The 229,217-nt window shown below is 56.4% G+C and carries 202 protein-coding genes, 2 tRNA genes, 1 rRNA gene, 1 other RNA gene and 15 pseudogenes (1 of these 221 only partly in view); 121 read left to right on the top strand and 100 right to left on the bottom strand.

What is annotated here, in order from left to right; all coding sequences use genetic code 11:
• The first annotated feature begins 185 nt into the window (after nt 1–185).
• Complete coding sequence (gene uraH / locus RHM59_RS08085; protein WP_322165101.1) at nt 186–539, top strand: hydroxyisourate hydrolase; 354 nt, start codon at nt 186–188, stop codon at nt 537–539.
• Between the two features lie 432 nt (nt 540–971).
• On the opposite strand, the gene RHM59_RS08080 is transcribed toward uraH, so the two are convergent.
• Nucleotides 972–2,318 carry an NCS2 family permease gene (locus tag RHM59_RS08080; RefSeq protein ID WP_322165100.1) on the bottom strand — a complete coding sequence of 449 codons (1,347 nt, stop codon included), beginning with the start codon at nt 2,316–2,318 and terminating at the stop codon, nt 972–974.
• A gap of 279 nt (nt 2,319–2,597) precedes the next feature.
• On the opposite strand from RHM59_RS08080, the gene RHM59_RS08075 reads away from it, so the two are divergent.
• Nucleotides 2,598–3,362 carry a GntR family transcriptional regulator gene (locus RHM59_RS08075; RefSeq protein WP_322165099.1) on the top strand — a complete coding sequence of 255 codons (765 nt, stop codon included), beginning with the start codon at nt 2,598–2,600 and terminating at the stop codon, nt 3,360–3,362.
• Nucleotides 3,363–3,511: 149 nt separating this feature from the next.
• Here RHM59_RS08075 and guaD read toward each other — a convergent pair whose 3' ends face one another.
• From guaD to xdhA, 4 genes are all read right to left on the bottom strand, one after another.
• Nucleotides 3,512–4,846 (bottom strand): guanine deaminase, encoded by a 1,335-nt coding sequence (gene guaD, locus RHM59_RS08070; RefSeq protein ID WP_322286367.1) that lies wholly within the window; start codon nt 4,844–4,846, stop codon nt 3,512–3,514.
• Nucleotides 4,847–4,861: 15 nt separating this feature from the next.
• Nucleotides 4,862–5,704 (bottom strand): xanthine dehydrogenase accessory protein XdhC, encoded by an 843-nt coding sequence (gene xdhC / locus RHM59_RS08065; RefSeq protein ID WP_322165097.1) that lies wholly within the window; start codon nt 5,702–5,704, stop codon nt 4,862–4,864.
• A gap of 184 nt (nt 5,705–5,888) precedes the next feature.
• Nucleotides 5,889–8,285, bottom strand: a complete 2,397-nt coding sequence (gene xdhB / locus RHM59_RS08060; RefSeq protein WP_322286366.1) for a xanthine dehydrogenase molybdopterin binding subunit — start codon at nt 8,283–8,285, stop codon at nt 5,889–5,891.
• Complete coding sequence (gene xdhA / locus RHM59_RS08055) at nt 8,278–9,735, bottom strand: xanthine dehydrogenase small subunit (RefSeq protein ID WP_322165095.1); 1,458 nt, start codon at nt 9,733–9,735, stop codon at nt 8,278–8,280. Before xdhA ends, xdhB begins: the two co-directional genes overlap by 8 nt.
• A gap of 265 nt (nt 9,736–10,000) precedes the next feature.
• On the opposite strand from xdhA, the gene RHM59_RS08050 reads away from it, so the two are divergent.
• The 5 genes from RHM59_RS08050 to RHM59_RS08030 all read left to right on the top strand — a co-directional run bounded on the left by RHM59_RS08050 (nt 10,001) and on the right by RHM59_RS08030 (nt 19,009).
• The gene (locus RHM59_RS08050; protein ID WP_322286365.1) at nt 10,001–10,660 is read left to right on the top strand and encodes a GntR family transcriptional regulator; all 660 of its coding nucleotides are present in this window, start codon (nt 10,001–10,003) and stop codon (nt 10,658–10,660) included.
• Nucleotides 10,661–10,663: 3 nt separating this feature from the next.
• The gene (smc, locus tag RHM59_RS08045) at nt 10,664–14,152 is read left to right on the top strand and encodes a chromosome segregation protein SMC (protein ID WP_322286364.1); all 3,489 of its coding nucleotides are present in this window, start codon (nt 10,664–10,666) and stop codon (nt 14,150–14,152) included.
• A gap of 239 nt (nt 14,153–14,391) precedes the next feature.
• Nucleotides 14,392–15,234, top strand: a complete 843-nt coding sequence (zipA, locus tag RHM59_RS08040) for a cell division protein ZipA (RefSeq protein WP_322165092.1) — start codon at nt 14,392–14,394, stop codon at nt 15,232–15,234.
• Nucleotides 15,235–15,398: 164 nt separating this feature from the next.
• The gene (ligA, locus tag RHM59_RS08035; protein WP_322286363.1) at nt 15,399–17,759 is read left to right on the top strand and encodes an NAD-dependent DNA ligase LigA; all 2,361 of its coding nucleotides are present in this window, start codon (nt 15,399–15,401) and stop codon (nt 17,757–17,759) included.
• Between the two features lie 83 nt (nt 17,760–17,842).
• A complete protein-coding gene (locus RHM59_RS08030; RefSeq protein WP_322286362.1) occupies nt 17,843–19,009 on the top strand; it encodes a zinc-binding metallopeptidase family protein in 1,167 nt (388 codons plus the stop codon).
• A gap of 685 nt (nt 19,010–19,694) precedes the next feature.
• Here the strand turns inward: RHM59_RS08030 and RHM59_RS08025 are convergent.
• Nucleotides 19,695–20,186, bottom strand: a complete 492-nt coding sequence (locus tag RHM59_RS08025) for a GNAT family N-acetyltransferase (RefSeq protein WP_322286361.1) — start codon at nt 20,184–20,186, stop codon at nt 19,695–19,697.
• Nucleotides 20,187–20,401: 215 nt separating this feature from the next.
• Here RHM59_RS08025 and ffs point away from each other — a divergent pair.
• An RNA gene (ffs, locus tag RHM59_RS08020) (signal recognition particle sRNA small type) lies at nt 20,402–20,498 on the top strand.
• A 223-nt stretch (nt 20,499–20,721) separates the two neighbouring features.
• On the opposite strand, the gene RHM59_RS08015 is transcribed toward ffs, so the two are convergent.
• The 5 genes from RHM59_RS08015 to RHM59_RS07995 all read right to left on the bottom strand — a co-directional run bounded on the left by RHM59_RS08015 (nt 20,722) and on the right by RHM59_RS07995 (nt 25,703).
• Entirely contained in the window at nt 20,722–21,261 is a 540-nt protein-coding gene (locus tag RHM59_RS08015) for a hypothetical protein (protein ID WP_322286360.1), read from the bottom strand.
• Nucleotides 21,262–21,344: 83 nt separating this feature from the next.
• Nucleotides 21,345–21,959: a hypothetical protein gene (locus tag RHM59_RS08010; protein ID WP_322286359.1), complete on the bottom strand. Its 615-nt coding sequence runs from the start codon at nt 21,957–21,959 to the stop codon at nt 21,345–21,347.
• 143 nt (nt 21,960–22,102) lie between these two features.
• Nucleotides 22,103–22,999 carry a DUF2167 domain-containing protein gene (locus RHM59_RS08005; RefSeq protein WP_322286687.1) on the bottom strand — a complete coding sequence of 299 codons (897 nt, stop codon included), beginning with the start codon at nt 22,997–22,999 and terminating at the stop codon, nt 22,103–22,105.
• A 106-nt stretch (nt 23,000–23,105) separates the two neighbouring features.
• Nucleotides 23,106–24,806: an acid phosphatase gene (locus RHM59_RS08000; protein ID WP_322286358.1), complete on the bottom strand. Its 1,701-nt coding sequence runs from the start codon at nt 24,804–24,806 to the stop codon at nt 23,106–23,108.
• A 120-nt stretch (nt 24,807–24,926) separates the two neighbouring features.
• Entirely contained in the window at nt 24,927–25,703 is a 777-nt protein-coding gene (locus RHM59_RS07995; RefSeq protein ID WP_416195086.1) for a substrate-binding periplasmic protein, read from the bottom strand.
• Nucleotides 25,704–25,866: 163 nt separating this feature from the next.
• Between RHM59_RS07995 and dnaX the strand changes: the two genes are divergently transcribed.
• From dnaX to recR, 4 genes are all read left to right on the top strand, one after another.
• The gene (dnaX, locus tag RHM59_RS07990) at nt 25,867–27,984 is read left to right on the top strand and encodes a DNA polymerase III subunit gamma/tau (protein WP_322286357.1); all 2,118 of its coding nucleotides are present in this window, start codon (nt 25,867–25,869) and stop codon (nt 27,982–27,984) included.
• Between the two features lie 65 nt (nt 27,985–28,049).
• A complete protein-coding gene (locus RHM59_RS07985) occupies nt 28,050–28,376 on the top strand; it encodes a YbaB/EbfC family nucleoid-associated protein (protein ID WP_299831232.1) in 327 nt (108 codons plus the stop codon).
• Nucleotides 28,377–28,594: 218 nt separating this feature from the next.
• The gene (locus RHM59_RS07980; protein ID WP_322165083.1) at nt 28,595–29,629 is read left to right on the top strand and encodes an NADP-dependent oxidoreductase; all 1,035 of its coding nucleotides are present in this window, start codon (nt 28,595–28,597) and stop codon (nt 29,627–29,629) included.
• Nucleotides 29,630–29,691: 62 nt separating this feature from the next.
• A complete protein-coding gene (gene recR, locus RHM59_RS07975) occupies nt 29,692–30,294 on the top strand; it encodes a recombination mediator RecR (protein WP_322165081.1) in 603 nt (200 codons plus the stop codon).
• 352 nt (nt 30,295–30,646) lie between these two features.
• Here the strand turns inward: recR and RHM59_RS07970 are convergent, their stop codons facing one another.
• The 15 genes from RHM59_RS07970 to ccoN (RHM59_RS07900) form a co-directional block, all read right to left on the bottom strand.
• Complete coding sequence (locus RHM59_RS07970) at nt 30,647–31,195, bottom strand: adenine phosphoribosyltransferase (RefSeq protein ID WP_322165080.1); 549 nt, start codon at nt 31,193–31,195, stop codon at nt 30,647–30,649.
• A gap of 64 nt (nt 31,196–31,259) precedes the next feature.
• Nucleotides 31,260–31,994 carry a fumarate/nitrate reduction transcriptional regulator Fnr gene (fnr, locus tag RHM59_RS07965; RefSeq protein ID WP_322286356.1) on the bottom strand — a complete coding sequence of 245 codons (735 nt, stop codon included), beginning with the start codon at nt 31,992–31,994 and terminating at the stop codon, nt 31,260–31,262.
• A gap of 323 nt (nt 31,995–32,317) precedes the next feature.
• The gene (gene hemN, locus RHM59_RS07960; protein WP_322286355.1) at nt 32,318–33,700 is read right to left on the bottom strand and encodes an oxygen-independent coproporphyrinogen III oxidase; all 1,383 of its coding nucleotides are present in this window, start codon (nt 33,698–33,700) and stop codon (nt 32,318–32,320) included.
• A 100-nt stretch (nt 33,701–33,800) separates the two neighbouring features.
• On the bottom strand, nt 33,801–34,484 hold the full coding sequence (locus RHM59_RS07955) for a sulfite exporter TauE/SafE family protein (protein WP_322286354.1): 684 nt from the start codon (nt 34,482–34,484) through the stop codon (nt 33,801–33,803).
• A complete protein-coding gene (gene ccoS, locus RHM59_RS07950; protein WP_322165076.1) occupies nt 34,477–34,716 on the bottom strand; it encodes a cbb3-type cytochrome oxidase assembly protein CcoS in 240 nt (79 codons plus the stop codon). Before ccoS ends, RHM59_RS07955 begins: the two co-directional genes overlap by 8 nt.
• A gap of 25 nt (nt 34,717–34,741) precedes the next feature.
• Nucleotides 34,742–37,192 carry a heavy metal translocating P-type ATPase gene (locus tag RHM59_RS07945; protein ID WP_322286353.1) on the bottom strand — a complete coding sequence of 817 codons (2,451 nt, stop codon included), beginning with the start codon at nt 37,190–37,192 and terminating at the stop codon, nt 34,742–34,744.
• 3 nt (nt 37,193–37,195) lie between these two features.
• Nucleotides 37,196–37,735 (bottom strand): FixH family protein, encoded by a 540-nt coding sequence (locus RHM59_RS07940; protein WP_322165074.1) that lies wholly within the window; start codon nt 37,733–37,735, stop codon nt 37,196–37,198.
• A 12-nt stretch (nt 37,736–37,747) separates the two neighbouring features.
• Nucleotides 37,748–39,163 (bottom strand): cytochrome c oxidase accessory protein CcoG, encoded by a 1,416-nt coding sequence (gene ccoG, locus RHM59_RS07935; protein ID WP_322286352.1) that lies wholly within the window; start codon nt 39,161–39,163, stop codon nt 37,748–37,750.
• 358 nt (nt 39,164–39,521) lie between these two features.
• Complete coding sequence (gene ccoP, locus RHM59_RS07930; protein WP_322286351.1) at nt 39,522–40,499, bottom strand: cytochrome-c oxidase, cbb3-type subunit III; 978 nt, start codon at nt 40,497–40,499, stop codon at nt 39,522–39,524.
• Nucleotides 40,496–40,687 (bottom strand): cbb3-type cytochrome c oxidase subunit 3, encoded by a 192-nt coding sequence (locus RHM59_RS07925; protein WP_322165071.1) that lies wholly within the window; start codon nt 40,685–40,687, stop codon nt 40,496–40,498. The genes ccoP (RHM59_RS07930) and RHM59_RS07925 overlap by 4 nt, the downstream gene beginning before the upstream one ends.
• A 5-nt stretch (nt 40,688–40,692) precedes the next feature.
• On the bottom strand, nt 40,693–41,301 hold the full coding sequence (gene ccoO, locus RHM59_RS07920) for a cytochrome-c oxidase, cbb3-type subunit II (protein WP_322165070.1): 609 nt from the start codon (nt 41,299–41,301) through the stop codon (nt 40,693–40,695).
• On the bottom strand, nt 41,301–42,743 hold the full coding sequence (ccoN, locus tag RHM59_RS07915; RefSeq protein ID WP_322165069.1) for a cytochrome-c oxidase, cbb3-type subunit I: 1,443 nt from the start codon (nt 42,741–42,743) through the stop codon (nt 41,301–41,303). Before ccoN (RHM59_RS07915) ends, ccoO (RHM59_RS07920) begins: the two co-directional genes overlap by 1 nt.
• Before the next feature lie 500 nt (nt 42,744–43,243).
• Nucleotides 43,244–44,194 (bottom strand): cytochrome-c oxidase, cbb3-type subunit III, encoded by a 951-nt coding sequence (gene ccoP / locus RHM59_RS07910; RefSeq protein WP_322165068.1) that lies wholly within the window; start codon nt 44,192–44,194, stop codon nt 43,244–43,246.
• A gap of 3 nt (nt 44,195–44,197) precedes the next feature.
• Complete coding sequence (gene ccoO / locus RHM59_RS07905; RefSeq protein ID WP_322165067.1) at nt 44,198–44,806, bottom strand: cytochrome-c oxidase, cbb3-type subunit II; 609 nt, start codon at nt 44,804–44,806, stop codon at nt 44,198–44,200.
• A gap of 10 nt (nt 44,807–44,816) precedes the next feature.
• Nucleotides 44,817–46,241 (bottom strand): cytochrome-c oxidase, cbb3-type subunit I, encoded by a 1,425-nt coding sequence (gene ccoN / locus RHM59_RS07900; RefSeq protein ID WP_322165066.1) that lies wholly within the window; start codon nt 46,239–46,241, stop codon nt 44,817–44,819.
• A 100-nt stretch (nt 46,242–46,341) separates the two neighbouring features.
• Here ccoN (RHM59_RS07900) and RHM59_RS07895 point away from each other — a divergent pair, with 100 nt between their 5' ends.
• Nucleotides 46,342–47,034: an alpha/beta family hydrolase gene (locus tag RHM59_RS07895; protein ID WP_322286350.1), complete on the top strand. Its 693-nt coding sequence runs from the start codon at nt 46,342–46,344 to the stop codon at nt 47,032–47,034.
• A gap of 71 nt (nt 47,035–47,105) precedes the next feature.
• Here RHM59_RS07895 and RHM59_RS07890 read toward each other — a convergent pair whose 3' ends face one another.
• Nucleotides 47,106–49,760 (bottom strand): hypothetical protein, encoded by a 2,655-nt coding sequence (locus tag RHM59_RS07890; RefSeq protein WP_322286349.1) that lies wholly within the window; start codon nt 49,758–49,760, stop codon nt 47,106–47,108.
• Nucleotides 49,761–49,829: 69 nt separating this feature from the next.
• On the bottom strand, nt 49,830–51,665 hold the full coding sequence (locus RHM59_RS07885; RefSeq protein WP_322286348.1) for a hypothetical protein: 1,836 nt from the start codon (nt 51,663–51,665) through the stop codon (nt 49,830–49,832).
• A 645-nt stretch (nt 51,666–52,310) separates the two neighbouring features.
• On the opposite strand from RHM59_RS07885, the gene RHM59_RS07880 reads away from it, so the two are divergent.
• Nucleotides 52,311–54,251, top strand: coding sequence for an autotransporter outer membrane beta-barrel domain-containing protein (locus tag RHM59_RS07880; protein WP_416195062.1), 1,941 nt, complete (start codon nt 52,311–52,313; stop codon nt 54,249–54,251).
• 99 nt (nt 54,252–54,350) lie between these two features.
• Here the strand turns inward: RHM59_RS07880 and RHM59_RS07875 are convergent, their stop codons facing one another.
• The 4 genes from RHM59_RS07875 to acnA form a co-directional block, all read right to left on the bottom strand.
• Nucleotides 54,351–54,998 carry a hypothetical protein gene (locus tag RHM59_RS07875; protein WP_322286347.1) on the bottom strand — a complete coding sequence of 216 codons (648 nt, stop codon included), beginning with the start codon at nt 54,996–54,998 and terminating at the stop codon, nt 54,351–54,353.
• Between the two features lie 421 nt (nt 54,999–55,419).
• A complete protein-coding gene (locus RHM59_RS07870) occupies nt 55,420–56,082 on the bottom strand; it encodes a hypothetical protein (RefSeq protein ID WP_322286346.1) in 663 nt (220 codons plus the stop codon).
• 274 nt (nt 56,083–56,356) lie between these two features.
• The gene (locus RHM59_RS07865) at nt 56,357–57,922 is read right to left on the bottom strand and encodes a PAS domain-containing methyl-accepting chemotaxis protein (RefSeq protein ID WP_322165060.1); all 1,566 of its coding nucleotides are present in this window, start codon (nt 57,920–57,922) and stop codon (nt 56,357–56,359) included.
• A 476-nt stretch (nt 57,923–58,398) separates the two neighbouring features.
• Nucleotides 58,399–61,167, bottom strand: a complete 2,769-nt coding sequence (gene acnA / locus RHM59_RS07860) for an aconitate hydratase AcnA (RefSeq protein ID WP_322165059.1) — start codon at nt 61,165–61,167, stop codon at nt 58,399–58,401.
• A 233-nt stretch (nt 61,168–61,400) separates the two neighbouring features.
• Between acnA and rlmM the strand changes: the two genes are divergently transcribed.
• A complete protein-coding gene (gene rlmM / locus RHM59_RS07855) occupies nt 61,401–62,465 on the top strand; it encodes a 23S rRNA (cytidine(2498)-2'-O)-methyltransferase RlmM (protein ID WP_322286345.1) in 1,065 nt (354 codons plus the stop codon).
• 75 nt (nt 62,466–62,540) lie between these two features.
• The gene (gene tusA / locus RHM59_RS07850) at nt 62,541–62,795 is read left to right on the top strand and encodes a sulfurtransferase TusA (RefSeq protein ID WP_322165057.1); all 255 of its coding nucleotides are present in this window, start codon (nt 62,541–62,543) and stop codon (nt 62,793–62,795) included.
• Between the two features lie 145 nt (nt 62,796–62,940).
• Here tusA and RHM59_RS07845 read toward each other — a convergent pair whose 3' ends face one another.
• A complete protein-coding gene (locus tag RHM59_RS07845) occupies nt 62,941–64,353 on the bottom strand; it encodes an MATE family efflux transporter (protein ID WP_322286344.1) in 1,413 nt (470 codons plus the stop codon).
• Nucleotides 64,354–64,495: 142 nt separating this feature from the next.
• Here RHM59_RS07845 and pdxB point away from each other — a divergent pair, with 142 nt between their 5' ends.
• Nucleotides 64,496–65,638, top strand: a complete 1,143-nt coding sequence (gene pdxB / locus RHM59_RS07840; RefSeq protein ID WP_322286343.1) for a 4-phosphoerythronate dehydrogenase PdxB — start codon at nt 64,496–64,498, stop codon at nt 65,636–65,638.
• Nucleotides 65,639–65,719: 81 nt separating this feature from the next.
• Here the strand turns inward: pdxB and RHM59_RS07835 are convergent, their stop codons facing one another.
• Complete coding sequence (locus tag RHM59_RS07835) at nt 65,720–65,896, bottom strand: PA1571 family protein (protein WP_322286342.1); 177 nt, start codon at nt 65,894–65,896, stop codon at nt 65,720–65,722.
• A gap of 288 nt (nt 65,897–66,184) precedes the next feature.
• On the opposite strand from RHM59_RS07835, the gene RHM59_RS07830 reads away from it, so the two are divergent.
• Nucleotides 66,185–67,963 (top strand): ABC transporter transmembrane domain-containing protein, encoded by a 1,779-nt coding sequence (locus RHM59_RS07830; RefSeq protein WP_322286341.1) that lies wholly within the window; start codon nt 66,185–66,187, stop codon nt 67,961–67,963.
• Nucleotides 67,964–68,287: 324 nt separating this feature from the next.
• Here the strand turns inward: RHM59_RS07830 and RHM59_RS07825 are convergent, their stop codons facing one another.
• Together RHM59_RS07825 and RHM59_RS07820 are read right to left on the bottom strand one after the other, a co-directional pair.
• A complete protein-coding gene (locus RHM59_RS07825; RefSeq protein ID WP_322165052.1) occupies nt 68,288–68,572 on the bottom strand; it encodes a pyrimidine/purine nucleoside phosphorylase in 285 nt (94 codons plus the stop codon).
• 98 nt (nt 68,573–68,670) lie between these two features.
• Nucleotides 68,671–69,216: an exonuclease domain-containing protein gene (locus RHM59_RS07820; RefSeq protein ID WP_322286340.1), complete on the bottom strand. Its 546-nt coding sequence runs from the start codon at nt 69,214–69,216 to the stop codon at nt 68,671–68,673.
• Between the two features lie 433 nt (nt 69,217–69,649).
• Between RHM59_RS07820 and RHM59_RS07815 the strand changes: the two genes are divergently transcribed.
• Nucleotides 69,650–70,471 carry a transporter substrate-binding domain-containing protein gene (locus tag RHM59_RS07815; RefSeq protein ID WP_322286339.1) on the top strand — a complete coding sequence of 274 codons (822 nt, stop codon included), beginning with the start codon at nt 69,650–69,652 and terminating at the stop codon, nt 70,469–70,471.
• Nucleotides 70,472–70,524: 53 nt separating this feature from the next.
• Here the strand turns inward: RHM59_RS07815 and RHM59_RS07810 are convergent, their stop codons facing one another.
• Nucleotides 70,525–70,692: a DUF2897 family protein gene (locus RHM59_RS07810; protein ID WP_322165049.1), complete on the bottom strand. Its 168-nt coding sequence runs from the start codon at nt 70,690–70,692 to the stop codon at nt 70,525–70,527.
• Between the two features lie 177 nt (nt 70,693–70,869).
• Between RHM59_RS07810 and pyrF the strand changes: the two genes are divergently transcribed.
• The gene (gene pyrF / locus RHM59_RS07805) at nt 70,870–71,568 is read left to right on the top strand and encodes an orotidine-5'-phosphate decarboxylase (protein WP_322286338.1); all 699 of its coding nucleotides are present in this window, start codon (nt 70,870–70,872) and stop codon (nt 71,566–71,568) included.
• 92 nt (nt 71,569–71,660) lie between these two features.
• On the opposite strand, the gene RHM59_RS07800 is transcribed toward pyrF, so the two are convergent.
• A complete protein-coding gene (locus RHM59_RS07800; RefSeq protein ID WP_322286337.1) occupies nt 71,661–72,665 on the bottom strand; it encodes an NADP-dependent oxidoreductase in 1,005 nt (334 codons plus the stop codon).
• Between the two features lie 240 nt (nt 72,666–72,905).
• Here RHM59_RS07800 and RHM59_RS07795 point away from each other — a divergent pair, with 240 nt between their 5' ends.
• Nucleotides 72,906–73,667 (top strand): SDR family oxidoreductase, encoded by a 762-nt coding sequence (locus tag RHM59_RS07795; RefSeq protein ID WP_322165046.1) that lies wholly within the window; start codon nt 72,906–72,908, stop codon nt 73,665–73,667.
• A gap of 196 nt (nt 73,668–73,863) precedes the next feature.
• Nucleotides 73,864–75,321, top strand: coding sequence for a mechanosensitive ion channel family protein (locus tag RHM59_RS07790; protein WP_322286336.1), 1,458 nt, complete (start codon nt 73,864–73,866; stop codon nt 75,319–75,321).
• A gap of 48 nt (nt 75,322–75,369) precedes the next feature.
• Here the strand turns inward: RHM59_RS07790 and RHM59_RS07785 are convergent, their stop codons facing one another.
• Entirely contained in the window at nt 75,370–76,587 is a 1,218-nt protein-coding gene (locus RHM59_RS07785) for an alanine--glyoxylate aminotransferase family protein (RefSeq protein WP_322165044.1), read from the bottom strand.
• A gap of 179 nt (nt 76,588–76,766) precedes the next feature.
• Here RHM59_RS07785 and RHM59_RS07780 point away from each other — a divergent pair, with 179 nt between their 5' ends.
• The 3 genes and pseudogenes from RHM59_RS07780 (at nt 76,767) to RHM59_RS25465 (ending at nt 79,878) form a co-directional block, all read left to right on the top strand.
• Nucleotides 76,767–77,717, top strand: a complete 951-nt coding sequence (locus RHM59_RS07780) for an LD-carboxypeptidase (RefSeq protein WP_322286335.1) — start codon at nt 76,767–76,769, stop codon at nt 77,715–77,717.
• Nucleotides 77,718–77,907: 190 nt separating this feature from the next.
• A pseudogene (locus tag RHM59_RS25470) lies at nt 77,908–78,972 on the top strand (HAMP domain-containing protein); the annotation flags it as partial.
• A gap of 24 nt (nt 78,973–78,996) precedes the next feature.
• Nucleotides 78,997–79,878: a methyl-accepting chemotaxis protein gene (locus tag RHM59_RS25465; RefSeq protein ID WP_416194809.1), complete on the top strand. Its 882-nt coding sequence runs from the start codon at nt 78,997–78,999 to the stop codon at nt 79,876–79,878.
• A gap of 225 nt (nt 79,879–80,103) precedes the next feature.
• Here RHM59_RS25465 and RHM59_RS07770 read toward each other — a convergent pair whose 3' ends face one another.
• On the bottom strand, nt 80,104–81,297 hold the full coding sequence (locus tag RHM59_RS07770; protein ID WP_322165041.1) for a benzoate/H(+) symporter BenE family transporter: 1,194 nt from the start codon (nt 81,295–81,297) through the stop codon (nt 80,104–80,106).
• A 244-nt stretch (nt 81,298–81,541) separates the two neighbouring features.
• Between RHM59_RS07770 and RHM59_RS07765 the strand changes: the two genes are divergently transcribed.
• Both RHM59_RS07765 and RHM59_RS07760 read left to right on the top strand, forming a co-directional pair.
• Nucleotides 81,542–82,144, top strand: a complete 603-nt coding sequence (locus tag RHM59_RS07765; RefSeq protein ID WP_322165040.1) for a glutathione S-transferase family protein — start codon at nt 81,542–81,544, stop codon at nt 82,142–82,144.
• 26 nt (nt 82,145–82,170) lie between these two features.
• Nucleotides 82,171–82,560 carry a lysozyme inhibitor LprI family protein gene (locus RHM59_RS07760; RefSeq protein ID WP_322165039.1) on the top strand — a complete coding sequence of 130 codons (390 nt, stop codon included), beginning with the start codon at nt 82,171–82,173 and terminating at the stop codon, nt 82,558–82,560.
• Nucleotides 82,561–82,897: 337 nt separating this feature from the next.
• Here RHM59_RS07760 and RHM59_RS07755 read toward each other — a convergent pair whose 3' ends face one another.
• The 8 genes from RHM59_RS07755 to RHM59_RS07720 all read right to left on the bottom strand — a co-directional run bounded on the left by RHM59_RS07755 (nt 82,898) and on the right by RHM59_RS07720 (nt 93,710).
• Entirely contained in the window at nt 82,898–83,269 is a 372-nt protein-coding gene (locus RHM59_RS07755) for a glutathione S-transferase N-terminal domain-containing protein (RefSeq protein ID WP_322165038.1), read from the bottom strand.
• An 85-nt stretch (nt 83,270–83,354) separates the two neighbouring features.
• Complete coding sequence (gene folE / locus RHM59_RS07750; RefSeq protein WP_322165037.1) at nt 83,355–83,900, bottom strand: GTP cyclohydrolase I FolE; 546 nt, start codon at nt 83,898–83,900, stop codon at nt 83,355–83,357.
• A 488-nt stretch (nt 83,901–84,388) separates the two neighbouring features.
• Nucleotides 84,389–89,452 (bottom strand): RHS repeat-associated core domain-containing protein, encoded by a 5,064-nt coding sequence (locus RHM59_RS07745; RefSeq protein ID WP_322286334.1) that lies wholly within the window; start codon nt 89,450–89,452, stop codon nt 84,389–84,391.
• 197 nt (nt 89,453–89,649) lie between these two features.
• Nucleotides 89,650–90,540 (bottom strand): hypothetical protein, encoded by an 891-nt coding sequence (locus RHM59_RS07740; RefSeq protein ID WP_322286333.1) that lies wholly within the window; start codon nt 90,538–90,540, stop codon nt 89,650–89,652.
• 38 nt (nt 90,541–90,578) lie between these two features.
• Complete coding sequence (locus RHM59_RS07735; RefSeq protein ID WP_322286332.1) at nt 90,579–91,559, bottom strand: hypothetical protein; 981 nt, start codon at nt 91,557–91,559, stop codon at nt 90,579–90,581.
• Between the two features lie 362 nt (nt 91,560–91,921).
• Nucleotides 91,922–92,479, bottom strand: a complete 558-nt coding sequence (locus RHM59_RS07730) for a Smr/MutS family protein (protein ID WP_322165033.1) — start codon at nt 92,477–92,479, stop codon at nt 91,922–91,924.
• Nucleotides 92,480–92,584: 105 nt separating this feature from the next.
• Nucleotides 92,585–92,905 (bottom strand): hypothetical protein, encoded by a 321-nt coding sequence (locus tag RHM59_RS07725; RefSeq protein WP_322165032.1) that lies wholly within the window; start codon nt 92,903–92,905, stop codon nt 92,585–92,587.
• A 214-nt stretch (nt 92,906–93,119) separates the two neighbouring features.
• On the bottom strand, nt 93,120–93,710 hold the full coding sequence (locus RHM59_RS07720) for a cysteine hydrolase family protein (protein ID WP_322165031.1): 591 nt from the start codon (nt 93,708–93,710) through the stop codon (nt 93,120–93,122).
• A 259-nt stretch (nt 93,711–93,969) separates the two neighbouring features.
• On the opposite strand from RHM59_RS07720, the gene prmB reads away from it, so the two are divergent.
• A complete protein-coding gene (gene prmB, locus RHM59_RS07715) occupies nt 93,970–94,878 on the top strand; it encodes a 50S ribosomal protein L3 N(5)-glutamine methyltransferase (RefSeq protein ID WP_322286331.1) in 909 nt (302 codons plus the stop codon).
• Between the two features lie 315 nt (nt 94,879–95,193).
• On the opposite strand, the gene RHM59_RS07710 is transcribed toward prmB, so the two are convergent.
• On the bottom strand, nt 95,194–96,003 hold the full coding sequence (locus tag RHM59_RS07710; protein ID WP_322165029.1) for a hypothetical protein: 810 nt from the start codon (nt 96,001–96,003) through the stop codon (nt 95,194–95,196).
• A gap of 127 nt (nt 96,004–96,130) precedes the next feature.
• Entirely contained in the window at nt 96,131–97,126 is a 996-nt protein-coding gene (locus RHM59_RS07705; RefSeq protein WP_322286330.1) for an alpha/beta hydrolase, read from the bottom strand.
• 144 nt (nt 97,127–97,270) lie between these two features.
• Here RHM59_RS07705 and aroC point away from each other — a divergent pair, with 144 nt between their 5' ends.
• From aroC to RHM59_RS07675, 6 genes are all read left to right on the top strand, one after another.
• Nucleotides 97,271–98,362: a chorismate synthase gene (gene aroC / locus RHM59_RS07700; RefSeq protein WP_322286329.1), complete on the top strand. Its 1,092-nt coding sequence runs from the start codon at nt 97,271–97,273 to the stop codon at nt 98,360–98,362.
• 64 nt (nt 98,363–98,426) lie between these two features.
• A complete protein-coding gene (locus tag RHM59_RS07695; RefSeq protein ID WP_322286328.1) occupies nt 98,427–99,584 on the top strand; it encodes an MFS transporter in 1,158 nt (385 codons plus the stop codon).
• Nucleotides 99,581–100,210 carry a methylthioribulose 1-phosphate dehydratase gene (locus tag RHM59_RS07690; protein WP_322286327.1) on the top strand — a complete coding sequence of 210 codons (630 nt, stop codon included), beginning with the start codon at nt 99,581–99,583 and terminating at the stop codon, nt 100,208–100,210. The genes RHM59_RS07695 and RHM59_RS07690 overlap by 4 nt, the downstream gene beginning before the upstream one ends.
• On the top strand, nt 100,207–100,752 hold the full coding sequence (locus RHM59_RS07685; protein WP_322286326.1) for an acireductone dioxygenase: 546 nt from the start codon (nt 100,207–100,209) through the stop codon (nt 100,750–100,752). Before RHM59_RS07690 ends, RHM59_RS07685 begins: the two co-directional genes overlap by 4 nt.
• 16 nt (nt 100,753–100,768) lie before the next feature.
• Nucleotides 100,769–101,452 carry an acireductone synthase gene (mtnC, locus tag RHM59_RS07680; RefSeq protein WP_322165023.1) on the top strand — a complete coding sequence of 228 codons (684 nt, stop codon included), beginning with the start codon at nt 100,769–100,771 and terminating at the stop codon, nt 101,450–101,452.
• A gap of 206 nt (nt 101,453–101,658) precedes the next feature.
• Nucleotides 101,659–102,381, top strand: coding sequence for a helix-turn-helix transcriptional regulator (locus tag RHM59_RS07675; RefSeq protein ID WP_322183784.1), 723 nt, complete (start codon nt 101,659–101,661; stop codon nt 102,379–102,381).
• Here RHM59_RS07675 and RHM59_RS07670 read toward each other — a convergent pair.
• Both RHM59_RS07670 and RHM59_RS07665 read right to left on the bottom strand, forming a co-directional pair.
• On the bottom strand, nt 102,374–103,186 hold the full coding sequence (locus RHM59_RS07670; RefSeq protein WP_322286325.1) for a hypothetical protein: 813 nt from the start codon (nt 103,184–103,186) through the stop codon (nt 102,374–102,376). The genes RHM59_RS07675 and RHM59_RS07670 overlap by 8 nt on opposite strands.
• 255 nt (nt 103,187–103,441) lie before the next feature.
• The gene (locus RHM59_RS07665; protein ID WP_322165339.1) at nt 103,442–104,434 is read right to left on the bottom strand and encodes an IS5 family transposase; all 993 of its coding nucleotides are present in this window, start codon (nt 104,432–104,434) and stop codon (nt 103,442–103,444) included.
• Between the two features lie 587 nt (nt 104,435–105,021).
• Between RHM59_RS07665 and RHM59_RS07660 the strand changes: the two genes are divergently transcribed.
• The 3 genes and pseudogenes from RHM59_RS07660 to RHM59_RS25460 all read left to right on the top strand — a co-directional run.
• On the top strand, nt 105,022–105,294 hold the full coding sequence (locus tag RHM59_RS07660) for a BrnT family toxin (protein ID WP_322168742.1): 273 nt from the start codon (nt 105,022–105,024) through the stop codon (nt 105,292–105,294).
• Nucleotides 105,254–105,535 (top strand): BrnA antitoxin family protein, encoded by a 282-nt coding sequence (locus RHM59_RS07655; RefSeq protein WP_322168745.1) that lies wholly within the window; start codon nt 105,254–105,256, stop codon nt 105,533–105,535. The genes RHM59_RS07660 and RHM59_RS07655 overlap by 41 nt, the downstream gene beginning before the upstream one ends.
• Before the next feature lie 326 nt (nt 105,536–105,861).
• Nucleotides 105,862–106,073 (top strand): annotated as a pseudogene (locus RHM59_RS25460) (site-specific integrase); the annotation flags it as partial.
• 77 nt (nt 106,074–106,150) lie between these two features.
• Here RHM59_RS25460 and RHM59_RS07650 read toward each other — a convergent pair.
• The 4 genes from RHM59_RS07650 to RHM59_RS25455 all read right to left on the bottom strand — a co-directional run bounded on the left by RHM59_RS07650 (nt 106,151) and on the right by RHM59_RS25455 (nt 109,022).
• A complete protein-coding gene (locus RHM59_RS07650) occupies nt 106,151–106,771 on the bottom strand; it encodes a LysE family translocator (protein ID WP_322168747.1) in 621 nt (206 codons plus the stop codon).
• Between the two features lie 392 nt (nt 106,772–107,163).
• Nucleotides 107,164–107,862 (bottom strand): hypothetical protein, encoded by a 699-nt coding sequence (locus RHM59_RS07645; RefSeq protein ID WP_322168751.1) that lies wholly within the window; start codon nt 107,860–107,862, stop codon nt 107,164–107,166.
• 429 nt (nt 107,863–108,291) lie between these two features.
• Nucleotides 108,292–108,843, bottom strand: coding sequence for a glutathione peroxidase (locus RHM59_RS07640; protein WP_322168753.1), 552 nt, complete (start codon nt 108,841–108,843; stop codon nt 108,292–108,294).
• 65 nt (nt 108,844–108,908) lie between these two features.
• Nucleotides 108,909–109,022, bottom strand: a complete 114-nt coding sequence (locus RHM59_RS25455) for a carbohydrate porin (RefSeq protein WP_416195061.1) — start codon at nt 109,020–109,022, stop codon at nt 108,909–108,911.
• Between the two features lie 242 nt (nt 109,023–109,264).
• Between RHM59_RS25455 and RHM59_RS07635 the strand changes: the two genes are divergently transcribed.
• Complete coding sequence (locus RHM59_RS07635; RefSeq protein ID WP_322286324.1) at nt 109,265–109,834, top strand: GNAT family N-acetyltransferase; 570 nt, start codon at nt 109,265–109,267, stop codon at nt 109,832–109,834.
• Between the two features lie 18 nt (nt 109,835–109,852).
• Here RHM59_RS07635 and RHM59_RS07630 read toward each other — a convergent pair.
• A pseudogene (locus tag RHM59_RS07630) lies at nt 109,853–110,017 on the bottom strand (transposase domain-containing protein); the annotation flags it as partial.
• A 356-nt stretch (nt 110,018–110,373) separates the two neighbouring features.
• On the bottom strand, nt 110,374–110,808 hold the full coding sequence (locus tag RHM59_RS07625; protein ID WP_322286323.1) for a hypothetical protein: 435 nt from the start codon (nt 110,806–110,808) through the stop codon (nt 110,374–110,376).
• A 92-nt stretch (nt 110,809–110,900) separates the two neighbouring features.
• Here RHM59_RS07625 and RHM59_RS07620 point away from each other — a divergent pair, with 92 nt between their 5' ends.
• Nucleotides 110,901–111,194, top strand: a complete 294-nt coding sequence (locus tag RHM59_RS07620; RefSeq protein WP_322183993.1) for a metal-sensing transcriptional repressor — start codon at nt 110,901–110,903, stop codon at nt 111,192–111,194.
• Nucleotides 111,195–111,246: 52 nt separating this feature from the next.
• Here RHM59_RS07620 and RHM59_RS07615 read toward each other — a convergent pair whose 3' ends face one another.
• From RHM59_RS07615 to RHM59_RS07600, 5 genes are all read right to left on the bottom strand, one after another.
• Complete coding sequence (locus RHM59_RS07615; RefSeq protein WP_322183991.1) at nt 111,247–112,554, bottom strand: MFS transporter; 1,308 nt, start codon at nt 112,552–112,554, stop codon at nt 111,247–111,249.
• Nucleotides 112,555–113,066: 512 nt separating this feature from the next.
• Nucleotides 113,067–113,255, bottom strand: coding sequence for a DUF1289 domain-containing protein (locus RHM59_RS25450; protein ID WP_369124930.1), 189 nt, complete (start codon nt 113,253–113,255; stop codon nt 113,067–113,069).
• Nucleotides 113,256–113,258: 3 nt separating this feature from the next.
• Nucleotides 113,259–114,539 carry a CDF family Co(II)/Ni(II) efflux transporter DmeF gene (gene dmeF / locus RHM59_RS07610; protein WP_322183989.1) on the bottom strand — a complete coding sequence of 427 codons (1,281 nt, stop codon included), beginning with the start codon at nt 114,537–114,539 and terminating at the stop codon, nt 113,259–113,261.
• Nucleotides 114,540–114,546: 7 nt separating this feature from the next.
• Nucleotides 114,547–114,825, bottom strand: coding sequence for a metal/formaldehyde-sensitive transcriptional repressor (locus tag RHM59_RS07605; protein WP_322183987.1), 279 nt, complete (start codon nt 114,823–114,825; stop codon nt 114,547–114,549).
• A 202-nt stretch (nt 114,826–115,027) separates the two neighbouring features.
• Nucleotides 115,028–115,486, bottom strand: coding sequence for a hypothetical protein (locus RHM59_RS07600; RefSeq protein ID WP_416195060.1), 459 nt, complete (start codon nt 115,484–115,486; stop codon nt 115,028–115,030).
• A 35-nt stretch (nt 115,487–115,521) separates the two neighbouring features.
• On the opposite strand from RHM59_RS07600, the pseudogene RHM59_RS07595 reads away from it, so the two are divergent.
• The 3 genes and pseudogenes from RHM59_RS07595 to tnpA form a co-directional block, all read left to right on the top strand.
• Nucleotides 115,522–115,631 (top strand): annotated as a pseudogene (locus RHM59_RS07595) (arsenical resistance protein ArsH); the annotation flags it as partial.
• A gap of 677 nt (nt 115,632–116,308) precedes the next feature.
• The gene (gene blaOXA / locus RHM59_RS07590) at nt 116,309–117,088 is read left to right on the top strand and encodes a class D beta-lactamase (protein WP_322286321.1); all 780 of its coding nucleotides are present in this window, start codon (nt 116,309–116,311) and stop codon (nt 117,086–117,088) included.
• A 149-nt stretch (nt 117,089–117,237) separates the two neighbouring features.
• A complete protein-coding gene (gene tnpA, locus RHM59_RS07585) occupies nt 117,238–117,597 on the top strand; it encodes an IS66-like element accessory protein TnpA (protein WP_322168761.1) in 360 nt (119 codons plus the stop codon).
• Between the two features lie 570 nt (nt 117,598–118,167).
• Here the strand turns inward: tnpA and RHM59_RS07580 are convergent.
• Nucleotides 118,168–118,557, bottom strand: a complete 390-nt coding sequence (locus RHM59_RS07580) for a MerR family transcriptional regulator (protein WP_322168764.1) — start codon at nt 118,555–118,557, stop codon at nt 118,168–118,170.
• Between the two features lie 73 nt (nt 118,558–118,630).
• On the opposite strand from RHM59_RS07580, the gene RHM59_RS07575 reads away from it, so the two are divergent.
• The 6 genes from RHM59_RS07575 to RHM59_RS07550 all read left to right on the top strand — a co-directional run bounded on the left by RHM59_RS07575 (nt 118,631) and on the right by RHM59_RS07550 (nt 123,832).
• Entirely contained in the window at nt 118,631–119,710 is a 1,080-nt protein-coding gene (locus RHM59_RS07575; protein WP_322168767.1) for an SDR family oxidoreductase, read from the top strand.
• 62 nt (nt 119,711–119,772) lie between these two features.
• On the top strand, nt 119,773–120,594 hold the full coding sequence (locus tag RHM59_RS07570) for an MBL fold metallo-hydrolase (RefSeq protein ID WP_322168769.1): 822 nt from the start codon (nt 119,773–119,775) through the stop codon (nt 120,592–120,594).
• A 292-nt stretch (nt 120,595–120,886) separates the two neighbouring features.
• Nucleotides 120,887–122,113, top strand: a complete 1,227-nt coding sequence (locus tag RHM59_RS07565; RefSeq protein WP_322286320.1) for an acyltransferase — start codon at nt 120,887–120,889, stop codon at nt 122,111–122,113.
• 58 nt (nt 122,114–122,171) lie between these two features.
• Nucleotides 122,172–122,348: a hypothetical protein gene (locus RHM59_RS07560; RefSeq protein ID WP_322168774.1), complete on the top strand. Its 177-nt coding sequence runs from the start codon at nt 122,172–122,174 to the stop codon at nt 122,346–122,348.
• 191 nt (nt 122,349–122,539) lie between these two features.
• The gene (locus RHM59_RS07555; protein WP_322286319.1) at nt 122,540–123,424 is read left to right on the top strand and encodes a manganese catalase family protein; all 885 of its coding nucleotides are present in this window, start codon (nt 122,540–122,542) and stop codon (nt 123,422–123,424) included.
• A gap of 81 nt (nt 123,425–123,505) precedes the next feature.
• On the top strand, nt 123,506–123,832 hold the full coding sequence (locus RHM59_RS07550; RefSeq protein WP_322286318.1) for a hypothetical protein: 327 nt from the start codon (nt 123,506–123,508) through the stop codon (nt 123,830–123,832).
• Nucleotides 123,833–123,886: 54 nt separating this feature from the next.
• Here the strand turns inward: RHM59_RS07550 and RHM59_RS07545 are convergent, their stop codons facing one another.
• The 5 genes from RHM59_RS07545 to RHM59_RS07525 form a co-directional block, all read right to left on the bottom strand.
• Complete coding sequence (locus RHM59_RS07545; RefSeq protein WP_322286317.1) at nt 123,887–124,675, bottom strand: SDR family oxidoreductase; 789 nt, start codon at nt 124,673–124,675, stop codon at nt 123,887–123,889.
• 45 nt (nt 124,676–124,720) lie between these two features.
• Complete coding sequence (locus RHM59_RS07540; protein WP_322286316.1) at nt 124,721–125,071, bottom strand: hypothetical protein; 351 nt, start codon at nt 125,069–125,071, stop codon at nt 124,721–124,723.
• 76 nt (nt 125,072–125,147) lie between these two features.
• Nucleotides 125,148–125,492, bottom strand: coding sequence for a DUF6388 family protein (locus RHM59_RS07535; protein ID WP_322168789.1), 345 nt, complete (start codon nt 125,490–125,492; stop codon nt 125,148–125,150).
• A gap of 57 nt (nt 125,493–125,549) precedes the next feature.
• The gene (locus RHM59_RS07530) at nt 125,550–126,254 is read right to left on the bottom strand and encodes a YoaK family protein (protein WP_322168792.1); all 705 of its coding nucleotides are present in this window, start codon (nt 126,252–126,254) and stop codon (nt 125,550–125,552) included.
• A gap of 211 nt (nt 126,255–126,465) precedes the next feature.
• A complete protein-coding gene (locus RHM59_RS07525; protein ID WP_322286315.1) occupies nt 126,466–127,818 on the bottom strand; it encodes an OprD family outer membrane porin in 1,353 nt (450 codons plus the stop codon).
• A gap of 479 nt (nt 127,819–128,297) precedes the next feature.
• Here RHM59_RS07525 and RHM59_RS25445 point away from each other — a divergent pair.
• The 4 genes and pseudogenes from RHM59_RS25445 to RHM59_RS07510 form a co-directional block, all read left to right on the top strand.
• Nucleotides 128,298–129,017 (top strand): annotated as a pseudogene (locus tag RHM59_RS25445) (MCP four helix bundle domain-containing protein); the annotation flags it as partial.
• Entirely contained in the window at nt 129,006–129,923 is a 918-nt protein-coding gene (locus tag RHM59_RS25440) for a methyl-accepting chemotaxis protein (protein ID WP_416195085.1), read from the top strand. The pseudogene RHM59_RS25445 and the gene RHM59_RS25440, both read left to right, overlap by 12 nt.
• A 366-nt stretch (nt 129,924–130,289) precedes the next feature.
• A complete protein-coding gene (locus RHM59_RS07515; protein WP_322286314.1) occupies nt 130,290–131,093 on the top strand; it encodes a hypothetical protein in 804 nt (267 codons plus the stop codon).
• Between the two features lie 236 nt (nt 131,094–131,329).
• A complete protein-coding gene (locus tag RHM59_RS07510; RefSeq protein WP_322286313.1) occupies nt 131,330–132,163 on the top strand; it encodes an oxidoreductase in 834 nt (277 codons plus the stop codon).
• Between the two features lie 43 nt (nt 132,164–132,206).
• Here RHM59_RS07510 and RHM59_RS25435 read toward each other — a convergent pair whose 3' ends face one another.
• The gene (locus tag RHM59_RS25435; protein WP_369124942.1) at nt 132,207–132,338 is read right to left on the bottom strand and encodes a hypothetical protein; all 132 of its coding nucleotides are present in this window, start codon (nt 132,336–132,338) and stop codon (nt 132,207–132,209) included.
• Here RHM59_RS25435 and RHM59_RS07505 point away from each other — a divergent pair.
• Nucleotides 132,279–133,133 (top strand): AraC family transcriptional regulator, encoded by an 855-nt coding sequence (locus RHM59_RS07505; protein ID WP_369124941.1) that lies wholly within the window; start codon nt 132,279–132,281, stop codon nt 133,131–133,133. The two genes, RHM59_RS25435 and RHM59_RS07505, sit on opposite strands and share 60 nt — an antisense overlap.
• Before the next feature lie 369 nt (nt 133,134–133,502).
• Here the strand turns inward: RHM59_RS07505 and RHM59_RS07500 are convergent, their stop codons facing one another.
• From RHM59_RS07500 to RHM59_RS07485, 5 genes and pseudogenes are all read right to left on the bottom strand, one after another.
• Entirely contained in the window at nt 133,503–134,834 is a 1,332-nt protein-coding gene (locus tag RHM59_RS07500) for an MFS transporter (RefSeq protein WP_322286683.1), read from the bottom strand.
• A gap of 255 nt (nt 134,835–135,089) precedes the next feature.
• Nucleotides 135,090–135,794, bottom strand: coding sequence for a methyl-accepting chemotaxis protein (locus tag RHM59_RS25430; RefSeq protein ID WP_416195084.1), 705 nt, complete (start codon nt 135,792–135,794; stop codon nt 135,090–135,092).
• Between the two features lie 201 nt (nt 135,795–135,995).
• Nucleotides 135,996–136,877: pseudogene (locus RHM59_RS25425) on the bottom strand (methyl-accepting chemotaxis protein); the annotation flags it as partial.
• Nucleotides 136,878–137,202: 325 nt separating this feature from the next.
• Nucleotides 137,203–138,243, bottom strand: coding sequence for a DMT family transporter (locus tag RHM59_RS07490; protein ID WP_322286311.1), 1,041 nt, complete (start codon nt 138,241–138,243; stop codon nt 137,203–137,205).
• A gap of 16 nt (nt 138,244–138,259) precedes the next feature.
• Nucleotides 138,260–139,228 carry a cation diffusion facilitator family transporter gene (locus RHM59_RS07485; RefSeq protein ID WP_322286310.1) on the bottom strand — a complete coding sequence of 323 codons (969 nt, stop codon included), beginning with the start codon at nt 139,226–139,228 and terminating at the stop codon, nt 138,260–138,262.
• A 242-nt stretch (nt 139,229–139,470) separates the two neighbouring features.
• On the opposite strand from RHM59_RS07485, the gene RHM59_RS07480 reads away from it, so the two are divergent.
• Both RHM59_RS07480 and RHM59_RS07475 read left to right on the top strand, forming a co-directional pair.
• Complete coding sequence (locus RHM59_RS07480) at nt 139,471–142,455, top strand: PAS domain S-box protein (RefSeq protein WP_322286309.1); 2,985 nt, start codon at nt 139,471–139,473, stop codon at nt 142,453–142,455.
• Nucleotides 142,456–142,526: 71 nt separating this feature from the next.
• A complete protein-coding gene (locus RHM59_RS07475; protein WP_322168824.1) occupies nt 142,527–142,751 on the top strand; it encodes a DUF2188 domain-containing protein in 225 nt (74 codons plus the stop codon).
• Nucleotides 142,752–142,857: 106 nt separating this feature from the next.
• On the opposite strand, the gene RHM59_RS07470 is transcribed toward RHM59_RS07475, so the two are convergent.
• Nucleotides 142,858–144,390 (bottom strand): FAD-dependent oxidoreductase, encoded by a 1,533-nt coding sequence (locus RHM59_RS07470; RefSeq protein ID WP_322286308.1) that lies wholly within the window; start codon nt 144,388–144,390, stop codon nt 142,858–142,860.
• Between the two features lie 130 nt (nt 144,391–144,520).
• On the opposite strand from RHM59_RS07470, the gene RHM59_RS07465 reads away from it, so the two are divergent.
• Nucleotides 144,521–145,918: an MFS transporter gene (locus tag RHM59_RS07465; RefSeq protein WP_322286307.1), complete on the top strand. Its 1,398-nt coding sequence runs from the start codon at nt 144,521–144,523 to the stop codon at nt 145,916–145,918.
• Here the strand turns inward: RHM59_RS07465 and RHM59_RS07460 are convergent.
• Nucleotides 145,906–147,315, bottom strand: a complete 1,410-nt coding sequence (locus tag RHM59_RS07460; protein WP_322286306.1) for a DUF2252 domain-containing protein — start codon at nt 147,313–147,315, stop codon at nt 145,906–145,908. The two genes, RHM59_RS07465 and RHM59_RS07460, sit on opposite strands and share 13 nt — an antisense overlap.
• Nucleotides 147,316–147,386: 71 nt before the next feature.
• Nucleotides 147,387–148,706 (bottom strand): Nramp family divalent metal transporter, encoded by a 1,320-nt coding sequence (locus RHM59_RS07455; RefSeq protein ID WP_322286305.1) that lies wholly within the window; start codon nt 148,704–148,706, stop codon nt 147,387–147,389.
• A 201-nt stretch (nt 148,707–148,907) separates the two neighbouring features.
• Here RHM59_RS07455 and RHM59_RS07450 point away from each other — a divergent pair, with 201 nt between their 5' ends.
• Nucleotides 148,908–149,606, top strand: a complete 699-nt coding sequence (locus tag RHM59_RS07450) for a glutathione binding-like protein (RefSeq protein ID WP_322168839.1) — start codon at nt 148,908–148,910, stop codon at nt 149,604–149,606.
• A gap of 79 nt (nt 149,607–149,685) precedes the next feature.
• On the opposite strand, the gene RHM59_RS07445 is transcribed toward RHM59_RS07450, so the two are convergent.
• Together RHM59_RS07445 and RHM59_RS07440 are read right to left on the bottom strand one after the other, a co-directional pair.
• On the bottom strand, nt 149,686–150,384 hold the full coding sequence (locus tag RHM59_RS07445) for a hypothetical protein (protein WP_322286304.1): 699 nt from the start codon (nt 150,382–150,384) through the stop codon (nt 149,686–149,688).
• 120 nt (nt 150,385–150,504) lie between these two features.
• On the bottom strand, nt 150,505–150,873 hold the full coding sequence (locus RHM59_RS07440) for a sodium:solute symporter family transporter (RefSeq protein WP_322286303.1): 369 nt from the start codon (nt 150,871–150,873) through the stop codon (nt 150,505–150,507).
• A gap of 101 nt (nt 150,874–150,974) precedes the next feature.
• On the opposite strand from RHM59_RS07440, the gene treS reads away from it, so the two are divergent.
• Nucleotides 150,975–153,044 carry a maltose alpha-D-glucosyltransferase gene (gene treS / locus RHM59_RS07435; RefSeq protein ID WP_322286302.1) on the top strand — a complete coding sequence of 690 codons (2,070 nt, stop codon included), beginning with the start codon at nt 150,975–150,977 and terminating at the stop codon, nt 153,042–153,044.
• A 309-nt stretch (nt 153,045–153,353) separates the two neighbouring features.
• Entirely contained in the window at nt 153,354–154,139 is a 786-nt protein-coding gene (locus RHM59_RS07430; protein ID WP_322168855.1) for a sulfite exporter TauE/SafE family protein, read from the top strand.
• Between the two features lie 49 nt (nt 154,140–154,188).
• Here the strand turns inward: RHM59_RS07430 and RHM59_RS07425 are convergent, their stop codons facing one another.
• Nucleotides 154,189–155,328: a glutathione-independent formaldehyde dehydrogenase gene (locus RHM59_RS07425; protein WP_322168858.1), complete on the bottom strand. Its 1,140-nt coding sequence runs from the start codon at nt 155,326–155,328 to the stop codon at nt 154,189–154,191.
• 343 nt (nt 155,329–155,671) lie between these two features.
• Between RHM59_RS07425 and RHM59_RS07420 the strand changes: the two genes are divergently transcribed.
• Nucleotides 155,672–156,610, top strand: a complete 939-nt coding sequence (locus RHM59_RS07420; protein WP_322286301.1) for an NADP-dependent oxidoreductase — start codon at nt 155,672–155,674, stop codon at nt 156,608–156,610.
• 74 nt (nt 156,611–156,684) lie between these two features.
• A complete protein-coding gene (locus tag RHM59_RS07415) occupies nt 156,685–157,374 on the top strand; it encodes a dihydrofolate reductase family protein (RefSeq protein ID WP_322168864.1) in 690 nt (229 codons plus the stop codon).
• Nucleotides 157,375–157,430: 56 nt separating this feature from the next.
• Here RHM59_RS07415 and RHM59_RS07410 read toward each other — a convergent pair whose 3' ends face one another.
• Entirely contained in the window at nt 157,431–158,129 is a 699-nt protein-coding gene (locus RHM59_RS07410; protein WP_322286300.1) for a hypothetical protein, read from the bottom strand.
• 263 nt (nt 158,130–158,392) lie between these two features.
• Between RHM59_RS07410 and RHM59_RS07405 the strand changes: the two genes are divergently transcribed.
• On the top strand, nt 158,393–158,551 hold the full coding sequence (locus tag RHM59_RS07405; protein ID WP_322286299.1) for a hypothetical protein: 159 nt from the start codon (nt 158,393–158,395) through the stop codon (nt 158,549–158,551).
• A 338-nt stretch (nt 158,552–158,889) separates the two neighbouring features.
• On the top strand, nt 158,890–159,036 hold the full coding sequence (locus tag RHM59_RS07400) for a DUF6021 family protein (protein WP_416195083.1): 147 nt from the start codon (nt 158,890–158,892) through the stop codon (nt 159,034–159,036).
• Between the two features lie 40 nt (nt 159,037–159,076).
• Here the strand turns inward: RHM59_RS07400 and RHM59_RS07395 are convergent, their stop codons facing one another.
• On the bottom strand, nt 159,077–159,421 hold the full coding sequence (locus RHM59_RS07395) for a transcriptional regulator (protein ID WP_322286682.1): 345 nt from the start codon (nt 159,419–159,421) through the stop codon (nt 159,077–159,079).
• An 89-nt stretch (nt 159,422–159,510) separates the two neighbouring features.
• Between RHM59_RS07395 and RHM59_RS07390 the strand changes: the two genes are divergently transcribed.
• Nucleotides 159,511–159,750: a DNA-binding protein gene (locus RHM59_RS07390; protein ID WP_322170849.1), complete on the top strand. Its 240-nt coding sequence runs from the start codon at nt 159,511–159,513 to the stop codon at nt 159,748–159,750.
• Nucleotides 159,751–159,921: 171 nt separating this feature from the next.
• On the opposite strand, the gene RHM59_RS07385 is transcribed toward RHM59_RS07390, so the two are convergent.
• A complete protein-coding gene (locus RHM59_RS07385) occupies nt 159,922–160,179 on the bottom strand; it encodes a hypothetical protein (protein ID WP_322168873.1) in 258 nt (85 codons plus the stop codon).
• Nucleotides 160,180–161,340: 1,161 nt separating this feature from the next.
• Between RHM59_RS07385 and RHM59_RS07380 the strand changes: the two genes are divergently transcribed.
• From RHM59_RS07380 to RHM59_RS07360, 5 genes and pseudogenes are all read left to right on the top strand, one after another.
• Nucleotides 161,341–161,568 carry a hypothetical protein gene (locus RHM59_RS07380; protein WP_005730594.1) on the top strand — a complete coding sequence of 76 codons (228 nt, stop codon included), beginning with the start codon at nt 161,341–161,343 and terminating at the stop codon, nt 161,566–161,568.
• A complete protein-coding gene (locus RHM59_RS07375) occupies nt 161,552–161,818 on the top strand; it encodes a type II toxin-antitoxin system RelE family toxin (RefSeq protein ID WP_005730593.1) in 267 nt (88 codons plus the stop codon). Before RHM59_RS07380 ends, RHM59_RS07375 begins: the two co-directional genes overlap by 17 nt.
• A 515-nt stretch (nt 161,819–162,333) precedes the next feature.
• Nucleotides 162,334–162,516, top strand: coding sequence for a type II toxin-antitoxin system HicA family toxin (locus tag RHM59_RS07370; RefSeq protein ID WP_322168889.1), 183 nt, complete (start codon nt 162,334–162,336; stop codon nt 162,514–162,516).
• Nucleotides 162,517–162,570: 54 nt separating this feature from the next.
• Nucleotides 162,571–162,972, top strand: coding sequence for a type II toxin-antitoxin system HicB family antitoxin (locus tag RHM59_RS07365; RefSeq protein WP_322286298.1), 402 nt, complete (start codon nt 162,571–162,573; stop codon nt 162,970–162,972).
• Between the two features lie 560 nt (nt 162,973–163,532).
• Nucleotides 163,533–163,874: pseudogene (locus tag RHM59_RS07360) on the top strand (site-specific integrase); the annotation flags it as partial.
• 113 nt (nt 163,875–163,987) lie between these two features.
• Here the strand turns inward: RHM59_RS07360 and RHM59_RS07355 are convergent.
• Both RHM59_RS07355 and RHM59_RS07350 read right to left on the bottom strand, forming a co-directional pair.
• A tRNA-Ser gene (locus RHM59_RS07355) sits at nt 163,988–164,077 on the bottom strand.
• Nucleotides 164,078–164,254: 177 nt separating this feature from the next.
• A pseudogene (locus RHM59_RS07350) lies at nt 164,255–164,408 on the bottom strand (SDR family oxidoreductase); the annotation flags it as partial.
• Nucleotides 164,409–164,420: 12 nt separating this feature from the next.
• Between RHM59_RS07350 and RHM59_RS07345 the strand changes: the two are divergent.
• Together RHM59_RS07345 and RHM59_RS07340 are read left to right on the top strand one after the other, a co-directional pair.
• A pseudogene (locus tag RHM59_RS07345) lies at nt 164,421–164,546 on the top strand (LysR family transcriptional regulator); the annotation flags it as partial.
• Between the two features lie 14 nt (nt 164,547–164,560).
• Nucleotides 164,561–165,169, top strand: coding sequence for a cysteine hydrolase family protein (locus RHM59_RS07340; RefSeq protein ID WP_322286297.1), 609 nt, complete (start codon nt 164,561–164,563; stop codon nt 165,167–165,169).
• A 151-nt stretch (nt 165,170–165,320) separates the two neighbouring features.
• Here the strand turns inward: RHM59_RS07340 and RHM59_RS25420 are convergent, their stop codons facing one another.
• Both RHM59_RS25420 and RHM59_RS25415 read right to left on the bottom strand, forming a co-directional pair.
• A complete protein-coding gene (locus RHM59_RS25420) occupies nt 165,321–166,025 on the bottom strand; it encodes a methyl-accepting chemotaxis protein (protein WP_416195082.1) in 705 nt (234 codons plus the stop codon).
• Nucleotides 166,026–166,223: 198 nt separating this feature from the next.
• Nucleotides 166,224–167,117: pseudogene (locus RHM59_RS25415) on the bottom strand (cache domain-containing protein); the annotation flags it as partial.
• A gap of 531 nt (nt 167,118–167,648) precedes the next feature.
• Between RHM59_RS25415 and RHM59_RS07330 the strand changes: the two are divergent.
• On the top strand, nt 167,649–169,094 hold the full coding sequence (locus RHM59_RS07330) for a SulP family inorganic anion transporter (RefSeq protein WP_322286295.1): 1,446 nt from the start codon (nt 167,649–167,651) through the stop codon (nt 169,092–169,094).
• A 15-nt stretch (nt 169,095–169,109) separates the two neighbouring features.
• Complete coding sequence (zapE, locus tag RHM59_RS07325; protein ID WP_322286294.1) at nt 169,110–170,234, top strand: cell division protein ZapE; 1,125 nt, start codon at nt 169,110–169,112, stop codon at nt 170,232–170,234.
• A gap of 38 nt (nt 170,235–170,272) precedes the next feature.
• Here the strand turns inward: zapE and rarD are convergent, their stop codons facing one another.
• A complete protein-coding gene (rarD, locus tag RHM59_RS07320; protein ID WP_322168910.1) occupies nt 170,273–171,169 on the bottom strand; it encodes an EamA family transporter RarD in 897 nt (298 codons plus the stop codon).
• Nucleotides 171,170–171,391: 222 nt separating this feature from the next.
• Here rarD and RHM59_RS07315 point away from each other — a divergent pair, with 222 nt between their 5' ends.
• Entirely contained in the window at nt 171,392–172,033 is a 642-nt protein-coding gene (locus tag RHM59_RS07315) for an HD domain-containing protein (RefSeq protein ID WP_322168913.1), read from the top strand.
• Between the two features lie 205 nt (nt 172,034–172,238).
• Nucleotides 172,239–173,390 carry an MFS transporter gene (locus tag RHM59_RS07310; protein WP_322168916.1) on the top strand — a complete coding sequence of 384 codons (1,152 nt, stop codon included), beginning with the start codon at nt 172,239–172,241 and terminating at the stop codon, nt 173,388–173,390.
• Between the two features lie 40 nt (nt 173,391–173,430).
• On the opposite strand, the gene RHM59_RS07305 is transcribed toward RHM59_RS07310, so the two are convergent.
• On the bottom strand, nt 173,431–173,868 hold the full coding sequence (locus RHM59_RS07305) for a carboxymuconolactone decarboxylase family protein (protein WP_322168919.1): 438 nt from the start codon (nt 173,866–173,868) through the stop codon (nt 173,431–173,433).
• Nucleotides 173,869–174,082: 214 nt separating this feature from the next.
• Between RHM59_RS07305 and RHM59_RS07300 the strand changes: the two genes are divergently transcribed.
• Complete coding sequence (locus RHM59_RS07300) at nt 174,083–174,958, top strand: alpha/beta hydrolase (protein WP_322168922.1); 876 nt, start codon at nt 174,083–174,085, stop codon at nt 174,956–174,958.
• 8 nt (nt 174,959–174,966) lie between these two features.
• On the opposite strand, the gene RHM59_RS07295 is transcribed toward RHM59_RS07300, so the two are convergent.
• Nucleotides 174,967–175,095, bottom strand: coding sequence for a hypothetical protein (locus RHM59_RS07295; RefSeq protein ID WP_322168926.1), 129 nt, complete (start codon nt 175,093–175,095; stop codon nt 174,967–174,969).
• A 155-nt stretch (nt 175,096–175,250) separates the two neighbouring features.
• Here RHM59_RS07295 and RHM59_RS07290 point away from each other — a divergent pair.
• The 3 genes and pseudogenes from RHM59_RS07290 (at nt 175,251) to RHM59_RS07280 (ending at nt 178,108) form a co-directional block, all read left to right on the top strand.
• Nucleotides 175,251–176,191: pseudogene (locus RHM59_RS07290) on the top strand (alpha/beta fold hydrolase).
• A gap of 403 nt (nt 176,192–176,594) precedes the next feature.
• Nucleotides 176,595–177,314, top strand: a complete 720-nt coding sequence (locus tag RHM59_RS07285; RefSeq protein ID WP_322286293.1) for an ABC transporter ATP-binding protein — start codon at nt 176,595–176,597, stop codon at nt 177,312–177,314.
• Nucleotides 177,314–178,108, top strand: a complete 795-nt coding sequence (locus RHM59_RS07280; protein ID WP_322286292.1) for an ABC transporter permease — start codon at nt 177,314–177,316, stop codon at nt 178,106–178,108. Before RHM59_RS07285 ends, RHM59_RS07280 begins: the two co-directional genes overlap by 1 nt.
• 54 nt (nt 178,109–178,162) lie before the next feature.
• Here the strand turns inward: RHM59_RS07280 and RHM59_RS07275 are convergent, their stop codons facing one another.
• Nucleotides 178,163–179,311 (bottom strand): aldose epimerase family protein, encoded by a 1,149-nt coding sequence (locus RHM59_RS07275; RefSeq protein WP_322170855.1) that lies wholly within the window; start codon nt 179,309–179,311, stop codon nt 178,163–178,165.
• Between the two features lie 551 nt (nt 179,312–179,862).
• Between RHM59_RS07275 and RHM59_RS07270 the strand changes: the two genes are divergently transcribed.
• The 5 genes from RHM59_RS07270 to araH all read left to right on the top strand — a co-directional run bounded on the left by RHM59_RS07270 (nt 179,863) and on the right by araH (nt 185,369).
• Nucleotides 179,863–180,600 carry a FadR/GntR family transcriptional regulator gene (locus RHM59_RS07270; protein ID WP_322286291.1) on the top strand — a complete coding sequence of 246 codons (738 nt, stop codon included), beginning with the start codon at nt 179,863–179,865 and terminating at the stop codon, nt 180,598–180,600.
• Between the two features lie 58 nt (nt 180,601–180,658).
• Nucleotides 180,659–181,537, top strand: coding sequence for an SMP-30/gluconolactonase/LRE family protein (locus RHM59_RS07265; protein ID WP_322168939.1), 879 nt, complete (start codon nt 180,659–180,661; stop codon nt 181,535–181,537).
• 211 nt (nt 181,538–181,748) lie between these two features.
• Nucleotides 181,749–182,753 carry a substrate-binding domain-containing protein gene (locus RHM59_RS07260; RefSeq protein ID WP_322168942.1) on the top strand — a complete coding sequence of 335 codons (1,005 nt, stop codon included), beginning with the start codon at nt 181,749–181,751 and terminating at the stop codon, nt 182,751–182,753.
• A 93-nt stretch (nt 182,754–182,846) separates the two neighbouring features.
• Entirely contained in the window at nt 182,847–184,361 is a 1,515-nt protein-coding gene (gene araG, locus RHM59_RS07255; RefSeq protein WP_322168944.1) for an L-arabinose ABC transporter ATP-binding protein AraG, read from the top strand.
• Nucleotides 184,362–184,403: 42 nt separating this feature from the next.
• Nucleotides 184,404–185,369, top strand: a complete 966-nt coding sequence (gene araH / locus RHM59_RS07250) for an L-arabinose ABC transporter permease AraH (protein ID WP_322168946.1) — start codon at nt 184,404–184,406, stop codon at nt 185,367–185,369.
• A gap of 123 nt (nt 185,370–185,492) precedes the next feature.
• Here araH and RHM59_RS07245 read toward each other — a convergent pair whose 3' ends face one another.
• Nucleotides 185,493–185,648 (bottom strand): hypothetical protein, encoded by a 156-nt coding sequence (locus RHM59_RS07245; protein ID WP_322286290.1) that lies wholly within the window; start codon nt 185,646–185,648, stop codon nt 185,493–185,495.
• Between the two features lie 246 nt (nt 185,649–185,894).
• Between RHM59_RS07245 and mrdA the strand changes: the two genes are divergently transcribed.
• The 10 genes and pseudogenes from mrdA (at nt 185,895) to RHM59_RS25405 (ending at nt 197,600) form a co-directional block, all read left to right on the top strand.
• A complete protein-coding gene (mrdA, locus tag RHM59_RS07240) occupies nt 185,895–187,790 on the top strand; it encodes a penicillin-binding protein 2 (protein ID WP_322168952.1) in 1,896 nt (631 codons plus the stop codon).
• A gap of 390 nt (nt 187,791–188,180) precedes the next feature.
• Nucleotides 188,181–189,032: a MurR/RpiR family transcriptional regulator gene (locus tag RHM59_RS07235; protein ID WP_322170858.1), complete on the top strand. Its 852-nt coding sequence runs from the start codon at nt 188,181–188,183 to the stop codon at nt 189,030–189,032.
• A gap of 34 nt (nt 189,033–189,066) precedes the next feature.
• Nucleotides 189,067–189,627 (top strand): D-alanyl-D-alanine dipeptidase, encoded by a 561-nt coding sequence (ddpX, locus tag RHM59_RS07230; RefSeq protein ID WP_322168956.1) that lies wholly within the window; start codon nt 189,067–189,069, stop codon nt 189,625–189,627.
• 239 nt (nt 189,628–189,866) lie between these two features.
• Nucleotides 189,867–191,423, top strand: coding sequence for an ABC transporter substrate-binding protein (locus RHM59_RS07225; protein ID WP_322168959.1), 1,557 nt, complete (start codon nt 189,867–189,869; stop codon nt 191,421–191,423).
• A gap of 141 nt (nt 191,424–191,564) precedes the next feature.
• Nucleotides 191,565–192,581 carry an ABC transporter permease gene (locus RHM59_RS07220; RefSeq protein WP_322168961.1) on the top strand — a complete coding sequence of 339 codons (1,017 nt, stop codon included), beginning with the start codon at nt 191,565–191,567 and terminating at the stop codon, nt 192,579–192,581.
• 1 nt (nt 192,582) lies between these two features.
• Nucleotides 192,583–193,482: a D,D-dipeptide ABC transporter permease gene (gene ddpC, locus RHM59_RS07215; RefSeq protein ID WP_322286289.1), complete on the top strand. Its 900-nt coding sequence runs from the start codon at nt 192,583–192,585 to the stop codon at nt 193,480–193,482.
• The gene (locus RHM59_RS07210) at nt 193,479–194,498 is read left to right on the top strand and encodes an ABC transporter ATP-binding protein (RefSeq protein WP_322286288.1); all 1,020 of its coding nucleotides are present in this window, start codon (nt 193,479–193,481) and stop codon (nt 194,496–194,498) included. The genes ddpC and RHM59_RS07210 overlap by 4 nt, the downstream gene beginning before the upstream one ends.
• Nucleotides 194,495–195,466 (top strand): oligopeptide/dipeptide ABC transporter ATP-binding protein, encoded by a 972-nt coding sequence (locus RHM59_RS07205; protein WP_322168969.1) that lies wholly within the window; start codon nt 194,495–194,497, stop codon nt 195,464–195,466. The genes RHM59_RS07210 and RHM59_RS07205 overlap by 4 nt, the downstream gene beginning before the upstream one ends.
• 241 nt (nt 195,467–195,707) lie before the next feature.
• Nucleotides 195,708–196,694: pseudogene (locus RHM59_RS25410) on the top strand (cache domain-containing protein); the annotation flags it as partial.
• 141 nt (nt 196,695–196,835) lie between these two features.
• Nucleotides 196,836–197,600, top strand: coding sequence for a methyl-accepting chemotaxis protein (locus RHM59_RS25405; RefSeq protein ID WP_416194793.1), 765 nt, complete (start codon nt 196,836–196,838; stop codon nt 197,598–197,600).
• A gap of 675 nt (nt 197,601–198,275) precedes the next feature.
• Here the strand turns inward: RHM59_RS25405 and RHM59_RS07195 are convergent.
• The gene (locus RHM59_RS07195) at nt 198,276–199,172 is read right to left on the bottom strand and encodes an alpha/beta hydrolase (protein WP_322168975.1); all 897 of its coding nucleotides are present in this window, start codon (nt 199,170–199,172) and stop codon (nt 198,276–198,278) included.
• A gap of 232 nt (nt 199,173–199,404) precedes the next feature.
• Between RHM59_RS07195 and phnC the strand changes: the two genes are divergently transcribed.
• The 17 genes and pseudogenes from phnC to RHM59_RS25395 all read left to right on the top strand — a co-directional run.
• Nucleotides 199,405–200,238, top strand: a complete 834-nt coding sequence (gene phnC / locus RHM59_RS07190; protein ID WP_322286287.1) for a phosphonate ABC transporter ATP-binding protein — start codon at nt 199,405–199,407, stop codon at nt 200,236–200,238.
• A gap of 67 nt (nt 200,239–200,305) precedes the next feature.
• Complete coding sequence (gene phnD / locus RHM59_RS07185) at nt 200,306–201,310, top strand: phosphonate ABC transporter substrate-binding protein (protein WP_322168981.1); 1,005 nt, start codon at nt 200,306–200,308, stop codon at nt 201,308–201,310.
• Between the two features lie 75 nt (nt 201,311–201,385).
• Nucleotides 201,386–202,174, top strand: a complete 789-nt coding sequence (phnE, locus tag RHM59_RS07180; protein ID WP_322168984.1) for a phosphonate ABC transporter, permease protein PhnE — start codon at nt 201,386–201,388, stop codon at nt 202,172–202,174.
• A gap of 33 nt (nt 202,175–202,207) precedes the next feature.
• Nucleotides 202,208–202,912, top strand: coding sequence for a phosphonate metabolism transcriptional regulator PhnF (gene phnF, locus RHM59_RS07175; RefSeq protein ID WP_322286286.1), 705 nt, complete (start codon nt 202,208–202,210; stop codon nt 202,910–202,912).
• A 40-nt stretch (nt 202,913–202,952) separates the two neighbouring features.
• Complete coding sequence (phnG, locus tag RHM59_RS07170) at nt 202,953–203,408, top strand: phosphonate C-P lyase system protein PhnG (protein WP_322170861.1); 456 nt, start codon at nt 202,953–202,955, stop codon at nt 203,406–203,408.
• Nucleotides 203,408–204,019 (top strand): phosphonate C-P lyase system protein PhnH, encoded by a 612-nt coding sequence (gene phnH / locus RHM59_RS07165; protein ID WP_322286285.1) that lies wholly within the window; start codon nt 203,408–203,410, stop codon nt 204,017–204,019. Before phnG ends, phnH begins: the two co-directional genes overlap by 1 nt.
• The gene (locus RHM59_RS07160; RefSeq protein ID WP_322286284.1) at nt 204,019–205,095 is read left to right on the top strand and encodes a carbon-phosphorus lyase complex subunit PhnI; all 1,077 of its coding nucleotides are present in this window, start codon (nt 204,019–204,021) and stop codon (nt 205,093–205,095) included. The genes phnH and RHM59_RS07160 overlap by 1 nt, the downstream gene beginning before the upstream one ends.
• Nucleotides 205,092–205,970 carry an alpha-D-ribose 1-methylphosphonate 5-phosphate C-P-lyase PhnJ gene (locus RHM59_RS07155; protein WP_416195059.1) on the top strand — a complete coding sequence of 293 codons (879 nt, stop codon included), beginning with the start codon at nt 205,092–205,094 and terminating at the stop codon, nt 205,968–205,970. The genes RHM59_RS07160 and RHM59_RS07155 overlap by 4 nt, the downstream gene beginning before the upstream one ends.
• On the top strand, nt 205,967–206,785 hold the full coding sequence (phnK, locus tag RHM59_RS07150) for a phosphonate C-P lyase system protein PhnK (RefSeq protein WP_322168995.1): 819 nt from the start codon (nt 205,967–205,969) through the stop codon (nt 206,783–206,785). Before RHM59_RS07155 ends, phnK begins: the two co-directional genes overlap by 4 nt.
• 55 nt (nt 206,786–206,840) lie before the next feature.
• A complete protein-coding gene (phnL, locus tag RHM59_RS07145) occupies nt 206,841–207,557 on the top strand; it encodes a phosphonate C-P lyase system protein PhnL (RefSeq protein ID WP_322286283.1) in 717 nt (238 codons plus the stop codon).
• Nucleotides 207,551–208,696 carry an alpha-D-ribose 1-methylphosphonate 5-triphosphate diphosphatase gene (locus tag RHM59_RS07140; protein WP_322286282.1) on the top strand — a complete coding sequence of 382 codons (1,146 nt, stop codon included), beginning with the start codon at nt 207,551–207,553 and terminating at the stop codon, nt 208,694–208,696. The genes phnL and RHM59_RS07140 overlap by 7 nt, the downstream gene beginning before the upstream one ends.
• Nucleotides 208,696–209,265 carry a phosphonate metabolism protein/1,5-bisphosphokinase (PRPP-forming) PhnN gene (gene phnN / locus RHM59_RS07135; RefSeq protein WP_322169001.1) on the top strand — a complete coding sequence of 190 codons (570 nt, stop codon included), beginning with the start codon at nt 208,696–208,698 and terminating at the stop codon, nt 209,263–209,265. The genes RHM59_RS07140 and phnN overlap by 1 nt, the downstream gene beginning before the upstream one ends.
• The gene (phnP, locus tag RHM59_RS07130; protein WP_322169004.1) at nt 209,256–210,005 is read left to right on the top strand and encodes a phosphonate metabolism protein PhnP; all 750 of its coding nucleotides are present in this window, start codon (nt 209,256–209,258) and stop codon (nt 210,003–210,005) included. Before phnN ends, phnP begins: the two co-directional genes overlap by 10 nt.
• A 144-nt stretch (nt 210,006–210,149) precedes the next feature.
• Nucleotides 210,150–210,566, top strand: a complete 417-nt coding sequence (locus tag RHM59_RS07125) for an SRPBCC family protein (RefSeq protein ID WP_322169007.1) — start codon at nt 210,150–210,152, stop codon at nt 210,564–210,566.
• Nucleotides 210,567–210,630: 64 nt separating this feature from the next.
• A tRNA-Asn gene (locus RHM59_RS07120) sits at nt 210,631–210,706 on the top strand.
• 192 nt (nt 210,707–210,898) lie between these two features.
• Nucleotides 210,899–211,540 (top strand): annotated as a pseudogene (locus RHM59_RS25400) (AAA family ATPase); the annotation flags it as partial.
• Between the two features lie 60 nt (nt 211,541–211,600).
• Nucleotides 211,601–211,918, top strand: a pseudogene (locus tag RHM59_RS25395) (DnaB-like helicase C-terminal domain-containing protein); the annotation flags it as partial.
• 117 nt (nt 211,919–212,035) lie between these two features.
• Here RHM59_RS25395 and RHM59_RS25390 read toward each other — a convergent pair.
• Nucleotides 212,036–212,155, bottom strand: coding sequence for a DUF1993 family protein (locus tag RHM59_RS25390; protein ID WP_369124940.1), 120 nt, complete (start codon nt 212,153–212,155; stop codon nt 212,036–212,038).
• A 383-nt stretch (nt 212,156–212,538) separates the two neighbouring features.
• On the opposite strand from RHM59_RS25390, the gene RHM59_RS07100 reads away from it, so the two are divergent.
• Nucleotides 212,539–212,664, top strand: coding sequence for a hypothetical protein (locus RHM59_RS07100; RefSeq protein ID WP_322286281.1), 126 nt, complete (start codon nt 212,539–212,541; stop codon nt 212,662–212,664).
• Between the two features lie 58 nt (nt 212,665–212,722).
• On the opposite strand, the gene RHM59_RS07095 is transcribed toward RHM59_RS07100, so the two are convergent.
• Complete coding sequence (locus RHM59_RS07095) at nt 212,723–213,073, bottom strand: hypothetical protein (protein WP_322286280.1); 351 nt, start codon at nt 213,071–213,073, stop codon at nt 212,723–212,725.
• 43 nt (nt 213,074–213,116) lie between these two features.
• Nucleotides 213,117–213,779 (bottom strand): peroxiredoxin-like family protein, encoded by a 663-nt coding sequence (locus tag RHM59_RS07090; RefSeq protein ID WP_322286279.1) that lies wholly within the window; start codon nt 213,777–213,779, stop codon nt 213,117–213,119.
• A 94-nt stretch (nt 213,780–213,873) separates the two neighbouring features.
• Here RHM59_RS07090 and RHM59_RS07085 point away from each other — a divergent pair, with 94 nt between their 5' ends.
• Both RHM59_RS07085 and RHM59_RS07080 read left to right on the top strand, forming a co-directional pair.
• A complete protein-coding gene (locus RHM59_RS07085; RefSeq protein ID WP_322286278.1) occupies nt 213,874–214,797 on the top strand; it encodes a LysR family transcriptional regulator in 924 nt (307 codons plus the stop codon).
• Nucleotides 214,790–215,677 carry a LysR family transcriptional regulator gene (locus RHM59_RS07080; RefSeq protein WP_322286277.1) on the top strand — a complete coding sequence of 296 codons (888 nt, stop codon included), beginning with the start codon at nt 214,790–214,792 and terminating at the stop codon, nt 215,675–215,677. Before RHM59_RS07085 ends, RHM59_RS07080 begins: the two co-directional genes overlap by 8 nt.
• A 12-nt stretch (nt 215,678–215,689) precedes the next feature.
• Here RHM59_RS07080 and RHM59_RS07075 read toward each other — a convergent pair.
• Nucleotides 215,690–216,286, bottom strand: a pseudogene (locus tag RHM59_RS07075) (SDR family NAD(P)-dependent oxidoreductase).
• Between RHM59_RS07075 and RHM59_RS07070 the strand changes: the two are divergent.
• The gene (locus RHM59_RS07070; RefSeq protein WP_322286276.1) at nt 216,206–216,469 is read left to right on the top strand and encodes a hypothetical protein; all 264 of its coding nucleotides are present in this window, start codon (nt 216,206–216,208) and stop codon (nt 216,467–216,469) included. The pseudogene RHM59_RS07075 and the gene RHM59_RS07070 sit on opposite strands and share 81 nt — an antisense overlap.
• 184 nt (nt 216,470–216,653) lie before the next feature.
• Here RHM59_RS07070 and RHM59_RS07065 read toward each other — a convergent pair whose 3' ends face one another.
• Nucleotides 216,654–217,409 carry an SDR family oxidoreductase gene (locus tag RHM59_RS07065; RefSeq protein ID WP_322286275.1) on the bottom strand — a complete coding sequence of 252 codons (756 nt, stop codon included), beginning with the start codon at nt 217,407–217,409 and terminating at the stop codon, nt 216,654–216,656.
• Nucleotides 217,410–217,703: 294 nt separating this feature from the next.
• On the opposite strand from RHM59_RS07065, the gene RHM59_RS07060 reads away from it, so the two are divergent.
• The 4 genes from RHM59_RS07060 to RHM59_RS07045 all read left to right on the top strand — a co-directional run bounded on the left by RHM59_RS07060 (nt 217,704) and on the right by RHM59_RS07045 (nt 224,130).
• Complete coding sequence (locus RHM59_RS07060) at nt 217,704–218,792, top strand: SDR family oxidoreductase (RefSeq protein WP_322286274.1); 1,089 nt, start codon at nt 217,704–217,706, stop codon at nt 218,790–218,792.
• 838 nt (nt 218,793–219,630) lie between these two features.
• A complete protein-coding gene (locus tag RHM59_RS07055) occupies nt 219,631–220,872 on the top strand; it encodes an MFS transporter (RefSeq protein ID WP_322169044.1) in 1,242 nt (413 codons plus the stop codon).
• Complete coding sequence (locus tag RHM59_RS07050) at nt 220,865–222,523, top strand: thiamine pyrophosphate-binding protein (protein WP_322169047.1); 1,659 nt, start codon at nt 220,865–220,867, stop codon at nt 222,521–222,523. Before RHM59_RS07055 ends, RHM59_RS07050 begins: the two co-directional genes overlap by 8 nt.
• Before the next feature lie 26 nt (nt 222,524–222,549).
• The gene (locus tag RHM59_RS07045) at nt 222,550–224,130 is read left to right on the top strand and encodes an aldehyde dehydrogenase (NADP(+)) (RefSeq protein WP_322286273.1); all 1,581 of its coding nucleotides are present in this window, start codon (nt 222,550–222,552) and stop codon (nt 224,128–224,130) included.
• A gap of 70 nt (nt 224,131–224,200) precedes the next feature.
• Here the strand turns inward: RHM59_RS07045 and RHM59_RS07040 are convergent, their stop codons facing one another.
• Nucleotides 224,201–225,148: a LysR family transcriptional regulator gene (locus RHM59_RS07040; RefSeq protein ID WP_322169053.1), complete on the bottom strand. Its 948-nt coding sequence runs from the start codon at nt 225,146–225,148 to the stop codon at nt 224,201–224,203.
• Between the two features lie 272 nt (nt 225,149–225,420).
• Here RHM59_RS07040 and RHM59_RS07035 point away from each other — a divergent pair, with 272 nt between their 5' ends.
• Together RHM59_RS07035 and RHM59_RS07030 are read left to right on the top strand one after the other, a co-directional pair.
• Nucleotides 225,421–228,357, top strand: coding sequence for an EAL domain-containing protein (locus RHM59_RS07035; RefSeq protein ID WP_322183968.1), 2,937 nt, complete (start codon nt 225,421–225,423; stop codon nt 228,355–228,357).
• 499 nt (nt 228,358–228,856) lie between these two features.
• Nucleotides 228,857–229,217, top strand: a 16S ribosomal RNA gene (locus RHM59_RS07030); it runs 1,178 nt beyond the window's last position.

The following is a 229,217-nucleotide window of genomic DNA, read 5'->3' as shown; positions in this document are numbered from 1 at the left end:
TTCAACTGCTTGATTGCGGGCATAAACGGCGACTTTCTATAAGGCCTGACAGGCTGCGCCGGATACGCGGTTTTTATTGTGTACAATTTTTATAAAAAATGTCTTAATCTCGCATCGCCGTTCCTTCTGTGCACTGAAAAGGGGCGGCACCGACTTTTCCACAGACCGCGCAGGGCAGACAAACAATGGGACGACTGACGACGCATGTACTGGACGCCGCACACGGCTGCCCCGGCAGCTCCATCAAAATTGAACTGTACCGAGTCGACGGAGACCGTCTGGAGCACCTCGCCAGCACCGTGACCAACAGCGACGGCCGCTGCGATGCGCCGCTGCTCCAAGGTAACGATTACCGCACCGGGGTTTATCAATTGCAGTTCCATGCCGGTAACTATTACCGGGCCCGAGGCACCGAGTTACCCGATCAGGCATTCCTCGACGTCGTGGTGCTGCGGTTTGGTATCGACGCTGCGCAAGATCATTACCACGTACCGCTGCTGATTTCGCCGTACAGCTATTCGACCTATCGCGGCAGCTAAACGTCGCTGGCCCAACCTGTCTCATTTCCTCTTGCCCGCCCACACTGCGGGCTTTTTTTTGCCCGGAATTCGGGAATTTCAGGTTATGCCCTGACGGGGTCCGTCAACGCGTTCTCGCAGCAAACACCGGAGAACTGTAGGAGTTGCCGAGCCGTAGATACTGTGGGAGCAGGCTTGCCAGCGAAGAGGCCGGTAATCGCGCCGCTGATGTCGACCTGAAACCTGAGTCGCCCGCATTGACGCTTTCGTTGGCAAGCCAACTTCCCACAGAGATTTTTGGCAGACACGGAAGAGTCTGCACTGAACATCTGATCGCAGCCTTCGGCCCCTCCTACAGACCCAGGTGATTCTGTGGGACCTATATCGGGAACCGTTGTCTCTGGCCCACTAAACTCCCCGCCGACACGCGGTCTTGTTCAGCCAGCGTTTTGCTTAGAGAAACACAAACTTGGCGACGAAAATCACACACAGCGCGTACAGGCTGACCGAGATTTCCTTGTGCTTACCGGTGCCGACCTTGAGCACCACGTAGGTGATAAACCCGAGCGCGATACCGTCTGCGACCGAGAACGTCAGTGGCATCATGATCACCGTGACGATAGCGGGAATGCTGTCAGTGGCTTCGTCCCAGTTGATATGAGCCATGCCGCCCATCATCAGCATTGCGACGTAGATCAGCGCACCGGCCGTGGCGTAGGCGGGAATCATCCCGGCCAAGGGTGCGAAAAACATCGCCACGATAAACAGCACGCCAACGGTCACCGCCGTAAGCCCGGTCCGTCCGCCCGCCGCAACACCGGCCGCACTTTCGACGTAGCTGGTGACGGGCGGAACACCGACCAAGGCGCCAAACACGCTGGAGGCGCTGTCCGCTTTCAATGCTTTCGACAGGTTTTCAATTTTGCCGTCAGGCTTTACCAGGCCCGCGCGCTGTGCGACGCCCATCAAGGTGCCGGCGGTGTCGAACATGTGCACAAAGAGAAACGCCAGGACCACGCTGATCATGCTGACGTTGAATACGCCCTTGACGTCCATCGCCATCCAGGTCGGCGCCAAGCTCGGTGGGGTGGAGAAAATGCCGTGGTACTGCACCAATCCAAGGCCCCAGCCGGCCAGCGTCACCGCAATAATACTGATCAGGATCGCACCGAAAATCCGGTGGTAACTCAGCACGGCAATCATCAGGAAGCAGATCGCCGCCAATAACGGCCCAGGTTCACGCAACGAGCCAAGCTTGATCAAGGTGCTGGGGCTGGCGACCACGATACCGGCGGTTTTCAAGCCGATGATGCCAAGAAACAACCCAACCCCGGCGCCCATGGCGAAACGCAAACTGATCGGAATGCTATTGAGCAGCCATTCCCGGATGCGTGAAAGGGTCAGGAACATGAAGATCAAACCGGAAATAAATACCGCGCCCAGTGCGGTTTGCCAGCTGTAGCCCATGGTGCCGACCACGGTGTAGGTAAAGAAAGCGTTCAAGCCCATGCCCGGCGCCAGACCTACAGGCCAGTTAGCGTACAGCCCCATCAACAGGCAGCCGAGGGCGGCGGCGATACAGGTGGCCACGAACGCGGCCCCATGATCGATGCCCGCGTCGGCCATGATGTTCGGGTTGACGAAGATGATGTAAGCCATGGTGATGAAGGTGGTCAGGCCCGCCAGCAGTTCGGTTCTGACGGTCGTGCCGTGCACGCTTAGCTTGAAAACACGTTCAAGCAAGCCAGTGCGTGGCGGCGTTAGATCCAGCGTCGTTGCTTCGGATTTGCGACTTTCCACAGCGGGGGTACTCCTCAAGACTTTTATTGTTTTTTCCCGCACCTGAAGCGGTGCAGTGAGGCGGTGCGTTTGAAATGATGGTTTTTGACCATTAAGTCAGGAATTTGCACGAAACCGATTATGCTTTTGTATACAAGAAAAGCAAATAATGTTTTATCTGTTGTGTGATAAATATTTTGGATTGTGTGCATAACGCCGCCCTCTAAACCGTCGCTATTCACAACCCATGCACTGTGTACAATGTGTCGGTACTTTTCTGTGACTTGCCCTCGAGAGCCCATGAACGAACAGTTGCAGCCCCTCAAAAAACAGCCGCGTATCCTCAAGACTGGCCGCACCGGAACACAGGACGATATCGTTTACGCGCATATCTTCGAGGCCATCCTGGAGCAGCGTCTGGCGCCCGGTACGAAACTGAGTGAGGAAGCGCTGGGGGAAATTTTCGGGGTCAGCCGCACGATCATTCGTCGTGCGTTGTCACGTTTGGCCCATGAAGGGGTTGTGCTGCTGCGGCCGAACCGTGGCGCAGTGGTGGCCAGCCCGAGTGTTGAAGAAGCACGCCAAGTGTTCTTTGCTCGGCGCATGGTGGAGAAGGCGATTACCGAGTTGGCGGTCGAGCACGCAACCCCGGAGCAACTCGCCGAGTTGCGGCAGATGGTCAGCGACGAGCGCGACAGTTTTTCCCGCGGGGATCGCGGCGCCGGGATTCGTTTATCGGGGGAGTTTCACTTGAAATTGGCCGTGGCAGCGAAGAATGCGCCGCTGATCAGCTTTCAGCGCAGCCTGGTGTCGCAGACCTCATTGATCATCGCGCAGTACGAAAGCGGCAATCGCTCACACTGCTCTTACGATGAACACAACCAATTGATCGATGCCATAGAAGCGCGCGACGCGGCATTGGCGGTAAACCTGATGATGCATCACATGGACCACATCGACAGCAAGCTCAACCTCGACGAAGACAGCGCCTCCGACGACCTGCACGCAGTGTTCTCGCACTTGATGCTGACCAAGAAAAAGCCGGGACGGAATCAGGCGGTTTAAGTCAGTCCCTGTAGGAGCCAACACGTTGGCTCCTACAGATCCGCGCTGTATCAGGAGTTAGCTGAGGAATCGACCGGTTGAAATCCTGTGCGACCGAATTTATTCGGGAAGACCACGCCGCAGTCCTTCAGAAAAATCCGCGTCGGTGACTAGTCGCGCTTGTGCACTCGCTGCCCGGCCGAGTAGGTCTCCAGCACGGTTCGGTCATCCCCCAGGGTGGTCAGCACGAACAACTTCTCCTCGATGTCCTTCGCCTGTTTCAAGCGGTAGGCGAGGAGGGGGGTGGCGTTGTAATCAAGCACCACGAAATCCGCTTCGGTTCCCGGATACAACGTGCCGATCTTGTCTTCAAGACGCAATGCCCGTGCGCCGCCCAACGTCGCCAGGTACAGCGATTTGAACGGGCTGAGTTTGGCACCTTGGAGCTGCATCACCTTGTACGCCTCGTTCAGCGTGTGCAGCAGTGAAAAGCTGGTGCCCGCGCCGACGTCGGTGCCCAAACCGATGTTGAGCTTGTGCTTCTCGGCCATTGGCAAATCAAACAAACCGCTGCCGAGAAACAGGTTCGAGGTTGGGCAGAACGCCACCGCTGAACCGGTTTCCGCCAACCTTGCGCATTCGTCGTCGCACAAGTGCACGCCGTGAGCAAATACTGAGCGTTCGCCGAGCAATTTGAAGTGGTCGTACACATCCAGATAATTGCTGCGTTCAGGGAACAACGCTTTCACCCACTCAACTTCTTGCAGGTTCTCGCTGATGTGCGTCTGCATGTAAACGTCTGGGTATTCGCCGAGCAATTGCCCCGCCAGCGCCAATTGTTCCGGGGTGCTGGTCGGCGCGAAGCGCGGGGTTACGGCATAGTGCAAGCGGCCTTTGCCGTGCCAGCGCTCAATCAGCGCCTTGCTGTCGACGTAGCTGGATTCAGCGGTGTCGACCAAGTAGTCCGGCGCGTTGCGGTCCATCATCACCTTGCCCGCGATCATCCGCAGGTTGCGGGCTTGCGCGGCACTGAAAAAAGCCTCCACCGAGGCCTTGTGCACACTGCCGAACACCAGTGCGGTAGTGGTGCCGTTGCGCAGCAGTTCCTTAATGAAAATCTCTGACACTTCAGCCGAATGCGCCGGGTCGGCAAACTGCTTTTCGCAGGGGAATACGTAGGTGTTCAGCCAGTCCAGCAACTGCTCGCCATAGGACCCGACCATCCCGGTCTGCGGCAAATGGATGTGGGTATCGATGAACCCGGGGGTGATCAACGCGTCCGGGTATTGCGTGACCTCGACATCACTGCCGAGCGTGCCAAGTAAATCTGCAGCGTGCCCAAGGGCGACGATGTTGCCGTCCTCGACCACCAGCAAGCCGTCGGGAAAATACTCATAAGACGCTTCGATCACCACCTGCGCAGGATCGGCAATGCTGTGCAAAATCGCGGCGCGGTAGGCTTTCTTGGTGGTGCTTGCAAGGGTACTGACAGAAACGGAAGTCATAACACTCTCATTCATTCATTGTTGTGCTTGGCTGCGGCGGGAGACCGGCAGCAAGTGGGCAATCGGTGCAGCGTCGGCGCTGTGCTGGCCGAAATTAGCGTTGTACGTGGCGATCACTTCAGCAGCGATGGACACGGCAATTTCAATAGGCAATTTGCCTTTGACTTCGGCCAGGCCCATCGGGCAACGAATGCGGTTTAGCAAGGCCGCATCGAAGCCGCGTTCGCGCAATCGATGCTCGAATTTGACCCGTTTGGTCTTCGAGCCGATCAAGCCGAAATAGGTGAAGTCATTGCGCTTGAGAATCGCCGCTGTCAGTTCCAGATCCAACTGATGGTTGTGGGTCATGACGATGCAATAACTGCCCTTGGGCAACTGGTCGATTTCATCCACAGGCTCTTCGTTGACGATGCGTAACACGCCCTCGGGAATCTGCGCGGGGAACTCATTTTCCCGGGAATCAATCCAACGCACCCGGCACGGCAAGCTCGCCAGCAGCGGCACCAACGCGCGCCCCACATGGCCTGCACCAAACACTGCGATCTGCGCTTGTGGTTGACCCATGGGTTCAAACAACAGCACATTCACCCCGCCGCAACATTGGCCCAGACTTGCGCCGAGGCTGAAACGTTCCAGGCGGGTGTTTTGACTGCCGCTGGCGAGCATCTCGCGGGCTATTTCCATCGCCTTGTATTCCAGGTGTCCACCACCGATGGTCTCGAAGATCCGCTCGGCGCTGACCACCATCTTCGACCCGGCATTACGCGGCGTCGAACCGCGCTCGTCGATGATGGTCACCAACACGCATGGCTCGCCCTGTGTTTGCAACTCGGCAAGGGCACTGATCCAGTTGTCCATGTATCTCTCCTGATCGTCTTTCAACGCCGCCACGTCATTTATCTGTAACACCGGCACACTGTGGGAGCAGGCTTGCCTGCGAAGAGGCCGGTGGCTGCGCCGCGGATTTCAGCCCGCAACACTGTCGGTATCTGCACCGACCCCTTCGTCGGCAAGCCGACTCCCACAGGGTATTTCACCTTGGTCAAACCCATTCGTGGGCAACATCCGGCGTGCCTTGAGCCTCAAGATTCAACTTTCTCATCTGCTCACAGCCCCACAGCACCCGCTCCGGGGTCGCGGGCGCATCAATCTTTGGCTGATGCCGATAATCGGCGACGCTGGCCACGGCGTCCTTGATGGCGCACCAGGCGGCGATGCCGAGCATGAATGGCGGTTCGCCCACGGCCTTGGAGTGGAACACCGTGTCTTCCGGGTTTTTGCGGTTTTCCACCAGCTTCACCCGCAGGTCCAGCGGCATGTCGCTGACCGCCGGGACCTTGTAGCTGGCCGGGCCGTTTGTCATCAGTTTGCCCTTGGCGTTCCACACCAACTCTTCCATGGTCAACCAGCCCATGCCTTGAATGAAGCCGCCCTCTACCTGACCCATGTCGATGGCCGGGTTCAACGAGGCGCCCACGTCATGGAGGATGTCGGTGCGGAGCATTTTGTATTCGCCGGTCAAGGTGTCGATGATCACCTCGCAACAGGCCGCGCCGTAGGCAAAGTAATAGAACGGATGGCCACGGGCCTGGGTGCGGTCGTAGTAGATTTTCGGCGTTTTGTAATAGCCGGTACTCGACAGCGAAACCTGACCGACCCACGCCTGCATCGCCAAGGATTCGAACGACAACACGAACTCGCCGACCCGCACATGACCGTTGCGAAACTCCACTTGGTCTTCAGTGACCTTGTACTGTTTCGCGGCAAATTCGACCAAGCGCTGCTTGAGGATTTCAGCGGCATTTTGCGCCGCCTTGCCGTTCAAGTCCGCACCGCTGGATGCGGCCGTCGGTGAAGTATTCGGCACCTTGTCGGTGTTGGTTGCGGTGATCTGAATTCGGTCGATGTCCACCTGAAACACTTCGGCCACCACTTGCGCGACCTTGATGTTCAAGCCTTGGCCCATCTCGGTGCCGCCATGGTTCAGGTGAATGCTGCCGTCGGTGTAGATATGGATCAGCGCACCGGCCTGATTGAGGAAGCTGGCGGTGAAGGAAATACCGAACTTCACCGGGGTCAGCGCCAGGCCTTTTTTCAACACCGGACTGCTGGCGTTATAGGTGCGAATCGACTGGCGGCGCTCGGCGTACTGGCAGCTTTCTTCTAGCTCGGCGGTCATCTCTTCGAGCATGTTGTGCTCGACGGTTTGGTAGTAGTGGGTGACGTTACGCTCGGTCTTGCCGTAGTAGTTAACCTTGCGCACCTCCAACGGGTCTTTGCCGAGGTGACGGGCGATGTTGTCCATGACTTCTTCGATAGCGACCATGCCTTGTGGCCCGCCGAAACCGCGATACGCGGTGTTCGACGCCGTGTTGGTCTTGCAGCGATGACCATTAATGGTGGCGTCGCCCAAGTAATAAGAATTGTCAGCATGGAACATCGCCCGGTCGACGATGGAGTTGGACAAGTCCGGCGAGCAGCCGCAGTTGCCGGCCAGCTCCAAACGAATCCCGTGCAGGCGTCCGCTGTTATCGAAGCCAACGTCGTACTCGATGTAGAACGGGTGGCGCTTACCGGTCATCAGCATGTCTTCGACCCGTGGCAGGCGCATTTTGGTCGGCTGCCCGGTCAACATCGCCACCACCGCACACAGGCATGCCGGGCTGGCGGCCTGGGTTTCCTTGCCGCCAAACCCGCCGCCCATGCGGCGCATGTCCACGACGACTTTGTTCATGGAAACGCCGAGCACTTCGGCCACCAGCTTTTGCACTTCGGTGGGGTTTTGCGTCGAGCAGTAAACGATCATGCCGCCGTCTTCAGTGGGCATCACCGACGAGATCTGGGTTTCCAGGTAAAAGTGTTCCTGGCCGCCGATGTGCAAACTGCCCTGCAAACGGTGTTCGGCGCTGTCCAACGCGGCGACTGAATCACCGCGTTGGTGGGTGTGGCTGTCGAGGACGAAGTGTTTGTTGCGCAACGCTTCAACCACGTCCAGTACCGGCACAAGGTCTTCGTATTCGATGATCGCGGCCATCGCGGCCTTGCGGGCGGTTTCCAGATCACGGGCGGCGACAGCCATCACCGGCTGGCCGACAAACTCAACGGTATCGATCGCCAGCAACGGGTCGCCGGGCAGCAGCGGACCAATGTCCTTGAGGCCGGGAATGTCTTCGTGGGTGATCGCTATACGTACGCCCTCGAAGGCGTAGCACGGCGCGGTGTCGATGCTGATGATCCGCGCATGGGCACGGTCAGACATCCGCGCATACACGTGCAGTTGGTTGGGGAATTCCAGGCGGTCGTCGATGTACACCGCTTCGCCCGACACATGCTTGTCGGCGCTGTCGTGCTTGACGCTGCGGCCGACGCCGGTCTTCAGATCCTGCTGAAACAGCGCGATCATTTCGGCCTGGGTTTTTTCCGGGGCGTGATTAGACATAAGAAGTCACCCGCGTTTCGATGTGAGGCGATTGCAGTTCGATGAAGTATTTACGCAGCAGGTTTTGCGCGCTGAGCAGGCGGTATTCCTTGCTGGCGCGGAAGTCTGACAGCGGGGTGAAATCGTCCGCCAATGCCGCGCAGGCGCGTTCCACCGTGGCCGAGGTCCACGGCGCACCGATCAGTGCCTGTTCGCAGGCGGCTGCACGTTTGGGAATCGCCGCCATGCCGCCGAAGGCGACGCGCGCTTCAACGATAGCGCCGTTTTCCACCTGCAAGCGGAAGGCGGCGCAGACGGCGGAAATATCGTCGTCCAAGCGCTTCGATACTTTGTACGCGCGAAATACCTGTCGGGCGTTGGCCTTGGGCACGATGATTTTCTCGATGAATTCGCTGTCCTGCCGCGCCGTGACCCGGTAATCGATGAAGTAATCTTCCAGCGCCAGGGTTCGGCGGGTCTGGCCTTTGCACAAGACCAGTTGGGCGCCAAGGGCGATCAGCAGTGGGGGCGAATCACCAATCGGTGAAGCGTTGCCGATGTTGCCGCCGAGGGTGCCTTGATTGCGGATTTGCAGCGACGCGAAGCGCTGCAGTAGTTTGCCAAAGTCCGGGTATTCGGCACTGAGCGCGGCGTAACAGTCGGTGAGCGAGGTCGCGGCGCCGATTTCCAAACGGTCTTCGAAATGCTCTATGCGCTTCATGGCTTCAATGTTGCCGACATAGATCATTACCGGCAGCGTGCGATGGAACTGGGTCACTTCCAGCGCCAGATCAGTACCGCCCGCCAGCAAACGCGCTTGCGGGTATGAGTCATAGAGTTCAGCCAGGTCGCTGACGGTCAGCGGCACCAGGCAACGCTTGTCGCCGCTGTTGAGTTCGCCGGTTTCCTTCGGCGCAATGGCGCGTAGGCGGGCAATGGTTTGAGCCTCGCGCTGGTCGAATTGATCAGGTTGGCGTTGATCGCCGCAGGCCTGTTCGGCTGCGGCCAGAATCGGGCGATAACCGGTGCAGCGGCACAAATTGCCGGCCAGTGCTTCGTGGGCTTGATGGCCGTTGGCTTCAGTGCTGTTCTTTTGCAGCGCGAACAGCGACATCACAAATCCTGGCGTACAGAAGCCGCATTGCGAGCCGTGGCAATCGACCATGGCTTTTTGCACGCTGTGCAGTTGCCCTTGGTGTTTGAGGTCTTCCACGCTGATCAACTGTTTGCCGTGCAACGAGGCGACGAACGTCAGGCATGAGTTGAGGCTGCGATAACGCAGCTGCTCTTGGCCGTTGTCGTCGAGATTCAATTCGCCGATCACCACGGTGCACGCGCCGCAGTCGCCACTGGCGCAGCCTTCTTTGGTCCCGGGTTTACCCACATGCTCACGTAAATAATTGAGCACGGTCAGGTTCGGGTCCAGGGCGTGCTCGGTTCGCAGTTCCTGATTAAGTAAGAATTGGATCACGTAGGCCTCTCTGCACTATTTTTATAATCGGTCGCATGGAGCTGAATCTATCAGCTCTGACTTTTCGGTCAATAAATATCTGACTATTAAGTCAGGAAAAACGATTTTTTCCCAGCTTGCCGATTAACGGTGTGCCGCGTCAGCCGTAAACAGCTGACCGTTGCTTAAAGAATTGCTTATTTCGTGCCAGATTCAAGTCTTATGGCCGTGCGCCATGCGATACACTGCGCGGCTCGTAGGATTGAGCTGAAGTTGAAGGAAAATCATGACGTTCAAGGCGCCGGACAGCCTCGCCGAGCAAATCGCTCGCCACCTTGCAGAGCGAATCATTCGTGGTGAACTCAAGCCAGGGGAGCGCATTCAAGAGCAAAAGGTCACGACCTCACTGAATGTGAGCCGTGGTTCGGTGCGTGAAGCACTGCTGATTCTTGAGCGCCGCCACTTGATTGTCATCCTGCCGCGCCGGGGTGCTCAGGTGACGGAAATCACCGCGCACAACGTTCAAAGCCTCTGTACGCTGATGAGTGAGCTGTACATCCTGCTCGCTCTCGCCGTGGCGGCTCGCTGGGAAACCCAGATTGATCTAGCGCCCTTCGTGCAGATCCAGCAGCGCCTGAAGCTCAGCCTTGAACGCCAGGACGTAAAACTTTTTGTCGAAGACAGCTTTAACGTCATGCGCGCGGCGTACCCCTTCGCCAATAACCCGTACCTGCAAGAGACCGTTGAGAACCTGCAACCGTCCATGAGCCGCAACTATTACCTGGCATTGGATCAGCGTAAGGCCGAAATGGGTGAATCGCTGAAGCACTTCGGCCAGTTACTCGACGCGGTGGTGGCGCGTGACGTCGTGCAGATTCGCGAAGTGCTGAGCAGCTACGGCGAGCGCAGCTATAAATTAGTGCTGTCCGCGCTGGCGGCTGGCTGACCCATGCGTCTCAAGTGCATCAAACTGGCCGGGTTCAAGTCCTTCGTCGACCCGACCACGGTCAATTTTCCGAGCAACATGGCGGCGGTCGTGGGCCCTAATGGCTGCGGTAAATCCAATATCATCGATGCCGTGCGTTGGGTGATGGGCGAGAGCTCGGCGAAAAACCTACGCGGCGAGTCGATGACCGACGTCATCTTCAATGGCTCCACCACCCGTAAACCAGTAAGCCAGGCCAGCATCGAACTGGTGTTCGATAACTCGGACGGGACCTTGATTGGCGAATACGCCAGCTACGCAGAAATCTCCATTCGCCGCAAAGTCACCCGCGACAGCCAGACCAGCTATTACCTCAACGGTACCAAGTGCCGTCGGCGGGACATCACGGACATCTTCCTCGGCACCGGCCTTGGTCCGCGCAGTTACTCGATCATCGAGCAGGGGATGATCTCCAAGCTGATCGAGTCCAAGCCCGAAGACCTGCGCAACTTCATCGAAGAAGCTGCCGGTATCTCCAAGTACAAAGAGCGTCGGCGCGAAACTGAAAACCGCATTCGCCGTACTCACGAGAACCTAGCCCGCCTGACCGATCTGCGTGACGAGCTGGAGCGCCAGCTTGATCGACTGCACCGTCAGGCCCAGGCCGCTGAGAAATATCAGGAATACAAAGGTGAGGAGCGTCAGCTCAAGGCGCAACTGTCAGCCCTGCGCTGGCAGGCGTTGAACGAGCAAGTCGGCCAACGCGAAGCCGTCATTGGCACCCAGGAAATCGGATTCGAAGCCTTGGTCGCCGAGCAACGTAACGCGGATGCCGGCATCGAACGCTTGCGCGACGGGCACCATGATCTGTCGGAACGCTTCAATGTGGTGCAAGGACGCTTCTATTCGGTGGGCGGCGACATTGCCCGCATCGAGCAGAGCATCCAGCATGGCCAGCAACGCCTGCGCCAACTGCAAGAAGATTTGCGCGAATCCGAGCGCTCGCGCCTGGAGACCGAATCGCATTTGGGCCACGACCGTACGTTGCTTGCGACCCTCGGCGAAGAGCTGGAAATGCTCGCGCCGGAGCAGGAAATGACCAGCGCTGCCGCTGAAGAGTCCGCCGCCGCGCTGGAAGAGTCCGAAAGCACCATGCACGGCTGGCAGGAAAAGTGGGACGCCTTCAACCTGGAGTCCGCCGAGCCGCGGCGTCAGGCCGAAGTGCAGCAGTCGCGCATCCAGCAGTTGGACACCAGCATGGAACGCTTGGGCGAACGGCAACGGCGTCTAAACGAAGAGCGTCAATTGCTGGCAGCCGACCCGGAAGACGCAGCGATCTTGCAGCTCAGCGAAGACCTCGCCACTCGGGAAATGACCCTCGAAGAACTGCACGCCAGCGAAGAGCAACTGGTCGAACGCCTGGAGCACCTTCGCAGCGAACTGCATCGCGCCAACCAAGCGCAACAACAGGCCCAAGGTGAGCTGCAGCGTCTGAACGGGCGGCTGGCTTCCCTGGAGGCGTTGCAACAGGCGGCCCTCGATCCGGGCACCGGCACGGCTGAATGGCTGCGTGACCAGCACCTTTCTGAGCGGCCGCGTCTGGCAGAAGGTTTGCGCGTTGAACCCGGTTGGGAGTTGGCCGTAGAAACCGTGCTCGGTGCCGATCTGCAAGCGGTGTTGGTGGACAATTTTGCCGGCCTGGATTTAGCCGGGTTTGAGCAGGGCGATCTGCGCCTGATCAGCCCTTCTGCTAACGTTGCACGGATTCCCGGTAGCTTGCTGGACAAGGTTGAAGCCGCAGTTGATTTGTCCGCTTGGCTGGGTAATGTGCAGCCGGTCGAATGCCTTGAAGATGCATTGGCCTTGCGCGCGCAGCTCGGGGCAGGGCAGAGTCTTATAAGCCGCGACGGCTATTGGGTCGGGCGGCATTTCCTGCGCGTACGCCGGGCGAGTGAAGCGCAAAGCGGTGTGCTGGCCCGTGGTCAGGAATTGATTCGGCTGGGCCTTGAGCGCGATGAGCATGAAGCCACCTTGGCCGCCCTCGAAGAACAGCTCCTCACACAGCGCGAACAGCAAGTTCAGCAAGAGGACGCCCGCGAACAGTTGCGTCGTCGACTCCAGGACGAAACGCGCCAGCAAAGCGAACTCAAGGCTCAACTGTCGGCGAGCAAGGCCAAGGTCGAGCAATTGACCCTGCGCCGTACCCGCCTTGATGAAGAGCTGACTGAGCTGGGGGAGCAGCGCGCCATCGAACACGAGCAGTTGGGCGAGTCGCGCCTGCATTTGCAGGATGCGCTGGACAGCATGGCCCTGGACACCGAACAACGCGAACTGCTGCTGGCCCAACGCGACAGCCTGCGCGAGCGCCTTGATCGCGTGCGGCAGGATGCCCGGCAGCATAAAGATCATGCGCACCAACTGGCGGTGCGTCTGGGCTCGCTTAATGCGCAGCATGATTCGACGCGGCAGGCCCTTGAACGCCTGGAGTTGCAGTCTGAGCGACTTACCGAGAAGCGCGAACAACTGAACCTCAACTTGGAGGAGGGCGAAGCGCCTTTGGAGGAGCTGCGCCTCAAGCTCGAAGAGCTGCTGGAAAAACGCATGGCAGTGGACGACGAAATGCGTCTGGCCAAGCTGGCGCTGGAAGACGCGGACCGCGAACTGCGTGACGTCGAAAAACGCCGCAGCCAGGCTGAACAACAAGCGCAACTGGTGCGCGGGCAACTTGAGCAGCAGCGCATGGAATGGCAGTCACTCACCGTGCGCCGCACCACTTTGCAGGACCAGTTGCTGGAAGACGGCTACGACCTGCACGGCGTGCTTGCGACACTGACCAGCGACACTAATGAAAAGGCCGCTGAAGAAGAATTGGAACGCATCGCCGGGCGCATTCAACGCTTGGGCGCGATCAACCTGGCGGCCATTGACGAGTACCAGCAGCAATCCGAGCGCAAGCGTTATCTGGATGCTCAGAATGCCGACTTGGCGGAAGCACTGGACACGCTGGAAAACGTTATTCGCAAAATCGACAAAGAAACCCGTAACCGATTCAAAGAGACCTTCGATCAGATAAATAGCGGATTACAGGCTCTTTTCCCAAAAGTTTTCGGTGGCGGCAGCGCTTATTTGGAACTGACTGGCGAAGATCTACTCGATACAGGTGTGACAATCATGGCGCGTCCACCGGGCAAGAAAAACAGCACCATTCATTTGCTCTCCGGTGGTGAGAAAGCCCTGACCGCCTTGGCACTGGTATTTGCCATCTTCAAACTGAACCCGGCGCCGTTCTGCATGCTCGACGAAGTTGACGCGCCGCTCGACGACGCTAACGTTGGACGGTACGCCCGCCTCGTGAAGGAAATGTCCGAAACGGTGCAGTTCATCTACATCACCCACAATAAAATCGCCATGGAAATGGCCGATCAGTTGATGGGGGTGACCATGCACGAGCCGGGTTGCTCGCGCTTGGTAGCGGTAGACGTGGAGGAAGCAATGGCGTTGGTTGAAGGCTAACGATTCAGGCTAAAGCGATCATATGAGTGGCTATTTGATGGCTAGTGTTGGGCTTCATATCCGTTACAGTGGCCAAGTGGATGCAACAGACGGTGTAAAGTTATCTTTGGTCGTGCTAGCTTAGTCAACAATTTTCTATTTGCGTGGGTAAAACGCCTGTCAGAACATAGAGTTGGCGCCACGTTTTAAAGGGGTTTCGGCCCTCATTTTCAGCATTTTTATTAGAGGCACGGGATTACATGGAAATCGGTCTGCGCGAGTGGCTGATCGTCATCGGCATTATTGTCATTGCCGGTATTCTTTTTGATGGCTGGCGCCGGATGCGCGGCGGCAAAGGGAAACTGAAATTCAGGCTTGACCGAAGTTTCTCCAACGTAGCGGATGAAGACGAGGTTTCCTCTGCCGAGGTGCTGGGTCCACCGCGTGTGCTGGATCAGAAAGAACCGAAATTGGACGAGCATGATTTGCCGTCGGTGAGCATGGCGCCGCGTGACGCCAAGCGTAAGCGTAAAGACGAACCGCATCAGGGCGACCTGAACCTGGACCTTGACGGGCCAAGCCTGTTCACCGGTCGCGATGAAGACTTCGCGGACGATAAGCCGGGCCGTCGTTCGGAAGATACGGCGCGCCGTACCGAAGACCTGCCGCCGGTTGAAGAAGTGCTGGTGATCAGCGTGATCTGTCGTGACGAAAGCGGCTTCAAAGGCCCTGCGCTGTTGCAGAACATCTTGGAAAGCGGGTTGCGCTTCGGTGAGATGGATATTTTCCATCGCCACGAAAGCATGGCGGGCAACGGTGAAGTGCTGTTCTCCATGGCCAACGCGGTCAAGCCGGGTGTGTTCGATCTCGATGACATCGACCACTTCAGCACCCGTGCAGTGAGCTTTTTCCTGGGCTTGCCGGGTCCGCGTCACCCGAAACAGGCATTCGACGTCATGGTGGCCGCAGCCCGTAAACTGGCCCACGAACTGAATGGCGAATTGAAAGATGACCAGCGCAGTGTCATGACCGCGCAAACCATCGAACACTACCGCCAACGCATCGTCGAGTTCGAACGTCGTGCATTGACGCACCGCCGCTGATCGGGACGCACGATTCCTGTAGGAGCCAACGTGTTGGCGAGGCTTTTGGCGGTTTGGCTGATGCCGCCTGGCCAACACGTTGGCTCCTACAGGTTGATCGCAAAGACGCCGAACCAACATTGAGCAGCTTCGGCTGCTCTTTTGCTTTTTGAGAGAACACCCGTATGAACGCCGCCGAAACCCGCATCCTGAAACTGCGTGCCGAGCTGGATCAGCACAATTACCGTTACCACGTGCTCGATCAGCCGAGCATTCCGGACGTTGAATACGACCGCCTGTTTCATGAACTCAAGGCGCTGGAAGTCGAGAATCCGCATTTGGTCACCCCGGACTCACCGACGCAGCGGGTCGGTAGCACGGCGCTGTCCGCCTTCACCCAAGTGCGCCACGAAGTCCCCATGCTCAGCCTCGGCAACGCCTTCGAAGAAAATGACATGCGCGAATTTGACCGTCGCGTGACCGAAGGCCTGGACCTGCCTGTCGGTGATCTGTTCGGCGAAGGCGCGCAGGTGCAGTACAGCTGCGAACCGAAACTCGACGGCCTGGCCGTCAGCTTGTTGTACCGCGATGGCGCGTTGGTCCGTGGCGCGACCCGTGGCGACGGTGCCACCGGCGAAGACATCAGTGTCAACGTACGCACCGTGCGCAACATCCCGCTCAAGCTCCACGGCAGCGGTTGGCCGGCGACATTGGAAGTGCGTGGTGAAGTGTTCATGTCCAAAGCCGGCTTCGAGCGGCTGAACGCCAGCCAATTGGAAGTCGGCGGTAAAACCTTCGCCAACCCGCGTAATGCCGCCGCCGGCAGCTTGCGTCAGTTGGACTCGAAGATCACCGCCAACCGGCCCTTGGAGTTCTGCTGCTATGGCCTGGGCCAGGTCTCGGAAGAGTTCGCCGACACCCACATTGGCAACCTGGAAAAGCTCAAGCACTGGGGCATGCCGGTCAGTCGCGAATTGAAACTCGCCAATGGCATCGGTGAATGTTTGGATTACTACCATGACATCGGCGAGCGCCGCCTGTCGTTGCCCTATGAAATCGACGGCGTGGTGTTCAAAGTTAACAATTTGGCGTCCCAGCGCGAACTGGGTTTTCGGGCCCGTGAACCGCGCTGGGCCATTGCTCATAAATTCCCGGCCATGGAAGAGCTGACCGAGCTGCTCGACGTTGAGTTTCAGGTCGGGCGCACCGGGGCCGTCACCCCAGTCGCGCGCTTGAAACCGGTGAAAGTTGCCGGCGTTACGGTTGCCAACGCGACGCTGCACAACATGGACGAAGTGGCGCGTTTGGGCTTGATGATCGGCGACACGGTAATCATCCGCCGCGCCGGTGATGTGATCCCGCAAGTGGTGCAAGTGGTTCTCGAACGCCGCCCGAACAACGCTCGACCGGTGCAGATCCCGGAAAAATGCCCGGTGTGTGGCTCGCATGTCGAGCGCACGCAATTGATCAAGCGCAGTAAAGGCAAGGAAACCATCAGCGAAGGCGCGGTGTACCGCTGTGTTGGCCGATTGGCCTGCGGCGCCCAGCTCAAGCAAGCCATCATCCACTACGTCTCGCGGCGCGCGATGGACATCGAAGGCCTAGGCGACAAGAGTGTCGAGCAATTGGTCGACGAAGGGCTGGTGGCCTCTGCGGCCGACCTTTATACGCTGACCTTCGAACAGATCGTCGACCTTGAAGGGTTTGCCGAAGTCTCCAGCAACAAACTGCTCAAGGCGATCCTCGACAGCAAGCGGCCGACCTTGGCGCGCTTCATCTATGCGCTCGGTATTCCCGACGTCGGCGAAGAGACGGCCAAAGTGCTGGCGCGTTCGCTGGCTACACTGGCGCGCGTCACACAAGCGCAACCAGAAGTCCTCACCTACCTGCCGGATGTCGGGTTGGAAGTGGCTAACGAAATCCATAGCTTCTTTACCGATGCGCACAACATCACGGTCATTGAGCAACTGCTAGAGCGCGGGTTGGAGATTCAAGAACAGGGCGAGTTGGGCGCGGAGTTCGCAGCCAGCACCACCTTGGGCGGGATGATCGACAAGCTGCACATCCCGGCCATCGGCCCCGGCGCCGCGCAGAAACTGGCCGACAAATTTGGCACCTTGCAAGGCATTCTCGACGCCGACTGGCTGGACATGCGCCAGGCGTTGGCCGAGAAGCAAGCGAAAGCCGTACGTGACTTTTTCGACATCAAATCCAATGCCGAGCGAGCGCTGGAAATAGAGGCGCAGTTGAAAGCGTTCGGCATGCACTGGCACAGCGAGAAAAAGGTCGTCGAAGGCTTGCCATTGGCGGGTCAGACCTGGGTCTTGACCGGCTCGCTGGAATTGATGAGCCGCGACATCGCCAAAGAAAAACTCGAAAGCCTCGGCGCCAAAGTATCCGGCTCGGTCTCAGCAAAAACCCACTGCGTGGTCGCAGGCCCGGGTGCCGGCTCAAAGCTGACCAAGGCCAGCGAGTTGGGCCTTAAAGTAATGGATGAAGAGGCGTTTGTGGTTTTCTTGACTAACCACGGTATTGATGTGAACTGATCGGGCGCAGTGCGCCCGGTCAAATACACGGAACCCCCACAGCGACACATGATCTAGTGCTGGCACCCCACAAGGAGATCGTCATGTATCGCTTCTTTGAACAACTCAGCTCACGCATCGCTGCGCCATTCGTGGGCGAGACCAAGCGTAACAGTAAGGTTTGGCAGTGCAATTGTGGGCAGTCGATCTTCTTTGCCAATACCCAATGCCTGGCCTGCTCGGCCGCTTTGGGCTATCTGCCGGAGCAGGGCAGGTTGGTCACGCTGGAGCCCGGCCAGCAGCTCAATACCTGGCGCCTGACCGACGAGCCTCAAGCAGCGCTTTACCGACGCTGTGCCAACGTCGATACGCCGGCGGCCTGTAACTGGCTGTTCCCCGACAGTGAACCGGGCGAATTCTGCATTGCGTGCAGCCTTAACCGGACCATCCCCGATCTCTCGATCCCGGAAAACGCCGAGCGCTGGTGCAAAGTAGAAACTGCCAAACGGCGCTTGGTCGCGCAGTTGATATCGTTGGGTTTGAAAGTGATTTCGAAATCTCAAGACGAAGACACCGGCTTGGCGTTTGATTTCGTCGGCGTCGACCTTGAAGGCAAACTGCCCACCACCGGCCATGCCAACGGTCTGATCACCCTTAACATCGAAGAAGCAGACGACGCCCATCGGGAAGCCATGCGCGTTCAGTTGCACGAACCTTACCGCACGTTGCTCGGACATTTCCGTCACGAAGTTGGCCACTATTATTGGGACCGTCTGATCGCTGACACCCATTGGCAGGATAATTTCCGCAACCTGTTCGGCGATGACCGCGCCAGTTACGCTGACGCCCTTGAACATCACTACCAGAGCGGCGCCCCGGTAGGCTGGCAACAACACTACGTCAGCGCCTACGCGACCATGCACCCTTGGGAAGATTGGGCTGAAACCTGGGCGCATTACCTGCACATGATGGACGCCGTCGACACCGCACTCGGCTTCGGCATGAGCGCCCGGGACATGGACTTCGATTACCAGCCGTTCACACTCGAAACCCTCTACGACCCCCAACACCCCGGTGGTCAGGCATTCCTGTCATTCGTCAACGCCTGGATTGAACTCGCCGGCATGCTCAATGAACTCTCCCGCAGCATGGGGCAACCGGACTTCTATCCGTTCGTCCTGTCACCGGCGGTGATTACCAAACTGCATTTCATTCACTTAGTGATTCAAGAGGCCGGTGGCAAGGCGGATGAGGTGCTGCAAGCGCAGTAGAGCCTTGAAAAGGACCTGCCGCCACGACTTCGACGCCGCGCTGTCGCGCAGCAAACTGGGTGGCACTTTGTGTGGTTTGAGGTTGCAGGTGTCAGGACTGAAGCCTTCCCGAATAAGTTCGGTCCCACGGTTTTTGGTGCTGCACAGATGGCCGCCCGCCCGTAGATCGCCGGTGAATTGAATATCAAATTACGGGGCGAGGTCCTGCGTGGTGGGGCAAGCCCTTTTGGCGGGACTTTTTGGCGTTTGAAAAAGGTGCCTCGCTGTAAAAGCGAACCATAACCTCAGCAACTACAAAGGCCGGATATACACACGTAATCCAGCGCCAACCTATTGTTTTATAAATAATTAAAAAGTAGTTTTATAAGCGCTGCCGAAGGCTGCGAAGCCGGTACGGCTCTGGGATTTCATTGACACGGTTGATAGCAAGCAGCCGCAGATGCTGTGGGAGTAGGCTTGCCTGCGAAGAGGCCGGTAATCGCTCCGCTGATGTCGACCTGATACCTGGGTCGCCTGCATTGACGCTTTCGTTGGCAAAACAATTCCCACAGAGACTTTGGCGGGCACGGAATAGCAGGCACTGACATCTGATCGCAGCCTTCGGCAGCGCCTGCAGAAATCTGTGCATCGCTAAAATCTGTGGGCCAAATGTCTTCGGGAAAGATCCAATGCAATCCACCAGACCTCACCCGAAAAGCTTCAACGCCAACCGCCGTTCATAGCCAATCCGCCCCCGATACGCCTCACCGGTATCCACCCAACCTTGGCTCGCGTACAGCCCCAGCGCCGTCGTATTGTCCGTATCCACCGACAACATTAACTGTTTGATATCAGGCCAAACCCGCCGCGTCGTGTTCGCAAGGGCCTGCAAACACGCCTTGCCCAACCCTTGGCCTTGCCTGCGCCGATCAATCTGCAGCGAATGCAACGTCGCCGCATCGGCCTGCGCCCAGGCTGGTAAATATATCCCGCGCTTAAGCAGCAAAAACCCCACCGGCAGCCCCTCTGTGAGCAACGCAAACCCACGAATGTCCGACGTGGCGTTGACCAGCAGCGAATTCAGCGCCCCGTAGATGTCGCCGGAAAACGACCTCTGCGCGTCCAGCACCTTGATCCGCAGTAGCTGCTTTCGCTGAATGTCGGTCAGGTCCTCATAGCAGAGCAGCTCAATTGGCATCGATCGAATCCTTAAAAGCGTGCCGCGTTTACACAAAGGGGGCAGTTTAACGGGATTCGTCACAAGCAGGCCGACGGCAAGGCATCCCCGTCCAACCCCGTTGTACAAGTGCTTGAGCCCCTTCATATTTTTAATCACAACCAACGGTTGTAACTTATCGCCAGACCGGTACAATGGCGCCGTTCACCGTCAGGTGAGCGTCGTTATGGTGACCCTGCCGGTCCCCCCGCAACGATTACCCGTGAACCTGGTCAGATCCGGAAGGAAGCAGCCACAGCGGGAACATTGTGTGCCGGGGTGTGGCTGGTGGGGTTGCCTCCATAACGCAACTCATTGGTCCTCAATGGGTTTTTAAAAAAATCTGTAATTCCTCGTCGAACGCCTTCAGACGTCTTTCGTATGCACTGTGGTTTTTCCGAGTGAATTCGGTCGGGCATCTAGATGTCGTCGTTCTCGCAAGCGTGTATCAGCCGAAGACTGCGATCAGTCCGAAGGACCTTCGCCAACACCTTGGCTCCCACGGATAGCCGCGCCCTTATTGATAATCCCCCTGACTCTTCCAATGCGTCGAATCCGATGGACCACTGGCGTCCAGTTCAGCAAGGCCACGGGCACCGGCTTGTATTTGCTCGCGGCGGGATTTGGCACTTAAGTCGCCAAACGTCTGAAGTGCCGAGCTGAGCAAGGTTTCGTGTTCTTCGCCGCGTAGCAGGTGTGAGGCGATATACCATTGCTGATACAACTGCTCTTCCAACGATAACGGTCCTAATTCACTGGCGTTCATCACGGCCCAAAACGCCAGCGATTCGCTGTCCTTCGGGTCCAGTTCGAACATCGCCTCCAAATCCATACCCGCCTGTTTGAACAGGTTTTGCGCCTTGTGCGTCATCCGGTAAAACTCTGTGGGAGCCAGGCCATTGTCATGCTCAGGCGAGGCGTTGTGCAAAATCGTTGTTGCTGCCCCCACCAGTGTATGGATCGCTACCGGGTCGGCGCTGGCAAATAGCAAGCGAATGGCAAGGTTCAACTGCCGATGCGCGGCGTCAAGTCTGGATACGCGGAAGGGATCGGTCATGGCGTTAGCGACTACTCGTGGTGATGGGGCGGGTGTCGGCGTTTGTTCCAATCAGTTTAGGCCAGACGCGCAGATAAGGGGGGCTACCGAAAAAAACCATCTGACATGTCGTCGTCCAGCCAATCGCTAAATTCTTCTATTTCCCGTTGCTCTCTAAGCCATGCCTTCAAAATTTTGGTATCTGAGAGTGTGAGGAGTTGGTTTTTCTTTAGGAGGAGGTCAGTGCGCATTGCCCGAATGGTTTTTTCGCATGTACGTAACGCGTTTTTCGGTTGTATAGGCGCGAACGGCTCCAGCAGAAATTGCATTCGAAATGACATTTTTAAGTCTTCGGTTTTACGTTCGCGTTCGGCGGTGTCAGTTTCGCGATCTGGGTGCAGAGCGCTGACCAGCTTGCGATAGCTGTCGCGTATGGATTGACTGCCTTTTTCTGGTTCTTCTTCTTGACGAACGGTTTTTGCAGGTTTCTGCCTACCGTCGTGTTTCGATTCTTGAGCGACCTCGTCTAGCTTCTCTTGGAGTCGTTGAGTCACCTCCTCGATGGAGTCCAGATCGAGATCATCGCCAAGATCGACACCGAACGTTTCTTCTATCGACGCTCTTAACAGGTCATTTTCCTGATGTCGGACAGTCTCAAAATCGTCGCCGGCGTGTTTGGTATAGACGCGCATCAGCGCTTCGTCCTGCTCTTCTTCCATCAACGTACCAGCGAGCTCGCAAATGATTTGCTGCAGCGTATAGCGGTCTTTGTTGCGACGCTAATCTCAAGAAGTTTAATAGTCATGCCACCACCAGAAACCATAAAACGCTTTTTTAAAGAGAAATGGTCAGTTCAGTTTGTTTACTTATTGCGATTGAAAAACTTGCGAACGAACGTCACTGCAACCATCAGCCCCACCAACAAGAACTTTTTCGCCGCCAGCAGCATTATCCCCAGTTTGGCGAACAGCCCAGCCTTAGCGGCTAACCCACCGGCAACCAGTGCCGCCAAGCCGTATTTGGCCAGTTTGTCTGTGCCTGGTTCGTAGTCGGCGTAGCGGTTGCCGTCGCTGAAGTTGGTGAACGCCAGGACGTGAGGCATCTCCCGTTGAATGGTTGCAAGATCGCTCATCGAAGCGACGGCATTAAGTTCCAGCACGCCTTGGCGACCGAGCACGCGGATGCTGTAGTTGAGGGTGTTTTCATCGGCGTTGTCGGCCTTCAGTTCCCGGGCCCAATACATCTTGTGGCTTTGATCGTCGTAGCGCGGCGGCTCGGCCCAGCCGACTAATTGCAGGCCGGGATAGCCTTGTTTGCGCCGCTCGTTGTTGTTCTCTACATCGTCTTCCTGCATTTGCTTGAGCATTTCGGCGTAGTCGATCTGGGCGGCGTCTTCATCGGAGACGTGCCCGTCGTCTTTGTAGCTGATCAACACTCCCCAGCCCCCGCGGGACATCGGGTTGGTGGCGTGTGGCACGATCATGCCCAACGTCTTATGGCCGGGCGGATTGCCCCAGCCGTCAACTATCAGGCGTTCGGTGTCTTGCGGCGTGAGGTAATAGAAATCGTCGTTCAAGCTGAGGGTGGCAACGCCGCCTGGCAGATTAATAGTGCCGTGCTGCGGCTTGAGCGTCGCGAAGAACTGCGCCGGCGTTTGCTGAACCTTTGCGGGGTCATGAGGCGTGGGGGTCGCAGCATCGGCAAGGGCGGTGGTGGCACACAGCACGATAGCTGCCAATAAGCAGCGCAGGCATTTCATCGCAAGCATTTAAGGGTAGCCCCGTACATTCTGAACCGATTTGGCCGGGGCAGCTTAGCGAAAAAACCGCCACGTTGGTGGCGGTTTTTGTGAGCGTTACGATTACTCAGCCAAAGAACTGCAGCGCGTTGGTCAAGTCGCCCATGGGCTCCTGGCCTCGGGTTGCCATCGCTTCGTCTCGCATCTTTAACCCGTCCAGTTTTTCAAGACCGTGCACTCGGGTGATCAAGCGCAAAATCGAAGCGGTGTCATACGTGGTGTGGTCAACCGTTTCCCGGCGGGCGAACGGCGAGACCACCAGCGCCGGAACCCGAGTGCCTGGTCCCCAGCGATCACCCTTGGGGGGCGCAACGTGGTCCCACCAGCCGCCGTTCTCGTCGACGGTGATGACAATCACCATGTTTTCCCACTGCGGACTGTTACGCAGCACTTTAATGACGCGGGTGATGTGGCGATCACCCGCAGCAACGTCGGTGTAACCGGCATGCATGTTCAGGTTGCCCTGAGGTTTATAAAACGTGACGGCGGGCAGCTTGCCGGCCTGGGCATCAGCGAGGAATTTATTGGTGCTGGACTCATCGCCGAGGCCCCCGTCACGTAGGCGCTTGTTGCGTTCGTCCGGGTTTTCCGGGCCTTGTTTCTTGAAGTAATTAAACGGCTGATGGTGATACTGGAAACTCGGGATTTTCGGAATGCCCGCCGAGTCTTTGAACTGGTCAATGGTGCTCTGCCACGCGCCGGCATACCACGCCCAATCGACGTTTTTCTTCGACAGCTTGTCGCCGATGTGGTCGTGGGTTTGCGGCACCAGCACGTTGGCCACGTCGGCTTTGGCATATTCCGGGCGGTCCGGGTCGCGAATCCAGGTCGGCCAATACGGCGGGGCCATGGTGTTGACGGCATAGCCATCGGGTGTCAGCAAACTGGGACCAAATTGTGGCGGACCGGTCATGGCGCTGGCGGGTGATTTCTCCAGTGGTTTGAGTCGTGTGTCCTGGGGGTTATCACTTTGTAGCGTGGCGATCTGCTGTTTGGCCGGGGAGTTGGCAACGTTTGGGTAGAACGGCACGGCAGCGGAAATCAGGTATTGATGGTTCAGGAACGAGCCACCGAAAGCGCCTTGAAAGAAGTTGTCACACAGGACGAATTCAGACGCCACGTCCCACAGCCGTAACGAATATTCGGTCTGCCCGTAGTGGCCCATGGTCAGGCCACCGGAATCGGCCCACGCGACGAAGCGATCGTTTTTGCCGTCGTTGATCTGCATCTGGTTTTGGTAAAACACATGCCACAGGTCCCGTGTCACCAGGCTCAGTGGCAAGTCTTCGCCATTGGGGCCTTGGAGCGCATAGGGTTGGTTGAGCAGGTGGTCTTGAAATTGGGTGCCGACGGGGTAGGTCACGCCGTCCACGGTTTGCGGCCCGAGTTGCAATACGCCGCCCCACACCGGAGGCAACTCTTCCAGCAGTTTGCCGTCTCGGTCACGCTGTTGATACTCGCTGGGGTCGAGGTCCGCCATCGGCTTTTCGACGCCAGGGAAATTGCCGAACAAGTTATTGAAGCTGCGGTTTTCGGCGTAGATCACAACCACCGTTTTTACGTTGTCGCTGAGTGCCTGGTCTAGCGCGGCGCCGGTTAACGGGGGGGCATCCAGCGCGAGGGGTTTCTCTTCGGCGCAGACGTAGGCGCTGAGGGTTGCGCCCACACCAAGCGCCGCGACGCCACCGAGAAAACGCCGTCTGCTGGCGTCAGGGGGATTGTCGCCAGCAGGTGGTTGCGAGGTTTCTTCTTCTTTTTTGTCGCTCATGACAGGTTCCCTGCGTACTTGGCTGAGATCGTTAATGCTGATTTCGAAGGAGCGTAGCGAGGCAGTGTGACGGTAATGCTACAGCGCGCAGTGAAGATTTATAAACGCTCAAGCAAGGCTTCAAGGTGACGGTAACGGCTCCGGCTGTCCAATGACTACAGGCGCTGGAGGGCCGTAACGTTCCAAAATTTGCTCAATCTCGCCGGACATTTTCATTCGCAGCAAGGTTCGCAGAATCCGTTGCACGGGCACATTAGGGTCGTTGCGCACGACGCAGCCTACCGCTTGTTCCTCAATCAGGGAAACCCCGCGCAGCTGTTTGTCGGGCGGCAGATTGCGATTGAACCAGTCCATCGACCATTGATTGGCCACCGCATAGCGATAGCGTCCGGCGATCAGTTTTTGCAGCACTTGATCCTGGCTGCGAGCGTCTTCGCGGACCAATTGATGGCTATCAAACAACGTCTGCAGGCTCGGGTAGACGTATCCGAGCACTGTGCCGATGTTTTGATGGGTGAGTTGTTTGAGATCAACCGGCGTCGGGTTGTCTGCGGTGCTCACCAGCAGGTCGCGCTGAGTTATCAGCGGTAAGCTCCAAATGTAGTCGCCGGACATGTTCGGCACCCAGGACTGCGCCGCGTAGCAACGAATATCGACGTCGCCGTGCTCCAACGCACTTTGCACGCGCAGGCGGGCCAACACGTGATATTCGGTGGGCAGGCCCATGTGATGGCCAAGGCTCTCCATGATGTCGAACAGAAAACCGCCATGGGGCTTTTCGTCGTCAATCAGCACAAGGGGCATCGACCAGCCATCGGCAATCGAGAAACGTAGTGGGGGGTCCGCCGCGAAGCTTGGGCAGGACACTAGCAACAAGACACTCAACAACAGCCGGATTCGGTTCATCGGCGTGAGCATTACGGTGCTATTCAAGTCAGATCCAACTCCTGGAAGCATTCAATTGATGAGCGTAGCTATATTAGCGCCGGACACCGGATGCAATTTTGCCCCTGCTCCGCTAGCATTAGCGGTCTTCCGCTTTCAGTCGCGACGGTTATCGATGAGTTATCAGGTTCTTGCACGTAAATGGCGTCCGCGCTCGTTCCGCGAAATGGTCGGCCAGACCCATGTGCTCAAGGCCCTGATCAACGCGTTGGACAGCCAACGGTTGCATCATGCCTACTTATTTACCGGCACGCGCGGTGTGGGTAAAACCACCATCGCACGCATTATCGCGAAATGCCTGAATTGTGAAACAGGTATTACGTCGACGCCGTGTGGTACCTGTTCAGTTTGCTGTGAAATTGATGAAGGGCGCTTCGTCGATTTGATCGAAATTGACGCTGCAAGCCGGACCAAGGTCGAGGACACCCGCGAGCTGCTGGAAAGCGTCCAATACGCGCCGAGCCGCGGACGCTTCAAGGTCTACCTGATCGACGAAGTACACATGCTGTCCACCAGTTCGTTCAACGCCCTGTTGAAGACCTTGGAAGAGCCGCCGCCTTACGTCAAATTCATCCTGGCAACCACTGACCCGCAGAAGCTACCGGCAACCATCCTGTCGCGCTGTTTGCAGTTCGCCCTGAAAAACATGACGCCGGAGCGTGTGGTCGAGCATTTGGCCCATGTACTGGGTGTCGAGAATATCCCGTTTGAAACCGACGCGCTCTGGCTGCTAGGCCGCGCAGCCGATGGTTCGATGCGCGATGCCATGAGCCTGACCGATCAAGCGATAGCGTTCGGCGAAGGCAAGGTCATGGCGGAGGATGTTCGGGCGATGCTCGGCACGCTGGACCACGGGCAAGTCTATGACCTGTTGCAGGCGTTACTCGACGGCGATGCGCGCGCAATGCTCGAGGCGGTGCGCCATTTGTCCGAGCAAGGGCCTGACTGGAATGGTGTGCTGTCGGAAATTCTCAACGTACTGCACCGCATCGCGATTGCCCAGGCCTTGCCCGAAGGGATCGATAACGGTCATGGCGACCGTGACCAGGTATTGGCACTGGCGCAGGCCTTGCCCGCCGAAGACATACAGTTTTACTACCAGATGGGCCTGATTGGTCGTCGCGATTTGCCGCTGGCACCCGACCCGCGTGGTGGCTTCGAAATGGTGCTGTTGCGGATGCTAGCCTTCCGCCCAGCAGACAGCAGTGATGCACCGAGGCAGCCGCTAAAGACAGTAGGGATCAACCCGGCCACGGTTGATTCCACACAGCCAGTGGCCGGTGCGACGCCTGTTGCACCGGTAACCGCCGAACCGGTTGCCGCTCCAGTGGTTGCGCCCGTGCCTGAGCCGGCCGTGGTGCCTCTAACCGTTGCGCCCGCCGCTGTTGCTGTTCCTGAGGTTGACCTGCCGTGGAACGAGCGTAAGCCAGAGCCGCAGGCTGCTGTCGAGCCAGAACCAGAACCAGAACCAGAATACGTTGCCGAAGCGGTACCTGAGCCCATGCTCGATACCGTCGCTGAGCAACCCGATCTCACGCCAATGCCTGCTGAGGCACCGGCCAGTCCGGTCCCGGATGCGCCCGATGTGGTTGAGCCTGAGGCTGTGCCCGTCGCCGCCGTGACGCCGGCCATGCTTGAGCAGATTCCAGACGCTTCGTCGTCGGTCTCGGCACCGATGGAGCGTGACGACGAACCGCCCGACGATGACTATTTCGACGGTGAGCTTGATATCGATCCGGCGTCTTATAGCTACTTGGATGAATTGGCCCACGACAGCGTGCCTGACGTGGCCGAACCAGAGCAGTTGCCTGCTTCGATGCCGGCAACGGGCTTGGCGCTGGATTGGTTGAACCTGTTTGCGAAGCTGCCGATTTCAGGCATGACCGGCAGTATCGCCGCCAACTGTACATTGATGGCGGTAGACGGCGATCACTGGCTGCTGCACCTGGACCCGGCCCACAGCGCGTTATTCAACACGACCCAGCAACGTCGGCTCAACGACGCCCTGAATCAATACCACGGGCGCACGCTGACCCTCAGTATCGAGCTGATCAAGCCCGAACAGGAAACCCCGGCGCAGGCAGGTTCGCGCCGTCGTGCCGAACGCCAGAGCGAAGCAGAAGCGTCGATCCATTCCGATCCGTTCATCCAACAAATGTTGCAACAGTTTGGCGCGGTGATTCGAGAGGATACGATTGAACCTGTAGACGCTCCGGTGGCTCAGACCCTTTAACTAATGTGCGTGGCGCCCGCAAGGCGTTGCGCAGACCAACTCCACAACGTTCGAGGTGAATTCTCATGATGAAAGGTGGCATGGCCGGCCTGATGAAGCAGGCACAGCAGATGCAAGAAAAAATGGCCAAGGCGCAGGAAGAACTCGCCAACGCCGAAGTCACTGGCCAATCAGGCGCGGGCCTGGTCAGCGTCGTGATGACCGGTCGTCATGACGTCAAACGCATCAGCCTCGACGACAGCCTTATGCAAGAAGACAAAGAAGTCCTCGAAGACTTGATCGCCGCAGCCGTCAACGACGCCGTGCGCAAAGTCGAGCAAAACAGCCAGGAAAAAATGTCCGGCATGACCGCTGGCATGCAACTGCCTCCAGGCATGAAGCTGCCGTTCTAGGTTGCGTCGGCGGTCACGAGAAGCCAGGCCTAGTGCCTGGCTTTTTTGTTTATCCACCGTCTGTAGGAGCCAACTTGTTGGCGAGAGGTCCAACTGGGTGCGCCAGATAGACCGCCTTCGCCAACAAGTTGGCTCTACAGATCGTTCAAACCGAACCCCGAACCCGCCACACGGTCTGCTTTCTATGACCCCAATTTATTGCTGAAGGAACCGCTTCGATGCCGCCAGAACTGATCCTCAATCAACGCATTGTTCTCGCCTCGCGCCCGAAAGGCGCGCCGACGCCAGAAAACTTCCGCCTGGAGCGTGAAGCGTTGCCTGAGTTGGAGGAGGGCCAAGTGCTGCTGCGCACGCTCTATCTTTCTCTGGACCCCTATATGCGCGGGCGGATGAACGATACGCCGTCGTATGCCGAGCCGGTTCAGGTCAATAACGTCATGACCGGTGGTGCCGTCAGTCGTGTCGAGCAATCGCGCAACGTCCGCTTTAAAGTGGGTGATCTGGTGGTTGGCATGACTGGCTGGCAGACCCATAGCATCTGCGATGGTACCCAAGTGCTTGCGCTGCCTAAAGACTTGCCCAGTCCTTCCATGGCAGTGGGTGTGTTGGGCATGCCCGGCATCACGGCGTATATGGGCCTGATGGAGATTGGCAAACCCAAAGCCGGCGAAACCCTGGTGGTAGCGGCGGCTTCCGGCGCTGTGGGTTCTGTAGTGGGTCAAGTGGCGAAACTGAAGGGTCTGAGAGTAGTGGGCATTGCTGGCGGTCCCGATAAATGCCGTTACGTGGTTGACGAGTTGGGCTTCGATGCCTGCATCGATCACAAGAGCGAGCATTTTGCCGAACAGCTGGCGGATGAGTGTGGCAATGGCATCGACATCTACTTCGAGCTGGTCGGTGGCAAGGTATTCAGCGCCGTGCTGCCGCTGCTTAATGCCCGCGCCCGAATTCCGCTGTGTGGTTTGATCGCGCAATACAACGCCCAAGCGCTACCCGAAGGCACCGATTACTTGCCGCTGCTGATGCGAACCTTACTGACCAAGCGTGCGCGGATTCAGGGGTTTATCGTGTTCGAAGAATACGGTGATCGGCATGCGGAGTTTCTCGCGGCCATGGTGCCCTTGGTGACAGAGGGCCAAATCAAGTTTCGTGAAGACGTAGTGGAAGGGCTGGAGCAAGCGCCAGAAGCGTTCATCGGCATGCTGGAAGGTCGTAACTTCGGCAAGCTGGTGGTCCGGGTCGCTGACGCTTGAATTGACGCTAACCGGAGGCGCGGGTATAAACCGCGTCTCGTTGTTTTGTCGGACCTTTCTCCATGAGCTTCAGTCCCCTGATTCGCCAATTGATCGATGCCTTGCGCACATTGCCGGGTGTGGGTCAGAAAACCGCCCAGCGTATGGCCCTGCAATTGCTGGAGCGTGACCGCAGTGGCGGTTCGCGTCTGGCGTTGGCGTTGAGCCAGGCCATGGAAGGCGTTGGCCATTGCCGATTGTGTCGCACGCTCACTGAAGATGACTTGTGCCCACAATGCTCCGATGTGCGCCGCGACGACACGATTCTGTGCGTGGTCGAAGGTCCCATGGACGTTTATGCCGTGGAGCAGACCGGTTACCGTGGCCGCTACTTTGTGCTCAAGGGGCATTTATCGCCCCTTGATGGGCTCGGTCCTGAGGCTATCGGCATACCGCAGTTGGTAGCGCGCATTGAAGAGCAGGGCTCGTTTACCGAAATCATCCTGGCCACCAACCCCACGGTGGAAGGCGAAGCCACGGCGCATTACATTGCCCAGTTGCTGAGCAACAAAGGCCTGATCACCTCGCGGATCGCACACGGCGTTCCGCTGGGCGGCGAGTTGGAATTGGTTGACGGCGGCACGTTGGCGCATTCGTTTGCCGGACGTAAGCCCATCGCGTTGTAGCTTAAGAAGGTGCCAAAGTATCGTTAGGAGCCAACGTGTTGGCGAAGCCGGCACGGCTCTGGGGTTTCATTGACATAGTTGATAGCAAACTGTGGGAGCAGGCTTGCCTGCGAAGAGTCCGCCATCGCGCCGCTGATGTCGACCTGAAGCCTGGGTCGCCTGCATTGACGCTTTCGTTGGCAAGCCAACTCCCACAGAGACTTTCGGCAAAGACGGAATAGGCGGCACTGAAAAATTCTATCGCAGCCTTCGGCGGCTCCTACAGAAATTTCTGCATCGCCAACACCCTTCGGGAAGGGGCGCTGCAACCTCAACACGAAGTGTCACTTAGCAGCGCGCAATCCCCACAGGTTTATTTGTCCGACAGCGAAAAGTTGGTCAGGCAAAACGTCGGGATGTTCATGTCTTCCAGGCGCTGTGAGCCACCCAGTTCGGGCAAGTCGATAATCGCCGCCGCTTCATAGACATGCGCACCCATGCGTCGAATCAGGTTGGCAGCTGCAATCAAGGTGCCACCGGTAGCGATCAAGTCATCGAACATCACAATCGAGTCGCCGTCGCACAGGCTGTCTGCGTGTACTTCCAAAAAGGCTTCGCCGTATTCGGTCTGATAACCTTCGGACAGCACGTGTGCGGGCAGTTTGCCTTGCTTGCGGAACAGTATCAGTGGCTTGTTCAGTTCGTAAGCGACGATGGAGCCAATCAGAAAACCCCGTGCGTCCATCGCACCGATATGGCTGAAGTCGGCTTCGATATAACGTTGGACGAAACTGTCTATCACCAGGCGCAGGGCTTTTGGCGATTGAAACAGCGGGGTGATGTCGCGAAAGATGATGCCGGGCTTGGGAAAGTCCAGCACAGGGCGAATAAGGGATTTGAAGCTGAATTCGTCGAAAATCATCGAGAAGATCCTGGGCAGGGCGTTAGACGCTAGTCTAACGCTCAGCCGCCATGAATCCCACGTTTCAGCCTTCCAGCGAACCACCGGCCAGTGCGCAAAGCTGGATCGGATCAAGGATTTGGATTTCCTTGCCTTCGGCAGAGATCAACGCACTGCCCTGGAAGCGGGTAAATACCCTGGACACGGTCTCTACCGCTAGCCCAAGGAAGTTGCCGATTTCATTGCGCGACATGCTCAAGCGAAATTGATTGGCGGAGAAACCGCGAGCATGAAAACGCGCCGACAGGTTGACCAACAATGTGGCAATCCGCTCGTCAGCGGTCTTTTTCGACAAGAGCAACATCATTTGCTGATCGTCACGTATTTCCCGGCTCATGATCCGCATTAATTGCCGACGCAACTGTGGCAGTTGCACCGACAGATCATCGAGACGTTCAAAGGGGATTTCGCACACGGAGGTGGTTTCCAGCGCCTGGGCCGAGACCGGATACGCCTCGGTATCCATGCCGGACAAGCCGACCAGTTCGCTTGGCAAGTGGAAACCGGTAATTTGCTCTTCGCCGCCGTCGCTCAGGCTGAAGGTTTTTAGCGCGCCGGAGCGTACGGCGTAGACCGAACCAAAGGGATCACCCTGTCGAAACAGAAACTCACCCTTTCTCAGTGGGCGGCCTCGTTTAACGATTTCATCGAGGGCATTCATGTCTTCCATATTCAATGAAAGTGGTAGGCACAAAGGGGCGAGGCTGCAGTCCTTGCAGTGGGCCTGACTATGAGCGCGCAGTTTAACTGGCTCTGACATCGCAAAAAATCCTTTTGGGAAACACGCATTAGTTGTGAGGGTAACTCAGCGTGAGTAATTCTTGCCAGCGCAGATGTAATCTCTTGAGACAGTTAATGCGATTATTCACTTTACTTTGAATTAAGTTTCTAGAACTTCAGTCGATATACCGTAATCGCACAGTTCGTCAGGAGCATATACAAGTACGACGCCCCCGAAGGTGCGTCGAGCCGAGCAGTGGTTTGGGTAGGCCAAACGGAGGCAGCAAGGTACTGCAAACTCTGCGTCCGCTAGGGGGTGACGGAGAGGGAAGGGTGCTGCCTCGTCGTGGGCCGAGGCAGTGATTAGATCACTCTGGAGAACAATTGGCGGTTATGGGGGTTCAGGTACGCGTCGAACACCATGCACACTGAACGTACCAGCAGCCGTCCTGCAGGCAGAACGGTTATGCCCACCTCATCAATCGCGATGAGTCCGTCATTGGCCATGGCATCGAGTTGCGGCCAGACGTCCTTGAAATAACCTCTGAAATCAATATTGAACGCATATTCGATGCCCGCGAAGTTCAGGCTGAAATGGCAGATCAATTGTTGAATGACCGCTCTGCGCACACGATCGTCGGCGTTGCACAGCAAGCCGCGTTTGGTCGCCAGTTGATCGCTGCCCAATAACGTCTGGTAGTCGTTCAGATCGCTGCTGTTCTGGCTGTACAAATCGCCGATCTGACTGATAGCCGAAACGCCCAGGCCCACCAAATCACAATGACCGTGGGTGGTATAGCCTTGGAAGTTACGTTGCAGCGTCGACTCTTCTTGCGCGATGGCCAACTCGTCGTCCGGTAGGGCGAAATGGTCCATCCCAATGTAGCGATAGCCGGCGCCGGTCAACTGATCGATGGTGCGCTGAAGCATTTCCAGCTTGTGCCCGGCGGAAGGTAAGTCGTCAGCGTTTATCCGGCGTTGCGGCATAAAACGTTCTGGCAGGTGGGCGTAGTTGAAGACAGACAGGCGGTCCGGTTGCAGCGCGATGATTTCATCGACGGTGCGGGCGAAGGAGTTAGGCGTCTGTTTTGGCAAGCCGTAAATAAGATCGATGTTTACCGAGCGAAATTGCAACGTGTGCGCGGCATCGACAATAGCTCTGGTTTCTTCCAGGCTTTGCAGACGATTGACTGCGCGCTGGACGTCCGGGTCGAGGTCTTGGACACCGAGGCTGACCCGGTTGAAACCGAGTTCGCGGAGCAGGCCCATGGTTGACCAATCGGCTTCCCGTGGGTCGATCTCAATGCCGTAGTCGCCGGAGTCGTCATCGAGCAAGTTGAAGTGCTTGCGCAGATGCGCCATCACTTTACGCAATTCGTCATGGCTGAGAAACGTCGGCGTGCCGCCACCAAAATGCAGCTGTTCGACGAGCTGTCGAGGGTCAAGGTGACAGGCGATCATCTCGATCTCCTGCTCCAGGTGCTGCAAATACGGCAGTGCGCGGCCACGGTCTTTAGTGATGACTTTATTGCAGCCGCAGTAATAACAAATATTCGCGCAAAACGGCACGTGGACATAAAGCGACAGCGGGCGCAGGGCCTTTCGGCTGTCGCGCAGGGCGTGCAGCAAATCGAAAGCGCTGACCTTTGTCTGAAATTGCACCGCTGTGGGGTAGGACGTATAGCGCGGCCCCGCCAGGTCGTAGCGGCGAATCAGATCGGAATCCCAATGGATGGCATCGAGCATGCGGACATTTCCCCGAAAAGGCTGGCAGTGTCCGAAGTCTAGGGAGGTGTCGTTTTGTTGGTGTTGATATACATCAAACAGCAGTGATTTCGTGCCTAGCCTAGTGACCCATCAACCAATGCTGATGTGGCCCCGGCAAGGTCCAGAGGCCAAACAGAATGACGAGCACGCCACCCGCCATGCGCACGCCACGTTTGCGCAAAATGGCCGTGGTGCGCTCAGCGGCCAGGCCCGTGGCGAGCAGCACCGGCCAGGTCCCGAGGCCAAAAGCAAGCATCAGCAATGCGCTATCAATCGCGTTGCCTTGGCTGGCCGACCACAACAGCGTGCTGTAGACCAACCCGCACGGCAACCAGCCCCAGAGCGCGCCCAGCAGCAAAGCACGAGGCAGGCTCGACACCGGGAGTAATCGGCTGGCAACCGGCTGTATGTAGCGCCACAGGCCGCGACCGAGGCTTTCGATACGGGTCAGGCCGCTCCACCACCCAGCAAGGTACAGGCCCATGGCAATCAGCAGCAGCGCAGCGATCACCCGCATGACCATCGCGCCGGGGCTGTTGGCGACGGCCCAGCCCGCCATTCCAATCAGCAAACCGGCGGTGGCGTAGCTGAGGATTCGTCCGACGTTGTACGCCAGCAACAGGCGAAAGCGACGGCTGCGTTGTTCTTTGGGGATCGCCAGGGTCAGTGCGCCCATCAGACCGCCGCACATGCCCAGGCAATGACCGCCGCCGAGCAATCCAAGGATCAGCGCCGACACCAACAGGGGCGCCAGCTCAAGCATGGGGTGGTTTCTCGTCGTGGTTGTCGGCGTTTTCAGTGTCAGGTGCCGGCTTGTGGGCGTGGGCTTGTTCCATGGCGGCCAAGTGCTGTGGGTCTTGGTCGTCGAACAAAACGCTGTGGGCCGGGCCGTCGAGGTCGTCGTACTGGCCGCTGTCTACTGCCCAGAAGAAGATGTATACGGCGACCGCAACGATCAGCAGCGCCGCTGGGATCATTACATAGAGAGCCGGCATGATGCCTCCGAAGCCGGCTGCCGAATCATGTCGGCAGCGGGCGGGTTTTGAAGTGCGTTGCCTGGTCCGGCATCGCTTTTGCGCGGGTCAGGCGCAAAGCATTGAGGACCACGGTCAACGAACTGATGGACATACCAATCGCTGCCCAGATTGGAGTGATCCAGCCGAGGGCGGCGAAGGGCAACATGAGGCCATTGTATAGAGTGGCCCACATCAAGTTCTCAACGATTACCCGACGAGTGCGCCGTGCCAGCGTGAACGCTTGAACCAAGACCTGCAAACGATTGGATAACAGCACCGCATCGGCGCTGGTCTTGGCCAGGTCGGTGGCCGAGCCCATGGCGACACTGATGTCGGCGGCCGCGAGCACCGGTACATCATTTACGCCGTCACCGAGCATCATCACCTTGCGGCCCTGTTGATGCAGTCCTTGCAGAATTTTGAGTTTGTCGTCTGGGCGCAGTCCGCCGTGGGCTTCGTCGATGCCCAGTTCGGCGGCAACGCTGGCGACCATGGGCGAACTGTCGCCGGACAGTAGCAAGGTTTTCCAGCCCCGTGCCCGGCACGCTTCAAGTAGCGCGGGGGCGTCAGCACGCAAGCGGTCGTCCAGGACAAACCATGCCAGCGCACCCTGAGTGTCACCGAGCAACAGCCATTGGCCTGCGTCATCGGGCATCGCTGGAATACTGCAACCGCTGAGTTCACAGACGAATGCGGGCTGACCGATGCGCACGCGCTGTTCGCCAACCACACCTTCCAGACCCAATCCCGGTGAGCTGTGGACATCTTCTGCGGCAACCGGCGCCCGACCGAAGGCCCGGGCAATCGGATGTTCCGAGCGGTTCTCCAACGCTGCCGCCAGCCCCAGGCACAAATCGGCGTCCAATCCCCCAAGCGGCAGTATCGTGCGCAACGCCAGGCGCCCTTCGGTGAGGGTCCCGGTTTTGTCGAAAATCACTGTGTCGATTTGATTCAGGCCTTCAAGCACATGCCCACGGGTCAACAAAAGCCCGAGCTTGTGCAATGAGCCGGTGGCGGCGGTCAGGGCAGTCGGGGTTGCCAATGACAGCGCGCAGGGACAAGTCGCGACCAGCATGGCCAGCACAATCCAGAACGCTCGCGACGGATCAAGCTCCCACCAAACCAGGCCAATGACGGCCGCTGAGAGCAATGACAACAACAGAAACCACTGGGCGGCGCGGTCGGCGATTTCCGCCAGGTGCGGTTTTTCGGCTTGGGCACGTTCCAACAAGCGGACGATGGCCGAGAGCCGGGTGTCATGCCCCAACGCCAGCACCTGCACCGTCAATGCGCCCTCGACGTTGAGTGTGCCTGCGGTGACCGAATCGCCCACGCATCGCGGTTGTGGCAGGTATTCGCCGGTCAGCAGCGATTCATCAATGCTGGAAATGCCTTCGAGAATTCGCCCATCCGCCGGCAATACCGCGCCGGGGTGTACCAGTACACGGTCCTCAAGACGCAGCTCGCTGAGCAAAATGCGCTCGCTTTGCCCGTCGTCACTGAGCCTCAGGCAAGACGCGGGTAACAAATTAACCAACTGCGCGGTGGCTGCTGCGGTGCGTTCACGTGCGCGCCGCTCAAGGTAGCGCCCGGCCAGCAGGAACAGCGCAAACATACCGACGGCGTCAAAGTACAACTCGCCGACCCCGGTGATGGCAGTCCAGATCCCGGCAATGTAGGCACTGCCAATGGCCAGCGACACCGAGACATCCATGGTCAGATGCCGGGTGCGGAAATCCCTAATGGCGCCGCGAAAGAAAGGGGTGCAGCTATAGAACACGATGGGGGTTGTGAGGAACATCGCGACCCAGCGCAAGATGGTGTGCATCTGCGGGCTGAGGTCCATGTTGAATTCGGGCCAAGTGGCCATAGTCGCCATCATTGCCTGGAACCACAGCAGGCCAGCGACCCCAAGTTGGCGCAAAGCGAGGCGGTTTTCACTGGCAAGTTGCTCGGCGGCTCGGTCTGACTGATAGGGGTGCGCGGCGTAACCGATGCTGCGTAATTCACTGAGCACTTGGCTCAATGCCAGTTGGCCGTCGGTCCAGCGAACATGCAGCCGATGGTTGGATAAATTCAATCGGGCTTCAGTGACGGCCGGCAAACTGAGCAAGTGGCGCTCAATCAGCCAACCACAGGCAGCGCAACTGATGCCTTCCATGAGCAGGGTAGTTTCGACTTGCTCGCCTTCATGGCGCACGAAGGGCGCTTGAATATCGGGGCGATCATACAGGGCCAGTTCGTCGATCAATTGCACCGGCAATTCAGACGGGTTGGCCGACGCTTCGCTGCGATGGCTGTAGTAGCTTTCCAGGCCGCCCGCGACGATGGCCTCGGCCACCGCCTGGCAACCCGGACAGCAAAGTTCGCGGGTTTCCCCGAGTACAACGGCAGTGAAGCGCTTGCCGATCGGAACCGGCAACGCGCAGTGATAGCAGGGAGTGGGGGTGGACATGGATCAGTTTTTCATGTCTTCCGCGCCTTGCAACGGTTCGTCGCCCAGCGTCAGGTCTTTGTCGTGGTTGATTTGCTCTTCTTCGAACAGGCGCCAGGTCTGACCTTGCTCTTCACCGAGCACTTCAACAAATCGCCGGCCTTCGATTTTGTCCGCCAACTGACCGATGTAGCGACCTGGCTCCGAGGCACTGCGGGTCAGGTCAACCTTGCGGTCCTTTTCAGGCTGGGTGGGCGAGATCAGGTTCAATTCCAGTTTTTCTGGTTGGCTGTTGCCGGTCAGACGCAGTACGGTTTCACCGGTCACCTCGTCAAGGTGTATCGCGGCGTGCATTTTCATGTTCTGAGCCAATATTTCACGGTCCAGTGAACGGTTGATGCCCTTGCCAGCCTCGTAATAGTTATCGTTGACCAAGTTGTCCGGATTTTTCACGGCGATGGTGACCATCGCCAATGTGAGCGTCGTGGAAAATGCAAGGATACCGATGATGATCCATGGCCAGATGTGCTTGTACCAAGGGCTAGAAGCAGTTGCTACGGGCATGACAATTGTCTCTTATCGAATTTGTGGGCCAATGAAACGGCTCATTGCTTGAACCTGGGTGCCACTGTTGTCGGCGTCCTTGAGGGTGAAAACAACCTCGTTGGTGCTCGATGGCAGTAAATCCGGCGCGCTCGATAACTCGAACGGCATGGTGAAAATCTCACCGGCGGCCACCTTGAACTCGCGGCGACCCTGGACTTTCAAGTCAGGCAACCCGGATGCGTCGAGCACATAATTATGGTCGATTTGATCCTTGTTCATGACTTTCAGGCTGTAGACGTTTTCGATCCGTCCTTCAGCATTTTCCCGATAAAGCACGCGATCCTTGCTGACGTCAAAACCGACCAGTGATCGCATGAAGAACGCGCTGGCCAGCAACCCCATCATGATCAACAGCACCACGGCATAACCGATCAGCCGAGGTCGCACTTTATTGGTTTTTTGCCCTGACAAGTTGTGTTCAGTGGTGTAACTGATCAGCCCGCGGGGGTAGTTCATTTTATCCATGATCGTGTCGCACGCATCAATGCACGCCGCACAACCGATACATTCGAATTGCAGGCCGTCGCGGATGTCGATCCCGGTCGGGCAAACTTGTACGCACATCGTGCAATCGATGCAATCGCCTAATCCTTGCGCTTTGTAATCGACGTCCTTTTTCCGCGTGCCGCGCTTTTCACCGCGACGAGGGTCATAGGAAACGATCAGGGTGTCTTTGTCGAACATAACGCTTTGGAAGCGCGCATACGGGCACATGTAGATGCACACTTGCTCGCGCAGCCACCCAGCGTTGCCGTACGTGGCGAGGGTGAAAAACCCTACCCAGAAATACGACCAGCCTTCTGCCTGCCCCGTGAAGAACTCAATCGTGAGTTCCCGAATCGGCGCGAAATAACCCACGAAGGTCAGACCGGTAACGAAGCCAATCAACAACCAGAGGCTGTGCTTACTGGCTTTGCGCAGGAGCTTGTTGGCTGACATCGGTGCTTTATCGAGCTTGATCCGCTGGTTGCGATCACCCTCGGTAACTTTTTCACACCACATGAAGATCCAGGTCCACACGCTTTGCGGGCAGGTATAACCGCACCAGATGCGGCCGGCGAACACGGTAATGAAGAACAGACCAAACGCGCTGACGATCAAAATGCCCGAGAGCAGAATGAAGTCTTGGGGCCAGAAGGTTGCGCCGAAGATGTAGAACTTGCGCTCAGGCAAGTTCCACCAGACGGCTTGGTGGCCGCCCCAATTCAGCCAGACGGTGCCGAAATACAACAGAAACAAACCAGCGCCGCCGGCCATTCGCAAATTGCGAAAAAGACCGGTAAAAGCACGCGTGTAGATTGTTCCCCGCGAAGCATAGAGGTCGACAGAGTGGGTGTCGTTTTTAGACGGCGGAGTCACGTTGTGTACTGGAATCTGATTGCTCATTAGTGCGTCCCACGGCAGTGGAAAAATGCCTCGGCCAGTGCATGCCGGCCGCGGTCAGAAGTAGTGTCATCAAGGCGCCAATGATACGCCTGTGAACGTGGCCCAAGTGTGCGACCTTTGGTCGCGTTGGGCTAACGCGAATGTTGGTGTAGGTGATCTGGGTCAATGAATGGATGAATTATGGTCGGTTTTGGTAGGAGGGTAGAGTAGTTAGACGGAGGGCAGTGTTGAGTTCTTCGCAGGCAAGCCTGCTCCCACGGAATCGAGATCAGTCGACACATCTGTGGAAGTTGGCTTGCCAACGAAAACGGCCCCGCCAATTCTCACTGGCGGGGCCGTTGGGTGGTGCGTTCACGCTTTACTCGACGGTAGCAGCCTTGTCTCCATGGGAGAGGCTGTAAACGTAAGCGGCCAGCAGGTGAACTTTGTCGTTGCCTTGTAGCAATTCCTGAGCAGGCATCTGGCCCTGGCGGCCGTAACGGATGGTCTGTTGCAGTTGTGCGAAGCTCGAACCGTAGATGAACGCGGCCGGGTGCGTCAGGTTAGGAGCGCCCATGGCTGGGGTCCCTTTACCTTCTGGGCCGTGGCATGCAACACAGTTGGTGGCGAACAATTTCTGCCCGGCCACCGGGTCTGCGTTGGAATCGGCAGGCAGTTTGCGGCCATCCAGTTGTGTGGTGACGAATGCTGAAACGTCACGCACACCCTGATCGCCAATCACCGGACCCCACGCTGGCATGACCGCGTGACGGCCACCCATGATGGTGGTCTTGATGGTTTGCGGGTCGCCGCCCCAGCGCCAATCTTCGTCAGTCAGGTTAGGGAAACCGTAAGCACCTTTCGCATCGGAACCGTGGCAAACCGAGCAGTTGGAGGCGAACAAGCGGCCACCCATCTTCAAGGCTTGCGGGTCTTTGGCGACTTCTTCGATGGGCATCGACGCGAATTTGGCGAAGATCGGACCAAATCGAGCATCCGACTTAGCCATTTCCTTTTCCCATTCGTGAACACCTGTCCAGCCGGTTTGCCCGTTGGCAAATTCGGTTTTCTTGTCGTTGTCCAGGTAGCCATAACCTGGCAGCAAGCCTTGCCAGTTGCCCAAGCCTGGGTACAGCGCCAGATAGCCCAGTGCAAAAATGATGGTGCCGAGAAACAGCATGAACCACCACTTCGGCAGCGGGTTGTCGTATTCCTCGATGCCGTCGAAGGAATGGCCCACTGTTTCTTCTGTCTGTTCGCTGCGCTGCCCCTTGCGGGTCGACAACAGCAACCAGGTCAGGGCGAAAATGGTACCCAAACTGAGGACTGTGACGTACAGGCTCCAGAAAGTAGTCATTCTTTGTTACTCCTGGACGCTTGTTCTTGCTCGACGTGCTTGATGGCTTCGGGATCATCCGCGAAGGGCAGCAAGGTTGCCTCGTCAAACTCGGACTTGCGTCGTCCGCTAAATACCCACAGTGCCAGACCGATAAATGCCACCAGCACAACGACTGTGCCAAGGCCTCGAATCATCCCGATATCCATCACTATCACCGTTTGCTTTTGATGATGGTGCCAAGGCCCTGAAGGTAAGCGACCAACGCATCCATTTCAGTTTTGCCTTTGACGGCAGCGCTTGCACCGGCGATGTCTTCGTCAGTGTAAGGAACGCCGAGCGTGCGTAAGACTTCCATTTTTTTCCCGGTGTCTTTGCCGTCGAGCTTGTTTTCTACCAGGAACGGGTAGGCAGGCATTTTCGACTCAGGCACAACGTTGCGGGGGTTGTATAAGTGGGCGCGGTGCCAGTCGTCAGAGTAACGCCCGCCGACACGGGCCAAATCAGGACCGGTACGCTTGGAACCCCACAGGAACGGGTGATCCCAAACGCTTTCACCGGCGACTGAATAGTGACCGTAGCGTTCTGTTTCAGCGCGGAACGGGCGAATCATCTGCGAGTGACAGCCGACACAGCCGTTGGCGATAAAGATGTCGCGGCCTTCGAGTTCCAGTGCCGGGCGTGGCTTCATGCCCTCGACTGGCTTGTTGGTTACATCCTGGAAGAACAACGGAACAATCTGGGTCAGGCCGCCGATGCTGACGGCAATGACCATGAAGAAGGCCAGTAGGCCAATGTTCTTCTCGAGAACTTCGTGTCTCATCAGTGAGCTCCAACTACAGCGATCTGAGCGGCGGCTTCAGCTTCAACCGGGTCCGAAGCGCGAACGGTGCGCAGCACGTTGTACGCCATGAACAGCATGCCGCTGGCGAAGAAAGCACCGCCAATGGCGCGGACGATGTAGCCCGGGTGGCTGGCTTGCAACGCTTCGACGAACGAGTAGGTGAGGGTGCCGTCATCGTTGATCGCACGCCACATCAGGCCCTGAGTAATACCGTTGACCCACATCGAGGCGATGTACAGAACGGTGCCGATGGTTGCCAGCCAGAAGTGCGTGTTGATCAGGCCAACACTGTGCATCTGCGGACGACCGAAGACTTTCGGGATCATGTGATACAAGGCACCGATCGAGATCATCGCCACCCAGCCAAGCGCGCCGGCGTGTACGTGGCCGATGGTCCAGTCAGTGTAGTGAGACAGCGAGTTGACGGTCTTGATGGCCATCATCGGGCCTTCGAAGGTCGACATGCCGTAGAACGCCAGGGAGACCACCAGGAAACGCAGGATCGGGTCGGTGCGCAATTTATGCCACGCCCCTGAAAGGGTCATCATCCCGTTGATCATGCCGCCCCAGCTTGGCGCCAGGAGAATGATCGACATCGCCATGCCCAACGACTGAGCCCAGTCGGGCAATGCGGTGTAGTGCAAGTGGTGCGGACCGGCCCAGATATACAGAGTGATCAGCGCCCAGAAGTGCACGATGGACAAGCGATACGAATAGATCGGACGCTCAGCCTGCTTCGGAACGAAGTAATACATCATTCCCAGGAAGCCCGTGGTGAGGAAGAACCCTACCGCGTTGTGGCCGTACCACCATTGAATCATTGCATCCGTCGCACCGGCGTACGCCGAATAGGACTTGAAGAATGACACGGGCAGCGATGCGTGGTTAACGATGTGCAACATCGCCGTCACGAGAATAAACGCGCCGTAGAACCAGAGGCCCACGTAAATGTGTTTGGTCTTGCGCTTGACGATGGTGCCAAAAAACACAATCGCGTAAGTAACCCAGACAATAGCCAACAAAATAGCGAGAGGCCATTCCAGTTCGGCGTATTCCTTGGTTGTTGTATAACCCAGCGGCAACGTGATGATTGCGCCAATGATCACTGCTTGCCATCCCCAGAAGTGGAAAGCAGCCATGCCATCGGAAATTAGTCGTGTCTGGCAGGTTCGCTGCACGACGTAATAAGAAGTGGCAAACAATGCACATCCACCAAAGGCGAAAATCACCAGGTTTGTGTGCAATGGGCGTAAGCGTCCGAAAGTCGTCCACGGCAAACCCAAATTTAAATCGGGCCATACAAGCTGCGAGGCGATAAAGACACCAAGCCCCATGCCAAGGATCCCCCAGACCACCGTCATGATGGCGAACTGGCGGACTACCTTATAGTTATAAGCAGTCGGACTGATTGCTGTGCTCATTCTAAGGTTCCACGGTTGGAGTATTTTTTTGAATAAAAAAGCGGTCGCAAGTATGGAGAAAGCAGGTTTTCATTGCAACGCGACCAAAGCCTTGCAACTGCTCTCTGAAGCTGATTCTGCGGCCGTTACAGCATGGTCAGAAGGCCGGTTGGCATCCTGAAGAAATGCTGAAGTAGACATACAAAGTAACGGTTCCAAGCCGGTGAAATGTAGTGCGCAGCACGAGAAACTACAGAGCAATACCAAAGTCAACGGCGAAGAGCCGTTGTACTGGGCGTTTTGCGCGCAGTGTCGAACAATCTGCAATGCACAGGCGTATCACTTTTTTGGTGACCTACTGTTGGCGGTCCACTGTGCGACGAAGCTTAGTCCTGAATGTCTGGGGTGGGAAGCTGTTCCCATAATGGGTGCGACACTTGGTCGCGGAAAATAAGAAAACTGCCGCTCCTGTCCAGGGAGTGGCAGTTTCTTAGCCTTTAGGTGGTTCTCGTTACAAAAACCTATTTTGCCTTGGCTGTTTGTTCCCCAGTTTGAGCACTGTCTTGCGACAGGCTGTAAACATAGGCGGCCAACAACTGCACTTTGTCATTACCTAACAGGTCGGTTTGCGCAGGCATTTGGCCCTGGCGTCCGTAACGGATAGTTTGTTGCAATTGCGCCACGCTGCTGCCGTAGATGAAACCGGCGGGTTGAGTCAAGTCCGGCGCACCCATTGCTTGAGTGCCTTTACCGGCAGGGCCGTGGCAAGCAACGCAAGTGGTGTTGAACGTTTGTTGGCCCGCTTCTATGTTGGCGCTGTCGCCTGCCGAACGTGGCAAACCGGCAAGACCGTGACGAACATAAGCCGCTACGTTCTTCACGCCTTCGTCACCCAGAATCGGACCCCAGGCTGGCATCATCGCGATGCGGCCGCCCATGATGGTGGTCTTGATGGTGTCGGGACTGCCGCCCCAGCGCCAGATTTTGTCCGCCAGGTTAGGGAAGCCGTAGGCACCCTTGGCGTCCGAGCCGTGGCACACCGAACAGTTAGACGCAAACAGACGCCCGCCCATTTTCAATGCCTGTGGATCTTTGGCGACTTCTTCTACCGGCATGGCCGCGAATTTGGCGAAGATCGGTCCGAACTTGGCGTCAGCCTTGTCCATTTCCTTCTGCCATTCGTTGACCCCGGTCCAGCCATTTTCATAGCCAGGCAAGACGCCCTTCCAGTTGCCCAGGCCCGGGTAGAGGATCAGGTAACCGATTGCAAACACAATCGTCCCGGCAAACAACATGAACCACCACTGCGGCAGCGGGTTGTCATATTCCTCAATGCCGTCGAAGCTGTGCCCCATGGTCTGATCGGTGCTGCCTTTGGTTTCGCCCTTACGGGTGCCGACCAGCAACCAAGTGAGGGCTATCAGCGTGCCAATGGTCAGCACGCAAATGTAGGTGCTCCAAAAAGTTGTCATGGCTTACCTCTTGCTCTTGATCGAAGTGCCAAGCACTTGCAGGTAGGCTACTAGCGCGTCCATCTCGGATTTGCCCTTGACGGATTCGACGGCCCCAGCGATGTCGCCATCGGTATATGGCACGCCAAAGTTACGCATGGTCTTGAGCTTGATTTCGGTGTGGCTGCTGTCGAGCGGCGTCGTTACCAACCATGGGTAGGCGGGCATTTTCGATTCCGGTACGACGTTGCGCGGATTGTACAAATGCGCGCGGTGCCAATCATCCGAGTAGCGTGCGCCAACCCGTGCCAAATCCGGTCCGGTGCGCTTGGAGCCCCACAAGAACGGGTGATCCCAGACGCTTTCACCGGCTACTGAATAGTGGCCGTAGCGTTCGGTTTCAGCGCGGAACGGCCGAATCATCTGCGAGTGACAACCCACACAGCCGTTGGCGATATAAATGTCGCGACCTTCAAGTTGCAGCGCGGTGTAAGGCTTCATACCTTCCACCGGTTTGTTGGTCACATCCTGGAAGAACAGCGGCACAATTTGCGTCAGGCCACCGATGCTCACAGCCAGCACCATCAACAGCATTAACAGGCCAACGTTTTTCTCGATTACTTCGTGTTTCATGGCGAACTCCTCAGGCCATTTGCGCAGCGGCGATGGCTTCGGCAGGCACTGAAGCCCGCACGGTGCGCCATGTGTTGTAGGCCATCAGCAGCATGCCGCTGAAGAAAATTGCGCCACCAATCAGCCGCACTACATAACCAGGGTGGCTAGCGACCAGGGTTTCGACGAAGGAGTAAGTGAGCGTGCCGTCTTCGTTGACTGCGCGCCACATAAGGCCTTGAGCAATACCGTTGACCCACATCGAAGCGATGTACAACACGGTGCCGATGGTTGCCAGCCAGAAATGCGCATTGATCAAACCCATGCTGTGCATTTGTGGACGACCGAAGATCTTCGGAATCATGTGGTACAGCGCGCCAATCGAGATCATCGCTACCCAGCCAAGAGCGCCGGCGTGTACGTGGCCGATGGTCCAGTCGGTGTAGTGGGAGAGGGCGTTGACGGTCTTGATGGCCATCATCGGCCCTTCAAAGGTCGACATGCCGTAGAACGCGAGTGAGACGACCAGGAAGCGCAAGATCGGATCGCTGCGCAACTTATGCCAGGCACCTGACAACGTCATCATGCCGTTGATCATGCCGCCCCAACTTGGCGCCAGCAGAATCAGCGACATCACCATGCCCAACGACTGTGCCCAATCCGGCAGCGCGGTGTAGTGCAAGTGGTGAGGACCGGCCCAGATGTACAAGGTGATCAATGCCCAGAAGTGCACGATGGACAAACGATACGAATACACCGGACGTTCGGCTTGCTTGGGAACGAAGTAATACATCATCCCCAGGAAGCCTGCAGTCAGGAAAAACCCTACTGCGTTGTGCCCGTACCACCACTGCACCATGGCGTCTGTCGCCCCGGAGTAGATCGAGTAGGACTTGGTCAGGCTGATCGGTACTTCGAGGTTGTTGACGATGTGCAACAGAGCCACGGTGAGAATGAACGCACCGAAGAACCAGTTACCGACGTAAATGTGCTTGGTGGTACGTTTCTTCAACGTGCCAAAAAACACGACGGCGTAGGCCACCCAGACAATGGTGATCAGGATGTCGATCGGCCATTCCAGTTCAGCGTATTCTTTGGAGCTGGTATAACCCAGCGGCAAAGAGATGGCAGCCAGTACGATCACTAGTTGCCAACCCCAGAACGTAAACTGCGCCAGTTTCGGCGCAAACAGTTGCGTCTGGCAGGTGCGTTGTACTGAGTAGTAAGAAGCTGCGAACAGCGCACACCCACCAAAGGCAAAAATCACGGCGTTGGTGTGCAAGGGGCGCAAGCGCCCAAACGTGGTCCACGGTAAGTCGAAGTTAAGTTCGGGCCAAACCAATTGCGCGGCGATAAATACACCGAGCCCCATTCCGACGATCCCCCACACCACCGTCATAATGGCGAATTGGCGGACCACCCGATAGTTGTAGGCGGTACTGTTCGTTGTAGTCATTTAGGTGTGTTCCTATCTTGCTTTGTTCGCAACAGAGCTCCGGAACAGAGCTCCGGGTCATAGCGCCGAGTTATTCAGATGGATCAAAAGCGAGGCAAGCATGAGCAATGGGCAAAGGGCCGGTATTGACGAGGATCAATGCGCGCAACTGATGTACGACAATGGTTGGCTATGGACGCCGGCCTTAAAGCAGGTTGAACGCCCAGCGGCGACCCTGATTTTGGCTCATGGCGCGGGGGCGCCAATGGACAGCGATTTCATGAATGGCATAGCGCAGCGCCTTGCAGCGCGGGGCGTTAACGTCGTGCGCTTTGAGTTCGCTTACATGGCTCAACGGCGTATCGATGGCCGTAAGCGCCCGCCCAATCCGCAGGCACAGTTACTCGACTGCTGGCGGCAGGTCTACACGCAGGTGCGACCACAGGTCACTGGCCATTTGGCCATTGGCGGCAAGTCCATGGGCGGCAGGATGGCCAGTTTGTTGGCTGACGAATTGAGCGTGGATGGATTGGTGTGCTTGGGCTATCCGTTTTATGCTACCGGTAAGCCGGAAAAACCCAGGGTGGCGCACTTGGCGGCATTGAAAACGCCAACGTTAATAGTTCAGGGAGAACGGGATACGCTGGGAAATCGGCACACGGTGGAGGGGTATACAGTGTCCGATGCCATCAGCCTTTATTGGCTGGCGACCGGTGATCATGATTTGAAGCCGTTGAAGTCGTCGGGGTTTAGTCACGAGGAGCATCTGAACAGCGCGGCGCGAGCCGTTGAGACGTTCTTAAGCCACCTCTGAATACCCGGCGCTGACTGCGCAACAGGTAGGCCCTTAACCAAGAGCCCACCTGTTGTTACAGCGCGTTATGCTTATTTTTTGATCCCGAAGCAGTTCAACTGAAAGTTATTCGACACCAGATCTACGCTGCCACTGTCCAGGTTAAAGGCTCGGGAGTTTCCCAGTGAGCCGCTGGAGACTTGTTCATTCGTCCACCAACCCCAGCCATTGTTCCAACCGAATAGTTGGCCTACAGCCGGACTTTCCCCGGCATACACGGCGCGAAGCTGTTTGAAGTCGTTTGCATTCATCGAGTGAACGCCTTGCTGATCGCAAAAAGCCCGATAGCCGTAGAAGTCCTTGCGTACATCCGGGAACCCTACAAACACTCGCGCGCCCGACGTTGTCAGTTGGTAACTCGCGGTCGCACCCAATGCATCCGTAGCCGTGATAGCCGTTACACCATTGCCTGCAGCGGTAACCTTGCCATCCTGATCAACGAGCGCCACCCGAGGGTCGCTTGATTGGTATTGATAAGGCGGCTGACCACCGGTGGCGGCTCGAGTGTAGATCGCACTGATCGGTGGGTTCGCGGGTGGTCGTCCTTCGAACACTACATAGCCCGCCAGCGCGAGCGCATAATCGGCGCCGAGGTTCAAAGGTGGCGCCAACGCCTGCACTTGAAACGTCGTCGCTGTTGATTCCACGGGTGCGGCTACACCACGAGTGACGTTATAGGTGACCCCGGCCGACGTACCGGCACTGCCCACGGCGACCGACTTGGGCACCGTAAACGTGATCGCCCCGGCTTCCCCCGCGTCCTGAGGCGCGGTCGTATGGGAAGAACCGCCAACCCACTTCACGATAATGCTGTCCTTGCCATCAATGCCGGTGTAGCGAGGGACCGATACCTGTACGCCGGAATCGGGGACGTTTTCCGGGATTAAGTTGTTGTCTGAGTCCACACCGGCGACGGTGGGTTTGGGTAGCAATGTCAGGCCCGGAGCACCAACCTTCACGATTAAAACGTCCGAGAAGAGTGTTTGATTGCCTCGTTCCACCGTGTAAGAAACTTTCACGTTGCGGTTCAGGTTAGCGTCCACATAGGTTTTTTTGACACGAAAAACGACTTCCTTGCCGGACGTGCCGCTGTTGAGCGTAGTACTCGTGCTGTACACCCCGCCCGAGGACGTGCCATCCCAATGCAGAATGACTTTGTCCAACGGCGCCATGCTGGTAAACGGCTGAATACGTACTATGGCTTCCAGAACGAGGTCATCCGGATCGAGTACGCCATCGGCACTCAATCCATCGACATTCGCAGGTGGCAGCAGAGCGCTCTCGTCTGCGCTGACTTGAACATGCAATGACGGTGACTTGAAAAACGCCCGGGCAAAGGTAGTCACCGTGTAATACAGCTCAAGCGTGCCGCCTGCCAATGCGCTGACTTTTTCGTCAGGGATCAAAAACGCCAGCGGCACCCCAACATCGTCGCTATTGAGATTCTTGACCTCCTCATGAATCACATTGGCGCCGCTGGCCGTCTTACCCATCCATACCAACGTCACGTCGTTGCCGTCGGCCATGAAGTAATACGCCGGAACCAACGTGATGACGTTGTGTGCGGTTGGGTCAAGCACGCCGTTGTTCTGCTCGGCCGCAGGCAGCTTCGGTGGCGCCAAGACTTGGGTTTCACCGACGACCGTCAAGGGCAAGCTTTTGGAACGGAGTTCTTCGCCGAACTCTTTCGTAACCTTGTACTTAAGCCGCGCGCGGCCTTGGGCGATCGGCGTGAATTGCTCGTTGGGAATAAAGAACTCTACAAACCCAACAGACGTACCCACTGGTTTGGTCGAGACATAGGGTTCCAGCGCCATTCCTTCGGCAGTGTTGCGCTCGAGCGTTAGGGTGATCTCGTCTGCGGGGTTGTTGCCTGGATAAGACAGCACTAGCGCCTGAACATCGGCACCGGCCAGAAGGGTAAGGTCCAATTCCAGGTTGACCGCTTGTGGAGCGACTGGCGCGGGCAGGGTGGAATTGCCGGCTTCTACTTCGACGTAGGTGGGGAGGGAAAAGCGTGACCAGTTGTTCACAACGTCACGAATGTCATAACGCACGAGGATGCTGTCGGAATCTCCGGCTTCCAGAATGATTTCTTTGCTTACTGGAATCTGAACAGGCCGGTAAAGCTGTTCTTTGGTTAGTGGCGGAAGTGTTGTTCTTAAGCCATTCCAATATAGAGCCACGCTGTCGCCGACTGTCATATTTTCATAAGGGTCGATGGTGGCCACCACTCCATCAGGTGTCGTTATCACCCCTACGGCCATTACAATCGGACGAATTAAATTTTCATGTTGATACGGACTTTCTGGATCGGGATCTCTACCGCCAGGTACGGTTAATTTCACCAGTACAAAGAGTGGTTCCGATTTTTCTGGAATCACGCTTGGAAAAGGGGTGAATCTATAAAAGACTTCAATTAAACCAGGTTCGATGAAATAAGTTGGGACGTACAGAGAAAAAATGCCATTGGTGTCAGGGGCACTAGGGGAATGCACGTAGGTAGCGACGGGGTCATCGCTGCTTCCCCAATATAGTTCTATTTTATCCTTTTGAGACAGTGCGATGGGTCCTACTAAGACTTCTAGAGCTTTAGTCGGATCAGCAATATCAACATCACCAATACCACCATCGTTGTAACTAAGGATTTCTGGCAATGGAAGTGCAGCTTTTATTTGTATATTCATTGTCAAGCCTATGTGTGTTTTTTTGTTTTAATTGAGGTGAGCCTTTTCGACCCACCCGTGTAAGTTTTATTAGCTGCAGCTACCGCCGATGCGCATGTCAACATAGACACTAGCGGTGGTGGAGTTGCCTGTTCCTTTATCACTGGTGATCTGGAAGTACGCTTCAGCGTGACCCAGGCAATGATTGTCAAGTGCCCGGCGATCAACTACAAAGTGATATCCATTGATAACTTGATCCTCAGTGAGTGGTTGCGAAGTGTGTGTCCAGCTGAATTCCAGGGCTCCGCCCACAAGATCAGAGTACGCCTCGTAAGTGAAGTGGATTATCTGGCCTTTGTTAATGTTTACGTAGGGTTTGATAAAGACGGGTGCGCCAAACTCAGCCAGTTCTCTGGTAATAGCGTTGAGGTTGTTAAGTGCAGTGAATTGTGGTGGTTCCGCGCCATCGGAACCACCGGGAAGTTCATCTTTTGAGCGTACGATAATTCCCTGTTGCAAGGACGATGAAGTGTTCGGGTTGTTGGCGGCCGTGACTGTGTAATACACCCGAATATCAATGCCAGTCCCGACTGGTTTGAATTTCGTATTAAGCACTTTCAATAAAAGAGGGCGCCCTCCCGCGACGTCAGAATTGGTGATGGTATAGGGTGTTTCAAGAACTTCTTGGCCGCCCCAGTAGAGGGTGATTATTTTCTGAGCATCGAACCCTGCATTCCAGTTAATGATGGCCGTCGCATCAAGCTCAAAATCATTTTCGTCGATGACATTGTCTTCGGCGCTTGGCGTGTTACTGGCGCCCCTGATAGTAGGTTTGTCCATCAAACCCGGTACAGGAAGCTCAATGTTGACCGTGATCTCTAGCTCAGCAGATAGACCTACGACATTGCTACTGCGTATGACGTCATATTTTAATGCAATAGTGCCATTTCCGCCCTGCTCGATGGTAGAGAGGTCAACGTCAAATAGCAAAACGACAGGCTCTCCTAGATCGTCCGTATCTAATGGGAACGGGCCTAATGACACCGGACCCCAATGCAGAGTAATTTCGTCTCCCTCTATAAGGATGGATGAACCGGGAATCTGAACCTCTACGCGTGCCATCGCATCGCTATAGTCGATTAGCCCATCGTAAGATTCTATGATAGGTGGCGGAAGGTCAGGAGTCACTTCGGTCAAGAACAATGGAATAGTTACTTTTCTGGAGGGCAGTGAGATATTGCCTGCGCGATCAGTAACCGTGTAATAGGTAGCTTCCGCGACATTTCCTAGACTCAGAAGAAATGGTTTGTCAAAGACTAAGTCAATTGGAATACTGCCGTCTTCGTCACCTATTAACTTCAAGCTTGGGCCTTGGACGTTGCCCCAGTAAGTTTGAATAATGTCATCTTTTGACAAGCCGGTATAACCAAAAATTTTTCCTGTCAGTTGATTCCCCATCGCGGAAAGTTCGGTAGCAGTTAGGCCGTCTATCGCCTCATCAGGGAAGTTCATATAGCCCAGCTGGTGCGTTCCGGGAGCCGTCCGGTCAACGATGATGGTCGTTGGTGGCGATAAAAAGAAAGCACCGCCAGGGAAACCTACTGTGCTGTGAGTCAGTTCATAGGATCCATCCTGTTTTAATTCCGTACTCACCGGAATGCTTAAGGTAAGAAGCGTGCCTTCAGGAGGCAGGGGGTCGAGCTCCCCAATCTTACCAACAGCTGTTTCGTTTAGATGCAGTTGATAACTGTCCTTGTAGGCCGCTCCGGGCCAGACAGGGAAAGTTACAATTACATCTGTATCAAGATCACTTGTCTTGATTAGGCCGTCGTTGGGATCTGCAACGGGAACGGTTGGTTTTACCAAATTATCTACTTTGGATTTTCGAGGGCTGCGGGCAGTGGGGCGGTGATGAATATTGCACATGTTAGATTTCCTGTTTAGGTGGTGGAGCACGGTTTAGATGATTGTTACGGACAACAGTAAGCTGCAGGTTTTGAGTCGGTGCTCACTGCGTAGCTATTTACAATGTCTGTGTTGATAGAGGCGTATCCCCCATCTGCTATCGAACTAATCGGATGTGAGGCGCCGTGTCAAGAGGTAGTAGATAAATATTTATTTGGGGGCAGAGTCGGGCGATAGTTCTCCTTTATGTCATGCCATGGTGTGAGATTCTTCAATAGGAAGTAACCTGCATTATTTTCGGAGATTTCCTACGCTTCAAATGGCCTGTGGACGTCACTTTTGTTTTATGGGCTCTAGATAATTGCAGCGCTATTTATTTGGAGGCTATATATGTCGTATGAGCGTAGGAATGTGAAACTTGTGAGCAGCCTCAGTCTGAGCGCCTTGAGTTTATCTGTCGGTTTTTCGGCGACTGCCAATGACCAGCCAAGCACGTTGGTCGTGGTTAGTTATGAAACTGTGACGGTAAATGCCACTAATCCAGTGGATGATTACTGGGTAATAAACAGAGGTAGGTTGATTTCTGACGGTGCTTCTATTGGAAGTTTGACTGCGACAAACGGGCTGTTAACAATTAAAAATGACAGCGTAGTAAACGGTGGGGTTATGGCGACTCAAGGGTCGGTGGTGAGCGTTGCCGACTCCGCAATTAGTAATTCAAGCAGTTTCGGTCTTGTCGTCAGTCAGGGTTCTTCAGGGATGATGACTAACAGCTCGGTTTCGGGTGCGGGTACCGGTCTGAGTGTTACGGATAAGTCTGAATTCACCATTGTTAACAGTAAGGTATCCGGCATGGAACATGGTGTCGGGGCGGGTGGGGGCGGGGATGGATGGGGGTTAGGTGTTCATGGAGGGGTCGCCAACGTAATGCAAGGAAGTGAAATTCTTGGATTAGAGAACGGTGTGTTTTTTACTCACGGGCATATTGGTTCCGAGATTTCTGCACACGGAACAGCGGTTGTGGATGGGTCGAAAATTGAGGCGTTAAACGGTTCTGTCATAAAAGTCGAAAGTTATTCTGGTGTGTCGGCTTTTGCCGACATAACCATTCAAAACGGTTCCACACTGGTGTCAGGCAACGGGAACTTGTTAGAGGTTGAAAAAGCCAGCACCGCCAACTTCACCGTCGACAACAGCACCCTCACCGGCAACCTAGTCGCTGATGACACCAGCACTCTCAACGTAGTCCTGAAAAACAACGCCAGCCTCACTGGCGACATCACCAATGGAAACAATCTAGCCGTCAATTCTGGCGCGCAGTGGCAGATGGTTGGCGATAACTCGGTCAAATCCTTGAGCCTTGGGGGTGGCCAGGTGAGGTTCGGTCTCGACGGGTTTCATACGCTGTCCTTGGGTGAGTTGTCCGGCAGTGGCGTGTTTGGCATGAAGATCGATCTAGATGCCGGAGTGGGGGATCTGTTAAGCGTGAACGGTCAGGCCAATGGTGATTTCACGTTGAAGGTCAAAAACACCGGCACCGAGCCAGTGTCTCCCGATTTGCAACCGTTGCAGATCGTTCATACCGAAGGCGGTGATGCGCAGTTCAACCTGCTGGGCGAGAGGGTGGATTTGGGCGCCTATTCCTACGAACTGGAGAAACAGGGCGATGACTGGTTCATCGTCGGGTCTGGCAAGACCATCAGTCCGTCGACGCAAAGCGCGTTGGCGCTATTTAACGCGGCGCCAACCATTTTCATGAGCGAGATGACGACGTTGCGCAGTCGCATGGGTGAAGTGCGTGGCAGTGGCGAAGGTGGGGGATGGATGCGGGCTTATGGCAGCCGTTTCGAGGCAACCACTGGAGCCGGGGTTGGGTACAAACAGCAACAACGCGGACTGTCGTTCGGTGCGGACGCCCCGGTTCCGGTCAGCAATGGTCAAATGTTGTTGGGTGTGCTGGGTGGCTACAGCAAATCTGATTTGGACCTGAACCGTGGGACGTCGGGCACGGTTGATAGCTACTACGTGGGTGCTTACGGCACATGGTTGTCGGAGGAGGGTTACTACGTGGATGCGGTGCTCAAGCTGAACAAGTTCCGCAATGAGTCGAAGGTGGCGATGAGTGATCAGACCAAGGCCCAGGGCGATTACAACAACTTGGCGGTCGGTGGCTCGGTGGAAGTCGGCAAACACATCAAGCTCGGAGATGACTATTTCATCGAGCCTTTCGCGCAGATGGAGGCCGTGGTGGTGCAGGGTGATCACTACCGCCTTGATAATGGTCTGGACGCCAAGAACGATCGCACTCAATCGGTTCTGGGTAAGGTTGGCAGCTCAGTGGGTCGTAACATCGCGCTCAAGGACGGCGGGGTGCTCCAACCGTACCTTCGCGCTGCGGTGGCTCATGAGTTTGCACGCAGCAACAAGGTGACGGTCAACGACACGCGTTTCGACAATGACCTATTCGGGTCACGTGCTGAGTTGGGCGTCGGGGTGGCGGTGTCACTGTCGAAAAACCTGCAAGTACACGCTGACTTCGATTACATGAAAGGCAACAACGTCGAGCAGCCGTGGGGAGCAAATGTTGGCGTTCGGCTGGCGTTTTGATGGAGTCATAAAGGCAGCTACAAGCTACAGGTTAAAAACTTGAAGCTTGAGTAGTCAAAAAACCCCCACCGGCCGTTGTGCCGGTGGGGGTTTCTTTATTCAGTCATCCTTTTTTTTGGGGCGGTTTTTGCGTTGGAAAGAGGTCTTCCTGCTTTTCTGTTTGTCGTTGGTTGAGTAGAAGTCCTGCAGTTTGACGTGCAGGATCGCTGAAGTGCCGACTCTCACTCCGTCACGGAACACGTCATAACAGACCTGAACCTTGCCCTGTCGGAGGAAAGAGGTCGGGCTGGAAAATAGCCACTGGGTGCCCATTATCGATTGCTTGACGTTCAGTTCATCCACGCGTTGAGCGGGATATGTCACGCCACCCCAGAGCAGATTAAATGTATCCCCTGGCCTCAGGTAGCTCGAGCTAGGTATCAGCACATTGAAACCCTTTTGCGCCTGTGCGAGCGACATTGATTCAGGATCGATGCCGTCCAGCGAGGGTGCTTTCAGGTGATCGGAGATCAGAGCCGGCATCAGATCTTCGAACGAATACTCAGCAAACGCCGCCTGCGGATAGTTGAGTGATAGCTCTTCCGTGGAGGACGGGGGGTTAGCACTGATGTGAGCGTCTGACGACAATTGAGTCCCCGCAGGAACTCCAGGTTTGGATTGACTCTCTCGTCGCGCCGGACGGCCTTCGGTGGTTATGGGGTTTTTGCCGTTGGGGGTCGCAGAGCTTTTTGGGTCGTTGTCATCCATTGAGGAATCCTTGTCTCAGGTGTTGGAGTTAAAAATAGGTCCGCACCAACTGTATAGGTCACGATGATGCGTTAATCCGACTGAATACATTGCTGTGTGTGACCAAGCGTTGAGATTGCATTCAGAGTGCACCCCGATATATGGATTCCTCTAGCTAATGTGGAAGTTACAGGGCTGTTGCGGTCGGTGAGAAGATCCAAGTAGATCTAAGAATGGCTACATTTAATGCAGAGAAAGCGAATTGTCAAGGTGTGAGGCTTCATCAAAAGTGTGTGTTGCTGCTTCGTATGTGTGAGGTGTAGGAAGTAACCTACAATCGTTGTTTTTTCCTACATGCATAGAAGAAATTACTTAAAATACGAATATGCAAACCCCCGGAGCTGTACCCAGTCGGGGGGTGCATTGTTACTGAGTGTCTAGCTTAAATGGTCAGCGTTAAAGAACTCGCGTTTGAGGGTGCCGATACATTCCCGGCGCGATCCGTTACTTGGTAGTAAACGGCGATTTCATCGCTCTGCAGATTCGAAAGAAATTCTCGTTCGAATTTAATGTTAATGGGAGAGGTCGTCAGATGCTCAGGTGCAACCGTGGTTGTCGGTCCGTTCATTTCATTGCACACGGCTTGGATGACATCGCCCTGTCCCATGCCGGCATAACCGGGAATGAGACCACTGAGAGAATCGCCGAACGTTGCGCTTGGAAAGATGATGGGTGCGAGCAGGGCTGCGCCGGGCGGGGTTCGGTCGATGTGTATTGAGGTCATCGCGGAATCAGCGGACATACCGCCGAGAAATGAAGTCGCGCGATATCCAATGGAATAACGACCGTCTTGCTTGAGTTGGGTATCCACAGGGATTGTTAACGTCATGTTCCCGCCTGCCGGGATAGGGTCTGGAAACCGGCTCACTTCACCGACAAGCGTCCCACCTATTAATAATTGATTGCCGTCGCCAGGCTCAGCCCCATACCACACCGGAAAATGAATAATAATATCGGTTTCAAGATCGACGGTTTTAATGAGGCCGTCGATATCGGCAACCGGTACGGTAGGTGCTACTAAGCCATATTTGTTATCGTTGTTCATGTTAATCCTTAAATGCAAATGGTTTTCGAGGTTTTTCAGACAGATACTCGGTCAATTGTCAGGTGCAATACATACTGATTACCTGACCTGTCTTTAAATCAACTAATAGTGTTTGAATGGTCGGGTCAAGCCTCTTGCGAGGTGAATTTGTATCACCGGAAAAATAGCTATCTGAATTGATCCAGTGCGAGAAATGTCCTACAAACCAAATCCCACCCAATAAAAAACCCCAACAAACAAAGCCTGTCGGGGTTTCTTATGCAACCCTTAACAACTACCGATTAAAGCGCTCTACCAACGAGTACTGAGTGTGTGCCGTACTGGTTAACTCTCCGCTTAGTTGTGCCGAGCGGCGGGCTTCATCCGAGGTTTTGTCCGCGAGTTCAGCGATGGTGCTGATGTTGCGGCTGATTTCTTCAGCGACGGCGCTTTGCTCTTCGGTGGCGGCGGCGATTTGGGTGGTCATGTCGGTGATATGGGCCACGGCTTCGCTGATGCCCACCAACGCTTGGTCGGCTTCCATGACCCTGGCCACGCCTTCCTCTGCCTGACGGTGGCCTGCATCCATGGTTTGCACGGCGGCGCTGGCGGTGTGTTGCAGTTTGGCGATGAGGCCGTGGATTTGTCCGGTGGATTCGGTGGTGCGTTGCGCCAGTTGGCGAACCTCATCGGCGACCACTGCGAACCCTCGGCCCATTTCTCCGGCGCGGGCCGCTTCGATGGCGGCGTTCAGCGCCAACAGGTTGGTCTGATCAGCGATGCCCTTGATCACATCGACCACGCTGCCGATTTCGTTGCTGTCTTTGGCCAGCTGCGTCACGGTCAGCCCGGTTTCGCCGACGGAGGCAGAAAGGCGCTGAATAGCTGCGCGGGTTTCGCCTGCGATGTCGCGTCCTCTTCGGGTCAGTTCATTGGCTTGCTGGGTCGCTTCAGCAGTGCGTTGTACATGGCTGGCAACTTCTTGCGTAGTTGCGGCCATTTGATTAACCGCGGTGGCCACTTGTTCGGTTTCGACGCGTTGACGTTCCAGGCCTGACGAGCTGGCATGGGCGAGCGTGTCGGATTGCTTGGCTTGGTCGGTCAGTTGCTCAGCGGTGTCCTGCAAGCGTGTCAGGCAGGTTCTCAGACGCGCTTCCTGACTGAGAATCGACATTTCCAGGCGGGCCTGTGGCCCACGGCTGTCGGTGTACATTTGCGCAATCAACGGGTCAGACGTGGTTTGTTGAGCTAGCATTAACAAACGCTTGGTGCCACGCTGTTGCCAGGTCAAACCCAGCAGGCCCAGCGGCACCGATAATGCGGCCGCCAGTGCGAAGCCCCAATTGGAGTTCAACCAGGCGCCGATCAAGAAGCTGAGCTGGCTGACCATGATGAACGGCACCCAATCTTGTAGCACCGGCAGCCATTTATCGCGGTTTGGGACCGCCGATTTACCGCGATTCACCCGCTGGTACAGCGCTTCAGCGCGACGGATTTGTTCAGCGGTAGGCTTGACCCGTACCGACTCGTACCCCACGCACTGGTTTTTTTCGAACATCGGCGTGACGTAGGCGTTTACCCAGTAGAAATCGCCGTTTTTGCAGCGATTTTTTACGATCCCCATCCAAGGCTGCGCCTGCTTGAGGGTGCTCCACATGTGGTCAAAAACGGCAGATGGTACGTCTGGGTGGCGGACGGTATTGTGCGGTGCGCCGATCAGTTCTTCGCGGGAAAAGCCGCTGATTTCAACGAACGCATCGTTGCAATAGGTGATAACGCCCTTGGCATCGGTGGTTGATATCAACCGCTGTTTTGCGGGAAGCGTCCGTTCACGTTGGGTGATGGGCTGATTGTTACGCATGGGCAGTTCGATCCGCTGGGCTATAGCGTGGGTATCGGCAAAATAACCGAAGAATTAAGCATTTTTTTCAACAATGGCCACCGGGCCCCCTCATTGTGGCGGTGGCATGGTGACATGCACCTCTTTCGAGGGCCTAAATCTCTGTGAATTGTTCGTCTGTTCAGAGATATTCATATCGATATGGTCAATCAAAAACGTGAGTGCCTGAAACTCATCCATCACCGCTGGCCTTCGTAAGTTAGCACTCAGTTAACCGGAAGGAAATTGGACTTATGGTCAGTAGGATCCATTTGGGGACTCGCTTAGGCGTTCGGCCGCAGGGTTTAACGGGCCTATGGGCGAAATTGGATATTCAGTTCACAGGTGATCTACGGACGGGCGGACATCTGTAGGAGATACCGCCCGGTTTTCGACGCCGCACGACAACGCTTGCCGCCCGGGAAGGCGACAAGCACTGGCTATCTCAGGTGAACCGATCAGCTTGCGATGGCTTGCGGACCTCCGGTGTTGCCAATCAACTGACGCAACACATAATGCAGAATGCCGCCCGCCTTAAAGTATTCAACTTCATTGAGGGTATCGATCCGGCACAGCACATCGACGTCTTCGCGGCTGCCGTCAGTGCGGGTGATGGTCAGTTTCAAGCTCATCCCAGGGCGTAACTCGGCATGGGTCAAACCGCGGATATCGATTTTTTCATCGCCCGTCAGGTTCAGCGTCTTGCGACTTTGGCCGTCCTTGAATTGCAGCGGCAAAACGCCCATACCCACCAGATTAGAACGGTGAATCCGCTCGAAACTTTCGGCGATAACCGCCTTGATGCCCAGTAGGTTAGTGCCCTTTGCGGCCCAGTCTCGGCTAGAGCCAGTGCCATATTCCAGACCGGCAAATACCACCAGCGGCGTGCCTTCGGTCTGGTAACGCATGGCCGCGTCATAGATCGGTAGTTTTTCCTCGGTGGGAATATGGATCGTGTAGCCGCCTTCTTCGCCACCGAGCATCTCGTTGCGGATGCGGATGTTGGCGAACGTGCCGCGCATCATGACTTCATGGTTACCCCGGCGTGAGCCATAAGAGTTGAAGTCGCGGGGTTCGACGCCTTTTTGCCGCAGGTAGCGACCGGCTGGGCTGTCAGCCTTGATATTGCCGGCAGGGGAGATGTGGTCGGTGGTCACCGAGTCACCCAGCAACGCCAGGATGCTCGCACCGCCCACGTCTTCGATCACCGGCAGTGGCCCGGCAATAGTGTCGAAAAATGGCGGGTGCTGGATGTAGGTGGAGTCATCCTGCCAGACATAAGTCGCGGCTTGAGGCACTTCAATCGATTGCCATTGCGCGTCACCGGCAAACACTTCGGCGTATTCCTTGTGGAACATACCGGTGTTGACTTGGGCAACCGCGTCAGCGATTTCCTTCTGGCTCGGCCAGATATCGCGCAGGTACACCGGTTTGCCATCCAAACCGTCGCCCAGCGATTCGGTGCTGATGTCGATACGCACACTGCCCGCCAAGGCATACGCCACGACCAGCGGCGGGGAGGCGAGCCAGTTGGTCTTGACCAGTGGGTGTACGCGGCCTTCGAAGTTGCGGTTGCCAGACAGTACCGAGGCAACCGTCAAGTCCGACTGTTGGATGGCTTTCTCAATCGGCGCCTCCAACGGTCCTGAGTTGCCGATGCAGGTGGTGCAGCCGTAGCCGACCAGAGCAAAGCCCAGCGCATCAAGGTAGTGGGTCAGCCCGGCCGCTTTGTAGTAATCGGTCACCACTTTGGAGCCCGGCGCCAAGGACGTCTTGACCCACGGTTTACTTTTCAGGCCTTTCTCCACCGCTTTTTTTGCCACCAATCCCGCAGCCATCATCACGCTGGGGTTCGAGGTGTTGGTGCAGGAGGTGATGGCCGCGATGACCACCGCACCGTTTTTCAGGCGGTAGGTATGGCCGTCGTACTCGTAGTCTGCTTCACCGACCAAATCGGCGTTACCCACCGCGACACCACCGCCGCCTTCACTTTCCAGTCGACCTTCTTCTTTATGTGATGGCGCGATTTGCAGGCCCAGAAAATCGCTGAAGGCCTGTGCGACGTCGGGCAGCGAGACTCGGTCTTGCGGACGCTTGGGCCCGGCGAGACTGGCTTCAACGCTGCTCATGTCCAAGTTAAGGCTGTCAGTGAATACCGGTTCTTTACCCGGCAGGCGCCATAGGCCCTGGGCCTTGCAGTAGGCCTCTACCAGTTTTACGGTTTCGGCGGGACGCCCGGACAAGCGCAGGTAGTTCAATGTGATGTCGTCGACCGGGAAGAAGCCGCAAGTTGCGCCATATTCCGGCGCCATGTTGGCGATAGTGGCGCGATCGGCCAGTGGTAGATCGGCCAAGCCGTCGCCGTAAAACTCGACAAATTTACCGACCACGCCTTTTTTACGCAGCATCTGGGTGACGGTCAGTACCAGGTCAGTGGCGGTAATGCCTTCTTTCAACTTGCCCGTCAGCTTGAAGCCGATGACTTCAGGAATCAGCATCGACACGGGTTGCCCGAGCATCGCCGCTTCCGCCTCGATACCGCCGACGCCCCAACCGAGCACACCGAGACCATTGATCATGGTGGTGTGGGAGTCCGTGCCGACCAGGGTGTCCGGGAAGGCGTAGGTGCGGCCATCCTCGTCTTTGGTCCACACCGTGCGCCCAAGGTATTCCAGGTTGACCTGGTGACAGATCCCGGTGCCTGGGGGCACCACGCTGAAGTTATCGAAGGCGCTTTGGCCCCAGCGCAAGAACGCGTAACGCTCACCGTTGCGCTGCATTTCGATGTCGACGTTTTGGCCAAAGGCGCTGGCGTCGCCGAACTTGTCGACCATCACCGAGTGGTCGATCACCAGATCTACAGGCGACAGGGGGTTGATACGTTGTGGATCACCCCCTGCCTTGGCCACAGCGGCGCGCATGGCCGCCAGATCGACCACCGCAGGCACGCCGGTGAAGTCTTGCATCAGCACCCGAGCCGGGCGGTATTGAATTTCCCGGTCCGAACGGCGCTCGGTGAGCCAGGCGGCCAGCGCCTTGAGGTCGGTGCCGGTGACGGTCTTGTCGTCTTCCCAGCGCAGCAGGTTTTCCAGCAGCACTTTCAACGACATCGGCAGTTTGTCTAGGTCGCCCAGGGTTTTGGCGGCTTCTGGCAGGCTGAAATAATGGTAGGTCTTATTATCGATTTCTAATGTTTTGAGACTTTTCAGGCTATCGAGGGAGGGCATGACATAACTCCTTGACGAGTCCGCACGGTACGGACCTTGGGAATTGAACAGCGTCTTGAACGAGCTCTGATGCAGGTTCCTGAGTGGTTTCGGCTAAGGCTTGAGTTACTACTGGACCGCAGAACGGCGCCAGTGGTTCATGATTGGGCTATCATGCGCCGCTTTTAAGCCTTGAGGCTCACCTCAAGCGCCGCGCAGTGGCCAAATGTTTCGCCACTGCCCAGGAGAAATGAATGAACACCTTGTTTATGCACTGCCGGCCGGGCTTTGAAAGCGAAGTCTGTTCTGAAATTGCCGAGCATGCCGCTCGCTTGGACGTGGCCGGATACGCCAAAGCCAAAACCAACGCGGCCTGTGCCGAGTTTGTGTGCACCGAAGAAGACGGCGCCGCGCGCTTGATGAAAGGCCAGCGCTTTGCCGAGTTGATCTTTCCTCGGCAATGGGCGCGGGGGGTGTTTCTCGATCTGCCGGAAACCGACCGTATCAGCGTGATTTTGGCGCAGCTGGCAGGTTTTCCGGTCTTCGGCAGCCTGTGGCTGGAGGTGGTCGATACCAACGACGGCAAAGAACTGTCGAACTTCTGCAAAAAATTCGAAGCGCCGTTGCGCAAGGCATTGACCACCGCGGGCAAACTGACGGAAGACGCCAGCAAACCGCGTTTGTTGCTGACTTTCAAGAGTGGGCGCGAAGTCTTCCTTGGCATGGCAGAGGCTAATAATTCGGCAATGTGGCCGATGGGCATCCCACGTTTGAAGTTCCCCCGTGAATCGCCTAGCCGCTCGACCTTGAAGTTGGAAGAGGCGTGGCACCATTTCATTCCCCGTGATCAATGGGATGAGCGCCTGTCAGGTGAGATGACCGCAGTCGACCTCGGCGCGGCGCCGGGTGGCTGGACCTATCAACTGGTTCGTCGTGGAATGTTAGTGACCGCCATCGATAACGGGCCGATGGCCGAGAGCCTGATGGACACCGGGCTGGTGCAGCATTTGATGGCCGACGGCTTTACCTTCAAGCCGCGTCATCCGGTGGATTGGATGGTGTGTGACATCGTTGAAAAACCCGCGCGCAACGCCGCCCTGTTGGAAACCTGGTTGGGTGAAGGGTTGTGCCGCGAAGCCGTGGTCAACTTGAAGTTGCCGATGAAACAGCGCTTTGCCGAAGTGCGTCGGCTGTTGTTACGGATCGAAGAAGGTTTTACTGATCGTGGAATCAACGTCAGCATTGGCTGTAAGCAGCTGTACCACGACCGCGAAGAAGTGACGTGCCATTTGCGTCGATTGGACGGTAAGCGCCGTTGATCCTGATCCACCCCACGGAATTTGGCGGCGTTCACTTAATTGGGTGACAATGCCCGCCAGTTTTTGGAGAGACGTATGACCGAACTCATCGATACTTCGCCGGTTGACGCCATCCTCGACGCCAGCGGCCTGAGCTGCCCTGAACCGGTGATGATGCTGCACCAAAAGGTGCGGGATCTGCACGCAGGCGGTCTGCTCAAAGTCATCGCCACCGACCCCTCGACCCGTCGCGATATACCCAAGTTTTGCGTGTTTCTAGGGCATGAACTGGTCGAACAACAGGCTGACGGCGGGACGTATGTGTACTGGATTCGCAAGAAGATTGATTGATTGATCAGATTCTGTAGGAGCCAACGTGTTGGCGAGACTTTCTCAGCGGCTTGTCAGGCAGGCCGCCTCGCCAACAAGTTGGCTCTACAGATTCATATGCCGCGTCGTCCGCTTCCCGAATAAATTCGGTCCCACAGTGCCGGGATTACCTTGCCGCCATCCGAATCCGCTTGCGCGCGCTGCTGACCAGGCGCATCGACAGCATTAATGCTGCGCAGGTCAGGCCGACGATCAGCCCTTGCCACAGGCCGCTGGGTCCGCTGGCGGGGCCGAGCAGGTCGGTCAGGCCGAGGGTGTAGCCCACCGGCAAGCCGATGCCCCAATAGGCAAACAACGTCAGGATCATCGTCACCCGCGTGTCCTGATAGCCGCGCAATGCACCCGCTGCGGTGACCTGGATCGCGTCGGAAAACTGGAACAGCGCAGAAAACACGATCAACGAAGCCGCCATCTTTATCACCAGCGGGTCGGCGGTGTAGATCTTGGCGATGTGCTCGCGCGTCAGCAGCATCAAACTGGCCGAAAAACACGCATAGAACAACGCTGTCGCCATCCCGACGCCGGCGGTAAAACGTGCATCCCTTGGCGCGTTGCGGCCCAAAGCCTGGCCGACACGCACGGTGACCGCCATGCCCAGCGAAAACGGGATCATGAACACCAGTGAGCTGAAATTGAGGGCTATTTGATGCCCGGCCACTACGTTCGAACCGAGGCTGCCGATCAACAATGCAATCACGGCAAAAATGCTGGCTTCGGCAAACACCGCAATACCGATAGGCAAGCCTATATCGATCAGGCGCTTGATCACCGCCCATTGCGGCCATTCGAAGTGGCTAAAAACGGCGCTCGGTTCATAGACCGGCGCCCGACGAACCCAGGCAACCATGCCCAAAAAAATGCCCCACATCACAATGGCCGTGGCCCACCCGCAACCAACCCCGCCTAGCGCCGGCATGCCTAAGTGGCCATAGATGAAGATGTAGTTCAACGGGATATTCAACGCCAGGCCGCATAAACCCAGCACCATGCTTGGCCGGGTTCGGCCGAGGCCATCACTGAGGCAGCGTAATACGTAGAACAACGCCGTGGCAGGCATGCCGCACGCGATGCCGCGCAGGTATCGCATGCAAGGCTCGATCAACACCGGGTCGACTTTCATCACGTGCAGCACGGGTTCAGCGCTCACCAGCAACAGCGCGGCGATGACACCTACTGTCGACGCCAACCACAATGCCTGGCGCACCACGGAGCCGATTTCCGTGGTTTGCCCTGCGCCGTGCCGCTGTGCAACTTTGGGTGTGGTCGCCAGCAAAATCCCGGTCATCAATAAATAGATCGGCACCCAGATCGAGTTCCCAAGGGCCACCGCGGCCAAGTCCCGAGGACCGACGCTACCCGCCATCACCGCGTCGACAAAGCCCATCGCGGTATAGGCCAGTTGCGCAATGATGATTGGCAATGCCAGGGCCATTAGCGAGCGAAGTTCCAGGCGCACGCGGGCCGGACGACTAAGTGGGGGTGGCGGGAGAGGGTTGGCAGTGGTCGTAGCAGAATTCACGTTCAGTCCAAAAGCGGGCACAGAAAGCCGAGCATTCTACCCGCTTGACACTTGAGTCAGGAATCCAAGTTGTGTCAGCGGTTGATCCCATGCAGGATGGCGCGCTGTGTCTACACTGCCGCCGACCCCATGGAGCCCAATCATGCGCATTGTTGCCGATGAAAATATCCCGCTGCTCGATGCTTTTTTCGCCCAACACGGTGACATCCGCCGTTTGCCGGGCCGCTCCATAGATCGCGCCGCGGTGGCCGATGCTGATGTGCTGCTGGTGCGTTCGGTGACCAACGTCAATAAGGCAATGTTGGAGGGCAGTTCCGTACGCTTTGTCGGCACCTGTACAATTGGCACTGATCACTTGGACCTGGATTACTTTAGGCAAGCCGGTATTCAATGGTCCAGCGCCCCCGGTTGCAATGCCCGTGGGGTGGTGGATTACGTGTTGGGCAGCCTGTTGACCCTGGCTGAAATTGAAGGCGTCGAATTGACTCAGCGGACCTATGGCGTGGTCGGCGCTGGCCAAGTTGGCGGGCGTCTGATTAAAGCTTTACGAGGTCTGGGTTGGAACGTGTTGGTGTGTGATCCGCCGCGACAGTCGGCTGAGGGTGGAGATTTCGTCAGCCTCGAACAGATCATCGAGCAGTGCGACGTCATCAGCCTGCACACGCCGCTGATCAAAACCGGTGACTTGCGCACTTGGCACCTGTTCGACGAACAGCGCCTGAGTCAGCTCAAATCGGGTACGTGGTTGATCAACGCCAGCCGCGGCGCGGTGGTGGACAACGGCGCGCTGCGTGAGATTTTGCTGCGGCGCGAAGATTTACAAGCGGTTCTCGACGTCTGGGAAGGTGAGCCGCAGGTAGACGTGGGGTTGGCCGATTTGTGCGTGCTGGCCACGCCGCACATCGCCGGCTACAGCCTAGACGGTCGACAGCGTGGAACCGCGCAAATCTACGAGGCGTTTTGTGCTCATTTCGAACGTGCGCCCACGATTAGTCTGCAGCAACTGTTACCGCAAACCTGGCTGACGCAAGTGACCCTGAACGCCAACTGCGACCCGGTTTGGGCCTTGGCCATGTTATGCCGTGGGGTGTATGACCCACGTCGTGACGATGCAGATTTCCGACGCAGCTTAGTGGGTGATGCTGCCAGCCAACGTTTGGCCTTCGATGCGTTGCGCAAGCACTATCCTGCGCGTCGCGAGCTTGAGGGCTTGTCAGTACAGATCAATGGCGAGTCCGAGTCATTGAGGCAGTTAGTCACAGCGCTGGGGGCCGCGGTGATTTAACCGCTGAGCAACAACTGCCTAAACACACGGCGTAAAAAACCCGGCTTTTACGCCGGGTTCAAAAATATTCTTATTGCAGCATCAATCTTGTTTTTCAGGTGTGACCCAGTGTTTGTCGCATTCCTGGCACGCGGTCTGCACCATTTCTTCAGTGATCAGAATCTCGCGTCCATCGTGGTCGAGAATGGCGCCGCCGACAGCCAGCGTCGGAGTGGTTCGAACGACCGGTACGTGATTGGTGCTGTTTTGCAAGCCCATGGCCCGTCTCCTCATCAGGTTGTGCGCTTAAACTAATCCCGCTCTATGACCGCGCTGTGACATCCCTCAACGCCTTTTCAACGGAAGTCCAAGTCCACCAGAAATGTTTATAAACTGCCAGCGAGGCTTTAGAACGATACTGTCTAAGTGTCATTCTGACGCGTCATAAAAACCGAAATAGTTCTTATAACGGCAGGTTATTTGAATGGCCATGACAGTATCTCAAGCGTCGTTCGAGCCACGGGTGTAGGCTTTCTGGCTTAGTCTTTCCGGCAAACAGGTCTCTTCATGGTCTCAGTGCTATCCAGTCGCCAACGCAATGCCGTTCGTCTGGCCATGCGTTACGTTGCACCGTACCGATGGCCCGCCTTGGGGGCTTTGCTGGCATTGATCGTGACCGCGGGGATCACCTTGTCCATGGGGCAGGGCATCAAAATGATGGTCGATCAGGGTTTCATGACCCAATCCCCGGCCATGCTCAACCGTTCGATCGGTTTTTTTCTCATCTTGGTTGTCGGCCTCGCCGTGGGCACCTTTGCTCGGTTTTATTTGGTGTCGTGGATTGGTGAGCGCGTGGTGGCAGACATGCGCAAACAGGTGTTCAACCATCTGATTAACTTGCATCCGGGCTTTTATGAAAATAACCGCAGTTCAGAAATTCAATCGCGGTTAACCACTGACACCACGTTGTTACAGTCAGTGATCGGCTCATCACTCTCGTTATTCCTGCGCAACTTGCTGATGGTCATCGGCGGTATCGTGCTGTTGTTCTTCACCAATCCCAAGCTCACCAGCATTGTTGTGGTTGCTTTGCCACTGGTGGTCGCGCCGATCCTGATCTTCGGCCGCCGCGTGCGCAGTCTGTCGCGCTTGAGCCAAGATCGAATTGCCAATGTCGGCAGCTACGTGGCCGAGGCGCTGGGGCAGATCAAAACTGTCCAAGCTTACAATCACCAACAGCAGGACAAAGTGCGTTTCGCCGAGACGGCGGAAGAGGCATTCGAGACGGCGCGCAAGCGTATTTTGCAGCGCTCATGGCTGATCACGTTGGTGATCGTGTTGGTGTTGGGTGCGGTTGGGGTGATGCTGTGGGTCGGCGGGATGGACGTCATCGCCGGACGTATTTCCGGTGGGGAACTGGCGGCTTTTGTGTTTTATAGCCTGATCGTGGGCAGTGCGTTTGGCACCTTGAGTGAAGTCATCGGCGAACTTCAACGTGCAGCGGGTGCTGCGGAACGCATCGCGGAGCTGCTTCAGGCAACGAGCGAAATCGAGCCGCCGACCCATGATTTGCTGCGCCTGCCGGAACGGGTCAGTGGTCAGATCACTCTGGAAGACGTCAGTTTCGCCTACCCGTCTCGCCCGGAGCGCAATGCGGTCGATGGCTTCAGCCTGACTATTCAGGCGGGCGAAACCTTGGCACTGGTCGGGCCTTCGGGCGCGGGCAAGTCAACGTTGTTCGATTTGCTGCTGCGCTTTTACGACCCGCAGCAAGGCTGTGTGCGGGTGGAAGGGTTGCCCATTACCCAGCTTGATCCGTTGGACTTGCGACGTTGTTTCGCCATGGTTTCCCAAAGCCCTGCGTTGTTTTTCGGCAGCGTCGAGGACAACATCCGCTACGGCAACCCCAACGCAACCATCGAACAGGTGCAGGCCGCCGCGCGTATCGCCCACGCGCATGAGTTCATTTTGCAAATGCCCGACGGTTATCAAACGCACTTGGGGGACGGGGGGCTTGGTTTGTCTGGCGGGCAGCGTCAACGCTTGGCAATCGCCCGAGCGTTATTGGTCGATGCGCCCATTCTGTTGCTTGACGAGGCAACCAGCGCCTTGGATGCTCAGAGCGAACACCTCATTCAGCAGGCCCTACCGAGTTTGATGAAAGGCCGCACTACGCTGGTCATCGCCCACCGCCTGGCCACCGTGCAAAACGCTGACCGCATCGCGGTGATTGATCAAGGGCGTTTGGTTGCCATTGGGACCCATCAACAATTGATTGCCAGCAACCCGTTGTATGCGCGGTTGGCGGCGTTGCAATTTAATGGGTATCAGGAAGAAGTGGTTTAAGCGCGCGCTTGCGTGGCTTGAGAATGCAGCGTGTCAGGAGTGAAGCTTTCCCGAATGAATTCGGTCCCACAGATTCTGGCTATGCACAGATTTCTGTAGGAGCTGCCGAAGGCTGCCCAAGCCTCTGTGGGAGTTGGCTTGCCAACGAAAGCGTCCTTGAAGGCAACTCAGGTTTCAGGTCGACTTCAGCGGCGCTGATTACCGGCCTCTTCGCAGGCAAGCCTACTCCCACAGAATTCGCGGCTGCTTGCGTTCGACTGCATCAATGACATCCCAGAGCCGTAACGGCCTCGCAGCCTTCGGCAGCTCCTACAGAAGGTTGGATCAGTCGCGGTATTCGCACAAGTAAGCGGTGTCTACGTCCACTATCAGTTTGAATTTGCAGTTAGCTGGCAGGTTGAACTGGGTGCCCGCTGCAAACGTTTCGAACTCATCGCTGTCCGGCAGTTTGACTTTCAATGAACCGGAGATGACGTGCATGATTTCACGCTGGCTGGTGCCAAAATCATACTTGCCTGCGGCCATTACGCCGATGGTGGCTTGGCCTTCAGCCTGGCTGAAAGCAATCGATTTGACGGTGCCGTCGAAGTACTCGTTTACTTTGAACATGGTCGATTCCTTACAAAAAGGGCTGAAAAAGGTCGTCCAGTATGCCGAACGTATAAAAGGCCGTCATCCGCTTTAAGAAAGGCGTCATCGGAAATGTTTTATCTGCCAGGAAGAATCAACGGCAGGAGCCGAGCCGTATTGCGTGCATCAATCAGCGCCCGATGTTGTTGTCCCTGAAATTGCATACCCGCCAGTTGTAACGCCCCGTTCAGGCCCAGTGGGCGCTGAAGTTGGCGGGCTTCGATGAAACGCTGCTTGAGGTTTACGTGGGGCAAGGTACTTAGCGCGCTGACCAAGTTATGGTGCTGCCACTCTTGCTCCAGTTGCCGACGATCATATTCACCCCAACTGGCCCAGCCGGCCACACGCGCAAGGTGATGACCGAGCCAGCGCTCGAACTGCGGCCAAATAGTGGTCAAGGGCAGGGCACTGTCGATGTTGGCCTGGCTGATGTGCGTCAACTCTCGGCAGAAGTGGGTCAGTAAGGGCCGGCGCTGGGGGCGCACGAAACGCTCGAAATGATCCAGCTCGCGGCCGTTTTGGTTCACCAGGGTGACGCCGATCTCAATAATCTCCATTTCGGCTATGGGCCAGCCGCCGTCTTCCGTAGTGGCCTCCAGATCAATCACCAGCCAGTGTGGCATATCGAACTCCGGTCAAGCAGCGGTAGGGTAGGTTGAGCGTAGACACGCCCCAGCTCCCATATGTTCAATGGCGCGTGGTGGTGGGAGTGTTTGCCAATAAGCGCTTATCCGACAAGCACTGTTTTAAAAGTCGGCGTGATTTATAGCGTTCCGGTTCCCCAAGCGCTTGCTTGGTTGATGGCGCCGGCATAAATTGCCCGCGCCGGTAAGCTTTTTCCCGCTTTCTAACCGGCGGCTTTTCATGGACCACGACATAGTTTTGCTCAAAAGGCAGCATGACGCTGAATCAGTTGGCAGAAGAAGCGCTGATGATGGTGTCATAGGACGTCTGAATCGGCTAAATGGATGCATTGACGTCGCTTTTTTGAAAGTGTTTAACCGCTAGAAAACGGATGATTTATGTAGATAAAACTCTTGGAGGTGGGCAGTCTTGATGTCTTCGTTTGTTCGAATAGCGTTGCGAGTACCGCTGTTGGCTCTGTGTATGCTGTGGACGTTGCAAGCCAGCGCGCAGCAGTTGGTTCGGATTGGTGCTGCCCATTTCCCGCCTTACACCATCCGCCCGGAGAAAGGTGAGGACACCGGCCTGCTCCCTCAGTTGGTCGAAGCGTTGAATGCCGTACAGACAGACTTTCGGTTTGTGTTGGTACCGACCTCTATTCCCCGTCGTTTCCGGGATTTCCAGCAGGGCCGGACCGACATGGCGATTTTTGAAAACCCGAATTGGGGATGGAAAGACATACCCCATGTGAGCGTCGACATGGGGCTTGAAGACGCCGAAATTTTCGTTGCAAGGCGCGTGGACGGCCGAACCCAATCGTATTTCGATCACTTGCAGGGCAAGCGTCTGGCGCTGTTCAGCGGGTATCACTATGAATTTGCCGATTTTAACGCTGACCCCAAATACCTGGCTGAGCATTTCGACGCGACGTTGACGTATTCCCATGATGCCAATCTGCTGATGGTTCTACGCGACCGGGCCGATATTGCCTTGGTAACGCGCTCTTACCTCAGCGATTACATGGCGCGTAACAGCGATGAGGCCAGTCAGTTATTGGTCTCTGAACGGATCGATCAGGTGTATCGGCACTTTGCCTTGTTGAGCCCCAAGGCGGGAATCACGGGGGAGCAATTCAGTGCCTTATTACAGAAAACCCGCGAAAACGGACAGATGTTCAAAATATTCCAGCCGTTGCGCATTGCGGTCTCGCCGATACCAACGCACCGCGCGGTAGCAGCAGAAGGCCAGAATTAATCAGTTGATCTCAGCCTCGCCAGCTCCAACAGGACTTATGGGTACGTTCTGCGTCAACGATCCTTTGCTTCTTTGGCATCCATTTCCGCATTGCGTTGCTGGACGCGCTTGCGCTGTTCTTCAGACAGATCGACCTTGGTGGCTGTGTCGCGCAACATTAACAAACCGCCAACGACCGAGCCGATTGCGACTACTAGAATTAACCACGCATACCACGGCATAAGAACTCTCCTTGTGTTGTTGTGTTTTTAGAGCAATTTGCACTGCCACTGGTTCAATTCTAGGCGTCCTGCGCCCAACATGGTAATGAGTATCCATCTGGCAGATTGCGGAGTGCCGCTGTCCAGCCAGTTCGGCTACAATGCCGCGCCGATTTCGACTTGCCCGAGAGCCCACTCATGTCCGCCTGCCAGACTCCTATCATCGTCGCCCTGGATTTCCCCACCCGCGATGCCGCGTTGAAACTGGCGGATCAGTTGGACCCTAAATTGTGCCGGGTCAAAGTGGGCAAAGAGCTGTTCACCAGTTGCGCTTCGGACATCGTAGAGACCCTGCGCAACAAGGGCTTCGAGGTATTTCTGGACTTGAAATTCCACGACATCCCCAACACCACGGCCATGGCGGTCAAGGCCGCCGCGGAGATGGGAGTGTGGATGGTCAACGTGCATTGCTCGGGCGGCGTGCGCATGATGGCGGCGTGCCGTGAAGTGCTGGACCAGCGCAGCGGGCCGAAACCCTTGCTGATCGGCGTCACCGTACTGACCAGCATGGCCCGTGAAGATTTGGCCGATATCGGCCTGGACGTCGAACCGCAGGTTCAAGTGCTGCGTCTGGCAGCCTTGGCGCAACGGGCCGGTCTGGATGGTCTGGTGTGTTCCGCGCTGGAAGCTCAGGCGTTGAAGGCCGCCCATCCGTCACTGCAACTGGTGACCCCAGGCATTCGCCCTGCGGGCAGCGCGCAGGATGACCAGCGCCGCATCCTGACCCCGCGCCAAGCACTCGACGCGGGCTCCGACTACCTCGTCATCGGTCGCCCCATCAGCCTGGCAGCCGATCCAGCCAGCGCGCTGACTGAGATCGTCGCCAGCTTGGTGTAAATACCCTTGTAAGAGCCAACGTGTTGGCGAGGCGGCCTGGCCGACCGCATCAAGCGTTCGCCAACACGTTGGCTCCTACAGATTTCACCCGATCAAACCTTCAGCACCAACTTGCCGAAGTTCTCCCCTTTGAACAGCTTCAGCAAGGTTTCGGGGAAAGTCTCCAGGCCATCAACGATGTGCTCTTTGCTTTTCAGTTGACCCGACGCCAGCCATCCCGCCATTTCCTGTCCGGCGGCGGCGAATTGCGCGGCGTAGTCCATGACCACGAAGCCTTCCATGCGCGCACGGTTGACCAGCAGCGACAGGTAGTTCGCCGGTCCTTTTACCGCTTCCTTGTTGTTGTACTGGCTGATAGCGCCGCAAATAATCACGCGTGCCTTGGGTGCCAGGCGGGATAACACGGCGTCGAGGATGTCGCCGCCAACGTTATCGAAATACACGTCAACGCCTTTTGGGCATTCGCGTTTCAAACCGGCGATCACGTCTTCACTTTTGTAGTCGATAACCCCGTCGAAGCCTAACTCGTCAATCAATGACTGGCATTTTTCTGCGCCGCCGGCGATGCCGATAACCTTGCAACCCTTGATCTTGGCGATTTGTCCGGCAACGCTCCCTACCGCGCCTGCTGCCCCTGAGATCACCACGGTTTCGCCGCTTTTTGGCGCGCCGACCTCGAGCAGAGCAAAATAAGCAGTCATACCGGTCATGCCCAGTGCTGACAAATAGCGTGGCAGCGGTGCCAGTTTGGGGTCGATCTTGTAGAAACCTTTGGGCTCCCCAAGAAAGTAATCTTGTACCCCCAGTGCGCCTTGGACGTAATCGCCAACGGTAAATGCCGGGTTCTCCGAGGCGAGCACTTTGCCCACTCCCAGCGCGCGCATCACGTCGCCGAGGTTGACCGGTGCGATGTAGGATTTACCTTCATTCATCCAGCCGCGCATGGCGGGGTCCAACGACAGGTATTCATTTTTGACCAAAACCTGACCGGAAGCCACGTTGCCGACAGGGACTTGTTGGTAGGTGAAATCTTCCCGTGTCGCCGCGCCGCTTGGGCGTTTCGCAAGCAGGAATTGACGATTGATCTGATCAGTCATTGCAGGTGCTCTTTTTGTAGTGGGAGTTTGGGTAAGCAGCCTACGTGATAGTCGTTGGCTGGGGTTCCAGCAAGGTTTGTCCGTCTGGCGAATGCGCGTCGATCCAGCGCGGTGATGAAGCTACCCAGTGTTTAATCACGTGGACGCATAAGCCTATAACCGGGCGGGTAATAGTGCTGACGCCAGACATTGGCCACTGGCTAGACTGCCTCATTCGCCCACCGCTAGAGGACACCTACAATGACAATGACTTTTTCCGGCCAAGTGGCTCTGGTCACTGGGGCCGCCGCAGGCATTGGCCGCGCTACCGCGTTGGCGTTTGCTGCCGAGGGCCTGAAAGTGGTCGTGGCGGACCTGGACACCGAGGGCGCCCAAGGCACCGTCGAGTTGATTCATGCGGCGGGCGGCGAAGCGCTGTTCGTGCGCTGCAACGTGACGCAAGAAGCTGATGTGAAAAACATGATGGAGCAGGCAATCAGTGCCTACGGTCGGGTCGATTATGCGTTCAACAACGCCGGTATCGAGATCGAAAAAGGCCGTCTGCCTGAGGGCAGCGAAGCTGAATTCGACGCAATCATGGGCGTTAACGTAAAAGGCGTGTGGCTGTGCATGAAGTATCAGTTACCGCTGATGCTGGCTCAGGGCGGCGGAGCGATTGTTAATACCGCGTCGGTGGCGGGCTTGGGTGCCGCGCCAAAAATGAGCATTTACAGCGCCTCGAAGCACGCGGTAATCGGCCTGACGAAATCGGCCGCAATTGAGTTCGCAAAAAAGAAAATACGGGTCAATGCGGTGTGTCCGGCAGTGATCGATACCGACATGTATCGCCGTGCCCATGAAGCTGATCCGAAAAAAGCCGAGTTTGTGGCAGTCATGCACCCCATCGGACGCATCGGCACGGTCAACGAAATCGCCAGCGCGGTGCTTTACCTGTGCAGCGACGGCGCCAGCTTCACAACGGGTCATGCATTGGCCGTGGACGGCGGGGTGACTGCGATTTGATGCGGTAGGCAGTGACCCCTTCCCAGGCACGCCTGCTCCCACAGCTCCATGCCCGACTGATATCCAGTGTGGGATGGAGATCCTGTGAGTCGGCTTGCCGACGAAGGCAACGCTCCGGCCGCGCCACCTCGCCCGCTCTGGACTGTGATCGGCTAAGCTCGCTGCTTGTGGCTGCCGATGTGTCTGGAGTGTGTCGATGGATTCCTTGTGGTTCGCTTATCCGCTGGCGAGCGCTTCGCTGTTTTTAGTGATCGATATGATTGTTTGGCAGTGGGTCGATCCTCGTTTTATGCGCCGCAAGATGGTGGTGCGGCTGGTGCTTTTTCTGTTGTTCAGTGTCGCTCTCTTGAACGGTGGTCTGAGTCCGTTATTTCCGGTCCCTGAGGGCTTCACCCCGGCTCGCCATACCGTGGCGACCTTGCTGGCGATCACGTGGTGGCTGTTCGGCGCGCGAGCCTTGACCTCGTTGGCGGTGGTGGTGTTGGAGCCGCGTATCGGCGGCAAAGGGCATCTGCTTCAGGATTTGATGGGCGCCATTATTTTTCTGGTTGCGACCGTTGCGGCGGCGGCTTACGTGCTGGATTTGCCGGTCAAAGGCCTGCTCGCCACGTCCGGCGCGGTGGCAATCATTCTGGGTCTGGCCGTTCAGAGTACGTTGGGCGATGTGTTCTCCGGCATTGTCCTCAACGCCACCAAACCGTTCCGCGTTGACGACGTGATCAGTGTCGATGACGTCGAAGGCAAGGTCATCGAAATTGACTGGCGCTCGACCTATTTGCTGACGTCCGCAGGCAGCATGGTGGTCATTCCTAACGCCATGGCGGCCAAGACGCGCATCGTCAACCTCAGCCGCCCAGGTCATTTTTATTCGGTGGTGCTGACCATTGAGCTGCCGGTACGCTTGCGCCCGAGTCTGGTGCTGGATTCTCTGGAAAAAGCCCTGCAAGGCTGTCGGGAGCTGCTGGCCAAGCCTAAAGGCGGTGCGGTGGTCAAGATATCTAGCCTGCGTAGCGTGGAATATGAGATCACGGGCTATGTTAAATCCAGAGATCGCCGCGATGCAGTGCGAAATCAGCTGTATGACTTGATCTACCGTCAGCTGAATGCCTCGGAAACCATTCGCCAAAACTGGAAACAGCCGCAGCCTGCAACCCGTCAGTTGGCTGCACTCAACAGCGTCAGTGCACTGCGCGGGCTCAGCGATGAAGACCGCGCCGAGCTTGAGCAGCACATGCGTCTGAGTTCGTTTCCGGCAGGGGCAATCATTCTTCCTCAAGGCGCAGTGCCCGAGTCGCTGCTGATCATTGAATCAGGGGTGGTATCGGTCGACATCGAACGTACCGAAGGCTGGTGCGAGCTGGGCCGTATGGGGCCGGGGGAGGTGATGGGCGAAAGCGGGATTATCGACCAGTCGGCATCGGCGGTGCGTTTTACCGCGCGAACTGATTGTTTGGTCTATCTCATTGACGCGAAAGACCTGGAACCTTGGCTGGATCAACACCCCGAGCTAAGGGGCGTATTGGTCGGCCTGGCGCGTTTGCGCGCGCAAGCCAGAGCGGCGATGTTGCAGCAGTACAAGCCGGTTGAAATTGCACCGGGCGGCTTCTTGCACTGGTTACGCAAAAACGTGAACCGAACCCAGCCGCCGCGCTAACGACCGTTTGGTCTGACCCGCCGCTCAGGGGCTGGTCAGACCGTCGTTTCAGTTGGCAGCCGCTGCCGTCAGGCTGTCGCGAGATAAGTAGCGCTCCAGCTCGGAAATACCGGTGGGCAGGTCCAGTGAGGCTCCGGCGTGGCGCATGCTTGAGCCCAGGGCGTGCAGGGTCCGAAACAGGTTATGCACTCGGCTTTGCTCACCCATCTGGCCGATACGCACGATGTTCAAGCCAAACGAGCCGGAAATTTCGACCCGGTGAACTGCCGTCATGTGGTCTCTGACGACATCCGCAGAAACCCCGTCTGGCACTTTGATGCCGATCACTGAATTGAGGCGTACTTCTTCGGGCACCAACAATTCGAGCCCCATCGCTTCCATGCCGGCTTGCAGTGCTTTGGAACACAGCTCATGGCGGCGGAAACGGCGCGGCAGGGTTTCTTCGCACACCAGATGCAGCGCTTCGTGCAGCGCCAGAATCCCGGAAACCGGAGCGGTGTAGTGGTACGAGCGCTTGTTCCAGAATTTATCAGCCAAGATTGCGTCCAGGCACCAATGAGCGATGGGTTGCTTACGCGCTTCGATGCGCTCCCATGCGTAATCGGAAAACGCCAGCAGCGAGACGCCGGGAATAGACGACAAGCCTTTTTGACCACCGGTGATTACTGCATCGACTTGCCATTCGTCCATGTCGAACGGCATCGTGCTCAGCGTACACACTGCATCGACAATCACCGCGCAATCGTAGGAATGCGCCAGCCGGGAGATGGTTTCCAGCTCGCGGTTATAAACCGTGTTTGAGGTTTCACCCTGAACGATGGTCAGCGTGCGGAAATCGCCCTGTTTCAGGTACTGCTCAACAATTTCAGGATTGGCCGCCTGGTTGTCCGGCACTTCCAACACGGTGACTACGCCGCCGACGCGGGTGGACATCTCGGCCATGCGTCGGCTGAAGTAGCCATTGGTGATCGACAGCACCTTGCTGCCCGGGGTGACCAAATTACAAATCGCCATCTCCATCGCTGCCGAGCCCGGTCCAGCTACGCCCAATACGTGCTTGGACGCCGTTTGGAACACGTAGGCGCCCATGTCCTTGACCTGATCAACGACCTGGTTCATGACGTCGCCCAGGTGATTGATGACGATCGAGTTGGCGTACGCGACTTTGTGCGGCAGCGGCACAGGTCCCGCACCCATCATCAGTAGGGGTTCCTGAGGCAGAATTTGGTCAAGCGCAATGATAGAAGACGGGATTTTAATGTTCATGACGTTCTTTATTGAGCGAAAAAATAGGGGCGCTACTCAGTCAGCGGAGCGCTGTTTCAGACGTGGCTGAGCATACTCCAACTGAGCCTTGCGTTCATGCCGCGCATGGCGTGGGAGCGGAACAGCCGGGCGATTTTGTGGTTAACTGCCTCATCGAAATCTGGGGGCAGTGATAAATCATGGATTTTCATCACACTCGACTACGCACCGATCAACCGACACTTCACCCACAACGGCTACAGGTCGGAGACGCCGTTGCACTGGTTTCGCCCGCTGGGCCTGTGCCTCAGGCCCGAGTGGAAGCGGCAGTCAAGGTGCTGACCAGTTGGGGGCTGCAGCCACGCGTTTACCCGCATGCGCTGGACAAGTATTCGTTTTACGCGGGCAGCGATGAGCAGCGTGCGACAGACCTTAACGACGCCTTGGCTGATCCCGAGATTCGCGCGGTGATCTGTAACCGTGGCGGTTATGGCGTGCAGCGCATTATCGAACATTTGGATTTCGACGCTGTTCGGCGTGATCCGAAGCTGGTGCTGGGTTTTTCCGACATCACCGCGCTGCATGCGGCCCTGTGGTGCAACGCACGCCTGGCGACGATTCATGGTCCGGTGGGGGCTCAGCTCGAACGGGGCGGTCTGACCAATAGCAGCGTCAAACACACGCTGATGACCGCCGAGCCGACGCTGATCAAGGCCGATCCGACAGAGGCCACAGTGGGCGTTCGCCGCCAAGGTATCGTCAATGGCCTTTTGCTGGGCGGCAATTTGAGCCTGCTGAGCACATCGGTGGGTACGCCGTTCATGCCCGATTTGAACGGCGCGATCCTGCTGATTGAAGACGTGGGTGAATCAGCCTACCGGGTTGATCGATTGCTCACGCATCTGCGCAATTGCGGCATCCTGCAACGGGTGGCGGGTATCGCGGTGGGGCAGTTCAGCGAACCACTGGGCGTATCGGGTCAAGTCACCTTGGTGGATGTGCTCCGCGAGCGATTGTGTGATCTTGGCGTTCCGGTACTGGGCGGGTTGTCCATCGGCCATGGCGATCCGAACATCGCGGTGCCGCTGGGAACCTACGCTACGCTCGATGCCGATACGGGTACCTTGTGGGTGGCGCCCGCCTGCTATTAAGCGTCTCTGCACAGACGTTCACGGTTTGGCCGACACCCAGCATTCTAAAAACGACGGACGGCTAGCTTTTTGCCATTATTCCGGCGCCAGAGGCTTGTGCTAGGGCGGTCCCGTTGAGAATCTGCACATGCATAGAATGGCTTGATCAATAGCCTGAGCACCTTTGACATTCAAATGGGAATTGAGCGCTATGATTTCGGCCGTGCAAGCACGATTTGCCAACCTCGGAATGGCCAAGAAGCTGGGAATTGGTTTTACGCTGGTCCTGTTGTTGACCGCCGTGGTCGCGGCTATCGGAGTTTGGTCGCTGCAGACCATCGACGTGCGTTTCGATGGCCTCAAGCAGATGTCCACGCTCAATAGCGGGCTGCTCAAGGTGCGTTTGCAAGAACAGGATTACGCCCTGCACGGCGACCCGAAAGTGGTCGAAAGCCTTCACGCCGGCATCGACGCCCTGCAAGCCTTGGCCGAGCAACTCAAAGGCCAATCGACTGCCAATCAGGCCATGATGGGTCAGGTACAAATTGGGCTCACGGCGTACCGCAAATCCTTTGATCAATTCGTCAGCATCAGTCAGAGCAAAGACCTGGCACTGGAAATGGCCAGTTGGTCGGTGTCCAGCGTAGCCAACAACCTCGATGTGCTGCAAAGCGGATTGGCGGATGACGGCGCCTATGCGCTGAAAGAGTCACAAGGCAAGGACGGTGCTCAATTCCTCGATCAGGCCAGTCAGGTCAGCCAGGTTTCGCGGTTAATGCTTCAAGCCATGGACGAGGCCCGTGTGCGCCTTGATCAAAGCCGCAAGCAAGGCTCAGGAGAACCGCCTAAAGAAGGCAAGATCGAACAGGCAGACCAGGCCTTGGCCTTGGCCGAACAGCTGAAAACCGTGGTCAAGGACTCGGGTTATCTGACCGTCCTTACAGAATGCGGCACACATATCGCGAACTTCACTGAAAAATTGAACGAGTACACCGGTCTGCTTGCCAACGAAGCACAAGTCAACGTGCAGCTCGCCGACAATGCCAAGCAGGTCGTACAGCGGGTTAATGAGGCCTATGCGGCTCAAGACCTAGCGATGCAGGCGCAACTTAAAACCAACTCCATTCAGATCATTGGCTCGTCGGGGCTGGCGATTTTGGTAGGCCTGATTGCGGCGTGGATCATTACGCGATTGATCGTAGCGCCGTTGCGCAGCGTGATTCGTGCCGCACAGCAAATTGCTTCAGGCGATCTGAGCGCGACGGTCGCGGTGAGTCGTCGTGATGAGATTGGTCAACTGATGCTCGCCATGCAGCAGATGGGCGCGAGTTTGAGCGGCATTGTCAGTGGTTTGCAGGCGGGAATTGAGCAATTGGCAACGTCTGCCCATTCACTGTCGGCGGTGACCGAGCAAACCAACATGGAGGTCAATAGCCAGCGCGAAGAGACCGAGCAGGTTGCCACGGCCATGAACCAGATGACCGCCACCGTGCACGATGTGGCGCGCAACGCCGAAGAGGCCGCGCTCGCCGCGCAAACCGCGGACGACAAGGTCGAAAGTGGCCAGAAGGTGGTTCGTCAAAGCATGCAGCGGATCGAGGCGTTGGCCACTTCTTCTACCTCCGCCAGTCAAAGCATCGAGAACCTCAGCGCGGAGATCCATAACATCGGCAAGGTGCTAGGGGTGATTAAAAGCGTGGCCGAGCAGACTAATTTGTTGGCGCTTAACGCTGCCATCGAAGCCGCCCGTGCCGGTGAACAGGGACGCGGTTTCGCCGTGGTCGCTGACGAGGTGCGCGCGCTGGCCAAGCGCACCCAACAATCCACCGAAGAAATCGAACGCTTGGTTGTCAGCTTGCAAAGCGGTGCGCAATCTTCCGTTGCGCAGATTCAGAGCAGCGGTGAATTGGTGAAGATGGCCGTCAGCGACGCACTGCAAACCGAAAGCGCACTGGGCAGCATCGCCGCAGCGGTGTCGTTGATACAGCAGATGAACCAGCAAATCGCCGCAGCAGCCGAGCAGCAAAGCTCAGTCGCCGAAGAGATCAATCGCAGCGTCACCAGCATTCGCGCCAGCGCTGACCAGTCGGCCATGGCCATGCAAGGCAACGCAGCTTCCAGTATTGAACTCGCGCAGTTGGGTGCCGAGCTTAAGGGGATGGTGGGGCATTTCCGGCTTTGATGGTCTATGCACTGTAGGAGGGTCCGCCACGTCTTCGACGCCGCGCTGTCGCGCAGCAAACTGGGTGGCACTTTGTGTGGTTTGAGGTTGCAGGGTGTCAGGACTGAAGCCTTCCCGAATAAATTCGGTCCCACGGTTTTTGGCGCTACACAGATTCTGTAGGAGCTGCCGAAGGCTGCGATAAGGTCCGAAGGACCTTCGCCAACACGTTGGCTCCTAAAGATTTCAGCCCTTGTGGCTGTTCAAAATGATCAACGTCAGCACCCCGGCAACAATCCCCCAGAACGCCGAGCCAACCGAGAACAGTGTCAGGCCTGATGCGGTGACCATAAAGGTGATCAGTGCAGCTTCACGCTCTTTGGGTTCGTTCATGGCGACGGTCAGGCCGTTGATGATCGAGCCGAACAACGCCAGCGCAGCAATCGACAGCACCAGTTCTTTGGGCAAAGCAGCGAACAAAGCGGCCAGTGTCGCGCCAAACACGCCAGCAATGCCGTAGAAAATTCCGCACCAGACCGCGGCGGTATAGCGTTTGTCGCGGTCTTCATGGGCGTGCGGGCCGGTGCAGATCGCCGCGCTGATCGCCGCCAAGTTGACCCCGTGAGAGCCAAACGGTGCCAACAACAGCGACGCAACGCCGGTCACCGAAATCAGTGGCGAGGCCGGTACCGTGTAGCCGTCGGCGCGCAACACGGCGATCCCAGGCATATTTTGCGATGTCATCGCCACCACAAATAGTGGGATGCCAATGCTAATAGTGGCCGCCAGCGAGAACGACGGCGTGGTCCAAATCGGCGTGGCTACTTCCAACGCGAACCCGCTGAAATCCAACAGGCCGAGCATGCCCGACACTGCGCTGCCGACGATCAACGCGGCGAGCACGGCATAGCGCGGCGACACACGTTTGATCAGCAAGTAGCAGAAAAACATGCTCAGCACCAAGCCTGTGCGATGCTGCGCCGCGACGAAGATTTCACTGCCTATCTTGAACAGAATCCCTGCCAGCAATGCCGCCGCCAGCGACGCGGGTATGCGCTTCACCAGACGCTCGAAACTGCCAGTGACACCGCACACAATCACCAGCACGGCGCAGGTGATGAATGCACCAATGGCCTCGCCGTAGGAGACGCCGCCCAGGCTCGTGATCAGCAGTGCCGCGCCCGGCGTCGACCAAGCCACCGTGATCGGCGTGCGGTAACGCAACGACAAGCCAATACTGCAAACAGCCATGCCAATGAATAGCGCCCAGATCCAGGATGAAATCTGCGCACTGGTCAAACCGGCCGCTTGGCCCGCTTGAAACATCAGCACTAATGAGCTGGTGCAGCCGGTCATCATCGCGATGAAGCCGGCGACTACAGCAGACGGCGAGCTGTCGGCAAACGGCCGCAGGCGAGCGGGGGTGGTGGCATCGGTCATACGGGTTTTCCTTAACATCGTCTGGTCATGCGTAAGCCTAAACCGTGTGGTTACCGTATGTTGCAATACAGCGAGCGGCACAATGAGCCGTACAGTCAATAAATCCGGCGACAGCGGCGTAATTGTAGTCAGCTGCTTGAAGCGGGCCGTCGCGATATACTCGCAGCCAGTTTGAATCACGTCATACGCTTGTGGTGTTCGCGTGTAATGGTGTTTATGAAAGGCACGTAGCGGGGAGAGGTCTATGTATACGGTTTATGGCGATTACAACTCAGGTAATTGCTACAAGATCAAATTGATGCTTAGCCTTTTGGGCATCGACTACCGCTGGGTGGCGGTGGACATTCTTGGCGGCGAAACAGAGACGCCGGCGTTTTTGGCGATGAATCCCAACGGCAAAATTCCGGTGCTGGAACTGGAAGACGGCACGTATTTGTGGGAATCCAACGCGATCCTGAATTTTCTTGCCGATGGCAGCCGATACCTGCCCAGTGAACCGCGCTTGCGCACTCAAGTGCTGCAATGGCAGTTTTTTGAACAGTACAGCCATGAACCGTATATCGCGGTCGCCCGGTTTATTCAGTTCTATCTGGGGCTGCCGCAAGAGCGCATGAAGGAATATCGCACCATGCAAAAAGCCGGTTATCGCGCGCTGGCGGTTATGGAACAACAACTCACCCGAACGCCGTTTCTGGTGGGCGATGCATTCTCCATCGCGGACATCGCGCTATATGCCTATACCCATGTTGCCCATCAAGGAGGCTTTGACCTTGAAACCTACCCAGCTATTCGCCATTGGCTTGTACGGGTTGCACAGCAGCCGGGTTATGTTGGGATGTTGGACTGATGCTGACATTTAAGGAGTATTCAGCAATGCGTTATTTGATAGCCGCTGTTATGACGTTGGGCATCGGCTGGGTGAACCTGCCAACCGCTATGGCGGACGACTGTGATGCCAATCAGGCAGCCATGAACGCCTGCGCCGACCGAGACTTAGCCAGTGCTGATGCTGATTTGAACCGGCAGTACCAGACGCAGATGGCGTATCTGACAACCCCAGCACGCAAACTGGCGCTGAAGAACGCGCAGATCAAGTGGATTGCTTTCCGCGACGCCGATTGCTTATACCAAGTCGGCAAGCCGGAGGACTCGGGGACCATCTGGCCACTGTTGCACGCGCAATGCATGGCTGCACTTACCCTGCAGCGGGTGGAGCAGTTGAAAGCGTATGTCTCCTGCCGAGAGGGTGGATGTCCTGATTGATTTGAGATGGGCGCCACCTGAATAACGCTAGAAGCTCAATCTGTGGGCCCGAATTAATTCATGCCCTGAGGTGGTCCGTCAACGCGTGGGAGACTGTGGGAGCAGGCTTGCCTGCGCAGAGGCCGGTAGTCACGCTGCTGATGTCGACCTTAAAACCGGGTCGCTTGCAATGACGCTTTCGTTGGCAAGCCAGCTCCCACAGAGACGTCGGCAGAAACGCAAGAGTAGGCATTGAACGTCTGATCGCAGCCTTCGGCTGTTACAGAAATTTATGTGTCGCCAGAATCCGTGGGACCGAATCATTCGGGAAGCGGTAGGTCTGGCAAACCGTGTGCGGTCAAACCGCCGCAAACCGCTGTTGCAAGTAGTCGATGATGACCTTGGATTCATACATCCAAACAGTCTGGCCGCTTTCTTCGATACGCAGGCAGGGCACTTTGATTTTGCCGCCTTCGTTCAGAAGCGTTTGACGATCCAGTTCGTTGTTTTTCGCGTCACGCAAGGCAACCGGCACGTTCAAACGGCGCAGGGTGCGGCGGGTTTTAACGCAAAACGGGCAGGCGTGGAATTGATACAGGGTCAGGTCTTGCGCGGATTGGTCGACAGACGCCTGAGCAGCGGGGGTGCGCTGTTTTTTACTCGGGCGGGTAATGAAGTCGATCAACAGTATGAGTTGGCCCAAGCCAACCCTTAAAGCCTTCATGAACACGATGATGCCTCGCGGTAAGGGGTAAAGCGGAGATGGCGCTGTTCAGGTGCAGACGATTTTAACCGTGCGGCACCTAAACGACAGATCACTTGATCAGACTGAGGAATTCGCTGCGCGTGGCCGCATTTTCGCGAAACTCACCCAGCATCACCGACGTGATCATGGATGAGTTCTGCTTCTCGACGCCGCGCATCATCATGCACATGTGCTTGGCTTCAATGACCACTGCCACGCCCAATGCACCGGTGACCTGCTGGATTGCTTCGGCAATCTGGCGGCTGAGGTTTTCCTGGATCTGCAACCGACGTGCGTACATATCAACGATGCGTGCGACTTTCGACAGGCCAAGCACTTTGCCGTTGGGAATATAGGCGACGTGGGCCTTGCCGATAAACGGCAGCAAATGGTGCTCACACAACGAATACAGCTCAATGTCTTTGACCAAGACCATTTCACTGGCGTCGGAGCTGAAAAGGGCACCATTGGTGACTTCTTCGAGGGTTTGTTCATACCCGCGGCACAGGTACTTCATAGCCTTGGCCGCACGCTTAGGCGTATCGATCAACCCTTCGCGAGAAACGTCCTCGCCCAGTTGACCCAAAATCGCGGTGTAATTCTGTTCCAGTGTCACAGGGCTGTGTTTCCGTGTGGGTTCAATAATGGGCGACATAGTAGCGTACGTAGGCAGGCAGGTGTATTCCTGCGACGTGTAAGCCGAGGCCCGGCGCCAAGGAACAGACATTAATTGCAGTCAATTCAGATCTTTACCGAACCTTTACAGTCGTCGCTCCATCATCCTGTCAGTTGCGCTGTCTGAATTATTAGGTAACAAATACCTGCCGTGAAGAGAGTGAGTGAGATGAGCCGATTCGTAAAAGTTATGATTGTTGTAGCGGTATTTTCATCCATGTCGGGCTGTTTCTTCGGACCTTGGCATGATGGTCACTGGCATGATCACCGGTATGCTGATGGCCGCCGTTACTGATGGTCAGCCGGGCCTGGTATTTCTCAGGCCCGTTTGAGCCATCACCGGAAGGCTGCGCCTAGAGGGATTAGTCGTCGCGGCCTTCACCCCGTTTCCGCTATCGTTGATGAGACTCCTATTCCATCCGTAAGTAGCTATCTAGGGTGATAGACCGTTTGGCGCGCGAGTTTTAAATCAGGAATATTATTAAAACGGTCATACGCTTTCATGAATGGATTTGTCCGGATGGAGCGAATCTGGTTGTCCAGACCGTCTGTCATAGTCATTAATTTCTGCGTATACATGTGATCGTAAGTCAATATTGTGTGTTTATAACCGATCACGTCTCGCTTTATTACGTTTGCCACTTCTTGCGCTGCCCCCGATCGGCCTCCCCAGCACGCGGCCAGGATGAGCGGTTTATCAGTGGGGTAGCTCATGGCCGTCAACTCGGGTGCGATATCGCGAACGGCCACTTTGGTGGCCGAGGTGTATTTCCCGCTAGCGCTCAACAGGTTTGCGAACGGTTCCCCATGAGTGGTATAGGCTGCAAAGCCCCGGCCCAGAAAATCTTGTTGAAACATCACATCGCCTCCCCCGGAACTGTCGAGCCGAATAGTCCGAGTCGTTCCGGGAGTACCTGCTGCTGCTATCTTTTGGGCGCCGCGTCCTACAAAGTTGGCATAGGCCTTGGGGAGCTTCGGTATGAATCCGGTTACCGTCGAAGCAATACCAGTGCCCATGGAGACCCACCCGAGAATGCTGGTTGCCTTTTGATCTCCGCCGGTAGCCTCCAGTGAGATCGCCGCGACGCCTGTCGTCAGTGAAATCACGCCGAGACCCGCCGACGCTATGGCGAAGGCTCCTCCCGCGGTGAGTGACGCCAAGCCGAGGGAAAACAGCCCTGCAATTGCTGGCGTAGCGGCTCCCAGCGATGCGACAGTTCCCGCAACGGCCAGTGCCAGCCCAATTCCGGCGATGACCCAAGTCAACCAGCCGTGCCCGTCGGGATCAATATTGTTCACGGGATCGCCACCGCAATAAGCGTATCCGTTCAAACCTCCGCGACCAAATGGGCTTTCGCTGTCAGGGCTTAAGAAACACATGAGAACGGGATCGTAGGGCCTGTAACTTCCGGGCATATACCATCCGGTAAACGCGTCCATTAGCTCACCCGCGAAGCCCATCCCATTTGTTGGTCGGTTCGCCTGACTCGCTCCGTGTGCTGTATAGCTAAACGTGCGTGACGTCTCATCGACTTCGAGGCAAATCGAACCTTGCGTATCGCCTCCCAGCAACATCACGTGAGCAGGGGCTATTCGCTCGTTGAGATCTGTCGCTGCATGCACAGCGTTACTCAGCCTACTGTGCGCAAACACAGCGGTTGCATTACCGACGTAGGTTACCCAACCGTCTTTGTCGTGTGTGTTAACTAACCGGTCGCCTTGGTAAAAGTGCCGTTGTGTTTCTCCGTCGAGCATACGGTCAGCTATCAGGCCCATGGGTGTGTAGCGGTAATGGCAGGCTCGGGATCCATCTATAACTGATATCAGACGGTTTTGTGCGTCCCAGACTAGGTCTCGTCCTTGACCATCCTTTAGCAGATTCCCGTGGGCGTCGTACTCCAGCTCCAACGACGACGGCCAGGACGGATGGGTATGGGTTACCCGTGTAACTTGAGTGGGGTCGCTGACGCTGTAAGTGAACGATGCCTCATCGAGTTGCCCGTTAGCGTACTCAGTGACAACCTTCTCGTTGCCGTCTAAAGCATTAAGGGTAAACGTTTGCCGCTGAAGGATATTGCCGTAAGGGTCAGTCGGGGCGTCAATTCCCGATGCAGTGTACTCAATGAGCCTACTGCGGGTGTCGTATTGATACGACTCCTCACGTAGCAACTGCTGACCGTTGCTCCATGTCCGGGTGGCCACCTGATCTTTTTCCGTATAGGTCATTTTCAGGTTGAATAGTTGTGGTCCCTTATCAGTGGCGATTGAGAAGGTTCGGGTGATTTCTCTACCAAATTCGTCATAGGAAAACGCCTGAGTTATTAATCTAGTGTGGCCAGAGTCTTCAGTCCGCGTACGGTATGGTCGGGAAAATCCATCATATTCGATACTCACTGTTACCGACTGACTGTTCAGTACGGTTGGGCGCCCAACGCTATCATATTCGATAGTATGTACCGCACCGGTTACATCTGTTGTACTTTGTAAACGGCCCTCTAAACTATAGCGAGACGAGGCCGTGTACTGATCTCCCTCAATGTTCCATGTTTTAACAATAGGCTTTCCTGATTTGGCGTAGGTGGTAGTTTGCTCGCCCAATCGTCCCGATGCCCGAATCATCTGAGCGTGCAGTAGATCGTAACTATAATCGGCTCTCTCTCCATTGCCACGGGTTCCGATGAGCTTGTTGTCCAGTAATGGTTCGTACAGGTACTGAAGTATGTGCCCGCGTGCAGTCGTTTCGGATTGCGGCGGTATCAACCCTGCTACATACAGAAATGTGGTCTGGCGGCCGAAAACGTTCAAGCTGCGCTGCCTTCCTGTCCCGTCGAATGTTTGCTGCCCCACGATGATAGGTGTTCCAACCGCAGGTGAGACCGTGACTGACTCCGGATGATCCCCGTCGCTATGGGCTGCATAGGTCCAGTCCACCACCGTCCCGTCTTGTAACTTTGTCTGGGTCACTCGGCCATACACGTCATAGCCAGTATGGATCTCAGTTGGCTGGTCTTCGCTTGGCACAATCAGGCGTTGTGCGATGACACGGTCCAGCCCGTCTCTTCGGTCCTCCTGTGTGCGCAATAATTGGCATTGCAGGTCGTACTGTTGGATGCGAATCGAGCTGCCTGCGATATTGTTTAGCGACACAGTAACTGCTGCCAGTTCACCGTCGCTGCCTTCCAGCCAAGCGCGGGTTTCCAGGCTGACTGGGTCGCTGAGCGTATGTTCGGTCACCCCATCTGGCCGGTGCGCAGCACTTTGTTTACCCCAACCGTTATAGGCATAACGAGTCGTCAGACTCAGGGGAAGTAGCTGATCGGGTAGCCAGTCTAAAGTAGTCACCTCTTGTACTTGGCCGATGGCATTGTACTGGTTGCGGGAAACTTCTCGAAAAGTCCCAGGCAGGTTATCGACGTCTTCGAGCTCTTTACGTATTACCCGTCCATCGCCGTCAAGGTACAGCCGCTCCCGTGCTCCATTCACATCGGTTTTTTCGACTGAAACCAAAGAGTCTCGCAGGCGTCCCGATAACTGAAAACGGCATGTTTCTATGGCTTCATACAGCGTGCCAGGTGTGATCGTTTTACGAACGACTCGTCCTAATGAGTCATGTTCATAGAGGGCCTGCACGCCATTCTGATTTTGCTCACGTTGGGTTAAACCTGTGAATGTAGAACGGACATTGCACTCGGTGACGGAGTTTTCGGCATTTCTTTCAAAGCCAGTGACCGTTGCCCAGACAGTCAGTTGATTGTCTTTGTTTTCATATCGGTACAGCGTGGTGGTGTCTAAGTTGTTCAAAGTCGTCACGGACGAAAGGGGACGGCCATGGTGTGCTCCGCCATCACGGACATAAGTTTGTGTCGTGCAGTCTATTAACTGCTGGCCCGATACAGTCAACTGTACAGTTTGTTCTTGTTGGATGACGATGTGGGCCTTGGAATCTGTTATTAGAGAGGGCAACAGTTCATAGCGATAAAGAGTCGCCAGCGTTGGTGCTTCATCAGCTGAGCCATCTTCAACTAGGGCAGGCCTCACAGTGTATTGCTTTAGCCAGCGCGAAAAACCATAGGGGTCGGCGGGGCAACCCTCTGCCCCTGCCGCTGGATAGTATTCCCGCTCTTCGACTACCCCGGTCGCGGCGCGAAAATATAAGACATTTCCAGTTTCATCATAGCGAGTTTCGGTCAGTTCAGTTCGACGGGCAGAAGGTGACTGTGTGGTGTCCTCATACTCGGTGGTGATTTCTGTGGGCAGTTGGCACCAAGGCTTCTGATCTGGCCAAGGAATCGACGGGTCTTCATCGTAGGCCGTAGTAGTCCTGACAATGCAACCCTGTCTAATGACGGTCTCTTCAGTTTGAAGGTGGAAGCGGTTCCATGTTCGCGAGATCGTGGTCAGTTCTTCGCCTGTTAAATCCGAAACGGTCTCAGTGACCCCATAGTTATAAGACTCCCCCAATTGGTAGAGGTTATCAGTGCCGTCGGTCCAGTCGATGGGGAGAGTGGAGCCGTATCCGAAGAGGTTGTTGGAGCCTGACCATTCGTAAGAAGTCAGGGTCCCCGGCTGCTCCTGCCCGGGACTATGAACCCATGACGCCACTCGAGGAAGTGACGCCAATGGTGCGCCAGCAGGTAGCTGATGACCATTAAGTCCGGTGGCGTAATAAATAGTGTCATGGCTGCCTAGTGGATTTTTGATGTCGCTAGGAAACAGCAAATAATCGTACTCGTCGTATATGAAATCCCAGCGGCTTTGGGCATCGTCTGAAAGAACAACAGCGTTCAGTTGGTTGTTGCCTACCAACAATTTGACGGTTGAAGACTGATCAGTTCCAGGATTGGCGACGAGGGTAACGTCATGGAGTACGAAATCATGTGTGATTTCCAGTAGAGTACGTGATTCGTCCCGCACAGCTAAAAGGTAAGCGACGTCGCGGGTAGGCAGCCAATCTATAAAAACGTGATGGCCCTCTTGGGAGCGAACGCTTACTAATAGAGCAACGCCCATCTCGCTCTGATATTCCAGGGTTTCGGTTTCGCCAGACTTGTATTCGATCCTGAAACTAATGCCTTTGTCACCTTGTGAAATAACACGGAAGCTCTCCAGTTTTTTATCAAAAAATACCAATTCTCCTTCGTCGTTGAAGTTAGAGTTTTTTAGGTCAAGGCTGTACTGGTCGCCCGTAGAAAGTCGTAATAAGCCAGTATTGAGATTTAACTCAGATAACGTAAGAGCCCAGCCCCGTCCAAAACCATTATTCTTGGCTGAACCCAAAGGACTAAATGCGAGATTCGGCGATACGGACGGTCCACACATTGCGTTTGCTTCGCCCATGGGTAGCGTCAGTGCAAGTGTAAATTGACCGGTTCGGGCATCGACTCCGGTTCGAATATGGTTGATAAAGTTGCTGGCCTGAGAGTAAAGCCCACTGCCATTTTGGAGGCGAGTTAAAGAGGGCCGTGTGTGATTGTATGTGGATCCCTCTTCCATGATCTACCTCCATGAGCGCAGGTTAGTCAACCGGGTTGTCACCCAATGAGATTGTATTACCATCACCGGAGTGATTGACCCAAATGATGCTCTCGTTGCCGAAGTTGTCGATATAACCTACCTTAGCGCTGTCATGTTTTCCCCCTGCGTAGTGTGCACCGTATCTATCAATAATACGACTGGCTGACGCCTTTCCGTCACTTGCCAAAAAACTCATTTACATAAAAAGTTATGCTGTAATTGTTGGTGGGTACAAACGTTTTAAAGGTGACTATCCGGCACCGGTCAGCCTTGTAAGCAGTCTGGACTTTATTGGAGTCGGATTTGTTCCAGGAGTAATGCCATTTGTCGGCTTGTACAGTGTAGTGCACGCTGTTTCTGATTTTATACTGTGGATTGATAAAATAAATATCATATAGATCTACGTCGAAATGATCATTGCCATTTGCGTCGCGGCGAAAGGCATTGAAAGCGCTCGCGCCAAACACAATAGGGGTTTGAGGTTGCACAGTCAGGGAGCTGTTGAATTTACCGCCGGTGGGCTTGCCACCACTGTCAACTTCCGGGCTGTGGGTGTGAAAAGTGTCGCCATTGGGTGAAGTGATACTGGCGGCAATGCGTACAGTGTCGGGGCTGGTTGTTGTGTACCATCTAATAATTTGTTGGCGTTGAACTGTGTTTTCCTTGCTCTTGACTTCATCAATCGGTTGAGAAGAACTGTCGGTCCTGTCGGGCTCTGAGGTATAGAGCGTTGACTCTGGATAGTAGTCATACTCCGGGTGCCGCGTTTGGCTGAGGGTCGATAACTCGATCCCGGTTTGATAGTGACAAAAAGAAATCCGCTCAAGTTCCCCGTTTTCCAGAGTGACAATTTCGTTGTTAGCGTTCCTCGCTTCAATGATTACGGTTATGGGGACTTGCTGGCGCCCGTTCCTGTACACGTGGGCTGTGGAATTATCTTGTGTCCTTTGATTGTAAGTTATTTGAAACCAGCTGAGGGTCGCCCAAGAGACGCCACTTTCTTGGTTGGTCAGTGCGCCGGGTACCACCGAAGATGGTTCGTGGGTGCCATTTTTATCCTTTTTCATAAAAACTCCAACGAGTGAGGTCGGCATTAGCGGCTGAGTTATATATCTATTAGCTCAAGATTGGTTCGCGCCTCAAACCCTGACACTCCTGTAAAACTAATCCCGATAGAATGATCATTTCCGTTCATGTCTATCCCGGCCAGTCTACAGGGGCCGTTGCAGGTGTTTGCACTGGCGCTATGGTAAGGTATGTTAATGCCGCCCTGCAGGACGATGGTTAATCTGCCTGGGCTTTGATACGTGACAAACTGTAATCTTTCTGCCTCGAAAGCGGCGCCTATTACGATGTCCTCATTGTAATTAAATTCCGATTGGCTTGGGCTAGCGCAGCCGACGTTGGAGGCCCTGGTTTCAGCGGGATCTTTATCATCCCATTGAATCATACCGAGTGGGTACAGTATTGCTGACTGAAAAAATAAGTATGTAGGATGCAGTTGGTATTCATAGGCAAACTTGCCGAGCGCTTCAGATCCGCTCACGAGTCTGCGGGTAAAGGTGTAGTCGGCTGGCGCTGAGAAGTCGGGCTTCCTGACAGCTGACAGTATAACGCTGTGGTCAAGTGGAGCGATTGATTGATACGTTTCGTCCTCGCTCTTCGAGGCTTGCGCGCGCAGCTTAATCGCGGCTCCTCCAATTGCGGTAGACAGGACATAGAATACTTTCTGGAAAAAGGCTTTCGGCTGATTTGACGATTGTTCTTTATTAATAATGCGGGGCTGTTGGTCGACGGCTACGGGGTAATAATCGTATTTATCTTTTGTTTCGCTGTACCACCAGTCATTATTTAGTTGTTGTTCTGGTAAGGGTCTGTAATCACCATTACTTTGTTCCACAACGATGCGCAGCGATTTTTTCTGCGCATCAGTAAGTGGGAATTCTGCCCTGGTTTCTAAGGTAAGTGTGACTTCAACTTGTTGTCGCCCGTTGGCATATAACATCGAGCTGCCGGAAGTCGTCTCGATGTTCATATCAATCAACCATATGAGAGGGTTTCCTGCTGTGGTTCGAGCGCGTTTCATGGGCTACTTCCTGTAAGAGGAGTTTCTTCCGTCGAGCAAGTTTCTCAGCGTGGAAGGAGTGACATCGTGGCTGCATAGTATGGGACTGTGGGTGCACGCCAGGCCAGTCGGACTGGTATAAATTTAGTTGATCGATCTGAAGGGTTCAAGTGACTGTAGATGTTTGTTGATACCGTTTGGCGATTATGGCTGGTTCAATTAAATATCGTCGATTTCGATTTCGATTTCGATATGTAATGCCATTAGTTGAGGGAAAGCCTGGTACCTTTTTTTCGAGATAATGTATTAACAAGGATGGAGCGAGTCATCCGCCTGTGGGCCGTGAAGCAGATGAACTCTATGTCATGACGATTGGCTTGGGATTACTCGTCGCGGCCTTCCATCATTGTGCGTTTAAGCACAACGTAAACCGCGCCTGCACCACCGTGTTTCGCCAGGCAGGAGCAAAAACCCAACACTTGAGGGTGTTGGCGTAACCACGTATTGACGTGGCTTTTGATCAGCGGTCGTTTGCCATCCAGTCGAACCGACTTGCCGTGAGTCACCCGCACACAACGGACTTCGAGTTTCGTGGCCTCCGCCAGGAATTCCCACAAGGTTTCACGCGCGACTTCTACCGTCATGCCGTGCAAGTCCAGGCTGCCCTCAAAGCTGATCTGGCCGAGCTTGAGCTTGCGCATTTGCCCTTCCTGAACCCCGTCTCGCGACCAACTGAGCTCATCTTCGGGTCCGACATCAATCACAAACTGATCTGACAGCCCATCAACCGTCACCGAATCGGTGCGAACGGTTGCGGCCTGGCGCAGTTTGGCGATGTGCTTACGGTCAGTCTTGGGTTTGCCGACGTCGGCATGGTCTTGCTTGATCGGCTTTACGCCGCGGATCTCATTCTTGAACAGGGAAAAATCGTCGTCTTGCATGTGAGCCTCCGCGCAGGAGGGATAGTTTACCCAAGTCGTGGCTTATTCGGCGCGGATAAAACGATTTTGCCCAGCGCGCAACGCTTCAGGCAGAAAGCGGCGGCTTCAATCGTGCTTCTTCATCAGGTGTGGAGACATATTAAGCGAGCCAGTGCGACGCAGGCGACGACGGCAGCGGCGCCACAACCAAACACCCACATACAACACGAACACTCCGGCAACCACTACCAGTGATGCGCCGAGAGGGCTGGCGTTGAGGTCACCCAACGCAGGGGGGTGACCAATCAAGCTGGCGATACCCGCCAACATCAGCAATACCCCGCCGGTTGCCAGCAGTGCAGCAAATGCGGCGCCAAAGCGCGTTCGCCAATTGCCAGGGCCTTTGGGGCGCAAGCGACGAGCATCGAAACCATCGGATGTTTTCATTCCGATTTTTCCTCTCAGAGTATCGGCGCTCTGACCAGTATATGACCGCCTGGTTCCCGATAAGGGGTATTCAAAGGCAAATGCAAGTGATTAATGGATGGGCGGTTAAACGGTGTAGCGGTGCTGGAACAGGTTTTCATGACGCTGGAACCGCCGAAGCGGCGAGGGCGGTTCGCACCCAGCCAAGGCCGGCTGCTGACGGATCAAGCACGTCTTAGATCAAGTCCTTGGTTAACGCGAGCGTGGCGAAGTTGTCAGCCATGATCGCCATTTCGGTTTGATGGACGACCTCGGCACTGATGACCCCCTGTTTGTTTGGCAAGTCGCGGGTGGCGCAGGCATCTTCGACCAGCGTGCACCGATAGCCGTAGTCTTTGGCCGCGCGTACCGTCGTGCTGATGCTGGAATGACTCATGAAACCGCACACGATCAGGTCAAGGTGCCCAAGTTTTTGCAGCAGATCGTCCAGTTCGGTGCCGTGGAAAGCATTCGGCAAGCGTTTCTCAACCAGGTGTTCTTCGCCTTGAGGCAGGAGCTGCGGGAGTAACTCGCCGCGTTCGCCTTGGGGATCGAACAAACCGCCAACCGTACCCAAATGGCGAATGTGCACGATAGGCCGATGGGCGGCACGCGCAGCTGCAACCAATTTACAGATATTGGCAACCGCTTCGTTGATCCCGGTCAGCGCCAAGGGGCCACTCATGTATTCTTTCTGGGCATCGATAATAATCAGCGTGGCATGACTTAAGTTAGCCGGTGAATAACCACGGCCACTGAGTTGAAACATCGTTTTTGGATCGGACATCTGGGGCTCCTTCAGGTGGCGCTTTTGCGACATTCTCCTCTGGCTGAGCGGTTCTGTGAATGGCAATACTCACAAGTGGCGTGGTTATTGGCTTGCAAGCCCATTGGAGGCGGATAAAAGATGGCAATCTGCCCAAAAAAAATACAGTCAGTCGGATAATTGCGTTCAAAGCCGTGGGCATTTGGCCCTTGCCGTCGAGCATCGTTTGTTGAGCCCATGGCTGTTAGAATCGCCCGTCGTTTTTTAAGGAGTCTTGTCTGTGATCACCTCCCGCCTGCGCACCCTGCGCGACCACATCCGTTGGGCTGTCAGTCGTTTTCATGAAGAAGACCTGTTTTTCGGTCATGGCACCGACAATGCTTGGGATGAAGCCCGGCAATTGGTACTGGGTGCGTTGCATCTACCGTGGGAAATCGCGGACAGCTACCTCGATTGCCGCCTGGAAGACGATGAGCTGGTCAATTTGCAGCGCTTGCTCAAGCGCCGTATCGCCGACCGTATTCCAACTGCCTACCTGCTGGGCGAAGCGCTGTTTTGCGGGTTGTCGTTCATCGTCGACGATCGGGTGCTGATTCCTCGTTCGCCGATTGGCGAGCAGATTGAAAAACATTTTGAGCCGTGGCTGGCAAAAGATCCGGCGCGAATTCTCGATTTGTGTACCGGCTCTGGCTGTATCGGTATTGCCTGCGCGTTCGAGTTTCCTAACGCTGAGGTGGTGCTGGCTGACCTTTCCTACGAAGCACTGGAAGTGGCGAACCTGAATATCGAGCGGCATGGCGTCGATGATCGTGTCTACACCGTTCAAGGCGACGGCTTCGACGGCTTACCGGGTCAGCGCTTTGACCTGATCGTTTCCAACCCACCGTACGTTGACGCTGAAGATTTCGCTGACATGCCTGACGAATATCAGCATGAGCCAGAATTGGCGCTGGCGTGTGGCGATGACGGTTTGAACCTGGTACGACGCATGCTCAGCCAGGCGGCGGAACATCTGACCGAAAAAGGTTTGTTGATCATCGAGGTCGGCAATAGCCAGATTCACGTCGAGGCGCTGTACCCGGAAGTCGATTTTGCGTGGCTGGAGTTCGAACGGGGTGGACACGGGGTGTTCATGCTCACCGCCGAGCAATGCCGCGAGCACCAAGCGTTGTTCGCTTCGCGGGTGTGATCGCACAGCAAACTGCATGGCGTTTTTGCGTGGTTTGAAGCCACGCAGGCTCATGTAGCCGCCAAACTCTGTGGGAGCAGGCTTGCCTGCGAACAGGCCCGTAGTTACGCCGTTGATGTCGACCGGACGCCTGGGTCGCCTGCATTGAGGCTTTCGTTGGCAAGCCAACTCCCACTGAGATTTTTGGCAGGCACTGAAAATCTGATCACAGCCTTTGGCAGCCCCTACAGAAATCTGTGCATTGCGAAATCTGTGGGACCGAATTCACTCGGGAAGGCGTCAGTCCTGCACTCTGCACAGTTTTTCCACCCGTTGTCAGCGGTGCGTTGCAATCCAGATCAGCATTGCCGCCTGGAATACTGCAAACGTCACCAGGCAGGCGATGGTGAAACGCAACCCGGTGTCTTCACGTTTGAAGCGGGTCAAGGTCACCTCATTCTGACGCAGTTTGAGGTCTTGCTCCTGCAGGTTGCTTTCCGCCTGTTCAAGCATGTTGGCGGCATCGACAATTTCCAGTAGCTGCAGCTTGTCGTTGTTCCACGTGCTATGGAGCTGCCCCATCAACACTTCTTTCACTGTGCCTTTCATGTGCTGAGCATCGGCGTACGCGACTTCAAAACCCTGTGCTTTGAGAAAGTTATCGCGGCGCAGGCGCGTGTCGTCGTTAAGGGCGTCTTTGTTGGCAAGCGTAATGCCGTCGACGGTGTAATGCGACCACCTTTTCCGAGCCCAAGACGCGGCATAGGCCGCCATATAGCGACCAATCCCACGGTTCCAGGGCTCGATCTGTAACCCTGCGTCGGGAAAGATCCTGATGCGGTGGGTGAGGTGGTCGACCCACACGTCCATATGGTTTTGTTCCTTGCGCACGCGTTGCCCGGGCAGCTGAATATCCAGGCGCAATAAGCTGATTTCCTTGCTGTGGCGTTCGACGCGCCCGAACTGCACAAAGCGCAGGGGACGTATGCCCGTGATGCGGTGAGTCGGAAGGGGAGCCAAACGCAGCATTTGAAACTGATCAGGCTGAACGTCAGCCCACGGCAACAGAATCGGTTCCGGCTCAGTGGCCGGCGTTGCGGTTGCGGTGTCGGTGGCGATGTCAGTTGAGTCTTGAGTATCGGTCATATCAGCAATCCTGCGTTTCAGGCACCAAGCAGCAATCTCAGTGTCAGCCATCTGCTATCGGCTGCTGGGTCCAAGACTGTAGGACGCTACCCGCTTTGGTGGCTTATAGCCACTGCTGAGTGGGCCATCAGGCGGCGGGCAAGGAGCCAATAAAGTGCAGAATCCGTGTCGAGAGCTCGCTGGCGAGCGGCAACTGAGGGTCTTTATAGGAGGCCATCTGGCGCTTGATGTCGTTGGGAACAATACGCATCACGTGATTCATACCGTCTATCAGCGCTAACTCGGCGTCTGGTTTCGCCGCCTGTAGCCGTTCAGCATCACCTACACCGACTTGAATATCGTGACGGCCTTGGATGATCAGCGCCGGGACGTGCAGCTTGCCGAACGCTTTGGCCGGGTCCTGACGGAACAGCGAAATCAAATACGGCTGCACGCTGGGACGGAAGACCACTTCCAGTGCAGGCGGCACGTTGTCGTCGGTGCGGCCCGCCTTAAGCGATTCGATCAGTTGGTCGCTGCGCAGGATCAACGCCGGTGGCAAACGGTATTGCAATTGTTCACGTACCACTTGATCCACCGGGCGCCCGGTACCGGCAATGGAAATCACAGCGTCAGCGCCAGCCTTTTGCGCAGCGAGGGACGCCACCAATGCGCCTTCGCTGTGGCCCATCAGAATCAAAGGCCCCAAGCGCGGATCAGCCTTTAGTTTTTGCCCCCAGGCTTCAGCGTCGGTTACATACGCCTCAATGCTCAAATCACGCTCATCGGGGGTCGCCGCTGTGCTTGCCGCTACGCCGCGTTTGTCGTAACGCACGCTGGCAATGTTGTGCTTGGCGAGGATCTTCGCCAGGCGCTTCATGCTGTCGTTTCGTCCGCCATCGGTATTATTGCCATCGCGATCTGTCGGACCAGAACCGGAAATCATCAATACCACCGGCACCGGGACGTCCGATTTGGGCAGCACCAAGGTGCCAAACAATTCGCCGGTTCCGGTATCGAGGCTGATGGGGCGTTGCAATATCACCGTCGGCACAAGGGGCGGGGGTGAAGCGGCTTGAGCAAGTCCAGTGAGCAGCGGAAGAATCAAGGTAATAACTCGGATTACAGCGGTGACTCGTAACATCTAGAAGGCCACGTTCAGTAGAAGTGCCGATTGGACGCATCCATACGTATAAGGTTCGGTGATCGCCAGAAGGATGAACTACGCGGGCAGCCTGCGTATACTGGCGCACTTGTGATTTTGATGATTTTTCGCGGAGCGTCCTGCATGTCCGGCAATACCTACGGCAAGCTGTTCACTGTCACCACTGCCGGCGAAAGCCACGGCCCTGCACTGGTTGCAATCGTTGACGGCTGCCCGCCGGGGCTTGAACTGTCGGCGCACGACCTGCAACGCGATCTGGATCGCCGCAAGCCCGGCACCAGTCGTCACACCACCCAGCGTCAGGAAGCCGATGAAGTCGAGATTTTATCGGGGGTTTTCGAAGGCAAAACCACGGGCACTCCGATAGGCCTGTTGATTCGCAACACCGATCAGAAGTCCAAGGACTATTCAGCGATTCAGGGTCTGTTTCGCCCGGCCCATGCCGATTACACCTACCACCATAAATACGGCGTGCGCGATTACCGCGGCGGCGGTCGTAGTTCTGCCCGCGAAACCGCCATGCGCGTGGCGGCCGGCGCGATTGCCAAGAAGTACCTGGCCACCCAGGGTATTCAGATTCGCGGTTACATGAGCCAGTTGGGCCCGATCGAAATCCCGTTCAAAACCTGGGAATCGGTGGAACAGAATGCATTCTTCTGTCCTGACCCAGACAAAGTAGCGGAGCTTGAGGCCTATATGGATCAGTTGCGCCGGGACCAGGATTCGGTCGGCGCTAAAATCACCGTCGTGGCTGAAGGCGTAAGACCTGGCTTGGGCGAGCCGATTTTTGATCGTCTGGACGCTGAGCTTGCCCATGCGTTGATGAGCATCAATGCCGTCAAGGGTGTGGAAATCGGCGCCGGTTTTGCCAGCGTTGCCCAGCGTGGCACCGAACACCGTGATGAGCTGACGCCGGAAGGTTTCCTGTCGAACAATTGCGGCGGCATTTTGGGCGGCATTTCCTCCGGGCAGCCTATCGTCGCTCATCTGGCACTCAAGCCAACCTCCAGCATCACCACGCCAGGGCATTCCATCGACGTCAACGGCAATGCGGCGGATGTCATTACCAAGGGTCGCCATGACCCGTGCGTGGGTATTCGTGCCACGCCGATTGCCGAAGCCATGATGGCCATTGTTTTGATGGACCACCTGTTGCGTAATCGCGGTCAGAATGCGGATGTTCGGGTCTCGACGCCTGTTCTGGGCCAATTGTAATGCGCGATGACGGTGCAGCTGCCACGGCGCTTTAAACGTGGTAGCGCGTGCGCCGAGGTCGGCAATGCTCAAGCACGGATCGATTCCATACTGGCGGCTCTCCAGTTTCTACCTGTTCTACTTTGCGCTGCTGGGATCAACGGCGCCGTTTCTGGCGTTGTACTTTGACCATCTCGGCTTTTCCAGCGCCCGCATTGGCGAGCTGATCGCCATCCCCATGCTGATGCGCTGCATTGCGCCCAATATTTGGGGCTGGCTGGGGGATTACACCGGCCGCCGCCTGGCCATCGTGCGCTTTGGTGCCATCTGCACGCTGCTGTCCTTTTCCTTGATTCTGTTCGACAAAAGCTATGCTTGGTTGGCGATGGTCATGGCGTTGCAAGCCTTCTTCTGGCACGCCGTGTTGCCGCAGTTCGAAGTTATTACCTTGGCCCATCTGCATGGGCAAACCTCGCGCTACAGTCAAGTCCGGCTCTGGGGTTCCATCGGCTTCATCCTCGCGGTAGTGGCGCTAGGGCGCCTGTTCGAGTGGTCGAGTCTGGATGCCTACCCACAAGCGCTGCTGCTGATCATGGCGGGCATCGTCGTCAGCAGTGTGTGGGTGCCAAATGCGCAACCGATGTTCTCGGCGCAACGGCCGGAAGTCGGCGGGTTTCTCAAGCAACTGAGTCGGCCGGGTGTGTTGGCTTTTTTCGGCTGCGTGGCATTGATGCAGCTAAGCCATGGCCCCTACTACACCTTTTTGACGCTGCACCTTGAACACTTGGGCTACAGTCGCGGCCTCATCGGCTTGCTGTGGGCCTTGGGAGTTGTCGCCGAGGTCTTGATGTTTCTGTCGATGAGTCGTATTTTGCGGCGGTTTTCTGTGCGACAGGTATTGTTCGTCAGTTTTCTCCTGGCGGCGTTGCGTTGGGTGTTGTTGGGCAGTTTCGCCGAGTATTTGCCGGTATTGATCATCGCCCAGGTACTGCACGCTGCAACCTTTGGCAGCTTTCACGCGGCGGCTATCCACTTCGTGCAACGCAGCTTCGCCCCGCAACAGCAGGGGCAAGGTCAAGCCTTGTATGCTGCGTTGTCAGGGACAGGTGGCGCATTGGGTGCGTTGTATTCCGGTTACAGCTGGAACGTGTTGGGGCCAAACTGGACCTTCAGCATCGCCAGCCTTGCAGCGTTGACCGCTGCCGTCATGATTGCGACACGAATGAAAGAGGAAAGGGCATGACTCGCGAACACCTCGCCCAGCAGATTATCGACGCCGGGCACTTTCTCTACGGCAGGGGCTGGTCGCCAGCCACTAGCAGTAATTACTCGACGCGTTTATCGGCGACCACCGCCTTGTTAACCGCGTCCGGCAAGCATAAAGGGCAGCTGAGTCCCGATGACATATTGGTCACGGACTTGTCTGGCAACAGCCTTGAACCCGGTAAAAAACCGTCGGCCGAGACCCTGCTGCACACCCAGCTTTACCGCTGTTACCCGCAGGTTGGCGCGGTGTTGCACACCCATTCGGTCAATGCGACGGTGCTGTCGCGCCTCACGCCGGGTGATCATTTGGTGTTCGAAGGCTACGAACTGCAAAAGGCCTTTGCCGGTGTGCAGAGCCATGAATCCCAGGTGATGGTGCCCATTTTCGATAACGATCAAAACATTACCCTGCTGGCGGAGAAGGTGCAGCCTTGGCTCGATGCCCATCCCGACTGCCCCGGCTACCTGATTCGCGGCCATGGCCTTTACACCTGGGGCGCGCAGATGAGCGATGCCTTGCGCCAGATCGAAGCATTTGAATTTTTGTTCGAGTGCGAGCTTAAGACCCGCTCGCTACTTAACGTCAAGGAGTTGCCGCTATGAGCAGCCTGTCCGTGTATCACGTTTCTAACCCTGGTTTTCCGAACAAGGTGTTGACCCATGTTGAAGATATTGCCTCAACCTTGGCCGAGCACAATGTAGGTTTTGATCGCTGGCAAGCGTCGGCTCCGATTACCCCTGGCGCCTCGCAGGAAGACGTTATCGCGGCGTATCAAGTGCAGATCGATAAGCTGATGACTGAGCGCGGTTACGTCACCGTGGATGTGATCAGCCTTGATCGCGACCATCCGCAAAAAGCCCAATTACGCGCCAAATTTCTCGATGAGCACCAGCACGGCGAAGACGAGGTACGCTTTTTCGTTGCCGGACGGGGTTTGTTCACGCTGCACATCGACGATTACGTGTACGCGGTGCTGTGTGAGAAAAATGACCTGATAACGGTGCCCGCCGGCACGCGGCATTGGTTCGACATGGGTGAGCACCCGCATTTTGTCGCGATTCGCTTGTTCAATAACCCAGACGGTTGGGTCGCTAAGTTCACCGGCGAGCAAATCGCCAGTCAATTTCCGCGCCTTGAAGACTGATAGACCCGGAGTTCAAATGCCCATCAACGTTGTCCTGACGGACATTGAAGGCACCACCAGCGCGGTCAGTTTCGTGTTCGAGGTGTTGTTTCCGTATGCCGCCAGGCACCTCCCGGACTTTGTCCGTCAACAGGCCACTGAGTCGGCGGTAGCGTTGCAGCTACAGGCGGTGCGCGATCAGAGCGCCGAGCCTCACGCAGACATTGAACGGGTGATCGAGATTCTTCTGGAATGGATCGCCGAAGACCGTAAAGCGACACCGCTCAAAGCCTTGCAAGGCATGGTCTGGGAGCAGGGTTATCGCGCTGGACAGCTCAAGGGCCATGTTTACCCGGACGCCGTTGAAGCGCTGAAGCGCTGGCACCAGGAAGGGTACGCGTTGTATGTCTATTCTTCGGGTTCGATCCAGGCCCAGCAGCTGATTTTTGGCTGTTCCGAGGCCGGTGATCTGTCGCCATTGTTCAGCGGTTACTTTGATACCACCTCGGGGCCCAAGCGTGAGCCTGAGTCGTACCGAACTATCACTGCAGCCATCGGTTTCCCAGCCGAAGAAATCCTGTTTCTTTCGGATATCGTTGAAGAGCTGGATGCCGCTCAGCAGGCGGGCATGGCCACTTGTGGGCTGGTTCGAGGCAATGGTGAGTTGGTCGGGCATGCCAATGTTGGCAGCTTCGCAGTGATTGATCTGAGCGCATTCTGACGCCGTTCGCCCTCCCTTCGAGTGGGCGATTGACGTAGGTTCTGTGTTTTTATTTTGTGGGAAGTTTCCGTTTATTTAGTAAGTAACACCTGTTTGTTAATTCGTGGATTTTTTAAAGTCTTTTACTGTGCAACTCTTGCTCCGTCGCTAAGTTATGTTTCGGCGGGCGCTAGAGCGACAAATGTCGGGGTAAAGGGAGAATAAGAATGGAACATCTAGATTCGTTGAATACCGATTTAAATCAGCTTATCCAGCAGATGGTGATCAGCATTACAGAGCTTAACGGCGACCGTGCCATTGAAAATGCCCTGGAGTGGTTGCGCCGCCAATGTTGTTGTGATCGCGCCATGTTTTATCAGTTCAAAGGTCCGGTCCTCCTGACGTGTATTACGTCGAATGTGGACAGCATTTGGCGTGACCTCTACCGCCATGCGCGATTGGCAGTGGATGATCCGGTCATTCGCGGTTTCAGGGAAGAACTGGGTTTTTTGGAGTGGGATTTGGCCTTTGCAATGCACCCGCCGACGCCCGCATTCAAAGAAGTGGTTGATGACCACTTACTGCTGCCAGGCGTTTCATACGGCTACTCCAATGAAGCGTCAGCCAGTCAGGGCGTGATTACCGTCTGTTCGTTAAATGCCATGAGCCGTCCGCTCACCGACAACGACCGGTATTTACTGAGCAGCCTCGTGCCCATTTTGCACATGGCCGGCAGAGGCCGGAAATTCCATACCAAAGCGCTGACCGAAAAAGAACTGGAAGTGCTCAAGTGGGCAAGAGCCGGAAAAACCGCTTGGGAAATCGGGGTTATTCGAGAAATTTCCGAAGCCACAGTGAAATACCACTTCAAAAGTATCTATTCCAAATTGGGCGTTTCAAACCGGGCGCAGGCGGTGGGGGAGGCTTTGTATCAAGGCATTCTCAAGTAATTAGTTGTTGGCTCGGCGCAGCCACGACTCCCGGCATCAACAGGTCGATGTGGTAACCCTGACGGCCGTCACCCACCGCAACATGCAGGCCCTCAATACCCTCGTTGAGCTGCGAGTTGATCCGATAGTTGACGGTGTCAGCAATGCTGGCGTTGACGCCGAATGCACACTCGGTCAAACGCAGTCCGCGCGGCCCAGTGGCTTCGTTCAACAGCGCGCAGTAATCGCAGCCCGCGACGGTGAATGATCGAAGTTGACTGTCCTCAATAAGTGCAGTGGCACCGTGAAGTGCGACGCTATCGGAGAGCGTTGCCAGGGAATCGACCAGCCGGGTTGGAATCGACGGGTCATGGTAACCCCGTGCCGATAAAATGCCGGCGACTTGAAATCTGCCGTTCAACGTAAAGGGACGTGGCGCATCGGGGGCCATGTGGGTGTAATGGACTTCCAGAAGCTCCGCCAGCGGGAAGATGAACCTGTCGTTCGCGGCTTGAACGTCCTCATCAATCATTGCGTAAGGTGCCACGTCCTTGGCGATGACCAGATAACCCAGCGTGTTGGGTCCGGTAAGCACCAGCGGTTGCTGTTGGTCGAGCAATGAAAGCAGGTGTTCCTGCTTACGCATGGCCAGCTGAAAATCGGTGAGGCACATTTGTTCGAAGGTATAAATCACGCTGTTAAGTGCGGGATCGAAGGCATGGGCCTGAGTGTAGATTGCTCGCCCCGATGGGTCGGCTGCTGCGCGTTGCAACAGCGAATCGGTGCCTTCTCTGCTGAGCGTAATGCACACGCTGTTGGGCGGCATGTTCTGCAGTTCGCTAATTAAACGGGCGTTGATGTGATGGGCCTGAGCGTGGGTAATTAACTCGCTGGAGTCAGTCAGTAACGTGATATCGGTTGAATTAAAAAAACGTTCAAAATGTCTAAGGAAGGTCTGAAATAAGACCTTCTTTTTCTGGCAAATCGGGCGTCAAGCGCTCCGAAAGAAAGTACTTCACTGAAATTTCGAAAATATCGGCTTTTATTGATGAATAAGCCGGTTTTAAGCACTTATTAACCCTTAATTTCCATACTGCGGACGCACCTGTCCTATAGGCTCCATCAAATGTCGGCGCGCCATCCACAGATTCGACAGTGCAAACAGTGTCACCAACTGCGCCGTGTTCTTTACCAACCCGCGAAACCGCACCTTGGTGTAACCAAACTGGCGCTTGATCACCCGAAACGGGTGCTCAACCTTGGCCCGAGTTTGCGATTTGGCGTATTCAATCTTGCGCAACGCACGGCCAATGACGCTTTTTTCTCCATGTTTGCGGCGGCTGCTGGGCCTGGCGGAGATCGACCAGATCATCTCGCGCCCCTCATGTTCAAGCCGCTTTTCTACGCCGGTGTAGCCCGCGTCGCCACAGAGATGGGTCTCTTCGCCGTGCAGCAACTGATCGACTTGAGTGACGTCCGCGACATTGGCTGCCGTGCCCACCACGCTGTGCGTCAGACCCGTATCAGCGTCTACTCCGATGTGCGCTTTCATCCCGAAAAAATATTGATTACCTTTCTTGGTCTGATGCATTTCGGGGTCGCGTTTACCCTCTTTATTCTTGGTCGACGTCGGCGCATGAATGATCGTGGCATCAACAATTGTGCCCTGACGAAGCATCAAACCTCGGTCTCCCAGGTAGCCATTAATGACCTCCAGGATTCCCCCGGCAAGATGGTTTTTCTCCAGCAGGCGACGGAAGTTGAGAATCGTGGTTTCGTCGGGAATGCGTTCCAGATTCAACCCCGCGAACTGGCGCAGAATCGTGGTCTCATAAAGAGACTCTTCCATTGCTGGATCGCTATAGCCGAACCAGTTCTGCATCAGGTGCACACGCAACATGGCCATCAAGGGATACGCCGGGCGGCCCCCTTCGCCTTTTGGATAATGCGGCTCGATCAAAGCGATCAACCCCTTCCAGGGGACGACCTTGTCCATCTCGCTCAGGAAAATCTCACGGCGGGTTCGCTTACGTTTACCGGCGTACTCGGCATCGGCGAAAGAAATTTGCTTCATGGGGGGGCAACCGCTCGGCTCATGTGATGGGGGACATTTCACCAGATTTGAAAACCTTTTTCAGAGTTTCCCTAGAGGCATTTTAAATGGTCGGTTTATAGCGGTTAGGGTGTTTTAAGCCGGGTTTTGAATACGCAAAGGAAGAACAAAATGGCGGCAACAAGTACCCGGCGCAGATCAGTCTCCGGCGCAACGGTGTCATAGTTTATCAGGAAGCCGAGACTTTGATCGTAAGCAGACGGCGCAGGCCTGGCTAAAGCGGCGGGAGTGACCAATATTTGCGCCCGGTTGCAGGCCGTGAGCGTTGTTGCAGATAATGGGCATGATGAGCCAGTAGTGGTCGTGTGCTCAAAAACGATTAATCGCATAAGCTTTCACTCACATATGTGCCTCAATAACCGTCGCGGACCATCTCCAAGTCCGCAGCGGTGAGCCCAATCGCTCCCGTTTCGCATAACGATCATCAATGCGGCGAGCCGGCACCCAACGCCACACCAACGAACACGGGACGATCAGTGGATGGCCGTCTTATTATCGTCATGACAAAATACATTGCGTCCACGAATTTGTGTGCATACAATTAATGCATGCAAATTACCTTCGATGCTGCCAAGCGTGACAAAACTTTGATGGAGCGCGGCGTTGATTTTGCTGACGCTGGGGCCGTTTTTGCCGGGCATCACTTCACTGGCGAAGACACACGAGAGGACTATGGAGAGGCCCGCTTTATCACCGTGGGTCTGTTGATTGGCCGCATGGTTGTAATTGTCTGGACACCTCGCGGCGGGGCTCGTCGCATCATTTCTATGAGGAAAGCCAATGAACGCGAACAAGCGCAATACCGAAGCCGCCTGGGTTGACCCAGACGATGCACCCGAACTCACAGATGCTTTTTTTAAGCAGGCTGACGAGTTCAAGGGTGCACGACTAATCCGGCGCGGTAGACCCAAGGCGGACGTGGTTCGCGAGCGAATAACGATTCGGCTTGAACCCGATGTATTGGCGCAATTCAAGGCATCTGGACCTGGCTGGCAAACCCGGATGAATGCCGCCTTAGCTGATTGGCTCAAGACGCATACGCCAGATGAGTTGAAGGCATAGTCGCCGACCGACTTGAAGCGAGTCAGGTGCGCGTGGAAGGTCGAGCCAGTGGCGCTGGGGTGTTGATTGGTACGAACTTTTACGAGAGAAGCCTAAAACGCCCACAGGCCTTTGTTCCCGCACTGCGCATTCTTAGCGGGTCCGATCCATCATAGGCGCAACGCTGAAGCGTCTTGATAATGTAGAGCTTGTGTTTACTGGGTATGGAGCTGATTTCGGTAACATTTTGCTCTACGTGTTTATGGCGGGTTTCAGGGTGGTTTCGAACGTTTTTCAAACTTGATGGTGCAATATACTCATTCAAAACTGGCGCGTACCCAATCGATTTGGCAACTATCAGGATCAAAAAACGGGACGATGCAACGGCCAGCTATCCCACTCCAATCCGAATCAGCGTGAAGGAGTGCAAGTCTACCAAGAGAGTAAGACCTTCGCCCGGAAACAGGCAGCGCAGGCTTGGACGCGTTCGTGTGAGCCGGAGTTGGACCAACCCGGCGCCATCGCGAGAGCGAACCGAAGCAAGGTAACTTCGGCGGACGCTTACTGACGCGCTACTTGCATTTTAGGTTGGTAGGCAGGGGGCAGATGATTTCTACTGTCGCGTTTCTCAACGACTTAACGTTTACTGAACGCAAGACGCGCGGCAAAAAGAATGAAGATCATTCCCGTCGCACGATCCATCCATGTGGCTACTTTTTTACTCAGCAATATTCTGGCCAGGCGCTGGGTCGCGGCGATTAGAATTATCGACCATAGCACCCCTATTACGACGTGAATGCTTACTAAGGCAAACGTCCAGGCAACCAATGGCTGGCCTTGGGGAATGAACTGGGGCAGAAAAGAGACATAGAAAATACCAATCTTGGGATTTAGGATATTTCCTATCATTCCCTTAAGAAACCAATTATGACTTTGCATTGATGCCGTCTCGACAGGCGACAACGAGTTGCGCGGACGCAAAAGCATGTTCAGCCCGAGCCAAGCTAGATAACCAGCACCGCAGTATTTCAAGATGTTGAACGCTAGTTCTGATACCGCAATGAGTGCGCCTAGTCCAAACGCCACAGCGGCACCCCACAGCAAGCAACCGGTATTGATGCCCAGTGCGGCACGAAAAGCCTGCTGCTTTCCTTCCACTGTAGCGGTTCTCAATATCAAAGCGGTGTCTAGGCCAGGCGTGATGGTTAACAGCGTCGCTGCGAAGGTAAACGCAATAAGGTTGTCAGCAATAGGCATAGTTAGAGGGCCTCGGCGTTATTTTAAGGGCCAGTTAACCCCAGAAAGCTGTTCATTAGAAGTCGCGTTTAGGCAGAGGGCGTAAAGCTTATGGCGTCAGGGTCAGGACGCTGACCCCGCCGGACGGTTACGATTTAGAGGCGAGTATTCGCTGCTGACCATTACGGACCGGAGGCCGTCTGTAGGGGCGCCTACCTGCTTGATATGTTTGCGATCAGGCTTTTAAGGTTTTGCGTCGAATGAGCTGCAGCCAAGATAGTGCAATTGTCTTCCAATAGGCGGGGGCTGGTTCAGGAGCCAAACGGTCGGTTGCCTTTAACGCAGGCCCCCAGCGCAGGATCGTCCATAGCGGATCGACCTCCCACACCGAGGGCCATTAGCCTCTGCCAACGTCACAGATGCGGCGCGGGTTCCTGCAATTGAATACTGACCAATAAGGTGCCGCCTATAGCAGTACCTGCCACACGACCCCAGCCAGACGATGTGCCCATTTCGTAAAGGATCGATGGAATTTCTGGAGCGTTGGGATCGAGCATCAGCCCGATGACAAACATTCCATAGTCGTACCAATACTTGGGTACCGGAGTCAGGTTGATGTGATCTGCAGCAAATAGCATTGTGCCGTCAGGATTGACCTGCAAAGTCGCTGTATAGGGGTACTCCAGCAACCCGCCATGCTGAACCGCTGCTTGTTGCAGGTAATAGGTCCCGGTCCACAGTGAGAGCTGGACCGGGCCGAACGGTGTAGAGCCGGCCACAGGGTTGTCGTTGATTGTGCCCGACACCGAGCTGGTGCCCGATGTATTGGAAAAAGTGAGTTTAGCGAGCGTCTCACCAACATTGATGAGCAGGGTATTGCCATCGAAGGTGCAACCTGTTCCTAGCGGAAAAACTTCTGAGGTTTTGCCATCGGGAGAAAGCGTGATCTTGCCGAAATACTCACAGGTAAGGGAACCACCGGCGGGGGAAATCGTACATTCTTCATGCGTATCGACCATGAGGAACGAGCCGGCCTGTGCATCCAGGGAGTAATAACCCGTAAAAGGTATCAGGGCGTAGGCGGGGGACTGCTGACTGCTTCCAGTGCTCATGTTTTCATCCGATGAAAATGAAGGAGACAGGACTATAGCTTCAATTTTCAAAAGAGTAGGCGCAGCTCAACAATAGATCTTAATCAGTTCGAAACGTCGTTCCATAATTTGACAAACTCTCGCGGAGCCGCTGCTTCAGGGACTATTACCTCAACTTCACCGTCTCGGGTTGAAGTCGGGATCATGGGTTGGCGGGTCGAAACTTTTCTGTCACGGGTATTGGGTTGGCGCCTGTTGTAACTCAACCCTTCATCTACGTCCCACCACGTTCCGCCACTTCACCCTTACTCTAGGATGGAGTGGGGCCCTCTAGCATTCGAGGCGCTTGTTGAGCGTCAAGGTGCGAGCATTTCTGGACATGCTGAAACGTCGGACCTGGACGCTACTTGACCGCTAACGCCGTTATCGGTGGGTCTTTTTGCTCAACGATCAAACACCTGCTTTCAGCGCTTTCTCAACCGCTTCGACCATCCGTGGATCATCCGCCGTCACATCAGGCGCAAAACGCGCAACCACTTGACCATCGCGACCGATCAGGAATTTTTCAAAATTCCACTGCACTTCCGGAGCTGGGTTTGCAGTGATGCCATAGCCCAACAGTTTTTCGCGCATTGGGCCTTCACCCGTCGCATCGGGTAGAGCGGTTGTTAGCGCTTGATAAAGGGGGTGCTTGTCCGAGCCCACAACAGAGATTTTGGCGAACAGCGGGAATTGCACGCTGTAATTCAGGCTGCAAAATTCCTGAATTTCGGCTTCGCTGCCAGGTTCCTGCTCGTTGAAGTTATTCGCCGGAAAACCGAGCACTTCCAGACCTTCAGCGCGCTTGGCTTCATAAAGCTTTTCCAGACCCTCATACTGTGGCGTGAGGCCACATTTCGAGGCGACGTTGACGACAAGCAGCACTTTGCCTTCGAACGGCGCCAGTGTTGTTGAGTCCCCAGTGATGGATTTGACCGGAATTTGATAGAGGTTCTGGGTCATAACGCTGTCTCTTGTTTTAAGGTGAAGGCCAAGCCTAGCAAACTTTACGTCCTGCTACCTTGGCACTACGTCCGGTCGCCAAGGGGCGAGAACTGCGGCTGAATTTGCAAGCCTGCCACTACGCCATTCTGTACATCCCGCACTCCACCCGGATGAGCGACGTATTGCAGGTTAAGCATAACGTTCAGCGACGTGGTCGTAAGCGTCCGCCGAACGCGCCTTACGAGATTAACTAGATGATGGTTTACCGAAAATGACCTATGAAAGAAGTCGCGAAGGTCAGACATCTACCGGAATTCTGCTCCAGCCTTGCTCTCAGCGATTCGAGGTGATAAATAAAAAGCTCTTCTGGCTTATGAATCCCTCACTTATAAAGGCTCTAGGCTAGCGTTCTAACCTCCAGTCAGGATTGGATTAAGCCATGCTTGCACACTCTTTCGATTGCCAGCCCACCCTACGCGGAACCACTTTGACACTTCGCGCCCTCAATCAGAATGACCTTGAGGGTATGTGTGGCGCCGCTGGTGATCCAGAGATATGGGCTAGCCACCCGGCTAAGGATCGATACAAACGGGAGATCTTCGAGCCTTACTTCGCATCCCGCCTCTCAACGGAAACAGCGCTTACTATCATCGACACACAGTCTGGAAAAATTGTGGGGATGTCGAGCTATTACACCCCGCCAGACCTGCCTCATAGCATCGCCATCGGATTTACATTTTTGATTCGCGCCAAATGGGGTGGTGCTGCGAATCGTGAGCTAAAACAGCTGATGGTTGAGCATGCTTTCACCGTTTTTGACATCGTGTACTTTCACATCGCTCCCACGAATATCAGATCGCAGACAGCCACAATGAAGCTTGGCGCAGTACATCTGTATGACGCGGTGCTGAACCTTTCGACGGCGCCTCAGGAAGGGAAATGCTACGGGCTCACGAAGACCCAGTGGGTACAATCACTGACGGCATCAAACGCGCGGCCCACCTCTTAACTACGTAACCGAATAGGATCACAGGTTGCGCAGCGGCATCCAGTTATGCGGTAACAACTCGGCGATCTCACTTGCCCGCTGCATTGGCAGTCGTGCCAGAACGTCTTTCAAGTAAGCCTATGGGTCATGCCCATTGAGCTTGGCCGACTGGATCAGGCTCATCAGCGCTGCCGCGCGTTTGCCGCGTAAGCGGATGTTGAACACGTTCGGTGAAGTCACGCCTTGGAGCGGCTGCCCGAAAGCATCTGAACCTAACTTTTACCCTCCAAAGCGTTATCTAATCGCGGTCTTGGGCGCTGAGCAGGACGTGATCAGTGTCGCCCCATAGCGGTGATTGCAGCTGTGAAATTGTTTAATTTTTGGTAAGTGGGAAATTGCACTCCACTTGACCACCCGTTTGCATTCGACTTGACCAGTTGTTTGCACCGGACTTGACCAGGCATTTGCATTCGACTTGACCACTCGCCTAGCGAGTCATGGTTAGGCTACAGCAGCGCTACGGGTGGCACTACCTGTGGCGTGCCATCAATGATGCACATTCATCCCCAAGTCCTGAGCGCCGACGTCTTCTTAAACTCCTTCATCAGGTCGTCTGGGATTTCGCCTATGTCCGTCCGCAATTCGAACTGCGGGCGCATTGCGTGCAGAACGTCAATTCCCATATCCCCGGCAAGAAGCTTGCACATCAGCCTGGTACGAAGCTTCCAAGGCAAGGTTTTTCCGCGCCTTTCCGGATGCTGGTAAACCATGGTATTCAAATGGGCTGACGCGTGGATGTAGTCAGCGCTGCTCATCCAGATCTGCAAGTGCGCAGGCACGCCAAGAGGTAAGACGTTGAGCGCCAGCCAATCAATTAGGCCAACGGCAACACCGCGCGCCTGAAGCTCCATCGCCAGCATCAGAAGTACTTTGTGTAGGGAGTTTGCTGTTTTTATAGCTAGAGATTTTCGACCCTGATGATCTGCTTCGACCACTATCGCGATCAGCGCTGCGAGGGTAAGCGTTTGAATTTATCCTCTATGGGGGGATATGATTTGCGCAATCACTTACGACGAAGACTCAAGATATGAGCGAGCACGAACACCCGCGTCCCCATACCCACCAAAGTCACGAGGCAATCATCAAGCGCCTCAAACGAGCGGATGGCCATTTACGCGGCATCATCACCATGATTGAAGAAGGTCGTCAGTGCGTCGACATTGCTCAGCAGCTGCATGCCGTGGAAAAGGCGGTGTGCCAAGCCAAACGCACGCTTATCCAGGATCACATTGATCATTGCCTGGAGGTCACCGTCTCGGCATTGAACAATGGCGAGCGCGCACCACTGGAAGCCTTCAAACAAATCACCAAGTACCTCTAGGTTTAGGGCGTAGGCAGAGACCTTCCTTAAAGACCGGCGTCCTCTCGGGTTCTTAGTTCGGCCATTTCCGATGCTGGTCGTCGATCACATAAGGGTGTTCGTGGCACGCATCGTCTTGGCCGGCGAAGTGAGTGTGATCTTCCGGCAGGTTCTCATGGGTATGTTTGATCGACTCCTGGTCATGAGCAGGACGCCAGATCACCATACTGACCACCAGTGCACTCCCTGCCACGACAGCGAGCCCAACAAACGACGCCGTGAGGCTGATGTTGGCACCCAGCCATCCCGCCAATGGGTAAGTAATTAACCAGCAGGCATGAGATAGAGCAAATTGTGCGGCAAACAACGCCGGGCGATCTTCGGCATGTGCCGAGCGACGCAACAGTCGGCCGCTCGGGGTCTGAGCCAGGGAGTAGCCAACGCCGAGCACCATCCACAGCGGCAGCAGGAAGTTGTAGGTGGTCAGGTTGATGCCAACCGCCAAGCCTGCAACCAATATTCCCCCACCAAACAGCATGGCCGTTCGATCTTTGATGTTTCTCAAAAGGCGAGGCAGGACCAGGGCGGCGACCATCGAGCCACCACCAAACGCAGCCAGCGCCAATGCTGTAGAACTCTGCGGCAGAGCGAAGCGCGACTGCACCAGCACCACCGTATTGACGATGACCATCGCACTCGCGGCCGCTACCGTGAGATTGAGAGCCAGCAGTCCTCGCAGGCGGGGGGTGGCCAAGAATATGCGCATGCCTCGGGTAGTTCGCTCATAAATGCTGCGTCGTGGCGTCGGCTTCGCCTTTGGCAGCAACACTGTGCCGACCAGGGCCGCTGAGGCAAGGAAACCAATGACCGTGCCTGCGAACAGGTTGTGGAAGCTGATCACCGTCAGCAACGCGGCGGCGAGCATCGGGCTGGCGACGCTTTCGAGATCGTAGGCCAGACGCGAAAGCGACAAGGCGCGAGTGTAGTCGTCTTCATCCGGAAGGATGTCAGGGATGGTCGCCTGGAACGTCGGGGTGAACGCCGCCGAGGCTGACTGGAGAACAAAAATCAGCACGTAGATCTGCCAAACTTCAGTCACAAACGGCAGAGCGAGCGCGACCAGTGCTCGCACCAGATCCAGCGACACCAGCATAGTCCGACGGGGTAGACGCTCTGCAAAAGCGGCTGCGATTGGTGCAACGCCAATGTAGGCCGTCATTTTGATCGCCAACGCTGTACCGAGAACAGCACCCGCTTGAGCACCTGCGAGATCAAACGCCAGCAGTCCCAGCGCGACAGTGGCAAGGCCAGTCCCTACGAGTGCAATCACCTGGGCCAGGAAGAGGTGACGGTAGGTTCGGTTGGCTAGGATTTTCAGCATGATAAATCTCAAATAGCGAAGCGCGTGACGAGTCGTTTGCCCGACTTCTCTCGCAAAACAGCGAGTTATTGACTTCGTCTTTATGGATGAACAGACATCCCCCCTAGGGGGATATATCTGGATCCTAAACTATAGGCAATGGCAGCTCAAGGAATAGGCGATGCGCCTTCCATCGAATGCATGGAGGGGGAGTAAGCAAGCATGCTGCCCGGCGAAGGCTATTAGCCGTACTCTGCATGGCATGGGAGATCTCGCCCTGAATAACAGCATGAGCATGGAGTTAGCTTGATGAAACCATTTGCCCTTTTGATCGACACTGTTCTTTCGATGGCGTCTGTTGCTATATGTTTTTACGCACCACCAAGAGCCTCGCATGGACCGCTAGTCACCACGCCTGGGTGAAAATGCTGCCGCGATTGTCGACCAGTAGTAGCTGCCAACCAACGCTGCTACCTAGATCTACGCTCACGGCGCAATGTATGTTTGGATTGCCGCATAAAGCTGGATCCAAGCTATCGTGAGGCCACCTCTCGTTGCAATTTCGCTAATCGCTTTGAGCGCTCGTTGATTACCTGATGACGACGATGATCCGTCATTTTTTTCCAGCCGCGAATCTCCTCTAAGGTGCGCAAGCAGCCTACACAAAGAGTAGTCTTACCATCGAATTTACAGACTTCAGTGCAAGGGGATTTGAGAGCCATTGCTCAGACCTTCGTTTCCGGATGCACTTCAACGGTGAGATGGGATAACCCTTTGAATTGGGCAAGATGCTGATGGTAAAACTGCGAGGTCCGATTTGGCTCGCGTGTGACGACCGAAACCACCGCTCCGAGATGCCCAGGGCCCAGCCGCCAAACATGCAAGTCCGCCAGTTTGTCACCGGCCTCGTCGATGACCGTCCTGATCTTGCCTTCAATTCGAGTGTCTGCACTGGCATCTACCAAGATCGCACCGGTCTGGCGTATCAGTCCATAGGACCAGTTGGCTATCACGAGCGCCCCAACGATACCGGCAAGCGGATCCATCCACAGCCAGCCAAATGCCTGGGCCAGCAGCAGGCCGACGATGGCCATTACCGACACGGCCGCGTCCGCGATAACGTGAATGTAAGCCGCTCGCATATTGTGATCACGGCTATCCACTTCATGGTCGTCGTGAGCATGCTCCGCGAATTCGACGATCTGCTCACCAGACGGCAGGGCAACGGCTACCTTGAAACCATGTGGCTCCGGAATGTCGCTGGTGGATTCCAGAAAGCCGGCTTTCTGCTGAAAGTTAAAGACTTGCCGAGATCCGTCCGACCGTATCGTCGTAACCGTGACATCGCTTGGCGAGAGCGAGGGGGCTGAGCCTTCGCTGGAGAAGCGAAATACCGGTGGAACACCTTCTTCGAAAATGGACAGCTCGAACACCCCATCAGAAGTGACAATACGCTGCATCTCTTCATGATGGTCGTCATGTTCATCGCCTCCGGCATGCCCATGACTGTGTCCATGGCTGTGCCCGTGGTCATGTCCATGATCTGCACCGCTCAGCAGCCAGGCACTGGCAATATTCACCGCCAAGCCAACGACAGCAATCGGTATGGCTTCGCTGAAATGGATGGGGACCGGGGACAGGAAACGGGAAACGGCTTCGTAGCCTATCAGTAAGGCGATCATCGCGAGAATGATGGCGCTGGTGAAACCCGCTAGATCACCGAGCTTGCCCGTACCAAACACGAACCGCCGATCATTGGCGTGTTTACGCGCATAGGTGTAGGCCAGTGCAGCGATCAACATAGCACCGGCGTGTGTGGACATATGCAGGCCGTCTGCGACCAGTGCCAGCGAACCGTACAGGTTCCCACCGATGATCTCGGCCAACATCATGGCCGTGCACAGTACAATCACAGCCCATGTCTTGCGCTCATTTTTTTCATGGCCAGCGCCTAGAAAGACGTGGTCATGACCGACATTGAACGGTGCTTCGTACAGGTTGTTCATATTGATTTCACTTGAAGTAGCTGCGGACGATTTCGATCAGTTGCTCTTTGGCATCATTCGGCTCCTTGCCGTCAGCAAAATCCGCGTCAATCAAATGCGTGCGGATATGGTCCTCCAACACCACAGTCAAGAGGCCATTCATGGCCCCCCGGCAACTGGTGATTTGCTGTAGTACCTCAATGCAATCACGCTCCTCGTGTAGCGCACGCTCGATAGCTTCGAGCTGACCACGAATACGACTGACACGGTTCAATAGCTTTTTCTTGTCCTTAATGGTGTGACCCATGATTGCACCTTGAAATCAAAAAATACTATAGGGGGGTATATATTAAATGATCACGGCATGTACACGCCATAGCGATCTGCCCCACGGTAGGTGCGAAAATACTGAGATGGCTTTTGGGGCGAGGCTTAACGGAGTTCCGTGGTGTGAGCGCCCCTTGCCTTCGTGGTTCGACTATCCATTTTTTGCGGGAAAATCCGGACTTTTATGCCTTACTAATCTTCACTTTTCGTGCTGTATCTAACGGATAAGGGCGAGAGCATGGACTGGAAGTCATAAATAAACGTGGCAACCCGAGGCTTAACAGAAAGCCCAGCATTGCGAGGCTCGCGCTCAAGACGAAATAGGCACCAGGGAGAAAGACAGTGCTGTAGAGGATTCCATCCGCAGCCGATCCCAGGGTTGTCCCAAGACTGAACGCTGCCGTCTGCTTGCCGAGTTCCCAGCCCTGCGCGCTTCCGGCCTTGGCTGAGATCCAATAGGTAAGTATCGGCGACAAAATGCCAGCACTGGCCGCAACCGCACCGATCACGACTAGCATCAATTTAAAATCAGACGCCCATGGCACGAGAAACAATCCGGCAGCGAACACAGAGAGCGCGGGGGCGATGAGCCATCGGGTCGTGTCCGGCTTAAACCAAGGCGCGAATGTAATTGCCTGCATCACAAACATGGTCGTTGGATGGGCATGGTCACGATAATCAATCATCCGTGCCAAAAGCCTTCCTTGAGTTCGACGAAGCCGGGCGCATGAAACCATCGTCACGTACGACCGGGTTGTCGATGTTGTGGAGGAGCTGATGAAGTTCATGTTTGTCGGCACCAACGCCGAATTGACCCATTTGTCGAAATGTCACTGATCCAGTCTGTTCCTCGCGAACAATAGCCTTTGCTGGATTTGTGCAGATTTGGAGGTGGGCCAGTCTTGTGTCAGCACGTGGGTGAATTCGGCATCAGCTTCAACACTTGCACGCAACCAGCAGCGATCAAGATCTAAATTTCGCCTAGCCACTGACCGCTTTTGGCCGATTCTGTTGAAAAAGTCGGCTTCGGTTTCCACGGCAGAAAATTACGCGTCTGAGATTGAAATCTGAACTTTAAGCAGAAGGTTCAGGGCTCAGATTTGGTGTAGCAGCGTGCAAAAAAGGCATTTTCACCGCTTGATGCATGGGCAATCTGGCCGGACCGACTTTTTCAACACAATCGGCCGATTTTTGCCTGGCGCCACCGTTTGCTTTAGGTCGAGTCTAGCCAGTCATGGAGCTCATGTGCACTGGTCAAGTCGAATGCAAATGGGTGGTCAAGTCCATGCAATTACTCAGTAAGCGGACGGCGGACACACCTATCTAATTCCAGCTCGGGGCTGTATGCAATGTGCGAGAGGAGCGACATCCGCATCCGTTTGCCATGTGGAAGTTCATGAATGTAGTCTCTATGGCTTACTAGATCTCAAGGATTCAACTGTATGGCAGTACGGAGGCTGGGCATGGTGGTTAGTCTTTGGGTTGGGATGGTGGGTGGTGTAGAGGCGGGCCATATTTGTACTCTGATCAGCGATGTGAATATGTCCGCCATCCTTTATCAGCGTGGTGAGTGCTCGGCCCGATTGTCACCTGCCTCCACATTCAAACTGGCGCTTAGCCTAATGGGGTTTGATTCTGGTTTTCTTCATGATCGACACAGCCCTGCGCTGACCTATAAGCCGGGAGATCCTGATTGGGTAGGCCCTAACTGGCTTCAACCCACCGATCCTGAACGCTGGATAAAATACTCGGTAGTTTGGTACTCGCAGCGAGTAACCCATGCATTGGGGATTGCCCAAGTCGAGCATTACGCTAGATTGTTCGGATTCGGTAATGCCGATCTTTCCGGTGATCCTGGGGCGTCAAATGGACTTGATAGGGCTTGGATCAGCTCCTCGTTAAAAATCTCCCCCATCGAACAGCTCCACTTTCAAGAGAAAATCGCTAGGCGAGAATTGCCTGTGAGTGAGAAAGCCTTCATCTTGACCTCCCGCATATCGCTCCTTGAAACTCATCCTGATGGATGGGAGATCCACGGTAAGACAGGTACCACTTATCCCTGTGACACAAGCGGCGTAAGCGATGAGTCTCGCGGGTACGGTTGGTTTGTAGGATATGCAACCAAAGGGAGTCGAACGTTAGCGTTCGTTCAACTGGAGCAAGATGAGAAGCCAAACAGAGTCCCAACCGGATTAAGAGTCAGGGATAGGTTCATTAGCACACTGTCCACTTTGGCTCATTAGGGGAGATTTTACTGGTGCATTACATCAAGGAGAAGGATGAGCGTTCGGTATGGTCCGGCCAACACACCTTTCTGATCCCGATGCCAAAGGCGATGGTGTCCACCTAAATTTAAGTGAACACCAGTTCTAGCCTTTTAAGCGGGTATCGCATGCAGCCACCACGTCGTTCTTACTCCAAATCCTTCAAGATTCAGGTCATTCTAGAGTGCGCCCAGCCCGGCGCTTCGATTGCCAGCGTCGCACTCAGCCACAGCATCAACGCAAACCTCGTCCATAAATGGATTCGACTGCAATCGCAGACAAGTGTTGCCGTGCAACCGGCCTTCATTCCGCTGGCATTACAGTCGTCAGCCTCACGATCAGATATCACTTCAGCGACCATCTGTCTCGAAATCCCGCACCCGCGTGGCACCGTCAAAGTAGGTTGGCCAGCCCTGCTAAATTCGGCGCACCAAGCAGCTAGCGTTTTTTATAAAAAATGTGCACCCAGCACAACCCAAGCGAATTAATCAACAACTTGTTGACATGTGACCATGGATTCATACCCTTCTCATCCGGTGCAAGTAAATCCTAGGCAAACCGCGAAGCATGATTTGTATCGTAAGCGCTCTGGAAGAGCGTCGGCCCTAGGGATTGCACCGCCCACTTCCTTACTCAGCTTTCTATGACGAAATTATTCATCTACTTAGACGAGAACGGAGATCTCGGCTGGAAGCTTGACCAACTTATCGGGATGGTGGCTCCAGTCGATTCCTCACTAATGCAGCATTAATCGGTTCCGAAAATTCGGTGCACGCCCCTGCGCGTGTCATGCGAAAGCGTTACGACAAGTTCAAGTGGCCCACCAATAGGGAAAAGAAGTTGGCGAGAACGGAGCGGGAAGAGCGCATCTAGTTTGCTCGCCGGGCAGGACGTTCTCAAGCGCTTGTCGACGCAGTGTGCGAGTGAGATTTACGAGTTGCTGCCGCATCAGTGGGTGCCTTCCTGACTTACGCAAGTTGAGTTGGACAGACGCTTACCCGAGGGGTGCGGTCCTCGTGATTTGACCGGCAGAAGCTGTAAGCAGGCTGGCTGACAGTTCAGTTGGAAGAGTTGTTCAGCTGCTGAAGCTCAAGTTGCTTGGCAGCACTGGCTTCGAGGTTTGCACGCTCTTCATCCAAATACCGATAAATGCTTTGGAAATTGGCGATTTTCTGTCTGATTTCTACCATCTTCTTTTCAATTAGCTTAGCGCCGTCAGCACAATCGATCAGCTTGTTCCGCTGCGCATCCAGAATCTCGCCTATTTCCCCCAGGGAAAACCCCATGCTTTGCGCGCGCTGGATAAAGTCCAGATCCTGCAGGGTTTGCGCGGTGTAAACGCGATAGTTGTTAGGTCGCCGCAGCGGTGAGATCAGGCCGATTTGCTCGTAGTAACGCAGCGTATGGCGGCTGGCGCCGCTGCGGGCCTCAAGTTCGCCGATTTTCATGAAAACACCGCTTGACTATAGAGTTGGGTCGACAGTTTACGCTTGATTTCTCACCTTACCAAGGAGCAGGGAAATGCGCGTCGAGTGCTTTGTCACGGGGGGTACCGGCTTCATCGGTCAACATTTGGTGGCGCACCTGAGTGCAAAAGGTCACACCATTAGGGTGTTGATGCGTCGCCCAGAGCGACTAGCTGCACTGCGGGAGCAAGTCGACGATTTGGGAGGGAACGCAACCCGGGTATTTGCCGTAGCTGGCGATCTGGAGCGGGACAACCTCGGGCTGAGCCTTGCTGACAGAGAAGTGCTAAGGCACGCCAGAGTCGTATTCCACCTGGGCGTCCACTTCGCTTGGGGGCTTTCATCGGAGCATTCACGTGCGGTGAATGTAGAAGGGGCAAAGCGCGTGGCGCTGTTGGCGGCTGAACAAAAAAGCCGGTTAGTGATGATCGGCGGCTACATGCTGAAAAATCATGAACATCTGCAACGCATCGGAATTGATCCTCGTTATCCGGAGCAGACCAATTGGCCTGCCGTCTACGGGCATGTCGGTGGTTACGAGGGGAGCAAGCTGGAGGCGCATTTTGCAACCCTGGAGGTCATGTCGGCCAAGGGCGGGGAGATTACCGTTGTCCACCCCGCGACGGTTTGTGGCCACAGCCGCACGGGGCATATCCTTGACGGTCAACCGCTGGTGGAGCTGATACGCAACCTTGTGCAGGGAAAGCTGACTGCAGTGCCCGGTACCGCCGAGCACTGGTTGCCGTTGGTCACCGTGGATTACCTGGTTGAGCTGGTGGCGGTTTGTGCTTTTGATCCTGCCATGGTGGGCCAGGAACTGCTGGCGCTTGATGACCAAACGCCCAACTTGCGAGAACTCCTGGTACAGGTGGCACAACCCGTTGGCTTAAAGCCTCCCAAGCATTTCATTTCGCTCCGATTGCTGAAGTTGCTACTGAGTATTCCTCCCGTCGCGCGGTTTTTGAATACAAACGCCGAAGCCTTGGACTTTATCCAGACCACTCGTTTTGATACAGCGGCGGTCGAGCAATTTGCCAACAGCCATGGAATAGCCAAACCGGATATACGTCAGTCTTTGCAGCACACTGCAACGTTCGTCAACTCATATTGCATAGCCAAAGGCAAGGCTCGCTGACTTCTTCCCAGCCGGCGACAAAGCCCTTAGCCCCGATTAAATGGACTTTCCAGAGGTTAGTAATGCGGATTCATCAACTTAGAAGTGCAACAATCGTGCTTGAGATCGGCCCTTGTCGAGTCATTGTCGATCCTATGCTGGGAAAGCGGGGTGCATATCCCTCTCTAAAGGTCTTCAGCAATAGGCAGCGCAATCCAACGGTGCCGTTACCAGCGACTACAAAGTTGCTGCTCGAGTCGATCACGCACTGTTTGATAACGCACTGCCAGAAAGGCCACTTCGATCATCTGGATCGGGCAGCAATAAAATGGTTGCGTGAGAAACAAATCCCAGTGATCTGTACGCCGCATGATGCCAGGTACTTGATCCGGCGCGGATTGAACGTCGCATCATTGCCAGACAATCATCACTGTCCGCAGCCATTTCTCGGCGGCAAGATCAGAACTGTTACATGCACCCATGGGCGGGGGCTTGTCGGTCGACTCATGGAACATGGTGTCGGGTATTTCATCGAGATAGAGGGAGAGCCCACCCTATACCTGGCCGGCGATACGGTACTCACCGACCAGGTTCGACGGTTTGTGGCTCTCCATCAGCCTGCGGTTTCGGTGGTTCCTGCCGGAGGTGCGTGTCTGGATGTCGGTAGCGAGATAATCATGGGGGTTGAAGAAGTCATCGAGTACACACGGTCGGTTGCTGGCAGGGTCATTGCAAACCATTTGGAGGCCCTTAATCATTGTCCGGTGTCCCGCGAAGAGCTAGCAATGGCGGCAGAGCGCGCGAATGTCGCTAAGCGATTGCTCATCCCATTTGACGGTGAGGTATTGAATTTCCGAACCGTAAGGAGCGGAAGTAGGTACCTCGAAAATGGCCCGCTCTGCTGAAATAGTTGGCATTCGGGTTCAAAAAGGCTTCGATAGATGACTTTGCCGGACGCATACGTTGCTCCGGGGGGGTTGAGGGTAATGCAGTTTAAAAATAATGAGGAATCTCATTGTTTTAAGTGGAGCGTGGGGTTGAAATCCAAACACTTGGAGTAGTTGCGAGGGGTGATGAGAGGACTTGAAAACGATGTGTTTAATGGATTTTGACCAATAAAACGGGTCTTATTTGACTTATCTCCGTGCGCGCGACTATGTAACAATGCGCGAAAATTCAAATAATAGGGGATGTCCCATGAGTCCGGTCAGTTTCCTCCCAGCAATAGTAGCGGTGTGCGTCGCATTGGCAACAGCCGGCCTACTGGCAAAATGGATTGGCGTCACCCCTGTCCGAGGTCGATATGCGTCAATCGATGGTCTGCGGGGTTATTTGGCGTTTTTCGTGTTCTTGCACCATTCGTGTATTTGGTACTTTTACGCGCAATCCCATAGCTGGGATTTGCCTCCGTCAAACCTGTACACGAACTTCGGACAAACCAGCGTCTTTCTGTTCTTTATGATCACCGGTTTTCTATTCTTTTCTAAATTACTGGACGCTAAGACCAAGCCTGTAGATTGGGGCCGGCTTTATGTCTCCAGAGTATTGAGGCTGGCGCCGCTGTACCTGCTGGTAATGGTGCTGCTGTTTATTGTCGTGTTTTACCTGTCGAACTGGACCCTCCGGGAGCCGCTATTACCACTCCTTAAAGGCGTCGTTCAGTGGCTTAGCTTCTCCGCTTTAGGTGAGCCGGATCTCAACGGCGTGGCGAACACGTCGCTGATTGTCGCGGGTGTCGTGTGGTCGCTTCCGTACGAGTGGCTGTTCTATTTGGCATTGCCACTGCTGGCGCTGGGTGTTGGTCGGCAGCCGGTGTGGCGCTATGTTGTGATTGCCGTTGTTTTGTACGCGGTTATGAAACTGCTGCACCTGCGGGTACTGATGGTATATCCCTTCGCCGGAGGACTTGCGGCGGCGCTGATCATTCGAGTGGAGCGCTTCAAGGCATTTGCCACCTGCAAACGCGCGTCCTTGTTAGTGCTGATGTGTCTGGTGCTAGTTGTGACGTTGAATACGGGACGATCAAATATGACGGTCCCTCTGTTTCTGCTCATCGTCGCGTTTTGCCTCATCGCTTGCGGCAACAACCTGTTTGGCGTGCTGACCAGCAAAGTGTCGCGAACGCTAGGGGAAATGGCCTACAGCATCTATCTGTTGCATGGGCTTGTGTTGTTTTCCACGATGACCTTCGTCATCGGCATTGACTCAGTAAAAATGTTGTCGCCCTTTGTTTATTGGTCGTTGATCGTGGCGATCACACCCGTGCTGATAACACTGTGCGCCGCCACCTTTAAATGGGTCGAACAGCCCGCCATGCACAAGACCGAACGCGTCACCGCCTGGCTTCGGTCTTACCGACAGCCTTTGGCACAATCGCAGCCCGCGTCTGACCCCGGTGATATTCAGCGGACCGAACGAAATTGAACTAAGTTGTACCTAAATTGATCGTCGCTCGCAGTGAGAGCTCAACCGAGTGAGGCTCATGAACGTAAAACGATTACTGGTCCTGTTTCTGGTTATCGGTTTTGTGTGGCTTGTTGCCATGTGGTGGGCAACCGGCTTTATCGTTTCAATCGAGCCTGCGCACGCGCCGGCCTCCATCAAAGCCGATAGCACTTCATCGCTTATTGACCTGGAGCGTGTGGTGACCTCTAAATGAATTCATTTGAATGTATTTGTTGATGATAGATATCTAATTGGTTGTCATCTGGGCGCTAGCGTTTGAGGGGTGCACCGCTCATCGAATGGACCGGAACGGCTGTGTATTTTTTTTCGTCACTTTCTATGAGTCGTCTGACCATGACTCTCGTGTTTAGCCGCGATGGCCTACTAGAAAGTGAGGAAAACCACATGTTTATGCACAATAAGCGCCTGCAATATACGGTTCGTGTAGCAGAACCTAATCCCGGATTGGCTAACCTTCTTCTTGAACAGTTTGGCGGTCCACAAGGTGAACTCGCGGCCGCATGCCGCTACTTTTCACAAGCGGTTGGCGAAGACGATCCGGCTCGCAAGGATATGTTTTTCGACATTGCCACCGAAGAACTCAGTCACCTTGAAATCATTGGCTCGCTAGTGATGATGCTCAACAAAGGCGCCAAAGGGATGTTGGCAGAAGGCGCCGATGAAGAAGCCACGCTCTACCGTTCGTTGACGGGTCCAGGCAACGATTCCCATGTCACTCAAATTCTCTACGGTGGCGGTCCGGCCTTCGTAAATTCCGCAGGCGTGCCTTGGTCTGGCGCTTATATCGATACCGTCGGTGAGCCTACGGCCGACCTCCGGTCAAATATTGCAGCAGAAGCCCGGGCAAAAATTCTGTATGAGCGTTTGATCAACGTAACCGACGATGCCGGTATCAAAGATACCCTCACGTTTTTGATGACACGGGAAATCGCCCACCAGTTGTCGTTTGAAAAAGCCCTGCACTCGATACAACCCAACTTCCCCCAAGGCAAGCTTCCGGGCGATCCAGCATTTGCCAACGTCTACTTCAAAATGTCTCAGGGCCAAGCCCTGCGCGGGCCCTGGAACGAAGGCCCAGAGTGGGAGTTTGTTGAAAACCCGCAACCGGCGGTCGACGGTGGCGACGGATCGGCATCAGGTAATGTCAGTGATGCCGAAATGGATGCGGTTGAAGCGATGAAGTTGCGTACCGCGTCTGACCTGAGCAGCGACCCCATGACGGGCGCTGATTTGGGTATGGGCGCCGCTGTTGAGTTCGAAAGCGAATAAGCCGTGTGCAAGCCCTTCTACGGGCTTGCTCTCTGAGCCTTTTGTTAACGTTGGATGTCCTTCGGGGAAAAGGAGCTTTCAATGGGCAGTGAAATAAGCGACGGCGCAGAAATACACTTTACGGCGATACAAACAGAGCCAACCGTCTGGGTTGAAACGCACCTGAGTCAGGGGCTTGAGCTAAGCCGCAACATGATGACGTGGCGCCAACGTTGGGCAGTGGTTTTCGATCATTTGCAATGCACCGATTGTCAGCGGTTGCAAAACATCTGGCTGGCAGACGAGCCGTTTAAGCACGACCTTAGCTGCAGTTTTAGCGACGAAAAACGCCAGCATCCGTGGCACGATCTCGCAGGAATACTCAGTGAACTTCCCTCACCCAAAAAACTGAGTGAAGACGACGTGTAAATGGGCGTCTTAAGGACGCCCTCGTTACGGTGATCGTACCGCCGTCGCCGGTGCTTAAAACGCCGATTTGACCACGCCACCGTCGACTCGTAACGCCGCGCCATTGGTGGCTGACGACGCTTGCGAGCACACATAGATCACCATGTTGGCGACCTCTTCCGGCGTGGTGAAACGCTTGAGAAGGGAGGTGGGGCGTGCTTTTTCAAAGAATTCTTTTTCGAACTCGGCGAACGGTTGGCCCCCCGACAGTTTGTTCACGAACTCGCTGACGCCTTCTGAACTGGTAGGGCCAGGCAACACGGCATTTACGGTAACGCCCGTGCCAGCACAGCTTTCCGCCAAACCACGGGACAAACCGAGTTGAGCGGTTTTGGTGACGCCGTAGTGAATCATCTCCACCGGGATCTGCACCCCGCTTTCGCTGCTGATAAAGACCACGCGGCCCCAGTTTTTGGCTTTCATCTTCGGCAGATAGGCCCGCGACAGGCGTACGCCGGACATCACGTTGGTGTTGAAGAACCGCTCCCATTCTTCGTCGCAAATGTCTTCAAACGGTTTTGGATCAAAAATCCCGAGGTTGTTGACCAGAATGTCGACTTCCGGGAATTGCTCAAGCAACCGCTTGATCTGTTGCGGGTCAGACAGATCACCCGCAAACCCTTTGGCGTCCGCATTGGGATCCCGCTCACGTAGTCTGCCCAGCGCCTCGTCCACTGAAGCTTGAGAGCGACCGTTGAGAATGACGCTGGCACCTTCACGGGCCAATCCAGAAACGATGGCGAAGCCAATGCCTTTGGTTGAACCGGACACCAGTGCAGATTTATTTCGTAAATTTAAATCCATAACATTCACCCTCGTTCAGAAGGACGGCTCAGCCGACCGGAAGGATTACAGGCAGGTCGCCAGCGAGGCCAATCGACGCTCGGCCAGTGCATCGCCTTTAGCTACAAAGTAATTAACCGTCGTACCAGAGGCGGCGCTCTGCACGTCAACGAAATACTCGGCGCTACGGGTATAGACCGTGAAGCCGCCTTTAGTGCCCGGCTTCAAGTACGCGTCGGCTTCAACGCCGAACATTAACTCGTCCTGCCAGGCAAATTGAATGCATTGGGCAACAAGGTCTTCTTTCTTCTCAGAAGTAAAGGTCTTGGCCGGCGTTGTGGTTCGGGCGCTGTCCATGCTCGGCGACACACAGCCTGCCAGTAATACCAGGGTTAGGGCGCCAATCAACATCCGCATGGTCTTTCCTTATTTTGAAAAGTGCCGACTGTAACACTTGCCGGTGAAGGGCGGGTTTGCGGTGGTTGTCTGGCCTTCAACCCCGAACGATGCCGTCGTCAATCCCGTGTTCCTTGCAGTAGTCGGCCCAGGTCATGCCGGCCATCTCAGCGACTTCCTTGTGTACTTCAAGGCGTTGCGCCTGGAATTCTTCATCAGACGTGGCCGTCAGTTTCAGTGTCAGTTCCCAGGCAAAAAAGCCCAACCGTTCGGCTTGCGCTTCAAAGGCTTCATGCAGGCGCTCGTCGCGGTACTGCGCCATGGTTTCGCCCTTGGCCTGTGCAGCTAAGGGGTTCAGATGATCGAGTTCTTCGCGAAGGGCAGGGCGCTCATTGAGGAAGGTTTCTAGCGCGGTCTGGTGACGCTGTTCGGCTGGGATCATGGTGTCTGCTTTCTAAGAGCGTTTATTCGGGCGCGTGCGGCGTGACTGCCAATGCCGTTATTTAGGCATGTACGCCAGCTGCCAGCGACGAGGGATTTTTAACGAGGCAACCCCAAGAATGGCAGAAAGCGCGCCGCTGGCAAATAAAGCCTTCAGACCTAAGTGCTGTTCAAGCAAAGCACCGATCACTGCGCCGACGAACATACCGGTCCAGGGAATCAACTGAACCCGCCAGCCATTTCTTCGTTCGCCCAGCAGCCAACGGCCCAGACCTCGACCAAATCGGGACAGCGCACCGGTAACATAGGTCAGCCCGACCGGGAACCCGTTTACCTCTTCGACGGCAGCGTTGAGCATGCCCATGGCCGTGATGGCACCCAACAACGCCGGAAGCTGGTTATCAAATGGCCACGCGGCAGACGCGCACAGCAACGCCGCAATACACAGCAGCAGGGGAAGCGTGCGCCGACCAGTCATCCGGCTGACGACGATGCCCAGCGTGTTGCTGGCAATAAAGGTCGCAACCAGCAACGTCAGACGTAGTGTCAGGCCAAGATCGCCGTTACTGATGGCCACCGCCAGCCGCGTGGTGTTGCCGCTCATGAACGAGACGAAATCCCCCGAGGCCATGAAACCGATGGCGTCAGTCATGCCCGCCAATATCGACAGGCAGGCGACCAGCACGAGGCCAATGCGACCGCGCCACTTCTGCGCGTGCAGAAGCGCCGGATGAACGTGGGGTTTGACTGGGGAAGGCAGCATCAGCAGGTTTTCATGGGTGCAGGTCCGTGGGTTTTCCTGGCGGCGAACAATTAAGCCTTTTCGCGCTCCTGAGTATGGGGTAACGGCCACGGAATTTGAATTCGACGAATCTCTAAAGAGGTACTTATTGCAATTCAAAAAAAAGCCAGCCCACATCTTGCGTGGGGCTGGCTTTTGACGTCGTTACGCTTGAGTCAGGTCAGGCGAACGCCTACCACAAAGGCACTACATAACTGACGTAGAAGCGGTTTTCATCCTGGTGGGTCTGACCGATCATGCTGGGGTTGGCCATCGCGTTTTTCCAAGTTACGCCCAGTCCTTTCAGCTTGCCCTCTGGGACCAGGTAACTTAATGCCAAGTCACGTTCCCACTCGCTGTTGCCGCCCTTGGCAACCTTTATCTGATCGCCATACCCGTAGGTCGCGGCGAAGCCCAAGCCGTTGATCCCCAACCGGCCGAAATCATATTTGTACTGGGCAAGCCAGGTTTGCTCGCCCGCATGTTGGAATTTATTCAACTGGAGGTTGGTCAGTGCCGGTGTATCGGCGCCAGCCCCAGGCCCTTGGCGGGCATCGCCGCTGTTCAAGCCTGAATCCAGGTACGGAAAGTCACTGTTTCCGGTGTTCTTTTGCGCGCCGATGCCGATGGTATGACCCATCAGGCTGTAGCTTTCCATCAGACTGAAGGTCGACTGGTTGATCCGGCCTTTGCTCAAGCCGCCGTTGTAGGAACCGGCAGTGGCGTAATCAGTGTCGCCGTCAGCGTTGCCGCCGACGCCTAAGCTGCGGTAGGCACGGAAGTCGCTGAGCAGGCTGCCGACCGGCAATTTGTCGGTGTGTTTGGCACCGATGAACGCCTGTTGGTAGTAATCCTCTAAATTGGAATACCACAGGCTAATCGTGGTGTTGGCTATACCCGCGTAATCCGCGCCGCCGTAAAGGAAGCGGTTGCTGAGTTTCGCACCGCCCCCGGTGGTCATGTCGCTGTCGTTAGTCTCGTTACGGATCTTCGTCAGAATGATGTCACCACCGGTGAAGGTGAAGTCCGACAGGTCCTTGGATACCAGTTGCGTGCCGGTGTTGGTCTGGTGATACAACCGACCATCGGTGTTGGCCAGCATCGGGTTGTTCTGGTTGAGCATGCCGACGCGCAGTTCATCTTTGAGAAAGCGCATTTTAAAGGTCGGGCTCAAGACGCTGAAGTCATTGGCTGACTTACCGTCTTCCAACGGAAACATACTGCCGGGGTAATTACTTTGATGGTCTTTATTGTTTAAGTCGCCGCCCGAATCAAGTTTCACCCCATAAAATGCTTCCAGGTCGAGACCGAATCCAACTGCGCCTTCGGTGTAGCCAGATTTGAAGTTGAACTGGAAACCTTGCCCCCAATCGCGGTAGCTCTTGGCCTTGGCCGTACTGCCTACTACATCACGGCCCTCTTGATTAAGGTAGCGGTTAAGCAGTGTCAAGTCGGCGTGGCTGTCGTCAATAAAATCTGCATGCGCAGATAGCATCACGCCGCCCAGTAAAACGCCGACTACTGGCCTGGTTATTTTCTTGATCATCATGGGTCTCGTATACAGGGATATTCAATCTGCCGCTGAGCGTAACGGTCGGGTATTCAGATCGAATACGTTCATTAACCGAACTACATTGAATCTGAGCGGTCAGTAATTGGGCTCAGTAAAAGTTATCCGTATGACAGTTCAATGACGCACGTCCCGAACAAACATGAAACTTTAGTTAGGTGTTATTCATTTGACTTGCAGGTGATCGAGGCGTAATTGCGCGCACCTACCGGCGCCAAATTAAGGATGCCAGTAGACCTTCGTTTATCAATCTGGGGTGCATGCTGCTGGCGACTTTTCCAGCAGGAAGCCAGGCTAGCGGATCAATACAGCGCACGAGAGAAATTTTTTCCTAATGTCATAAAGTCATCACACAACAGCCTTATACATGCGTCTCCAATCTAGTCGATTAAGAGGCGTAATCAGCAGTGAACAGATTCTGGCCTCGGGTTTTAAGCCCACGTTCTGAAACGACCATGCTGCGACGTTTTAAAATCTCCCAGCGCTTGGTCGGTTGTTTTGGCGTCACCGCAGCGCTGTTAGTGGCCGTGGGGGCGTTTTGCCTGTGGCAAATGCAGGACATCCGCAAACAAGGTGAAGCCATTGAAAGCGGGGCATTGCCCAGCATCGCCATGGCCGATGCCATCGCCATCGATTTGGTCAAACTGCGTGCCGAGACGGCCAATCTGGTCGCCAATGCCGACGACCCAAGCGCGGTCATTACCAGCAAAATCAACGTTGAGCAGTTGAAAAATGAAGTTGAAAAAGGCTTCCACGACTACCTGGCTCGCGTAACCGACAGCACCGAACATGATTCCATCCTGGCCTTGCAGGACGCCTATAAAGCGTTCATTCCGGGCTTGCATGATGAAACGTCCCTCATTGAACAACGAAAAATCAACGACGCCCGGATGCTGGTCAACACCACGTTGTCGATGCAAGGCGATTTGATGGACATGCAAGTGCAACTGCTGCGAGAACTCAACAAGCAAAGCGCGGCGAAAACGGTGGAGGCTGCGGGCAAAAGTTATCGTCAGGCGCGGTTTATAGCGCTGAGTGCGATCATTCTCGCGCTGGTGCTGACCTTGCTGCTGGCCTGGCGCCTGAGTGTCAGCATCATCCGTCCCGTGCGTCACGCGTTGCACATCGCCAGCACCATTGCCGAGGGCGACCTGAGCCCGCAGATGATACCTGATGGCAAAGATGAAACCGCCCAACTGCTCAGCATGCTCGGGCGGATGCGCAGCAACCTTCACGGCACCATCGCGCAGATTGGCGCGGCCGCAACGCAACTGGCGCAATCGGTTCAGGAAATGGGTTCCATCGCTCAAGCCAGCGCACACAACCTGCACCTGCAAAACGGTGAAATTGAACAAGCTGCCGTCGCGGTCAACCAGATGAGCCAAGCGGCGGTGCAGGTGGCGGGCAATGCCAGCAGCACCTCCGGGGAGTCTCAGGCCTCCAGCGATGCGGCGGTTCAGGGACAGCTGCGGCTGCATGACACCATTGCATCCATCAAACAATTAACCGGCAATGTGCTGGATTCGTCGCATGAGGCCGAAGGCCTAGCCGAGCGCACATTGAGCATCGGCAAAATTCTCGATGTGATTCGCGCCGTGGCCAATCAAACCAATCTGCTCGCGCTCAACGCAGCCATCGAGGCTGCTCGGGCAGGGGAAGCCGGTCGCGGTTTCGCGGTAGTCGCTGACGAAGTGCGCTCCCTGGCACAACGCACCAGCGCGTCTACCACTGAAATTGAGGGCTTGATCAACGACGTGCAGAAAAGCACCCAAGCCACTGCCCAAGCCCTGCGCCTGACAGCTACCCAGGCAAACGTCACGTTAGATCAAGCCGCCGCTGCGGGTAACGCACTGGCGGTGATCATCACGGCGACCTCGACCATCAGCGACCGCAACCTGCTCATCGCCAGTGCGGCCGAACAGCAGGCACACGTCGCCCACGAAGTGGATCGAAACCTCAGCAGCATCCGCGACCTGTCTGCCCAAACCGCCTCGGGCGCCCAGCAGACGACCGTCGCCAGCGATGCGTTGTCGATGTTGGCGATGGATTTGAATGCGATGGTGCAGCGGTTTGTGTTGTAGATCGTTACCGATAGGTAGGAAGGAAGTTGGGCGTAGTTTAGTAAGGGAGTTATAACGCTTCATCACTGTCCGGTGGTGTGTCAGTTAACTGTTAGGTAGGTGTAACACATGTAATAAAGTAGAGACTAAGTTAGTTAGTTTAATCTAACAGGTGCGGTCGTTTAGTTATTGATGTGGGTGTTTTGTACTAGCATGTACAAAAATGTACAAAAATATACAATGCTAAATTTAGTAAAATTATTGCTGAAGGGGTTGTGCGTTTTGTAGGTGCTGCTAATCTGTTTTTGCCTTCTTAGTTGCGCAATACAGCTATGCATTATTGGCCATTATCGAAAACACTGGCGATGCACCCAGAGGCGCACACATATGCAATACACTTCGTTTTCGGATGTTCGAATTAAAACCCTTGTCGAGTCCATCAACAAAGAAGGCTATGCAGTGCTGCCTGGATGGGCGACTAACGACCAGTTGGTTGAGTTGAAGAACCTGGTGATGGACGCGGTGGGCGCTGCGGGCAACCGCTACGTTGCCTTGACTGGCCAGGAAGCCGTTTCCGGTTCACTGCTGCACGCATGGGGTAGCTCGCCGGTGTTCATTGATTTGTGCCAGCGGATTGTTACCGCTGCCACCGGGCGACAGCCCGTCGAGCGGGGGCTGCATCAAGTGTTGCGCTGTCTGATTGGTGATGGTGGGCAGCGTGAGTCGATGATTTTTCATTACGACTCGTTCGTGCTGACCACGATTATGCCCGTCTGTATGCCCGAAAAAACCGACCCTGGCGACTTGCTCATGTTGCGCAATCATCGCCCGCTACGGCGCAATTATTTCTACAACCTGATCGACAAAATGCTCGTCGATAATCGCTGGACCCAGCGCTGGTTGAAGAAAAACTACGCCGACGGCGACGAGAAGTTCACCCAGATCCGCATGTTACCGGGAGATCTGTATCTGTTCTGGGGTTACCGTTCGCTGCACACCAACCTGCCCGCAGACCCCAATGCAGTGCGCGCGACGGCCGTGTTCCACTACGACAACTTGCACGAGAACAGCACCTTGGCGAGCCGTATACGCCGTTCGCGGGAATTGTTTAAACCGCGTCGGCCAGCTCCCGTCGTATCACCATCCCCTGTGGCGAACCCCGCGTCGCCGGGTTCGCCGTTAACCCCTTGACGAGCGCTGTAGTAGCGAACTTGTTCGCGAGGCGTTTTAGCTGATGCACGCATCAAGCTCCACGCCAGCAAGTTGGTTTCTACAGGAATTTGGGTATGCCGCACGACAGCGCGGCTGTCGAGCTGGGGCTATTGAATTTAATAGGAATAGGCAATCATCGCAGATGATTCAGTCTTCGCACGCCTAGAGTTTGGTCTCAGGATAACGACACTGAATCACTGATCGAGAGCCCTATCATGACCCCTGTCAAAACGATTTTTATTACCGGCGTCAGCAGCGGTTTAGGCCGCGCGTTGGCGACGCAAGCCCTCGCGGCCGGGCACCACGTCATCGGTACTGTTCGTAACAGCGAAGCGTTGTTGAGTTTCCAGGCCCAGTCCCCAGAGCGTGCGCACGCTTATGTGTTGGACGTCACCGACTTCGCAGCGATTGACGATATCGTCGCCAAGGCAGAGGCTGAATTTGGCCCTGTGGACGTACTGGTCAATAACGCCGGTTACGGCCATGAAGGTATTTTCGAAGAATCGCCGATTGAAGAAATGCGTCAGCAGTTTGAGGTCAATGTGTTTGGTGCGGTGGCGATAACCAAGGCCTTCGTCCCGTATTTTCGTCAGCGCAGGGCGGGCCATGTCATCAACATCACGTCCATGGGCGGCTTCATCACGATGCCGGGGATTTCTTACTACTGCGCCAGCAAATTCGCGTTGGAAGGTATCTCTGACACGCTGAGCAAAGAACTCAAACCGTTCAACATCGTTGTCACCGCCGTCGCCCCCGGATCGTTCCGCACCGATTGGGCGGGGCGCTCGATGCAGCGAAGCCCGAGAAGTATTCAGGACTACGATGAGTCCTTCGATCCTGTGCGAAAAGGCCGTGAAGAAAGAAGCGGCAAGCAGCTCGGCGATCCACAAAAAGCTGCGTTGGCACTGCTGCAATTGATTGCCAGCCCGGCTCCCCCCGCACACTTATTGTTGGGCAGTGATGCCTTGACGCTGGTCAGGACAAAATTGAAGCAGATGGCTGAAGACATTGATGCATGGGAAGCGCTGAGCCTGTCGACCGATGGCTGACCCGGTGCCCATCGCACACCCTGAGATGCCCATGGACTACGAGCTATTCAAGACGCGGCGCACCATTGAATTGATGGAGCGGCTGGCGCCGATGGAAGGTTACAACCTGACGCCATTGGATGACGTTCGCTTTCTTCGGTCCAATCGGCCGCTGACCCGCACACCAGTGTTGTATGACCCTGGCATTGTGATTCTTTGTCAGGGGCGCAAGCGCGGGTATTGGGGGGGCGAGGTTTACATCTACGACGCGCAGCATTATCTGGTGGTGTCAGTGCCGGTCCCGTTCACGATGGAAACTGATGCCAGCGAAGAAGAACCGATGCTGGCGGTATACCTGCGTTTGGATTTCAAGCTGGCCGCTGAGCTGATGCTTCAGGTGGGCGAGCGCGAAGGCGTTGCAACGGCGGTCCCCAAGGGCATGTATTCCTCGCCAATGGACGACAAGTTGAGCGACTCGGTGCTGCGCTTTCTAGAAGTCATGAGCGAACCGGTCGACGCGTTGATTCTCGGACCGGCGTTGGTTCGGGAAATTTACTACCGAATCGTCGGTGGCGAGCAGGGCGGATCCATGCGCGCGGCGCTCAACCGCCAAGGGCAATTTGGCAAAATCACCAAGGCGATTCGGCGGATTCACGCCAGTTATCCAGAGCCGCTGGACGTCGAGTGCCTGGCGAAAGTCGCGGGCATGAGCGTGCCGAGCTTTCACCTGCATTTTCGAACCGTGACTGACACGTCACCGATGCAATACCTGAAGTCCACTCGCCTGCACCAAGCACGGCTGTTGATGCTACGCAACGACATGACGGCGGCCATCGCCGGATTCAGCGTCGGCTATGAAAGCGCCTCCCAGTTCAGCCGGGAGTTCAAACGCTTCTTCGGCCGAACACCCCAAGCAGAGGTGCAATGGATGAAACGCACCTACGCACTGCCAGCCCCGACCAGCCCTTCTATCTATGTGTCATCGCATTAAAAAAAACGCCAGCCGACGCAATCTTTAGGAGCCAACTTGTTGGCGAAGCCGGAACGGCTCTGGGTTTCATTGTGGGAGTAGGCTTGCCTGCGAAGAGGCCCATAATCACGCCGCTGATATCGACTTGAGACCTGGGTCGCCTGCACTGACGCTTTCGTTGGCAAGCCAACTCCCACAGAGATTTTTGGCTAGGCCTTTGAATATTTGATCGCAGCCTTCGGCAGTTCCTACAGATGTGCAGCGCCAAAATCTGTGGGACCGAATAGCGTGGTGCCAGACGCAGATGATGTTGAATGTGAAGTCAAATTCGGTCCCACGGAATCTCGCGATAACCCTGACTAGGCGGATTTGCCTGGCGACATTCGACCATCACTTCCCAATATGCTTGCTAACCGTATTGGGCGTGATCAAGCGTAAGCCGCTGGCAACACTGCCCACTGCAGCGAAGCACGCGCCGATGGTCAGGGCGAGCACCGGGCCGTGTTCGCCGGAAATTCCGTAGCTCAGGGCCACCAATGCCGCTCCGGTGGCTTGGCCGATCAAACGGGCCGTTGCGATGGTGCCGCTGGCGCCGCTGCTTCGTTCAGGCGGGGCGCTGGTGAGCAGGGCTTTTTGGTTCGGCGCCTGGAAAAAGCCGAAGCCCAGACCGCAGATGACCATGCGAATGCCGATGTCCCACGCGTCGGGATTGCTCGGTAGTTGGGTCAACGAAATCATCCCGCCACACAGCACGGCCAAGCCGATGCCGCCCAACAGACCGGGTGGATAACGGTCTGACAAACGCCCGGCAAAGGGCGCAATCACGGCAACTACCACTGACCATGGCGTCATCAAAAAGCCGGTCTGCACCGGGTCGCGTCCCAAGACGTTTTCGAAGAAGAACGGCAGCGACACAAACGCCAGGCCTTGGGTCGCGAACGAGCAGACCGCCGTTAACGCCGACAGGGCAAATAGCGGCCGCTTGAGCAAATCCAGTGGAAACATGGGCGCCGGATGCTCGGCCTCGCGCCGCAGCATGAACGCCCCGGCGACCACAAAGATGGCCAAGGCGATTATCACGCTGGTCATCGGGCCCAGTTGCGCGGCCTGACTCAGGGCGAAGATCAACGCGCCAAAAGCGATCACGTTCAAAATCGCGGTGATGCGATCAAATGGCAGGCCGCTGAGTTTGGTGACGGGCAACGCAGACCAGGCGAAATACAAGGCGAACAGGCCGATAGGCAAGTTGATCGCGAACAACCACGGCCAGTGCGCCACCGACAACACTAGAGACGCCACGGTGGGGCCGGCGGCGAAAGACGAACCCACCACCAGTGCATTCATACCCAACCCTCGACCCAGACGTTGCGGGGAAAAAATTGAGCTGATCAAGGCCGCATTGACGCTCATGATCGCGGCGGCACCCAGGCCTTGAAGCACGCGGGCGATGGTCAATGTCGGCAACGACCAGGACAACGTACATAGCGCCGAGGCCACGATGAACAGCATCAGTCCGCCGAGGAACACCCGGCGATGGCCGATGATCCCACCCAATGCAGCCAGCGGCAGCAGCGTGGCGACGGCGGCGAGTTGATAGGCATTGATCACCCACACCGAGGCCGCAGGCGACGCATTCAGGTCGGCGGCGATGGCGGGCAACGCGGTGTTGGCGATAGCGGTATCGAGAGTCGCCAAGGCAATGGACAGCAGAATCGCGACCATCCCACGGAATTCAAGTGACGACAATTTAGTGCTGACAGCGGGGTTTTCCAGCGGGCTGGTTTGGGTCATTACCGACGAGGCTCCGGGCACATCTGATCAAATCAGGCAGTCAGGTTGCCAAGCAGGCCAACAGCTGAAACTGAGCATGCCGGTTTAGGGCCCATGAGTGCAATGGTAGGTTGCTAATGTTTATTGCGACCCGACAGACACCGCAGTGCTACGGCACATTGCCGCCGCACTGCGCTGGTCCGTGGCTTACATGCGGAAGCGGCTGACCAGCGTTTGTAATTGAGTGCCCAGGCGTGCCAATTCAACGCTGGAGGCAGCGGTTTCACCACTGGCCGCTGCGGTTTGCTCGGAAGCATCGCGGACATTAATGATGCTGCGACTGATTTCGTCGGCCACTGCGCTTTGTTGCTCAGCGGCAGCGGCGATCTGCTGGTTCATCGCCTGAATACTCGACACCGTTTGAGTGATGCTGTCCAGTGAGGCGCCGGCTTTTCGGGTCAAGGCCACGCTGCTGTCAGTCAGGTTGCGGCTGCTGAGCATGATGCTTGAGACCTGTTGTGTGCCGTTTTGCAGGCCGGCGACCAAGGCTTCGATTTCTTCGGTGGATTTTTGCGTCCGTTGGGCAAGGCCCCGTACTTCGTCCGCGACCACGGCAAACCCGCGACCGGCTTCGCCGGCACGTGCCGCTTCGATGGCGGCGTTGAGGGCCAGTAAGTTAGTTTGTTCGGCCACGGCCTTGATCACGTCCATGACTTTGCCGATCTTATTGCTTTCCAGCTGAAGCCCATTCATGGCCTCGCTGGAGCGAACCACTTCAGCTGCCAGGCGCTCGATCTGCGCAATCGCCTCGCCTACCACCTTGTCGCCTTCGCGGGCTTGCTTGTCAGCGGCTGAAGCCGCGTTTGAAGCTTGTTCGGCGTTGCGCGCCACTTCTTGAACCGTGGCCGACATTTCATGCATGGCCGTTGCCACTTGATCGGTTTCGATTTTCTGGCTGTTAACCCCAGCGCTGGTCTGCTGGGTCGCCGTAGACAACGCGTCAGCGGCGCTGGCGATTTGCGTTACGCCCTCATGAATTCCACGGATCAGTGCGCGCAAGGTGCTGCCCATGCGCTGGATGCCTTGTTGCAACACGCCCAGTTCGTCGCGGCGGGTCACGGCCGGGCTGTGAGACAGATCGCCCAATGCGATGCGCTCGATCACGGCCAGTGTCTGTTGCAACGGAACGGTAATTTGACGGGTGATAATCACTGCCGCCAAGGTCCCGATGATTAACGCCAGCAGGGTGGCGCCGATTTGCAGGGTGCGTGACTGAGCACTGTCCTGATCGCGCAAGCTGGTCTGAAGTTTGTACAGTTCGTCGTTCAGGCTGAGGATGAGGATACCTTGCTCACCCAGCGATTTGCGCGAGGACACGATATCGCTGTTGGCAACTTTGAACGCCTGTACCGAGTTTCGATAATTGAGCAGCGCGGTTTCCAGCTGTTTGAGTTTTTCCGGTTGTGAGCTGCCGAACATCTCACTCAGTGGTTTAAGGCCACCAATGGCCGCTTCCAGCTGGTCCATGGCTTTTTGTTCGGTTTCGGCCGTGACCTTGGCCGTGTATCCGCGTACTTCATAGCGCACCAGCGCCAAGTCTTCCTTGGCTTTCATGATGGCTTGGTACTGTTCGAAGCGGCCTTCATCGGTGGGTGCCATCTGCAGCACGGTGGTGATGATGCCGCCAATGATGTCGGCGCCTTTCACCGCGTCGACACCCATCTGCGCCCGGGCGCGCGCGGTAACGTTGTAGGCATTGCGCATTTTTGCCAGCGCGCTTTCGTAGTTGTTGCTGACGTCGCTCAACTGGGTGAGTAGCTTTACGTCTTCGGGGCTGCTTAACATTGTTCGCAGTTTCTGCTGCTGGCTTTTATAGCCATCAATGGCCACCTGTACTGTTTGGCCAACGGTCTCGTCGCCGTTGGCAATCATGTACTGCAAGCGTGAAACTCGCAGGTTGGCCAACTGGTTGCTCAGGGCCGAAATACTGCTCATCCGGTCGCTGTGATCTATGAGGCCGTCGAGGCTGGTCCAGCTGATCAGCGCCAAAACGGCGGTCAGCACCAGCACCAGGCCGAAGCCCAACGCCAGCTTGATATTGACGCTGATGTTCGAGAGCCAGCTGTTCATCGAGTTACTCCGGATGGGGGTCTATTTCTAAATCTTCGCGCGGCGGGGGAATCCTTTCGATCAGGCCAATAAACCCATGCGCAAAGACGCTATCGGCCAGTAAACGGATAGCTGTATACCAAGGCGACAGTAATTGATCAACGGACCGAAACTAACGGTTTTACTGGCCATAAACGCAGCGGGCGCAGCGTCAATGTCGATGACGGTGATGAACGTCCGGGAAGTGGGAATGGCTATGTTGCAGCGGCGCGTGGGCATGATCATGGCTATGAGGCACAGCGCTGTCCCAAGTAAATGCGTGCTGATGTTGATGATGCTCGTCGTGGACGTGACGATGGCCATGTTCAAGTGATGTGTGCTGATGAACATGCGCATGATTTTCGGTGAGATGAAGCCAGACCCCAACCCCCATCAATGCCGACGCCACCCAGAACAGCGGGGCGGCAGGCTCATTGAGCAGCAACATCGAAATCGCTGCACCGAGGAAAGGCGCCGTCGAGAAGTAAGCTCCAGTGCGTGCGCTGCCGAGCCCGCGCAGCGCGAGCACAAACAATACCAAGCTGACGCCGTAGCCGAGAAACCCCACCAGCAGCGTCGGGGCCAACAGCGCCAGGTCCGGCAACCGAGACCCAAGCAGCAACGCCAGCGAACAATTGACCAGACCGGCGACCAAGCCTTTGCTGCCCGCCACAAACAACGCGTCGGACGCCGACACTTTGCGGGTCAAGTTGTTATCAATCGCCCAACATAAACACGCCAGCGCGATGGCGCCTGGACCGAGCCAGTCCTGAGCCCCCTGGTTTTGCTGCGACCACGACAGCACCAGACCGCCGAGCACAATCGCGATCATCCCGGCAACGATTCGGCGGTCAGCATTCTCTTTAAAGACCACCCAAGCCAGCAGCGCGGTCAGGACTGACTCCAGATTCAGCATCAACGAGGCCGTCGCGCCAGCGGTTCGCATCAGTCCAAACATCAGCAACGCCGGCCCAAGCACGCCGCCGAAGGCGATGGCGCCGATCAACCAAGGCCATTCCTGGCGCGTGAGGCCACTGGCGTGCCAGCCCCGGTCATGGATCATTCGGGTCACGGCCAGCCCCAGACCGCTGCCGAGGTACAAAAGCCCGGCCAGCAACAGCGGATCGATTCCCAGACCCAGCAATTTGGCCAGTGGGGTACTTGCACCGAACAAAGCCGCCGCGGCAAGCGCATATACAACACTCACGTTCATGGGGACCTTCCAAGCGCTAAATAACATGGGCCGGGGCCAGTTGGCAGGGGCGGGCAACATCGCCCGTCTCGATCTGCAACGTTGAGTGGCCGATGTTGAAGCGCGCCCGAAGTGCCTGACACGCATCGTGCAGAAAAGCGTCTTCGTGTTTGGCTTCGGGGCGAATCAGATGAGCGGTGAGCGCGGTTTCGGTGGTGCTCAAGGGCCAGACATGCAGGTCATGCACCTCAGTGACGCCCGGCAGCGCGGCAAGGTAGGTTCGCACCTGTTCGATATCAACGTTCCCCGGCACCTTGTCCAACGCCAGATTGACGCTATCGCGCAGCAGTCCCCAGGTCGAATACAGAATCAACGCAGCGATCAACAAACTAACAATGGGGTCCACCCAACTCCAGCCGGTTAACACCAGGATCAGTCCCGACACCACCACACCGGCCGAGACTACGGCGTCCGAGGCCATGTGTAAAAATGCACCTTTCACGTTCAGGTCGCCTTTGCGGCCTCTGGCAAACAATAGCGCGGTGACGCCGTTTACCAGGATGCCGATCGCGGCCACGACCATCACCGTTTCGCCGCCGACGTCTGCGGAGGGGACGCCCTCGATCAGGCGTCGAACCGCTTCAACGGTGATGCCCCCCACGCCGATCAGCAGCACCACGGCGTTGGTCAATGAGGCGAGAATCGAACTGCGCCCGTAGCCATACGTGCGGCTAGGTGTCGGGCCTCGACGCCCCAGCCAGACTGCCCACCACGCCAAAAGCAACCCCAAAACGTCGCCCAGGTTGTGCGCCGCATCGGCTAATAGCGCCACTGAATGCGCGGTCAACCCAAAGATCACTTCGGCGGCGACGAACGCCGCATTGATTGCAGAACCAATGGCAAACGCGCTGTCAAAGCCAGCAGGGGGCGTAGGGTGATGATGATGGCCTGTCGAGCCATGATCGTGCGCCGGCGCTTCGTGGTTAGGGTGGTGATGGTCGGTCATGGCGTTTCCATGTTTGTCTGCCAGTCTAATTTGGCATTCATGCCTATTAAATGAACGTAATTGAACTATGTTCTACAAACATGAATAAGTTTACACGTCAGGTCGGTCTTCGATCTGATCGAACGACCTGATCGAAAATGACACTGCGGTCTTGCTCCTATGCGAAGTAATGGACATGAGTGATCCCAGAATGATCCCAGGACCCGTAACCCAAACGACGTTGATACCCCAAGGTCCATGCCGTGTCGGTTGAGAGGGTGCGGGATGTCGCCAGTTTTTTAAAGGGCGGCGGCGAAATGGGACGCTTGATTAGGGGCCATGACTGGGGCGCTACGGCAATCGGGCACCCGGGCACTTGGTCACAAAGCCTGCGCACGGCAGTGCGCCTGATGCTCAATACCCACCACCCTATGTATATTTTCTGGGGCCCGGAAAGCATCTGTATTTACAACGACGCTTATCGGCAGTCGTTGGGCCCGGAGTTGCATCCGGGTTCACTGGGGCAGGCTGCGCGGCAGGTATGGGATGAAATTTGGGAGGTGATTGGTCCGCAGATCGTGCAGGTGATGAGCGGTGGCGGCGCGACATGGCACGAAAATCACTTGGTGCCCATCACTCGCCACGGTCGCCAGGACGACGTCTACTGGACATATGGATTTAGCCCAGTGGATGACGAAGAGATTCCGAGCGGTATTGGTGGCGTGTTGGTGGTGTGCACTGAAACCACTGGGCAGGTCTTGGCCGAACGCCGTGCCGCCCTGGAAAACGCCGTGCTTTCAAGGTTGTTCGAGCAGGCGCCCACGTTCATGGCCATGCTGCGTGGTCGGGAACACCGTTTCGAGCTGGCCAATCCCGGTTACTTACAGCTGATTGGCCATCGACCGGTGGTCGGTCGCACGGTGGCCGAGGCATTACCGGACGCCGTCGAGCAGGGTTACTTGCAACTGCTGGATAACGTCTTCGATAGCGGTGTGGCGTTTTCCGCGATTGGCGCTTCCTTCGCCGTTCAACCCGTTGCTGGCGGCCCGATTGATGAGCGATTCGTCGATTTTGTCTATCAGCCAATCAAAGATGACCACGGCAATGTCACGGCTATTTTTGTCGAAGGCGCCGATGTCACGGTGCGGGTTAATGCCGACGTGGCATTGCGCGAAAGTGAAGCGCGCTTGCGTCTGGTGATTGAAGGTGCGAAGGTCTACGCCATTCTCACCACCGATCTGGAAGGTCGCATCAGCACGTGGTCAAAAGGTGCAGAAAGCATTTTCGGTTGGACCGCCAAGGAAATTATTGGCTTGAAGAGCGCCTTGCTGTTCAGCGCAGATGACCGCGCGTGCGGCATCGACGTTCAGGAACGAACCATCGCCACCCGCGAGGGCAGCGCCGCCGACGAGCGCTGGCACGTTCGCAAAGATGGCGAGTACGTTTACCTGAACGGCTCGGTCCATCCGTTGCCGCTGGACGCCGCAGGTCAGCCACAAGGTTTCTTGAAAATTGCGCGCAACGAAACCAGTCGGCGCCGGGCCGAAACGCTGCGTGAATCATTGGTTTCATTGGCCGACAGATTTCGCGGCCTCAGCGATCCCACCGATATCACCGTTGCCGCTGCGCAACTGGTTGGCGAAACACTTCAGGTCAGTCGTGTTGGTTACGGGACCTTTAGCATCGAGGCTCAGGCGTTACACATAGAGCGCTGTTGGAGCGCTACCAGGTTTAAGTCACCGGTGGAATGGTTGCCGCTTCAGCATCAGGCCGCCCATGTTGAACATCTGCAGCGCGGCGAGATGGTGCAGATCCATGATTCGAAACCGGAGACCGACAGCGTTGAACCGTTGCCGACGCTGGTTTATGCACCGGTTATCGAGCGTGAGGCGTTGGTGGCTGTGCTGTGTATCGCCCATCGGCTGCCCAGAAGTTGGTCGGCTGAGGAATTGCAGTTCATCCAGGAAGTCGCGGAAAGAACCCGTTCAGCCGCCGAGCGCAGTTCAGGCGAAGCGGCACTGCGCAGCAGCGAGGTGCGCCTGCGGGAAGCCAACGAATCTTTGGAAGCCAAAGTAGAGGCGCGCACCGGTGAACTGATGAAGGTCGAGGAAGCCTTGCGTCAGGCGCAAAAAATGGAAGCGGTTGGTCAGTTGACGGGCGGCGTCGCCCATGACTTCAACAACCTACTCACGGTCATCAAGTCCTCCACCGACCTGCTCAAGCGGCCCAATCTTACTGAAGAGAAGCGTGAACGCTTCGTCAGCGCCATTTCCGACACCGTCGACCGCGCAGCCAAGCTCACGGGTCAGTTATTGGCCTTCGCCCGTCGCCAAGCGCTGATGCCAGAGGTATTTGACGTCAATCTGGGCATCAAGGCCATTGTTGATATGGTCCGGGCGTTGACCGGATCACGGATCGAGATCATCACTCGCTTTCCCACGCAGGCCTGCTTTGTCGATGCAGATCGCAGTCAGTTCGATACCACCTTGGTCAACATGGCGGTTAATGCTCGCGACGCCATGGGCGCAGAGGGCCGATTGATCATCAGCGTCAGCTGCGTCGCGCAGATCCCCGGCATAGAGGCCCCGCCCGAAGGTGATTTTGTCGCGGTGTCGCTTGAGGACACCGGCACCGGTATTTCCACCGAGCACATGGAGCAGATTTTCGAACCGTTTTTCACCACCAAAGATGTGGGGCAGGGCACCGGCCTTGGGTTGTCTCAAGTGTTTGGATTTGCCAAGCAATCAGGCGGCGAAATTCATGTCAGAAGCGCTCTCGGCAAAGGCTCCATGTTCACCCTTTACCTGCCCCGGGTTGCCTGCCCGCCGACTTCGGCGGTCATTGCCGAGCCGGATGTGCTGGTGGACGGGCACGGCACGGGGGTGTTGGTGGTGGAGGACAACGAAGAGGTCGGCAGCTTCGCCATGCAAACCCTGGGCGAGTTGGGTTATGTTGCGGTATGGGTGGCTAATGCCAGGGATGCGCTGACCGAGCTGGCGGTGGACGGCATGCGTTTCGACGTGGTGTTTTCCGACGTGATCATGCCGGGAATGAATGGCATCGACTTGGCCCAGGAAATTCGCCGCCGGCATCCCGATTTACCCGTGGTGCTGACCAGTGGTTATAGCCATGTGTTGGCGCAGAAGGGCTCGTACGGGTTTGAATTGCTGCATAAACCTTACTCGGTCGAGCAGCTGTCGCGGGTGCTGCGCAGGGCGGTGGTTATGCGGCATCGTCCGGCAGTTTGATGGAATTTTAATACGTATCTGGAATCCATCGATGTGGCAATTGCAACGTTCGTTTCGTTAACGGAGCCATCATGGATAACTACCACATCGAAAAAACCGGAACGTTCTGGTCATTGAAAAAGCAGGGCGCGGTTCATGCTTCAAAAACAGCGGGCACCAAAGAAGAATTGATCAAACTTGCCAGCGAGTTCCTCAGCACGCGCACGGCATCGCTGAAGATCCATAAGGAAGACGGCACGATACAGGAAGAGCGAACCTATCCACGCAGCGCAGACCCGTCGAAATCGCCGGGATAATAGGTTAATCCCGGCTCCAGCGTCCCCAGCGCCGCGCTGTCGCGCAGCAAAAACCAGACAATTTAATTATCAATAATTCAATTGGTTATGCGGTGGTTGATAGGGGTTATGTGGTGTTCAGTAGGTGATCCTTCTGCGGCTGTATGCCCCGTTCATCAAAATATCGATCCAGCACTTCGGGTTCGCCTGACAGTTCGGCCAGGGCCACGTAGGTATCTGGTCGCAGTAGGTACAACGCGTTACGCGCAAAACCGCTGGCGGCATGGGCCGGTGTCCATTGAAAGACGTGTAACGGCACGCCACGCTCTTTGCACCAGGCATTCAGTTGTTCGCTGGCGACACCGTAAACATGCACTTGCCAGCACAGGCGGGACAACGATTCAAAATTGTCACTCCCGGGCACCCACGGCAAACGCTCGCCACCGTGGACCTCGCCCGCAGTGCCAGCGCTGAGTGGCATGCCTCGGTAGTTCAACGTCACTTGCGATATCGTGCGGAAGATAAATTCACGCACCGCGTCGATGGCGATGACTTTAGGGATCAGCAGCGGCGCAATCCGCGTGCGCACCAGCTTGGCGATTCGTCCCTCGGCGGTGGCAAAGCTGAAGACCCGGTCGGTGGTAGCCACCAATTGCCGGGCAAACCCTATTCGCTCGGTTTCATAGGTGTCGAGCAGGCTGTCCGGCGCACGCGTCTCTAGCACGGCCGCGAGTTTCCACGCCAGGTTGATCGCGTCACCAATGCCGGTGTTCATGCCTTGCCCACCCGCCGGACTGTGGACGTGCGCCGCGTCGCCCAATAGAAATGCGCGCCCCTGGCGGAAGTGCTTCGCTACCCTGTGATGCACGCGGTACGTCGAAAACCAGTTCACCCGATGAATCTGGACTTGAAGCTGCTCGATGGCGCGGCCGCTGACATCCTCGAACGTCAGGGTGTCGGCGTGTTCATTGCGCACGGTGCCGATCAAACGGGCATGGTGTTTGTCCGCCAACGGGAAAATCGCTAAGAACTCCGACTCGTCGAGGTCCACGTGCAGCTCGCCGTTGACTGAAGGACCGTCAGCATCTACATCGGCCACATAAAAAACTTGTTGGTAAGTGCCCCCTGGGAAACCGATGTCGAGGCTTTTTCGCACAGTGGAGCGGGCACCGTCGCACCCTGCCAAGTAACGCGCGGCACACACCTCTTCCTGACCGTCGGCCCCGGACAGGTAAGCCGTGACTCCTACGCCGTCATGGACAAAGCGCGTCAATTCAGTTTGGCGCTCCACCGACACCCCGAACATCAACAACCGCTCAATCAAAAGCCGTTCGTGTTGATCCTGAGGGAATATTTCCAGAAATGAGTAGGGCGTCAGGTCCTTGCCCACCGCGTCGAACGGCACCTGCGCAGCGTGTTCGCCCTTGACCCAAAGATTGACCGCCGGCACCTTGTGCCCGTGTTGCAGAATCACCTGAGTCAAATCAAGCTGACGATACAGTTCCAACGTTCGTGCCTGAACGGCCAAGGCTCGGGAAGTACTGCCTGAGGTCGCGGTCTTGTCGATAATCCGCACCCTGATTCCCAGTTTGCTCAGCCACAGCGCCAGCACCAAGCCGGTTGGGCCTGCGCCGATGATCAATACGTCGCAGCGCTTCATGGTTCGATCCTTGGCAATCAGATGGTCGACTAATCGTGGCACAGCTCTACGCGTCTGCCGGTGCAGGCGACCGAAGGGCAAAGCAGGCCTCCAGTGTCAATAATTTCAAATCCCTTTCCCAGGCGAACACATGAACTCCACCCGCGACACGCCCCCTCCGATGACTGCGCTCGGGATTCTTACGCTGGTCACCTGCGTACTGGCATCGAGCCTGGCGTTTATCGACAGTTCGGTGGTCAATGTCGGCCTGCCCGCCATCGGACGCGACTTGGGCGCGGGCCATTGCGGGTTGCAGTGGCTGATCGGCGGTTATCTGCTGCCGTTGAGCGCGCTGTTATTGCTCGGCGGCTCGATGGGTGACCGCTTCGGCCGCCGTCGAGTGCTCATCATTGGCATCCTCATGTTTGGCATTGCATCCGTGGTGTGCGGGCTGGCGCCTGACCTGCCAACGCTGATCACGGCACGTTTCGCCCAGGGCGTGGGCGCGGCGTTTTTGATGCCCAACAGCCTGGCGATTCTCGGCGCAACGTTTGAGGGTGAGCAACAAGGGCGAGCTATCGGTATATGGGCCGCAGCAGCGGCGGCCACTGGTGCGGGCGGACCGATTCTGGGTGGATGGCTGATCGATACCGTCAGTTGGCGAATGATCTTCTTTATCAATATCCCCTTGGCCAGCGCAGCGATATATCTGGCGTGGCGCTACGTCGAAGAAGATCACCTCAGCGGCGACATCATCCCACTGGATTGGGCGGGCGCGCTGTTAGCCACCCTGGGTCTTGGCGCTATTACCTGGGCGTTGATCTGGGTGACGGGCCCTGAAGGCTGGTCCATTGATGGTGTCGTTGCCTTGCTGGCAGGATCAGCGTTGCTTGCGCTGTTTTTAGTGTGGGAGCGCAAAAAAGGACCCTCGGCGATGATGCCGCTGGCGCTATTCGGTTCGCCGGGTTTTACCGGGCTGACGCTGTTGACCTTCCTGCTGTACGGCGCGCTGGGTTGCCTGACGATTCTGTTGCCGTACGTTTTGATTGTCGCCAGCGGTTATTCCAGCACCCAAGCCGGGGCCGCCTTGTTACCGATCCCGTTGGTGCTGGCGGTGGCGTCCCCTTGGTTAGGCGGGCTGGCAGGTCGGTTTGGCACACGGCCTTTTTTGATCGTCGGGCCGTGCATTGTTGGGGCGGGCTTTTTACTGTTGTTGCGGATGGACCTTCAGGTCAGTTATTGGACCGAAGTGTTGCCGGCCTTAGCGGTTATTGCGATGGGCCTGACCTGCGCCGTTGCGCCGTTAACAACAGCGATTTTTGCCTCGGTCGATAAAAAACACACCGGCTCGGCGTCGGGGCTGAACAACGCCATTGCCCGAACGGGTGGTCTGGTAGCCACCGCGTTGCTGGGCAAGGTGTTGGCGTATCACGCAGATTCCCTGATTGCAGCGTTTCATTGGGCCGTGGTTTTGGCCGCTGCGGTGTGTGTAGCGGCGGGGGCATGCGCGTTGGTCATTCAGAGCAATCCGAAGGCTCAGGGCAAATGATCGGCGGCCAAGTCCGCCTCCGAGCGGGCTTGTAAACGACCGGTGCGGCAGGCTTTCTGAAAACGTTCGAAATCGCGCTCGTTTTGCTCGGCATACGCTTGTGCGTATTTGAGCAGCGCATCCGCCAGGCTCGGGCCTTTGCCGATGTACCCGCTGATCTCCGCCGCGCAGCCCGAGGCTTTGGCGTGGGCATGGGCCAGCGCTCGACCACAGATGCGCCCGTAGGCCGCGAACGCTTCGCTGTCAAATGTCTCCAGTTCAGCCGAAATCTTCATGTCCCGCAGTTGCCGCACATAGAAATGACGTCCGTTCGGGCCGGTGGTCCAGCCGAGAAACAAGTCGCTGGCGGACTGCATCAAGCGCTGTCCATCCACCACCCGTTGCCCGTTGTGGCGAATCCGCGACTTGGCGCTGACGTAACCTGACAGCACGGAGGCCCGTGCTTCTTTGATCTGGAGGAACAGCGGGTGTTGCTGGTCGTCGGTCAGCAACGCGACCAAGCAACGAGTACCGACGCTGCCAACGCCGACCACTTTAAAAGCCATGTCCTGCACCTCGAAACGCCCCAACAATGCACGGCGATCGGCTTGCAGCGTGGGCCGGTAATCGCGCATGAAGGTTTCGTAGAGGGCTTGCCAATTCTTCAGGCCCATCCAGTCGTCGTCAGCGTCCAGCAGGGTGGTGGCGTTATGCAGGTGAAATATTTCCGGCAAATCATCGCGAATCAGCAAGTGCCCGTGTTCGTCGCGTTCGCTTATTTTGGGCAGCAGTTCGGCGTGGGTACGGCGTTCGGCTTTCTGCACTGCGCGCTCGACGTGGGCGAGGGTGCTGTCGGACTTTGCCTGTTCTAACAAATCCTCGTAACGGATGGCGTCGTACCAAAGTTCTAAAGCACCTTGCTGGGCGCACTCGGCCATGGCTTGTTGGTAGGCGGTGACGACTTCGCGGCAGACGCTTTCTTCCACGGTTTTGCCGTGGCGCAGGTCCCGGGCTGCGATCAGGAAACTGGCCACCAAGCGTTTCAAATCCCACTCCCAAGGGCCGGGGTGTGCTTCGTCAAAGTCGTTGACGCTGAACAACAGGTTACGTTCGGGCGTGGCGAAACCGCCGAAATTCATCAGGTGACAGTCGCCGCACACCGGAACGGTCAAACCCATGTTCGGCGTACCAGCGAGGTCGTGGGCGTGCAACAAGGCGTTGCCCCGGTAAAACGTGAAGGGTGAGACCAGCATCCGTCCGTAACGCAGTTCAACCAGCGGTTGGATGCGTCCTTCGCTGGAGGTTTCGATCAGTGAGATCGGGTCGCGGTGGGTGTCGCCATGCTCGGCCTGTGAACGGCGGGAGCAGTGTTTGCGGGCGTCCTTACCCGACTTCAGACGGTCTTTGAGGGTGGTCATGAAAGCCCTTCGCTCAGTAATGGTTCACCAAGCGTAGAGGGCGGCGAAGGACGCGCAAGGTGATCAGCGATTCAATGCAGCAACTGCGCGATCAGCCAGATGTTGGCGACGCTGATCACTGCAAACAAACTCCACGCCAGCAGGCGGGTAGGCAGGTTGTTAACGAAGGGGCCCATCAAGCGTTTGTCGTTGGTCATGCGGATCAATGGGTACAGGGCAAACGGTAATTGCAGGCTCAGCACCACTTGGCTAAGGATCAGCAGCTTGCCCACCGCATCGTCACCCATCAGCCAGACGCCGGTGAATGCCGGAATCAACGCCAGGCCTCGGGTGATTAACCGTCGCTGCCAGCACGGGATTCGCAGGTTCAGAAAACCTTCCATGATCACTTGGCCAGCGATGGTGCCGGTAAAGGTCGAACTCTGGCCCGAAGCCAACAACGCTATGCCGAATAGCAGGCTGGCAAAGGTGCCCCCCACCAAGGGGTCAAGCAGGTGATAGGCGTCCTGAATTTCCACCACGCCGGTGTGACCCGTCTGGTGAAACGCGGCAGCGGCGAGGATCAGGATGGCGGCGTTAACCAGCAACGCCAACGTCAGCGAGCCAATGGTGTCGATGCGAGACAAACGCACCGCGTCCTGGCGGCTGGCCAAATCCTTGCCGATCAACCGGGTTTGCACCACCGACGTGTGCAGGTACAGGTTGTGGGGCATCACCGTGGCCCCAAGAATTCCGATCGCCAGGTACAACGGCGCGGCGCCGCTGATGGCTGCAAGAGACGGTTTGAAGCCATGGAACACGTCGGGCCAATAGGGTTTGATCAGCAGCAGTTCGATAAAGAAGCACACGCCGATGGTCAGCACCAACACCAGCATGATCGCTTCCAAGCGGCGAAAGCCCCGGTTTTGCAGGGCCAGCACCAACAGGGTGTCGAAGGCGGTCAAGGCGATGCCGAAGGTCAAGGAAATGCCCAATAACAGGTGAAACGCCAAGGCGCAGCCCAGCACTTCGGCGAGGTCAGTGGCAATGATCGAGATTTCCGCCAGCACCCATTGGGTTCGGGCCGAACGAGTGCTGTAGCGTTCTCGACACAATTGCGCCAGATCGCGACCGGTGGCAATGCCGAGCCGCGAGCACAAGCATTGCAACGCCATGCCCGCCAGACTCGCCAGCAGCACCACGAACAACAAGTCGTAGCCGTAGCGCGAACCGGCCTCAATGGCGGTGGCCCAGTTGCCGGGGTCCATGTAGCCAATGGAAATCAGCAACCCCGGTCCGGCAAACTTCAGTGCGCGTTTCCAGAATACGGCACCTGAATCGACGGCCACCGAGCCCGCCACTTCAGGCGGACAGAACGGTGCGGTGGCTAATTTCGGCAGACTGAATTTCACACGGCATTCCGTTCAAAAAAACAAAGACGCAGCTTAGTCGCAATCCTCGGCGCTCCCAAGCACCTGATAGACCGGGTTCGGGCTATTCGCGAATAAATTCGCGCTCAATGGGACAACCCGGCTACCTTTAGCCACAGCCGGGAGCGCCGCCATTGCAGCATCGGCCTCCTGATGACCGCGTGTTATCACTTGGATATTCACATGACCGATATCGACTTCTTCCCCGTTACCCAAAAATGGCCCGCGCAGCACCCCGAGCAACTCCAGCTGTACTCGTTGCCCACCCCGAACGGGGTCAAGATTTCGATCATGCTCGAGGAAATTGGTCTGCCCTACGAGGTACACCGTGTCGGGTTTGATAATAATGACCAAATGACCCCGGCGTTTATGTCGCTGAACCCCAACAACAAAATCCCCGCCATTCTTGACCCGAACGGCCCCGGCGGAAAACCGCTGCCGCTGTTTGAATCTGGCGCGATTCTGATTTATCTGGCGGAAAAAACCGGCCAATTGATCTCCCAGGATCCGGCCAAGCGCTACCACACGATCCAGTGGCTCATGTTCCAGATGGGCGGTATCGGCCCGATGTTCGGCCAGTTGGGTTTCTTCCACAAATTTGCGGGTAAAGAATTCGAAGACAAACGCCCACGTGACCGCTACGTCAGCGAAGCCAAGCGTTTGTTGGGGGTTTTGGAGGCGCAACTGGAGGGCTACGATTGGGTCATGGGCGATGAATACAGCATCGCCGACATCGCCATCTTCCCTTGGATACGTGCGTTAGTCGGCTTTTACGAGGCGGGAGAGTTGGTGGGGATTGCTGATTTCCCGAACGTCGTGCGCTCGCTGGATCTGTTCTTGGCGCGACCCGCAGTGGTGAGGGGTTTGAAGATTCCTAGCTAAACCACCTGTTAATGCAAAACACCCCACAAGTCAGACGGGTGTCCAACTTGTGGGGTGCAGTTCTGAGTGCGTCGATAAATTAACGACGGTCTTTGAGCGGGTTAGGCTCGTCATCGATGTCGTCACCCAAATCATCGTCCATGGCATGGCGTTGGCCGATGACGTCATCCCCGCGCAGGGTGCTAGGCTCTGCACCTAACCCACTTGGTCGGCCCGTTTCGCCGAATGGTCGCTCGCTGACGCGGGAAACGCGCACCGGATCGGTCGGAATATTGTCGCGGGCATTCAACCCTGCTGGAGCGGTCAGGTCAGTATCCGGGGTGATGTAGCTGCCCGAAGCGCTCGCTAAATCCTTATTTGCCCAGCTCGCACTGCGCTCGTTGATATCGATGGCGCTATTGCTCTCCATGATATGTTCAGCCTTGTCGGCCTGTTCATCGGTGTCTACGGTTACCGTTACCAGCGTCGAGCCCCGGCGGTACGCTTCTGGGTAAGCGACGGCGTGGCGGTGCAGATTGTCGTCTTCGTCGTTGCCAAACAGCGAGCTGAAAAAGCGGCTGATTTTTTCACCCATGGATTCATCGTGGCCGCCCGCCCGACTCGTCGAAGCTTCATCGGCCAGACCTGAAGAAGTTTCAGCGGCGAGACCTGATGTCGAATCGCTCTGCGCCGCTGCGACGGTGATATTGGTGTGAGCGATGCCTTGATCGACCAATTCGGTTCTAACTTTGTCGGCGTCGCTGAAATTATCAAAAGCTGCAACAAGGGTATGTTTCATGTCCGTCTCTCTTGTTTGTGAATAAATCCAACCTTCGTAATTCTGGAGTGAACTCAGGTCCAAGAGTTGCTCGTGGCAGACGAGCGGCATTAGCCGGCGAGGTTAAGCAGGCGGCAGGTGTCAACAATGGATATAACGCCATTGGCGCCCGGTATACGGGCTCAGGGCGGCACGTGGAGTGCCGAATTTCGGCGCGTAGAAGCACATCAATACGATGACGGCCAAGGCGGCGCGCAGGGCTTTGCCGAGAAAGGCAATAAGCAGGATGTTGTCCGCATACAACGCGAGCACCAAGTGCAAGAAGCCGATCACGACAACCGCCAGTTTGATAAAGATCACCGACTTACGGTCGTTCTTTTCTTTGTTGAAGAGCGGGCCGTAGAAGTCCTTCATCGCCAAGGTGGCCGAGGCCAGGGTGTTGGCCGAGATACCGCCAAACAGCGCGCCGGCCAAGCCAATGACCACCAAACTGGCGCAGAAGGTCGGCATGTGTGCAATTAGCGCCGGCAATGCCTCGGTTATGCAACGTTTGCCGCTGTCAGGGCTCTTACAGTCTGTGCAAGCAATGTAAAAACGGAGTGACTGGTAGTATGACGACCCCGGATAAGCAGTATGTGGACTGGCTGGTTGAGCAATCGATGCTCAACGCGGCAAAACAGCGTGCGAAGGTGTATTCAGGCCACGGCCGACTCTGGCAGCGGCCTTACGCCCAAGCCCGGCCTCGGGATGCGTCGGCTATCGCATCGGTGTGGTTCACGGCCTATCCGGCGTCGATCATCACCCGCGAAGGCGGCTCGGTGTTGGAAGCCTTGGGCGATGAAGTCTTGTGGCACGCCTTGTCCGAGATCGGCGTGCAGGGCATTCACAACGGCCCGCTAAAAGCCTCCGGTGGTTTGCGCGGTCGCGAGCGCACCCCGAGCATCGACGGTAACTTCGACCGGATCAGCTTTGAGATCGACCCAGAACTGGGGACCGAGTCGCAGTTACTGGGCTTGAGCCGCATCGCCGCAGCACATAACGCCGTCATGATCGACGACGTCATCCCCTCCCACACGGGTAAAGGCGCGGATTTTCGTTTGGCTGAAATGGCCTACGAAGACTATCCGGGTTTGTACCACATGGTTGAAATTCGTGAGGAAGACTGGCACCTGTTGCCCGATCTGCTACCTGCTCGCGATGCCGCGAACTTGATGCCTGAGGTGGTGGATATCCTCCGGGACAAGCACTACATCGTCGGCCAATTGCAGCGGGTGATCTTCTTCGAGCCAGGCGTCAAAGAGACCGATTGGAGCGCCACCGGCGTGGTCACTGGGGTTGACGGCAAGGACCGGCGTTGGGTGTATTTGCACTATTTTAAAGAAGGCCAACCTTCGCTCAATTGGTTGGACCCGACGTTTGCCGCGCAACAAATGATCATTGGCGACGCTTTGCATGCCATCGATGTCATGGGTGCGCGGGTCTTGCGCCTGGACGCCAATGGTTTTCTTGGGGTTGAGCGCAAGGCCGAGGGCAATGCCTGGTCCGAGAGCCATCCACTGTCGATCACCGGCAACCAGTTACTCGGCGGCGCGATTCGCAAAGCAGGAGGTTTTAGTTTTCAAGAGCTCAACCTGACCTTGGATGACATTGCCGCCATGTCCCACGGCGGGGCTGACTTGTCATACGACTTCATTACTCGGCCTGCTTATCAGCATGCACTGCTCACCGGCACTACCGAGTTTTTGCGGCTGATGTTGCGCCAGGTTCACGTGTTCGGTATCGACCCCGCGTCGCTGATTCACGCCCTGCAAAATCATGATGAACTCACGTTGGAGTTGGTGCATTTCTGGACCCTGCATGCCCACGACACGTTTCACTATCAGGGTCAGAGCCTTCCAGGAAACATCCTCCGCGAACACATCCGCGAAGAAATGTACGAACGCTTGGCCGGGGAACACGCGCCGTACAACCTTAAGTTCGTCACCAACGGTGTGTCCTGTACCACCGCCAGTATCATTACCGCTGCCTTGGGCATTCGTGATCTCGACGCCATCACCGACGCCGACATCCTGCATATTCAACACATCCACCTGTTATTGGTGATGTACAACGCCATGCAGCCTGGGGTGTTCGCGTTATCAGGTTGGGACTTGGTTGGCGCCCTGACGCTGCCGGCCGAACAGGTTCAACACCTGATGGAAGACGGCGACACCCGCTGGATACACCGTGGCGCCTATGACTTGGTTGACCTGGACCCCGACGCCGAGTTTTCCGCCGGCAACATGCCGCGTCCGAAAACCCTGTACGGCAGCATTACCAGCCAACTGCAACGCAGCGACTCCTTCGCCTCACAGCTAAAGAAGATCCTCGCCGTGCGCCGCGCCTACGACATCGCTGCCAGTCGCCAAATCCTGATCCCCGACGTGCAACATCCGGGGTTGCTGATCATGGTTCACGAACTGCCAGCGGGGAAGGGCACCCAAATCACCGCGCTCAACTTCAGCAACGAGCAGATCGTCGAAACCTTGCACCTGCCCGACATCGCACCGGGGCCGGTGGTAGACATAATCAACGAGCGGGTTGAAGGTGATTTGACCGAAAAGGGTGAGTTCACTATTACGCTGGATGCCTATGAAGGGTTGGCGTTGCGGGTAGTCAGTATTACGTTGCCGATGGTTTGATGGCTATTCGTAGCAACCAATGTGTCGCATTCAGCGCTCGATGCTCGACTTCATGATCCACGCCCGCTCTGGACTGGGATACGCCAAGTAGCCGGCCTCGTCGGTTTCCGGGGGGCAGTTGGCTGTATTCATGATGTGCCCTTTACCGGCATCAGCGGCGAATCATATGAGCAGCTGTGCGACGGCTACCCATCAACGAAGCTCACAGCGATCTAACGATAGACCGTTTTGATATAAGCCGAGGGAGGAAAGGTCGTTATGCTGCGGGCCAGATTTTTCATGCGCTCGCGCTGATTTGTGGGACATGTAATGGATTTCGGTAATTTCGGATTAGTGCTTGCAGGCTTGACCGTCGGGTTTATCGTCGGGATGACAGGCGTCGGTGGCGGTTCGTTAATGACGCCGATTCTCCTATGGTTCGGGATCAACCCGGCCACGGCGGTGGGGACAGATTTGCTGTATGCGGCGATCACTAAGTCTGGCGGTGTGTTGGTTCATCGAAAGAATAAGAACATCGATTGGGCGGTCACCGGCTGGCTTACCCTCGGCAGTGTCCCGGCAGTTGTGCTAACGCTGTGGTACCTGAGCAGTTTACATACGGCTCCCCAGACCATGAACGCTCTGATCAAGCAGGCGTTGGGTTTCGTCTTGTTGGTCACTGCTTTGGCCATCTTCTTCAAAAAGCAGTTGCTTGAGTTTTCCCATAAGCGCGCTGGCGGTGACTACAGCCTCAGTGGTACTCGCCTCAACACCTTGACCGTGATCACCGGTCTGATTCTCGGGACGATGGTGGCGTTGACCTCCATAGGTGCAGGGGCCTTAGGCACGGTGGCATTGTTTATCCTGTACCCGTTCTTGCCAACAAGACGCTTGGTCGGTACTGAAATCGCCCACGCGGTTCCCCTGACGCTGGTAGCGGGGTTAGGCCATGCGAGCATGGGCAATATGGACTGGCATGTATTGGGTTTCTTGCTGATGGGTTCTCTACCGGGGATCTACATCGGAAGCCAGTTAACCGGGCGCATCTCCGACAACCTATTACGTCCGTGCCTAGCCGTCATGCTGGCGTGCATTGGATACAACCTGGCGTTTTGATGGTGACGTGCCGCTCAGGGCCTACACCTGGGCGGCAACTGCTTCAACCTTAAGCCGCAGGTTTCAACACCACCTTGGTCCAACCTTCATCCCGCGCATCGAAGTGCTCGTAGGCGCTCGGCCCTTCAGACAATTTCAGTCGGTGCGAAATAATTTGCGATGGCTTGGCTCGGTCGTGGTGAATTAACTCGGCGAGCTGCCGGTTGTACGCCTTGACGTTGGCTTGCCCCGTACGAATCTGCTGGCCTTTAAACCAGAATGCGCCGAAGTCAAAAGCCATCTTGCCTTCCTTGGCCAGTTCATTCTTGGCACCTGGATCTTGCGGGACAAACACCCCAACAACACCGATCCCACCCGTGGCCTTGGTTGAAGCAACCAGGTTGTTCATCGTCAGGTGGTTCGCTTCGTGACCATGGGCATCGCAGCACTGGTAGCCGACACACTCACAGCCCCTGTCTGTGCCCTTGCCGTGAGTCAGGTTAAGAATCTCATCGACTGCTTTTTTCTCCACCGCGTTAATCGGTGTAGCCCCCATGTGTGCCGCCAGCTTCAACCGATCGGGATGGGTGTCGACAACGAACACTTGTGAGGCGCCTTTGATCATCGCCGAGTGGGCGGCCATCAAACCGACCGGGCCAGCACCATAAATCGCGATGCTTTCGCCAGGTTTTAAACCGGCCAACTCGGTGGCATGCCAGCCGGTGGGGAATATGTCCGAGAGCATCACGTAATCGTCTTCCCGCTCTTTGGCGTCTTCCGGTAACACCAGGCAGTTGAAGTCGGCGTAAGGCACGCGTAACAGCTCCGCCTGACCGCCCTCATACGGGCCCATTTCAGCGAACCCGTAAGCTGCTCCGGCAGCGCCTGGGTTGGCGGTGAGGCAGAAACCGGTCAGGCCTTTCTCACAGTTCTCACAGAAACCGCAACCCACGTTGAACGGCAGGCATACCAGATCGCCGACTTTGATTCGGTCGACACCTGCACCAATTTCAATGACTTCACCGAGATTTTCGTGACCAAAAATTCGCCCGGTTTCAAAGCTGGTGCGGCCTTCATACATGTGCAAGTCAGACCCGCAAATATTGGTAGTCGTGATGCGGACCAGCGCGTCGGTGGGTTTTTGTATTTTGGCGTCGGGCACGTTTTGAACGCTGACGTCGCGAGGTCCGTTGTAAATAATCGCTTTCATGAGGCTCTCCGAATGAACTCATTGACACGCTCAGGGCGTATTGGGTTGTTCATGTCATTGGTCTTTCACGAAAAGCCGGGTGTTCAAAGAAACTGCGAAAAGGCAGACAAATGGTCGGGTTGGCGCAGCTCCTACAATTAAATTATCGATTATCAACGGGTTATGCCGTGTTTGATGAGCGCTGCCCAAGGTGCGACAAGTCCCAAGGACCTTCGCCAACAAGTTGGCCTACAGATAGTTGCATCGCCAACCTAACGCCTTATCAATTCATCCGTCCGCAGGCGGGAACCCGTTGCTAGTCCTCAAGTCTGTCCTCTACAGGCCCTATCAAGAGGAAGCAGGCATGCAAACCATGAAGGCAGTGAGGATAGAAACATTCGGTGGACCCGAGGTCATTCAGATTAAACAGGTTCCGATTCCAGAAGCCGCGTCGGGAGAACTGTTGATTCGGGTGGTCGCAGCCGGGGTCAACCCGGTCGATTATAAAATTCGCGAGGGAAAATATCCGGTCGTCAAAGCGGATAAGTTACCGCTGACCCTTGGTCGTGAAGTGGCCGGTATTGTTGAGCACATGGGATCGTCAGCGCTTGGAATGAAGGAGGGCGACCGGGTGATTGCGATGATTGGCGCAGACGGCGGCTATGCCGAATTTGCGCGGGTAAAAGCCGAGTACGCGTGCAAGGTGCCGGAAGATATTGATCTGCTAACGGCTGCTACCGTCCCTCTCGCCGCGCACACGGCTTGGCAGGCGTTGTTCAGCCATGGCCATTTGAAGGAGGGCCAACAGGTGTTGATTCATGGTGGCAGTGGTGGCGTTGGTCATTTTGCAGTGCAGTTTGCCAAGGCCCATGGGGCCAAAGTGTTCGCCACCGGATCGCAGAAGAGTCTGGCGTTCATTCAATCGCTGGGTGCGGATCGGGTGATTGATCACGATGCCGAGCGTTTTGAAGAGGTGTGCGCTGACCTGGACCTGGTTATTGATCTGGTCGGCGGCGAAACACAGCGCCGCTCGTGGGCCGTCTTGCGCGAAGGCGGGATTCTGGTCTCGACCCTTGAAGAACCCAAACAAGACATACCCGAAGCCAGTGGTAAAAGCGGCGTACGCTTCACCACCCAGCCCAGTGGTCTGCAACTGGCCGAAATCGTCGCCTTGATCAGTGCTGGCAAGGTCAAACCAGCGCTATATAAAACCTTCCCGCTTGATAACGCCAAACAAGCGCAGCAATTTCTTGAACACGAGCATGTCGAAGGCAAGATCGTGCTTGAAGTCAAAACATTCTGATCAGCCGTCTGTCGTCTGCCGCAGGGCGCTAGAGGATTGCTAACCGTTCACCCAAGGAAATTTCGGAGTTGTTCATGAAGCCTTATGTCATTTGCCACATGATGTCGTCCCTCGACGGTCACGCCCTAACGGACGGCTGGGATCGCCCGTTCAAAAAGAGCGCGGGTGATTTGTATGAAAAACTGGCTCAACAGTTCGAGTTCGATGCGTGGGCCTGCGGGCGGGTCACCATGCAGGAAATCGCCCACGGGGACGATTATCCCAAGGGACTGGCCAAGGCGCCGATCCCCCGCACCCACCACTTTGCCCAGCGCGACGCTGCTACCTATGCAATCTCCATTGACCCTCGCGGCAAGGTGGCGTGGAAGAACAATCAGGCGTTAGGTTCGCATGTAGTGGAGGTGGTCACTGAAAGCGTAACTGACGATTACTTGGCTTATTTACAGTCGATCAATGTGTCATACGTATTTGGCGGCAAGGCCGAGATTGATCTGCAGCAGGTTGTCGACCTCTTGGCGGTTGAGCTAGGTATCACGCGCTTGATCGTCGAAGGCGGACCTCACGTCAGCGGCTCGTTCGTTAACGCCGGGCTGATAGACGAAGTCAGTGTGCTGCTCCTGCCGCTGATTGATGGCCGCGGCGAGCATCCTGCTTCGTTTGAAGTGGCCAGTGATGCCTGGACGCAACCGACCTATTTGACGTTGGTTTCGGCAGACGTTCAGGAAGGTGGCGGGGTGTGGTTGCGCTATAAAAAATCGGCCTGAGTCCACGATAAGAGCCAACAAGTTGGCTCTTATCGTGGGTTGACCAGACCTAGCGTTTAGCTTATCTGATAGCCGTCAAACGCTTTTTGTTGCTGAAGTGCGGTAACGATATTTTTGCGGGTAGCGGGTTGTTCATTACCCTCGTTATCCATAAACGTTTCGACTTCCAGTTCGGCTGAATCACCTTCACCGACGAACGTAAACCCGAGGAACTCAAAGGCCTCACGGTCGACATTGGGCTTGGCGCGTGGCGTGCGAAGCGGCAGGGTGAGGCTTACGCCGTCTTTGCTGATGGTGAAAGCTTCGATCTCTTTTTTCACGCGGGCGATTTTGCTTTTGTTAGCAACGGGATTGCTGACAGCCTGGTGCGTCTGGTTGAGCACTTTAAGCGCCAAGCTGTACACCAATTCCTGAAATGCCGGATCGTCCTTGTAGCTGAACAGAATTCGGCTGATCGAGAATTTGCTGCTCAGGTCGGACAAGGCCTCGGCGTCGGCAGCTTCTGCGTCTTTAAGCTGTTTCAGCTCACCCATTAACTCGTAAGCTTTATCGTCGTCGACGTCATCTTGGGCTTGGCGAATCGCCGCTCGCAGCTGGCGGATCTGCTCGCTTTCTTTGGCCGTGTGAAAAGCGTCCAACACCATCTCGCTGACGGTTTTGGCTTGTGACACGTGCTGTGAAAGGTTGATTGCGTTTTCGTACTCCTGTTTCGAGGACAAGGAGATTACGGCTTCTTCTGTATGGGAGTCAGGCATTAATTTCACTATTTCATTGACTTGAATGTGGGGCGCGAAAAGCATCAGGCATTTCGGGGGTGCTTAATCTAGTGGACCAAGGCGGTGTTGTCACGGACGTTCAGCCGATAGGTCTGATACCGGCGGAGTAACAGATTTTGGCGCGAGAAATTTTACCCATGATGTGGAAATCAGGCGCTTAAAAGTGTAGAAAAGTAAGTGTCCAGTCAGTCAGGGATCAGTAAAATATGGTTATTACCGTTATAGAACGCGAGGAGAAAAATATGTCTCACGATGCTAGCAATGCGATGTTGCGCATGTGGGATGTATATCAGGGCGATGTCCTAGTAGGCGTGTATCACAACGAGGTTGACGCACTGAAATACAAGGAATTGCTCGAAAGTGGTCGCCTGGATAGTCTCAAGCCAGCGCCAAAAGCCTAAATCCAGAGATGAGGGCCAACCCGGTTAAACGCCGGGTTTTTAATGCCGATCGTCTGATGCTTTCGAACACGCGTCCTGATCACCTTTCAAAAATTTAGGGCCAACCGTTAGCGGCTCAAACAGAGGTGTTTATGGACCGTAATCCCACGTATCAGCGCAGTGCCCAATCGTCCCAGGATCCTGACATAGAAGATCTCGATCCGGATTCATTCGAAACCAATCCGGTTGCAAACGATATTGATCCAGATGCTGAAGACCTCGCACCTGATAATTTTCCGCAGCGCGATCCCGCTGCAGACGATTGGGAAGCCTCTGGCTCATCACCGGGTGAAGACGAGTTGGGTTTTGACCCGGAGTCACCTGACGTATCGGACCCACAGGTAGACCCAGTCGGTGCGGCAATAGTGCCGGGTGACATCCAAGACCCTGACCGCAAAAAAAACCAGAGCAACGATTACGACCCGCTGGGTGACCTGCGACCCTAATGCTGACCGCGTCCACTGCGAGGGTTTTTGGGTATTGGTATCAGCCGGCTGTCGGATACAACGCTGATAAATCGGCGATGGTAGTTGTCAGACGCTTCACCGCTTCCTGGTCGTCCGGCTGCAAGGACCTGAAATTAGCCAGCACGCTTTGTTCTATCTGGCTGAGGTTGTCAAAGCGTATAGGCGCCCTGGCGCCCGTCAAGACATAGAGCACGTCTACACCAATGGCCGTTAGCGCTGCAAAGTAGACGGCTTTGGGCACACGATCGCCGCCCTCGTATTTCCCCTGTGCGTTAGTCGCTACACCACCGCTTTTGCCGAAGGCTCGTTGAGAAAGCCCTAGGCGCTCTCTTTCTTTCCTTAGTCGGAAACCAATTCCATTCACTTGAATGTTCAATGCAGATCGCTCTATTCTTTCGGGTGGCCGATAGATTATTTATAAACCAGTTTGAACGAATTTGGATGGATTTGCCTATGTCTGGCATTCGAACGGCGGCACAAGCCAAGGCTTGGTTGGAACAACAAGGTAAGACGGTACAGGATTTTGCACGGGATCACGGCGTTGACCCGTCTACGACCTATCAAATACTTTCCGGCCACAAGAAGGGCCGACGGGGAGAATCGCACAAGGTTGCGGTGTTATTAGGGATGAAGATCGGCGTGATCTCTCCTGACCCAGTGATCGCTAATATGGCTCCCGGGCAAACTGAATAGTTTGCTTGCTTACCTACGCGTCGCGAGTTGACCGAGTGCCCTACTCAGTAGGCCACTCACCAGTGTTTAAGCATCAGCCTGTTTACCTGTGCCGAGGATTGCGTGTGTGCGAGTTAAAAACCCATTAGGCGTTTTTGAACGGGCACGCAGCGGCAGCCGCATTTTAGCGCCTCAAGGCTCACCGGCCACCTTGTCACCCGTTCGGCGACCACCCGCTACCGTTTTCAAGCTCGCTGCGTGTTCGCGAAGGATCACTTCATCGTCTTGCAGGGCCACGATAACGCCCGCAATTGACTTGAGGGCATTGCCATTCCCGCCTTGGATGAGCTCAACCGAAATGTCCAAAAGCACATTCACGGCTTCCCGAAGGTTATCAGCCGCATCGGCGAGATCGTGTTCAACACGCTTTGATCTGCGTCGTTTCCACATAGCAGCCTCCCCAGGAAAATAAATAGGTTAGTGCAGTGTGACTGCTGGCGTTTTGCCAAATTCCTTTTTTGCGCTTTTTTTTGTGAGAGGGCATAGACGTCTTGCACTGAGCTGAAGGGCGTCTAGGGGTCGACATTTCTTACTTGGCAGCCAAAATCCGGCAGTGGGAGTAGTTTGACTCCGCTGGCGCACGGTAACCCTTTTGAATTCAGCCACGTCAAGGTCCGGCCAGAAGCCGTTCTTTTTAGAACCCCAGAAACCACGAAGCCCCTGCAATTCATCGCTGAATTCAGGGGCTTCGTGTTGTTTCAATGTGGCGGTGAGGGAGGGATTCGAACCTGCCCGATCGACGATTTGGCACACGCGGCCCCCGGTTTATAAGGGCTGTAGAGGAGGTGGGTGAGCTGGTTTTTTCCCATGGTGTTCCCATGGATTCGCCGATTGCCACTTTGACGCCACCCTAACTATTTTTGGGGCTATCAGGAGAGGACTTTTTCAAAATTCATAACCTGCTGATTCATATAGAATTTTTATTTTAATGCCTTTCCAGATAGCCTAGGTGGCGACTTGATCGCCATGTGTCAAAGCCACGTATTCCGTGGTCTGTAGAGTATTTTGGCCACCGTTTCGCATAGGGTGGCGATTAATCCTCACTTTTCAGCGTGACCTGAAAACTAGCCATGCCTGAACGATATGGGCTTCGTTCCGAATCGGTCAGTGGGACATTTTCGATGGCCCCCATGCGTCGTTTTGCACGTTAGGTGGTTGACTGTTGGACGACGTTGTCCCATGGTTATCCACGAGGACTGCAACTGCGCATTCGTCAGGACTGGGCACCAGTTGTTTGCCCCCCCGCATTTTTGGCAGCAGAGAAAGCTGGTTTCTCTGAAGTAGTGACGGCAAGCATGCTTGCCGGATTCTGAACCCAAGGTCCAAGACTAGGAGCTAAAGAATCGCTGCGACTACTCCTCAAGCACACAAAAAAGGCGTCCTCTGGACGCCTTTTTTTATTTCTTTTGCGGCAATAAACAGATTGGTCTCATAGGGGGGGCACAGAATTTGGAAAAAGTCGTACGCTAGGCATTCGGCCTGCACCTACTTGAGTGCTGCCGCGTAGATTTGTGATAATGTGAATACACGTATTACATAGGAGCCTTAGACATGGCCACTTCCATTCGCTTGGCACCCGAAACCGAGCAGCGCCTAGATTTTTTGGCGACCAGCACCGGGCGTACCAAGGCGTATTATCTGCGCGAAATCATCGATCATGGTCTTACTGACCTTGAGGATTACTACCTCGCGGCTGAAGTCCTGGAGCGTGTCCGTAAAAATACAGAGGTCGTTCACTCTGCTGCGGACGTAAGGAAAGACCTTGGCTTGGACGATTGATTATACCGACACGGCCAAAACACAGTTGCGCAAGCTCGACAAGCAGTCAGCGAAGCGCATTCTTGATTTTATGGATGAGCGGGTGTCCAGCAGGGATGATCCGAGAACTACTGGCAAGGCGCTTACAGGTCCACTGGGTGGCTTGTGGCGGTATCGCGTAGGAGACTTTCGAGTAATCTGCGAGATTCAGGACGGTGCTTTACGGATACTGGTTGTACAGCTTGGCAACCGTCGAGAAGTTTACCGTTGAACCAACGTAACCCGCTGGCACGTCCAGTTGAAGCCATGTCCTGCGGGGCTTTCATCTCTCTGGCCACCACTCCGATGCAATCCTCGTATTTGCCCGGCCGTTAGCGATCTCATTATGGAAAATGTCCCGAAACTGGCGTTTTCCAAATTGCGGCCCCGCAAAACCAAGGTCTCCAGCTCCCCGTCTTCCCAAGCGACGACAGCGTCCCAGTGCAACCGCGATTCACTTCTCTTCAAAACCTTGCACAAAATGAAATCGGCAATTACCCGCTAAGCCCCACGGCCCGCCTGAGTCACAGCTTCGTTTGCACTACACCTGCGGTTGCATAAAAAACGAACACAAAGCCCGTCGGCGGGAGGGGGAAAAGTGCGTTCCTTCCCCCATTTTTTTTCGATGCACAGTTTTCACCCAATGCGAACCGTTGCACGCAGCAGTGTGTACGGTGTGTATTTGGCTGCTGATTCAAATCAAAGTCGTGTGTACGATACACAACGTCGGCAAGGGTGGAGGGAACGATGCGAAGTAGGGAAGTGATTGACTTAATGCTGGCGGATGGAGGGTTTGAAGTGGCGGTAAAGGGCAGTCACCACCAGTTCAAACACTCTACCAAACCGGGCCGGGTAACAGTGCCGCACCCCAAGTCCGACATAGCTAAAGGGACGCTGAACAACATACTGAAGTCTGCCGGCCTCAAGTGAGGTCGGCATGTAACACCGGGGTCCTTTGAGGACCACCAAGGGGTCTAAGACGAAATGAAATTTCCAGTCGTAATACACAAAGACGCGGATTCCGAATACGGGGTAACTGTCCCTGATGTGCCGGGTTGCTTCTCTTGCGGTTCAACCTTCTCGCAGGCGCTGGAAAACGTAAGCGAAGCGCTGGCTCTGCATCTGGAAGGTCTGGTAGCGGATGACGAGACGTTGCCGCAGGCACTGGAAGTCGACGCTCACCTGGACAATCCAGACTTCGCAGGGGGCGTATGGGCGGTAGTGGATTTTGACCTTACACCGTATTTGGGCAAGTCTGTACGGTTCAACGCTTCGCTGCCTGAGCACCTGCTGAATCGCATTGATCAGAAAGTAATGAAAGATCATCGTTATGCTTCACGTTCGGGTTTTTTGGCCACCGCCGCGCTACGCGAGTTATGTGCATAATCCAAGCGGTAATTGTAAATAATAAGGGCGCCGATTGGCGCCCTTATTATTTACAGGGTGATGGGTTTTAACTGGCCTACCAACGCCGTAGCCTTACCTTGATACCCAGCAAACGCCGCCGCACTATCCGGCGGCGGTGTCGGTCCGTGAACATGCACCGCAATCGCCGCATTCATCTCCCCCACCAAATCAATCAAATCCGGCGAACAGCATCAAGCGCTTTCCCTGGAACATTGATCACACAAGCCTTTGTGACTTTTGTCGAAAATGGCGTGCCTGTGGAAATGATGCCAAGTGCAGCAAGCAGCGCCATGCATTGAATGCTGCCCGGCGAACCGCTCAGCAGAAACGCTGAACGGCGTCCACTAGAACCAACGCTTCAACATTCTAGGCCCGGAAACGGGCCTTTTTTGTAACCATTGGCTTTCCGTTTTTGCATCGATATAAAAGTAAGGGACTACATGACTAATGGCGTCGAAGCTCGGGGCAATTCAGTCCGAATCTACTTTGACGCGTTACGCAAAGTGCATGCGATCACCCAAGGGGGGGAGGCGGACATTGTAGAGATTGTCGAGCGGGACAATCGAACAGTCAGAAATCACAAACTCCATTTTGTGTTCGTGAACACCGTCACTGGTGAGCCCCACGCTAGTGATCTCAGCATTCGAGAACGCTTCTTCGTTGCCCACCTGAAAAACGCAGGTGTTCGATACCGAGGGCCTGGCCAGTGCCGACATACGTATGCCAGCCAACTGTTGAGTACCGGCGTCGCTTCAATCGACTGGATCGCGGAGCAGATGGGTCATACCAATGGAAACATGATCCGCAAGCACTACGGCACTTGGATTAACGAGGATGGACCAGACGTCATCGGCATCCTCGAACATGCCCTAAAACTCTAGCGCTATTCCCATATTGTTCCCATATGGGTAAAAACGTATTTTTTTCAGCCCTCTAAAACCACAAAACCCCTGAGATTCTTTAATGAATTCAGGGGTTTGGCGTATTTCATGTTTGGCGGTGAGGGAGGGATTCGAACCCTCGATAAAATTTCTTCTATACACACTTTCCAGGCGTGCTCCTTAAGCCTCTCGGACACCTCACCGTATCTCGTCAAACCATTCGGTCTGTCGAGGCGCGCTAATGTAGTCGAAACCTTTGACGAAGGCAAAAGTTTTTTTCAGAATTTTCATGTGCTTAAAGCGGATAACGCTCAAATGCAACACGGCCTCGGCTTCGTGGGAAGTCCGGGGCCGTGCCATGGGCTGACGTTTGCTGGTTATCAGGCGCCGAAGCCGACGTCGATGGTCAGGCTCGCGCCGGTGATGTAGCCCGCTTCCGGGCCGGCCAGGTAGGTGACGAAGCTGGCGATTTTGTCGCCGGTGCCGTGGCGGACCGACGGCAAGCAGTGAGATTAATGAGTCGGCGAAGTTACCGCCGAAGGTTTCGACGGTAGTATCTCGCTGTACTACAGCGAACATAACCTGCTGCCCGGCAAGACTCGGGTGTTTGTCGACTTTGTGATCGAGCAGTTTGCCAATCAAAACCTGGCGCAGGTATTCAGCGCCCTCTAGAGGACAAGGATCATATGGATATTCAATCCAACGCAGTGCTGGTGCTGATTGATATGCAAAAGGGCATCAATCATCCGAAGCTGGGACGGCGCAACAACCCTCATGCCGAGCTGCAGATGCTTCGGCTGCTGGCCCTTTGGCGCGCGACTGAGCGTCCGGTTATTCATGTCCGACATTTTTCCCGGTCCCCAGACTCCGTATTCTGGCCGGAGCAATCGGGTGTCGACTATCAACCTGAGTTTCTGCCGGTGGAAGGCGAGCGCGAGTGGCAAAAACAAACACCCGATGCGTTTTGTGGGACGTCATTGGAAAGTGAGCTGCGCACCGATTCGATCAGCCAAATCGTCATCGTCGGCGTGGTGACTAACAACTCAGTAGAGTCGACGGCGCGCAGTGGCGGCAATCTTGGGTTTGACGTACTGGTCGTGCATGACGCCTGCTTCACCTTCGATCAGCCCGACTTCTTCGGCAATCCGCACACCGCCGAAGAAGTGCATGCCATGTCGCTGGGTAACCTGCATGGCGAGTACGCGACGGTGGTGGCGACGAATGAGGTATTGGACGCGCTTGGGAGGTGGTCACGGTTGCACGGTGCTGTCAGTAAAAACACTGGCCAACCGTAGGAGCGCGCTTGCCCGCGATCGGCTGCGAAGCAGTCGTAAATCAGCCGCTCGATTCTTTCGGTCGAAACCGGGTCTGCCTAGTGGGACCGCTTCGCGCTCCATCGCGGCAAGCGCGCTCCTATGTGTTTTTGTACGGCGCCATCGACACGGCCTACAATTTGAACCGCGCCATCTGTGAGGCCAGATGGTCGGCTTTGTTCGACAGTTTCAGGCAGTCCTCGCGGCAAATCTGCACGTCTTTCGCCGTCGATTGCGCAAGGTCGGCAATGCCTTGAACATTGCGGTTGATCTCTTCGGTGACCGAACTTTGCTGCTCTGTGGCGGCGGCGACTTGATGGTTACGGTCGGTCAATTCCTCGACATGCCCTGCAATGGCATCCAGTGAGTCACCAGTGCGGCGGCTCGCTTCAACACCGGTGCCCGTGGCGGCTTGACCTGCCCGCATGGACGCTACGGCTTGGTCGGCACCGCCTTTGAGTTCACCAATCATCTGCTGAATTTCCCCGGTAGCGCTCTGAGTACGACCGGCGAGGGTGCGAACTTCATCGGCGACCACCGCAAATCCACGTCCCAGTTCTCCGGCACGCGCCGCTTCGATGGCTGCGTTGAGGGCCAATAAATTGGTCTGCTCGGAAATACTGCGAATCACCGTCAACACCTGATCGATGTTGGCGATCTTGGTGGCCAGCGCTTCAACCGCGCCTGTTGCGCTGCCGACACCGTCGGACATCGCCTGAATATGAGCAATCGATTGGCCAACGATACGTTTGGCCGACACCGCTTGGTCCTGCGTGCTGCGTGACACCTGTGCAGCGGCACCGGCATTCCGGGCAATTTCCTGCACCGTCAGGCCCATCTCATGCACAGCGGTCGCGACCATGTCGGTCATCTGTTGTTGCTGCACCGCCCGCGTCGAGGTGTTTTCCACCACCCGCGCGACATCTCCCACGCTTTGGCGTAATTGTTCGCTGGTGGTCAATGCATCGCCGATCAGTTCGTGCAGGCTTCCAATGAAACGGTTGAAGCCCCGCGCCAAATCGCCCAGTTCGTTTTCCCGATGATCATCCAGACGCCGGGTCAGGTCGCCATCGCCGCCACCAATGTCGATCAGCGCGGTAGTGACCTGACGAATTGGCCGCACGATGCCACGTGCTATCCAGGCCACAAAACCGAGGAAACACAGCACCACTGCCAGACTGATAGCGGAGATGATCGTCAGTGCGTCTTTGGCCGGGCCGTAGACTTCCGCCAGCGGCACCTCACTGACCAGGGTCCAGCCTAGTGAATCCACCGGCGCGGCCAAGGCCACAAAAGCTTGGCCGTTGCGCTCGAATTCGATTGGGGTTTTACCGGTGGTAGCGCCCAACAACGAGTGGGCCGGTCCCGCGCCGACCAACTGCTCCAGCGACTGGCGGTCGTTGAAATCGGCGTTGGGGTGAACCTTGACCTTGCCGTCCGGGCTCACCAGATAGACTTGACCATGCTCATCAAAATGAAAGTTACGGACCATTTCTGACAAGGCGCTCAAGCTAAAACCAAGGCCTGCCACGCCGACGACGATGCCGTTGCTTTCAATCCGCTGGTTGATGAACAGCGTAGGGACTCGGGTGGTTTGATCAATGTCGATTTCCAGCGCGCGCGGTTTGCCGCTGGCGAGGAAATCATAGAACCAGCCGTTTTCCTTGGCGCCAGGCTGCAACGTGCGGTCCACCCCTTTGTTGGTGAAGTAGTGGCCGCTGTCCTTGGCGACGATAAAGGTGGTCAATGCTTTGTGTTGCTGCTGGATATTGGCCAGGTAACGCACGAAGGTCGCTTGTTGGGCAGGGTCTTCCCCCGTGCGCAACCAATCCTCCACCAGTGTGTTGTCGGCAATGTCACTGGCGGCGGTGAGGGGCGAAGCGAGCAGCCGCTCAAGGTCGTTGCGGATGGCCTCGACACTGGCGGGCATGGCTTGTTGCAGCAGATAGCGATCGGTCAGCCGGTTCAAGGCGAAGGCATAAATGGCGATCACAATCAGACTGCTGATGACCAATGCTGCACCCATGCTCAAGGTGAGTTGCCACTGAATACTTTTTCGCCAGACAGGCATAGGGAAACTCCACGTAAAACGAGCGGACGCACAACCACGACGGAAAAGTGCTGAGAGGGGGCTTTTGCATAAGGCAATAACTGCGCCATAAAGCTGAACTGCAGGTCAACTTTATGGGTTGTCTGCGGCGCAAAGCGCTGGATTAGAGCGGATAACCGTTAAATATATAAATCCGACGTCATGCAAAACGGGCCGCCCGCCGAGACACAACACTGTGTCGTTTTGGAGCAGTTCAGCGAGGAATGGGTGGTTATGTGGCATTTGGCCAAGTTGTAGGGCAACAGACGTGGATGCATGGCTGGCGGGATGGCCTCCAACTCCGTACCATCCTCAACCCTCTTTTCCCGCCTTCCTGCGTCTGACTTCGCTGGCGAACAATTTAGGTAAGCCATGAAATCAAATCGCCTACGCGCCGATGCCTTGGCTGGACTGACGACGTCATTCGCGCTATTGCCCGAGTGCATCGCTTTTGCCCTGGTCGCCCACCTTAATCCGCTGATGGGGCTTTACGGCGCCTTCATCATCTGCACCTTGACTGCCCTGTTCGGCGGCCGCCCGGGAATGATTTCCGGCGCGGCGGGATCAATGGCGGTGGTGATCGTCGCGCTGGTGGTGCAACACGGCGTGCAGTACCTGCTTGCCACCGTAGTGATCGGCGGGTTGATCATGATCGTGTTTGGCCTGCTGAGACTGGGCAAGCTGATTCGCATGGTGCCGCACCCGGTAATGCTCGGCTTCGTCAACGGCTTGGCGATCATCATCGCCTTGGCCCAGTTGGAGCAATTCAAGAGCGGAGAAACCTGGCTGAGCGGTCCAGCGCTTTATTTGATGATCGGGTTGGTGGCATTGACCATGGCCATCGTCTACCTGCTGCCACGTTTGACCCAGGCTGTGCCGTCGGCGCTGGTGGCCATCCTCGGTGTCGGTCTGGCGGTGTATCTGCTTGACCTGCCGACCCGCACCCTTGGTGACATGGCGCACATTGCCGCAGGCTTGCCCGGTCTGGCGCTGCCTCAAGTGCCGTGGAACCTGCAAACCCTGTTCATCGTGACCCCTTACGCCGTATTGATGGCTTTGGTCGGCATTCTTGAAACCCTGTTGACGCTGAACCTTACCGACGAAATCACCGAAAGCCGTGGTTACCCGGATAAAGAGTGCGTGGCGTTGGGGGCGGCCAATATGGTCTCGGGATTGTTTGGCGGCATGGGCGGATGCGCCATGATCGGTCAGACCGTGATCAACCTCAGTTCCAGCGGTCGTGGGCGTTTTTCCGGCGTGGTCGCTGGGGTAATGATCCTGTTATTCGTGCTGTTTCTTTCCCCGCTGATCGAGCACATTCCGCTGGCCGCATTGGTCGGGGTGATGTTGGTCGTGTCGCAGCAAACATTCGCCTGGGCCTCGTTGCGGGTGCTGAACAAGGTGCCGCTGAACGACGTGTTGGTGATTTTAACGGTGACGGTTATCACCGTATTTACCGACTTGGCCACCGCTGTATTGTGCGGCATCGTCATTGCCGCGCTCAATTTCGCCTGGCAGCAGGCTCGCGAGCTCTATGCCGACAGTTCATTGGAAGCAGACGGAAGCAAGCTCTACCGCTTACACGGCACGCTGTTCTTCGCCTCGACAACACCATTCCTCAATCAGTTCGACCCCGCCAATGACCCCGCCCACGTGACTCTGGACTGTCGCCGCTTGAGTTTTGTCGATTACTCGGCCATCGCCGCGCTGAAGGCCTTGCGTGAGCGCTACGTCAAAGTCGGCAAGCACTTGCACGTGCTTCACTTGTCCGAACGCTGCAAGCAGATGCTTAAGCGCGCCGGCGTGCATCACGATTGAGGAGCCCATTTCTTGATGAACATTGTTTCTCCCCTGGACGCCTATCGACAGGCTATCGACCAACAAGGGTTTACCCCCGATGCTGCACAGTTAAACGCTGCGCAGTGCTTGCAAGACTGTTTCCTGGCGCTACACGACGGCAAGCGTCGGCCGCAGACCCAGGGCGTTTACCTGTGGGGGCCGGTGGGCCGTGGCAAAACCTGGTTGATGGACCGTTTCTACGACAGCCTGAGCTTGCCCGCGCGGCGCCAGCATTTTCATCACTTCATGCGCTGGGTTCACATGCGCCTGTTCCAATTGACCGGCACCGCCAATCCTTTGCGGGCGCTGGCCCAAGAACTGGCCAAAGACGTGCGGGTGCTGTGTTTCGATGAGCTATTCGTGAACGACATCGGCGACGCGATCATTCTCGGTGGATTGCTGCAAGTGATGTTTCAAGAGGGCGTGGTCGTGGTGTCCACCTCCAACCAGCCGCCAGAGCAGTTGTATGAAAACGGTCACAACCGTGAGCGTTTCGAGCCGGCCATCGTCGCCATTAACCGTTACATGACCGTGGTGACCGTCGACGGCGGCGAAGACCACCGCCTGCATCCGGGGCAATTGCATCAGCGTTACTGGGTGAGTCAGCCGGGCAGTATGAGTGCGCTGGCCGGTGTCTTCGAGCAGCTGAGCGCGGGCCAGCCATCGTCGAATGAGCCCGTGGCGTTCGGTCATCGCCGCATCAACGTGATCCGCCACAGCGAAAAAGTCCTGTGGTGCCGTTATGCCGACGTCTGCGAACAGCCATTGGCGGCCATGGATTTCATCGATTTATGCGATCGGTTTTCCGCGATTTTGATCAGCGAAGTACCGGCGTTGAGTGCCAAACAGCGCGAAGGAAAAATCGCCCGCGGCACTGAGGATGCAGTAGAACAGGTCGCGGCCGGTGATCGCGTACTGCCGCAATTGTCGGTGCACGACGATGGTGTTCGGCGTTTCATTGCGCTGGTCGACGAGTGCTATGACCGTCGAGTACCGCTGTATGTCGAGGCGCAAGTGCCGCTTGAAGCGTTGTACACCGAGGGCTACCTGTCCTTCGCCTTTCGCCGCACGCTGAGCCGTTTGCAGGAAATGCAGCTGGAGCGGTTTGCAAAACTGTAGGAGCGAACGTGTTCACGAGACTGCTTAACTGCCAGCCCCTACAGAGCGGCGCGGACGCGATTCTTTCGGCGTTGAGCCAGCAGGTGTTTGCTGCCTTCTGCGACCAACACCAGCACCGCAAACCAGATCGGCAGGTAGGTCAACCATTCATCGCGGTGGATGCTTTCCCCCAGCAGCAAGGCCACGCCGACTAACAGCACCGGTTCAACGTAGCTCAAAAGCCCGAACAGGCTGAAGGGCAACAGGCGGCTGGCGATGATGTAACTGCACAGCGCCGACGCGCTGATCATGCCCAGGACCGGAATCAACAGATACAAACGCGCAGAGTGGGAGAGGGCGCTGGGGTTGCCGTTGACGATGAACCACAGACTGACCGGCAGCATCAGCGCCATGTCGAACCACAGGCCGCCGAGGTTATCGGTGCCCAGCCTGCGCCGCAAAACGAAATAAAACGGATAACCCAATGCGACCAACAGCGTTTCCCAGGAAAAGCTGCCCACGCGGTACAGCTCGTTGCCAACCCCCACCAGCGCACAACACGCGGCGATAGTTTGCAGGCGTGACAGGTGTTCCCCATAGGCGATGCGGCCGGTAACGATCATCGTCAGCGGTAATAGAAAATAGCCCAGCGACACGTCCATGCTGCGTCCATGCAACGGCGCCCACATAAACAGCCAGAGTTGCACGCCCAGTAAAAGCGATGACAGCAGCATGCTGGTTAACAGAATGGGTGACTGCCGCAAGCGTGTGGCGATGTCGCGCACCAGCCGCCAGTCGCCGCTGGAAAGCATGAACAGCGTCACGCACGGCACCGTCAGCAGCATACGCCAGCCGAAGATTTCGCTGCCGCTCAGGGGCTTGAGGAGTGAGGTGTAAAAATACATGACCGCGAACAGGATCGAGGCCAGAACCGACAGCGCAATGCCTTTTGACACAACTTCCTCACGTCTTTTCAATTCTTATTTGTCGCGCGATTTCCTCGCAACGCCGGTTTTAGCTGAGTCAGAAGCGGCGCGTAGTCTAGCCGATCCCAGGTGGCAGGATATGACGGACGTTTGGCAGATAACGTGACCTCGCGCCGATTGTGGCCAAGCCCCCACGGGCAGAGACTTGTTTCAGCCGCGCCATACAGGTGCGATAGCCTGAGGAACGTCACCATGACCACCCACATTGCCGGTATTAAGATCCCTGACAGCGCCCTGGCCAAAGCCACCACAGAATACATTCGTGATAACGAACCTGACCTGTTGTATCACCACTCCCGCCGGGTTTTCTTGTTCGGCGCATTGAGCGGTGAACGCCAAGGGCTCAAGTACGATGCCGAACAACTGTATGTCGGCGCCATGTTCCATGACCTCGGTTTGGTGGAAGGCCATCGCAGCGCTGACGAGCGTTTTGAAGTCGACAGCGCTAACGCCGCCCGCGCCTTCGTGAAGCCGTTTGGCTTGTCGGAAGGCGACATGGAGCAGGTCTGGTTATCAATTGCCCTGCACACCACACCGAACGTCGTGCGTCATTTGCGTCCGAACGTGGCGTTGGTGACGGCAGGGGTCGAAATGGACGTACTGGGTATGGAATACGCTGCGTTCTCCACCGAACAGCGTGACGCCGTGGTGCATGCGCATCCTCGTGGCGAAGGCTTCAAGGAATGCATCATCTGTGCGTTCGCCGATGGCTTCAAAGACAAGCCAGACACCACATTTGGTACCGTCAACGCTGACGTGCTGGTGGACCTTGATCCTAAGTTCAAACCAATGAACTTCGTCGACATCATCCGCAAGTCGCCTTGGGTGGCGTAACCCCGCACCCTTCTCTGTACAAGGAGCCAACTTGTTGGCGAGGGGTTTGACGAGATATGTCTGATACGCCGCCTCGCCAACAAGTTGGTTCCTACAGAGTCGTTTGGATTTTTAAAACAACGCAAAACATTTGGATACGCCGCCACCTTTGTTAGGCTGCTTCGATTGCCGGGTTGTACCCGCCTGACGTTTCGAAGGACGCTGCATGACTTCTATCAACATCGCTGCGCCGGCCATCAGCGCCCGACGCGAGCAGCTTTCCACCCGAATCGCTTTTTTTATTGCCGGTTTTGGCGTCGCCGCATGGGCGCCATTGGTGCCTTATGCCAAGGCCCGCGTCGATCTGAACGACGGCACCCTCGGGCTATTGCTGCTCTGCCTGGGTGTCGGCTCGATCATCGCCATGCCCTTGGCTGGAATACTCGCCGGGCGTTTTGGTTGCCGCATTGTCTTGATCCTGTCCAGCGTACTGATCTGCCTATGTCTGCCATTATTGGCGACGGTCTCCAGCCTGCCGCTGCTGATCGCGACCCTGTTCGTATTCGGTGCCAGCATGGGCGCGTTGGATTGCACGGTGAATATTCAGGCGATTATGGTTGAGAGGGCCAGCGGTAAAACCATGATGTCGGGCTTTCATGGCCTGTTCAGTCTCGGCGGGATTGCCGGTGCAGCCAGTGTCAGTGGGTTGCTCAGTGTTGGCGCCTCCCCGTTGATCGCCATGGGGGCGGTGGTGGCGATCATCCTCATCGCGCTGATTAAGGCCTCGCCGCACTTCCTCACCTACGGCAGCGAGAGCAAAGGTCCGGCGTTCGCCATTCCCCACGGCATCGTGCTGTTTATCGGTCTGTTATGCCTGACGGTGTTCCTGACCGAAGGCGCGATGCTGGATTGGAGCGCGGTGTTCCTGAGTTCGATGCGTGGCGTTGACCCGGCTTATGCCGGTTTGGGTTATGCGGTATTTGCCCTGACCATGACCGTCGGACGTCTCTCGGGTGATGCCATCGTGCGTCGGGTCGGGGCCAATCAGGTGATCATTCTTGGGGGGCTGTTCGCGTCGGCGGGATTGACGCTGGCGACACTTATTCCCGCCTGGGAAGCGACGTTGCTGGGCTACGCGTTGGTGGGCGTTGGGTGCTCGAATATCGTGCCAGTGCTTTACAGCGCCATCGGGCGACAAACCGTCATGCCGGAACATGTAGCGGTTCCTGCCGTGACCACGCTGGGCTACGGCGGCATTCTTGCGGGCCCGGCGGTTATCGGTTTCATCGCCCACGCCAGCAGCTTGAACCTGGCATTTTTGTGCATCGCCGTGTTGCTGCTGGGTGTGGCGTTGGGTGGTCGGATGCTTAAGGTTTGAGATGAAGTTCCGAGGTCTCCTACATTTAAGCCGGAACCATCTAAGCCGGAACCATCGCAAAACCAACGCCGAAACGGTTCCAGGCATTGATCGTGGCAATCGCCAGCGTCAGGTTGACCACTTCGGCTTCGCTGAAATACTCCAGCAGCGCCTGGTATTGATCCTGCGGCGCATGCTGAACGGACAACAGCGTCAAGCTCTCGACCCACGCCAGTGCGGCGCGTTCACGGGGCGTGAAGAACGCCGTTTCTTTCCAGACGCATAGCGTTTGCAAGCGCGCTTCAGTTTCACCGGCTTTGCGTGCATCGCTGGCGTGCATGTCCACGCAATAAGCACAGCCATTGAGTTGCGAAGCACGAAGGCGAACCAGTTCCAGCAACGAACTTTCCAGCCCACACTTACCCACGGCCTGCTCCAGCCCCATTAACGCCTTCAACGCCTCCGGTGCCATTTTCCCCCATTCAATTCGGCTGTTCATTTCGTTGTCTCCAAAGGTGATCGACTGTTTGTCGGGCGTCACAGTACCGTCCTCGACAGCAGTTTCGAATAGCCAATTCCGAGTGAATCGGCGGGTCCAATTGCGAATGGCTGTGCCAGGCAAACACACTTCATGAACGGGGTCCCCACGCTTTGCGCCTTGCCGTGAACGCACAACGAACTAGGATGTCTTCAATAATCATAAGGAGACATCCATGTTCGCTGGATTCGAAAAGAAGGTCTGTAAGGTCAACGGTGTTGAAATTGCCTACCGCATTGGAGGCTCTGGCCCCGGTCTGTTGTTGCTGCACGGCCATCCGCAAACCCACGTGATCTGGCACAAAGTCGCCGAAACCCTGGCCAAACAATTCACCGTGGTCGCGGCTGACTTGCGTGGCTACGGTGACAGCAGCAAGCCATTGGCCGACCCCGAACACCGCCTTTATTCCAAGCGCGAAATGGGCCGCGACAACGTTGAGTTGATGCGTGAACTAGGCTTTTCAACATTTTCGGTGTTGGCCCACGACCGTGGCGCCAGGGTTGCCCATCGGTTGGCGCTGGATCATCCACACACGGTAAACCGCATGGTACTGCTGGACATCGCGCCGACGCTGGCGATGTACAGCCAAACCAACGAGGCGTTCGCCCGCGCCTATTGGCATTGGTTTTTTCTGATCCGCCCGGCACCGCTACCGGAAACGTTGATCGAAGCCGATCCCGAACAGTTTCTGCGCAGCGTCATGGGCAGCCGTAGCGCGGGCATGGCGCCATTTACCGACCAAGCGTTTGGCGAATACCTGCGCTGCCTGAAACTGCCGGGCGCCGCGCGAGGCGTTTGCGAGGACTATCGGGCCAGCGCCAGCATTGACCTTGATCATGACCGTGCCGACATGGCTGCGGGCAACCGGCTGGTGCTGCCGCTTATGGTGCTGTGGGGTGAGGAAGGGATCGTCGGGCGTTGCTTTGATCCACTCAAGGAATGGCAACTCGTCGCCACCGATGTGCGGGGTGAACCTGTGGCCGCAGGGCACTACATCGCCGAAGAAGCACCCGAACTGCTGTTGGAGCACGTGTTGCCATTTCTGGGCTGAACCGGATATCAGGACTTGGGGGCGCTTATTTTGTCTTTCTTGGGCTTGCTGGTACGCAGGAAGTCCAAGTAAAAATTGAGCGCTCCCAACACCGCTATGGCGAACAAGGCAAACATACCGATTTGAATGTTGCTCATGACGTACTCCGGATGGATCGTAAAGCGATTGATAATAATTAATCCAAAACGCCGGATAAGGGAACGAGCTTTACCCGAGCTTTACAGAATTGGCCCCTGTATTTATCGGGATATTACGTAAAAAGGCGGCCTTTCTCGTCGATAAGGCATCCCTTATGACCACACCGAACATCCAATTCATCCGTACCCCAACGCTCGAAGTGGCTTATGAAACCCATGGAGACAGGGGTGCCGCGGTGGTGATGTTGTTGCACGGCTTTCCTTATAATCCACGAGGCTACGACGAACTTACCCCCCTGTTAGTCGACAAGGGATTTCGAGTCATCGTTCCCTACCTCCGTGGATACGGTCCGACGCGGTTTCTTTCTCTCGAGACCCTGCGTTCCGGCCAACAAGCTGCGCTGGGTAAAGACCTGCTGGAGCTGATGGATGCTCTTGGCATCGCGAAGGCTACGCTGGTGGGATATGACTGGGGGGGCGCGCGGCGTGCGTCGTCGCCGCACTTTGGCCGTCACGGGTTAATGCGTTGGTCACTGGCGACGGCTACAACATCCAAGACATCCCCGGTTCCTCCCAACCCCAAGACCCGAAGTCCGAGCACCGTTATTGGTATCAATATTATTTCCATAGCCCACGTGGGCGAGCCGGACTTGAAGCCAATCGCAAAGCGTTTTGCCGTTTGTTATGGCAACTGTGGTCGCCTCCTTGGGTGTTCAGTGAGGCAACGTTTGAGCGGACGGCGCAGTCGTTCGACAATCCTGACTTCGTGGACGTTGTAATTCATTCCTATCGGCATCGGTACGGCTACACGGAAGGCGATCCGGCCCTTGAGCCCATTGAAACCCAGCTGGCTACCCAGCCGATGATTGGCGTGCCGACGATTTCGTTGTGTGGGCGCGATGACGGCGTCGGGCCGCCCCCCGAGATTGATGGCGATGCAAATCAGTTTTCAGACTTCTACGAGCGGCGAATCCTGAGCGGGGTCGGGCACAACATCCCGCAGGAGGCGCCGTCCGACGTTCTGAAGGCGATTCTTGACCTTGCGGAACGTATCCAATTCAAACAAAAAACCGCGCCGAACCCCGCCCCCCTGTAGGAGCTGCCGAAGGCTACGAAGCCGGTGCCGCTCTGGGATTTCGTTGACGCGGTTGTTAGCAAGCAGCTGCAGATACTGTGGGAGTAGGCTTGCCTGCGAAGACGCCCGTAATCGCGCCGCGGATGTCGACCTGAAACCTGAATCGTGTGTATTGACGCTTTCGTTGGCAAGCCACACAGAGACTTCGGCAGACCCAAAATAATAAGCGCGAGCACTCATCGCCGCCTTCGACGGCTTTTATAGAAATCTGCGGATCGTCAAAATCTGTATGAACGAACGTGTTCGCGAGGCGGCGTATCCGACACACCGTAGCGGATGCTTCGCCAACACGTTGACTCCTACAGACGCCTGCCATCGCTTATGCTGCGACCCTCACCGGTAACTTCAGAGAACCCGTAATCCAATGACGCTTTCTCCCCCCAAACCAACGCCGGCCACGCCTCGGCAGATACTTCTCAACGCCACCGGGCTGGTCCGGTATAACGCAAAAAGCCAAACCCATTTGCTCAATTGCGTGGATTTCAGCTTGGCCGCAGGTGACCGGGTGGCGGTGACCGGGCCGTCGGGGTCGGGCAAAAGCGTCTTTCTACGTGCCTTGGCGTTGTTGGATTCACTGGATGCCGGCCAAATCTTTTGGCGCAACACGCGGGTAAGTGGCGCCGCAATTCCGGCCTTTCGACGTCATGTCAGCTACATCGCCCAGCGTCCGGCGATGTTGGAAGGTACGGTCGAAGACAACCTGCGCTACCCGTTCAGCCTGAAGGTTTACAACGACCTGCACTTTGATCGCGACGCGGCGGTGCGGTTGGCGAAACAGGCGGGGAGGGACGATAGTTTTCTCGACAAACAGTCGAGTGAGTTATCCGGCGGGGAGGCGCAAATTGCGGCGTTGATCAGGGTGCTGCAATTGCAACCCGATGTGCTGCTGCTCGACGAACCCACTGCTGCGTTGGACCCGGAGTCTTCGCAAGAGATCGAAGCGCTGGTCACGGCCTGGTTCAACGCGACGAACGACAATGGCCGCGCCTATTTATGGGTGTCTCACGATCAAGCGCAGGCGCAGCGCATGAGCGGGCGTCAACTGACGATGCTGGCCGGCACATTGAGCGAGGAAACCCCGTGATGGATTATCAAAACCTGTCGCTGCTGGACATCGGCATTGCGTCCTCACTGATCCTGATTAACGGCGTGTTGTCGTTGCTGTTGAAACTCAACCTGGAGCGTAAGTTGGCTGTGGCGGCGGTTCGTACGGTGGTGCAATTACTGGCCATTGGTTACGTACTGGGCTGGGTCTTCGGCCATGGCGAGTGGTACGTGGTGTTGCCATTAATGGCCGCGATGACCTTGATTGCCGGGCTGTCGGCGTCGGAGCGCGGCAGACGCACTTACGTGGGCCAGCGCCTCGACAGCATCGTGTCGATCTGGCTCAGTTCGTGGCTGGTGACGGCAGTGGGTTTGTTCGCGATTATCCGGATTCATCCCTGGTATGAACCGCAATACGCGATCCCGATTCTCGGCATGATTCTCGGTAACACCCTGACCGGTGTTTCGTTGGGCATCGACCGAATGACCCAAGAATTGACGGCCGGACGTACGGTAGTAGAGATGAGCCTGGCGCTGGGCGCATCGCGCTGGGAAGCAGCGCAAGGTCCCGCGCGGCAGGCGGTACGGGCCGGAATGATACCGACGCTGAATCAAATGACCGTGGTCGGACTTGTCAGCCTGCCGGGGATGATGACCGGCCAGGTGCTGGCGGGCCAATCGCCGATTCAGGCGGTGCGTTATCAAATCATCATCATGTTTTTGATCGCGGCCGCGTCTGGTTTGGGCACGGTGCTCGCGGTGTTGCTCACGTACCGACGGCTGTTTTCGGCGGATCACCGATTTCTGGCCGCGAAGCTGCTGGCACGTACATAAAGGCACCGGGGTGAATAAACCCCGATGCCTAAGTTCACGCTTATCTATCGACTCTCATTTATTTGAGAACTTGAACAGCGTGGTCTGGGTGTAAACCTTGCCAGGGTCCAGGCGGGTGCTCAGGAAATTAGGCTGGTTAGGCGCATCTGGGTAGTGCTGGGTTTCCAGGGTAAACGCGCCCCAATGTGGGTAAACCTTGCCAGCCTTGCCTTTGACGGTGCCGTCGAGGAAGTTGCCGGTATAGAGCTGAACGCCGGGTTCAGTGGTGTAGAGCTGCAAGTGCCGTCCAGATTGCGGGTCGCGCACTTCGGCGGCCAGTTTGCCGACGTTGCCTTTGGTGTCCAGTACCCAGTTGAAGTCAAAACCACCTTGCTTGGGCTCGGCGAATTTCAACTGCGGATGGTCGGCGTGAATGTTTTTGCCGAACGCCGTGGGGTGGAGGAAGTCCATCGGGGTTCCTGCCACGGGTGCCAACTCCCCAGTAGGGATCAGCGTGCTGTTGACCGGTGTGTATGTGCTTGCGTACACCGTGGCGACTTGTTTTAGAACGTCGCCGCTGCCCGCGCCAGCCAGGTTGAAGTAACTGTGGTTGGTCAGGTTAAGCACAGTGGGTTTGTCGGTGGTGGCGCGGTACTGAATGCGCAGCTCGTTTTTCTCGTTAAGGCTGTAGGTGACGTGGGTTTCCAATGTGCCGGGAAAGCCCATTTCGCCATCTGGGGAGGTGTAGGTCAGTGTCACGCCTACCCAGCCTTTTTCCTTGCTGGCCTCGGCTTTCCAGACGCGTTTATCGAAGCCTTGGCTGCCGCCGTGCAGCGAATTCGGGCCGTCATTGGTGGGCACTTGGTACTGCTTGCCGTCCAGAGAGAATTTGCCCCCGGCGATGCGGTTGCCAAAGCGACCGATCGTCGCGCCGAAGTAGACCGTGGGGTTGGCTTGATAGCCCTGAATATCGTCAAAGCCCAACACCACGTCATCGGCTTTGCCGTTTTTATCCGGGACCATCAGCGATTGCAGAACGCCGCCCCAAGTAATGATGCTGGCTTGCATGCCGTGGCTGTTGCGCAGGGTGTATTTTTCGATGGGCGCGCCGTCCGAAGTGGTGCCGAAGGCGCTGTGTTCGCTGGTCAGTCCAGCGGCGTGAGCAGAAAGTGTGGCGATCATCAAGGACAGTCCGAGGCCGCTGAGGGTGAGTGTGCGATGCATCATAGCTACCTTTCCTTTTTTTATTTTTGAACAGAGTAGGGTTTGAAAAGCGCAGTTTTCCTGACGGTGTATCGGTTTCTGGGTGGGCAACTCCTTCTATGAAAAATCCAAAAACAGATCAAAACCTCTGTAGGGGCTGCCGAAGGCTGCTGCGATCAGATGTTCAGTGCCTACTATTCCATGTCGGCCAAAAGTCTCCGTGGGAGTTGGCTTGCCAACGAAAGCGTCAATGCAAGCGACCCAGGTTTCAGGTCGACATCAGCGGCGCGATGACGGGCCTCTTCGCAGGCAAGCCTACTCCCACAGAATGAATATCCGCCTCCCTGTCGCAGCGCCTATTAATCAGACTATTCAGCTCGGTAAAATTCACTAATTGCCATTTATAGCCCAAAAAGCAGTACTTGAAAAATTAATGGTAATACTATTTAGTGTTGGGCAGTGATGGATGTGGCGTCAAAGATACTCAGCCAAGGCAGCATAGTCGTTTGACAGCTAATCGTATGATGATTAGCCTCAATTTGCGGAAATAGCCGCAGACAGAGGCGCTGGGAATGAGCAGTAATTATCATGCGTCGACCGTGGATTGGCTGGGCACCTGGATTGCTGCGGGCCATGTGTTGCCAGGGCAGACGCTGAAGGTTGAGGCCGCATTGTGTGAGGAATTAGGGGTCAGCCGAACGGTGATCCGCGAGGCAATCAAGACGCTGGTGGCCAAGGGCATTTTGGAAGTGGGGCCCAAAGTCGGGACTCGGGTGATGCCGATACGCAGTTGGAATTTGTTTGATCCGCAGGTGGTGGGTTGGCTGGCAAAGAAAGGCTTGCCGGAAAATTTCGTCATGGACCTGTTGGATTTGCGACGCACCATTGAACCCATGGCTGTGCGCTGGGCCTGTGAACGTGCGAGCCCGCTGCAGATTGTTGACATTCAGGAGGCGTACCGCGCACTGGAGGCTTCGCTGGACGACAAGGGCGATTACAACCGCGCCGACCAACGTTTTCATGAGGCGGTGCTGGCGGCCAGCCATAACCAGTTCATCGAGCAAATGTTGCCCGCGCTAGGGACATTGTTGGCGGTGTCGTTCGAGGTGTCGTCGGCGGCACCGCAGGAGTTGGGCAAGACCTTGCCGTTGCACAAGGAATTGGCTGACGCGATTACAGCACGTGATTCCGCGCGAGGCGTATGGGCCTGCATGAGCCTGATCGAACAGGCGACGGTGACCATTTCACGCTATTACGCTGCGCATAAAAGCGATGCGGGATTCGAAAAGTCTCAGCTGCAACCTAGCTGAGCAATGCCCCAAGCGCTGTAAATAATGAAGCACAAAAAAATAAGAATAAGGACGGTTTATGCACTGGCAACCTGTGTCAGAAAAACGCTTCAAACTGGCAGAAGGTCCTTTTTGGGATCGCGAGCAAGAAGCGTTGTATTGGGTCGATATTGCCGGCTTTCTGGCCTGCCGCTTGAGTCATGGCCGTTATCATCAGTGGCGTTTCACCGAGCCGGTTTCCGCTTTTATTCCCTGCGAATCGGGCGATGCGTTGGTCACCCTGGCCAGTGGCGTCTACCGCCTGGACCTTTCTTCCCCCGCGGACCAACCAAAACTCTCTCTCTTTTGCGTGGCTGACCCAGTCGCGGGAAATCGTCCCAACGAAGCGCGTTGCGATGTGCAGGGGCGGTTATGGCTAGGGAGCATGCAAAACAACCTGGATGCCCAAGGCGGTGACGTGCCGTTGATGCGGCGTTCGGGCGGCCTGTTTCGCGTCGATCCGGACGCCAGTGTTACGCCACTGCTCGCTGAGCAAGGCATCGTCAACACCCTGCTTTGGAACGCAGAGGCGACGGCGGTTTTTAGCGCCGACACTCTGGACGGCGTGATCTATCGTTACCCCATCGCGGCCGATGGTCTTTTGGGCGAGCGGACGATTTGGGCTGCCGAACACCCTCGCGGTGATCCCGATGGCTCGGCGATGGACGCTGAAGGCTATATCTGGAATGCGCGCTGGGAGGGCCATTGCCTGATTCGGTTTGCCCCAGACGGTGCTGTCGACCGAGTGGTAGAGCTGCCGGTCAGTCACCCCACCAGTTGCGTCTTCGGTGGTCCGGAATTGTCTACGCTGTACGTCACCAGTGCTGCGCCAGCTTCGGCCAATGGCGCGCTTGCCGGTGCGGTGATCATGGCACCGGTAGGGGTGGCGGGTATGGCCTGTCATCGGTTCGCAGGTTAATCGTGCGGACCTCGCTGGCGAGGGTGGCAGTTGACTGTCTGAGCCAAGGTGACACTACGTTACCTTTGCACCATTCATATTATGATATGACTGTTTTGTCGGTTTCTGGTCGTACTTTTCCCCAGGAATCAAGACCACCCTTTCAAGGGTCGGTAGCCACTGCGCCAAATCGTCCACGCTGTAGCTATTCAATAAAAATAAGGAGTTAGCTATGTTGAGTCGTCACGGGATTCGTTCCCTGTGCTGTGCCGCTGTCGCCACTGCAATACTGGGATTGGGCACCACCGCATCTGCCGCTGAAGAAGTCAAAATCGGTTTCCTGGTCAAACAGGCCGAAGAGCCTTGGTTTCAGACTGAATGGGCCTTCGCTGAAAAGGCCGGTAAAGAACACGGCTTTACCGTGATCAAAATCGCCGTTCCCGACGGTGAAAAAACCCTTTCCGCCATCGACAGCTTGGCCGCCAACGGCGCCAAAGGCTTTGTAATCTGTGCGCCGGATGTCGGGCTCGGGTCTTCGATCGTCGCCAAAGCCAAGCAAAATGGCCTGAAAGTGATGACGGTCGACGACCGCTTCGTCGATGGCAATGGCAAGTTCATGGAAGATGTGCCGTACCTGGGCATGGCTGCGTTTGAAGTAGGCCAGAAACAGGGCAGCGCCATGGCTACCGAAGCGAAAAATCGCAAATGGGACTGGAAAGAAACCTACGCGGTGATCAACACCTACAACGAATTGGACACGGGCAAGAAGCGCACCGACGGCTCGGTGGATGCGCTGGAAAAAGCAGGTCTACCCGCGGATCACATCCTCTATACCGCACAGAAAACCCTCGACGTACCGGGCAGCATGGACGCCACCAACTCGGCGTTGGTCAAGCTGCCAAACACCGCGAAAAACCTGATCATCGGCGGCATGAACGACAACACCGTTCTGGGTGGCGTACGTGCAACCGAAAGCGCAGGTTTCGATGCCAAACACGTGATCGGTATCGGCATCAATGGCACTGACGCCATCGACGAATTGAAGAAACCAGACAGTGGCTTCTTCGGCTCGATGCTACCAAGCCCGGACAAAGAAGGTTACGGCACCGCGCTGTCGATGTACGAGTGGGTGACCACCGGCAAAGAACCTGCGAAATACACGGCGCTGGCCGATGTCACACTGATTACGCGCGCCAACTTCAAAGACGTATTGACCAAAATCGGCCTCTATAAGTAAGCCGGGTTTGATATGCCCTGACGCGCCTGGCTGTTCAGGCTGGCATCTGCAAGACCTCGTTCCGACCACCGGAACGAGGTAAGAGGTGGTTTCATGGTGGAACAACAACAAGCGGGCGAAAGTCTGCGTTTCAATGATATTGGCAAAGTTTTCCCCGGCGTGCGTGCGCTCTCTGAAATCAGCTTCGTCGCGCGTCCCCACCAAGTGCACGCACTGATGGGCGAGAACGGTGCCGGCAAGTCGACGCTGTTGAAAATTCTCGGCGGTTCGTATCAGCCTAACAGCGGTAACTTACAGATCGGCGATCGCACCATGCATTTCAAGTCGGCGGCGGACAGCATCGCTGGCGGTGTGGCGGTGATTCACCAAGAGCTGCAATTGGTGCCAGAAATGACCGTGGCGGAAAACCTGCTGCTGGGTCATATGCCGTCGCGCTTCGGTGTCGTCAATCGGCGCGCCATGTTGCGTCGGGCGCGGGAATTGCTCAAAGGCCTGGCGGATGAGATTGACCCGTCCACGCGCCTGGGCGATCTGTCCCTGGGCCAGCGGCAGTTGGTTGAAATCGCCAAGGCCATGTCGCACAACGCCCACGTGATTGCCTTCGACGAACCCACCAGCAGCCTTTCAGCGCGTGAAATCGAACGCTTGATGACCATCATCGCCAAGCTGCGTGACGAAGGCCGGGTGATTTTGTATGTATCGCACCGGATGGAAGAAATTTTCCGCATTTGCGATGCCGTGACGGTGTTCAAGGACGGTCGTTTCGTTCGTACGTTCGAGCAAATGAGCGACTTGAGCCATGACCAGTTAGTGACGTGCATGGTAGGTCGCGATATTCAGGATATTTACGACTATCGGCCACGGGAGCACCAAGGGACGGCGCTGAAGGTTGATGGCTTGCTGGGTCATGGCCTGCAAGAGCCCGTCAGCTTTTCGGTGGCCAAGGGCGAGATATTGGGCTTCTTTGGTTTGGTCGGAGCAGGGCGCACGGAGTTGTTGCGTTTGCTCTCCGGGCTGGCCCGCAGCAAGGCCGGCGAACTGCAATTGGACGGCAAACCGCTGACGTTGAACTCGCCCCGGGACGCGATCGCCGCCGGGGTGTTGTTGTGTCCCGAAGACCGGAAAAAAGAAGGCATCGTACCGCTGTCCAGCGTGGCCGAAAACATCAACATGGGCGCACGTCGCAACCACGCCACCCTGGGTTGCCTGATCCAGGGACGCTGGGAAAGTGAAAACGCTGACAAACAAATTCGTGCCCTGAACATCAAAACCCCATCGCCCGATCAGCAGATTATTTACCTCTCAGGAGGCAATCAGCAGAAAGTGATTTTGGGCCGTTGGTTGTCGATGCCCATGAAGGTGTTGCTGCTCGACGAACCGACACGCGGGATCGATATCGGAGCTAAAGCGGAAATTTATCAAATCATTCACAAACTCGCTGCCAGCGGCATCGCGGTGATTGTGGTCTCCAGCGACTTGATGGAAGTCATGGGCATTTCCGACCGTATTTTGGTGATGAGCGAAGGTGCTCTCACGGGTGAACTGTCTCGCGACCAAGCGGATGAGTCGCGACTGTTGCAATTGGCACTTCCGCGCTCACGCGGGTAATTACTTATGTGGCTGACAAAAAAAACTACAAACGAGGTACATATGTCACACGAAAATAGCCTGCCCGCTCCTCGGCAGGGGCTGAATCTGCGTCGGTTTTTCGACGATTGGGTCATGCTCCTCGCTGCGCTGACCATCTTTGTGTTGTGTGCGCTGTTCATCGATAACTTCATGTCGTCCTTAAACATGCGTGGCTTGGGTCTCGCGGTGTCTACCGTCGGAATTGCCGCCTGCACCATGCTGTTTTGCCTGGCGTCCGGGCATTTCGACTTGTCGGTAGGGTCGGTCATCGCCTGCGCGGGGGTGGTTGCGGGTCTGGTTATTCGCGACACTAACAGCGTGTTCCTAGGGGTTTCAGCGGCCTTGGCCATGGGCCTAGTGGTGGGCTTGGTCAACGGCATCGTGATCGCAAAATTGCGCATCAATGCCTTGATCGCGACCTTGGCAACGATGCAGATCGTGCGTGGCCTGGCTTACATCTTCTCCAGCGGCAAAGCAGTTGGGGTAATGGATCAGGACTTTTTCGTCTTCGGTAACGGCATGATCTACGGCGTTCCGGTACCGATCGTGATCACCGTACTGTGCTTCTTGTTCTTTGGTTGGCTGCTGAATTACACCACCTACGGGCGAAACACCATGGCCATCGGCGGCAACCAAGAAGCCGCGCTGTTGGCGGGCGTACACGTCGACCGAACCAAGATCATCATCTTCGCCGTGCACGGGGTGATCGGTGCCCTGGCCGGCGTGGTATTGGCCTCGCGCATGACCTCGGGTCAACCGATGATCGGGCAGGGTTTTGAACTGACGGTGATCTCGGCCTGCGTGCTGGGAGGCGTGTCGCTGAGTGGCGGCATCGGGATGATTCGACATGTCATTGCCGGTGTGCTGATTCTGGCGATCATCGAGAATGCGATGAACCTGAAGAATATCGACACCTTCTATCAATACGTGATTCGCGGAACGATTCTGTTGATCGCGGTGATCATTGACCGGATGAAACGCCGCTGATCACAAGGCTCTGTAGGAGCGAATTCATTCGCGAATAGCTTGACGCGGTGCGCCAGATTGACCGCCTCCCGAATGAATTCGGTCCCAGCCTGTACCGAACCTCGTGCGGTTCTCCGGCGCTCATCAAATCTGTCCCAATAACCCGCAAATACCCGACACGGCAGCGATGGCGCCGGCTTGCAGGATGTTCAGTTCCCGTCCTTTTATCCAGTAAATCGGGATTTTGCAGTGAGCAAGCAACAGCGACCACCGCGGCGCTCTCTGTTTTTTTTTCAGCATGAGTGTTCCGAACTTGACCCGCTGAATAAAGGAGCGCGCTGCTCCCGTCGGCATGTGCACCACACGATACCGGTTCTGCGGGCCTGAATGGATAGCCTGTAGCCCCCCAAATCAGGGTGATTTTCCCATCGGTGCATCTGCCTCAAAGGTCGCGTCCGGCAGATGAATCCATATTGGTACGCACTTCTTGGTATCGTGCGTCACAATTTGTGATGATTGTCCCTTTTTAAACGAGAAGCTGTAGAAATGCCTGATCCAATTCCCTTAAAAGACCATGAGAAAGAAACGCAGCTGGTTAATAAGCGATTGGCGGTCTGTGGCCTGCTCGTCGCCATCTTGAGCTGCATTCTGGTGGGCAGAATGTATTTCCTCCAAGTCACCGAGTTCGCCTATCACTCGACCATTTCAGAAAACAACCGGGTTCACGTGCTGCCGATCACCCCGGAGCGGGGCATAATCTACGACCGTAACGGCGTCGTGCTGGCTGATAACCGACCGAGTTTCAACCTGATCATGACCCGTGAGCGTTCCGGGGACTGGAGTCAGGTCCTGGATTCGCTGATCAGCATTCTCAGCTTGCCGGAAGAAGACCGCATTCTGTTCGACAAGGACCTAAAGCAGGCTCGCCATCATTTTGATCCGGTAACGCTGCTGTATGAGTTGACCGAAGAACAAATCGCCTTGATCGCCGTCAATCAGTTTCGTCTGCCGGGAGTGGACGTTGAGCCGCAGTTTGTTCGGCATTATCCGTACGGCGAGCATTTTGCTCACTCGATTGGGTACGTGGGCCGGATCAACGAGAAAGAGTCCAAGCAGCTGGATGCCGTTGAATACCGGGGCACGCAATCCATCGGCAAGACCGGTATCGAAAAGTTCTACGAGTCCGAGTTGCACGGGCGAGTGGGCTATGAAGAGGTTGAAACCAACGCCCAAGGCCGGGTGTTGCGAGTGCTTAAACACACCGATCCGATTCCCGGCAAGAACATTGTTTTGAGCTTGGACGTGCATTTGCAAGAAGCGGCCGAAGACGCGTTGGGTGACCGCCGTGGGTCGGTGGTGGCGCTGGACCCGGAAACTGGCGAAGTTCTGGCGATGGTCAGCAAGCCGAGTTTCGACCCGAACCTCTTCGTCACCGGCATCAGCTTCAAGGAATACGCAGCGCTACGGGATTCGGTTGACCGGCCGTTGTTTAACCGCGTACTGCGCGGCTTGTACGCGCCGGGTTCGACGATCAAGCCGGAAGTGGCGATTGCCGGACTCGACAGTGGAGTAGTAACGCCACAAGCCCGGGTGTTTGACCCTGGGTATTTCCAGTTGCCGGATTACGACCATAAATACCGCAACTGGAACCACAGCGGTGACGGTTGGGTGGACATGGACGCGGCGATCATGCGTTCCAACGACACCTACTTTTACACCTTGGCGCACAAGCTCGGCATCGACCGCATGCATGACTACATGACCATGTTCGGGCTGGGACAAAAAGTCTCGCTGGACATGTTTGAAGAAGCGCCAGGCTTAATGCCGTCCCGTGAATGGAAACGTGCTACGCGACGACAGGTCTGGTTTCCAGGCGAAACGGTGATTCTCGGCATCGGTCAGGGCTACATGCAGGTCACGCCGTTGCAATTGGCCCAAGCCACTTCGCTGATCGCCAACAAAGGCGTATGGATCCGCCCGCACTTGGCGAAAACCGTGGACGGTGTCGCGCCGGTCGATGAGCATCCGATGCCTAACATCGTGCTGCGCAACAACGCGGATTGGGAGCAGGTCAACCACGGCATGCAGATGGTCATGCACGATCCGCGCGGCATTGCCCGTGCGGCAGCGGTGGGCGCGCAGTACCGGATTGCCGGCAAAAGCGGCACCGCGCAAGTGGTCGCGATCAAGCAGGGCGAGCGTTACAACCGCCTGAAGACCTTGGAACGTAACCGTGACAACGCCTTGTTCGTCGGCTTTGCCCCAGCGGGTAAACCGAAAATCGCGGTGTCGGTGATGATTGAAAACGGCGAGGCCGGTGGCCGTGTTGCGGGGCCCGTGGTGCGCCAGATATTGGACGCCTGGTTGCTCGACAAAGAAGGCAAGCTGAAGCCGCAATATGCGGTTCCACTGGTTAAACCACCGGGTGATCCGCACGTTTGATGTGGGGTTTTTGGATGCGGTGGCGGCGTTGACAGTGGTGTGAATCAGAACCGACGCCTTCGCGAATGAATTCGGTCCCACAGATTCTGGCCGTGCACAAATTCTGTAGGAGCTGCCGGAGGCTGCGATACGTCCGAAGAATCTTCGCCAACAAGTTGGCTCCTACAGAATGAATTCATTTCGCCAAACACCAAATATCCGCCCATAAAAAGCGCATTTCCCCCTCCCTCCGCACCCTCTTGAATCATTAATTTTCCGCCCTGAAATTTCTGCAAAAAACCGTTTGTGTTCGATTGAAAACGAATGTTATGTTGCTAACATATTGCAACAAAATGAATGTTATCTAACATTTTGACATCGATTTCGGACGCTGACTCCCGTATGAATGCCATGGAAAAAAGCAGTTTTCACGACGCGTTGGAGCAGCGCTTTAACAGCCTGACGCCGACGGGGAAGCGGATTGCGGGTTATCTGTTGGCCCACCCGCAGAAGCTGCCTTTCGAGACCGCTGACAGCATCGCGCAGCAGACAGGCACCACCGGTATTTCGGTCGGGCGTTTTTTGCGTTCGCTGGGTTACCGCAATCTGGATGACGTGAAGCAGAGCCTGCGCGGTGATTCGGTGAACACTTGGCTGATCACCGACCGGCTCGGGGCTTTTCGGGAAGAAGCGACCCATGGCGACGCGCTCGATCGCTCGCTGACCCGCGAGCTGGAGGCCATCCAACACGTGTATGGCCTGGCTCGCAGCGAACAGTTCGGCCAGATCGTCCAGCAGTTGTACGCCGCCGATGCGGTGTTCATCGTCGGCATCCAGACCACCCGAGGCCTCCTCAATGCGTTTCACAGCCACTTGGAATACATCCGGCCGAAGGTTTATTACGTCGATGGGTTGTCAGGTACCTACGCCGAATCACTGAACTCCCGGTTCGAAAAACCCTACGCAGTGATCGCCGATTTTCGTACTTATTCAGCCGTGGCCCGCACGTTTTGCGAGGTCGCCAGCAGCAACAACTTGCCACTGGCGCTGATCACCGATTTCCACTGTCCTTGGGCGCGTGACTACCCGATGGACCTGTTGCAGTTGAAGTCCGACGTCGGGCAGTTTTGGGATTCCATGGCGCCACTGGCCTGCCTGTTTAACCTGATGGTCTCTGCCGTGGCAGAAAAATATGGCAGTGGGCTGGATGAGCGTCTGGCGAAAAACCGGCAGCTACAAGAGCTTTTCGGCCAGTTCGAATAGCGCCTTTTTTTACTGTGGATTTTGGAGTGTTTGAGTGAACAGCAGCCCACTTGTCGAGGTCGATGCCGAGGCGCTTGAGATCGAAATCGACTTGATTTACGCCAGCGCCGATAACTTGGCAGGCAAACCGATTTACAAGGACGCACGCTGCCTGCTGCACCGTGACGCTGAAATTTGCATGCGCCTGGCCAGCCGATTGGCGCGCCAGGCCGGATTGAGCTTGCGGGTGTTTGACGCCTACCGTCCGCCGTATGCCCAGCTGTTGTTATGGCAGGCCTTACCGAACCCCGAATACGTGCGTGATCCGCAACTGGGTTCGCCCCACAGCCGTGGCGTGGCGGTGGACTTGACGCTGCTGGACGGCGACGGCCAGCCGCTGGACATGGGCACCGGGTTCGATGACATGCGCGAGCAGTCCCACCCGTTTTTCCCTGACCTGCCACCTGCTGTGCAACGCAATCGCCTGTTGCTGCTGGGAATCATGCTCGGGGCGGGTTTCCAGCACATTGCCAGCGAATGGTGGCACTACGAATTGCCCAATGCCGACGCGTATCCAATGATCGACGATCACTCGATTCGCCCGGCCGTTAATTGAAATCGCCACACCGCCACACCTGATGAACCGTGACACCGCAAGACCTGACCGGGGCACCCATGAATCCCGGCGTATACCCGGTGCAGACGTTTAGCTGAAAGGCCGATGACTGTCCGTTGCAAGCACCTGAACCGGTGCTTGGGTTTCAACTGCCGGTGGAGCTTTCATAGCTCTTAATAGCTTTTCATAAAAGATGAACACCGACGAAATTCCATCGTTCGAATGATCAAGGAACCGGCATGAACCGACTTTTCACCCCGCGCACAATGGCCTTGGCCCTGCTGTGTTCAGCACTGGGCCTCGGCGCCTGGCAATCGGCCAGCGCTGCAACACCGCCAGACACCCTGGTGATCGGCAAACCGTCCGATCCCCAGACCCTCGACCCGGCAGTGACCATTGATAACAACGACTGGGCCGTGACTTATCCGGCGTATCAGAAGTTGGTGGCCTACAAGGTCGAGAACGGTAAGGGCAGCACGGAAGTGCAGGGCGACCTGGCCGCCAGTTGGAGCACCTCGGCGGACAACCTGGTCTGGGAGTTCAAACTCAAGCCGGGCAACAAGTTCGACGACGGCGCTGAAGTGAACGCCGACGCGGTGAAGTTCTCCTTCGACCGCCTGATGAAGCTCAAGCAAGGGCCGTCCGGCGCGTTCCCGGATGACATGGAGGTCTCGGTGGTCGATCCGATGACCGTGCGCTTTACCCTGAAAGCCCCGTATGCGCCGTTCCTCTTCACCCTTGCGCACAACGGCGGCGCCATCATCAACCCGGACGTGGCGAAAAAATCCGACGACGTTAACGCCTACTTGTCGACCCACACTGCAGGCTCTGGCGCTTTCCGCCTGGCGTCGTGGCAGAAAGGTCAGGCGTTGACCATGGAGCAAAACAGCTATTTCGCCGGCCCGAAACCGGCCTTGAAAAAAGTCGTGATCAAGATCATCGGCGAAGCATCGGTGCGTCGCTTGCAACTGGAACACGGTGACCTCGACATCATTGAAGACATGCCCGAAGACCAGTTGGATGCGCTGAGCAAAAAGCCAGGCGTGGTCATTGGCGACTACCCGTCACTGCGGGTCACCTTGTTGTATCTGAACAACAAGAAAGCACCGATGAATAACCCGGACGCGCGTCGGGCCATCGTTGATGCGCTGGATTACGACGGCATCATCAATGGCATCTTGAAAGGCAAAGCCAAACCCATGAACGGGCCGATCCCCCAAGGCATGTGGGCCTACGATTCAAAACTGCCGCCGTTCAAGCAGGACACCGCCAAGGCCAAGGCCGACCTGGCCAAAGTCCCGGAGAAAATCACCGCGCTTAACTTCATGTACTCGGACAAGGACCCGAACTGGGAGCCCATTGGGCTGACCTTGCAAGCTGACCTGGCGCCATTGGGGGTCAACCTGAAAATGGAAAAACTGGCCAACGCCACCATGCGTGAACGCTTGGGCACCGGTGATTTCGACATCGCCATTGGTTCGTGGAGTCCAGACTTTGCTGACCCGTACATGTTCATGAACTTCTGGTTCGACTCCAAACTTCAAGGCTTGCCGGGCAACCGTTCGTTCTATGACAACCCGGCGGTGGATAAGCTGATTCGCGAATCGGCGGCGAACAACGACACGGCCAAGCGCACCGATCTGTACCAGCAAGCGCAAAAAATCGTGCTCAACGACAGCGTGTACGCCTACCTGTACCAGAAGGCCTACACCTTGCCGATGCGCAGCACGGTGAAGGGTTACGTGTTTAACCCGATGCTTGAGCAAGTGTTCAACATCGACACCATCACCAAGTAAAACGCGGCTGTCCTTCGGGATAACCGCCAGCCACTGCAACGTGTTAACGCTCCAGCGACCTCGCCCGTAAGCGCAGGTCGTTGCAGCGCTGTGCCCACGGCAACTTATCGCTGCCGATTCGTCGCGTTACCGAGGTGCCTCATGGCCTTCTTGAATATGTTGCGCAAACGCCTGTTCGGCCTGTTATTGGTTGTGTTCGGCGTTTCGTTGATTACCTTTTCCATCTCCCATTTGATCCCCGGCGACCCGGCCCGGTTGATCGCGGGCGACCGTGCCACCGACGCCATCGTTGCGCACATCCGTCATCAACTGGGGTTGGATTTGCCGCTGTATCAGCAATACGGTCGCTACATGCTCGACCTGTTCCACGGCGACCTTGGCACCTCGATTCGGACCAGTCGGCCGGTGCTGGAAGATTTGCAGGCGTACTTTCCAGCGACCTTGGAGTTGGCATTTACCGCACTGACCCTGTCGATTTTGGTGGGAGTGCCGTTGGGTGTGCTGTCGGCGGTGTACCACAACCGCGCCATCGACCAACTGGCGCGGACCCTTGCGGTCACCGGTATTTCGACGCCGGCGTTCTGGCTCGGGTTGGGCTTGATCGTGCTGTTCTACGGGCACCTTGGTTGGCTGCCGGGCAGCGGTCGGCTGGATGAAGGGCTCGACCCGCCGCCAAACCGCACCGGGTTTTACCTGATTGATTCGTTGCTGGCGGGGGATGGGGCGTTGTTCTGGAACGCGGTGCAGCATTTGATCTTGCCGGCGGTGACCCTAGGCTTCGTCAATTTGGGCGTGGTCGCGCGGCAGATTCGTTCGGCCATGCTTGATCAACTGGGTGAAGACTACATCCGCACGGCCCGAGCGTATGGCTTGTCGCGCTGGGCGGTGATAGTGCGCCATGCGCTGCCTAACGCGCTGATTCCGTCAGTGACGGTGCTGGGCCTAACCTTGGGTGACTTGCTGTACGGCGCAGTGTTAACCGAAACGGTGTTCGCCTGGCCGGGGATGGGCGCTTATGTGGTCAAGTCGATCCAATCGTTGGATTTCCCAGCGGTGATGGGCTTCGCGATTCTGGTGTCGTTCATCTATGTACTGCTGAACATGGCGATTGACCTGCTGTACCGGGTCATCGACCCACGCATTGGCGAGGTGAACTGAGATGTCGACGCCACTTTCCCCACCCATCGTCGCGCCATTGCCAGGCACGCCGCGCTGGCAGGATAAATTCGCCTATTTGCGTTACCAGATCCGCCGCAGCCCGCTGACCATGGCCGGCATGGCAATCACCTTGCTGGTGCTGCTGTGCATGGCCTTCGCGCCGTGGCTGGCGTCCCATGACCCCAACGCCTTAAACCTCGCCCAGCGGTTGGCTGAACCGTCCGCGGCGCATTGGTTTGGCACCGACGAAGTGGGCCGTGACCTGTTCAGCCGGGTGTTGTATGGCAGCCGGCAATCGGTGGGCGTCGGGCTGTTTGTGGCCTTTGCGTCCTGTTTGATCGGAGGCTTGTTGGGCTGCATGTCCGGGGTCATCGGCGGGCGCTTCGACGGGCTGATCATGCGCTTGATGGACATCATGCTGTCGGTGCCGTCGCTGGTGTTGATCATGGCCTTGACCGCCGCGCTGGGGCCGAGCCTGTTCAATGCGATGTTGGCTATTACGCTGGTGCGGATTCCGTTCTATGTGCGTCTGGCCCGTGGGCAGGCATTGAGCATCCGCCAGATGGGCTACGTCAAAGCCGCGCAGACCTTTGGCGCCGGGCGTTGGCACATCGTGCTGTGGCACGTCGCACGTAACGCGATGCCGCCATTGTTGGTGCAACTGAGCCTTGATATCGGCAGCGCAATTCTGATGGCCTCGGCCTTGGGTTTCATCGGTTTGGGCGCGCAACAGCCAACGGCAGAGTGGGGCGCAATGGTCGCCACCGGACGCAATTACATCCTCGATCAATGGTGGTATTCGACCTTCCCCGGCTTGGCGATTCTGATTACCGCCACCGGCTTCAATCTGGTGGGCGACGGCGTACGCGACCTGCTCGACCCGCGCCAACAGGGGAAATGAGCATGCACAGTGCGCAAAATCTTCATCCGTCAGCAGCGCCGGTGCTGGTCATCGACCAACTGAGCATTGAGTTCCCGGCTTATCGCAGCACGGTCAAAGCACTGAACGGTGTTTCGTTGCACGTGAATCCGGGCGAAATCGTCGGCGTGATTGGCGAGTCGGGTTCCGGCAAATCGGTCACGGCGATGCTCAGCTTGCGGTTATTGCCGGAGCGCAGTTACCGGGTCAGCGGCGGCAGCTTGCACATCCTTGGGCGCGACATGCTCGCGGCCAAAGAGAAAGACCTGCTGAAAGTTCGCGGTCGCGATGCGGCGATGATTTTTCAGGAGCCAATGACGGCGCTGAACCCGACCCGACGCGTTGGTCGGCAGATGCTCGACGTGATCATTCACCACCAACGGTTGAGCAAGGCGCAGGCGAGGACCAAAGCCTTGGGTTTGCTGCGTGACATGCACATCGCTGATCCCGAGCAGGTGCTTGAAAGCTACCCCTTCGAACTGTCCGGTGGCATGCGCCAGCGAGTGATGATTGCCTTGGCGTTCTCGTGCGACCCGCAGTTGTTGATCGCCGACGAACCGACCACCGCGTTAGACGTCACGGTGCAGCGCCAAGTGTTGTTGCTGTTGCGGGAAAAAGCCCGTGAGCGTGGCACCGCGATTCTGTTGATTACCCACGACATGGCCTTGGTGTCGCAGTTCTGCGACCGGGTGTACGTGATGTACACCGGCGCCGTGGTGGAGCAGGGCGCAACCGCTGAGGTTATGGCCGATCCGCGTCATCCGTACACCCAAGGTTTGCTCAGCGGCTTGCCGGAACAAGTTCAGCCAGGCGAACCCTTGATGACGATACCGGGGCAAGTGCCCAACCTCTCGGCATTGCCCGATGGCTGCACGTTTCAAGACCGTTGCGCGTATGCAATGCCGGTTTGCAGCCAACGCCCACCCCTTCAGGCCATCGATGCCAGCGGTCTGCGCAAAAGCGCCTGCTGGCTGAGCGTTCAGGAGCCATCGGCATGATCAGCAACGTCCGTAAACAATTGCCGACTGACAGCGCGTCGATTCTCGACCTTAAAGAGGTGCGCGTGCATTTTCCGGTAGGCAGCGACTGGTTGGGTCGCCCGAAAGGCGTGGCCCATGCCCTGAACGGGATCGACCTGGACGTTCGTGGCGGTGAAACACTGGGGGTAGTCGGTGAGTCCGGCTGTGGCAAAAGCACCCTGGCGCAACTGCTGATGGGCCTGATCAAGCCCACCAGCGGCACGCTGAACTGGATCTATAACGACGCCCGAGAACGCAGCAGCAATGTGCAGATCGTGTTTCAGGACCCGCAGTCCTCACTCGACCCACGTTTGCCGATCTGGAAAATCATCACCGAGCCGCTGTTCGTCCAGCGTGCCGCGCCGCGCCGGGAAATGCGTGAGATCGCCGCTAAAGTGGCCGCGCAAGTCGGAATCCGCACCGAGTATATGGAGCGCTTCCCCCATCAGTTTTCCGGTGGGCAACGGCAACGTATCGCCATTGCTCGGGCGCTTTCTTCCAACCCGGACATTATTGTTCTCGACGAGCCGACCTCAGCGCTGGATATTTCGGTGCAGGCGCAGATTCTCAATCTGCTGCAAGAGTTGCAACGCAGTCGCGACCTGACCTACATCCTGATTTCCCACAATGTGTCGGTGGTTCGGCACATGGCAGACCGGGTGGCGGTGATGTACCTGGGGCAGATTGTCGAACTGGGCAGCACCGCCGAGGTGCTTGAGCGACCGCGCCATCCCTATACGCGTCTGCTGCTCGAAGCCGTGCCCCGTTTGGGCGCGCCGCTAGACAACGCTCAAGTTGCGGCGCCCACCGAACTGCCGGGCAACCGCAACCTACCCACCGGCTGCTTCTTGCGCGACCGCTGCCCCCGCGCTACCACCGGCTGCGACAGGCCACAAGTTTTAGCGGCTGTTGGAGATACGTTGGTGCGTTGTCATCTGGAGTCCTGAAACGGTAGGAGTGAACGTGTTCGCGAGGCGGAGTGCCTGCTACACGTCTTCTTCGCCAACAAGTTAGCTCCCACAGATATAGGGGATCTGCAAATAACTCGCGAAACTGCGTAAACACATTGGTAAAGGCGATTTATTCTTCCTTTTGCTGACATAAGTCCGTACAACGCTGCATCGTAATCTTCGCGTGCGCATAGTTTGCGCACTCGCCATTGCTGTCTTTTTCCCGGATGCAGTTCAAATGATCAGAAATATGGGCTTCAGCAGGAAAATCCTGCTGGCCGCCACGTTAATTATTGTGGTCGCGTTTTCCTGTTTTATTGTTGTAAACGACTACCGACAACGTGAAACGCTGAAGGCCAATGTATTTTCGGAACTGCAACAACTGGGCAATCTGACCACCCATAACATTCAGACCTGGCTGGAAAGCCGAACCCAATTGCTTCAATCCATGGCGCAACAGATTGCCGTCGATGGCACGGCGATCCCTACCCTTCAGCGCACGGTGGGTCTGCCTGCGTACGCCGATAACTTTCAGTTGAGTTACTTCGGTTCTAGCGAAGGCGTGATGTTTTCCGTACCTGCGGGCAATCGGGCGAGTGATTACGATCCGCGCCAACGGGGTTGGTACAAAGCGGCGGTGAGTGCGCAAAGCACTGTCGTGACTGAACCCTACATTGCCGCGTCATCTGGAAAGTTGGTGGTTACCTTGGCCTTACCGGTCAAGCACGACAACCAATTCGTCGGTGTGGCCGGCGCTGACATTGCTCTGGACAGCATCAGTAATACCATCAACTCGCTGAACTTTGGCGGTCACGGTTATGCGTTTATCGTCAGTGGCGACGGCAAGATTCTGATTCACCCGGACAGCAAGCTGGTACTGAAAAACCTCAGCGAAGCGTACCCGGTTGGCACGCCGAAAATAGCCCCAGGGGTGGTCGAGGTTACCGTTCAAGGCAAGTCCGAATTTATCTCGTTCACCCACGTTGAAGGTCTCTCGTCGGCGAACTGGTACGTGGCACTGGTGCTGGATCAAGATGCCGCGTATTCGATGCTCAGCGAATTTCGTACCTCGGCACTGACCGCGATGATCATCATTGTGCTGGTCGTGGTGCTGCTGCTGGGCCTGTTGATTCGAGCGCTGATGCAACCGTTGCATCAGATGGGCCGGGCCATGCGTGACATCGCTGACGGCGAAGGTGATTTGACCAAACGCTTGGCCATTGAGGCTCAGGACGAGTTCGGCGCGCTGGCGGAGTCGTTCAACCACTTTGTCGAACGGATTCACGGTTCTATTCGTGAAGTGGCAGGCACCGCAGCGCACCTCAGTGAAGTCGCCGCACGGGTGGTCTGTGCGTCGAACTCGTCGATGGTCAGCTCCGATGAGCAAGCCAATCGCACCAGCAGCGTGGCGGCCGCGATCAACGAACTCGGAGCCGCCGCCCAAGAAATTGCGCAGAACGCCGCCTTGGCTTCGCAGCATTCCAGCGACGCCAGCCAGCTCGCGGGCGATGGTCAAAGAGTTGTGCAGCAGACCATTCAGGCGATGAATCTGCTGTCGGTCAACATCAGCGAATCGTGCACCCATATCGAAAGCTTGAATGGCAAGACGGTCAATATCGGGCAGATTCTTGAGGTCATTACCAGCATCTCGCAGCAGACCAATTTGCTGGCGCTGAACGCGGCCATCGAAGCGGCGAGGGCAGGGGAAGCGGGCCGAGGGTTTGCCGTAGTCGCTGATGAAGTACGTAACCTGGCACATCGCACTCAAGATTCGGCGCAGCAAGTGCAGAAGATGATTGAGGAGCTGCAAGTCGGCGCAAAGCAAGCCGTGGTGACCATGACCGAAAGCCAGCGCCAGAGCGAGACCAGCGTCACCATCGCTAACCAGGCCGGTGATCGGTTGAGCAGCGTGACCGGGCGTATCAGTGAAATCGACGGCATGAACCAATCAGTGGCCACGGCTACTGAAGAACAGACGGCAGTGGTCGAGTCGATTAATGTCGACATTACGCAGATCAACACGTTGAATCAGGCGGGGGTCGATAACTTGAAATTGACGCTGGAGGCCTGTGCGGATTTAGAAGAACAGGCGACCAAGTTGCAGCATTTGGTCGGGACGTTTCGGATATAAGTGATCGCTCGCCTCTCTGTAGGAGCCAACGTGTTGGCGAGAGCTGATACACCGCTTCGCCAACACGTTGGCTCTTATCAAACTACTTTTTAATCTTTTAAAAGCAATGGGTTGGCGCTGAGTTTTGTGTGTACATCCAGCCTTTGTGGGGGCTGAAATTATGGTTTCGCTTTTACAGCGAGGAACCTTTTTCAAACGCCAAAAAGGTCCCGCCAAAAGGGCTTGCCCCACCATGCGGGCCCTCGCTTAGGCTCGGTCTTCCCTCACTCCGGCGTTGCTCCGGGGGGCGCCGTGAGCGGCCATCCCTGGCCGCGCACGGCTTTCTCGGCATCCTTGCCTCGTTACCCCCTGCACAACACCTGCATTCGGCCGCATGGTTTCACGGGGCCTCTTTCCGCAATTCGATATTCAATTCACAGACGATCTACGGGCGGGCGGCCATCTGTAGAGCCAACTTGTTGACGAAGGTCCTTCGGACCTGATCGCAGCCTTCGGCAGCTCCTACAGAAATCTGTGCAGCGCCAGAATCTGTGGGACCGAATTTATTCGGGAAAGCTTCAGTCCTGACACCCTGCAACCTCAAACCACACAAAGTGCCACCCAGTTTGCTACGCGACAGCGCGGCGTCGAAGACGTGGCGGACTCTCCTATAGAAGGCGCATCAATAACGCGGTTTTACTTCAACCCTGCCGCCATTCTCAGCGCTGGATAAAGGGCGGCATTAAACATGTCGCCATGGGCCAACCCTTCGAACTCTTGGTAATTCGCGGTCAGTCCAGGCTGTGTCGCCAGGTGCGCTGCGACCTGTCGATTGGCGTCCACCGGTACCGCCGCCATGGCTTTTCTTCGCTCCAGCGAGCCGCCATCAAATGATTTAACCGGTGGGCTGCCTTCTTTTGAACCGCGCATGATCATCACCCGTCGTTTTGATCCCTGGGCAATGCCGGTAAACCCCATGCCTTTGGCGTAGGTTTCTGGCTGATACCAAAGCGATGGACTGGCCGCGAACCAGGTTTGAAATGCTTGCGGCTGTTCAAACAGTGCGTACAACACAAACAACCCTCCAAATGAATGGCCCCACAGCATCTGCTGCTGGCGGTCGATGGCTTGCTGTTTTTCAACCAGCGGTTTGATCTGGGTGATGAGGGTTTTCAAAAAATCCGCCGACCCGACCCCGGTGTAATCACGGGTTCGCAGGTCCATGTCGTAGCGCCCTTCTATGTCGTACCCGACCATAACCAGCAGCGGCGGATTGCCCGCATCCAGTTCAGCGAGCCAATCATCACGCAGTTCCGCCATGACGTTATTGCCGTCGAGTAAATAGACCACCGGGTAACCTGCCGCAGGTGGCGCGCGGCGGGGTATGGCCAGATCCAGGCGGTAGCGGCGTTTGCCGTCGGTGGAACCAACGTGCAATCGCTCGAACCGATAATGAGCAGATCCACTGTCCGCCAACGTGGGTTCGGACGCAGCTTGCGGGGTCGGTCGCGGGGTGGAAGTGGCCTGTGCGACCAGCGGCAAAACACCTAGTAACATAATTAACAGGACATTAAAGCGCGGCGCGGCGTGCATATCGCTGACTCTCCCTCTCAACAAGAAGCCCCGTCAGTCGGGGCTTTCAGAACCATACGCTGATACGCCAGAACTGGCACGGCGCACCGTCATCGGGTCCAACCTCAAACCGTAAGCCTACCGTTACCGTACTGTCATCCGCAGTTCATGGGTCTGAAACACAGGCTCTCTACTGTCTGAAGCACTCGAACGCAGCCGTGCAAAGGCTGTTCAACCAGACAGAGAAAAGCCCATGAACGCTGCTATCCATGTCGACCGTCTGAACAAGACTTTTGCTCGCAAGACCGCGTTGATCGATCTTGCGTTGTCTATACAATCCGGTGAAATGGTTGCGCTGATTGGTGCTTCTGGCTCTGGTAAGTCCACGCTGTTGCGGCACATGGCGGGGCTCGTCCACTGTGACAAACACAACGGCGGCAGCGTTCAGGTATTGGGGCGTGAAGTGCAAGCGTGCGGACGTTTGAATGGCAATGTTCGTCGGCTGCGCTCTGATATTGGCTACATCTTCCAGCAGTTCAACCTGGTCAACCGCCTCAGCGTATTGGACAACGTGTTGCTCGGTTGCCTGGGTCGCATGCCAAGCTGGCGCGGCAATCTGGGGTTGTTTAGCACCGAGGAAAAACAGAGGGCGATGGCGTCTCTGGACCGCGTTGGCCTGGCCGACTTTGCCGCTCAGCGCGCCTCTACCTTATCGGGCGGGCAGCAGCAACGCGTGGCGATAGCCCGTGCTTTGACCCAACGCGCCGAAGTGATTCTGGCCGACGAACCGATTGCCTCGCTGGACCCCGAATCCGCACGCAACGTCATGGAAATTCTCGCTGACATCAATCGCCGCGACGGGAAAACCGTGGTTGTCACCCTGCATCAAGTGGATTACGCCGTGCGTTATTGCCAGCGCGCCGTGGCCCTCAAAGGTGGCCGCATCCATTTTGATGGCGCCGCCGAGGCGCTTAGTACCGAGTTTCTCAACGGCCTGTACGGCGCGGACCTGGACACCAGTCTGCTGTTCTCCGACACGGCGCGAAACGCCGAAAAACCGCTAAAGCTGGCCCTTGCCCGAGCGTGATCGCGGGCCGGAAAACGCTGCCGTTTCAACTCACCCAACTGACCCTTTCTCTCCCAGGAACCTGCCCATGTTGAATCGTATCGGTCGCGTTTTTGCGTCTGCCGCTTTGTTGGCCACCTTCTGTCTAGGCACCGCTCAGGCTGAAGAGAAAGTCATCAATTTCGGCCTTATGTCCACCGAGTCATCGACCAACCTCAAGAGCATCTGGCAACCGTTTCTCGACGATATGTCGAAAAAAACCGGTCTGAAAGTCAACGCTACCTTCGCCTCTGATTACGCTGGTTTGATTCAGGGCATGCGCTTCAACAAGGTCGATATCGCCTGGTTGGGCAACAAAGGCGCGATGGAGGCCGTGGACCGCTCCAACGGCGAAATCTTCGCCCAGACCGCCGCCGCCAATGGTGCTGCGGGCTACTGGAGCCTGTTGATCGTGCGCAAGGACAGCCCGATCAACTCCGTCGAAGACATGCTGAAAAACGCCAAGAACCTGACCTTCGGTAACGGCGATCCCAACTCGACGTCCGGCTACTTGGTTCCTGGCTATTACGTCTTCGCCAAGAACCATGTTGATGCGGCCACCGCGTTCAAGCGCACCTTGAATTCGAGCCACGAAGTGAACGCCCTGAGCGTGGCAAAAGGTCAACTCGATGTCGCGACCTTCAACACCGAAAGCTGGGACCGCCTGGCCGTTACGCAGCCGGACAAGACCGCGTTGCTCAAAGTGATCTGGAAGTCGCCGTTGATTCCAGCCGACCCGATGGTTTGGAACAAGGGCCTGTCGGACACCGACAAAGCCAAGATTCGTGAGTTCTTCGCCACCTACGGCGATACCGATCACGAAAAGGCGGTGCTCAAGGATATGCAGTTGGGCAAGTTCTTACCGTCTTCCGACGATCAATTGCTGCCAATTCGTCAGCTTGAACTGTTCAAGCAGCGTAACGAAGTCGTCGCCAGCACCACGCTGGACGAGAAGGAAAAGACAGAGCGTCTGAAGGACCTCGACAGCAGTCTGGCCAAGCTGCAACAGCGCATTACCGAGCTTGATAAGAAGAACACCGCCAGCGCCGGTTAATGCCGGATGACCTGACACCACGGACGGTGTCGGGCGGTCGCTGCCTTTGAATGCTTGAAGTGTCGAGAGTTTTTTATGACTACCCATGCCGCATACGTCGACGCCGTCGGCAAACGCACCTGGCCGCGCTATATCGGCTGGGGCCTGGTCCTCGCCTTGTTAGTCTGGTCTTGGCACGGCGCCGAAATGAATCCGCTGGCGCTCTACCGCGACTCCGGGAACATGGCGACTTTCGCTGCCGACTTTTTTCCGCCTGACTTTCACGAATGGCGTTCCTACCTGAAGGAAATGCTGGTCACGGTGCAGATCGCCGTATGGGGCACGGTCCTGGCGATTATCTGTTCGGTGCCGCTGGGCATTCTGTGTGCCGAGAACATCACCCCGTGGTGGGTTCATCAGCCGGTACGCCGGGTCATGGACGCGTTCCGTTCAATCAACGAAATGGTCTTCGCCATGTTGTTCGTGGTGGCGGTAGGTCTGGGGCCATTCGCCGGGGTATTGGCGTTGTGGATCGGCACCACCGGTGTGCTCGCCAAGCTGTTTGCCGAAGCGGTTGAAGCCATCGACCCCGGTCCGGTTGAAGGGGTGCGGGCCACCGGTGCCAGCGCTTTGCAAGAAGTCATCTACGGGGTGATCCCGCAAGTATTGCCGCTGTGGATTTCGTACGCGTTGTATCGCTTCGAGTCCAACGTGCGCTCGGCGACGGTGGTCGGGATGGTCGGTGCCGGCGGCATCGGCGTGATCCTCTGGGAAAACATTCGCTCTTTTCAGTTCACCCAAACCTGCGCTGTCTTGCTGATCATTATTTTGGTAGTGAGCGTGATCGACATCCTGTCGCAACGCTTGCGCAAACAGTTCATTTAACGGAGGCGGTGCCTGACGGCGCTTTTTTTAACCATGCACTTGTCTAGACAAATTGAACCGGTTTACCGCGAGCTGGCCGACACCTTGCGCAGGGAGCTGGACGACTATCAGGCGGGGGATTACCTGCCCGCAGAAATCCGCCTGGCCGCGCGGTTTTCGGTCAACCGTCACACCGTGCGGCGTGCCATCGACGAGTTGGTCTTAGAAGGCAGCCTGCTGCGCAAGCAGGGCAAAGGCACGCAGGTGCTGGAACGCCGCTTGATCTATCCCATGGCCGCCGAAAGCGCCTACAGCCAATCGGTCTCGGCCCTGGGCCATGGAGTCGAAGCGCGTTTATTGCAGCGGCGGATCTGCCTCGCCAATCGCGATGAAGCTACCCATTTGGGGCTGGCCGATCAGGCGCCGCTCATTGAGCTGCAAACCTTGCGCTTAGTCGACAGCCAGCCAGTAAGCCTGATTCGTCACCGTTATTGCGCCAGCCGTAGCGAGATGCTGGCGGCCTATACCGGTGGTTCGCTGCGGCAGTTTTTCGCCGATCACGATCTGCCGTTGACCCGCACCTTCAGCCTGATCGGCGCACGCCTGCCGAGCCGTGAAGAAGCCGGTTTGTTGCTGATGCCCCGACACTTGCCCGTGCTGAGCGTTCTCACCCTTTCTCGTGATCGATCCGGTCAACCGGTGGAGCTTGCTCAGTCCACCAGCCGATCGGACCGCTTTCAGTATCAAGTCCTGACCTGATTAAAGAGTCCCAATGAACAGCCCGATGGAGATGTCGAAGATGAATCCCGCTCCTGTAGCCGCGACCACCGCCCGTCAACAGTGGATCAGCGTGTTGGCTCACGCCCGGCTTGCCGATTTGAGTCATCACGAAGCCGCTTTACGCGACACCGACTACCAACTGATCCGCGCCCCGGAAATTGGCATGACGTTGGTCCGTGGCCGCATGGGCGGGACCGGCGCGCCGTTTAACGTCGGCGAGATGAGCGTCACCCGCTGCGTTGTGCGGTTGGCTGATGGCCGCACCGGTTTCAGCTACCTCGCCGGGCGCGACAAGTTGCACGCCGAGCTGGCCGCGCTGGCCGATGCGCATTTGCAGGGCTCGCAACAGTTACGTTGGTTAAGTGAATTGATCGAACCCCTGGCCCATGCGCATGCCGCGCGCCGCGCCGTCAAAGAAGCCGAAACCGCTGCCACCAAGGTTGAGTTCTTCACCCTGGTGCGAGGAGAAGACTGATGAATGCAACCCTATTGCAACCGGCGTTCGCCGACTCGGTGCTGGATTCGGTGCGCAGTTTTCGCGCAGCCCTCAAGGCCCTGGCCGGTCCCGGCATTGTCCAGCCAATGAACGCGCCGCCGCTGGAGGGCTTGGCGCCTGCCAGTTACGCGCTGTGCCTGGCGCTGCTGGATGTGGACACGCCGTTGTGGCTGGCGCCGGCATTTGATACCCCGATCATTCGCGCCAACCTGACCTTTCACTGCGGCTGCCCGATTGTCGGCACCCGTGAGCAGGCGCGCTTTGCCTTGCTCGACGACAGTGAGTTGAGTGACCTGCATGGTTTCGAGTTGGGCAATGATCGTTACCCGGACCAGTCCTGCACGCTGTTGATTCAGCTGGACCAGTTGGATGGCGGCCCCCACCTGACCTGGCGCGGCCCGGGTATCCAAAGCGAAAACCAGGTGGCATTGCCCTTGGCTGCCGGCTTCTGGGGCGAGCGCGACGCCCGCAATGATTTTCCCCGTGGACTGGACGCGTTCTTCCTCGCAGGCAGCAGCGTTATCGGCCTGCCGCGCAGCACTCGGGTGAGCGTGGCGCAAACCAACACTGTGGCCGAGGAGTTTGCCTGATGTACGTAGCCGTCAAAGGTGGCGAACAGGCCATCGACAACGCCCATCGTCTTTTGGCAAAAAGACGCCGGGGCGACACTTCTATTGCTGAGTTGGCCGTCGAACAAATTCGTCAGCAGCTGCCTCTGGCCGTGGCGCGGGTGATGAGTGAAGGCTCGCTGTATGACGAGCAACTGGCGGCCTTAGCGATCAAGCAGGCGGCGGGAGATTTGGTTGAAGCAATCTTTCTGTTGCGCGCCTATCGGACCACGCTGCCGCGCTTTACCGGCAGCCTGCCGATTGATACGTCGGACATGCAACTGAGCCGTCGTTTATCGGCGACCTTCAAGGACGTGCCGGGCGGCCAGTTGCTCGGTCCCACCTTTGATTACACCCATCGCTTGCTCGACTTTGCTTTATTGGCCGAAGGCGAACAGCCGGGGCCTCAGGTGGAGGCGGGCGCACGGCTGGAAGCTTGCCCGCGGGTGCTGGGTTTGCTAGCCAAAGAAGGCTTGGTCAAGGATGAAGCCAGTAGCGACGAGACGATTGCTGACATCACGCGTAACCCTTTGGAATTCCCATCCAGCCGTGCCCAGCGTTTGCAGGCATTGGCCCGTGGCGATGAAGGTTTCTTGTTGGCGCTGGGGTATTCCACGCAGCGCGGTTACGGCCGCAATCACCCATTCGCCGGAGAGATTCGCATCGGCGAGGTTGAGGTCTGGATCGAACCGGAAGAGCTGGGCTTTCCCATCAACATCGGCAGCATTGAAATCACCGAGTGCGAGATGGTCAACCAGTTCGTCGGTTCGCCCACTGAACTGCCGCAATTCACTCGCGGCTATGGCCTGACGTTTGGCCAAGCCGAGCGCAAGGCTATGGGCATGGCACTGGTGGACCGCTCGTTACGCGCCGCTGAGTTCAACGAAGAAATCGAGTCGCCCGCGCAGCAGGAAGAGTTCGTGCTTAGCCATTGCGACAACGTTGAAGCAGCCGGTTTCGTCTCTCACCTGAAACTGCCGCACTACGTCGATTTCCAGTCTGAGCTGGAACTGATCCGCAAACTGCGCAAGCCTGCCGCCCAGGAGAATCTGCAATGAGCAGCAACCAGATGCCGGCCCGCCCCACGCGGGACGAGGCTTACAACTTTGCTTATCTGGACGAGCAAACCAAACGCATGATCCGTCGTGGGCTACTTAAAGCGGTGGCGATTCCGGGTTATCAGGTGCCATTTGGTGGCCGCGAAATGCCGCTGCCTTACGGTTGGGGCACCGGCGGGATGCAAGTTACTGCGGCGATTCTAGGTGCGGACGACGTGCTCAAAGTCATCGATCAGGGTGCGGACGACACCACCAACGCCGTGTCGATTCGACGCTTTTTTGCCCGCACGGCGGGCATCGCCACCACCGAGCGCACGCCCCAAGCGACGATCATCCAGACCCGTCACCGAATTCCGGAAACACCGCTGCACGCTGATCAAATCATGGTGTATCAGGTGCCAAACCCGGAACCACTGCGCTTTATCGAGCCGTCGGAAACCGAGACCCGGACCATGCATGCGCTGAACGATTACGGGGTGATGCACGTAAAACTCTACGAGGACATCGCCACCTTTGGCCACATCGCTACCAGCTATGCCTATCCGGTGATGGTCGATGACCGTTACGTGATGGACCCGTCGCCCAATCCTAAATTCGACAACCCGAAACTCGACATGAGCCCGGCACTGATGCTGTTTGGCGCTGGCCGTGAGAAGCGCCTGTACGCGGTGCCGCCGTACACCAAAGTGGTGAGTCTGGACTTTGAAGACCACCCGTTTGAAATCCAGAAATGGGAAGAGTGCTGCGCCATTTGCGGCAGCCGAGAGTCGTTCCTCGATGAAATGATTCTCGATGACGCAGGCACCCAAAGCTTCGTCTGTTCCGACACCGACTATTGCGCCCAGCGCAGCATCGAACAGGAGGCGGCTCAATGAACACTCCAGCAAAATTGCCCCTGCACGACCGCCAGACCGACCGTGCGCAACCCTTGCTCAAAGTCAGTGGCTTAACGCGTTTGTACGGCGCTGAGAAGGGCTGCCAAGGCGTCGATTTTGATTTGTATCCCGGTGAAGTGCTGGGGATAGTCGGCGAGTCCGGTTCGGGAAAATCGACTTTATTGTCTTTGCTCAGCGGTCGTAGCCCCCCGGACAGCGGCGCCATTGCCTATCGCCGCAAGGAAGGCGACTGGTTCGACCTCTACAGCGCCAGTGAAGCCGAACGCCGTACCTTGTTGCGCACCGAGTGGGGTTTCGTTGAGCAAAGTCCGCGCGACGGCCTGCGGATGGGCGTCTCAGCCGGGGCCAATATTGGCGAGCGTCTGATGGCCCAAGGCGTGCGCAATTACAGCGAATTGCGGGCGGCCGGGATTGACTGGCTGAGCCAAGTGGAAATTGATCCGCTGCGCATCGACGACCTGCCACGGACCTTTTCCGGTGGTATGCAGCAACGCCTGCAGATCGCTCGCAATTTGGTCTCCGGTCCGCGCCTGGTGTTCATGGATGAGCCGACTGGCGGCCTCGATGTGTCGGTGCAAGCGCGTTTGCTCGACCTGTTGCGCGGTCTGGTGCGTGAGCTGGATTTGGCGGTGGTGATCGTCACCCACGATTTGGCCGTGGCCCGACTGCTGGCAGATCGGCTGATGGTAATGCGGCGTTCCCGGGTCGTGGAGTCGGGGCTGACCGATCAGATCCTTGATGACCCGCAGCATCCCTACTCGCAGCTGCTGGTGTCGTCGGTGCTGCAACCGTGAATTAACTGGCGACCGGATGATCTTCGGTCGCTGCCGTCTTTTTGAGGTGAGCTTGATGAACACGTTGATCGAGGTCCGCGACCTCTCGAAAACTTTCACGCTGCATCAGCAAAACGGTGTGGTGCTCAATGTGCTTGATGGTCTGAGTTTTACGGTGAGTGCGGGTGATTGCCTGGTGTTGCACGGGCAATCCGGCGCCGGCAAAAGCACGTTGTTGCGCACGTTGTATGGCAATTACCTGCCAGCTGGCGGAAGCATTCGTGTGCGCCATGCCGGCGACTGGCTGGAGTTGGTCGGCGCGCAACCCCGTGAGGTTCTGGCCGTGCGCCAGCAAACCTTGGGCTACGTTAGCCAGTTTCTGCGGGTGATTCCACGGGTTGCCAGTCTGGATGTGGTCATGGAGCCGGCGCTGGCACGGGGCTGGTCGAAGGAAAAAGCCAAGGCCCGAGCGGAGCATTTATTGGCCCGGCTGAACATTGCGCAACGCTTGTGGCAACTGGCGCCCGGCACGTTTTCCGGGGGTGAGCAGCAGCGGATCAACATCGCCCGCGGTTTCATGGTCGAGTGGCCGGTGATGCTGTTGGATGAACCCACCGCGTCGTTGGACGACACCAATCGCCAAGTGGTCTTGGAACTGATGCAAGAAGCCAAAGCCGCCGGCGCTGCGCTGATCGGCATATTCCACGACCGCGCCGCCCGTGAAGCGGTGGCTGACCGTCATCTAGACATGACCCCCAGCACTTCGATCACCAAGGAAGCCTCACCATGCTGACCGAACAGATTCTCAGCAATGCTCAAGTCGTTACTGCTGACCGGGTATTCAACGGCACCGTGGTCTTGCGCAATGGCCTGATCGCCGAAGTAGATGAAGGCCGCAGCCGCTTGCCCCAGGCGCAGGACCTGCACGGTGATTTTTTGCTGCCAGGTCTGGTCGAACTGCACACCGATAACCTGGAAAAACACATGACCCCGCGTCCCGGCGTGGATTGGCCATCAACCTCAGCAGTGTTGAGCCACGACGCGCAAATCATTGCGGCAGGCATCACCACGGTGTTCGACGCGCTGTCCATCGGCGACGTTAACCCCAAGGGCAACCGGATGAAGAAATTGCCCGGCATGCTGGAGGCGATTGCCAGCGCCAGCGCGGCGGGCCTGACCCGTGCCGATCACCGGCTGCATTTGCGCTGCGAACTCTGCCACCCGGACACCTTGAGCGTGTTCCGCGATCTGGTGGAGCACCCACTGGTGCAATTAGTGTCGGTGATGGACCATTCGCCGGGTCAGCGCCAATTTGCCCTTGAATCCAAGTACCGCGAGTACTACATGGGTAAGTACCAACTGACCCCTGAGCAGATGGACGAATTCATCGTATTCCAGACGGCCAATTCTCGTGAGTTCAGCGACCGTTATCGGCGCGCCATCGTCGAGGATTGCTTGGCCCGAGGCTTGTCAGTGGCCAGCCACGACGACGCGACAATGGCCCATGTCGAAGAGTCGGCCGGTTACGGCATGACCATTGCCGAATTCCCCACCACACTGGAAGCGGCACGTGGCAGCCACCGGCTGGGCATGGGGGTCTTGATGGGGGCGCCGAACATCGTGCGCGGCGGTTCTCATTCAGGCAACGTGGCGGCGGCAGACCTTGCTAAAGAAGGACTACTGGATATTCTGTCCAGCGATTACTATCCCGCCAGCCTGCTACAGGCCGCCTTTTTATTGGCCGCGCAAGACAACACCTGCGAGCTGGCGCAAGCGGTGGGCATGGTCACCCGCGCACCGGCTCGTTCGGCAGGGTTCGACGATCGCGGCGAGATTCGCGTACGGCTGCGTGCGGATCTGATTCAGGCAAAAAATCAGGACGGGTTACCGGTCATTCAACAGGTGTGGCGACAAGCGAAGAGGGTGTTTTGATGGCAGGCAGGTTGATCTATCTCATCGGACCTTCAGGTTCCGGCAAAGACAGCCTGCTGGATGCTGCGCGCGATCCGTTGTCCGCTCAGGGCTGCCGGATCGTGCGGCGTGTTATCACTCGCTCGGCCGAAGCGGTGGGCGAGGCGGCGCAGGCCGTCAGTGTCGAACAGTTCATTGCCATGCAAGCTGAGGGTGAATTTGCTCTGAGCTGGCAGGCCAATGGGTTGCACTACGGCATTCCTGGTGAGATCGACGCGTGGCTCGATTCAGGGCTAGACGTGCTCATCAACGGCTCCCGTGGGCACTTGACTCAAGCGCGCCAACGTTACCCGGATTTGCTCGCGCTGCTGCTGACGGTGGACCAAAATATTTTGCGTGACCGATTGTTGGCTCGGGGCCGCGAATCAATGCCTGAAATTGAAGCGCGGTTGGCGCGTAATGCTGATTTCGCTGCAACGCTCATGGCAAGTGAGACGTCCGGGCCGTGGCTGTTGGACAACTCCGGACCTATCGAACACACCCTCGCACGTTTGTTGACACTAATCGGCAAAGACCCCACATGCGCCTGACATTGCTGGGCACCGCTGATGTGTCGCAGGTTCCGGTGTATGGCTGCGATTGCCCGGCGTGTGCGGCGGCTCATTCCGATCAACGCTTGCGCCGTCGGCCGTGCAGCGCGTTGGTCGAGTGCGGGGGCCAGCGTTGGTTGATCGACTCCGGTTTGACTGACTTGACCGAGCGTTTCCCGCCGCGCAGCTTCAATGGCATTCTGCAAACCCATTACCATGCCGACCATGCGCAAGGGCTGCTGGAGTTGCGCTGGGGGCAGGGCTGGGTGATTCCGGTGCACGGGCCGGTGGATGCGCAAGGCTTGGCCGACCTTTACAAACATCCGGGTATTCTGGATTTCAGCCAGCCGTTCAGTGCCTTCGAAACTCGTCAGTTAGGCGCATTGAGCGTTACGGCGATGCCGCTGGTGCATTCGAAACCGACCTTGGGGTACCTGCTGGAGGGTGAGGGGCGGCGCATTGCTTACCTGACCGATACGGTGGGTTTACCGGACGAAACCCTCGCGTTTTTGCAGCGTCAGCCCCTGGACGTGCTGGTGCTTGACTGCTCGCTGCCACCGCAACCCCAGGCACCGCGTAACCACAATGACCTGAATTTAGCGTTGGAATCTATTGCCCAGTTGAAACCGCAATTGGCAGTGCTGACCCACATCGGCCATACGTTGGATGCGTGGTTGATGGAGACCGGAAATCAGTTGCCCATGCACATCATCGTCGCGCGTGACGGGATGGTGGTGTGAGCGCCGCGCCCTGCTGAACCGTGGTCTTGAGCGATGCAGAGGCATGATCCATCAACGGCTAGGCGCAACGGAAATGGATGAAGTCGTTCAAGGGCTGGTTTACATTGCTGTTCTAAATTATCGATTCAGTTTTGGAGATCTACCGTGGCTAAGGCATCTGCAACGATTGAAGTGTCGGCAACTGCTGATCAAGTGTGGCAACTCATGGGTGGCTTCGGTTCACTGCCGGACTGGCTGCCGTTTATCGTGGAATGTGAGCTGGGCGAGGGTGGCCGCGTTCGTCACTTGAAAACCAACGACGGCGCCGTCATCGTCGAGCGACTCCAGACATTCGATAACGCCGCACGGACGTACACTTACTCCATTGAGCAGGGACCGTTCCCAGTGACCGATTACCTGGCGAAAGTAGAAGTCAGCGAAGTGCCGGGCAAACACTCGACGAACATTGTCTGGTCGGGTACCTTCACCTGTGCCGGCATTACTGAAGAAGCGGCCGCTGAATTATTCGACGGTGTGTATCGAGGTGGGTTGGCGGCGCTTAAGTCTAATTTTCCGTCTTGAGTGCAGTGAGGCAAGGTCATGAAAAGCTTGACTTAGTCTTTTCAATCAGTAACATACGACGCATTCCGCGATAGCTCAGTTGGTAGAGCAAATGACTGTTAATCATTGGGTCCCTGGTTCGAGTCCAGGTCGTGGAGCCATATTGTTTTCAAGGGGTTGAGCGGGGTGTTGTAGGACGTTTCCGGTGACCAATGATTTTTGAATCATTGGGTTCCTGAAGTCCGAAAAACCTGCTTAACCGCCTCGAAATACATCTCGTAACAGAATATTCAATATGGTTTTCGTGCGAGCAATGCGCTGTCTCTAATCAATTTGATTTAGAGGCAAGCACCATGAAAATCGCATCAATCGTTTCAACCAAAGGCGGCCCTGGCAAAACCACGGTGACCGCAAACCTGGGCGCGTTCTGCGCCGACGCCAATATCCGCACCCTCCTGATAGATCTCGACACACAACCGTCGTTGTCCTCGTTTTATCGCATCGACCACGAAGCGGCAGGCGGGACGTATCAACTCATTGCCCAAAACGATACCCGGTCAGAGCAGATCATTTCCCGGACCTGCATCCCTAATCTGTCACTGGTGCTCTCCAACGACCCCTACAACCAGCTCAGCAACCTGCTGCTGCACGCCGCTGACGGGCGCTTACGCCTGAAAAATCTGGTCTCGGCCTTCGCTGACGACTTCGACCTGATCCTGATCGACACCCAGGGTGCGCGCTCGGTGCTGCTGGAAATGGCCTTGCTCTGTTCCGATCTGGCGATCTCTCCGATCACCCCGGACATGCTCGCCGCCCTCATCGACCCTGAGGATTTTTTCAAGCACGAACACCGCTTGATCTTCAAAGCCGTCGAGAAACTAGCGCAGACCACCACCCCGTTCGACGTGGTTACGGTGTCCGAATCCCTGGCCAAAATGGAAGAGGCGGGCGGTCTCGGCTACCTGGCAGAGCTGGCTAAAAATGTTCCCTCGGTGGCGAACATCAGCGCCTACGCCGAGATCGTTCGAGAGCGCGCTCATCTGCGTCAATTGATCATGCTCGGTCATGAATGCACGCGAAACGCCTCGTCGGCTCAGGCCAAAAGTCTGGAGGTGCAGGAAAGCGTTGAGCAGAAGCTTTTTGCGCTGGGTCAAGGCCGTGCGCCCAACAGTTTTGTCGATGTAAACGACGCGCTGATGAAGGTGCTGGAGCAGGTCGATTTCAACTTCAATCACGGCGATGGCGTGACCGGTGTCCCTAGCGGTCTCGCGGATCTGGACCAAAAAACCGGAGGCTTTCAGGACGCTGATTTGATCATCGTCGCCGCGCGGCCTTCGATGGGTAAAACCAGTCTTGCGCTGAATTTTGTCGATGCGGTGTTGCAGAAGCGCCCGACGGGGTCTGTGCAGATCTACAGCCTGGAAATGCCCGCCATTTCGGCAGGGCTCAGGGCCCTGGCCAAAGAGTTTGATTGCCCGGTGGTCGCGCTTTCACAGCTCGGTATCGGGAAAGGATGGAGATTGAATACCCGCCAGACGACCGATTCCCGCCTTCGCATTGTCGCTCGCACGCTGCACTTGGCCCGCAAGCGACATGATGTCGGGTGCCAGCCGGGCCTGAATCAGAACGGCTTCCTCGATTCCATTTTCCTCGGCATACCACTCGCCAGGTCCAGATAGCCAGCCAATATGCTGAGATGGCGCAGCAGCACCGGTACAGAAAGGTCGTACATCGAGAATGCCATCGGTATCTCTTCGTCATTGGGTTGAGGACAACTCGGCGAGAAGTCTCACGGTTGAGATATCAGGCGCCGACAGCGTAGCGTTCCAGCCAATGTGCGTACTGCGCAGGCAGCGTCCAGGAGGCTTTATCGACACCCAGTTTGCGGGCGGTGTGGTACGGCCAGTGCCGGTTGCTGAGCATTGAGCGACCCAGACTCACCAGGTCGAGTTGACGGTCGGCGATGGCTTGCTCTACCAGCTCCGGTGTATCGATGCCTCAGGACGCAATGCCATTCATTGGCAACGCCGTCGACGGCGGAGTATTGGCACATCGGCGTCACCACTATGCGGTTGCGCAAGGTCACGCTCTTGAGCGTGAACGTTTCGAAAAAGGCTGACATATCTGAACCTCGACACCAGGCGAGACCGGCGGCGCTGTTACGCCACCGCCAAGGGTTACTGACCGAACGCGTCGGCGTAGTTTTTCGCCAGTGCTTCTACCGACTGCATGGGTGAATAGCCGATGTTGATTTCCACCACCTCATTGCTGTCGTTGCGCGTCAGCACGGTGATAGCGTTGATCGCCTCACCTGTCATGAGGGTGGCGTCGTATTGGACGAAGGTCTTTTTGCCCACCACCGCCATGACCGGTGCATCGCGGGATGCATACATTGAACCGAGGTTCATGATGGTCTCGCGAGCCTTGTTCGGACCGGTCAAGGGCATGGCGAGCATTGAAGCCGTGATCACGACTTCTTCGGCCAATTCGGAAAGAAAGGCCGGACCTGCCCGATTGCTGGTATTCATGATCAATTCACCTTGTTTGACGGGATTGATGAACCGGCGCAGATCAGCTGGAGATGGCGCGCAGGCGTTCCAGGGTCGGAAACACTTGCGAAGGTTCAGGGCGTTGGGTGTAATCGGCGTTCACTTCGGCGTACTGAATGATCCCGTCCTGACCAATGACGTAGCGTGCAGGCATAGGGAGGGTCCAGCTGTCTTCACCGTTGAACACAGAGATGTCGGCGCCAACCGCTTTGTGAATCGGTTGCAGGTAATCCGGAACGTCCCAGCGCACGCCGAACGCAGCAGCTACGTCACCGCCTTTGTCACCCAGAATCGGGAAACCGAGCTTGTTATCGCGCTGAGATTTGCGGCTGTTGGCCGCGGTTTGTTGCGACACCGCAACAAGCGTGGCGCCAAGGCCTTCGATCTCTTGGCGAGCTTCTTCCATCGCCTGCAAATCAAAGTTGCAGTACGGGCACCAGACGCCACGGTAGAAGGTCAACACCAGCGGACCTTTGAGCAGCAGTTCAGTGGAGGAGAGCAGATTGCCGTCCGGGTCCGGCAGTGAAAAAACCGGGGCGACATCACCTGCTTTCAGCGCTCGGCCGGGAGCGCCGCTGGCAATGAGCTCCGCGACAGCGCGGTGCAGTGCTTCAACCACAGGCGGCGGCGCCATCTTGGTTTCAAATTCGATTTTCAGTGCGTCGAGTTTCGATTGCAGCGTCATGGGATATTTCCTTGCGTTGGGCTTGGGATGAGCCAACTATGTCCCATGCAATATCCCGCCAGTAGACGCTTTATTTGAGTTTCAGTTATTCACTATGACTATGAATGATCATCTGTTTGGCCTGCGACTGTTCCTACGCGTGGCACGCAAAGGCAGCTTCTCAGCTGCCGGGCGTGAAATGAACATTCCCCAGCCCACGGTCTCGCGCATCATCTCCCAGCTCGAAAAAGAGGTGGGCGTTGCGCTGTTGATCCGGACTACGCGCGCTGTGAGTCTGACCGAAGCAGGGTCAGATTTCATGACGCGGCTTGAGCCTATCCTCGCCGCGCTTGACGAGGCCGAGCAAGCCGCCAGAGGGGAAGACGAGTTAAGGGGCATCCTGCGAGTGGGGTTATCGTCGAGCTTCGCAATCCGAGCCGTAGTGCCACGGCTCCCGGTGTTTCTACAGCGCCATCCGGAGCTGAAAGTGGAGCTTCTGATGGATGACCTGCGTCAGGATCTGGTGACTGAAGGAGTGGATGTGGCTTTACGCTTTGGTCCCTTGCCGGACTCCAACGCGTTGGCCAAACGCATCGGCTCGACACCTCGCGTGGTGGCGGCCGCCCCCAGCTATCTAGCCCGCGCCGGAACGCCTCAGCTGCCCGCCGAACTGGCCACGCACTCGGTCATCGTCGGGCCATCACTCGCGGGTCATGTCTGGTCATTCCGGCATGAAGGCACGGCCTTTTCCGTTCGCGTGGACGGCAAGCTGTCCGTCTCCGTAAATGAGGTGTCCACAGTGGCGGCAGTAGCCGGTTTGGGAATTGTCTCGATGAGTTTGGCGGGTTGCATCAAGGAGATTGAGGAAGGCACTCTGGTGCGCATTCTGCCGGAGTGGGACATGGGCTCGTTCGACGTCAACGCGGTCTTCGCCGCAGGCCGCGCCGCGAAGCCCTCAGCCCGGGCCTTTGCTGATTTCCTGATTGCCGAGCTGGACGGGTCAGTGCTTAACACAACAATTCGGCACCCTAATGAGTGATCGCTTCCAAGAGCTGATGGTATTTGTGAGAGCGGCCGAAACGGCGAGCTTTTCGGCTGCGGCTAAAGAGTTGGGTTTGTCGCAGCCTTCTGTCTCGCGCATCGTCTCGGAACTTGAGACCCGGCTGGGAACCCGGTTGTTGTTACGTAGCACTCGACGCATGGTGCCGACCGATGCAGGTCATGCCTTTTTACAAAGTGCGCGACAGATCCTGTTTGACTTGGAAGAGGCGGACCAGACCGCAATGGGCCTGGACAGTCTCACCGGAATGCTGCGTGTGGCAATGCCGTCAATATTGGCAGTGAGGATCGTGCTTCCGGTGCTACAGCAGTTCCTGGAGCAACACCCTCGACTCAAGGTGGAGCTTTTGACTTCCGACAGCATGCATGACTTGGTGGCTGAAGGTGCCGACATGGCCGTGCGCTTCGGCAAGCTGGAAGATTCCTCCTTTGGATCAAATATTCTCGGCGTCGAACAGAGATGGTTGATCGCTTCCCCTGCCTATCTTGAGGCCATGGGCAGTCCGCAATCGCCACAGGATCTGCCTGAGCACTACTGCATCTGTGGGCCAGGCGGGTCGTCGAGCCCCAGTTGGACATTCAACCGTGAGGATGAACAAAGCGTGGTGAAGATCTCTCCACGGATACGGGTGGCCTCTGCCGACGCAATCATTGCGGGGGCCTGCGCCGGTCTCGGAATCACCCTATGTTCGGCTTGGATGTGCAAAGCCGAGATCGACTCAGGGCAGCTCGTGCGGGTCCTGCCCCATTGGTCACTTGCAACAGTGCAGGCTCATGCGGTGTATCCGGCGGGTAGAGCACCGTCGATGAAAGTCCGCCGTTTCTCTACCTTTTTATCGCAGGTTATAGCCGCTCTCTAGGGCATGGTCAGGTTAAGCGTTATACCCACCGTCGACGTCCAGCGTAGTGCCCGTGATGTACGAAGCGGCTGGACTGGCGAGGAACAGTATCGGCGCAACCACCTCTTCCAGTTTCCCGAATCTTGGAAAGCACAGAGTGGCGATGATCGGTGCCAATGCCTCTCGGGAACCTGCATTAATGTTTGCCTCCATAAACCCGGCATGCACCACGTTGGCAGTGATGTTCCTCTGCGCGAGGTCTCGGGCGACGCCTCGCGAATAGCCGTCAATGGCGCCCTTAACCGCCACCAGGTCCGACAAACCGGGTACACCTACTCGTGTGCTGAGGTTTGAGCCGATCATGATGATGCGGCCTTGATCACTCAATACTCTGGAAGCGGTCCGGACTGTGGCCATGAAGCCGGTCAGCGTGACGGCCCAGAAACGATCAAAGGCTCAGGTATTTCGTTCTGAATCGTCTACTTTTCCCATCTGATCGATAGAGGCGTTGCTGATGAGCATGTCGATCCGGCCGAAGGGCTCTACGACATGATTAATGAGGTGTTGCGCCGCAGTGAAGTTGCTTTGATCTACCTGAGAAGCAGCTCCACGGACGCCATGGGTTTCTATGGCATCAACAACTTCCAGCGCCTGCTCACCGGCAGCGACTTAACTGATGGCGATCTGCACCCTGTTCGGCCAGTGCCTTCGCTGTTGCCGCCCCCAGACCGCGAGACCCACCCGTTACTAAAGCGATTTTTCCTGCCAACGGCTTCTTCATGCCCGGACTCTCATGGGTTAGTGGGCTTGTAGAAGATCCAATCCAGGCTTTCAGCGTGTTGGCAATTTGCATCCAGGGAATGGCAAGAAAAACTACGTCGGTCTCTGCCGGGCCCGCGCCAATGAAACCAAAATTCATGGGGAAATCCATCTTGAAAGAGTGATCGGGCGCTGGACGGGATGTGCGACCCATGTGTCAGCGCCGAGCGAGTTCAAGTTAGAACGGGAGTGGGGCGCCCATGTGGAAGAAGCCACCACTCGGACCATTGGCAGGCAGCGTAGCCAGGGCCACGCTGGTTTTTGCGCCGTCCTCGATGCTCATTGGCGCAGCACTGCCACCCATCGCGGTCTGGACCCAGCCAGGGTGCGCAGAGTTGACCTTGATCGTGCTGCCACGCAGCTCGTGGGCCAGTTGGATGGTGTAGGCGTTTATGGCGGTTTTGGACGTGTCGTAAGCCGCTGATTTCATCTCATAGATTGGAGATGTCGGGTCCGCCGCTAGCGTCAAAGAACCCAGGATGCTGGACAGATTGACAATGCGACCCCCTGCTGATTCGCGTAGCAGTGGCAGTAGCTTCTGAATCAGGGCGACCGGGGCAAAGAAGTTGGCCTCCAGCGTTTCGCGCAGCACTTTTTCCGGAACTGTCGAGGCACTGAACAGATGTTGTACGGCGGGTTCACCTTCCAGATGAACCCCCGCATTATTGATCAGTACATCCAGTCGCCCGGCCTTCTGGGCGAAGTAATCGAAAGCGTTCTGTCGGTCGTTCGCGTCAGTCACATCAAACACCAGAGCATCAGCATCGATCCCCTCCGCCTTCAGTTGCGACACCGCGCTGTGGCCGGCACTTTCACTTCGTGCGCCAATGACCGGGTAGTAACCCAGCTTTCCAAGCTGCTTTGCGGTTTCCAGGCCGATGCCGCGATTTGCGCCGGTGATGAAGGCAACTTTTACGTCTTGGGGGATCTTCATGGTGTGTCCTTTGAATTTGAGTTCAGTGGGACCGCGACGCAGGGTCTCGATGTGCACTGATCATCATTTAAAGCTGATCGCCAGAGTACCGGGCAAAACTGTCTATCAGTCATTCGCCCACCGTATGAATGCCCAACTGACGGCGTTTGTTACAGCCAGGTTGGCGTCCACGCCTGTATTCGCGAGGCGGATATCAGATGTCCGCCCAGGTCGTGTAGTCCTCATTCACCCGATGAATCAGCATGAGTTGACATCCTCTTAGCCATCAACTGTAGCGTTTATCCGGAGTTTCCAATGATTGATGCATCGCTCAAGACATCGCCCCACAGAAAGATGCTGGTCTTGGGAGGCTATGGTGTATCGGGGACAGCCGTCGTCGATGCGGCGCTTGCCGAGTCTTGGCCAGTCGTCACCGCGAGTCGCCGGGCTGCACCTATACACCTGCTCGATGGCCGTGAGGCACCGCAGCACATCAGCGTCGACCTGCTGGATAAGTCGTCGATTGAAGATGCCTTCGCCGGGCTGACCGATGTGACAGACGTGGTGTATTGCGCCTATGTCGAGCGCGGCAGCAATGCCGCTGCGATCGAGCCCAATGTGGCAATGCTGGCAAATGCCCTGGACGCACTCGTTGCACGCGGCGCAAAACTGCAACACGTCGTACTGTTCGGCGGCGGCAAAGCGTACGGGCCGCATTTAGGCCCTTACAAAACACCCGCCAAGGAGAGTGATCCGCGAATCCTCGGGCCGATGTTTTATTACGATCAGGAAGACTTTCTGAAGGACTGGGGCTTTACCCACAGCGTCCCTTGGACAGTATTACGTCCAGACGGAATCTTCGGGCCAAGCCTTGGTTCGCCGATGAATCTGATCAATGGGTTGAGTGTCTACGCGGCGATTTGCCGGGAGCTTCAGGTGCCGCTTCGGTTCCCGGGCAATCACGTAGCCTGGAATGCCCTCGCACAAGCGACTGATGCTGGCATTCTTGGGCGCGCGACGCTCTGGGCACTGTCGGCAGACTCAGCAAATGGGGAAGTCTTCAACGTAATCAATGGTGACCAATTTCGCTGGCGACAAATGTGGCCCGAGCTGGGGCATTTATTCGACATGCCAGTGGCCGAACCGCAGCCGATGTCTTTGTCAGAGCAAATGGCAGACAAGGCGCCGGTCTGGCAAAGGATCGTCGCGAAGTATGGCCTCAGAGATACACCGTGGACCGATGTAGCGGCATGGCCGTTTCTGGATGCCGTGTTGAATATCAATTTCGACATGCTCCAAAGCACCATTAAGATCAGGCAAGCTGGGTTTCACTACTGCATCGATTCGCATGACAGCTTGAAGATCCAGGTTGCCAGGCTTCGTACTTCCAGAATTGTGCCCTGAAGGAAAGATCCGAGCGTGCCTCGGCTGGAACAGGGTTACCGGGTTGTAAGCCGCGTGAAAAAGGCCTATGGCCCGGATCTGAGAATGTTCAGAGGTAATGCAGTCGCGTTTCGGAGCCGCTCGCGACCGGCTGCTCATGGCCGGTTTCTGCCCGTCCCCACCGGCGGCAGTCGACCTATTACTGGCGGGACATTTATTATTCCTGCCAAGCCTGTATAGCAACAACATTTCCCGTGTAACCCGGTTCTTCTAAATGCTATATCTTCATAACTAAAATACTCTCTTTTGATTTGAGTATATGATTTGCTGAAGTAACGGGTAATGGTTGTCCCTGTTGCCTGGCTTATTTTGTAGTTACCGTCGCCGCTGATTTTCTGCAGTAGTTCGGATTTTAGTTTTCAGGGTACTGAGCTTGCTCGATGGTTGGTAAAGCGTTGTAATGGTCGAGTACCTCGGTAAAGAAATTAGTCATCTTGCCGGTGCTGTTGTACTCATCCCAAGCCTTTTGAGCGATCTGTCGCCTCCAAACTTGAGTGACAGTTGCCCTCCTGTTGCCAACGCCCGTAGTGTCGGATGATTGGGGTTTTTCAGTGCACCTGCTGCCCTTCACCGGGGTAGCGCGACAGCACCGCGTCGAAGACGTGGAGGCCCCTCTTACAGAGTGTTGAGATCCGCTTTAAAAAGCCGAGCCCCCGCAATCCCACCCTAGCTGCTATGCACCCCACGCCCTTCGGCGCAGGCATGCTTTCTCACATACTCGACCCAACTGCGTTGCATGCGCGGTGTCTTCCTGACTTATAAAAAACAACAAGCGCAGTCGCGTAACGGAGAAAACCCTATGCAGTCCTGGTACCACAGCATGGCGCCTAACCAGCGTCGCACCTTCTGGGCGTGTTTCCTTGGATGGGCGCTCGACGCAATGGACGTTCAACTCTTCGCCTTTGTAATCCCCACGTTGTTGGGGGTCTGGGGCATGACCAAAGGCGAAGCCGGGATCATTGGCACTTCTGCGTTGATCTCTTCGGCCATCGGCGGCGTGATTGCCGGTGTGCTTGCCGACCGCATTGGTCGGGTCAAGGTATTGAAACTGGCGATCCTTTGGTTTTCGGTATTCACCGGGCTGTCGGCGTTCACCGATTCTTTCCATCAATTGCTGCTGACCCGCAGTTTGCAGGGCCTGGGATTCGGCGGCGAGTGGGCCGCCGGTGCGGTGTTGATCGGTGAAGTGGTGGACAAGCACATTCGAGGTCGCGCTGTCGGTTCGGTGCAAGCTGGTTGGCCGGTGGGCTATGCGCTGGCGGCGCTGGCTTACTGGATCACGTTCAGCCTGTTGCCGGAAACCGATGCCTGGCGCGTGCTGTTCCTGCTTGGGATTTTGCCGGGGCTGTTGGTGGTGTGGATGCGCCGCAATATCAGCGAATCCGAAGCCTTTGTGGCCGCTGCCAACTACCGTGAGAAAACCAGTCCGCTGAAAACCTTCGCGCTGATTTTTTCACCCTCGATTTTGCCAATGACGATCATGGCCTCGCTGATGGCGGCGGGTGCGTTGGGCGGCAATTACACGATCCTGACTTGGCTGGTTACCTATTTACGTGAAACCCAAGGGCTAACGGTCAGCATGACCTCGCTGTACTTGGCGGTGAATATTTTCGGTTCGTTTTGCGGTTACGTCGGCATGGCGTACATGAGTGACGGTATCGGTCGACGCAAGACCTTTGCCTTGTCCGCTGCCGGTGCAACCTTGACCGTTTTGGCGTATACCCAATTCCATCTGCCAATGAGCGTGTTGTTGCTGCTGGGTTTTCCCCTTGGTCTGTTCCAGTCCGGGATTGTTTCCGGTATGGGTGCCTGTTTTACCGAACTGTTTCCCACTCAAGTACGCGGCACTGCTGGTGGTTTTTCCTACAACTTCGGCCGGGGTATCGGTGCGTTGGTCCCAGCGGGTGTGGGGATGACCAGCGGCTCGATCGGCCTCGCTGTGTCCATCGGCATTTGGGCCGCCTGTTCATACTTGCTGGTGTTCGCGGTCGCGCTGTTCTTGCCAGAAACCCGTAACAAGGAGCTTGAAGTCCATGTCTGAAGTCACTCAACCCCGTAACGGCGGGCAAATCCTCGTTGAGGCCTTGTTGCGTAACGCGGTCGACACCGTTTATTGCGTCCCTGGTGAAAGTTATTTGCCGGTGCTTGATGCCCTGCACGGCGCCGAGGCGATTCGTACCATCGTCACCCGCCACGAAGGCGCGGCCTCGAACATGGCTGACGCCTACGGCAAGTTGACCGGCCAACCGGGAATCTGCTTCGTCACCCGCGGTCCCGGCGCAACCCATGCCAGTAATGGCGTACACACGGCCAAGCAGGATTCGACACCGATGATTTTGTTCATCGGTCAGGTCGAGAGCAGCTTCAAGGGCCGTGAAGCGTTTCAGGAAGTCGATTATCGGCAGATGTTCGGCGGTCTGGCGAAATGGGTCACTGAGATTGACAGCCTGGAGCGCATTCCCGAAATCATCGCCAAAGCCTTCAGCATTGCGCTTTCCGGACGTCCGGGACCGGTGGTGATTGGCTTGCCGGAAGAAGTGTTGTTCGGCACCGGCGTCTGTGTTGACGCGCTGCCCGTGCGGATTGCCCATGCGGCACCCAGCCCAGCAGCGCTGGACGAGATGCGTGCGTTATTAGCCGGTGCCAAGCAACCCTTAGTGATACTCGGCGGTACCGCGTGGGACGCTGCTGCACGCCAGGCGATCACACATTTTGTAACGGCAAATAACTTGCCAGTCGCGGCGTCGTTTCGGCGGCAGGATCTGTTCGATAACCGTGACCCGCATTACGTTGGCATGCTCGGTCTGGGGGTATCGCCCAAGCTGGCTGAGCGTTTGAAGACCAGCGACCTGTTGCTGGTGATTGGCTCGCGGCTTAGCGAAACGGTGTCCAACGGCTATACATTGGTGAAAAGCCCGGTGCCGACTCAGCCCATTGTGCATGTTCACCCTGATCCGCAAGAGGTGGGTCGGGTGTATCAGGCGCGTTTGCCGATTGTGTCTTCTCTGCGCAGTTTCGCCCATGCCTTGGAACGGATGGCTCCATTAGTTGAACAGCCATGGAAGGCCTGGACCGAAGGGGCGCGGGCGGATTATGTGCAACACTCAACACCGCTGCCACCCCACCCTGAACTCGTCGGCGTGGACATGGGCCAAGTGGTCGCGCACCTTAACGACGTGTTGCCGGACGACGCAGTCATCAGCAACGGTGCGGGCAACTATACCGTATGGGTTCACCGTTTTTACCGTTATCGTCATCCGGGTACTGAACTGGCACCGACCAATGGCGCCATGGGCTACGGTTTTCCGGCTGCGATTGCCGCCAAACTGCAACGCCCCGAGCGCGCGGTCGTCTGCTTCGCGGGGGACGGCTGCTTTATGATGTACCCTCAGGAATTGGCCACAGCCGTGCAATTCGGCGCGCCACTGGTGGTCATTGTGGTTAACAACGGTATGCTGGGGACCATCCGTATGCACCAGGAACGCGAATACCCCGGCCGGGTGTCAGCTACCGATCTGGTCAACCCGGACTTCGTCAGCTTTGCCAAAGCCTTCGGCGCTCACGGTGAATTGGTTGAACGAACCGAGGATTTCCCCGCTGCTTTCCAGCGCGCGCAACAGGCTGGCGTTCCCGCATTGATTGAGTTACGAACGGACCCACGGCAGATTTCGCCACAGGCGCGTCTGGACTGAACAGCTTTCTCTATCAAGGACCCATCATGCAGATCTCAGGTGAAATGATCATCGGCCAGCGTGCCGTGAAGGGGCAGGGCGACGACGTTTTTGCACTCGCAGCGGTTACTGGCGAACAACTGGAACCTGCGTTCGGCGCGGCCCAGACTCTCGATATTGAGCAAGCGTGCGAATTGGCCGAGTCGGCGTTCGATGTTTATCGACAGATGCCTGACGAAAAGCGCGCCACGTTCCTCGACGCCATCGCCCAAGGCCTGATCGATCTGGGTGACACTTTGACCGAGCGTGCGCACTTGGAAAGCGGTTTGCCCAAGCCGCGTCTCGAAGGTGAGCGGATGCGCACCGTGACTCAATTGCGCTTGTTCGCCACGCTGCTGCGCGACGGTCGCTGGCACGGGGCGGTCATCGACAGTGCCCTGCCGCAGCGTACGCCGCTGCCGCGAGCGGACCTGCGTCAACGTCGAATTTCGGTGGGCCCGGTGGCGGTGTTTGGTTCCAGCAACTTCCCGTTGGCGTTCTCGGTTGCCGGTGGCGATACCGCGTCGGCATTGGCGGCGGGTTCACCGGTGGTGGTCAAGGCGCACAACGCGCATTTGGGCACCTCGGAGTTGGTTGCTCGGGTGATCCAAAAAGCGGCGCACAGCACCGGGATGCCAGAAGGTGTTTTCTCAATGGTGCTGGGCACCGGCAATGACATCGGCCATGCCTTGGTCAGTCATCCGGCGATCCAGGCGGTCGGCTTCACGGGTTCGCGTCAAGGTGGTCTGGCTTTGCTGCGCGCTGCCCAAACACGTGCGGAGCCGATCCCGGTGTATGCCGAGATGAGCAGCATTAACCCGGTGTTTCTGATGCCGGCGGCGTTGCAGGCCCGGGGTCCGGCCATCGCGAAAAGCTTCGTTGATTCCTTGGTGCTGGGTGCGGGCCAGTTCTGCACCAACCCCGGCCTATTGATCGCAGTGGAAGGTGACGCGCTGGAAAGCTTCCTGAAGGTTGCGGCCAACGAACTGGCAGAACGCGCACCGACCACCATGCTCACGCCGGGCATCCACGGTGCCTATTGCAAGGGACTGAAACGGTTGCGTGACAGCGCAGACGTGAAACCCGTGGCTGAAGGTCATGCACCTAAAGGGCTATATGAAGCACAGCCAGCGGTATTTCGTACTGATTCGCAAACGTTCTTGGGCAATCCATCACTGGAAGACGAAAACTTTGGCCCCAGTGCGCTGCTGATTGTCTGCCGCGATTTCGCTGATATGCGCAAGGTCGCTTCGCGTTTGGCCGGTCAATTGACGGCTACGTTGCAATTGGATGAGGCCGACTATGCTCACGCTGCGGAGTTAATGCCGACACTGGAGCGTAAATCGGGACGCATTCTGTTCAACGATTTTCCCACCGGTGTCGAGGTGAGTTACGCGATGGTGCATGGTGGTCCATTCCCAGCCACCTCCGACAATCGCACGACCTCCGTGGGTGCTGCCGCCATTGAGCGTTTCTTGCGCCCGGTGTGCTATCAGAATGTCCCTGACCAACTGTTGGCACCGTCCTTGAAAGACGCTAATCCGTTGGCGCTGTGGCGTTTGCGTGATGGTGAGTTGGTTAAAGGCTAAGCGCTGCGACTTGGGGGCAGCTGGCTTGATACCCGGCCCAGCCGCTTCGCCACACGTTCGCTCCTACCGTTCACGAAGTTGCATCACCCGCCACATGCAGCACCGCATCCGGCCACTCTCCACGGCGGACCAGCTCTGCCGTGCGTTGACGAATAATCTGGGTCACGGCCCACAGCCCATCCGGGCTGACACGGTTTTTCGGCCAGACGATGGCAACGTTGCGCCGTATTTCAGGGTTTTCAAGCCGAAAACTTTTCAATCTGCCCGCCGCGACTTCTTCGATCACGGCCGCTGAGGGCAGCACGGTGCAGCCACAATTCGCCAGCACCAAGCGCTTGGTGATTGAGATTGAGCCGTCGCACTCCAGCGCGATGTTGGGCGAAAACCCATATCGTGCCGCCAGGGTTTCCACCATCACCCGCAAGCCATGGTGAGTGCTGGGCAGAATCAACGGAATGTCGCCTAGATCCCGCACTGAAATAGCGTCACCCTGCAACGGATAGTCAATCGGCGTAATCAGGTGGATTTCTTCACTCAGCAACACATCGAACTGCAACGCTCCGGGATGTTCGGGCAGATACAGAATAGCGATGTCTACTTCACCATCGCTTAACCGCCCTAAAACCTGGCTCGCCAAGCCTTCGATAAACCGCACTTGGGTCAGCGGATAGCGCTCTTTCAGTGCGTGGCCGAGGCTGCCAAACAAGATGCGTGCGATGGTCGGCTGTGCGGCAATGCACAACCGCGCCGGGCCTAGATCGGCACTGTCGCGCATGCCCTGTTGCGCTTCGTTGAGGGTCTGCGCCACGGCGTTGGCGTACACCAACAGTTGTTGGCCGCGCTCGGTCAAGCTGACGCCGCGTCCGCTGCGATGAAACAACCTCACGCCCAACTCCGACTCCAGCAAACCGACCCGCCGACTGACAGTGGATTGATCCGCGCCCATCTCCATCGCTGCGCGGGAAATGCTACCGATACTGGCAACGTGCGCAAACAGGCCAAGATCATCCGAATTCATGGGGGCTCCTGAGGTAAGACGGTTGAGGCGCACGCAAGTGGCAGGCGTGTACCGGGGGGGCGCGCGCATCATACCGCCGACGCTGGAAGATTCAGTCATGCGACGACGTCTTAGCGTTAACACCGGTTAAATGATTAAGCGTCGACGGCATATCGCACTAAAGGGTATAAAACTATTGAAAAAAATAGCGATAAGCTTTAAATGACACGTTCACTGGCAACTCGCTTGTCGTCACTAAGATGAGTACCGCCAGTTTCTGGCATGGAGCGCTGATGAGTATTCGTCCCGTGATTGACGCCCCGCAGCAACCGAACATGAGTGACACCGTCACACCTCAATCGATAGGCAAGCCGGGCGTCGGGATGACAGCGGCTGGCAGTGAGAATTCGATCAAGCATTTATTGGATGCTGCGCGCACATGGCCTCATACCACGGCTTGGGTTGTTTACCGGGCTGGTGAGCAGTTGCATCTCATGGGGCAGGGCGATGCACGGGGGCATTGGCCATCGATTATTGCCAACGAAGCGTTCGACGCTTTCTGTGAGACATGGCGACTGCACCGCTGGCCTACCGGGACCGGCGAAAGCGTGTTGGGTTGGCTATTGGCGCCGCTGGACGAGGCTGACGAGTCGGCACTTGCTGAATTCGCCATGCGCTTGGGGCGTCAGGTGCAAACGGACACCCTCGCGCGTGCTCAGATCACTCAGCGCGTTCTGTATGAAATCACCTACCTGGCCAGCTCTACCCGCGACCGCTCGGTGTTTTTGGTGGGTATTCACCAGCTTCTTGCCACGCTGGTCGACGCCGAAAACTTCTACCTCGCGCTTTACGATCCGCACACGGGCAAAATTTCGTACCCGTATTACGTTGATATTATCGATGTCGACGCACTGGAAGCCGAGAACTACGAGTTTCTTGATCCCGCGCATCTGTCGATGACTGGGCAGGTTTTAACGTCGGGTCAGCCGCTGCTGATTGACGCTGCCGCGATCCGCGCTGCCCAGGCTGAAGGCCGGTTTTTTTGCGTAGGCGATCGTCCTGAGTTCTGGATGGGTGCACCGCTTAAAAATGCCTCCGACGAAGTGTTCGGCATGTTGGCGATGCAGGTCTACGATGTTTCCCGCGTGTACAGCGCGGAAGATCGAGCGTTATTCTTGGTGGTGGCCCGCCATGTAGCGATGGCGCTCGACCGACTGCTGCACCGCGCGGACCTGGAAGAGACCGTCATGCGCAGGACGCTGGAGCTCTCGGCGCTCAATGATGCACTGCGTCAGGAGGTGGCCGAGAGAGAACGTGCCGAGCACCTACAGAACGTGTTGTTCCAAATTGCTGAGCTGTCGAGCCGGCCCGGCGACATGGCTGAGTTGTTCCACAGCCTGCACGGTATCGTTGGCGACTTGCTGTTTGCGAAGAACTTTTACATCGCGCTATTTGACGAAGCCACTTCTGAGGTCACCTTTCCTTACTACGTCGATGAGCAACTAGGTGGTCGCCCGTTTGCGCGCCGTGGTCAGCGAGGATTTACCGAGTACGTGATTCGCCAGCGCCGGCCTTGCCTAATCGATGCCGCAGAAGCATTACGCCTGAAAGACGTGGGTGAAATCGATATCTTTAACGATGCGGCTCGTTCCCAGTCATGGCTTGGTGTTCCTCTGTTTGAGAACCATGTGGTGCGCGGGGTGTTGGTGGTACAGAGCTACAGCACTCAATTCAGCTATTCGTTACGTGATCAAGAATTGCTGACCTTTGTCTCGCGACACATCGACACCGCCTTGTCGCGACGCGGTGCCGCTGACGCGATTCACGCAGCCAATCTCAAACTGGAAGCGCGGGTTCAGGATCGCACCCGTGAGCTCGACGATGCGAACGCTAAGTTGCAGCATGAAAACTCACACGACGCCTTGACCGGCCTGCCGAATCGCACCTACTTGCAGCAAAGCCTGGACGCTGCCTGGGCACGCTTTTGCCACAATGGCCGGCCCTTGGCGGTGATGTTCATCGACTTGGATCGTTTCAAAGTCGTCAACGACAGCCTGGGCCACCATTTTGGTGACCTGCTGCTGTGTGAGGCCGCTTATCGTCTGCGCAGCTGTTTACGCGAATCCGACCTGCTGGCTCGACTGGGTGGCGATGAATTTGCAGTGATGGCGCCCGAAGCGCCGCTTGAAGTGGTGATCGACATTGCCGAGCGCATTCTGGCTGCGTTTGACTTACCGTTTTTCATCACCGGGCATGAAGTGTTTTCCTCGTGCAGCATTGGCATCGTCAGCGCCGACGTTCAGTTTCACCACGAGCCGGCCGACTTATTGCGCGACGCCGACATGGCGATGTACCGGGTCAAAAGCGGTGGCCGCGACAGCTATGCAGTATTTAATCAAGAAGTGCGGCGTGAGGTGTCAGACCAGGTCGAGCGCGAAGGGGCGTTGCGCAACGCGCTCAAGCGCAGCGACGAATTGCTGCCGTACTTTCAGCCCATCGTCAGCGTGGAAACCGGAGAACTGGTGGCGCTGGAAGCCCTCATTCGCTGGCATCAGGCGGACGGTCGGGTGGTCGCGCCGGGAGAGTTCTTGCCGGATGTCGAAGGCCTGCGCCTGATTGGCCGGCTTGACCTTTACATGCTCAACAGCATCGCGCTGATTCTTGCGCAGCCTGAGCACTGCAATTGGCCGCCGGTGCATGTGAACTGTTCCAGCTACAGCATGACTCGACCCGAGTTTGCCGGCGAAGTGCTGTCGTTGCTGGCACGGCACGGCGTGGCGCCATCGCGGATTTGTCTGGAGCTGACTGAGGGTGCGTTAGTGGCTGAGCCGGCTATTGCGCGGCAGACCATGCAGCAGCTGGCCGACCAAGGGATGTCGGTGGTACTCGATGATTTCGGCGCGGGATTTTCATCGTTGAGCTACGTGCACCAGTACCGTTTCAGCGGACTGAAAATAGACAAATCCTTCATCCTGGAACTGACCGCCAGTCCTCGCAGCCGAGCTATCGTTCGCGCCATCGTGCGGATGGCCGAGTCGCTTGATCTCTCTGTGGTGGCCGAAGGAGTGGAAGATGAGGCGACCCTCAACTTGCTGCGTGAAATGGGCGCCAGCCAGGCCCAGGGTTACTACTTCGCAAAACCCATGGCGCTGGAAAAGCTGATCGCACCGGCCGATGTACCTCAAACTTGGCGTTTGGCGATGCCGGGTTATGGCATCAATGACAGATAGTTGAAATTAGCTATTGACGTAACTTTTCCTGGGCCTATAATTCGCACCTCTTCCGGAGCAGATGAAACGGAAACTCCTTGGTAATCAATGAGTTAGCCAGATTTGTCAGCGAGGAAGAGCCTTCGGTCGCGGTGATCGGAAGCGGTGAAAAAAGGCAGTTGACAGCGAGTTGAAACGCTGTAGAATTCGCCTCCCGCTGACGAGAGACGCGAAGTTGATCGAAGCGCAAGTGGTTGAAGTTGCAAAGGAAACTTTGAAACGTGTTTGAAATAACCGCTTGACAGTAACGGGCGCTGCTGTAGAATGCGCGCCTCGGTTGAGACGAAAGAATCAACCCACCGCTCTTTAACAATTGAATCAAGCAATTCGTGTGGGTGCTTGTGCCGTAAGACTGAAGTCAACTGATTATCAGCAGTCACCAGTTACTCCGCGAGAAATCAAAGAATAACCAACGATTGCTGAGCTAAATTTAGGGTTTTTTAAAAACCCAAAGATGTTTGAACTGAAGAGTTTGATCATGGCTCAGATTGAACGCTGGCGGCAGGCCTAACACATGCAAGTCGAGCGGCAGCACGGGTACTTGTACCTGGTGGCGAGCGGCGGACGGGTGAGTAATACCTAGGAATCTGCCTGGTAGTGGGGGATAACGTTCGGAAACGGACGCTAATACCGCATACGTCCTACGGGAGAAAGCAGGGGACCTTCGGGCCTTGCGCTATCAGATGAGCCTAGGTCGGATTAGCTAGTTGGTGAGGTAATGGCTCACCAAGGCGACGATCCGTAACTGGTCTGAGAGGATGATCAGTCACACTGGAACTGAGACACGGTCCAGACTCCTACGGGAGGCAGCAGTGGGGAAT

The organism is Pseudomonas sp. MH10 (assembly GCF_034353045.1).
Lineage (GTDB): Bacteria > Pseudomonadota > Gammaproteobacteria > Pseudomonadales > Pseudomonadaceae > Aquipseudomonas.
This window is presented reverse-complemented; position numbering and strand designations above follow the sequence as displayed.

What these genes read in the sequence shown, in the direction of transcription:
- acnA (WP_322165059.1), bottom strand. Translation starts at nt 61,167, where the DNA reads ATGCCCTCCCTCGATAGCCTGAAAAGTCTCAAAACATTAGAAATCGAT.
- RHM59_RS07560 (WP_322168774.1), top strand. Translation starts at nt 122,172, where the DNA reads ATGAACGTAAAACGATTACTGGTCCTGTTTCTGGTTATCGGTTTTGTG.
- RHM59_RS07735 (WP_322286332.1), bottom strand. Translation starts at nt 91,559, where the DNA reads ATGAAACGCGCTCGAACCACAGCAGGAAACCCTCTCATATGGTTGATT.
- RHM59_RS07770 (WP_322165041.1), bottom strand. Translation starts at nt 81,297, where the DNA reads ATGACCGATGCCACCACCCCCGCTCGCCTGCGGCCGTTTGCCGACAGC.
- blaOXA (WP_322286321.1), top strand. Translation starts at nt 116,309, where the DNA reads ATGGTGGTTAGTCTTTGGGTTGGGATGGTGGGTGGTGTAGAGGCGGGC.
- RHM59_RS07070 (WP_322286276.1), top strand. Translation starts at nt 216,206, where the DNA reads ATGATTAATGAGGTGTTGCGCCGCAGTGAAGTTGCTTTGATCTACCTG.
- guaD (WP_322286367.1), bottom strand. Translation starts at nt 4,846, where the DNA reads ATGACTTCCGTTTCTGTCAGTACCCTTGCAAGCACCACCAAGAAAGCC.
- RHM59_RS25465 (WP_416194809.1), top strand. Translation starts at nt 78,997, where the DNA reads ATGCTCGCCATGCAGCAGATGGGCGCGAGTTTGAGCGGCATTGTCAGT.
- RHM59_RS07730 (WP_322165033.1), bottom strand. Translation starts at nt 92,479, where the DNA reads ATGCAAGACGACGATTTTTCCCTGTTCAAGAATGAGATCCGCGGCGTA.
- RHM59_RS07275 (WP_322170855.1), bottom strand. Translation starts at nt 179,311, where the DNA reads ATGCATCGCACACTCACCCTCAGCGGCCTCGGACTGTCCTTGATGATC.
- RHM59_RS07285 (WP_322286293.1), top strand. Translation starts at nt 176,595, where the DNA reads ATGACGCTTTCTCCCCCCAAACCAACGCCGGCCACGCCTCGGCAGATA.
- RHM59_RS07380 (WP_005730594.1), top strand. Translation starts at nt 161,341, where the DNA reads ATGGCCACTTCCATTCGCTTGGCACCCGAAACCGAGCAGCGCCTAGAT.
- RHM59_RS07685 (WP_322286326.1), top strand. Translation starts at nt 100,207, where the DNA reads ATGAGCAGCCTGTCCGTGTATCACGTTTCTAACCCTGGTTTTCCGAAC.
- RHM59_RS07835 (WP_322286342.1), bottom strand. Translation starts at nt 65,896, where the DNA reads ATGGGCTTGCAAAACAGCACCAATCACGTACCGGTCGTTCGAACCACT.
- RHM59_RS07865 (WP_322165060.1), bottom strand. Translation starts at nt 57,922, where the DNA reads ATGCGTAACAATCAGCCCATCACCCAACGTGAACGGACGCTTCCCGCA.
- RHM59_RS25430 (WP_416195084.1), bottom strand. Translation starts at nt 135,794, where the DNA reads ATGTCGGCCACGGTTCAAGAAGTGGCGCGCAACGCCGAACAAGCTTCA.
- RHM59_RS07195 (WP_322168975.1), bottom strand. Translation starts at nt 199,172, where the DNA reads ATGCACGCCGCGCCGCGCTTTAATGTCCTGTTAATTATGTTACTAGGT.
- RHM59_RS25440 (WP_416195085.1), top strand. Translation starts at nt 129,006, where the DNA reads ATGATACCTGATGGCAAAGATGAAACCGCCCAACTGCTCAGCATGCTC.
- RHM59_RS07225 (WP_322168959.1), top strand. Translation starts at nt 189,867, where the DNA reads ATGAACCGACTTTTCACCCCGCGCACAATGGCCTTGGCCCTGCTGTGT.
- RHM59_RS25405 (WP_416194793.1), top strand. Translation starts at nt 196,836, where the DNA reads ATGGTCAGCTCCGATGAGCAAGCCAATCGCACCAGCAGCGTGGCGGCC.
- RHM59_RS07765 (WP_322165040.1), top strand. Translation starts at nt 81,542, where the DNA reads ATGTATACGGTTTATGGCGATTACAACTCAGGTAATTGCTACAAGATC.
- RHM59_RS07500 (WP_322286683.1), bottom strand. Translation starts at nt 134,834, where the DNA reads ATGGTCGCGATTCTGCTGTCCATTGCCTTGGCGACTCTCGATACCGCT.
- RHM59_RS07295 (WP_322168926.1), bottom strand. Translation starts at nt 175,095, where the DNA reads ATGAGCAACATTCAAATCGGTATGTTTGCCTTGTTCGCCATAGCGGTG.
- RHM59_RS07955 (WP_322286354.1), bottom strand. Translation starts at nt 34,484, where the DNA reads ATGCTTGAGCTGGCGCCCCTGTTGGTGTCGGCGCTGATCCTTGGATTG.
- phnP (WP_322169004.1), top strand. Translation starts at nt 209,256, where the DNA reads ATGCGCCTGACATTGCTGGGCACCGCTGATGTGTCGCAGGTTCCGGTG.
- RHM59_RS07870 (WP_322286346.1), bottom strand. Translation starts at nt 56,082, where the DNA reads ATGAACAACGATAACAAATATGGCTTAGTAGCACCTACCGTACCGGTT.
- RHM59_RS07330 (WP_322286295.1), top strand. Translation starts at nt 167,649, where the DNA reads ATGAAATCAAATCGCCTACGCGCCGATGCCTTGGCTGGACTGACGACG.
- RHM59_RS07065 (WP_322286275.1), bottom strand. Translation starts at nt 217,409, where the DNA reads ATGAAGATCCCCCAAGACGTAAAAGTTGCCTTCATCACCGGCGCAAAT.
- RHM59_RS07580 (WP_322168764.1), bottom strand. Translation starts at nt 118,557, where the DNA reads ATGAAAATCGGCGAACTTGAGGCCCGCAGCGGCGCCAGCCGCCATACG.
- phnE (WP_322168984.1), top strand. Translation starts at nt 201,386, where the DNA reads ATGACTACCCATGCCGCATACGTCGACGCCGTCGGCAAACGCACCTGG.
- RHM59_RS07425 (WP_322168858.1), bottom strand. Translation starts at nt 155,328, where the DNA reads ATGAAAGCGATTATTTACAACGGACCTCGCGACGTCAGCGTTCAAAAC.
- mrdA (WP_322168952.1), top strand. Translation starts at nt 185,895, where the DNA reads ATGCCTGATCCAATTCCCTTAAAAGACCATGAGAAAGAAACGCAGCTG.
- ccoO (WP_322165070.1), bottom strand. Translation starts at nt 41,301, where the DNA reads ATGAGACACGAAGTTCTCGAGAAGAACATTGGCCTACTGGCCTTCTTC.
- RHM59_RS07665 (WP_322165339.1), bottom strand. Translation starts at nt 104,434, where the DNA reads ATGAAGCAAATTTCTTTCGCCGATGCCGAGTACGCCGGTAAACGTAAG.
- phnN (WP_322169001.1), top strand. Translation starts at nt 208,696, where the DNA reads ATGGCAGGCAGGTTGATCTATCTCATCGGACCTTCAGGTTCCGGCAAA.
- RHM59_RS07555 (WP_322286319.1), top strand. Translation starts at nt 122,540, where the DNA reads ATGTTTATGCACAATAAGCGCCTGCAATATACGGTTCGTGTAGCAGAA.
- RHM59_RS07760 (WP_322165039.1), top strand. Translation starts at nt 82,171, where the DNA reads ATGCGTTATTTGATAGCCGCTGTTATGACGTTGGGCATCGGCTGGGTG.
- RHM59_RS07895 (WP_322286350.1), top strand. Translation starts at nt 46,342, where the DNA reads ATGAGCAATGGGCAAAGGGCCGGTATTGACGAGGATCAATGCGCGCAA.
- RHM59_RS07945 (WP_322286353.1), bottom strand. Translation starts at nt 37,192, where the DNA reads ATGTCCACCCCCACTCCCTGCTATCACTGCGCGTTGCCGGTTCCGATC.
- RHM59_RS07315 (WP_322168913.1), top strand. Translation starts at nt 171,392, where the DNA reads ATGACCACCCACATTGCCGGTATTAAGATCCCTGACAGCGCCCTGGCC.
- RHM59_RS07280 (WP_322286292.1), top strand. Translation starts at nt 177,314, where the DNA reads ATGGATTATCAAAACCTGTCGCTGCTGGACATCGGCATTGCGTCCTCA.
- RHM59_RS07705 (WP_322286330.1), bottom strand. Translation starts at nt 97,126, where the DNA reads ATGTTACGAGTCACCGCTGTAATCCGAGTTATTACCTTGATTCTTCCG.
- hemN (WP_322286355.1), bottom strand. Translation starts at nt 33,700, where the DNA reads ATGCTCGATGCCATCCATTGGGATTCCGATCTGATTCGCCGCTACGAC.
- RHM59_RS07220 (WP_322168961.1), top strand. Translation starts at nt 191,565, where the DNA reads ATGGCCTTCTTGAATATGTTGCGCAAACGCCTGTTCGGCCTGTTATTG.
- phnD (WP_322168981.1), top strand. Translation starts at nt 200,306, where the DNA reads ATGTTGAATCGTATCGGTCGCGTTTTTGCGTCTGCCGCTTTGTTGGCC.
- RHM59_RS07210 (WP_322286288.1), top strand. Translation starts at nt 193,479, where the DNA reads ATGAGCATGCACAGTGCGCAAAATCTTCATCCGTCAGCAGCGCCGGTG.
- RHM59_RS07510 (WP_322286313.1), top strand. Translation starts at nt 131,330, where the DNA reads ATGACCCCTGTCAAAACGATTTTTATTACCGGCGTCAGCAGCGGTTTA.
- ccoN (WP_322165069.1), bottom strand. Translation starts at nt 42,743, where the DNA reads ATGAGCACAGCAATCAGTCCGACTGCTTATAACTATAAGGTAGTCCGC.
- mtnC (WP_322165023.1), top strand. Translation starts at nt 100,769, where the DNA reads ATGCCCATCAACGTTGTCCTGACGGACATTGAAGGCACCACCAGCGCG.
- RHM59_RS07570 (WP_322168769.1), top strand. Translation starts at nt 119,773, where the DNA reads ATGCGGATTCATCAACTTAGAAGTGCAACAATCGTGCTTGAGATCGGC.
- RHM59_RS07660 (WP_322168742.1), top strand. Translation starts at nt 105,022, where the DNA reads ATGCAAATTACCTTCGATGCTGCCAAGCGTGACAAAACTTTGATGGAG.
- RHM59_RS07040 (WP_322169053.1), bottom strand. Translation starts at nt 225,148, where the DNA reads ATGAATTCGGATGATCTTGGCCTGTTTGCGCACGTTGCCAGTATCGGT.
- RHM59_RS07085 (WP_322286278.1), top strand. Translation starts at nt 213,874, where the DNA reads ATGACTATGAATGATCATCTGTTTGGCCTGCGACTGTTCCTACGCGTG.
- RHM59_RS07810 (WP_322165049.1), bottom strand. Translation starts at nt 70,692, where the DNA reads ATGCCGTGGTATGCGTGGTTAATTCTAGTAGTCGCAATCGGCTCGGTC.
- RHM59_RS07970 (WP_322165080.1), bottom strand. Translation starts at nt 31,195, where the DNA reads ATGATTTTCGACGAATTCAGCTTCAAATCCCTTATTCGCCCTGTGCTG.
- RHM59_RS07305 (WP_322168919.1), bottom strand. Translation starts at nt 173,868, where the DNA reads ATGAACAGCCGAATTGAATGGGGGAAAATGGCACCGGAGGCGTTGAAG.
- zapE (WP_322286294.1), top strand. Translation starts at nt 169,110, where the DNA reads ATGAACATTGTTTCTCCCCTGGACGCCTATCGACAGGCTATCGACCAA.
- RHM59_RS07720 (WP_322165031.1), bottom strand. Translation starts at nt 93,710, where the DNA reads ATGTCCGATCCAAAAACGATGTTTCAACTCAGTGGCCGTGGTTATTCA.
- RHM59_RS07540 (WP_322286316.1), bottom strand. Translation starts at nt 125,071, where the DNA reads ATGCGGATGTTGATTGGCGCCCTAACCCTGGTATTACTGGCAGGCTGT.
- phnK (WP_322168995.1), top strand. Translation starts at nt 205,967, where the DNA reads ATGAACACTCCAGCAAAATTGCCCCTGCACGACCGCCAGACCGACCGT.
- recR (WP_322165081.1), top strand. Translation starts at nt 29,692, where the DNA reads ATGAGCTTCAGTCCCCTGATTCGCCAATTGATCGATGCCTTGCGCACA.
- RHM59_RS07885 (WP_322286348.1), bottom strand. Translation starts at nt 51,665, where the DNA reads ATGTGCAATATTCATCACCGCCCCACTGCCCGCAGCCCTCGAAAATCC.
- RHM59_RS07475 (WP_322168824.1), top strand. Translation starts at nt 142,527, where the DNA reads ATGGATAACTACCACATCGAAAAAACCGGAACGTTCTGGTCATTGAAA.
- araH (WP_322168946.1), top strand. Translation starts at nt 184,404, where the DNA reads ATGTCACACGAAAATAGCCTGCCCGCTCCTCGGCAGGGGCTGAATCTG.
- tnpA (WP_322168761.1), top strand. Translation starts at nt 117,238, where the DNA reads ATGCAGCCACCACGTCGTTCTTACTCCAAATCCTTCAAGATTCAGGTC.
- RHM59_RS07710 (WP_322165029.1), bottom strand. Translation starts at nt 96,003, where the DNA reads ATGACCGATACTCAAGACTCAACTGACATCGCCACCGACACCGCAACC.
- RHM59_RS07090 (WP_322286279.1), bottom strand. Translation starts at nt 213,779, where the DNA reads ATGACGCTGCAATCGAAACTCGACGCACTGAAAATCGAATTTGAAACC.
- RHM59_RS07525 (WP_322286315.1), bottom strand. Translation starts at nt 127,818, where the DNA reads ATGATCAAGAAAATAACCAGGCCAGTAGTCGGCGTTTTACTGGGCGGC.
- RHM59_RS07045 (WP_322286273.1), top strand. Translation starts at nt 222,550, where the DNA reads ATGCAGATCTCAGGTGAAATGATCATCGGCCAGCGTGCCGTGAAGGGG.
- RHM59_RS07785 (WP_322165044.1), bottom strand. Translation starts at nt 76,587, where the DNA reads ATGAACATTAAAATCCCGTCTTCTATCATTGCGCTTGACCAAATTCTG.
- RHM59_RS07055 (WP_322169044.1), top strand. Translation starts at nt 219,631, where the DNA reads ATGCAGTCCTGGTACCACAGCATGGCGCCTAACCAGCGTCGCACCTTC.
- RHM59_RS07790 (WP_322286336.1), top strand. Translation starts at nt 73,864, where the DNA reads ATGGATTCCTTGTGGTTCGCTTATCCGCTGGCGAGCGCTTCGCTGTTT.
- RHM59_RS07940 (WP_322165074.1), bottom strand. Translation starts at nt 37,735, where the DNA reads ATGCCCGTAGCAACTGCTTCTAGCCCTTGGTACAAGCACATCTGGCCA.
- pdxB (WP_322286343.1), top strand. Translation starts at nt 64,496, where the DNA reads ATGCGCATTGTTGCCGATGAAAATATCCCGCTGCTCGATGCTTTTTTC.
- RHM59_RS08050 (WP_322286365.1), top strand. Translation starts at nt 10,001, where the DNA reads ATGACGTTCAAGGCGCCGGACAGCCTCGCCGAGCAAATCGCTCGCCAC.
- RHM59_RS08015 (WP_322286360.1), bottom strand. Translation starts at nt 21,261, where the DNA reads ATGACCGATCCCTTCCGCGTATCCAGACTTGACGCCGCGCATCGGCAG.
- RHM59_RS07645 (WP_322168751.1), bottom strand. Translation starts at nt 107,862, where the DNA reads ATGAGCACTGGAAGCAGTCAGCAGTCCCCCGCCTACGCCCTGATACCT.
- RHM59_RS07605 (WP_322183987.1), bottom strand. Translation starts at nt 114,825, where the DNA reads ATGGGTCACACCATTAAGGACAAGAAAAAGCTATTGAACCGTGTCAGT.
- RHM59_RS07440 (WP_322286303.1), bottom strand. Translation starts at nt 150,873, where the DNA reads ATGCCGACCTTCTGCGCCAGTTTGGTGGTCATTGGCTTGGCCGGCGCG.
- RHM59_RS07655 (WP_322168745.1), top strand. Translation starts at nt 105,254, where the DNA reads ATGAACGCGAACAAGCGCAATACCGAAGCCGCCTGGGTTGACCCAGAC.
- dmeF (WP_322183989.1), bottom strand. Translation starts at nt 114,539, where the DNA reads ATGAACAACCTGTACGAAGCACCGTTCAATGTCGGTCATGACCACGTC.
- RHM59_RS07800 (WP_322286337.1), bottom strand. Translation starts at nt 72,665, where the DNA reads ATGACTGATCAGATCAATCGTCAATTCCTGCTTGCGAAACGCCCAAGC.
- ccoO (WP_322165067.1), bottom strand. Translation starts at nt 44,806, where the DNA reads ATGAAACACGAAGTAATCGAGAAAAACGTTGGCCTGTTAATGCTGTTG.
- RHM59_RS07695 (WP_322286328.1), top strand. Translation starts at nt 98,427, where the DNA reads ATGCTCAAGCACGGATCGATTCCATACTGGCGGCTCTCCAGTTTCTAC.
- RHM59_RS07515 (WP_322286314.1), top strand. Translation starts at nt 130,290, where the DNA reads ATGCAATACACTTCGTTTTCGGATGTTCGAATTAAAACCCTTGTCGAG.
- RHM59_RS07460 (WP_322286306.1), bottom strand. Translation starts at nt 147,315, where the DNA reads ATGACCACCCTCAAAGACCGTCTGAAGTCGGGTAAGGACGCCCGCAAA.
- araG (WP_322168944.1), top strand. Translation starts at nt 182,847, where the DNA reads ATGGTGGAACAACAACAAGCGGGCGAAAGTCTGCGTTTCAATGATATT.
- RHM59_RS07050 (WP_322169047.1), top strand. Translation starts at nt 220,865, where the DNA reads ATGTCTGAAGTCACTCAACCCCGTAACGGCGGGCAAATCCTCGTTGAG.
- xdhB (WP_322286366.1), bottom strand. Translation starts at nt 8,285, where the DNA reads ATGTCTAATCACGCCCCGGAAAAAACCCAGGCCGAAATGATCGCGCTG.
- RHM59_RS08075 (WP_322165099.1), top strand. Translation starts at nt 2,598, where the DNA reads ATGAACGAACAGTTGCAGCCCCTCAAAAAACAGCCGCGTATCCTCAAG.
- ccoN (WP_322165066.1), bottom strand. Translation starts at nt 46,241, where the DNA reads ATGACTACAACGAACAGTACCGCCTACAACTATCGGGTGGTCCGCCAA.
- ddpC (WP_322286289.1), top strand. Translation starts at nt 192,583, where the DNA reads ATGTCGACGCCACTTTCCCCACCCATCGTCGCGCCATTGCCAGGCACG.
- RHM59_RS07390 (WP_322170849.1), top strand. Translation starts at nt 159,511, where the DNA reads ATGTCTGGCATTCGAACGGCGGCACAAGCCAAGGCTTGGTTGGAACAA.
- RHM59_RS07575 (WP_322168767.1), top strand. Translation starts at nt 118,631, where the DNA reads ATGCGCGTCGAGTGCTTTGTCACGGGGGGTACCGGCTTCATCGGTCAA.
- RHM59_RS08010 (WP_322286359.1), bottom strand. Translation starts at nt 21,959, where the DNA reads ATGGAAGAAGAGCAGGACGAAGCGCTGATGCGCGTCTATACCAAACAC.
- phnL (WP_322286283.1), top strand. Translation starts at nt 206,841, where the DNA reads ATGAACACGTTGATCGAGGTCCGCGACCTCTCGAAAACTTTCACGCTG.
- RHM59_RS07820 (WP_322286340.1), bottom strand. Translation starts at nt 69,216, where the DNA reads ATGCCACACTGGCTGGTGATTGATCTGGAGGCCACTACGGAAGACGGC.
- RHM59_RS07405 (WP_322286299.1), top strand. Translation starts at nt 158,393, where the DNA reads ATGTCTCACGATGCTAGCAATGCGATGTTGCGCATGTGGGATGTATAT.
- RHM59_RS07830 (WP_322286341.1), top strand. Translation starts at nt 66,185, where the DNA reads ATGGTCTCAGTGCTATCCAGTCGCCAACGCAATGCCGTTCGTCTGGCC.
- uraH (WP_322165101.1), top strand. Translation starts at nt 186, where the DNA reads ATGGGACGACTGACGACGCATGTACTGGACGCCGCACACGGCTGCCCC.
- phnG (WP_322170861.1), top strand. Translation starts at nt 202,953, where the DNA reads ATGAATCCCGCTCCTGTAGCCGCGACCACCGCCCGTCAACAGTGGATC.
- RHM59_RS07450 (WP_322168839.1), top strand. Translation starts at nt 148,908, where the DNA reads ATGACCGATATCGACTTCTTCCCCGTTACCCAAAAATGGCCCGCGCAG.
- RHM59_RS07160 (WP_322286284.1), top strand. Translation starts at nt 204,019, where the DNA reads ATGTACGTAGCCGTCAAAGGTGGCGAACAGGCCATCGACAACGCCCAT.
- RHM59_RS07490 (WP_322286311.1), bottom strand. Translation starts at nt 138,243, where the DNA reads ATGAACGTGAGTGTTGTATATGCGCTTGCCGCGGCGGCTTTGTTCGGT.
- RHM59_RS07545 (WP_322286317.1), bottom strand. Translation starts at nt 124,675, where the DNA reads ATGGATTTAAATTTACGAAATAAATCTGCACTGGTGTCCGGTTCAACC.
- RHM59_RS07725 (WP_322165032.1), bottom strand. Translation starts at nt 92,905, where the DNA reads ATGAAAACATCCGATGGTTTCGATGCTCGTCGCTTGCGCCCCAAAGGC.
- RHM59_RS07795 (WP_322165046.1), top strand. Translation starts at nt 72,906, where the DNA reads ATGACAATGACTTTTTCCGGCCAAGTGGCTCTGGTCACTGGGGCCGCC.
- RHM59_RS07260 (WP_322168942.1), top strand. Translation starts at nt 181,749, where the DNA reads ATGTTGAGTCGTCACGGGATTCGTTCCCTGTGCTGTGCCGCTGTCGCC.
- RHM59_RS07745 (WP_322286334.1), bottom strand. Translation starts at nt 89,452, where the DNA reads ATGGAAGAGGGATCCACATACAATCACACACGGCCCTCTTTAACTCGC.
- RHM59_RS07675 (WP_322183784.1), top strand. Translation starts at nt 101,659, where the DNA reads ATGGAACATCTAGATTCGTTGAATACCGATTTAAATCAGCTTATCCAG.
- RHM59_RS07300 (WP_322168922.1), top strand. Translation starts at nt 174,083, where the DNA reads ATGTTCGCTGGATTCGAAAAGAAGGTCTGTAAGGTCAACGGTGTTGAA.
- RHM59_RS07535 (WP_322168789.1), bottom strand. Translation starts at nt 125,492, where the DNA reads ATGATCCCAGCCGAACAGCGTCACCAGACCGCGCTAGAAACCTTCCTC.
- RHM59_RS07100 (WP_322286281.1), top strand. Translation starts at nt 212,539, where the DNA reads ATGCCTCAGGACGCAATGCCATTCATTGGCAACGCCGTCGACGGCGGA.
- RHM59_RS07640 (WP_322168753.1), bottom strand. Translation starts at nt 108,843, where the DNA reads ATGACCCAGAACCTCTATCAAATTCCGGTCAAATCCATCACTGGGGAC.
- RHM59_RS07740 (WP_322286333.1), bottom strand. Translation starts at nt 90,540, where the DNA reads ATGAAAAAGGATAAAAATGGCACCCACGAACCATCTTCGGTGGTACCC.
- RHM59_RS07470 (WP_322286308.1), bottom strand. Translation starts at nt 144,390, where the DNA reads ATGAAGCGCTGCGACGTATTGATCATCGGCGCAGGCCCAACCGGCTTG.
- RHM59_RS25455 (WP_416195061.1), bottom strand. Translation starts at nt 109,022, where the DNA reads ATGCTTAACCTGCAATACGTCGCTCATCCGGGTGGAGTGCGGGATGTA.
- RHM59_RS07245 (WP_322286290.1), bottom strand. Translation starts at nt 185,648, where the DNA reads ATGCTGAAAAAAAAACAGAGAGCGCCGCGGTGGTCGCTGTTGCTTGCT.
- RHM59_RS07155 (WP_416195059.1), top strand. Translation starts at nt 205,092, where the DNA reads ATGAGCAGCAACCAGATGCCGGCCCGCCCCACGCGGGACGAGGCTTAC.
- RHM59_RS07530 (WP_322168792.1), bottom strand. Translation starts at nt 126,254, where the DNA reads ATGCTGCCTTCCCCAGTCAAACCCCACGTTCATCCGGCGCTTCTGCAC.
- ccoG (WP_322286352.1), bottom strand. Translation starts at nt 39,163, where the DNA reads ATGAGCAATCAGATTCCAGTACACAACGTGACTCCGCCGTCTAAAAAC.
- RHM59_RS08025 (WP_322286361.1), bottom strand. Translation starts at nt 20,186, where the DNA reads ATGCCAATTGAGCTGCTCTGCTATGAGGACCTGACCGACATTCAGCGA.
- RHM59_RS07825 (WP_322165052.1), bottom strand. Translation starts at nt 68,572, where the DNA reads ATGTTCAAAGTAAACGAGTACTTCGACGGCACCGTCAAATCGATTGCT.
- RHM59_RS07235 (WP_322170858.1), top strand. Translation starts at nt 188,181, where the DNA reads ATGGAAAAAAGCAGTTTTCACGACGCGTTGGAGCAGCGCTTTAACAGC.
- ccoS (WP_322165076.1), bottom strand. Translation starts at nt 34,716, where the DNA reads ATGCCGGCTCTCTATGTAATGATCCCAGCGGCGCTGCTGATCGTTGCG.
- pyrF (WP_322286338.1), top strand. Translation starts at nt 70,870, where the DNA reads ATGTCCGCCTGCCAGACTCCTATCATCGTCGCCCTGGATTTCCCCACC.
- xdhC (WP_322165097.1), bottom strand. Translation starts at nt 5,704, where the DNA reads ATGGACAACTGGATCAGTGCCCTTGCCGAGTTGCAAACACAGGGCGAG.
- RHM59_RS07080 (WP_322286277.1), top strand. Translation starts at nt 214,790, where the DNA reads ATGAGTGATCGCTTCCAAGAGCTGATGGTATTTGTGAGAGCGGCCGAA.
- RHM59_RS07890 (WP_322286349.1), bottom strand. Translation starts at nt 49,760, where the DNA reads ATGAATATACAAATAAAAGCTGCACTTCCATTGCCAGAAATCCTTAGT.
- ligA (WP_322286363.1), top strand. Translation starts at nt 15,399, where the DNA reads ATGAACGCCGCCGAAACCCGCATCCTGAAACTGCGTGCCGAGCTGGAT.
- phnH (WP_322286285.1), top strand. Translation starts at nt 203,408, where the DNA reads ATGAATGCAACCCTATTGCAACCGGCGTTCGCCGACTCGGTGCTGGAT.
- RHM59_RS07035 (WP_322183968.1), top strand. Translation starts at nt 225,421, where the DNA reads ATGAGTATTCGTCCCGTGATTGACGCCCCGCAGCAACCGAACATGAGT.
- RHM59_RS07140 (WP_322286282.1), top strand. Translation starts at nt 207,551, where the DNA reads ATGCTGACCGAACAGATTCTCAGCAATGCTCAAGTCGTTACTGCTGAC.
- RHM59_RS07060 (WP_322286274.1), top strand. Translation starts at nt 217,704, where the DNA reads ATGATTGATGCATCGCTCAAGACATCGCCCCACAGAAAGATGCTGGTC.
- RHM59_RS07095 (WP_322286280.1), bottom strand. Translation starts at nt 213,073, where the DNA reads ATGAATACCAGCAATCGGGCAGGTCCGGCCTTTCTTTCCGAATTGGCC.
- RHM59_RS07420 (WP_322286301.1), top strand. Translation starts at nt 155,672, where the DNA reads ATGCAAACCATGAAGGCAGTGAGGATAGAAACATTCGGTGGACCCGAG.
- RHM59_RS25420 (WP_416195082.1), bottom strand. Translation starts at nt 166,025, where the DNA reads ATGGGCCTGACGGTGCAGGAAATTGCCCGGAATGCCGGTGCCGCTGCA.
- RHM59_RS07310 (WP_322168916.1), top strand. Translation starts at nt 172,239, where the DNA reads ATGACTTCTATCAACATCGCTGCGCCGGCCATCAGCGCCCGACGCGAG.
- RHM59_RS07265 (WP_322168939.1), top strand. Translation starts at nt 180,659, where the DNA reads ATGCACTGGCAACCTGTGTCAGAAAAACGCTTCAAACTGGCAGAAGGT.
- RHM59_RS07340 (WP_322286297.1), top strand. Translation starts at nt 164,561, where the DNA reads ATGGATATTCAATCCAACGCAGTGCTGGTGCTGATTGATATGCAAAAG.
- RHM59_RS08005 (WP_322286687.1), bottom strand. Translation starts at nt 22,999, where the DNA reads ATGAAATGCCTGCGCTGCTTATTGGCAGCTATCGTGCTGTGTGCCACC.
- RHM59_RS08030 (WP_322286362.1), top strand. Translation starts at nt 17,843, where the DNA reads ATGTATCGCTTCTTTGAACAACTCAGCTCACGCATCGCTGCGCCATTC.
- RHM59_RS07365 (WP_322286298.1), top strand. Translation starts at nt 162,571, where the DNA reads ATGAAATTTCCAGTCGTAATACACAAAGACGCGGATTCCGAATACGGG.
- RHM59_RS07550 (WP_322286318.1), top strand. Translation starts at nt 123,506, where the DNA reads ATGGGCAGTGAAATAAGCGACGGCGCAGAAATACACTTTACGGCGATA.
- RHM59_RS07875 (WP_322286347.1), bottom strand. Translation starts at nt 54,998, where the DNA reads ATGGATGACAACGACCCAAAAAGCTCTGCGACCCCCAACGGCAAAAAC.
- RHM59_RS07690 (WP_322286327.1), top strand. Translation starts at nt 99,581, where the DNA reads ATGACTCGCGAACACCTCGCCCAGCAGATTATCGACGCCGGGCACTTT.
- RHM59_RS07925 (WP_322165071.1), bottom strand. Translation starts at nt 40,687, where the DNA reads ATGGATATCGGGATGATTCGAGGCCTTGGCACAGTCGTTGTGCTGGTG.
- rlmM (WP_322286345.1), top strand. Translation starts at nt 61,401, where the DNA reads ATGAACACCTTGTTTATGCACTGCCGGCCGGGCTTTGAAAGCGAAGTC.
- RHM59_RS07270 (WP_322286291.1), top strand. Translation starts at nt 179,863, where the DNA reads ATGAGCAGTAATTATCATGCGTCGACCGTGGATTGGCTGGGCACCTGG.
- RHM59_RS07615 (WP_322183991.1), bottom strand. Translation starts at nt 112,554, where the DNA reads ATGCTGAAAATCCTAGCCAACCGAACCTACCGTCACCTCTTCCTGGCC.
- RHM59_RS07565 (WP_322286320.1), top strand. Translation starts at nt 120,887, where the DNA reads ATGAGTCCGGTCAGTTTCCTCCCAGCAATAGTAGCGGTGTGCGTCGCA.
- phnC (WP_322286287.1), top strand. Translation starts at nt 199,405, where the DNA reads ATGAACGCTGCTATCCATGTCGACCGTCTGAACAAGACTTTTGCTCGC.
- RHM59_RS07465 (WP_322286307.1), top strand. Translation starts at nt 144,521, where the DNA reads ATGAACTCCACCCGCGACACGCCCCCTCCGATGACTGCGCTCGGGATT.
- RHM59_RS07485 (WP_322286310.1), bottom strand. Translation starts at nt 139,228, where the DNA reads ATGACCGACCATCACCACCCTAACCACGAAGCGCCGGCGCACGATCAT.
- treS (WP_322286302.1), top strand. Translation starts at nt 150,975, where the DNA reads ATGACGACCCCGGATAAGCAGTATGTGGACTGGCTGGTTGAGCAATCG.
- ccoP (WP_322165068.1), bottom strand. Translation starts at nt 44,194, where the DNA reads ATGACAACTTTTTGGAGCACCTACATTTGCGTGCTGACCATTGGCACG.
- smc (WP_322286364.1), top strand. Translation starts at nt 10,664, where the DNA reads ATGCGTCTCAAGTGCATCAAACTGGCCGGGTTCAAGTCCTTCGTCGAC.
- RHM59_RS07780 (WP_322286335.1), top strand. Translation starts at nt 76,767, where the DNA reads ATGGATTTTCATCACACTCGACTACGCACCGATCAACCGACACTTCAC.
- RHM59_RS07385 (WP_322168873.1), bottom strand. Translation starts at nt 160,179, where the DNA reads ATGTGGAAACGACGCAGATCAAAGCGTGTTGAACACGATCTCGCCGAT.
- RHM59_RS07635 (WP_322286324.1), top strand. Translation starts at nt 109,265, where the DNA reads ATGCTTGCACACTCTTTCGATTGCCAGCCCACCCTACGCGGAACCACT.
- RHM59_RS07415 (WP_322168864.1), top strand. Translation starts at nt 156,685, where the DNA reads ATGAAGCCTTATGTCATTTGCCACATGATGTCGTCCCTCGACGGTCAC.
- RHM59_RS07670 (WP_322286325.1), bottom strand. Translation starts at nt 103,186, where the DNA reads ATGCCGCCCAACAGCGTGTGCATTACGCTCAGCAGAGAAGGCACCGAT.
- ccoP (WP_322286351.1), bottom strand. Translation starts at nt 40,499, where the DNA reads ATGACTACTTTCTGGAGCCTGTACGTCACAGTCCTCAGTTTGGGTACC.
- aroC (WP_322286329.1), top strand. Translation starts at nt 97,271, where the DNA reads ATGTCCGGCAATACCTACGGCAAGCTGTTCACTGTCACCACTGCCGGC.
- RHM59_RS07445 (WP_322286304.1), bottom strand. Translation starts at nt 150,384, where the DNA reads ATGAAACATACCCTTGTTGCAGCTTTTGATAATTTCAGCGACGCCGAC.
- tusA (WP_322165057.1), top strand. Translation starts at nt 62,541, where the DNA reads ATGACCGAACTCATCGATACTTCGCCGGTTGACGCCATCCTCGACGCC.
- RHM59_RS07430 (WP_322168855.1), top strand. Translation starts at nt 153,354, where the DNA reads ATGGATTTCGGTAATTTCGGATTAGTGCTTGCAGGCTTGACCGTCGGG.
- RHM59_RS07370 (WP_322168889.1), top strand. Translation starts at nt 162,334, where the DNA reads ATGCGAAGTAGGGAAGTGATTGACTTAATGCTGGCGGATGGAGGGTTT.
- RHM59_RS25450 (WP_369124930.1), bottom strand. Translation starts at nt 113,255, where the DNA reads ATGGCTCTCAAATCCCCTTGCACTGAAGTCTGTAAATTCGATGGTAAG.
- RHM59_RS08000 (WP_322286358.1), bottom strand. Translation starts at nt 24,806, where the DNA reads ATGAGCGACAAAAAAGAAGAAGAAACCTCGCAACCACCTGCTGGCGAC.
- RHM59_RS07815 (WP_322286339.1), top strand. Translation starts at nt 69,650, where the DNA reads ATGTCTTCGTTTGTTCGAATAGCGTTGCGAGTACCGCTGTTGGCTCTG.
- RHM59_RS07880 (WP_416195062.1), top strand. Translation starts at nt 52,311, where the DNA reads ATGGCGACTCAAGGGTCGGTGGTGAGCGTTGCCGACTCCGCAATTAGT.
- phnF (WP_322286286.1), top strand. Translation starts at nt 202,208, where the DNA reads ATGCACTTGTCTAGACAAATTGAACCGGTTTACCGCGAGCTGGCCGAC.
- RHM59_RS07980 (WP_322165083.1), top strand. Translation starts at nt 28,595, where the DNA reads ATGCCGCCAGAACTGATCCTCAATCAACGCATTGTTCTCGCCTCGCGC.
- fnr (WP_322286356.1), bottom strand. Translation starts at nt 31,994, where the DNA reads ATGTCAGAGCCAGTTAAACTGCGCGCTCATAGTCAGGCCCACTGCAAG.
- RHM59_RS07985 (WP_299831232.1), top strand. Translation starts at nt 28,050, where the DNA reads ATGATGAAAGGTGGCATGGCCGGCCTGATGAAGCAGGCACAGCAGATG.
- RHM59_RS07600 (WP_416195060.1), bottom strand. Translation starts at nt 115,486, where the DNA reads ATGCAGGCAATTACATTCGCGCCTTGGTTTAAGCCGGACACGACCCGA.
- dnaX (WP_322286357.1), top strand. Translation starts at nt 25,867, where the DNA reads ATGAGTTATCAGGTTCTTGCACGTAAATGGCGTCCGCGCTCGTTCCGC.
- RHM59_RS07410 (WP_322286300.1), bottom strand. Translation starts at nt 158,129, where the DNA reads ATGCCTGACTCCCATACAGAAGAAGCCGTAATCTCCTTGTCCTCGAAA.
- RHM59_RS07205 (WP_322168969.1), top strand. Translation starts at nt 194,495, where the DNA reads ATGATCAGCAACGTCCGTAAACAATTGCCGACTGACAGCGCGTCGATT.
- RHM59_RS07620 (WP_322183993.1), top strand. Translation starts at nt 110,901, where the DNA reads ATGAGCGAGCACGAACACCCGCGTCCCCATACCCACCAAAGTCACGAG.
- zipA (WP_322165092.1), top strand. Translation starts at nt 14,392, where the DNA reads ATGGAAATCGGTCTGCGCGAGTGGCTGATCGTCATCGGCATTATTGTC.
- RHM59_RS07650 (WP_322168747.1), bottom strand. Translation starts at nt 106,771, where the DNA reads ATGCCTATTGCTGACAACCTTATTGCGTTTACCTTCGCAGCGACGCTG.